A 219,851-nucleotide genomic window follows, 5' to 3' on the forward strand; every position below is an offset into this window, starting at 1 on the left:
ACTGACGGCCTTTTTCCGCGAACAGCGGCCAGTTGGATGCAGGGTCGACGACGACCGGCTCCAGCATCTTGCCGTTGACGCCGCCTTTGGCGTTGATTTCGTCGATGGTCATCAAGGCCATGTCCTTGAGCGACGTCTCGGAGATGGCCATGGTGCCGGACAACGAATGCAGAATGCCGACCTTGATGGTCTCGGCAGCCTGAACGGTCCAGGTCAGTCCCATGGCGGCGATCGATGCGGACAGGGTAAAGGCTTTGATCAGGCTGCGACGCTTCATTGACTGGCTCCCTTAGTACATTGTTTGAGGTTTGGCGGCGGTACATTTCGTTGCGCTTTCAAGCTTTAGCAAGGTCTGGGCCAATATAGGAACGTCGCAAAATGGAACGAATGTGTCGCGGTTTGGGGAGGGTGTGCACCAAGGTGGAACCCGGCTTTGCCCCGCGGGCGCTCCGGGCTCTGCAATGGTGCAAGGCTGCTTCGCAGGAGCGCCGGCCAGTTACGGCCGGCTTCCCGGATCAGCCGGGTGCGGGTTTCAGACCCAGAGTTCCTGTTCTCCGGTATAGAGATCGTAGGTCTGATCAACCAGTTGTTCCGGCGCATCGAACCAGGCAAACAGCTGTCCGTTGACCCGCTTGGTCGCACCCAGTTGCACGTATGTCCCCGGCGCAATGGCCACGTGATCACCAAGAAAGCCGGTGAACATGTTCTTTTTGGGCACCGCCGGTGCAAAGATGAAGAACACCGGGTGGTTTTCGGTATTGGCGTTGCGACTCACGAACCCGTCCTGGCTCCATCTGGAGGCGTTGGCTCGCGACACCGATGCAGACTGCACGCCATTGTCGGTAAATACCGAACCCACTTCGCGCTCAAGGCACGCCACCCCGTCGCTGGATACATAGGTGGCGCGAAATGCGGTGCCTTCCCACGCATTAAGCTTATGGAACTGACGCAGGAACTTGCGTGTCGTGGCGTTGCGCACGCCGCTTCGCAGTAGTGGATTGATCTCCGTTGAACCGCCTTCCACGTAGGTGGTGATTTCGGAAAATTTTTCTGCGTTGGACGTCTCGGCCAGCGCCAGGTAGTCGGTCTCGAAACTCAAGCGTTCGGTGCTACTGGCTTCCTCCAGGGAGGCTGGCCAGAGAGTGGTCAGGCTGGTCAGCCGCGCCTCGGCACTGCGGATTGCCGATTGACTCATGCGCGGGATCTGTTTGCCCACGATTTTCCAGACGCCGGTTGTGCTGCGAAGAGCAAACTCCTGCCCGTGCACCAGTTGCGTTGTATCCATCGGGTTTACCCGATAAAGGCGTGAGTGACCGAACACGTTGGCCCGCCGGCTTATGAAGCAGGTCTGGCCTTCTACCTCAATGGCGACGAAGCGTTTGGGGTCCATGGCAGCGATCAATTTCGAGTCTGCGAAACGCGGCGCCTTTGAATGCGACAGGAGGTAGCCGATCTGTGCCTGACCATCGCGACCGACTCTGCGTACGAGGTGCGGACGTCTCACCGTTTTTGCGGCGCTTCCTGCCGGCTTCAAGGCCAGCGCCAAGTGGCCGACCAAGGCAATGGCAAGATAGCTGAGGGCGCTCAGAAACTCCTCGGCGGCGCCTTCCAGGTCGTTTTCATCGATTTTCGAAAAAGCGCTCCAGGTTTTGTAAAGTCCAGCGCCCAGCGAGACAGGCATCATGATCGGGCCAGGCAGAAACAGAATCGCAATGCTCGCGATCAGATCGAATCCCCGACCCGATTGCCCTGTACCGGTGGTCAGGCTCATCTGCCGTTTGGCTTCGTTGATCAGATGGTTGATCTTGGTCTCATGATTTTCCTCGTAAATGTCTTTGCTCTGGCTGACAAACACGACCGGGCGCAGCAGCCTTGACGGGATCGGTAGCAGCGTCAGTTGGGTGAATACTTCGGGCAGACGCCAATGCTTCGCTTCCTTTTCGTACTGCATGGCATGCAGCGTCTCAAGACGCCTGGAAACCGGTATTTGCTGAATCAGATACTGCTGGAAGGGTGCCTCTTCCAGAAAGCTGGTGGTCAGGTGATACATGCTGTTGAACCAGCGGAAAACGACACCGTCGGCAGCATCCAGCGTGCACAGCACCAACGGCCCCTTCTCGAATGTTCCGGCTGGAGCAATCAGCATCACGTTGGTCATCTTGAATTGGTTGACGCTGAAAAAACGGACTTCAATGGCTTGCTCGTTTATGGTTCGCCGTCCTTGAAGTCCTGGCGAATCCAGCACAGCCTTGATCCACTCGCGTCCGGGGTGTGCAAAAGCCTGTTGTTCGATCTCCAGCAGCGCCATCTTCATCTGAGCTCGCAACATGGCTTTTTCTGACCGCTTGAGCTGCTGTGCATACGCCGAGGTTTTCAGGTGCAGGTCAAGGTAATCACTGAGGTATCGGGGATCTTCCAGCGTGGCAATCAGCTCCGTTACGGCCTGCTTGTCCAAGTGCGCAAGGGAGACGCCTTCAGCGTCGACAGCGCGTAGAAGCACGGCATCCTTGGCCTTGGTGTGCAGGGCTTGGGTATGTGCCAGTTGCCTGAGCGAAACGTTCTCGGTCCTGGTTTCTGGCAATACAGGCGCGCCGGGAATATCGAGCACTTCGATGCCCGTCCTGTAGGTCAGTGAAATATTGATCTGTTGCGCTGTTGCAGCGATGGATAGCCGGTTCAGCAGTTGAGCCAGTTGCTGGTCGATAAAGCGCGTCGGATAGGTGCGGCTGTCATTTTCCGCCTGGCCGAAGTGCTCCTTGCTGGCTTTGCGCATGTTCACCACCTGCTCGCCAAACCGCTGTGCCTGGCGATGCCATGCCTGACGCTGCGTCAGCGTCATGGTTTTCCACCAATCGGGCATCTGGTTTTGCACCAGATCGCTGTCGAACCCGTCGAGTCGCCAGTGGTTGTCGAAGTAGATCCTGGGTTTCAGCAAATTCGCTATCGTTTTCTCGAAACAGACCGCGTCCATCTTCTGAGAGCGGGCCAGCTGTACAGTCTTAGCGAAGACCGACTGCTGCGCGACAACCTGCCGGGCAAGCAGCAGGCTGAGAAAATTGCCGTCCATCAGGGTGTATTGCCATTGCAAGACAGGGGTGGGGTTGGTGGGGCTTGCCTGCCCGGCGGTGACGCCGTCGCCCAAACGTCCTCGGTACTCGGGTTCAGTCACTCGCTGAACAAGCGCGTCGTTCAACTGTTGCAATGAGGCAAATGCTTCCAGCCCGTCATGGGGCGTAAACAGCAGGACATCTTCCAGCTCTTCCAGCTCTGGCTGGACCGGCGCATCACGAAGACGCCGGGCAATGGCAAACGCGCCGTAAAGTGACAGCGGGGGGCCGTCGCCGTCTTGTGCCGACAGGCTGTAAACACTGTGCGCCTGTAAGTCTGCGAGACCCTCGGTCGCATTTGTGGCACAGGGCTCAAGGGCGGCCGAAAGCAGGCTGTAGTGCCCGGTCGTCATCTTTCCCAAGGCGATCAGCACTGCACATTCGGATGTCAGGCACTCGATCTGCTCTGCGACAAACCGGCTGCTCCGGGTTTCGCCATCAAGCGTCGCAGTGCTCCAGTAGTCTGCAAGATTTCGTATGTAGCACTGCTCCAGTTGCTCGCTGACCTGGGTAAAGAACGTTACGGTCGCTGCCCGCCCCAGCGGCTGAATGGCTGGTGGCTTGACGTCAGGTTGTTGTGTGTCAGGCGTTGGGGAGGGCGTGTCAAGAGGCGGGTGTAGAGCGACTACATCATTGTCGATCCATTGCAAATGGCCGGTGAAGTATTCGATCAGGCCAGGGATCAGTGGAACCCTGTGTATGTTGCTCCCGTGATCGAATTCGACCTCGCCGTCTCGGTAGGTCAGCCAGGTCGTTTCGACATCCAGCTTGGGTTTGAGGGGGTGAAGCAGTGTACGGGCCAGTTCTTGGGTCGTCTTGCTGAAGTCGGGTGGATAGGTATCGCTGGTGAGCGAGGCGTTTAGAGCCTGGGTTGATGCGGTGAGCGGTAAGGTCATGGTGCCGATTCGTCTGCATGATGGATGATCCGCTCGAGGCGTATGCCGGGCGGTTCATTTCATATAGTCAGGCTTGAAGGCACGCGGGTATCAGCCAGCGCAGTTCGAGGACTGCAGCATCGGCTGCCTGACCGGTAGGAAGTATCGGAAACGCGCGAGATTGAGCTAAGGGCGAGGCCTGAAACCGGGTATGAGGAGGAATTCATCACAACGCCACTCAGTGGTTTCAGGCCCCGCAGGGAGCAATCTAAGCTGTTGCCGCTGTTTTGGCAAAGCGCGAAAGCACTATTCGATCAAGCGCCCGGATAATCAGCATCGGACGTGGGTGCCAGGCGTGTCGCCGCGACAGTATCGCTGAAGGCATCAGCTCCCGGTTCTGCCCGTGAAAACTACTCAGTGCTGATGTTCCGGAGCCTGTTTTTGCACCACTACCTGCACCTCGACATCCCCCGCCTTTTCGAAATGCAGAGTCATTGGAAAGCGCTGGCCGACGACCAGCTTGGAACGGTCCTTGATGTCCAGCAGCATCACGTGCCAGGCCATTGGGGCAAAAGCCACCTTCGCGCCAGCCGGTATGTCGACCGCCTGAACGTGCTGCATCTTCATCAGCCCGTCGGCATGTACATGCTCATGCAACTGCGCCTGCCCGGCGATGGGCGTGTCGACGCTAATCAGGCGGTCGGCGCTGTCACCTTTGTTCTCGATGGTGAAATATGCAGCCACTGTCGGTGCGTTGGGCGGTAGCTCCATCGACCACGGATGGCCAATCAGCAATGCCCCTGCCTTGTACTCATGGGCGTGGACGAAGCAGGCTGGCAGCAGCAATGCGGCCAGCAGCAATGCTTTTTTGAGCATGGTGAGATTCTCCGGGGGATTCGATATAAGGAGTGAAAGGTAGCTCAACTGGAAGTCCGAAACACTTGGGCAAACTTGTGAGTGCAGATGAGTGAGCCCGTTTCGTACAGTCGTTCTCCTCATGCAGTCATAAGGTGATCGTGATGAATGAACGGGCACAGTCACATCGTTTGCGCCTTGGGCGATTCTCCGGTGCTGGTCAGATTTATTTGGTCACCGCAAAAACATTCCAGAGAAATCCTGTTTTTTCCGATTGGCGCATGGGACGTCTGCTGGTTGATGAACTTCGACACGTTCAGGAGCAGCAACTGGCCGATTCATTAGCCTGGGTCGTAATGCCCGACCATATACACTGGCTGCTGCAGTTGAACAGCCACTCACTATCCAGCGTGGTACAGCGCGTTAAATCGAAAAGCGCGATCGCCATAAACAGAGCCAGAGGTTGCAGCGGACCTTTTTGTCAAAGCGGATTCCATGACGCCAGCATCCGCACTGAGGAAAGCCTTTTGGATTTCGCCCGTTATATTGTTGCCAATCCTGTTCGAGCCAACCTGGTCAAAAGCGTGCGTGATTATCCCTTATGGGACGCAATTTGGCTTTGAAAAACTGGCCTCTTCGTGAGCAAGCTCACTCCCACAGGTTCGGGGTATTTTCAAGCCATGTAGATCACTCCCACAGGGCTGGAGTGTTTCAAGCCATGTGGACGGGGCCGGGGTGTTTTAAGGAGGACTAAAGACGGCTCATTCACTCTAGCCCCAACGCCTCCAGCACTTCATCCACTGCCCAGAACAGCCGGTCCACGTCAGGCAACTGCGGGCGTTTGAGGATCAGGACGGGCAGGCTGCGCTCGCGGGCGACGTCGAGTTTGGGTTCGGTGGAGCTGCTGCCGCTGTTTTTGCTGATCAGCACATCGATGCGGCGCTGTTCGAACAATTGACGTTCGTCTTCCAGCATGAACGGGCCGCGTGCGCCGATCACTTCGCAGCGTTCGTTGCCGGGGTAGTCGTCCAGTGCCCGGAGTGTCCAGAACTGGTGCGGCGGAATTTCGTGCAGGTGCTGCAAGGGCTCGCGACCCAGCGTGAACAGCGGGCGCTTGAAGGGGCGCAGGGCAGTGGCCAGTTCTGACCAGTCAGCCACTTCGCGCCAGTCATCACCCGGACCTGCCTGCCACGCGGTGCGGCGCAAGGCCCAGCAGGGAATGCCCGCCAGCCTGGCTGCATGCGCTGCGTTGTGGCTGATCTGCGCGGCATAGGGATGGGTGGCATCCAGTAGCAAGTCGACGCCCTGTTCGCCCATGTACTGCGCCATCCCTTCGGCGCCGCCATACCCGCCGACCTTCAATTGGCAGGCCAGATCCGACGGCACCCGGCCCACGCCCGCCAGGCTGTAGATGTGCTCAGGCCCGAGCCTGCGCGCAATGGCCAGTGCCTCGGTAATGCCGCCCAGCAGCAGGATGCGTTTCATGTCGCTTCTCTCTGTGAGTCAACGCCGGCCTGACCCACCAGCCCGCCCTGACGATCGATTGCGAAAACCTCCACCTGAACGCTCGCAGGTACGATGCTGCGCGCGAAATTCAGCGCATGGCGGCACACTTCGTCGCCCAGTGGCACACCTGCCGCCGCGCTCATCGCCAGCGCTTGCTGACTGGTGTTGGCTTCAAGGATCCGTTGTTGCAGGCCTGCATCCGCGCCGACATCCGCAGCCCAGTGCGCCAGTTGCGGCAGGTCGATGCTGGAATGGCGGCTGTGCAGGTCCATGTGGCCGGCGGCCAGCTTGCTGATCTTGCCGAAGCCGCCGCACACGCTCAGCTTATCCACAGGCACCTTGCGCAAATGCTTGAGCACGGCACCGACGAAGTCGCCCATCTCGATCAGGGCGATATCGGGGATTTTATAGACGCGGCGCATGGTGTCTTCGCTGGCGTTGCCGGTGCAGGCGGCGATATGCCGATAACCGTTGGTGGTAGCGACATCGATACCCTGATGAATCGAGGCGATATAGGCCGCACAGGAGAACGGCCGGACAATCCCGCTGGTGCCGAGAATCGACAGGCCGCCGAGAATGCCCAGGCGCGGGTTCATGGTCTTGAGCGCCAGCGCCTCGCCACCCTCGACGCCGATCGTGACTTCAAATCCGCCGCTGTAGCCTTGCTCTTCGGCCAGCTGCAGCAAATGCTCGGTCATCATGCGCCTTGGCACTGGGTTGATGGCCGGCTCACCGACTGCCAGCACCAGCCCGGGGCGGGTCACGGTGCCGACACCGGAGCCCGCCACGAAACTCACGCCCGCTAACGCCTGCAGCCTGACGCGGGCAAACACCAGCGCGCCGTGGGTGACATCCGGATCGTCGCCGGCATCCTTGAGCGTTGCCGCTTCCGCGAAGTTATCCACAAGCCGGCAGAATTCCAGACGCATCTGCACCTGTTTACCCTTGGGCAAGACAATGTCCACCGCATCGCTGACCTGCCCGCAGAGCAACAGCCGCGCCGCCGCGAGGCTGGTCGCGGTCGCACAGCTGCCAGTGGTCAGGCCACTGCGCAATGGCGCAGGCTGTTCGGCGGTTTCTTCGCGCATCAGGGTTTGACTACGTCCAGCAGGGTGATCGGCAGAGCCTGACGCCAGGTGTCGAATTCGCCAAGGGGCTGCGCGTGGGCGACGTGGATACGGGTCAGCTCGCCGCCGTGTCGTTCGCGCCAGGCCATCAAGGCGGTTTCGCTTTGCAGGGTTACTGCATTGGCCACCATTCGGCCGCCCGGGCGCAGTTGCTCCCAGCAGGTTTCCAGCACGCCGACACGCGTCACGCCACCGCCGATGAAAATCGCATCAGGGCGTTCCAGACCGTTCAATGCCTGAGGCGCGCTGCCCCGCACCAGTTGCAGGCCGGGCACGCCGAGTGCGTCGCGGTTGAACTCGATCAGTTGCTGGCGGCCTTCATCGGCTTCAATGGCCATCGCCCGGCAGGTCGGGTGCGCGCGCATCCATTCGATGCCGATGGAGCCGCAGCCCGCGCCGACATCCCACAACAGTTCGCCGGGCAGCGGCGCAAGGCGGGCGAGGGTGATTGCGCGCACTTCGCGCTTGGTGAGCTGGCCGTCATGTTCGAACGCGCTGTCCGGCAGACCTGAGATGGGGCTAAGACGGATGGCGCTGGCGTCGGCGCGACAATCGATGGCAACCAGGTTCAGCGCGGCAATCTCGGGGTTGCCCCATTCGCTGGCCAGGCCTTCGACGCGCCGCTCGGCTTCGCCACCCAAATGTTCCAGGACGGTCATGCGGCTTGGACCAAAGCCGCGCTCGCGCAACAAGCCGGCAATCACGGCGGGGCTGCTGCCGTCGTTGCTCAACACCAGCAGGCGCATGCCATGGTGGAAATGCGCGTTCAGCGCGGCTACCGGCCGGGCAACCACCGACAGGGTGACCACATCCTGCAGTGGCCAGCCGAGACGGGCTGCGGCCAGAGAGTAAGAGGAGGGCGCGGGCAGAATGCGCATTTCGTCAATGCTGACCACGCGTACAAGGCTGGCGCCGACGCCGAACATCATCGGATCGCCGCTGGCCAGCACGCAGATCTCGGCACCCCGCTGCTCGAGCACAGGGTTCAACGAGAAAGGACTTGGCCACGCACGTCGCTCGGCGCGAATGCACGGCGGCAGCAACGCCAGCTGGCGCGGGCCGCCGAACACCTGATCAGCGTGCAGCAGAGCGTGTCTGGCGTTCTTGCCGAGCCCCTTGTAACCGTCTTCTCCGATTCCCACGACTGTCAGCCACGGCGACATGTACCTACCTCAATCCGAACTTCCGACAGAGCGCCTTTTCATGCCTGCGGACAAAGCAGGCATAATACCGCGCCCGACGGGGTACAAGTGCTCTAATCAACGTCCGTTTCCAGCCAGTTCACACCGGGTGACCCATTGAACGAGCCGCAGTCCGCTCGCACATCCTCTGCAACGCTACGCCCCTCGGCCTGCCCGGGGTTGCTGCGTATCGTCCCGGCACTGGACGGCGGGATCTGCCGGATCAAGCTGGCGGGCGGGGTGATCACCAGCGTGCAGGCCATGGCCGTCGCCAAGGCTGCGCGGACCTATGCACAGGGCGTTATCGAAGCCACCAACCGCGGCAATTTGCAGATTCGCGGCATTGGTGCCGATCATGACGGGCTGATCGGCACCTTGATGGCGGCAGGGCTCGGCCCCGCCAACCCGGCCAGCGACGATGTGCGCAACCTGATGCTCAGCCCGACGGCCGGGCTGGATCCGCAGATGCTCTTCGATGCCCGGCCGCTGGCGGCGCAGATCCTCGACGCGCTGGAACATCACCCGCGTTTTCACGAGCTGTCCCCCAAGTTCGCCTTGTCGCTGGATGCTGGCGAAGCGCTGGTCATGCTCGAACACCCGCACGACGTGTGGCTGTCGGCGCTGAAACTCGATGACGAAGTGCTGCTGGCGTTCGGGCTGGCCGGCTGCCCGGCCAATGATCGACCGCTGGGCGCTGTCCCTGTGGCCGAGGGGAAGATGCTGGTTATCGCCCTGCTGGAGCTGTTTCTCGACCTGGCCTGTCCCGAGCACACCCGGATGCGGCACCTGCTGGCCGAGGTATCCACCGCCGATATGCTGCGCGAGCTGTCGACGCGATCCGGCTGCACAGTGCGGACCGACAAGGCGATCACCGATTGGCAGCGTCCGGCCATTCAGGGCGCTCGGCATATCGGTGTTTATCCACAGGCCCAGCCTGAGCAGGTGGCGGTGGGCGCGGCAGTACCCTTGGGGCGTCTCGATGCGGCGATGCTTTCCAGCGTGGCGCAACTGGCGGCGGATCAGGGCGACGGCACGCTGCGTCTGACGCCCTGGCAAAGCCTGTTGCTGCCCAACGTGCCGGTCGAGCGCGCGGCAGCCGTGCTGGACTCGTTACAGGCATCGGGCTTCGTGTGTTCGATCGAGCGACCTCTGGCGCAGATGCTCGCCTGTACCGGTTCTGCCGGGTGCGCCAAGGGGCTGGCCGATACCAAGGCCGACGCCCTGCAACTGGCTGCCGGGCTGGCTAACAGCCAGGCGGTTCACTTGAGCGGCTGCACGCGTTCCTGCGCCGCCGCCCACGTAGCGCCAGTGACCTTGCTGGCGGTCGCGCCGGGCCGTTACGATCTTTATTTTCGCGATGCAGCGCATGCCGGTTTCGGCGTGCTGCGCGCGCGCAACCTTACTATTGAAGCAGTCGGCGCGCAGTTGAACGCCGGCTCACGGAGCAACATGCATGATTGATTACATCCGCGATGGTCAGGAGATATATCGCAACTCTTTCTCGATCATTCGCGCTGAAGCGCGTCTTGACACGATCCCTGCCGACCTGGAAAAACTCGCCGTGCGCGTGATCCATGCCTGCGGGATGGTCGAAGTCATCGAAGACCTGCGCTTCTCGCCGGGTGCCGGCACCGCCGGGCGCAATGCTCTGGCCGCCGGAGCGCCGATCCTGTGTGATGCGCGCATGGTTTCCGAAGGCATCACCCGCACCCGGCTGCCCGCCAATAATCCGATCATCTGCACCTTGCATGATGAAGGCGTGCGGGAAATGGCCCTGGAGCTGGGCAATACGCGCTCCGCGGTGGCGCTTGAACTGTGGCGTCCGCACCTGGAAGGCAGCGTGGTGGTCATCGGCAACGCACCGACCGCGCTGTTCTATCTGTTGGAGATGCTTGATGCCGGTGCACCGAAGCCCGCGCTGATTCTCGGCTTTCCGGTCGGCTTTGTCGGGGCCGCCGAGTCCAAGGCGATGCTTGCCGCCGATAGCCGCGGCGTGCCGTTCGTGATCATGCAGGGCCGTCGTGGCGGCAGCGCCATGGCCGTGGCCGCTGTCAATGCACTGGCCACGGAGATCGAATGATGCAGGCACGCGGTCGATTGATTGGCCTGGGCGTCGGTCCTGGCGACCCGGAGCTGATCACTGTCAAGGCCCTGCGCCTGCTGCGCGAGTCGCCGGTGGTGGCGTATTTCGTGGCCAAGGGTAAAAAGGGCAACGCATTCGGCATCATCGAAGCGCATCTGCAGGACGTTCAGACCCTGATGCCGCTGGTCTACCCGGTTACCACCGAGGCATTGCCGGCAACACTGTCCTACGAAAAGCTCATCAGCGACTTTTACGACGAATCCAGCCGGCACATTGCCGCGCACCTGGACGCCGGACGCGATGTGGCGGTGATCTGCGAAGGCGATCCGTTTTTCTATGGCTCCTACATGTACCTTCACGATCGTCTGGCCGAGCACTACGACGCTGAAGTGATTCCGGGCGTGTGTTCGATGCTCGGCGGTGCTTCGGTGCTGGGCGCGCCGCTGGTGTATCGCAATCAGAGCCTGTCGGTGCTGTCCGGTGTGCTGTCCCACGATGACCTGAAACGCAAGCTGGCCGATGCCGACGCGGCGGTGATCATGAAGCTGGGGCGCAATTTCCACAAAGTCCGCGAGGTGCTGACCGAACTGGGTATGGCCGGGCGCGCGCTGTATGTCGAGCGCGCCACGATGAGCAATCAGAAAATTGTCCCGCTGGACCAGGTCGACCCGATGTCGTCGCCCTATTTTTCGCTGATTATCGTGCCTGGCGACAGGTGGCAAGGCTGATGACCTCCATGACTCCGGCCATCGTCATCCTCGGCAATGGCAGCCTTGCTACCGCGCGACGCATTCAACAGCTGTTTCCCGGTGCGCTGATTCATGGTCTGGCCGAGCGTGTGCAGGGTGCCGACCGCACTTACAGCGAGTTTGGCGCGACGCTGCGCCAGTTGTATCAACAGAACACGCCGATCATCGCCCTTTGTGCAGCAGGTATCGTGATCCGCACGCTGGCCGCCGTACTGCTGGAGAAGGGCGCCGAACCGCCGGTACTCGCCGTGGCCGAAGACGGCAGCGCCGTAGTGCCGCTGCTCGGCGGTCTTGGCGGGGTGAATGTTCTGGCGCGCAGCATCGCCAGCGGGCTTGGCGTTGCGCCGGCAATCACCACCAGCGGCGAGCTGCGTTTCGGCACTTGCCTGCTCAACCCGCCAAGCGGCTATGCACTGGGCGATCTGGATCTGGGCAAGCGTTTCGTTTCCGACCTGCTGTCCGGCGAGGCCGTGCGCATCGAGGGCGAAGCCCCGTGGCTGGCTCAGGCGCAATTGCCCGAAGACCCACAGGCGGCGCTGGCCATTCATGTCGGCAGTACCCTGCGCGAGCCGTCGCCCCATGAATTGCTGATTTACCCGCGTAACGTGCTGGTGGCGGTGACTGACCTCAGTGACGAACTGGCCGAGCGCGTGCGCTCGGCCCTGCGCGAGGCACGTATCGCCGGGCAGTCCCTGGCCTGCCTGTTGGCTGCCGAGGAGCAGATGGCCAATCCGCACCTGCACAAGGCGGCGGCGGAACTGGACGTTGCGCTGCGATTTGCCAGTGCTGCTGCGGCCAGCGAGATGGCCATGAAAGCTGTGCCGCAGTTGTTGCCACCGCTCTGCGTCGACGCCCACACAGCGATTGCTGTCGCGCTGCAGCCGCTGGATGTGCAGAGCATCGGCCGCGGGCGTGGCCGACTTGCAGTCATTGGCCTGGGCCCTGGCGCAGCAGACTTGATGGTGCCTGCGGTCAAGGCCGAACTGGCACGTGCCAATGATGTGCTGGGCTATGAAACCTATGTGCGCATGGCGGGGCCGTTTCGTGCCGATCAGGTACTGCACTGCACCGATAATCGTGAAGAAATGCAGCGTGCGCGGCATGCCTTCGAACTCGCAGCTCAAGGCCGCTCGGTAGTCGTGGTTTCATCCGGTGATCCGGGAGTCTTCGCCATGGCTTCAGCGGTGCTTGAAGCGTTGCATGAGTCGGATAACCCACACTGGCATGCGGTCGAGCTGGAGATTCTGCCCGGTGTCTCGGCCTCTCTGGCCACCGCGGCCCAGGCAGGTGCGCCGCTGGGGCATGATTTCTGTGTGCTGTCGCTGTCCGACAACCTCAAGCCCTGGGACATCATCGAAAAGCGCCTGGATCTCGCCTGTCAGGCCGATCTGGCGCTAGCTTTCTACAACCCCATCTCCCGCTCCCGACCCTGGCAACTGGGGCGCGCGCTGGAGATCGTGCGCCAGCATCGCATCCCCGCAACTCCTGTGACGCTGGGGCGTGATATCGGCCGCCCCGGTCAGACATTGCGGGTTATCACGCTGGGCGAATTGACACCGGAGCAGGTGGACATGCGCACCATGGTGTTGATCGGCTCTTCCCTGACGTGCACCTTTCCCCGCAACGAAGGTGGCCGTTGGGTGTACACGCCGCGTTGGTATGGCAACAAGCCTACAGCGTAAACGCAAACGCTCGTCATATCGGTTGCTAACAATCGTGGGAAAGCACTGATGTGGGGCTGAAACTTCAAGTAGGTGAGCCCGTATTTCGGCTCACATGCTTGAGCGAATCGGCTCTCATCAATCTACGTAGCCTGTAGTCCGATTGCAGAAACCTCCCGGGAATGTTCGCTCACCCGCGGTAAACCGGGAGGCAGATGGCGGGCGCGAATTTCGCGCTGCGTATCGAGTTCGGCAGCCAGGCGCCCGAAAGCCATCAGAGAGCAAACGGGAAGCACCGAAAAACTGCCTGATTTATTTCGCTAGTCTCGATTCAGTCCATCAGGACTCATGAATTAAAGGACTAATGAAATGACACAGGAAATTACGATGAACACCACTGACAACCTCGATTACATTGCTTCTTGCGAGCTGGCCGAATGCCCCGAGTCGCTTCAGGCGGCTGACGAGACTGACGAAGGCTCCGGCAATGAAGGTGCTGTGGTCGCAGGCAGTCTGTTGGCATTTGCTGCCGGTATGTCGGCGCAGAGCAAGCAGGACGTGATGAATTCCTTTCTGTTTGCCACCCTTGTGGCCAACAAGGCGTTCAGCTCTGAAACCCAGGGCGATCAGTGGTATGACAAATTCAACGAAGTGCTTTCGAAGCTGGGCTGGCTTTCCACCCAATGGAACTACGCCCGTTATCGTGCTGCCAATCAGCGTTTCACCATGGACGAAGTGGGTCTGGAAATCCTCGGTTCGGCCATCGCAGCTGCCGCGTTACCTGGGCCTGCATCGCTGCTGATGCTCAAGGTGGCTGGAGATGCAATCGCCGCGTTGAAAGCCAAAAAAGAACCCCTGCGCCTGTTCGAGAACCAGACCAAGTCACACCGTGGCGGTAGCTTCCGTATCGCATCCTGTATCGAATCCGAGGACAGCATCGTCAGTCTGGCTATGGCAGCGGTCAGTTTTCAGGCTGACAGTGACGTCACCAACGTACTGTTCTGGGAGTGGCAGGACACCAGTGTCCAGACCTGGAAGGGCGAGGACAGCCTGTTGCTCAATACGGCTCTGTATGCGCGCCATCGCGACATGATCCAGCAACGTCTGGACGACAATGCCAGGCGTGCGATTGCAGAATTCGAAATCTGACCGCAGTGATGGCGGAGGCAGGGATTGCCTCCGCTTTCGGGATAAAAGGAATTTCCCCATGAAGCAGGAAATGGATGCCGCAGTCGTCAATGCGGGTTGTTTAATGTTTTTCCCCGAGCCGCAGCGGGTCTCCCTGAAAAACGATGTGCTGGACTCGATGCTGTATGTGCAGTTGGCGGCATCGAAGCAACATTCGAAGTTTGCCGAACCCGAAAAATGGAATGAAACCCGTCTCGCCGCAGCACAGCGTTTCGGCTGGTTGCCGAGTGCCAACGAACATGTCAGTCAGCCCTTGCCGCCAGAGTCTGTTGAAACGGTATGGAGTTGCATGGCGCGCGCGCTTGCACCGTTGGTATCAGCCGAGACGCTAGTGCGTGCAGAGACGTTCATGCGCAAGGTGAGCACTCGTTCCACCGCGAACGATGCGCTTGATCTGCTTCGCAGTCAGGCCATACAGAGCGGTTTGAATCACGCGGGAAAGTTGCAGGTCAGCGTGCTTCTGCAACTGGCGTTCGTCGACACTCAGCAGAACCTGAAACTGGCGCAGTTTCAGTTCGCCACACGTCAGCCGCTGTCAGCCGGGTTTCTTTTCGAGGTCATCGAGCCAAAGAGTATCTACGGCAACATCGCTGTGACTGTCTACGCAATGCAACTGTTCGAGCAGGTCTATGCGCAGTTTCGTGATGGCATCGACACCGCGCTGTCGAGCAAGCGCGCGGGCCTGATCATGCCGCTTGGGGGCAGTCCTGATGTCTGATCCGGATAAAGCTCTGCTGACGGAAGCCAGCCTGCTGTCCTTCGCCCGCAATGTCGAACCTGATGTGCGCCAAGACATAATCGATTGTCTGCACCATGCGCGACTGGTCGCTGATGATCACCATTCGTCCAGGACCAACTGGCGTGCATGGCTGGATGCTTACCAGCGTTCGATTACCGCCACCGGCGGTTCGCGGAGCGCCGGGATCAACGATGCCCGATTGAGAATCCACAGTTTCAGGGACATCGGAAAACTGCAGCTCCCCGTGGTCGATAACGCTGCCGAGCTTCGCCAGCTATACCGCAGCTCGCTCGACAGGTTACTGAGCAGTGAGCATGCGGCGAATTTTTTCGGCAGCTGGTTCACGTCCGGACGTTCTGAAAGCTTCCAGCTCATGCCCTGTGCAATGCGCAACAAGGACGAAGTGTCGATCCTTCTGTGCAGCCTGCAGATGACGACCCTGGCGCTGCGTCCCGCGCAGTATTTCTGGCAAATATTGGGCGGCGAAATGCAGGTGCATGCCATCAGTACGGCATTCCGATTCAGTCGCCAGAGCTTCGAGCCGTTTCGCCAGACTGTGCAGGACGCCCTGGCTGATCGTGCCGCAGCCGAAATCATCAGTCTTTAGCAATCTGGAAAAGCCCATGGAAGGGAGTAACGCAAATGAATGCAGACACAGACAACGCAGCGTATTTAGGCAACATCCCCAGTATGGTCGCGTTTCTGCCCGGGCTTGCGAGCGAGGAGCGCACGGATATTCAAAACCTGCTTCTGGATGCGCAGCTGTTCGCGGGCAGGCAGTTTGATTTCAAGACCCAGTGGGGCAGCTGGATGCATTACTACCGCAGCCGTCTCGAGACGCGCGGCATACAGCAAAAGGGCGTGGTTCTGGGCGACTCGCTGGTGGTAAGCAGTGTCGACGATTTGTTGCAGGCAACGTTCAAGGTCAGTCATCCGGCAGATCGCAAGCTTCTTGGCGGCCTGGTGCAGCGCGCCGTCGCTGCAATGGGCGTGAACCAGGCAGCAGAAGCCTACTTTCAGAGCGGCTTCGATGAGGGACGTCTGGGCAGTTTTCAGGTCGTGCCCTGCGAAAACTATGAGCCTGGCCGCATGCTCCTGTTGCTTTGCAGCCTGCACCTGAGCGTTGACGACCATGCGCCAGGAACACGAAGGCTGCTGTTTCACTTCAAGGGCGGCAGTTACATCTTTGACAGCACGACGTATGCAACCCACCGTGACGAGGTGATGCGTTATCTGGACGGCAGGGCGCAGGGGCTGGTGCGCTCTGCAAGTATCTGAGCCCTGTCAGGGCAGCAGGTAGCCCCTGATGCCGGTGAAGATGATTTGCGCGGCCAGCGCACAGACGAACAACCCCATCAAACGGCTGACAATCTGCAAACCCTGATCGCCGAGGATTCTTTCGATACGGTTGGAGAGGTAAAGCACGACGCCGACGGTCAGGCTGGCCAGCGCAATACTCAGAATGGCGGTGAGTTTGTCGTCCCAGTGGGGCTGACTGACGCCCATGACCAGCAGTGCCCCTATCGTGCCGGGGCCGACGGTAAGCGGAATGGTCAGAGGAACAATGGTCACATCCTGCTGGATATTATCGGTCTGCACTGCCGACTTGCCTTGGGCCATGCCCAGCGCCGATATGAACAGCACACTGCCGGCACCAATCCTGAATGCATCCACCGTGATGCCGAACACATCGAAAATCACGCGTCCGAACAGATAGAGCAACACGCTGGAAACCAGAGTCGCCAGAGCCACCTTCCAGGCCAGGCGCCGTTGTTCCTTGCGCGAGTAACCGCGTGTCAGGCTGATGAAACAGGAAAGAACGAAAAACGGGCTGTAAAGCACCAGCATTTTCAGATAGACGCTGAACAACACGTGAAGCATGGCTTCGACTCACAACGGCAGGTGAATGGCATCGCCAGTCTATCAGGCCGCAGGCCTTTCCCGTCGCTGTCAGTTTTGCCGATAGTGCTCGCCGTCCGACGTCAGCCCGCGGGCCTTGTCACGGTGCGCTACCCAGTGCTCCACCAGTTCGCGCAACTGGGACAGTTCGATGGGCTTGGCCATGTGGCCGTCCATGCCGGCCTGGCGCGCGCGGTCCTTGTGCTCGGTGAGAATATGCGCGGTCAGTGCAACGACCGGTGTACGCACGCGCTGGTTACCGACTTCCCAGGCGCGCAATTGCTCGGTGGCCGAGAAGCCGTCGAGTATCGGCATCTCGCAATCCATCAGCACCAGGTCATAGCGCTGCGCCTTCATGGCGCGTAACGCTTCTTCGCCATTGCTCGCGGTATCGGGGTTGAGGTTCAGCTTGCCGAGCATGCCGCGGATGACCTTGGTCGAAATGCTGTTGTCTTCGGCCACCAGAATCCGGAAGTCGCCGGGGACGCTGACCGGCGGAGTCACGACTGGGCCGGTCTTGTTCGACACGACACCCTTGTTCAACTGGGTCAGTTCATCTGCCAGCGTGGTCTTGAGCGTGTAGCCTGCTACCGGTTTGGCCAGAATGCGCTTGATACCGGAATTGCGCGCGATGATCTTGCTGGGCGCATTGCTGATGCCCGTCAGCATGATCAACAGAATGTCGTGATTCAGGCTAGGGTCTTCCTTGATCTTGGCCGCGAGCTGCATGCCGGTCATGCCCGGCATGTTCTGATCGAGCAGGACCACATCGAAATAGTCGCGCAGATGCGCCTTGGTCCTGAGCAGGGCCAGTGCCTCCTTGCCGGACGCCACTGCGCTGACATTCAGGCCCCAGGCGCTGCATTGCTGGACCAGCACTTTGCGGCACGTGTCGTTGTCGTCGACCACCAGTACCCTGGCATCTTTCAGCGGGCTGTCCAGATCGATGGTCGGCTGTTCAAGCAGCTTTGCGTCCAGCGGCAGGTTCAGCCACAGCGTATTGCCTTGCGCGCCGGTGTTCTGAATGCCGAATTCGCCATCCATCAGTACGATCAACTGACGAGCGATCACCAGCCCGAGGTGGCCGCCGAGCCGGCTGCTGGCCAGAAAGTTACGGCTGTGCAGTTCGGCGTGCAGCAGCTCTTCACGCTCTTCGTCGGAAAGCGATTCGCCGCTGTCCTGAACCGAAATGCGCAACCGCGTGTTGCCGCTTTTCGAGGACTCAAGGGCGACGGCCAGAAGAATTTCACCTTCGTCGGTCTTCTTCAGGGCATTTTCCAGCAGGCTCAGCAGTGTCTGGCGCAGACGGGTCGGGTCACCGTTGATGACACGTGGCACCTGAGGCTGGATCTGGCTGATCAGCTCGACCTGTTGCTGCTCGGCCTTGGCGCGGAAGATATTCAGGCAGTCCTCGACCAGCGCGCCGATGTCGAACTGCACGTCGTCGAGTTCGATCTGTCCTGACTCGAGCTTGGTGATGTCGAGAATTTCGTTGATCAGCGTCAGCAGTTCGTTACCGGCACTGTGAATGGTCTGCACGTAGTCGCGCTGTTTGACCGACAGCGGGGTGCCGAGCAGCAGTTCGGTCATGCCCAGCACGCCGTTCATCGGCGTGCGAATCTCGTGGCTGATCTTGGCCAGGAACTCGGCCTTGGCGTTGATTTCGGCGGTGCTGGCCGCCTGATCGCGGCTGATGCTGAAACGGTCTTCGGTGATGCTGCGATGCCGCTCGCTGAGCGCCAGGCTCATCAGCAGACCGCTGATGCAGAACACGCTGAGCAGCGCCAGTATCAGCCATTGTGGCGGCACCAGGCTCAGCCACAGCAGGCCAGGCAGAACCACCATATAGCCGATATTGAAGGTAATCATCCCGAGGACAAACAGGCGCGCCGAACGATAGCCCTTCTGCCAGTGCCACATCGACACCGCCAGAATGCTCAATGTCGTCAACGAAACCAGGCCGAAGGTCAGGATATTGATTGGCAGCTTTTCGTCGAACAGCACCAGCAAGGCGCCGATCCCCATGAGCACCGCGTTGCCGAGCAACAGACGATCGAGCTTGCGGGCATTGCGATGCACGAAGAAACAGTAGGTGTAGATCAGGCCTGCGACAGCGGCCAGCAGCAGTGCCAGGTGCGCACTGGGTGTCTGAGCGATATTCCACGGGTCGATCGGGCGCAGCAGGTTGAGGAGCAACAGGGCACTGAGCCCGAGTAACGATTCGCAGGCGGCCAGCCACAGATTGCTGCGCGAACGGGTGTGTCCGTAACGCGTCAGGTTCTGCACGATCAGCATGGACAGCGCGCCAAACAGCAGCCCGAACAACAACGGCTGAGTCTCGTTGGCGGCGCTTTCGATGGCCGGTTCAAGGGTGATGCTGGGGCGCATTTTCTGCGCGGAGACCAGCCTCAGATAGATATCCAGCGACGCCGAGCTTTGCGGAACCGGCAGCAGGAAATCGTTGGACGGCAGTCGCTGATCTTCAATCGGCACGTCATTGCCCGTGCGTACATGATCGATCTGTCGATCGCCGTCCATGACATACATGTCGGCGCTGGAAAGGTCCGGGGCGAAGACACGCAGCAGTTGTTCGTGCTGAGTCGGTTGCATATGGTAATGCAGCCACACGGCACCGTCGCGATCCGCCGCTGTGACACGTTCCAGTTCAATGGGACTGAATTGGTTCTGGTAGCGCGCCGAGCGGATTTCATCCAGCGTCAGATGGGCCTTTTCATCGAGCAGCGTCGACCAGCCTGCACCATGCTCGGCCTGCGCTGAAAGCATGAACAGCAGAGTCAGCAGTCCGACGGTTGAGGCTATGGCAATCCTGAGCCCGCGCACAATGAAATCCCTTCGTGAGTGAATGCCTGGTAAAACCGCGAATACCGGACCAACCGGCCAGCCTCTGGTTGAAGAGGCTGGTCCGATCGATTACTCCTGGTCTTCGCCACGCTCACGGGCAATGGCACGGTAGCCAATGTCCTTGCGGTAGAAACACCCTTGCCAGTCGACTTTTGCGGCCAGCGCGTAGGCATTTTCCTGCGCTTTGCCTACGGTGTCACCCAGCGCTGTGGCACACAGTACACGACCACCGCTGGTCACCACACGCTCATCCTGCAAGGCCGTGCCTGCATGGAATATCTTGCCTTCGAGCTGTGCAGCGGCGTCCAGACCCTCGATGACTGCGCCTTTGGCGTAGTCGCCAGGATAGCCTCCGGCGGCCATCACGATACCCAGGCTCGGGCGCGGGTCCCACTGTGCTTCAATCTTGTCCAGCGCTTGCGCCAGTGCAGCTTCGACCAGCAGTACCAGGCTCGATTGCAGACGCAGCATGACCGGCTGGGTTTCCGGGTCGCCGAAGCGGCAATTGAACTCGATGACTTTCGGGTTGCCCGCTTTATCGATCATCAGACCAGCATAGAGGAAGCCGGTGTAAACGTTGCCTTCATCGGCCATGCCCCTGACGGTCGGCCAGATAACAAGGTCCATGACCCGTTGATGAACCTCGGCGGTAACCACCGGGGCAGGGGAGTAGGCCCCCATGCCGCCGGTGTTCGGACCGCTGTCGCCGTCGCCGACGCGCTTGTGGTCCTGGCTGGTGGCCATGGGCAATACATTCTTGCCGTCGACCATGACAATGAAACTGGCTTCTTCGCCATCGAGGAACTCTTCGATGACTACGCGTGAACCGGCATCGCCAAAGGCGTTGCCAGCCAGCATGTCACGTACCGCGTCTTCGGCTTCTGCCAGGGTCATGGCGACGATCACGCCCTTGCCTGCGGCCAGGCCGTCTGCCTTGATGACAATCGGCGCGCCTTTTTCACGCAGATAGGCCAGGGCAGGCTCGATCTCGGTGAAGTTCTGGTAGTCGGCAGTAGGGATCTTGTGACGCGCCAGGAAGTCCTTGGTAAACGCCTTGGAGCCTTCGAGCTGCGCAGCGCCGGCGGTCGGGCCGAAGCAGTCCAGGCCACGGCTGCGAAACAGGTCGACGACACCTGCAACCAACGGTACTTCAGGGCCGACGATGGTCAGCGCAACGTTCTTTTCAGCGAAATCCGCCAGTTGCTCCAGTGCCAGAACGTCGATGGCCACGTTTTCGCATTTGGCCTCGATCGCCGTGCCCGCATTGCCCGGTGCGACAAACACCTTCTGCACGCGTGGGTCCTGAGCGACTTTCCATGCCAGAGCGTGTTCACGACCGCCGCTGCCAATGATCAAAACATTCATTTCAAAAACCTCGATGACGCTGATTCTGGAGTACGCGGTGTGCCTGAGGCGACCCGACCCGCAGTACGAGGTCGCACTGGCGCAGCAGACACCTGCGACAGTGCGGCCGACTTTCTGATTAGTGCCGGAAGTGACGCATGCCGGTAAACACCATCGCGATGCCGGCTTCGTCTGCCGCGGCAATCACTTCGTTGTCACGCATCGAACCGCCAGGCTGGATGACGGCAGTGATGCCGACCTTGGCTGCGTTGTCGATGCCGTCACGGAACGGGAAGAAGGCATCGGAGGCCATGACCGCGCCCTGAACCTGCAGTCCGGCATGCTCAGCCTTGATGGCGGCGATACGCGCCGAGTTCACGCGGCTCATCTGGCCTGCACCGACGCCGACGGTCTGGCGGTTGCGGGCGTAGACGATGGCGTTGGACTTGACGTACTTGGCGACTTTCCAGGCGAAGATCAGGTCATGCATTTCCTGTTCGGTCGGCGCACGCTGAGTGACGACCTTGAGGTCGGCTTCGGTGATCATGCCGATGTCACGGCTCTGGACCAGCAGGCCGCCATTGACGCGTTTGTAGTCCCAGGCAGGCAGGCGCTCGCTCCATTGACCGCTGGTCAGCAGGCGCACGTTGGCTTTGCTCGCGACGATGGCGCGGGCCTCGGCGCTGACGCTCGGGGCGATGATCACTTCGACGAACTGGCGCTCGACGATGGCCTTGGCGGTTGCAGCGTCCAGCTCGCGGTTGAAGGCGATGATGCCGCCAAATGCCGACTCGGAGTCGGTGGCGTAGGCCAGTTCGTAAGCCTGGCGAATGCCGCCTTCATCGTCCGGGCAGACCGCGACACCGCACGGGTTGGCGTGCTTGACGATCACGCAGGCCGGTTTGACGAAGCTCTTGACGCATTCCAGCGCGGCATCGGTATCGGCCACGTTGTTGAACGACAATTCCTTGCCTTGCAACTGGGTGGCGGTGGCGATGCCAACCTCGGCAGGTTTTGCTTCGACGTAGAACGCCGCACTCTGGTGCGGGTTCTCGCCATAGCGCATTTCCTGAGCCTTGACGAACTGGGTGTTGAAGGTGCGCGGGAACTGGCTGCGGCCTTCGGTGCTCAGGGTTTCGGCGGTCTGGTCGACGCCGCCCAGGTAGTTGGCGATCATGCCGTCGTAGGCGGCGGTGTGCTCGAACGCCTTGAGCATCAGGTCGAAACGCTGGGCGTAGGTCAGGCCACCGGCCTTGAGGCTTTCCAGGACCTGGCCGTAGTCGCCGGCATTGACCACGATGGCGACGTCCTTGTGGTTCTTCGCCGCAGACCGGACCATGGTCGGGCCGCCGATATCGATGTTTTCGATGGCGGTGGGCAGGTCGCAGCCCGGCTTAGAAACAGTGGCCTCAAACGGGTACAGATTGACCGCAACCAGGTCGATCGGCTTGATGCCGTGCTCGGTCATGATGGCGTCGTCTATGCCGCGACGACCCAGAATCCCGCCATGGATCATGGGGTGCAGGGTTTTGACCCGGCCATCCATCATTTCAGCGAAGCCGGTGTAGTCGGCCACTTCGACTGCCGCGACGCCGTTGTCCTTGAGCAGCTTGAACGTACCGCCAGTGGAAAGAATCTCGACGCCCAGCGCTTCAAGCTCGCGGGCAAACTCAAGGATTCCTGTCTTGTCGGATACGCTGATCAGGGCGCGGCGGATCGGCAGGCGGGTAGTCTGGTCGGTCATCTCGATTTCCATCAAAAGCAAAAGAAGTCAGCAAAAAAAAGCGACCGCGGTGCAAGGTCGCCTTTTCTGTTTTGAATGCTTTAAAGCAGATCGTACTGTTTGAGTTTCTTGCGCAGCGTGCCGCGATTCAGTCCCAGCAGCTCGGAGGCCTTCGTCTGGTTACCCTTGACGTAGTTCATCACGCTTTCCAGAAGCGGAGCCTCGACTTCCGACAACACCAGGTTGTAGACGTCAGTGACGGATGCGCCTTCGAGGTGGGCGAAATAATTGTGCAGCGCCTTCTCGACACTTCCGCGCAGGGTCTGACCCTCTTCGCTCGGCGTGTTGAGGTGCTGTTTCAAATTGACGTTGTCGCTCACGGGTGTTGTTCCACTCACTAAAGTCTCGGTCATCATCGTCATGCGGCCACCTCTTTATCATTCTCGTTATCCGGGCCCTTGCAGCCTTGGCTGAAGAACTCCCGAACGTTGGCGCACTGTGCTTCCGTATCTTCCAAACGATTGAAGTGGGCGCGAAACTCTCTGGCGCCCGGCAGGGTTGCGAGATACCAACTGACGTGTTTGCGTGCAATGCGCACGCCCATCACGTCTCCATAGAAAACGTGGAGCGCTGCCAGATGCTCAAGCAGAATGCGTTCCACTTCACTCGACTGCGGTGCCGGGAGTGTCTCTCCGGTACGCAGGAAGTGTTCTATCTCGCGAAAAATCCAGGGACGCCCCTGTGCGGCCCTGCCAATCAGTAATCCGTCTGCACCGGTGGCCTTCAGCACATGCCGGGCCTTTTCCGGTGAATCGATGTCGCCATTGGCAAAGACCGGGATCGACACGGCCTGTTTGATCTGGGCAATGGTGTCGTACTCGGCCTCGCCGGTGTACAGGTCGGCACGGGTTCGCCCGTGCACCGCCAGTGCCTGAATGCCTGCCTGCTCGGCGATTTTCGCCACTGTCAGGCCATTTCGGTTATCGCGATCCCATCCGGTGCGGATCTTCAGCGTGACCGGTACATCGACTGCAGCCACGACAGCCTGCAGGATGTCGTTGACCAGCTGCTCATCCTTCAATAGCGCCGAGCCTGCTGCCTTGTTACAGACTTTCTTGGCCGGGCAACCCATGTTGATGTCGATGATCTGGGCGCCCAGTTCGACATTGGCACGTGCTGCGTCTGCCAGCATCTGCGGATCTCCACCGGCGATCTGTACCGAGCGGGGCTCGGGATCACCTTCGTGGATCATGCGCAGACGCGATTTGCGGCTGTTCCACAGGCTCATGTCACTGGTGACCATCTCCGAAACCACCAGACCGGCACCGAGTCTTCGGCACAGCTGACGGAAAGGCTGGTCGGTGACGCCCGCCATCGGGGCGAGGATCAAGCCGTTGTGCACTGTATATGGGCCGATGCGTACTGCCGACATAGCCTTACCTGTTGTGGAGGCCAAATCATCCGCAGGCCGTGTAAAAACCGTTTCACCCGGTCTGCAACGGCTCATTCCGCCAGCCGCATGCGCCACCGCCAGATCGAACCGAGAGTTTGAAAAAGGGTTGGCATGATACCCGCTCTCGATGACTGGATAAAGGCTGAATTGGATAAAATCTGAACAGCTCTTGCCGATGCTCGACAAGGCCGGTCAGAGGGTATTTTGTCGCAAAATTTCTGCGATCATGCAGCGTTCTTTGATGAAAAAAGGGTGTAAAGAAGCAGTCTCGGCATATGCAAGAGCCGCGGACGAGTCATTCCGGCGAGCGGAAGTTGAGGCTGTAGTTCACGGCCTTCGCGCCTGGATCAAGGATATCCAGCGCGATGTGGATCGGCGTCTGGGGTGGCATCTCTTCCTTGCCGGCCATTTCACCGCTCAGGTATTCACTGGGCTTGAACCGACGGCTGGCGATCAACTGACCTCCGGTATCGGAAAAACGCAGCTCCAGCAGGGGAAACGGCTGGGAAAACGAGGCGCGGTTGTAGATGATCGCATCTACCACCAGAGCCCCTTGAAACTCGGGGTGGCTGCGCACAACCAGATTGCTGCTCTTGAGCTGGGAAATGTCGACCTTGCTCGGCACCTTGCAGCCAACCTGCGGGCAAATCTGCTGAAACAACGGGCGGTACTGGTCCTGGCGTGCCAGCTGATCGAAGTGGTACCAGACGTATTGTCCTGCCAGACCCGCCAGCGCCAGCACGATCAACAGGCCCCAGGCGAGGCGTCGGCCCCAGCGTGGTTTGGGCCGTTGCCAGTCGAGCTGCAGAGGGTCGTCAGTCAGGTCGAGAAGTGTCTGGTCACGCACTTCCGGTTCGTTGCGGCTGCGCTTGCCCCGCGGTTCAGGCTCCGGCTCATGGTCGTTATCTTCATCATCGTCATCCACCGCAGACCAGCGCTCGACCCTCTCGGCGGGCGCGGCTTTGCGCTGGATGATGACCGGCATTGGAGGCTCGTCATCGTCCAGATCCTTGTCCAGTGACAGCGACGGCTCGGTGCGTTTGTGGTCCTCCAGCGGTTCCGGAGATTCTGGAGAGTCGGTATCCGGGATAACCTCGGCATGCAGTTCCGGCAGTTGCTCGACATCGTCGTTGTGCAACGTATCGACCCATGCCGCTTCGTCGCTCTGCCGACTGTCACGCTTCGCTGTCAGGCTCACACCGTCGTTGCCGATATCGCTGACAGGGCGGGTAAAGGTGTCAGGCCTGCGGGTCTCGCGTTGTTCGAGGCGAGCCAGTTCTTCGTCCAGATTGAGATTATCCAGATCCAGCTCGCTGACTTGCCAGGGGTCGTCTTCTTCGGGCGCCTTTTCCGGCTCCGGCTCCGGCCTCAGCTCAAGCTCGGGGGGCGGCAGGGCCTCCGGTTCGGGCAGGGCTGCGAGCACCGGCGAGGCGGGCAGGGCCTCTTTTGCGGAGTCATCACTGGCGCGTTGCTCGAGCAACTGCCGCGCTGCGTTGAACACCTGCAGGCAGGCACCGCATCGCACCACCCCACGGGCCACGCTCAGTTGAGCGTGACTGACTCTGAAACTGGTCTGGCAGTGCGGGCACTGGGTGACGAAACTGTCGGTCATGCGGCTGTCCGGTTGAAGCGGCGGTTAACGGCGGCGACCCGTGATGCGTACCCAGCCATCTCGGTTTGCGATCGGGTCCAGATCAAAACTGTCAGCATAGGCTGCCGCGACTTCCTCACCTTGTTCGGCAAGGATGCCTGACAGTGCCAGGCGTCCGCCGGTCCTGATCAGGGAAGCCAGTTGCGGCGCCAGGGAAACCAGCGGGCCAGCCAGAATGTTGGCGACCAGCACGTCGGCCTGCTGGTGTGGCAGATCCTCGGGCAGGTACAGCGGGAAGCGTTCGGCGACGATATTGTTGCGTCCGGCATTGTCACGAGAGGCTTCCAGTGCCTGCACGTCGATATCGGTACCAACGGCCTGTTCGGCACCGAGCAGCAGTGCGGCGATGGCCAGAATGCCCGAGCCGCAGCCGAAATCAAGCACGTTGCAGCCTTCGAGGTCCTGGCCATCCAGCCACTCGAGGCACAGCGCGGTGGTCGGGTGGGTCCCGGTGCCGAACGCCAGGCCCGGGTCGAGCAACAGGTTCACGGCGTCGGGTTGCGGCGCAGCATGCCAGCTCGGAACGATCCACAGGCGCTTGCCGAAACACATCGGCTGGAAGTTATCCATCCAGCTGCGTTCCCAGTCCTGATCTTCGATGACTTCGGCGCTGTGCTCGGGCAATTCTTCGCCGGTCAGCAGGCTCAAATGCGCCAGGGCCATCTTGGCATTGGTGTCGGCTTCGAACAACGCCAGCAGGTGGGTGTGTGCCCACAGCGGGGTGGTATTGAGTTCGGGCTCGAAAATCGGCTGGTCTTCGGCGTCCATGAATGTCACGGACACGGCGCCGACTTCAAGAAGGGCGTCTTCGTAGGTTTCGGCTTGTTCCGGGCTGATGGCGAGACGGACTTGCAGCCAAGGCATGGCGGATTACCTTCGATTTGGAAATAAGTGCGGCTAGTAAGGCCAGTGCGGCCGCAGGAAGCGGGCAAGTTTACTGCTATGCGCTGCAAACAACAAAGCCGCATCACTGCGGCTTTGTCGTTGTGAAGCAGACTGGCTTATTGATTGGCCAGTTTGTGCTCCAGATAGTGGATGTTGACTCCGCCTTCGCAGAAGCCTTCATCACGGGTCAGATCGCGGTGCAGCGGGATATTGGTCTTGATCCCGTCGACCACGATTTCGTCCAGGGCATTGCGCATGCGTGCCATGGCTTCTTCGCGGGTCGCGCCCCAGGTGATCACTTTACCGATCAGCGAGTCATAGTTGGACGGAACCTTGTAGCCGCTGTACAGGTGCGAATCGACCCGTACACCGTTGCCGCCCGGTGCGTGGAAGTGCTTGACCAGGCCAGGGCTTGGCACGAAGGTCTTAGGGTCTTCGGCGTTGATCCGACATTCCAGCGCATGGCCCTTGATGACCACGTCATCCTGGGTGTACGACAGTTTGTTGCCGGCGGCGATGCTGAGCATCTCCTTGACGATGTCGATGCCAGTGACCATTTCCGAAACCGGATGCTCCACCTGAACACGGGTGTTCATTTCGATGAAGTAGAAACGACCGTTCTCGTACAGGAACTCGAAAGTACCCGCACCGCGGTAGCCGATATCGATACATGCCTTGACGCAGGCAGCCAGAACATCCTCGCGCGCCTTTTCGTCGATGAACGGTGCCGGCGCTTCTTCCAGAACCTTCTGGTGACGGCGCTGCAGCGAGCAGTCACGATCGCCCAGATGGATGGCCTGGCCCTGGCCGTCGGAAATGACCTGGACTTCCACGTGACGTGGGTTGGTCAGGTATTTTTCCAGGTAGACCATCGGGTTGCTGAACCAGGCAGCTGCTTCGGCGCGGGTCTGGGACGCGGCTTCGATCAGGTCTTCTTCGCGATGAACCACACGCATACCGCGACCACCACCGCCACCGGCGGCCTTGATGATCACCGGGTAACCGACTTCACGACCAATGCGCAGAGCGATGGCTTCGTCTTCCGGCAGCGGACCGTCGGAACCGGGAACGGTCGGCACGTTGGCCAGCTTCATGGCGTCCTTGGCGGAAACCTTGTCACCCATCAGGCGAATGGTGTCTGCCTTGGGACCGATGAAAGCGAAGCCCGATTTTTCGACCTGTTCGGCGAAGTCGGCGTTCTCGGCGAGAAACCCGTAGCCCGGGTGAATCGCCGTCGCGCCGGTCACTTCGGCAGCCGAAATGATCGCCGGAATGTTCAGGTAGGACAGATTGGCCGGTGCCGGACCGATGCAGACGGTTTCGTCTGCCAGGCCCAGGTGCATCAGCTCGCGATCTGCAGTGGAGTGTACAGCGACGGTCTTGATGCCCAGTTCTTTACAGGCACGCAAGATGCGCAAGGCAATTTCGCCGCGGTTGGCGATCAGAACTTTTTCCAACATCGCAGGCTCTCCCCGGGTCAAACGATTGTGAACAGCGGCTGGTCAAACTCAACCGGCTGACCGTTTTCTACCAGGATGGATTCGATCACACCGCTGGCTTCTGCCTGGATGTGGTTCATCATTTTCATCGCTTCGACGATGCAGATGGTGTCGCCTTTCTTGACGGTCTGGCCGACTTCGACGAATGCAGGCGAAGTAGGCGCCGGGGTACGGTAGAACGTACCGACCATTGGCGACTTGACCACAAAGCCGTTCAGTTTCGGAGCCGATGGCACTTCTGCTGCGGCCGCAACAGGTGCTGCTGCCGGAGCCGGAGCGGCTGCAGGCGCAGCAACCGGAGCAGGTGCGTAGTAAGGCTGTGCCGGAGTCTTGCTGTGACGGCTGATCCGTACGGATTCTTCGCCTTCACGGATTTCCAGTTCGTCAATACCGGACTCTTCCAGCAATTCGATCAGTTTCTTGACTTTGCGAATATCCATCAATCATCAACTCCCAAGGTTCTGTAAGGGCAATTTGTCGACCGGCTCAAGCCATATGGTCAGCTTCAGGCTGGACTCGTCATGGCTTGGCACTGGCGGCCAGTTGTTCCAGGGCGGCCTCCAGGGCCAGTCGGTAACCGCTGGCGCCAAGGCCGCAGATCACTCCTACAGCGACATCTGAAAAGTAGGAGTGATGGCGGAAAGGTTCGCGTTTGTGCACGTTTGATAAATGCACTTCGATGAATGGGATGCTCACTCCCATCAGCGCGTCACGTATTGCAACGCTGGTGTGCGTAAAAGCGGCCGGATTGATCAAGATAAAGTCCACACCCTCACCGCGAGCGGCGTGAATGCGGTCGATCAGTTCGTACTCGGCGTTGCTTTGCAGATACATCAGATGGTGACCGGCATCGCGAGCCCGCTGCTCCAGATCCTGATTGATCTGAGGCAGAGTAATCGTGCCGTAGACCCCGGGTTCCCGAGTGCCCAGCAGGTTCAGGTTGGGTCCGTGGAGGACCAGGATAGTCGCCATTGCGTGTTCCTTTTATTGTCTGCGAGCGGTTTACGCCCGGCGACTATGCCGGAAGGGCAATGGACTGTCCAGTTAACAACAGTAGCCAGCACAATGAGCGATATTCGCGCAAAGTTTATGACTCAGGTCTCAGTTCTGGTCACTTGAGCTGTTCAGACGCTCGATCAGGCCTGCTGCGTCGATTTCGCCGACGACCCTGGCAGTTTGCAGTTCTTCGCCGTTTTTATCGAAGAAAAGTAGCGCTGGTGGACCAAACAGCTTGTACCGGTCGAGCAGGGCGCGCTGCTCTGCGTTGCTGTCGGTGATGTCGAAACGTACCCGTTGGTAACCCGACAGGCGGGCAACCACAGCCGGGTCAGGCAAGACTTCGTGTTCGATGACCTTGCAACTGATGCACCAGTCGGCATACCAGTCGAGTACCAGCGGTTTGCCCTCGCTCCGGGCTTCCTGCATCAAACGGTCCAGTTCGGCGGAGCTGGTGATCGTCTGCCACTGTGACTCCGACGTTGCCTGTGCTCCGTTATTCGCCGTGGCGTACTCGCGACCCAGCGGGCGCATTGGGTCGGTCTGTCCGGACAGCGCGCCGTACCAGCACGCCAGTGCATAGACCAGCAGTGCCAGCCCCAGCAACTGGGCGAGTTTCTGCCGTGTGGTTTTGACGTTGAATTCCAGTGCGCCGAGAAACAGTGCGACACCAGCCGATAACAGACCCACCAGCAACAGCGTGACCTGACCTGGCAGCACGCGGCTCAGCAGGCCGATTGCCAGTCCCAGTAGCAGCACGCCGATGGCGTTTTTGACCGTCACCAGCCAAGGGCCGCTTTTCGGCAGCCATGTCGCACCACCGGTGGCGATCAGCAACAGCGGCGCGCCCATGCCCAGCCCCAGCGCAAACAGTTTCAGAGCGCCGCCGAGCGCATCGCCGCTGGCGCTGATATACAACAGCGCGCCGGCCAGAGGCGCTGATACACAAGGTGATACCAGCAGGCTGGAGACCACGCCCAGCACTGCTGCACCCCACAAGGAACCACCTTCGGTCTTGCCGGCGACACGGTCCAGGCGAGAGCTGATCGATTGCGGCAGGCGCAGTTCGAAAGCGCCGAACATGGCTATGGCGAAGATCACGAAGAATGCCGAGAACGGCACCAGCACCCAGGCCGATTGCAATCGCGCCTGCAGGTTAAGGCCTGCACCGAACATTCCCATCAGCGCGCCCAGCAGGGCAAAGCACGCCGCCATTGGCAGTACGTAAGCGAGGGACAGGCTCAGCCCGCGCAACCCGCCAACCTGACCGCGCAGTACCACGCCGGACAGAATCGGCAGCATCGGCAGTACACAAGGGGTGAAGGTCAGGCCTACGCCGGCGAGAAAAAACAGCGCCAGCTCTTTCCAGCTCCAGGCTGCTGCTGCGGGTGCCCTGGCAGAGGCCTGGTCAGCCGGGCTGGCGGACGTATCACCAATGCTCAAACGCTCGGTTTCAGGTGGATAGCACAAGCCCTTGTCGGCGCAGCCCTGATACGTCACAGCGAGGGTGAAGGGACGCTGTTCACCGGGTTTGCGTGGCAGGTCGATATCGAGAATGCCGTGATAGACCTCGACATCGCCAAAGTACTCGTCGTGTTTCTGCTCGCCCTTGGGCAGTTGCGCTTCGCCAAGGCCGATGTCGGCAGGCTCGGTACGGAACTGGAAGCGGTGGCGATACAGGTAGTAGCCGTCGGTGGCGACCAGCCTCAGCTTGATCGACTCCGGTGTCGTTTCGATCAGGCTCAACTGAAAGGCCTGACGCACAGGCAGGAAGTCCTTGCTGTTATCCAGCGAGCCACCGCCCAGGGTGGATGAAGGACGGCTATCCAGCAAACCTGCACCGGAGGCGGGCAGGGCCAGGATCAACAACAAAAGGCATAAAAAACGGCGCATGGCAGTCTCGAATATCGAAAGTCCGCGCATGATAACGGAGTGCCCGACGGCGTGCCGAGAGCAGGTTGTAAGAGTGGGTTTCAGCAGGCCCGCGGTCGTGCCGAAATTATTTTCTGCCCGAGGAAAAGCTGCCACCAGCCTCCTGTTCGTAGAAATCCGGGATCTTGTATTTATACGTGTCCAGCCAGCGTTGCAGACTGAGGTCGCGCTCTGCTGCGGTATTGACCTGCGGTGTCGGCGATGCCGCCTTGCCGCTGGCCTGAAGCTGCAGCCAGGTCTCGGTCTGTCCGGTTTCAGAAGACGAAGTTTCACCTTTGTCCGCCCAGGCATCTCCTGCGCTCAATAGCAGTACACACCCGGTAAGTATGATGCGCTTCATGGCTGTACCTCTTGGGACTGACGTTCATTTTGCCCTGTCAGGCTCGCGATAGGCCGTGCAGATGCTCGCGGAGCAGCAAGGGGCTTTCTCAATTGCTCGGCACGCGCCTGTGCATCGGTCACCTGTTCAGGCGTCAGCCCGGCCCGCGATGCCAGTTCTGCGGCCTGGGTCCAGTTGTTCTGATAGATCAGCAGCGTGGCCAGGTTCAGCGCCGCCAGCGAGTCTGATTGTTTGAGCTCCATGGCCGTCAGGAACTGAAAGCGTGCCTGCTCCAGTTTCAGTTGGTTGAGGTAGACGACGCCCAGGTCGTTGCGGATCTTTTCATCCGTCGGTTGCAGCTTGCTGGCCATCAGCAGGTGTTGCTGTGCCAGCGCGTTGTCACCACGTGCTGCGGCCAGTTGCCCGAGGCCATGTTCGCCCTCGGCTGCCCGGCAGGTACCCAGCAGGCTGCGGTACAGCGGTTCGGCCTCGTTGCTGCCCAGAAGTCGCAACACCCGGGCCTTGCGCAGGCGAACCTCGCCCAGGCTGTCGGGCAAGCTTTCCAGGTTGGCAAGGCTGGCATGCAGGCGGCCTTCATCGGCCATGTTCTGAGCCAGATTCAGGGAGAACTCCTGATCCGAGGTCAGCTTGGGACACTGCCCCGGCTGAGCCGTGGTCTGCGTCCAGAGGGGGCGACCATCACTGGCGCATCCGCCCAGCAACAGCAGCCCGAGTAGTACGATCACTGGTTTCATTGCAATGCGTCCTTTCGTGCACGGGTAACACCGGGTCAACTGCCCAGTGCGCGGCTTATTGCCATAAATCCTGGCCCTGCCAGCACAATCAGCAGGGCGGGGAACAGAAACACCATCATGACCACCGACATCTTTGCCGACAGTTTGGAAATGTATTCCTGCAGGCGGGTCAGGCGTCGGTCGTCGATCAGTTGCTTGAGCGTGAGCAGGGACTTCAATGCGCCGCCGCCCTGATGAATCAGTTGATTGAGGATCACACAGGTGTCGCTCAGCTCGTCGACGTCCAGCAGGGCAGCGGTTTTTCTCAGTTCTTCACCCAGCTCCAGGCCGGAATCGACGCGCATCAGCACCACGCGGATTTCCTCGGACAGCACCGGCAGCAGGTCTTTACCTTCGTTGCTGAGTACCCGAAGCGCCTGCTCGACCGCCATGCCGGACTCGAACAGGATGCGCAGCAACGGAATAAAGGTAGAGATTTCCACCACCACTTGTTTCTGACGGCGCCGAGCCACGGCCGCCAGAATCCGCTTGGGCAGCAGATAGCCGGCGCCCAGGGCAAAGATCGGTGCAATGAGCGGTTGCTGGATGCCTTTGAAAAACAGCAATTGGCCCAGGATAACCATGGCCATCAGACCCACCGGAACGCCGACCTGGCAGGCCGCGAACAACGAACGTTTGCTGGCGCGCCGCCAGCCGATGCGGTTGAGCAGCATCTGGGTTTCCGAGTCCAGGGTGATGCTGCGTTGACCGATGCGTGTGTCGCCGAGCAAGCGCAACAGGCTGCCGATGCGACTTTCGCGGATTACCTGGCCCCTCAAGCGTCTGGCCACCAGACGTTCATTGCGACGTTGACGCGCTATGCCTGACAACAGCAGAAATGCGGCAGCGGCAAGCATCATGGCGGCGAATAACAGTTCCATCTCAAATGCTCCTCAACATGCGCCACAACACCACGCACCCCGTGACCTGCAGGGCGAAGGCCACGCTCAGCATGATCTTGCCGCTTTCGTCGTCCCACATATGCAGCAGATAGCTGGGGTTCACCGCCAGAAAGTAACCGGCCATGCTGATCGGCAGCAGGGCCAGCACTACTGCAGTCATGCGGGTTTCGCCGGTCATTGCGCGCAATTGGCGACCGGCCTGTTCCCGATCACGAATCAGCTTGATCAGGTTTTCCATCAGTTCGCTGGCATTGCCGCCATAGCGGTGATTGACCCGCAAGCCGATGGCGAACAGGTGAAACTCGTCGCGCTCATACAGTTCGGCAAAGTCCCTCGCCGCATCCGGCAGGCTGACGCCCAGTTGTACGTTACGCTCGATCCGGCTCATGCCGTCCTTGAGCGGCTGGTCGGTGGCGTCGATGCCATGCAGTACCGCGTCGGCCAGGGTTCTGCCGGACTTGAGGCTGCGCACGGTATGGTCGAGCAATTGCGGCAGTTGCTGGATCATGCGGCGCACGCGCACCTCATAGCGCCACGACACGAACACACGCAGTGTCAGAGGCACCGCCAGCAGCACGCTGAGGGCACCGACGACTCCGGCCGTTGCGTAGCCGATCAGTATCAGCAGCGCATACAGCGACAAGGCCAGGCCCATGCGTTTGGTCGGCTGTCCCAGCCCGGCGCGCAAAAAGGCCCTGTCCAGGTAGCTCCAACCGGTCTTTTCGGCCACGGGCTGCACTTGCCCGGCCATCAGCCGCTGCCGGACCCGTTCACTGGCTCCCTGATTGAGCGCCAGGTAGAACATGCGAATGGACGCAATAAACAGCAGCAAGGAGATCAGGCCCAGTACCAGAGACGCACTCATGCCGACTCCTTGAGCATGTCAGTAGCCGGGCCGCAGCTTGTCGCCAGCGGCGTGGGCCGCTTCGCGCATGAAGCCGACCCCGGTGCGACGATCAACGCGAAACAGGGTATTGGTGACATAGATGTCATCGCGAATGCCGACCACTTCCACCACTTCACTGACACAGCGGCGCCCGTCAGGCAGGCGCGTCAGCTGGATAATCACATCCAGTGCCGCGCAGACCATCTGGCGCAGGGTCTTTTCCGGGATCAGCCGCCCGGTCAGGCCCACCAGCGTTTCCAGGCGCAGCAGGGCATCCTGTGCATTGTTGGCGTGCACGGTGCTCATCGAGCCGTCATGGCCGGTGTTCATTGCGGTCAATACGTCCAGCACTTCGACGCCCCGAATCTCGCCGAGGATAATGCGGTCCGGGCGCATCCGCAGCGAGTTGCGGATCAGGTCGCTGGCGCGCACCTCGCCATGCCCTTCGGCGTTGGGCGGGCGGGTTTCCAGGCGCACCACATGCGGGTGACTGAGCTGCAGCTCGGCTACGTCCTCGATGGTCACCAGACGCTGATTACTGTCGATCAACTGGCTCAGCACGTTGAGCATGGTGGTCTTGCCCGTGCCGGTGCCGCCACTGACCAGAATGTTGCAGCGTTTGCCGACGGCTTCCTGAAAGAACTCGAAAATCGACTGGTCGATGGTCTGCATTGCGACCAGGTCCGCGCTCTTGAGCATGTCCTTGCGAAATTTCCGGATCGACAGGCAAGGGCCGTCCAGCGCGATGGGCGGAATGATCGCGTTGACCCGGCTGCCATCGGGCAGACGCGCGTCGACCATGGGTGAGGACTCGTCCAGGCGGCGCCCGAGTGGTGCCAGGATGCGTTGCATCACACGCTCGACATGGTGCGAGTCGATAAAGCGCAGGTCAGTGTGATGCAGCACGCCATCGCGCTCGACAAATACCTTGCCTGGCCCGTTGACCAGAATTTCCGTCACCGAGGTGTCGCGCAGCAGCACTTCCAGCGGACCGAAGCCGGTCAGTTCGTCGACCAGTTCTTCAGCCAGGCGCTCCATTTCGTAACGCGAAATGGCCAGCCGCAGACGTGCGACGTATTCGGCCACCTTGTCGATGACGAATTGCGCCAGGGCCGGTCGTGAGCCTTCCAGCAGGCTTTTGCCGCTTTCTTCCATGCCGTCGATGATGTAACGGTGCAGCACCAGTTTCAGGCCTTGCCCGTCGTCAGGCTTGCCTTGTGTACGCGATGAGACGCCAAACAGTTTCTCCGCCATTACCGGTTCCCCCACAGTCGAGCGAGCCAGCCCTGATCGGGCTTCTCGCGAGCCTCGGTATGCCGTGCCAGGTGCTCGCCAAGCCGCCGCAGCCCGGAGCACAGTGCGTCGCGTGAGGCCAGTTCGAACAGCGTCACGCCCTGATTCTTGGCGTTGAGGCGCAGCTCCGGTGCAAGCGGCAGTACTGCCAGCACCGGCAGACCGAAGGTTTTGCTTACGGTTTCGGAATTGGGCGCGACCGAGCGCTGATAGCGATCGACCAGCAGGCCGGCGTGCTGCATTTTCATGCCTTTTTCGCGCCAGTTGTTGAGCACTGTCAGGTTGCGTCTACAGCCCAATACGCTCTGGTCGGTGTACCAGAGCAACTGATCGCAATGGCTGACCAGCGAGCGCAAGGCTTCGCTGTCTGGCTGACCCACCAGGTTCACGACCACATGCTGAAAATGCTGGCGCAGTGCGCTGAGCAGCATATAAAGCTCGGCGGCACTGGACTGTTCCAGATGATCGTCGGCTTCGCTGTAGGCCAGAATGCGCAGGCCGCTTTCGCTGGTGGTGAATGCGCTGTCGATCAGCGTTGCATCGAGCCTGCGCAAGTGGCGCAGGGCGTCACCGAAGCTGAACGTTGATTCAAGACCGAGCATCAACAGGCTGTCGCCGCGTGGCAGGCCGAGGTCCAGCAGCAGCGTGCGCTGCCCACTCTTGTGCACGACCATCGCCAGGTGAGTCGCGATCAAGGCCCCGTCGTCATCACTTTGTACGCCGTACAGCACCGACAGGCCGCTCATGTTCGGGTTGGGCGTCACGGCGGGCAGGCGCTTGCTCAGGCGTCTGACCAGACCGGCGACTTCACTGGAACGCGACCCGTAGGCAACGAAGTCCCTGGCCCCAGCGCGCATGGCGTTGAGCACCAGCTGGTTATCCATGCCATCGCCGAGCGCAACGATGGCCAGCATCGGCTTGGCTTCCAGCGCACTTTCGATCAGGGCGCTCTGGGTCATCAAATGCTCACGGTCCAGGCCGACGAACACCACGCTGGCGAACGTCACGTCCACCAGCGCCAGCAGGTCGTCGAGGCTGCCCGTACCGGCACTGACCACTTGGCCCAGCGAGCCCAGAGCACTTTGCAGCCACTCCAGGTCGGTGTTGTTACGGGTGATTGCCAGGAAGGTCTGGCTCAGGCTCTGGCTCATTTGGATAACCCGTCGCGGCGGTCGAAATCGCCGTTTTCCAGAAAATACAGGCGCGGGAAACTCGGGTCATAGGTGCGCAATGCCTCACCCGGCAGCGACGGCAGTCGGGCGTTGGCGGCCAGTGGCTGGACGAGGTGCGGCGTGACGATCATCAGCAGTTCGCGCTCGTCGCGCTGGATCTGCGAGCTGCGGAAAAATGCACCGAGAATCGGGATGTCGCCCAGGCCGGGAAACTTGTCCACCGAGCCGCTGTTGCTGGAGCTGATCAGGCCGCTGACCACGAAGCTCTCGCCGTCGGCAAGCGCAATGCTGGTGTCGGTACGGCGAATGTTGAGTGCTGGCACGGTGGTCCCGGCGATGGTGATACCGGCCGAGAAATCCAGCTCGCTGACTTCCGGTGCGACCTTCAGCAGAATCCGGTCGCGACCCACGACAGTCGGGGTCAGGGTCAGGCGCACGCCGAACTCCTTGTACTCGATGGAGATACCGTTGCCCTCACCATTGGGCACCGGCACCGGGAATTCGCCGCCGGCCAGAAAGCTCGCGCTTTGCCCGTTGAGGGCGACCAGGCTGGGGCGTGCCAGGGTGTAGGCGTAGCCACTGTTTTCCATGGCATTGATCATGCCCAGCACCTTGCTGCTGCCACCGCCCCAGACAATATTGAAATTGCTGTTGTTCAGCGGAATGCTCGGTCTTGTGCCGCTGACGGTGCCGGGCGTGACGTTGACACCCGGCACCGTGCCGGGCGCGCCGAACAGAAAGTTGTTCGAGCCCTTGCCGAAGATCGAGGTACTGGCTTCCTTGAGTTTGGTGCGGCTGACTTCGATAAAGCGGATGTCCGTCTGCACCTGGCTGGGTAACTGCGCATCGGCAGACGGCGCGGTGACACTCTCGACCATGGCTGTCGTCGCCCGGCCGCGCACGAAGACCATGCTCTGGCGCGGCGCACTTGCGCAGGCCGTCCAGACCATCAGGCTGGTCGTCCCCTGCGCCACGCCGGTCAACAGAAAACCGTCGGTGCCGTTGACGTGCACATCGGCGATTTTCGGATCACCCACGGCGATGCGGGTAATGGGTACCGCAGAGCGCACCTCCTGTTGAATGCCCTGGTCGATTTCCACGGCCGCCGGCATCGCGGCAAGGCCTGCACAACTGCCGGGAGCGGCCCACGCGGCGGGCGCACACAGTGCCGCGGTGACTAACGCCAGCAAACGGGGTTTTATAACTGGCACGGAACAACAGCTCATCAAATGCAATCCTTGCTCAATCAGGGAGTTTGTTGCGTGATCTGGTTACCGCGTATGACCTCGACAGCGCGAGACGTACGCGGAGTTGCGCCTGCTGTTGGCGCGCTGGCCGGGCCGAGGCTCAACTGTCTGAAAACGACCAGTTGGCGGTTGGCCGAATCGAGTCGCTCTGCCGCGTCAGAGCCGCCGGCTTCGTTTGCCCAGTAATTTTGCAGGTTACCCTCGTCGGCGCTGCGCACGGCCAGACGCAGGACACCGGTTTGCGACGCCAGCATCAGACGCGCCACCAGGGCTTGCGGCACCGCGACCGTGACGGTTCGCGCGTTGATCCGCTGCTGCTCCTGCTTGAGGCGTTCGTCAGCATTGATGTCCTGCACCGGCTTGCCGTTGTGGTCCGGACCGAGCAGCCCGCCAACGCCGAGAATCCGCAGGGCGGGAACCACGACCTGGCTCGACCGATTCGGATTGCTCGCGTCTTCAGGCAGGTAAAGTAGTACATCCACGTAGTCGCCGGGGCTGAGTTGCCCGGAGGCGCCCGTCACCTCATCGACCTGCAGCGCCAGGGCCCGCTCGTGTGGCCGAATCATTCGCGCCAGTGTGCCGCCTGCTTCGAAATTGCTCTCCGTAAGCCAGCTTCCGGCGGTCAGCGTTCGCCAGCTGCTGCGGCCGACGATTTTATCGATGGCTTCAAAGCTCCCGGGCGGGGCGACCTTAAGGCGCTCGATGGTCAGGTCATCGGCCGTGATTGCGGTGTAGGCAGGGATATCCCTGGCCAATACCACGACGTTGTGACGCAGAGCGTCCTCGACGGGAGGCGTCGGCGGCGTCTGGATCGCTGTTTCGGTGGTGACAGGTTCGCTGGGCGGAATGACAACTGTAGGTGCCTCGGCTGGTTTGCTGACGGCGATCCCCAGATACCCGGCAATTAACGCCCCCAACAAAAACAGGACAGCAAGCACCAGGGTAATGCGACTGCTCATGGCAACTGTTCCCTTTGTCATCGCAGGACAACTTCAACACACGCGGCGCGGCAATTTCACCATCGAGTAATAGAGGACAAGGTCAAATGTCCGTTATGTGAAGGTAGCTCATGGCAATCAAAGCGCCATTCTGCTTTGGTATAAAAATGCTTTCGGATGAATGGCATAGCCGTTTCGGCAGTCTTTGTAACGGGTTGGCAAGACCTATAACTTTCCGGTTAATGCTTTGTTGAGATTGTGGGTTTTTTGATTGAAGGCAATGCTGATATTGCGAGGGATACATGCGCACGAAGGTTTATTGGCGCCACTGAAGGCGCAAGGAGAAATGAGATGTTCCTTACCCAGTTTTATGTCAGCGTCTACACGCGTATTCAGTCTTTTTTTAAGGACAAGGAGGCAGCATCGGCGATCGAGTACGCAGTGATCGTAGCTATGGTGGCGTTGGTGCTGTTTGCGTTCGTGACACCCTTGGGGGACGCTATCAAAGGAAAATTCAATGAAATTGTCACTGGATTGGGTGGTACGACGGTAAGTTAGTTGATTAATATGCTTTGAGTTTATTCCTGTTGAGATAACCACATGGCTGTCCACCCCATCCGCCAACAACTGCTTCTGGTTGATGACGAAGAGGACGCAAACGAGGAATTGGCAGAACTGCTCGAAAGTGAGGGGTTCTGCTGCTTCACGGCGTCTTCCGTCAAGATGGCCTTGCACCAGTTGACCCTCCATCCGGATATCGCGCTGGTGATCACTGACCTGCGGATGCCGGAGGAAAGCGGCATCCAGTTGATTCGTCACCTGCGCGATCACACCTCACGCCAGCATTTGCCCGTCATCGTCACCTCCGGCCATGCCGACATGGATGACGTCAGCGATCTGCTGCGCCTCCACGTGCTCGACCTGTTCCGCAAGCCGATCTATCACGTCCGCTTGCTGGAAACCCTCAACAACCTGTTTCCCGAGCCGAAGATCTTTCAGGTTCAGTGACGACAGGCTCGCGCCGTATAGCATGCTCACGCTGGAGCATGGGCACCAAGTTAAAGGGCTATCGTTCCTCCCGCTCCAGCGTGGGAATGCCTTTCGTGACGCTCTGCGTCACACCAGTCTGTGCTCACTCCACCACGCTGAATTCAACCCGCGCAGTCTGGCCGCTCTCGTCCAGCACGCTTAACTGATAACGCCCCGGTTTGCTCAGGGTGGGAGTGAAATCCTGTCTGGTGTCGGTTTCTGCCAAAGGTTTGCCATCGATAAACCACCAGCGGTGGCCGCTGCCGCCGAGTGCCGAGAGCGTGAGGCGTAAAGCCTGACGACTGGCGGCAGGCAGGCGCAGGTTGTCGCCTTCGCGGACACCGACAATGCTCAGTGGGGGCGCCAGGTTCAGGTTCTGCGGCGGGCAATCCGGGTCAGCAGGCGGCAGGCGTGCGTCGCGTCGTTCTGCTCTGGGCAGCCAGGGCTCAAGAGGCGCAGGCCACAGCGCGATCTCCTGCGCTCGGGCGTCCGGGCAATTGGCCGCGACGCGCAGCCCCTTGGCATTGACCCAGATATGCTCCTGCAAACCCAGCCCAAGCGGTTGGTCGGCCGCTTGCAGGGTTGGCGGTGTGGTGCCGTCCAGCGTCCATGCGAAGCGTTGGCGACGGCAATTCGGATCGCTTTTACTCATCGGTTGACCGAGCGGCCAGCAGATGGCGGCCACACCGACGTTCTGCGGCACGGGCTGGACGGGTGTGGCGATGCCGCGCTGACTGTCGCGATTGACCAGCACATCGTGGACCTGAAGCATCAGTGGCGCTGCCGAAGCCAGCCCGAACTGCCCTGGCACCGGTGTGCCATCCGGCCGACCGATCCAGACACCGACCAGGAAGCGCGGCCCGACGCCAATCGCCCAGGCATCGCGGAAGCCATAGCTGGTGCCGGTTTTCCAGGCCAGTTGCGGACGTTGTACCAATTCGGCGCGCGGGTCGATGTCCGGGCGCGACTGGCCACTGAGAATGCGTCGAATGATCCACGCAGCGCCCGGTGACATCATCCGCCGCTCACGCAGTCGGTCCTGCGGTTGCAGTCGAACATCGGCACTGCGCCCGCCGCGCGCGAAGGCGCTGTAGCCTGTCACCAGATCCTCTAGCCGACTGCCCGCGCCACCAAGAATCAGCGCCAGACTGGGCTCGGCCAGCGGCGGCAGGGTCAGGGGTACGCCGCCATTGCGCAGTTCGGCGGCGAAGCGTTTCGGCCCGTAGACCTCCAGCAATTGCACGGCAGGCAGGTTGAGGGACATCGACAGCGCCGAACTGGCCGCCACCGGTCCGCCGAAACCGCTCGAAAAGTTGCCCGGTCGATAATCGCCATAGCGGCGCGGCACATCCTGCATCAGGGACTCTGAATGGATCAGTCCGGCGTCCATGGCCATGCCGTACAGAAACGGCTTGAGTGTCGAGCCCGGCGAGCGCAGGGCGGTGACCATGTCCACATGGCCGAAACGCTTCGCATCGTTGATGTCCACCGAGCCGACGTACGCGCGCACGGCCATGTTTTCCGCCTCGACCACCAGAATCGCTGCCGACGTCCGCTCCGGGAGGCGTGCGCGCCAGCCCATCAGCAGGTCTTCCATACGCCGTTGCAGTGCGGCGTCCAGCGTGGTGCGGATCAATGGCGGGCTGTTGGCGCGATTCAGGCGTCGGGCCAGCAGCGGCGCAAGGCTCGGTTCCTGTCGCGGTGCCAGCCACAAAGGCTCTTCCAGTGCTTCGTTCACGCTTGCTTGTGGCCACACCTGAAACTCGGCCAGACGTCTCAACACCTTGTCGCGAGCCTGTTGAGCCCTTTGCGGGTGACGGTCGGGACGCAGGCGGCTTGGCGCCTGTGGCAGCACCGCCAGCAATGCTGCCTCGGCGCGGGTCAGGTTTTGCGGCGATTTGCCCAGATAAGCCCAACTGGCGGCTGCGACGCCTTGCAGTGTTCCGCCGAACGGGGCGCGATTGAGGTACAGACTGAGGATCTGATCCTTGGACAGGTGCCACTCTAGCTGCAGCGTGCGCCACAGCTGACGAAACTTGCCGGATAACGTACGTGAATGCGGATCGAGCAACCGCGCCACCTGCATCGACAGCGTACTGCCACCCGAGACTACACGGGCACCGCTGAGGTTTTGCCAGGTGGCGCGTAGCAGCGCCAGCGGATTCACCCCGGGATGGCTGTAGAACCAGCGGTCTTCGTAGGTCAGCAGGGCTTCGAGGTAGTAGGGCGAGACCTGTTCGTTGCTGACCGGATAGCGCCACACGCCATTGGCATCGGCAAAGCGCCATAGCGGCGTGCCGTCCTCGGCCAGTACAACGCGAGCCAGATCATCCCTGGGCAGTGGCAGCGGCCAGAGTCGGTCGGCCAGCCAGAGGAGGGCGATCAGCAGCATGATCGCGCCTGCCAGCCACTTGAATGTTCGCGGCAGGCGCAGAAGAAATTCAGGTTTCAACGCAAAGAGCCTTTATGATCCACGGAACCTGACACGCATTGCGACAGCCAAAGCGGACAGACCATTTTCTTCACGACCCCAATCAGGACGTACATATGCAGGTAGAAGGCTTTTTTGAATGGCTCGGGCAGGCCATCGGCGCGATCATTCGCTTCTTTGTCGACGGTCTGGCGTGGTTGTTCAACGGGTTTACCCATGCTGGGGGAAATTTTGTCGATGGCCTGTCTCGCACGCTGGGCATGGACACGTCGCTGATCAGCATCATCGCACTGGTCATCGGCCTGATGCTGCTGTATTCGGCGGTCCGCGCCTTCATGCGTGCCTCGATCATCCTCGGCATCATCTGGCTGGCGCTGGGCCTCTGGTTGCTGAGCTGGATCATTCATTGATGCGTTGAAACGCTGACCCGCCGCCATCGTGGGTGAGCGGGGCGACGCTTTCGCGAGCAAGCTCGCTCCTACTGGAGCTGCGGTGTGTCGGGGCAGTTGTGTATGGTGCCTCGATCGTTTCTGTGACGCACATCTGAGACACTTTTTGCTTTTGTAGGAGCGAACTTGTTCGCGAAGGCTCTGGTACGGGCGATACATCTTCAGCGGATGTACCGGCCCTTTCGCGAACAAGTTCGCTCCTACTGGAGCTGTGGTGTGTCGGTCCGTTTGCGAGCAAGCGTGCCCTCACTGTCACGCATTCCAGTCAGTAATCGATCATTTCCCCTTCACCACCATCTGCGCAGGCGCTTCGCCCAAGGCTTGCCAGTTCGGGCGGTACATGGATTCGACCTGCGGTGGCGGGACGCGGTAGGTGCCCGGGGTGACGGCTCGCGCCAGGTAGAGCAGATGCACGGTGCTGCTGCCCTCGATGTCCAGCGCGGCCACATAACGGTCGCCCCGATATTCCTGATGCTTGATCCCGGCGTTTTCCATCGACTCGCGGATGGTTTTTACCTCCTCGCTGGCGTCTTCCAGACTCGCCGCGCTCTGCGCCAGGTTCTGATTTTCCAGCTCCAGGCCCGCAGGCAGCAGGTCCACCACCAGTGCATCCGGCACGCGCTGTTTGGCACCGATCTCCAGGTGCACCAGCACCAGTTGCCCGGTTTTCAACGCGCCGATGTTCAGTGGCGCGCCGTTCAGGTTCAGGTACTCGCGGCGAATGCTCAGGTTCTCGCCACCCGCAGCAGGCGCCTGGGTTGGATAACCGGAGACGGTCAGTTGCTGGTAGAGCACTTCGCTGCTCTGGTTGTGCACCGAAAGCGGCGAGGCCAGCAGCGAACCGTCCAGCTTGAGGCCCGGCTGTCTGTTGCTCAGCTCGCGGGTTTCAGTGCCACTGGCGATGCTGGCGGTCCAGTCCTTTTCTGGTTTGCCCAGCAGGTTACGGCCAGCCATGAACAGTGAGTTGCTTTCCTGCGTGGACAGGTAACGATTGGCCGCCACCTCATCCGCCAAGGCGAACAGGCGCTCATCAAGCTTGTCTTTGGCGAGGTCGTTTTCTTCCAGCAATGCCAGTATCAACGCCTGATCACGCAGCGAGCTGCCGTAGTCAGCCAGCCATTCATTCTTGCGGCTGACCGCCAGACCCGCCATCAGGGCCTGGTCGGCGCGGGGTTTGTCGCCCATTTTCTCCAGCGCGACTGCCAGTTGCACCAGCGGCAGGCCGGAGCGCGCATCACTGCGTCGGTCGAACAGGCTGCGCAAGGCCGCGAGCGGGGCCTGCTGACTGCGCGACAGCACCAGCCCGGCATAGGCTTGCACGGCGAAGCGCGTATGTTCGGCGTTCTGGCTGTAATTGACCTGAATCTGACCGGCATCCTGCAAATACCGCAGCAGGCGTTCGCTGGCTTTCTTCAGCGCATCCGGGGGCACGGCAAAGCCCTGATCGCGAGCGCGCAGCAGGAAGTCGGTGACATATGCCGTCAGCCAGTATTCCTCGTCGCTGTCCGAGCCCCACAGGCCAAAACTGCCGTTGTAACGTTGCATGCCCAGCAGCCGCTCGATGCCGATCTCGACCTTGCGCTTGCGTTCGGCATCCGTTTCGCCGGTCAGGCCCAGGCGCTTGAGGGTTGCGGCATCGGCATACAGCGACGGGTACAGGCCGCTGGCGGTCTGTTCCAGACAGCCGTAAGGGTAGGCTTTCAGTGCGCGAATCTGTTCGCCAAGGTTCAAGGGCGGACGGCTCGACAATGACAGCAGTGCCTCACGACCGGCCGGTTCGAACGCTTCCAGCGCGCCTTCCGGCAGGCTCCAGGCCTGCTCATTGAGGGTGGCGCGGTAATGCTTGAGCATCGCCGGGTAGGCAGGGCGCACACCGATGGTCCATTCGCGGGTGAAGGCCGGCAGGTTTTCGCCCGGCAGGTCCAGACCTTCGACCCGCACCTTGATCTTGCCCTGACCAAGGCCGCCTTGCGCCAGTACCGGAACTTTCAGGGTGACACGCTGGCCCTCCTTGAGTTGCAGGGGCTTGCGCTGGTCGCCGCCCTGGATGCTCAACTGGCCCTCAGCGCTGATGTTCACGTCCAGCTTCTGTGCCTTGCCCGACAGGTTGGAGACGTCCAGCGCCACGCTGGTCTGATCGCCGCCCGCGAGAAAGCGCGGCGTCGACAGTTCGGCGATGATTGGCGCGGCAACTACGGTTTTCGCCTCGGCCATGCCGTAGCGGTCGTCGGTCCAGGCTTGGGCCATGATTCGCAGCTCGCCGTTGAAGTCCGGTATATCGACGCTGACCTCACCTTCACCGGCGTCATTGAGCGTCACCGGCGCACTTTGCAACGCCACGATGGTGACGCTGGTGTCCGGACGTTTACCGCCCTTTGCCAGCGCATCGCCACCGAACGCCATGCTTGCCAGGCGCCCCTGGCCGGCTTCGATCAGCTGACCGTAGATGTCCAGTTGGTCTGCTCCGTACTGCTTGCGGCCAAACAGGCTGGCAAACGGATCGGGCGTTGCGTAACTCGTGATGTTGAGGATGCCGACGTCCACCGCCGACACCAGCACATGGACCTGCTTGGGTACGCTGCCGTCAGCATTTTTGGCGGCGACCTTAAGAGTCAGTGGCTGTCTGGGGCGCATTTTCTCCGGTGCAGTGACCGTCAGCGCCAGCTTGCGCTGCGCCCGGTCCAGCGGCAGGTGCAGCACGCCCACGGCGCGCTTGGGTGTGACATTGGCCTTGCGTTCACCGGGGCGTATCACCAGAGCGGTGACGTACAGGTCGTGGCGCGCCCATTTTTTGTCCAGCGGGATGTCATACGATTTGCCTTCGGCAGGCACGTCGATTTCCTGCCACCACAGCGGGCCTTCACTGGACTCGATGAGCAGATAACCCTTGCCCGCAGCCGGCGGGGTGACAGTAACTTTCGCGGTGTCGCCATCGTTGTAGGCTGGTTTGTCCAGCGCCAGCTTGACCTGATCGGGCCTGACTGCGCCGCCGTCAGTGTTGTCCTGCCAGCGATAACCGGCCCAGAAGCGCAGGCTGCTGACCATCCCGGTGGACGGATCTTCGACCTCGACACGGTAAGGACCCCATTCGACCGGGAAGCTGACCTTGGCGGTGGCGTCCTTGGTGATGCTGACGGTTTCTTCGTTCAGGTTGAGGAATTTCTCGTTGAAGTGGTAACTCCAGCCATCACTGGCCGAGTAGTTCCAGTAGTAATCGCGGCGCTCGCGGACCAGCCGGACTTTCACGTTGTCAGCGGCCAGCTTGTTGCCCGCCGCGTCCGCCATGACGATTTCAAAATCGGCCGGGCCGTCGCCGTTGGTCTGCGCCTCGCCCTTGGCCTCGTCGTCGTAGTCGTCACTGCTTGTGCTGCTGCCGAACAGTGCGCGCACGCCGGGCAGGTGCTCGGCAGGCCAGATGGGCTGCACCAGACGACGGGTGATCGGACGCCCGCCGGACTCTTGCAGGCTTGCTTGCAGAATCAGTTGCAGTGGCGATTTGGCCTGCGCCCATGCGCTCTGCACGGTGATCGTGGAATGACCTTCGGCATCGAGGGTGACGGGCTCAAGCTCCAGATCATGCTTGAGGTCTTCTTCGATGATCGAACCGAACTGATAACCCGGCAGCTTCGGCACCGCCTCGCGCAGTGGACGGACATAGACCTGACCGGTCAGCGTATTGCCCGAAGCGGGGGCGCCATACAGGTAACGGCCGGTGATATCGAATTGCGGGTTGTCAGCAGGCGCCACCGGCGTGTCGCTGCCCTTGAGCTCCAGAGCCAGACGCTCGGGCAGGAAGTCCTCGACCTTGAACTCGTAGAGTTGCGGCTTACCGTCGCCCAAGTCGAACACCAGTTGCCAGCGTCCGGTGGGCGCTTCATCGGCAAGCGGCAATTGATACTGGTAGAACCCGTTGCTGTCGGCTTCCCAGACGAATTTGCGGCTGACCTGATCATCGGGACGGCGCACTTCGACGGTGATGGGCTGCGGCTTGACGCTGTTGCCGTCGCTGTCGCGCAGCAGGCCGTTGAGCAGCACGGTTTCGCCGGGACGATACAGGTCGCGTGGGCCAAAGATAAAGAACTGCAGCGGGTGAGCCTGCGGGCCGGAGATATCGAACTCGGCCAGGTCCAGCGCCGAGCTGTTGAGGCGCAGCATGCTGGTCTGTTCGTCTTTGTGCGCCAGTACTACGGCAGCCTTGGCGGGCAATGGCAGTTGCGCGTGGCCGTCGCTGTCGGTCTTGGCCTGGGCTACGACCTTGCCGTTGTCGTCATACACATCGACGCTGACATCACTCAAGGCCTTGCCACCCTCGAGCGCTTGAGTGAAGACATCCAGACGGTTGCTGTAACGGTGCACCGACAGGCCGATGTCACTGAGCGTCAACAGGGTGGCCGGCTGCGAGTAGCTGTAGGTGCCCGAGGCGCGCATCACCGCCAGATAAACCCCTGGCTGTTGCAGGGGTTTGATACCGGCAATCGGCAGCAGCAGGGTTTCACGGGTATTGCGCGCGGGCTTGAGGTCGAAGCGGCCGCTGTAGACCAGATCGGCCATGGGCAGCAGTTCTTCGGAGCTGTAACTGGACAGGCTGGACGCGCCGTCCCACTGGGCGAGGAAGTTCGGCATCGAATCGGGTTTGATCCGGAAGAACTCGACATCCACCTTGTCGACGTTCAGCGCGATCACCGGCAAGCCCTCGGCCAGACGGGTCGGCAGCAGGCTGCCGCGGCTGGCAAAACCGACAGAGGCCTGCAGGTCGCGGGTTTCCAGGCGGCTGATGTATTCGGCCGCAAGTTTGGCCTTGTTGACGGCCAGCAGCCCGGCATCGACGGTCAGGACCAGTTTGCGCTGCGGCTCCAGATGGCGCAGGCGCAATTCCATGAGGTTGTCCGACAGTTCCCAGGCGCCGTCGACCTTGCCGTTCTTGCTGTCCACCAGATGAAGTTTTTCGTCGAATTTCTGCTCAGGGTCGAGCGGGGCAGAGAAGCTCACCGACAGGGTGCTTGCGCCGTCGACCTGGATTTCCGACACGTCGATGACCGTCAGTTCGCGGCCTGCGTAGCGCTTGCTCAGCGCGGCGAGGTCGACAGCGGGTTTGGGCTTTGTATCGGTAACCGTTGCCTGGGTCGTGGATGCCGCGGCGGGCGCAGGTTTATCCGTGGAAGAAGAATCACAGGCGCTCAGCAGCGCAAGCGCGCAGGCCAGAAACAATCCTTTGTTTAACATGGGGGCACTCATCGGCAACGGTAGAGAGGGTGCGACTATATAACAGTCGTGATGACAAGTATTACTGTCAGATTGAACAGTAAGGTCACATATCGAACGGACTGACTATCGTGCCATTGCGCGTTGGCATTCAGCGGGTGGCGCAGAGCGTCACGAAATGCATTCCCAGGCTGGAGCGTGTGGAACGATAACGCTGCAGCTTTCGAGGCATGAGTAGCGCCCCCCGGACGTATCGAAACGCTGGGACACCCCGCGTTTGATCTGGCTACAATGCCCGCCTTGCCGGGAGTTCTCATGTCTACGTTGCTCACTGACTGGCGTCATCGCTCAACCCATCGTCGTGTCTGGGCGCTGGCGACGCCGATGATTCTGTCGAATATTTCCGTGCCGCTGGTGGCGTTGGTCGACAGTGCTGTGATCGGTCATTTGCCCCACGCACATCAGCTGGGCGCCGTGGCGGTGGGTGCGACGCTATATACCTTCCTCGCCTGGGCCATGGGCTTTTTGCGCATGGGCACCACCGGGTTTGCCGCGCAGGCGGCAGGGCGCAGTGACAGCGCTGCGTTGCGCCGGATTCTGCTGCAGGGGCTGCTGCTGGCCGTCGGGCTGGCGTTATTGCTGGGTGTTATCGCCTTGCCGTTCAGCCATCTGGCGCTGACGATGATGCAGCCGTCTGCCGATCTGCAGCAAATGACCCTGGATTTCTTCCATACCCGACTGTTCGGCCTGCCTGCGGCGCTGGCCAGTTACGCGCTGGTCGGCTGGTTTCTGGGCGCGCAGAACGCTCGGGCGCCACTGGCGATTCTGCTGGTGACCAATGCCGTCAACATCGTGCTCAATCTGTGGTTCGTCATGGGGCTGGACTGGGGTGTGGTCGGTTCGGCGCGAGCTTCGGTACTCGCGGAGTGGACTGGTGTGGTGCTCGGTCTGCTGCTGGCACGCAATACATTGCGCGCCTGGCCAGGCCGGATCGTCTGGTCGGCCTTGCGGCTATGGAGCAACTGGCGGCCCTTGCTGGCAGTCAATCGAGACATCTTTCTGCGCACGCTGGCGCTGCAATCGGTGATGTTCCTGATCACGGTGCAGGGCGCTCGCCTGGGGGACGCGACGGTTGCCGCCAATGCCTTGCTGCTCAACGGCCTGCTGTTGACTGCTCATGCTCTGGATGGGCTGGCGCATGCGGTCGAGGCGCTGTGCGGCCATGCCATCGGCGCGCGGGACCGGGATACCTTGCGACGCTCACTGGTAGTCGCTGGCGGCTGGTCACTGATTGCCAGCGTAGCGTTTGCGCTGTTTTTTCTGGTGGCTGGGCATGGCTTCGTCAGCCTGCAGACCGATATCCCGGAAGTGCGCGCCACTGCGATGACCTATCTGCCGTATCTGGCGCTGATGCCATTGGTGGCCGTCTGGAGCTACTTGCTGGACGGCCTGTTCATCGGCGCTACCCGTGCGCGAGAAATGCGTAACGCGATGCTGCTCAGCGCAGCGGGCATCGCGCCGTTGGCCTATCTGGCTTCCAGCCACGGCAATCACGCTTTATGGCTGACGTTTTTGGCCTTTACCCTGCTGCGCGGCCTGAGCCTCGGTTTCATTGCCTGGCGGTTGACGCGCAGTGACGGTTGGTTCGCTCACTGAGGCTTCGACCCGGTCTTGTTCTTTTCAGACAGCGTTTGCGGCGTGTGTTTGACGAACATGTCCACCTCGTCGACCACGGGTGCCAGACCGCTCAGCAATCTGGCGAATGCGCCGACCAGCGTGCCGTGGTTGGTGCGTGAGAAATACAGGTCGCGCACCGGCACGCCGGCTTCACGCAACGCCCTGGCCAGGCCGCCTGTGTTGCGCTTGGGGTTGACCAGCGAGTCGGTGTGCGAGGCCATCAGCAATGCCGGTGGTGCGTCGGACGTAACGTGGTTGATGGGTTGCGAATCCGGCGGTGAATTCGGGAAGAAGAACACCGGCTTCACGTCCGGGTTCTCGATGGGCAGGAAGTCGTAAGGCCCGGCCAGGCCGATCCAGCCGCTGAGGATGGAGGGCGACAAGCCTTCGCGAGCCAGCCAGCGCGAGTCGAGCGCGAGCATTGCGGCGTTGTAGGCACCTGCACTGTGGCCCATCACGTACAGACGGCCCGGGTCGCCACCGTAGGTGTTTGCATGCTTGTGCGCCCAGGCCAGCGCCTTGGCCGAATCTTCCAGAAAGCTTGGGTAACGTACCTGCGGATACAGCCTGTAGTCGGCGATAACCACCACCATGCCTCGCGCGGCGAGCGCTTCGCCGACGAACGCATAATCGGCTTTCGAGCCGCTGTTCCAGCTGCCGCCATAGAAAAATACCACCACCGGTGCCTTGGCCGGTTTCGCCTTGGGTGTGTAGACATCCAGCGTATTGCGTGGGTCCGGCCCGTAGGCCAGGTTGTAGACATGATCGACAGGGCCGCTGGGGTTCAACGTATTGAGCAGCTTCAAAGGCGAGCAACCAGACAGGGCTGCCAGTACGGCACCGGTCATCAGTGTCAGGAAAATCACTCGGATCATAGAGAGAGGGCTCTGGAAGGTGAGTCGGATATGCCTGAGACCGTCACGCTTCGCCCCAGTGCCGCACAGTTGCTGCTACGTCATTCAAGGACGTGCGGATCACTCGGTGAGCCATCCACTTTGCTGGCAAAGCTGATACGTGGGCTGCTTAGTGTGATACCACTGTCGTCGATCTGTACCATGCTCGCCCCGGCATCGACGGTCAGTGTGCTGCCTTCAGCAAGGTCTACCCGGGTCCCGTCCGCCAGTTGCAGTTGCCGGTCCGGACCGGTTATCGCCTGCCAGTCGAGGTGCATCTCAACGTTATCGGCAGGTGCGTGATCACTCCTGTGGTCGCCGTCGTCTGCCAGCGCTGCCAGGCAGCCGGCGATCTGCGGCGGGTGTTTGTCGTCTTCGCTAAAGCTCACCACCACTGACATGCCACCCCGACATTCGAAGTCCAGCCCCGCAGCCAAGTGCAGCCAACAGCCAGCGTCAGGACTCTCCGGGCGTTGCCACTCCCATTCCAGACGAACGTGCACCCGGCCTGCCGCATCGGTCCTTGCCGGTTCGCCGTCACTACCGATGATCCAGCCACGCTGCAGTGACGCAATGGCGGGGCGCGGTGCCGGGGCAGGTGTTCTGAATCCGGTTTCCCAGGGGACAGCCTCGAACAGGTTCGAGTAGCGGTCCGATGCACGCTCGTCTCCTTTGGCGACGTCAAAGCGGTGTCGGACGTCGGTGATCAGCCACATGTGGTTCCAGTCCTTCCGGGGATGGCCGGCCAGCGGCAGCAGTTGCCCGCAGGTCACGAACGGCAGGGTGCTTTGCCCCGTCGCGCATTGGCCCGCCCGGCTGCCCGGGAGGGCCACTTCAGGGTCGGTGACAGCAAACCGCGTGACGCCAGGCTGCCGTGCAAACTGACGCCAGTGTGCGACGGGGCTGCGTGCAAAGCCGTGCAGGTTGGCGCCAAATACCAGCTCGTGGCGGCGGATCGAGTGGACGAAATGGTAGTGAATGCCTTCTTCCGCGCACAGCCGCTGGACCAGTTGCAGGTCGGATTCCTGGTACTGCACGCAGTTTTCGCGCTCGATGCATTCTGTTTGCAGGTCAAAGCGGACGCAGTTCTTCAACCCATGTTCTTCCAGCACCTGGGCGATGATCCGGGGTGCGGTCATGTGCTGAAAAATACGTGAGTGGTGGCGCAGCCCGAGGCAGGCCAGTCGAGGTCCCATCAGCAGCGTGTAGCAGGCCGGGCCGGGGTGGTAGTGCGTGCGGGTCGCGCCGTGAATCTGACCGTGGAAGCCTTGCCCTTGAGAATTCTGCCCTTGAAATCCTGGCTCGCTACCGAGGCCCAGCCAGGCAGGTTTGTACATCAGGTGAGTGAGGTCCAGATCGAAGCCGTCGCCGAGGATTTCCAGCTCGATGGCATACGGCTGGCTGATCGCTTCGGTTGCGCTGAACGATATGACGTTGAAACGGCGCTGCAGGCGGGCAATCTCCAGATGAAGGAACGGCGCGCTGGCGGGGTCGGGCATGGAGGGTTTCTCTACCGGGAATGCGACCGCGGATTCTCGCGCAGAAGTCGTGCAGGGTAGAGGTCTGCAGGTAGAACAGGACGTTGCCTACAACAGGTGTTGGTGGGGGATTACATTGAGTGGGGTGGGCTGCATGAGAGCGGAGCACGGGAGCGATGGCTAAGGACACCTATCGTTCCTCACGCTCCGCTTGGGAATGCCGTTCGTGACGCTCTGCGTCACACATTGCAGCGTTGACGCCTGATTCAAGCTGTACGAGATGCGGGCGCAATTAAAGCCTGAGCTTCATTTACGCGCTGTCTCGCCAGACTGAAGATTTGCGACGCAGAGCGTCACTAACTGCATGCCAACGCGGAGCATTGGCACGATAAGCAGTCAGATTTGGCTCCGCGCAAGGATCAGGACGACAGGTACGACGAGCGGGTCAGCCCCAGGCGCAAGGCATCAAGGAAGTAGGTGCGCTCGCGTGGGGTGATCTTGGCGCTGGCGACCTTGTCCCGGTAATGGGTCATCAGTTCTTCCGGCGACAGGTGCACGTAGCGCAGCATGTCTTCGATGGTGTCGTGGGTTTCGATGCCGGCGTGGTAAACGCTGCCGTCCGGGTTCTGGTAGATGTTCACCGAGTCGGTATCACCGAACAGGTTGTGCATGTCGCCGAGAATTTCCTGGTAGGCACCCACCAGGAAGATCCCCAGCAGATAGTCTTCGCCTTCGTTCAGCGAATGCACCGGCATGCTGGTCTCGATGCTCTGCTCATCGACGTACTGCTTGATCTTGCCGTCCGAATCGCAGGTCAAGTCCTGAAGCACGGCGCGGCGCACCGGTTCTTCGTTCAGGCGGTGCAGGGGCAGAATCGGCAGCACCTGGCCGATGGCCCAGGTGTCCGGCAGGCTCTGGAACACCGAGAAGTTGCAGATGTACTTGTCGGCCAGCTTGTCGTTGAGCTCGTCCAGCACCTGACGATGGGAGCGTTGACGGGCTTTCAGCGAGTTATACAGGCGGCGGCAGACGGCGAAGTAGCATTGCTCGCCGAGTGCCTTTTCCGCCAGGCTGATCTTGCCATCGGCGTACTGGGCCGCGATGTCGCTCATGTAGTGCGTGGCGCGCCAGTAGGTTTCGGTGACCATCTCGATGTCGGTCGGACCCAGCAGGTCGACCAGCCATTGCACGGTTTCCGGCAGGCTGGCCTTGTCGGCGATTTCCGGGACTTCGTCGTTGTGTTTTTCGACGTCGGTCACCTGAACCACCAGCATGGCGTGGTGGGCCGTCAGCGAGCGGCCGCTTTCCGAGAAGATATGCGGGTGCGGCAGGCTTTGCGCGTCGCAGAATTCCTTGAGCATGCCGACCACGACGCCTGCGTAGTCGTCCATGTCATAGTTGATCGAGCTGGCGTTGCGCGAGTGCGTACCGTCGTAATCGACCCCCAGACCACCACCGACATCGATGTAATCCACCGGCAGGCCAAGCTTGCGCAGTTCACCGTAGTAACGGATCGCTTCCTTGAAACCGTGCTGATAGTCGGCCAGGTTGGCGATCTGCGAGCCCATGTGGAAGTGCAGCAGGCGGATACCCTGATCCAGGCCGGCCTTGCGGAAACGCTCGACCACCGACAGCAATTGCGCAGCCGACAGGCCGAACTTGGATTTCTCGCCGCCGGTATCCGCCCATTTGCTCGATGCCAGGGAGGACAGGCGAACGCGCAAGCCTACCTGGGGGGCGACCTTCAGCTCCGCGGCTTCTTCGATCACCAGTTCGACTTCGGACTCTTTCTCGATGACGATGAACACGTTGTGACCCAGCTTCTGGCCCATCAGCGCCAGACGGATGAACTCACGGTCCTTGTAACCGTTGCAGACGATGGTGCCGCCTTTGGGCGCCAATGCCAGTACGGCCATCAGCTCAGGCTTGGAGCCCGCTTCCAGGCCGATGGAGACGTTCTGCGTGGCGATGATGTTTTCCACCACCGCTTCCTGCTGGTTGACCTTGATCGGGTACAGCGCGGTGTACTTGCTCTGGTATTCCAGGCGGGCGATGTTGCTGTCGAATGCGCCGGTCAGCTGGCGCACGCGGTCTTGCAGGATATCGGGGAAGCGCACCAGCAACGGCAGCGACAGGCCGCTCTTGCGCAGGTTGTCGACCTGCTCGTAAAGGTCGATGGGCGAGCTGTCGGGCCCGTTGGGACGGACTTCAACGCGTCCCGCTTCGTTGATTGCAAAATAACCCGCGCCCCAATGGCGAATGCCATAAACGCTGCGGCTGTCCGCAACGGTCCATTGGCTGCCATCGTCTTTGCGTGTGCGTCGTACGGACATCGAAGTCCCCTATAAAGAAGTCGTAGCGCCAGCCAGTAGCCAGCTGGGCGCATTGTAATGAGTGGAAATGACGATTTGATTCGCGGGTTCAGCCGCCGGACTTTTTAGCCTTGAAGCCTTTTTTGATCAGCTCTGCCAACAGCAGTTCTACGTGATCGCCCTGAATCTCGATCACGCCCTCCTTGAGCGATCCCCCTGTGCCGCAGCGTTGCTTGAGGGCCTTGGCCAGCTCTTTGAGCGGCTCTTCGGCCAACGGGACGCCGCTGATGGTAGTGACTGTCTTGCCGCCACGGCCCTTGCTTTCACGACGTACGCGAGCAATGCCGTCCCCCTCGGGGATGGCCGTCTGTTTGCAGGTGCACTCGGCAACGGGTTGACGACAATCGGGGCAGTGGCGCCCGGCGTCGGTTGAAAATACCAGGCCACCCAGGGCGGCGAGAGAAGCGGCTTTTTTAGCCACGCAAACATCCTCTTGTTGAGGACTGAAGATGGGTCGTGCTCCTACGAGCCATCGACCGCGAAGCCCCACTCTGGCAGGGGCAGCGCTACTGAAACGGCAGGGCCGGTCCAGTTTGAAAAGGTCGCGCAGTGTAACGGCAAACCGGCCGATTGCTAAGGGGCTGGATGCGCCAATTTCTGAACACTCGCTTACTGGTCGTTCTCTATCTGTTTGAGGTAGCGTTTCAGCGCCGCCAGGGAGTCTGGGCACCAGGGATTATGCTCAGCCTGTTGCAGAACTTCGGCAATGGGCATGAAGCGTGCCTCCAGTACCTCTTCAGGTTGCAGTTTCAAAGGTCCGTCCCATACGGCTGAAAACACTGCGCACCAGAGCCGGTTGCCCGGCTGATCGAAGAAAAACTGCTCGTGGGCCTGCAGCGGTACGCCACTGACCCCAAGCTCTTCTTCCAGCTCGCGCGCGGCAGACGCTGCATAGCTTTCATCCGCCTGGACCATTCCGCCTGCGGCTACATCCCAGTAGCCGGGATAGATCGCCTTGCTTAATGTGCGTCGGTGCACGCACAGCTCACCCTGGCTGTTGAACAGCAGAATATAAGTGCCGCGTCCGATCAGCCCGCGTTCACGCAAGTCGGCGCGGACCAGTGAGCCGAGCAGGCGATCCTGTTCGTCGACCCAGGCGATCTGCTCGGCATCCGAGGCGGCGCGGTGCGCGGCCTCGTTGGCAGGTATGGACATCAGCCCTGATTCAGCAACTGGCGCAGGTCAATGACTGCGGCGTTGGCACGCGAGATGTAGTTGGCCATGACCAGCGAGTGGTTGGCGAACACGCCGAACGGGCTGCCGTTGAGAATCATCGGGCTCCACATTGGCTCTTGCGAGGCTTCCAGCTCACGAATGATCTGGCGCACGCTGACCGTAGCGTTCTTTTTCGCCAGTACATCGGCAAAATCGACCTCGATGGCGCGCAGCAGGTGCGACAGCGCCCAGGCCTGACCGCGCGCTTCGTAGAATACATTGTCGATTTCCAGCCATGGCGTTTCGACGATTTCCTCATCTACCTGCGGCACTTCACCGGGCTTGACCGAGACAGCGGCTTCGGTTTTCAGTGTGCTGTTGAGCTTGACCCGGCCAACGCTGGCTGACAGGCGTTGCGACAGCGAACCCAGGCGGGTGCCGACATCGCCCAGCCAGTTGTTCAGGTTGTCGGCGCGGGCATAAAACAGTGCGCTCTTCTGGTTTGGATCGGACAGGCGTGCCTGGTAGCGGCTCAAGGAGTTGATCCCCTCGGCGTACTGCGACTCGCTGGAAGGCAGGATCCAGCTGCGATTGTTGAAGTTGAACAATGGCTCGGCACGTGCCAGATCGCCATCTTCAGCCGATTGCGACTGGGAACGGGCGAAGTCCTTGCGCAGTGCACGACTCAGGTCACGCACTTGAACCAGCACGCCGTATTCCCAGCTCGGGATGTTGTCCAGCCACAGGCCCGGCGGCATGCGGTCGTTGGACAGGTATCCACCGGGCTTGTTAAGCAACGTGCCCGCCACGGTCTTGAGGGTTTCAACCGTCGTGTAGCCGATGACTATCTGCTTGCCTTCGCGCTCGGCGGCGGCTTGCGCATTCTGTTGTACCGGGAACAGGGCAGGCTCCTTGCTCCAGTACCAGCCGACCAACAAGGCCACCAGCAGGTAGATCAAGATCAGGGCGCCCAGCGCGCGACTATAGAACAGGTTACCCAGGTAACCGCGGCGTTTGGTCGATGAAGTGTCTGCGGTGCGCGCACCCGCGCTGCCTGCGCGGTTCTTCCAATCCAGCATGGTAGGGTCCTTTCGATCTTGAGTTGAATGCTTCACGAGGCGTTCGACCGCAACCTTACCTCAAGGTGCGGCTGACAGACATTATCTTGAGATTTGAACTGTAACGATCATAGGCGCAGTCTATGCGTCGATTGATTTTGCATACTGGCTATGCGCCATCAAATTGTTGTCAAATAAGTGACTTACGACACTGTTCTGTTGTAACGGAGGTGCTAGCATAGCGCCATCAGCCGTATCGCTCAGCAAAACCACAGTAGTCTGAATATGACCGAGCCCGAAGACCCTAGCCGAGATCGCCTGAAGCATCACTTTGCCCAACGGGTCATTCACCAGGCACGCCAGATTCTGGAGACGTGGCAGCGTCTGCAGAAGGCCGAATGGTCGGTCGTCGATATGGCCGAGCTCAAGGAGTCCACGCAGCGTCTTTCGCGCTTTGCCGAGCGCTTCGAGCAGGCTGAACACAGCGCTCTTGCTCAGGAGATCAGCGAGGCGCTCGACGCGGTTGAAGCCAATCGCGGTCGTCTCAACAGCCGTGTCATCACTGATCTCAATCGCCTGATGCAGCGCCTTTCCCGAACCGGGCTGCGGCACGGCGATCGTTTTGAGCAAACCGCGCTGCCACCGTTGCGCAAGCCCGTCTATGTGGCGCTTCAGGACCACGAGCGTGCCGAGCGTCTGGCCAAGCAACTGGAATTTTTCGGGCTGGCGGCGCTGTCGCTGCATCATGTCGCCGAGTTTCAGCGGGCGATGGCACAGCGGCACCCGGCAGCGATTGTCATGGATGTCGATTTCAGCGGGTCCGGCAAGGGGCTTGAACTGGCCTCCCAAGCACAGGAAGGGCTGGAACAGAAGCTGCCGCTGTTGTTTTTCAGCCTCAATGAAACCGATACGCCCACGCGTCTGGCCGCAGTCAGGGCCGGTGGCGAAGAGTTTCTGACCGGCGCTCTGGAAGCGTCGAGTCTGCTGGAAAAAATCGAAGTCCTGACCTGCGTGGCTCAATACGAGCCCTATAAAGTGCTGATCATCGACGACTCCCGCGCGCAGGCGCTGCACACGGAGCGTGTTCTGAACGCTGCCGGAATCGTTACGCGGGTGTTGCTCGACCCGATTCAGGCGATGTCCGAACTGGCCGAGTTTCAGCCCGACCTGATCATTCTCGACATGTACATGCCGGGTTGTACCGGCACGGAGCTGGCCAAGGTCATCCGCCATAACGACCGTTATGTCAGCGTGCCGATCATTTATCTGTCGGCCGAAGACGATCAGGACAAGCAGCTCGATGCCATGAGCGAGGGCGGCGACGACTTCCTGACCAAGCCGATCAAACCCCGTCATTTGATCACCACCGTGCGCAACCGTGCTGCCAGGGCTCGTAACCTCAAGGCCCGCATGGTCCGCGACAGCCTGACCGGGCTTTACAATCACACGCATATCTTGCAATTGCTGGAAGATTGCAGCTTTCGTTCGCGACGTGAAGGTAAGCCGCTGTGCTTTGCCATGCTCGATATCGACCACTTCAAGAGGGTCAACGACAGCCACGGTCACCCGATGGGGGACCGTGTCATCAAGAGCCTGGCGCTGTTTCTCAAGCAGCGCCTGCGCAAGACCGATTTCATCGGTCGTTACGGCGGTGAGGAATTTGCCATCGTCATGCCGGACACCGACATCCAGAGCGCCCACAAGGTGCTGGATGACATCCGCCATCGTTTTGCTGAGATCCATTACCCGGCGCAGCCCGCCGATCTGTTCTGCACCTTCAGTGCCGGGGTGGTTTCTCTCGGCGCCAATGACGACAGCCTGAGCCTCGCCTCCCAAGCGGATACAGCGTTGTACCGCGCCAAACACGCGGGCCGCAATCGAGTGCATTCGGTGCTGGACGATGTGCCTTATCACGTTGTGTTGAACGAGATCGAAGCCTGATTCCTGTTCAGCCCTGACTTTCGATCAGTCTTTGCAGCTCCGCCGATTTGCCCGGTGAAAAAGCAAGTGCCAGTTGTGTGCGGTTATGCATGTGAGTCAGGCGCAGCACTTGCGACACATAGAGCTTCACAGTGTTTTCAGTAATGCCCAGTTCGCAGGCGATCTGGTAATTGGTCAGCCCGGTGCTGACCAGGCGCGCCACGTCCAGCTGGCGAGGTGATAACTTGGCCAGTGCCACCGGCATCTGCCCCTCGCGTTCCGCACTGTCACGCGTTCTCCGCTCGGGTTGAGGCCTGTTCTGTACGCTGTCCAGATTCTGATAAAGGTCGTCGATGGAGGCGGCCAGGAACTGGAGCTTCTCGTTGAGCAGGCCCAGTTGCTGGCGGTTTTTCTGCCGCTCGTTCAGCGCCTGGACTTGCAACTGCACACCTTCGAGCAATTCTGCAAGATCAACCGGCTTCTGGTAGTAATCGGCGATGCCGGCCCGAAGGGCCTTGATGACGTCTTTTTTCTCGGCCTGGCCGGTCAGCATGATGGCCTCGAACAGGTGCGTCTTGCCGCCAGTCATCTTCATCGCTTCGACCATCTCGATCCCGTTCATGCCGGGCATTTCCAGATCGCAAAGCACGATACCGATGGTGCTGTCGGCGCTGAAACGCTCAATGGCCTCAAGGCTCGAATAGCAACGCACACACTCATAGCCGCTGCTCTCCAGAAATTCGCAGAGTTCTTCAACAATAGGGGGTTGGTCATCGACCACCAGAACTTTGGTGAACGGGTAGTTATCCACAGGCAACTCCATGCTGTTAGGGGCCGTCGACGGCGCCCCGATCCATTCAGCAAAACATGACTTGGCGTATTCGATCAGTGTGGTATCGGTGACAGTACTTCATCGCCATGACTTAACCGTAGTCGTACTTTCTGACTATGTACATAGTATTAGAATTTTCCCGCGCCGTTATTCGACTAGTGGAGCAGTGCCGTGCTCAGGAGTAAACCTGCGAATAGAAAAGGTGAGAAGGGATGTTTGTCTGGCGCTGCGGGATTCATATACCGGTAGCGTTGCGCGGCCCATTGCCGTGCCTGAGGCCAGGCACTCTTTCCGACGATAAGCCAGACCGCCATGGCAACGCCGGCGCCAATAAACGTACACAACAGATACGCACTGTTCGAGGCCAGCGCCAACGCCGTCATCAGTTTGACGTCTCCGGCACCCAGCTTGCCGAGTGCATAACCGGGCAATGTCAGCGCCAGGGCCAAGGTTGCGGCCAACAAGGCCTCCAGCGCAGGTGAGCCGAGCCAGGTCATACCGGTGAACGCCAGGTAGGTCATGGCCAGGGCTGCTGCGCCGAGTGTCAGTTCGTTGGAAATCTGCTTGCAACGCGCATCCTGTTCGGCGCAAATTGCAAACCAGATCAATAGGAAAAATAATTTCATCGCGCCGAAGACATCCTGTTATCGGGAAAGAATCTATGCTGTGTTGATGTAATAAATGTCAGGGTAGACGTTGATATGAGAACCGTTCCGAAACTTACCTTGCCCCGCCGTCAACAGGGGGCTGCCGCTATTGAATTCTCAGCGGTGTTCGTTATTTTCTTTGCGGTGTTCTACGGCATGGTGAGTTATAGCCTGCCTTTGCTCATGGTCCAGTCATTCAATGCCGCTGCCAGTGAAGCGGTGCGCAGAAGTGTGGCCCTCAGTCCGACCGTTACTGGTTATAACGATCTGTTGAAGAGTCAGGCCCGGAGTGTGGTCATGAACCAGCTGTCGTGGATACCCCCTGCGCTGGGGTTCAATGTCAGCCATACCAGCGTGACCTATAGCGCAGGCATTCTGACAGTGACCATTCAGTACCCCAAGACCCGACTCGCTCAGGTCCTGCCCTTGTTGACCCTGCCTGGCATTGGCGAGGTCCCGCGTTTGCCGAGCAACCTGACGGCACAAGCGAGTCTGCAACTTGTCCCTTGAAAAGAATCGTTTGAGCCGTTGGCTGGGCCGTGGTGAAGCAACACAAGTGCCGCAGCCTTTGCCTGTATCGAGCGAGCCCGGTCCGATCGGTGCGGACCTCTATCTGCTGCTGGATGACCAGGGTGGCATCCAAAGCATCAGCCCGCACTTGCTCGCCCGCCTGGACATCGCAGCGCCACTCCCGGCTGCCCAGCGGTTGATGAGCCTGTTGCTGCCCAACAGCGCACTGGTCATCGAAGGTGTGCCGCGTGACTGGCTGGGGCACATGCTCGACCTCGACTTCAAGGGCTCCGACGCGCATACCTTGCACGCCCGAGGCTGGGTGCAGGCACATGGCAAGGGCTGGCTCCTGCAATTGCTGGATATCAGCGACCTGATGGAGGAAGCCAGTGCCGCGCGCAGCCGCCAGCAGTGTCTGCGGTTTGCCGGGCAGATGGCCGAGCGTGTGCGTGGGTGCAGCGTGGACCGCCTGACTGCCGTGGTGAGCGAGCAGCTGGAGGAACTCGCGCAGCTATGGCGCATCCCCTGTGTAGCGCTGGTATTGTCGGAAGTCGGTGGGGTTGGCTGGCGTGTTTATTGTCAGTACAGCGCCCATACGGCGCCCGAGTTGTGGCAGGTCGGGCAGCGACTGGGCAGCGCACTGGGTCGATTCAACGTCGACGCTACGCAGCAACTGAGGTTTGGCGGCGGTGTCGAGGAGGGGGCGCTGCAAACTGTTTTCGGCAACGCTGACGGTTTTCTGATTCCCCACAGTCGCGATAACGTTGCCAAGGCCTGGCTGATGTTCGGGTTTTATAATGCGCAGCAGCAGGCTCCGGACCTTGGCGAGCGCGAGTGGCTCAACCTGTGCTCCGCTCTGGCCGGACCGGTGCTTTTTCGCCTGTCCGAGCAACACAACCGTCACCATGTCGAACGCCTGGCGGTGCTTCAGGACCTGCTGGGCACCGGGTGGTGGGAATTGGTGCCTGATCGTGACGAGGTTCTGCTGGCTCCGCAGCTGGCTCGCAGTCTGCGCTTGGGCGACCGGGTCGAAAGCCTGTCGCGTCAGGACTGGCTGGCGCTGATTCATCCCGCCGATCGACAGGAACTGTCCAGTCGTCTCGCGCAGTTGCGCGACAAAGGCACACCGCTGTTGCTCTGCGTGCGCCTGGCGCAAAACGATCCAGCCCAGGAAACCCTCTGGTTTCGTATCCAGGGTCAGGCATTGATCAGTGGTCAGGTTCAGCGTGTGCTGGGGTTCATGCTGGACGTCAGCGATATCAAGAATCAGGAAACCGAGGCCGCCGCCGCCCATGCCCGGCTGGATAACCTGATTGCCAGTTCGCCAGCCGTGATTTACGTGCAGCGTTACGATCACGGCAATCTGGAGGCAACCTTCTTCAGTGACAGCCTTACGCCTTTGCTGGGCTGGACGCTGGCCGATTGTGTGGAGGGGCAACTGGCGGGATACATCCATCCCGAAGACCACGACATCTGGTTCGAGCGTAACCGCCAACTGCTGCGCGAAGGCTTCGTCAGCCGTCGTTTCAGATTGCGCAACAGGAACGGCCAATATCACTGGCTGCTGGATGAGGCGCGATTGCTGCGTGACGACCTTGGCATGCCGGTGGAGGCGGTGGGGCTGTGGCTGGACGTGACCGAGGCCACCCTGGCTGCCGAGCATATTCGACGCAGCGAGGAGCGTTACCGCATTCTGGTAGAAGATTCGCCGGCGATGATCTGCCGTTACACGCCGGATCTGGTGTTGAGTTTCGGTAACCGTCCACTGGCCAACTATATGGAGTGCACGCCCGAGCAACTGACCGGGATCAACCTGGGAGACTGGCTGTCGGACGAGCAGCGCGAGGCGTTCATCAAGCGTATCGGCCAACTGACTCCGGAAGCACCGGTGAGTACTGAAGAAATCTGTATCGAGCTGCCGGGGCGCGAGTATGCCTGGTGGATATGGGCCGACCGAGGGGTATTCGACGAGCACGGCAAGTTGGTCGAAGTACAGGCGGTGGGTCGTGACAACACCGATGTGCGCCGCTCGCGCATGCAGTTGAATCAGAGCGCGAAAATGGCAACGCTTGGCGAGATGTCCACCGGTCTGGCCCACGAGATCAATCAGCCCCTCAACGTCATGCGCATGGCCGTGGTCAACGTTCTCAAGCGTCTGGGCCGGGGTGATGTGGACATCGAGTACCTCACCGAAAAACTCAATCGCATCGACGCCCAGGTGCAGCGTGCTGCCCGGGTAGTCGACCATATGCGGGTATTCGGTCGCCGCTCTGAAGTAGAAGAGCAGTTGTTCGATCCGGCCCGGGCGGTGGAAGGCACAATCTCGATGCTGGCTGAAGGCATGAAGGGCAAGGGCGTGCAGCTGCGGGTCGGCGCGATGATCGACGCTGTGCGCGTTCGTGGCCATGTCGATCAGCTTGAACAGGTGCTGATCAACCTGATGGTCAACGCCCGTGATGCACTGTTGTCGCGCCGGGAAAAGGACCGGGATTTCGAGCCGTGGATCAGTGTGGAGGCCGAACGCGATGAAAATATCATCCGCCTGGCGGTTCAGGACAATGGCGGGGGCATTGATCCGCGGTTGCTGGAGCGCATTTTCGAGCCGTTTTTCACTACCAAACCGGTGGGAGTCGGCACAGGGCTGGGCCTGTCGGTCAGTTATGGCATCGTCGACCAGATGGGCGGCCAGCTCAGTGTCGCCAACGTCGGCGAGGGAGCTCGATTCCAGATCGAGCTGCCGATCTTCAACGCCGATCAGACCGGCAGCTAAATCACCAGCGTCGCCTGACCCAGGTTGCAGCTCAGGTTGGTGCCGACGTCGGTGGCCCCCATGCTCACGCCCAGCGATTCGAACAAGGGGTCGACGACCGACGTCAGCAAGCGTGTCAGGGTGTCGTCGACAATCGCATCCAGCGCCAGGGTCAGGCTGTTCAGCGTGCCGGCCGCACCGGTGATGACGTTACCCAGCACATTACTGGTCGCCGGTTTATACACATTCACTTTTACGCTTGAAGCCGTGCCGTTGAGCAAGGTGCTCGGTTTGGTGTGTGCAACGCGTGTCAGGTAAAACGGAGCGGTGTTGATTTCCGGCAGGTTGGGCGAGCTGAACGTCGTGCTGGTTACCGCCGAGCTGCCCAGTGCCGACTGGCTGACGTTTTCGAAGGTAAGGCCGATACCGCCACCCCCGAAAGGCTTGCGGGCGGTGCAGTTACCCAGCAGCCCGGCGATTTTCTGACAGGTCATGGTGCCGATATCGATGATCGGCAGGGGCAGGGCGGTGATGGCCGCCGGATCAGTGCTGGCGGGGAAGGCAGATGGACTCTCGATCGAGCCTATCTTGGCGCTGAGCAGCGCTGCGTCGGTCTTGACGTTGAGGGTTTTGCTGGCGTTGCTGGTGCAGGTAAAACCGGTGACGTAGCTGTCGGCGCTGGCCATTGACAGGCTCATGTCGATCCTCGGACCTGCGCTTGACGAGCTGTCGGTCAGAAATTTGAAGTCGGTCACCATGCAACTGGTGAGCCCCAGCGCACAGGTGGCCGAGGTCCCCAGCCCGGCGAGGTTCAGGCCCAATGCGCTGTTGAGAATCGGCGTGAGGCTGCCGATCACTGAACCTGCGGTATTGGCCAGCGAGGTTATCGTACCGAGCACCGGCAAGTTGATCGACACCAGCGCGCGCATTTGTGCCGTGCGCACGTAAATCCGGTTGGCACCGTTTCGCGGGTCGAGCGGGTCGATCTTGCTCGGGTCGCCGATCGCCGACAGCTGAGGCGGCTCGATCACCTGAATGCGTGTGGTGACCTGCGCCAGCCCGGCGACATTGATCTGGGTCGCGGTCAGAATGCCGGTCTTTTCGTTGGCCAGTTGCGCGAGGCCCTGCACCAGATCCATCAGGCGCAGATTGGTATTCAGCGCGGCGAGGTCCGCGCCGCTCTGCACTGACAGCAGATCACCCAGCAGCACCGTGGTCGCTCCAGAGGCCAGCTTCAAGGCTTGCAGGCCCTGAATGGCGGCGGTACCGCCCAGCGTTGCGTTGGGGCTGATGACATTGATTGCGCTCTGCAGCAGCTGACTGACCGAGACCGACGTGTTGAGTACATCGTTGTAGCCAACCGCCGTGATGCTGAGGTCGGTTTTCAGCCTGTTCAGGTAGCTCAGCAGGCTCAGGTTGGTGTCTGCAATGCCTTGCCAGTTGGCAACACTCAGGTTCAGCGTGCCGCCGAGCAGGCTGCCGACCACCGGGTTGAGGAGCGCGGCGCCGGTACTGTCCACAGTGACTCCGGCACTGCGGATGGTCAGCGCCGCCAGCGGCGCGGCACTGGCGGCCACGGCGGTGGCGCTGATCGTCACATTGGGTGGGGAGGGCGTCTTTTCGAACAGTGCGCCAATGCCGGCTGCAATGCTGCGCGGCACCGGATGAGCCGCGACCACCTGAATAGCCAGCGCCTGCGTCGAGTCGGCGACAAATACGCGAGGCCCCGCGACGTCCACGGTGAGTGTTCCGCAGCGAGTCACCAGGGTGCGCCCATCGGTATTCGGGGTGAAACCGTTGCGCGTGGCGCTCTGATTGGCGAAATCGGGCGCCGTGGCTGCCGTGCCGCTGCACTTGCCTCTACGGCCCGCCGCTTCCAGAGCGGCAATGTCCGCAACCCGCTGCAACGAGCGTTTTTCCAGATACAGCCTGCCGCTGTCGATAACGGTCAGCGTGCACAGCAGCGCCAGGCCCATGGTCAGCGCGGCCATCAGGCCGATCGCGCCGCGTTGCCGGGAGGGCATCGCCGTATAACCATCCAGTGGAGACATCAACACTCCTTCGATCACGCCGTCGTACACTCATTTGTCCCTGGGGAGTGTAGTCAACGCCTTGAAAGAGCACTGGCAAGGTGCCAGATTTGAGAAGTGTCGCACCCGTGATGTGCGGGCGCGATCGCTTCTGTCGATCAATACTGGTAACGCAGCACCCCGTGCGACAGGGCACGAACGGCAAAGATGCCCAGCAAGGCCGTCATGGCTGGCACGACTAGCCACCAGACGCGCACCGACATGGCCGGCAAGGGGACATTGCGTTGAATGAACGCCAGGCTGGCGGCGCAGACACAGAACGCCAGGAGCATGCCGGCGAGAATGTCGGTGGGCCAATGGACACCCAGGTAAACCCTCGACAGGGCGATTGCCAGGGCCGGAATACCGGCGACCAGCATCCAGGTCAGGCGCAGCCGCACGGGCTGACCGCGTCCGGCCAGTACGGCCAGGGTCATGAACAGCGCAAAGGCTGCCGAGCTGTGGCCGCTGGGCATGCTGTACGTCGTCAGCGGTTCCAACAGCACCTCCGGTCGAGCGCGGGCGAAAAACGTTTTCAGGATGCCGTTAGCGATCGCGGTGCCCAGTGTGGCGGTCAGGGCAAAGGCTGCGTGGCGCCATTGCCTGGCAACCGCCAACACGATGATCAGCAGGCTGGCGGCCAGCAACTGCGCCCTGAAATCGCCAATGCTGGTGACGAAGACCACGATGTGCTGCGTGGCTTCACTACGGTGTTCCTGGATGAGCGTCATCAGGCCGTTGTCGAAGTCGGCCAGCAACGGGAAGCCGAAGAACAGCGCCGCGACCAACATCAGGCTGAGCGCGGAAATCAGTCGGGTTGCGTAGCGTTTCTGGCGAATACTGCTCTGGATGCTCAGCCCGAACAGGACGGCCAGCCCGCCGCCGACCACGGCCGCCTCGGGCCAGAACCCTTCCGGCAGTGGCAGGCGAATGGCCGCGCCTGCCGCCCAGCCCGGCATCAGGTAGGCAATCGACCAGCCTGCCGCCGCCAGCACGCTGACTGCCACGAAGCGCGGCAGCGGCATGTCGCACATACCGGCGATCATCGGCAGCATCGGGCGCAACGGACCGATGAAGCGGCCCACCAGCAAGCTGGCAATGCCGTAACGGTGAAAGTATTTTTCCGCACCTTCCATCCACTCCGGGTGCGTGCGCAAGCCGGGCAACTGACGGATATTCTGATGAAAGCGCCGGCCTATGAAATACGACACCGCGTCACCCAGCAGCCCGCCGAGAAAACCCAGCAACAGCACTTCGCTCAACGGCAGTATGCCGCTGCCGGCCAAGGCGGCGATGGCAAACATGATGACCGTGCCTGGCACGACGATCCCGACGATCGCAACGCATTCAATGAAGGCCACCAAAAAGATCGCGACAGCCACCCAGGAAGGGTTTGCGGTCAGCCAGCCGGTCATTCCATTGAGCAGATCGCCCATCGGTCAGTTTCCTTGATCGAGAAATAAGTAGTCGCGGCCTTCGACCTGACCACGTCTGAGAGGGTTCCGTGTGCAGAATCGGGCGTAACCGGCATCCACGAAGCGGTACATCAGGTGTTCATCGCGCCCGGCAGGGATACCCAGGCGGGTGGTCTGGATAATACGTTCGGGTGTCTGGCCGACATCCTCGACCAGCAGTCTCTGCGGGTCGAAGCGCTTGGCGTCCCACACCGGGACTTTCAGGCCGAGCGCCTTGCACAGCAACGTCTGGCCAGCGCAGAGTCGCTGCGCAGGGCGCATCGCGCCGCTGGCGTCGGGGTTGTTCAGTTGCATCTGCGCCAGCGCGTTTTCGTCGCTGATCGCGTCGGTCCAGGGAAACGCCGATTTGATCAGCACGGCGTTACCTGGCCCCTCAGCGCTGAAATTCAACGAATCGCCGCCACGCGCGTAGTACATATAGATGTGGCCACCGTCGAGAAACAGCGCCTTGCGTTTCTCGGTGTAACCCAGCGAGGCATGGCTGCCTTTTTCGGCGCAGTAGTACGCTTCGGTTTCGATGATCCGGGCGGCCAGCCACAGGTCGCCTACCTTGTGGCGGATCACCTTGCCCAGCAGATCGCGCGCCAGCAACTGGGCATCGCGATGAAAGAAGTGGTCGGGGAGGGCTGTGGGCATATTCAGACGGGTACATTGAGAAAGAGCCCGATAATAACAAGCGCAACTTTAATTGCAGCTGAATGTGTCTGTATTAGGCGCTTTGTTGTTTCTGAACGTGACCGAATCATGACAAGCCGTTAAGCCCATGCGTGATGCCTGCCTGCGCATGGCCGTCGGCAACGCCTGCCACGGTGACGAAAAATCTGCGCACTGATATCGACCATCCGCCTGTCTGCGCTGTCGTTCGTGCGGCACGACAGCTATAATCAGCCGCTTTCCTCTTTGCCAAGACCTCTGAGACCAATGACTGAGTCCGTTCTTGACTACATGACCCGCCTGGGTCGCGCCGCCCGCGAAGCTTCGCGAGTGATCGGTCGTGCCAGCACTGCGCAGAAGAACCGCGCCCTGCAGGCCACCGCCGCCGCTCTGGACGAAGCCCGCGCCGAGCTGTCTGCCGCCAACGCGCTGGACCTGGCCAATGGTCAGGCGAACGGCCTGGAGCCGGCCATGCTCGAGCGTCTGGCCCTGACCCCCGCACGTATCGACGGCATGATCGTCGGGTTGCGTCAGGTTGCAGCGCTGGCAGACCCGGTCGGTGCGATCCGCGACATGAGTTATCGGCCTTCGGGTATTCAGGTCGGCAAGATGCGCGTGCCGCTGGGTGTTGTCGGCATCATCTACGAGTCACGTCCGAACGTGACCATCGATGCTGCCAGTCTGTGTCTCAAGTCCGGAAACGCAACCATCCTGCGCGGTGGTTCCGAAGCCATTCATTCCAATCGCGCCATTGCGGCCTGCATCGAGCGCGGTCTTGCCGAGGCCGGGCTGCCCGCTGCTGTTGTACAAGTGGTTGAAACCACCGACCGTGCAGCGGTTGGCGCGCTGATCACCATGCCCGAGTATGTGGACGTCATCGTTCCGCGTGGCGGCAAGGGTTTGATCGAGCGCGTCAGTCGCGACGCGCGAGTGCCGGTCATCAAGCATCTGGACGGCATCTGCCATGTCTATGTCAGCGCCCACGCCGATCTGGCCAAGGCGCAGAAGATCGCTTTCAACGCCAAGACCTACCGTTACGGGATCTGCGGCGCGATGGAAACCCTGCTGGTCGATCAGACCATTGCCGCCGACTTCTTGCCGTCGATGGCCGCGCAGTTTCGCGAGAAGGGCGTCGAGTTGCGCGGTTGCGAGCGCACCCGTGACCTGATCGATGTGATCCCGGCCACCGAGGAAGACTGGCACACCGAGTACCTGGCGGCGATTCTGTCGATTCGTGTCGTGTCCGGGCTGGATGAAGCCATCGAGCACATCAACCATTACGGCTCGCATCACAGCGACGCCATCGTTTCGGACCATCAAGGTCAGGTGCGCCGGTTCATGGCCGAGGTCGATTCCAGTTCGGTCATGGTCAATGCGCCGACCTGCTTCGCTGACGGGTTCGAGTACGGCCTGGGTGCCGAGATCGGCATTTCTACTGATAAGCTGCACGCCCGCGGTCCTGTCGGCCTTGAAGGACTGACCTGCGAGAAGTACATCGTGATCGGTGACGGCCAATTGCGCGGACAAGCCTGACTTGAATAGCCCCATGACCGCGCTGCCCAGACGTATCGGCATGCTTGGGGGCACGTTCGACCCGGTTCATATCGGTCATTTGCGCGGTGCGCTCGAAGTGGCCGAACTGCTGGAACTCGATGAGTTGCGCCTGACGCCCAGCGCCAGGCCTCCGCATCGTGACATGCCGAGCGTCACCGCCGAGGACCGTCTGGCGATGGTTCAGAGTGCCGTTGCGGGTGTGTCGCCCCTGACGGTGGATGACCGTGAACTGAAACGTGACAAACCGTCGTACACCCTCGACACACTGGAATCGATGCGCGCCGAACTGGCGCCTCGGGACCAGTTGTTCCTGTTGCTGGGTTGGGATGCCTTTTGCGGGCTGCCGACCTGGCACAGATGGGAAGAACTGCTGGAGCACTGCCATATCGTGGTGCTGCAACGCCCGGACGCGGACAGCGAGTCGCCGGATGCCATGCGCAATCTGCTGGCGGCCCGCGCAGTCAGCGATCCCAAGGCCCTGAAAGGGCCGGGTGGACAGATTACATTCGTCTGGCAGACGCCGTTAGCGGTGTCTGCCACCCAGATCCGTCAACTGCTGGCCAGCGGTAAGTCGGTACGTTTTCTGGTGCCAGACGCGGTACTGGCCTATATCGATGCGCGCGGGCTTTACCGTGCGCCGAACACTGATGGGTCGTCCTGAAACTGCTTTGATCGACAAGCGTCTGGACGGTCCCACACATACGAGCTGAATGAGTTTTATATGACAAAGCAAAAAATGAGCAGTGAAGAAGTCATCAATGTTGCGATTGCAGCCCTTGAAGAGGTCAAGGGTGCCGACATCCTGACCATCGACGTGCGCGACAAGACCAGCATCGCCGACTACATGCTGATCTGCACCGGTACGTCCAACCGTCAGTTGAACGCACTGGTCGATAACGTCCGTGACAAGGTCAAGGCTGCCGGCCTGAAGTCTCTGAGCGAAGAAGGCAAGGGCGACAGCGACTGGGTCCTGCTGGACCTGGGTGATGTGATCGTCCATGTGATGACCGCTGCGGCACGCCAGTTCTATGACCTTGAGCGCTTGTGGCAGGGTGCCGAACAAAGCCGTGCTGCCAGCGCTGCGCACCACACACCAGGCAACGAATAAGGTTTTGATGTGCGTCTGCGTCTGATCGCTGTGGGTTCGCGCATGCCCAAGTGGGTGGAAGAAGGTTGGCACGAATATGCCAAGCGGATGCCCTCCGAGCTTGCGCTTGAACTGGTGGAAATCCCGCTCAATACCCGAGGCAAAAACGCCGATGTCGCGCGCTTTATCCGTCAGGAAGGCGAGGCGATGCTGGCGAAAGTGCAGCCGGGCGAGCGGATTGTCACGCTGGAAGTGCATGGCAAACCGTGGAGCACCGAACAGCTGGCGGTCGAGCTCGATCGCTGGCGTCTCGATGCGCGCACGGTCAACCTGATGGTCGGCGGCCCCGAGGGGCTGGCGCCTGAAGTCTGTGCCCGCAGTGAACAACGCTGGTCTCTGTCGCCGCTGACCCTGCCGCACCCGTTGGTGCGCATCCTGATCGGCGAGCAGATGTATCGCGCCTGGACGGTCCTGTCCGGGCACCCTTATCACAAGTAGCATCGTTTTTACTGTGAATACGGCCTAAATGTCTCAACCGATCCGCCTCAAAGACCACGAAAAGGACGCACGCCTGGTGCGCGGCAGGGTCGTGTTCGGTGCTGTGGCGGTGGTGTTGCTGGTCTGCGTGCTGATTGCCCGGTTGTATTACCTGCAGGTCATCCAGTACGAGTATCACTCCACGCTCTCGGAAAACAACCGCGTTCACGTTCAGCCGATTCCGCCCAGCCGTGGGCTGATCTACGACCGCAATGGCGTTGTGGTTGCCGATAACCGACCCAGTTTCAGTCTGAGCATGACCCGTGAACGCGCAGGCGAGTGGTCCAGCGTGCTCGACACCATTGTCGAGATTTTGCAGCTCACCCCCGATGACCGCATCATCTTCGAAAAGCGCATGAAGCAGGGGCGTCGGCCGTTCGAGCCGGTGCCCATCCTGTTCGAGCTGAGCGAAGAACAGATCGCCCTGATCGCCGTCAACCAGTTCCGCCTGCCGGGCGTCGAGGTGGTTGCGCAACTGGTCAGGCACTACCCGCAAGGGCCGCACTTTGCCCACTCGGTCGGCTACATGGGGCGGATCAACGAGAAAGAGCTCAAGAGCCTCGACCCGATCAATTACAGCGGCACGCACCATATCGGCAAGACCGGTATCGAGCGCTTTTACGAGCCCGAGCTGCATGGTCAGGTCGGCTACGAAGAGGTCGAGACCAACGCCCGTGGTCGCGTGCTGCGTGTGCTCAAGCGTACCGACCCGATCCCTGGCAAGGACATCGTCCTGAGCCTGGACATCAAACTTCAGGAAGCCGCCGAAGCTGCACTGGGCGGGCGTCGCGGTGCGGTTGTCGCACTGGACCCGGCCACCGGCGAAGTGCTGGCGATGGTCAGTGCGCCGAGCTTCGATCCGAATCTGTTTGTCACCGGCATCAGCTTCAAGGCCTACGCCGAACTGCGCGATTCCATCGACCGGCCGCTGTTCAACCGCATTCTGCGCGGGTTGTACCCGCCTGGCTCGACCATCAAGCCTGCGGTGGCGATTGCCGGGCTGGATACCGGTGCGGTGACGCCTGGCTCGCGGGTATTCGATCCGGGCTATTACCAACTGCCCAATTACGACCACAAGTACCGCAACTGGAACCGCACCGGCGATGGCTGGGTCGATCTGGATACGGCGATCATGCGTTCAAATGACACGTACTTCTACGATCTGGCACACAAGGTGGGCATTGATCGACTGGCTACCTACATGAACAAGTTCGGTATCGGGCAGAAGGTCTCGCTGGACATGTTCGAAGAGTCTCCCGGCCTCATGCCTTCCCGTGAGTGGAAGCGCGCCACGCGCCGTCAGGCCTGGTTCCCTGGCGAGACGCTGATCCTCGGCATCGGTCAGGGCTACATGCAGGCAACGCCGTTGCAACTGGCCCAGGCGACCGCGCTGGTGGCCAACAAGGGTGTGTGGAACCGTCCGCATCTGGCCCGAACCATCGAAGGCAAGGCGCCTGTGGATGAAAACCCGATGCCGGACATCGTGCTGCGCGACCCGGCCAACTGGGGACGCGTCAACCACGGCATGCAGGAAGTGATGCACGGCGCGCGCGGTACGGCGCGCAAGGCCGCCATTGGCGCGCAGTACCGGATTGCCGGCAAAAGCGGTACGGCCCAGGTCGTGGCCATCAAGCAGGGCGAGAAATACGACCGCACCAAGGTACAGGAGCGTCACCGCGACCATGCCTTATTCGTCGGCTTCGCCCCGGCCGACAACCCGAAAATCGTTGTTGCAGTGATGGTCGAGAACGGCGAGTCCGGTTCCGGCGTCGCCGCCCCCGTCGTGCGTCAGGTCCTGGACGCCTGGCTGCTCGACGAAAACGGCCACCTCAAACCCGAGTACGCCGGTTCCCTGAATCTGGAGGCTGCGGCCCGTGAAGAGTAATTTCGACCGCATCCTGTCCAGTGAAGACGTGATGCGTCGCCGCGCCACGTTTCTACAGCGCATTCATATCGACGGTCCATTGCTGATCCTGCTGCTGACGCTGGCGGCGGGCAGCCTGTTCGTGCTGTATTCGGCCAGTGGCAAGAACTGGGATCTGCTGATCAAGCAGGCCAGTTCGTTCGGCATCGGTCTGGTGGCAATGGTGGTGATCGCCCAGCTGGAGCCGCGCTTCATGGCGCGCTGGGTGCCGGTGCTGTATGTCATCGGCGTCCTGCTGCTGGTGGTGGTGGATGTCATGGGCCATAACGCCATGGGTGCGACGCGCTGGATCAACATTCCCGGGGTGATCCGCTTCCAGCCTTCGGAGTTTCTCAAGATCATCATGCCGGCGACCATCGCCTGGTATCTGTCCAAGCGCACGCTGCCCCCGCATTTGAAGCATGTGGCGGTCAGTCTTGCCCTGGTGGGTGTGCCGTTCATTCTTATCGTGCGCCAGCCCGACCTGGGGACGTCACTGCTGATTCTGGCATCGGGTGCCTTCGTGCTGTTCATGGCCGGTTTGCGCTGGCGCTGGATCATCAGCGTACTGGCGGCCGCCGTACCGGCGGCAGTGGCCATGTGGTTCTTCTTCATGCACGACTACCAGAAGCAGCGCGTACTGACGTTTCTGGACCCCGAAAGCGATCCGCTGGGGACCGGCTGGAACATCATTCAGTCAAAGGCTGCCATCGGTTCGGGCGGCGTGTTCGGCAAAGGCTGGTTGCTCGGCACCCAGTCGCACCTCGACTTTCTGCCGGAAAGCCATACCGACTTCATCATTGCAGTATTGGGTGAAGAGTTTGGCCTGGTAGGCATCTGTGCGCTGCTGATCATTTATATGCTGCTGATCGGCCGCGGGCTTGTGATCACTGCACAGGCGCAGACATTATTCGGCAAACTGCTGGCCGGTGCGTTGACCATGACGTTTTTTGTTTACGTTTTCGTCAACATCGGTATGGTCAGTGGCCTGCTGCCAGTGGTGGGGGTGCCGTTGCCCTTCATTAGCTACGGCGGAACTTCGCTCGTGACCCTACTGTCAGCGTTTGGGGTTTTGATGTCGATCCATACACATCGTAAATGGATCGCTCAAGTTTGATTAAGGTGAACTATTCAATGCAAGTAATGCGTAACTGGGCTCGATATGCTCCGGTGGTCGGTCTGGTGGGCATCCTTGGATCGGTGCAAGAGGCACTGGCTGGCGACTATGAAGGTTCGCCCCAGGTGGCGGAATTCGTCGGTGAGCTGACCCGCGATCACGGTTTTGCCGGTGAGCAGTTGATGAGCCTGTTCCGCGAGGTCGAGCGCAAGCAGGCCATCCTCGATGCCATTTCCCGCCCGGCCGAACGCGTCAAGCAGTGGAAAGAGTATCGGCCGATGTTCATCACCGATACGCGCATCGCTCGCGGTGTCGACTTCTGGCGTCAGCATGAGGCCGCCCTGGCGCGTGCCGAGCAGGAATACGGCGTGCCGGCGCAGATCATCGTGTCGATCATTGGTGTAGAGACCTTCTTCGGCCGCAACACCGGTAACTATCGAGTGATCGACGCCTTGTCGACGCTGGGCTTCGATTACCCGCCACGCGCCCAGTTCTTCCGCAAGGAATTGCGCGAGTTTCTGCTGCTGGCGCGCGAGCAACAGGTCGATCCCCTTACGCTAAAGGGTTCGTACGCCGGCGCAATGGGACTGCCGCAGTTCATGCCGAGCAGTTTCCGCGCCTACGCAGTGGATTTCGACGGCGACGGTCATATCAACATCTGGACCGACCCGGACGATGCCATCGGCAGTGTCGCCAGCTATTTCAAACGTCATGGCTGGGTGGCCGGTCAGCCGGTGGTCAGCCGTGCCACGGCACGTGGCGACCGGGTTGACGAGGGGTTGAGCCCTGCGCTTGATCCGGTAATGTCGGTCGGGGAGTTGCGACAGCTGGGCTGGGCGAGTCATGATGCGCTGCGCGACGATATGCCGGTGACGGCGTTTCGTCTGGAAGGCGACAATGGTCCTGAATACTGGCTGGGTTTGAACAATTTTTATGCAATCACTCGTTATAACCGCAGTGTGATGTACGCCATGGCCGTATATCAGCTGTCTGAATCGTTGGTTCAAGCTCGAGGCGTCAAGTAATGCGGGCATCGCCGATTCTTCAATCATTCAAGCTTCTGGCGCTGACCGGCCTGGCAGTGCTGGTCGCCAGTTGCTCGTCGCCATCGCGCACGACAACTTCACCGTCGCCCAAGGGCGGCGCCGTGGTGCGCTCGATGCCGGGGCTGGACATCAACCGTGCCCACAAGGACGGCGCGCCGTGGTGGGATGTGGATGTCTCGCGCATCCCTGATGCAACGCCGACCCTGCACACCGGGGCCTACAAGGCCAACCCGTACACCGTGCTGGGCAAGACCTATTTCCCGATGAGCGATTCCAGGCGTTACGTCGCTTCGGGCACCGCTTCCTGGTACGGCACCAAGTTTCATGGTCAGAACACTGCCAACGGCGAGGTGTATGACCTGTACGGCATGAGTGCCGCACACAAGACCCTGCCGCTGCCCAGCTACGTCAAGGTGACCAACCTGGACAACAATCGCACAGTGATCCTGCGCGTCAATGATCGCGGGCCGTTCTATTCCGACCGCATCATCGACCTGTCCTACGCGGCCGCCAAAAAGCTCGGTTATGCCGAAACCGGTACTGCACGGGTCAAGGTCGAAGGCATCGATCCGCAGGAATGGTGGGCGCAACGGGGGCGTCCGGCGCCGCTGATGCTCAATCAGCCGCAGGTCGTTGCGCAGGCGACACCGCCCGCGCTGTCCACTTCCACCGGCACCGTCGAGCAGTACACACCGCCTCCTCAGCAGCACGCAGCACCCGTCGTGCCGTTGCAGGTTGACGCAAAAAAAAACGCTTCAGGACAAGCCGCTGGGCTGTTTCTCCAGGTGGGAGCCTTCGCCAACCCGGACGCTGCGGAACTCCTGAGGTCGAAATTGAGCGGGATGGTCCGAGCGCCGGTGTTCGTCAGCTCGATAGCGCGCAATCAGCAAACGCTCTATCGAGTGCGGATGGGACCGATCGACACGCAGGGTGAAGCCCAGCAGCTGCAAAACAGCGTCAGGTCGGCCAATCTGGGCCAGCCGAGCGTAGTGACATCGGATCAGTAAGTTTTTTCGACAATCGTTCTCCGGCAACAACGGAGAACGGTATGCAGTCGCAGGCGGCGCAGATTTGCTTTCAGGGCAAGCGTTGCAGGTAACTGCCCACAAGGTCGTGTGTCGAACAGGCGACTTTGTCAGCCAGGGTTACAGCCTGGCGCCACGAGCCGTACCGAGGCGTTTTCGCTTCGCCGGTCTGTTCAGTTTTGCCCGCAAGGGCATGTTTGCCCATTAGGATTCTCGAGAGACGGATGAACATCACCACCTTTGCAAAACGTTTGTGCCTGCTTGTTCCACTGATTATCACCCCGACGGTATGGGCGGCAGAGCAGATGACGCCTGCTGCACCACAGCTGGCGGCCAAGTCCTACGTGCTGATGGATGCCACCAGCGGCAACGTCCTGGTCGAGAATAACGGTGATCAGCGTCTGGCTCCTGCCAGTCTGACCAAGTTGATGACCGCCTACATCGCGACCCTGGAAATCCGCCGCGGCCAGATCGGTGAAAACGATCCGGTGACGATCAGTGAAAACGCCTGGCGCACGGGCGGTTCGCGGATGTTCATCAAGGTCGGCAGCCAGGTCACGGTCAGCGACCTGCTGCACGGCATCATCATTCAGTCGGGTAACGACGCCAGTGTCGCGATTTCCGAGCACATCGCCGGCAGTGAAGACGCCTTCGCCGACATGATGAACAAGACTGCCGGCGACCTGGGCATGACCAACAGCCACTTCATGAACCCGACCGGTCTGCCGAACCCGGAGCACTACTCGTCGGCTCACGACATGGCGATCCTGGCGCGCGCAATCATTCACGAAGACCCGGCTCACTATGCGATCTACTCGCAGAAGGAGTTCTTCTGGAACGGCATCAAGCAGCCTAACCGCAACCTGCTGCTGTGGCGCGACAAGACCGTCGACGGTCTGAAAACCGGTCACACCGATGAAGCCGGCTACTGCATGGTGTCGTCGGCAGTACGTGACGGCATGCGTTTGATCGCCGTGGTGTTCGGCACCAACAGCGAACAGGCTCGCGCAGCTGAAACCCAGAAGCTGCTGACCTATGGCTTCCGTTTCTTCGAAACCCAGAACTTCTATCAGAAGGGCACCGAGCTGGCTCAGGCCACGGTCTGGAAGGGCACCGAGCGTCAGGTCAAGGCCGGTCTGGCTGAAGATCTGAGCATGACCATGCCTAAGGGCGACATGAAGAAACTGTCCGCCAGCATGACCATGAACCCGCAACTGGTTGCGCCAATCGCCAAGGGCGACGTGATCGGCAAGGTCGAGGTCAAGAAAGACGATCAGGTGGTTCACACCGCCAATCTGATTGCTCTCGATGCGGTTGAGGAGGGTGGTATTTTCCGCCGCGTGTGGGATAGCATCCGCCTGTTCTTCTACGGCTTGTTCAACTGATCCAGTAACCAATGCCGACCTTCTCGCGGCCTGCTCATGATCTGAGCGGGCCGCGTGTCCGTCGTCACGGCTTGTGAGACCTTTACTGCCATGACCGATACCGACATCAAGTCGCACAAAATCGAATTTCCCTGCAATGACTATCCGATCAAAGTGATCGGTGATACCAGTGTGGGCTTTACGGACGCCGTGATGGAAGTGCTTGAAAAGCATGCCACGGTCGACCTCAAGACGCTCGCCGAGCGTCAGAGCAGCAACGGCAAATACACCACTGTGCAGCTGCACATTGTTGCCACCGGCGAAGATCAGTTGCGCGATATCAATAGTGCCTTGCGTGCTACGGGTTTCGTGCACATGGTGCTCTGATGGCGGGTACGCTGGGCTTTCGTGATCTGGGCCTGATCGATTACGAAACTGCCTGGCATGCCATGAAGCGCTTTACCGACGAGCGTGGCCGCGAGGCTGCCGATGAAGTCTGGCTGGTCCAGCATCCGCCGGTCTTCACCCAGGGACAGTCCGGCAAGGCCGAGCATTTGCTGCTGCCGGGTAATATTCCTGTCGTACAGGTCGATCGTGGCGGCCAAGTGACTTATCATGGCCCGGGCCAACTGGTGGCTTACCTGATGCTGGATGTCAGGCGCCTTGGTTTCGGCGTTCGCGATCTGGTCACCCGGATCGAGAACACCCTCATTGCCTTGCTCGCCGACTACGGCGTCAAGGCTGCAGCCAAGGCTGATGCCCCTGGCGTATACGTTGACGGCGCGAAAATAGCGTCGCTCGGTCTGCGCATTCGCAACGGCTGCTCGTTTCATGGTCTGGCGTTGAACGTCGACATGGACCTTGAGCCGTTCCGCCGCATCAACCCTTGCGGATACGCCGGGCTGGCCATGACCCAACTGAGCGATCAGGCAGGGCAGATAGAATTTTCCGAGGTAAGTGCCCGACTGCGTGCGCAGCTCGTCAACCACCTCGACTACGCTGAGCAGGCGACCCTTACGGGCGGAATAAACCATTATGACTGACACCGTGCAAACCCTGATCCCGACGCTGGATGTTTCCGAGCGAGTGGCCCGTCCGAAAGTCGAAGCGGGCGTCAAGCTTCGCGGAGCGGAAAAGGTTGCGCGCATCCCGGTCAAGATCATCCCGACGGTAGATCTGCCGAAGAAGCCCGACTGGATTCGCGTGCGTATCCCGGTTTCTCCGGAAGTCGACCGTATCAAGCAATTGCTGCGCAAGCACAAGCTGCACAGCGTCTGTGAAGAGGCGTCCTGCCCCAACCTGGGCGAATGCTTTTCCGGTGGTACTGCAACGTTCATGATCATGGGCGACATCTGCACCCGTCGTTGCCCGTTCTGTGATGTGGGCCACGGTCGTCCGAAGCCGCTCGACGTCAACGAACCGAAGAGCCTCGCCATCGCGATTGCCGACCTGCGCCTGAAGTACGTGGTTATCACCTCGGTGGACCGTGACGACTTGCGTGACGGCGGTGCTCAGCACTTCGCCGACTGCATCCGCGAAATCCGCCTGCTGTCGCCGGGCGTACAGCTCGAGACGCTGGTACCGGATTACCGTGGCCGGATGGACGTTGCGCTGGAAATCACCGCCGCCGAGCCGCCGGATGTGTTCAACCACAACCTGGAAACCGTGCCGCGTCTTTACAAGGCTGCGCGTCCGGGATCGGACTACCAGTGGTCGCTGACCCTGCTGCAGCGCTTCAAGCAGATGGTCCCGCATGTACCGACCAAGTCCGGGCTGATGCTGGGGCTGGGCGAGACCGACGAAGAAGTCATCGAAGTCATGCAGCGCATGCGCGAACACGACATCGACATGCTGACCCTGGGCCAATACCTGCAGCCTTCGCGCAATCACTTGCCAGTGCAGCGCTTTGTCCATCCGGACACCTTTGCCTGGTTCGCCGAGGAAGGCTACAAGATGGGCTTCAAGAACGTCGCGTCCGGGCCGCTGGTACGCTCTTCGTACCACGCCGACGAGCAGGCCAAGATCGCCAAGGCGATGCTCTGACAACACGCCGCGAAAACAAGAAGGGCCAGGTAGCGATACCTGGCCCTTCTTTTTGCGGTTGATTATCGTGCCGCTACTCTTCGCCGTATCGTGGGTCGAGATTGGTCGCGGAGCGTCCGGAAATGCATTCCCACGCTGGTGCGTGAGGAACGATAGGCTTCCCTAAGAACACTATCGTGCCGACGCTCCGCGTTGGCATGCCGTTCTGGACGCTCTGCGTCCTGCCGATTACTGCCCGACAGGCTTGCGCAGGTTCTCCAGCAATTCATGCGTCGGGTAACCATCGGCTGGCCAACCGAACGACTGCTGCGCACTGCGGATGGCCTTGCGCGTATTGGCGCCGATAATGCCGTCTGGCGCGCCTGCGTCGTACTGGCGTGCCGAGAGAAGGGTTTGCAACTCAATGCGCTCTGAGCGGCTCAGCGGCAGATCTCCGCGAGGCCAGCTGCCCACTACATAGCCCGCGCCCTTGAATCGATCGGAAAGCAGGCTGATCGCCAACGCGTAGGAGGTCGAGTTGTTGTACTTGAGAATCGCGCGGAAGTTGTCCAGCACCAGAAAGGCTGGCCCGCGATAGCCGGCTGGCAACAGCAAGGCGGCTTGCTGCTGGCTGGCGGCGACCGGAATGGCTGAGCCGTCCGGTTGTTTCAGGCCCAGTTGCTGCCATTCGGCGAGACTCTTGCGGGTCGTCGAGTCGGCCAGCGAGTAGTCGAATCCCGAGCCGAGCACCACTTCAAAGCCCCAGGGCTGACCACGCTGCCAGCCGGAGCTCTGCAGGTAATGCGCAGTGGATGCCAGGGCATCGGCAGGGGTGTTCCAGATGTCACGTCGGCCATCGCCGTCAAAATCCACGGCATGGGTGTTGTAGGTGGTCGGGATGAACTGCGTCTGGCCCATCGCACCGGCCCACGAACCCAGCATTTTGTCCGGCGTTATGTCGCCATGCTGGATGATTTCCAGCGCGGCGAGCAACTGGCTCTGCGCAAAGCCGGGACGACGGCCTTCATAGGCCAGCGTTGCCAGTGAGCGAATGACGGATTGCGTACCCTGGAACGATCCGAAATTACTTTCCATGCCCCATACCGCGACCAGCGCCTGGCGATCGACGCCGTACTGCTGCTCAATCTTCTGCAGATCGTCGGCATACTGCGAAAGCAGCGCCTGACCCTTGCGTACGCGTGCGGCAGAGATGGCACCGTCCAGGTATTCCCAGACCGGGCGGCTGAATTCAGGCTGGCTGCGGTCGGCCTTGACCACGCTCATGTCGGGGGTGACGCCGGCAAATGCCAGATCGAATACGTCCGCACGGATGCCTGCCTTCAATGCCTGGGCACGAAAGCCGGCCTGCCATTCGCTGAAGCTGACGGCGGGCTGAATCGTGAGGTTGTCGTCAACGACCAGCGCTGGCGTAGGCGCTACGGCAGGAGCGTTTGTCTGCACCTTGCTGGATTGAAGAGGCGTGGCATCGGCTGCAGTGGGTTTTTCTGCGCAGGCTACCAGGGCAACAAGACTGGAGGCAGCGATGAGTTGGCGCAGCTGCGGGCGATGGGTAAAACGAGAAGGCATGCTTGAGTCCAAGGGTATTACCGTTAGGTGCAGACCATAACACGGCTAAGCGGTTGAAAGCGCCCCGGAAATGTTGCTCGATATCAGGCTGCCATAAAGCAGGAAGCCTCCCAGCTTTTAGACTGGAAGGCTTCGCGGCGGTAGCTGCCTTTGCCCTTGGCGGGTTGTTCCTGACGACTGCGGAACAAGGGCTGGGCGATGATGGATTTGGCCTTGTTCGGCCGCTTTGGCTTGCTCATGGCGAGTGCTCCTGATGGGTGTTGTAAAACGCTGCGAATCATCGGGCAGAACGGCGCGTGTGTCTAATAGTCGTGTGCTATGACGCGGCGCGCGTAATTGGCTGTGTGAATGAATACCTGTGGGAGCGAGCTTGCTCGCGAAGGTGCCGTTACAGGCTCCTCGCTTTGATTATCGTCGGCACGCAGTTCGTGACGCTCCGCGTCACAAGAGGACGCAGAGCGTCCTGAAGGGCATTACCACGCAGAGCGTGGGAACGAGATTTGATCAAAAATCAAACTGATGCAATAGCGCCATCATGATGACTGCAAGGGTGGCAGCTCCCATGCCTGTCGCCCAATTTGCTGCTGGGGTTTCCGCAAACCAGGAGCCTTTTACAGGGTATTTGCCAAGCGTCAGGAGTTTTACGATCGGCCATCCGACCGGATAGAAAATGGCACGAGCGACGACTTCAAACAGGCCAGTAGGTATGTCGCACATGGGGCCTACTCCGCAGGTAGCGCCAATCGTTGCCCTGCCATCAGCAGCGCCAGCCGACTCAGGCTGCTCCATGGCGAGCCGGCGGCCTGGCCTTTGATCTGTGCGTCGATGCGTTGCGCATCCATGAGCAGCTGGCTCCAGCGTTTTGCCGTTTGGCGTTGCAGGGCTTTGCTCATCAATGGCTTGCGCTTGTCCCAGATCGGCGGGCGTGCCGAGCTGAATACCTTGTCCAGCGGCACGCCCTGGCTGAACTGTTGTGACATGTTGGCCAGGGCGCGCAGTTCGCGGGTCAATGCCCAGAGGATCACCGGCGTTTCGACCCCTTCGCCACGCAGCCCTTCGAGCATGCGCAGGGCATGGGCAGCTTCGCCATTCAGGACGGCATCGGTCAGGCCAAATACGTCGAAGCGCGCACTGTCGGCTACGGCCGCCTGCACGGTCTCGACGGTGATCTGGCCTTCTTCGGCCATCAGTTTGAGCTTTTCAATTTCCTGCGCGGCGGCCAGCAGGTTGCCTTCGACCCGGGCAGCGATCAGTTCGACGGCGTCCTGAGTCGCCGCCAGCCCCGCCTGCGACAGGCGCTGGCGAATCCATTGCGGCAATTGGCCGATGTCCACCGGCCAGATTTGCACGAACTGGGTTTGCGCACCCTCGACCAGTGCCTTGCCCCACTTGGTTTTCTGCGCACTGCCATCGAGCTTGGGCAGGCTGATCAGCAGCAGGGTGTCTTCAGCGGGTCTGGCGCAATATTCCATGAGCGCCGCAGCACCCTTGTCGCCGGGCTTGCCGGAGGGCAGACGCAATTCAAGAAGGCGGCGTTCGGCAAACAGCGACATGCTGGCGCCCGCCTGGAGCAATGTGCCCCAGTCGAAGCTGGCGTCGGCGCTGAATACCTGCCGCTCATCGAAGCCTTGCTGGCGTGCGGCCGCGCGAATGGCGTCAGCCGCTTCCTGGCAGAGCAGCGGATCGTCACCGCTGATCACATAGACGGGCGCAAGCGTGCCTTGCAAGTGCTTGCCGAGTTGGGCGGGGGCGAGTTTCATGAGTCAGAGGATGTCGGGGCCGGAAAGCCGGCCCCGAACACTTATCTGGCTGGAACTTCGACAGGCGACTGCTGAGGCGTCTCGTCGCGGATTCGCTGAGCAGCCTCGAGTGCGTCGGCTTCGGCCTTGGCAACTGCGTCCGCCTTGGTCTGCAGCTCGTCCAGACGCGAAGGGGTCAGTTGCTGCAAGCGAGCCATCAGTTTCTGGATCAGGTCGTTGCGCATTTCCTGGCGAACCTGGGAGGCTTCCTGGTCGGAACCGGTCAGGTTGTTGCCGTCGTGTACGTAGGAACGGTCTGCGGTAACTTTATCGCCAAGCAGGAAGCGATCCTTGTCGCCGTGCACTTCATAAGTCAGGGTGGTGGTCAGCTGGTATTCAGCCGAGCGCCCAGAGCCCGAGTAGCTGATGGCGCGCTGAGTTTCGGCCTCGTTGGTCAGCATCAGCTTGTAAGGCGCGCCGGTGTAGACCTTGACGCCTGAGCTGGTCAGCAAGCGAGTGAGTTGTGTCACGGTTTCGCCATAGGCGTCGCGGGCACTGACATCCAGCTCCTTGATCGCCAGCTCGGTGGTACCGGTGCCACGCAGCTGGAAGCCACAGGCACTCAACAGAACAGCCAGGCCCATCACCAGCAAATTGCGTTTGATCATCTTGATGCTCCCCTTGAATCCGTTTGGGCCGCCAGTGCGTGCCCTGGAAATATGTTCGGCGCCCTGCATTTGCCGGGCGCCCGATCCAATCAGCTTGCGACGATGTTGACCAGCTTGCCAGGTACGACAATCACCTTGCGAATGGTCAGGCCATCTGTGAAGCGCAATACGTTCTCGTTGACGCGGGCGGCCGCTTCGACCTCTTCGCGGCTGGCGCTGGCAGGCATCTCGATGTGACCGCGCAGCTTGCCGTTGACCTGAATCACCAGTTGCAGACTGTCCTGTACCAGCGCGTTTGCATCGAATGCAGGCCAGCCAGCGTCGATCACCGGCTCATTGTGGCCCAGTTGCTTCCACAGTTCGTGGCTGATGTGCGGCGTGATCGGAGCCAGCAGCAGGGCGACGGTTTCCACGCCTTCCTGCATCAGTGCGCGGTCCTGCGGTGTGTCCTGCGGGGCCTTTTCCAGAACGTTCATCAGCGTCATCACTTGCGCGACAGCGGTGTTGAATTTCTGGTTCTGGCCGATATCCTGGCTCGCCTGTCTGATCGCCTGATGAATTGCGCGGCGGATGGCTTTCTGCTCATCGGACAATGCCGCAACGTCCAGGCCGGTCGATGGGCCTTGAGCCACATGCGCCTGAGCCAGACGCCATACCCGGCGCAGGAAACGATGCGAACCTTCGACGCCCGAGTCGGACCATTCCAGGCTCATGTCGGGCGGGGAGGCGAACATCATGAACAGGCGGCAGGTGTCGGCGCCGTACTGGTCGATCATGGTCTGCGGGTCGATGCCGTTTTTCTTCGACTTCGACATCTTTTCAGTGCCGCCGATTTCCACCGGCAGGCCATCGCTGGTCAGTGTGGCGCTGATCACCTTGGCCTTGGCATCTCTTTCAAGGGTCACGTCGGCCGGGTTGATCCAGGTCTTCTTGCCGCTGGTTTCCATGCGGAAGTAGGTTTCGGCGTTGACCATGCCCTGGGTGAGCAGGTTCTTGAACGGTTCGTTCGAGGTCACCAGGCCTTCGTCGCGCATCAGCTTGTGGAAGAAGCGGGCGTAGAGCAGGTGCAGGATCGCGTGTTCGATACCGCCGATGTACTGATCCACTGGCAGCCAGTGGTTGGCAGCGTTCGGCTCGACCAGACCACCCTCGTAATGCGGGGAGGCATAGCGCGCGTAGTACCACGAGGACTCGACGAAGGTGTCCATGGTGTCGGTTTCACGCTTGGCCGGTGCGCCGCATTTCGGGCAGCTGCATTCGTAGAACTCGGGCATGCGCGCCAATGGCGAGCCAGCGCCGTCGGGCACGACGTCTTCCGGCAGGACAACCGGCAACTGGTCTTCCGGGACCGGCACGTCGCCGCAGGTGTCGCAATGCACGATAGGGATCGGGCAGCCCCAGTAGCGCTGGCGGCTGATGCCCCAGTCGCGCAGGCGAAACTGGGTACGTGATTGGCCCAGGGATTTCTTGACCAGCGCGGCTTCAATGGCGTCGAACGCGTCCTGGAAGGTCAGGCCGGTGAATTCGCCGGAATTGATCAGCTCGCCATGCTCGCCGAAGGCCGGCTGCCACGGGGCAGGCGTTTGGTCGCCGGCGCTGGTGCGTACCACGGGCTTGACTGGCAGACCGTACTGGGTGGCAAACTCGAAATCACGCTCATCGTGCGCCGGTACGGCCATGACCGCGCCATCGCCATAGTGCATCAGTACGTAGTTGGCGACCCACACCGGCAGCTTCTCGCCAGTCAGTGGATGCTCGACGAACAACGAGGTCGCCTGGCCTTTCTTTTCCTGTGTGGCAACGTCGGCTTCGGCAACGCTGCCGCCCTTGCATTCATCAATGAACGCCTGCAGTGCGGGGTTGCCTTGCGCGGCCAGGGTCGCCAGCGGGTGTTCTGCCGCCACTGCGACGTAGGTCGCACCCATCAGGGTGTCAGGGCGGGTGGTGAAGACTTTCAGGGCACCGGCTTCGCCGATCGAGGCCTGGTCGTACGGAAACTGCACTTCCATGCCGCGCGAACGGCCGATCCAGTTGCGCTGCATGGTCTTGACCTGTTCAGGCCAGCCCGGCAGTTCATCGAGGCTTTCCAGCAGCTCATCGGCGTACGCGGTGATCTTGAAGTAGTACATCGGGATTTCGCGCTTTTCGATCAGCGCGCCGGAACGCCAGCCGCGGCCGTCGATGACCTGTTCGTTGGCCAATACGGTCTGGTCGATCGGGTCCCAGTTCACGGTACCGTTCTTGCGGTAGATCACACCCTTTTCGAACAGGCGAGTGAACAGCCATTGTTCCCAGCGGTAGTAATCAGGCTTGCAGGTGGTGACTTCGCGCGACCAGTCAACCGCCAGACCCAGGCTCTTGAGCTGGGTCCTCATGTAGTCGATGTTTTCGTAGGTCCACTTGGCCGGTGCGACGTTGTTGTCGATGGCGGCGTTTTCAGCCGGCATGCCGAAGGCGTCCCAGCCCAGTGGCTGCAGAACATTCTTGCCCAGCATGCGCTGGTAGCGGGAGATCACGTCACCAATGGTGTAGTTGCGCACATGACCCATGTGCAGCTTGCCGCTCGGGTAAGGAAACATCGACAGGCAATAGAAAGTGTCCTTGCCTGGCTGTTCGCTGACTTCAAAAGACTTTTGCTCATCCCAGAACGTTTGGGCGGCGGCTTCGATTTCACGGGGCTGATAGAGTTCGTGCATGGCTACTTTTTACTAAGGATTAGTGACCCTTGACCCCTTCATTGCTTCGCCGAGTCAGGTCGGCACCGCGTGGCGGACAAATGCAACTGTCTGTGCGGTGCGTTCGGGCTCAAGAGCGCGGAAGTGGAATTACAGGAAGCGCAGTAGCATACATGAGGGCCGTCTATCGAGGGAAACCCTGATTGCTCCAGTTGCGGGCTCAACGCCCGGCTGACAACCTCATCTGGCCGTTGGTCGTTGTTCCATACCGGTTCTTGCAGCGGCGCTAAGCTCAAAAGCGAGGGTGATGACGATCTTCGATGAGGTGAGCGGATGACAGAGTTGCAGCATGTTGTAAGCCTGACCAGGCTGTATGAGCGTCTGATCGACCGTCTCGGTCTTGCACTCGAGACGGCGAGTACCTCGGTCCGGCTCCGAAACGAGTTGCCTGCCGAGCTTGAGCTCAAGGGGTTGAGCCGTGCCGAGTTCCAGTTGATCGAAGCCTATCTCGAAAAAGGTAACGGAGACGCAGGCGCGGCTGTCGTGGACACGCCTGCAAGCAGCGGTCTGGTTGCTGCAGAACTCGGCAGGTCGCCCCGTACGTCAGCCACCATTGTGTGGCTGAAAGACCGGCGACGAGCCAAGGCGTCAGTGCGGCTGGGCCGTAACACTTAGGCATTTGCCTGCCTGCACGCGCAGACCAAGGGCCTGGCTGGCTCGGGCTTCCTGCTTCGGGCATTGTCGTGCATGTGCAAACATTCTAGGCTGCGGGCACTCATGGAGATGTCCCGATGCCCTTGCGCTACCTGCTCAAAACCCTCCTTTTGCCGCCCGGTATTCTATTCGTCCTGCTGATCCTGGGTTGGTGGTTGCGTCGCTCCCGTCCGCGTCTGGCTACTGCTTTCTTTGCTGTCGGCCTCGGCGGATTGTGGCTGATGAGCCTGCCGGTCGTCGTAGAGTTTGCCGCTCGTAAACTGGAACAGATCCCGCCCTTGCCACAACAGCAATGGGCGACGCTGGCGCAGCAGGCGGACGCCATTGTGGTGCTGGGTAACGGGCGCGAGCGCAAATCTCCGACCTGGGGCACAGACACGCCCACCGGTCTTGGGCTGGAGCGCCTGCGTCTGGCGGCTCGATTGGCGAAAGAATCCGGACTGCCGATACTGACCTCTGGCGGCCTGCATTTTGACCAGCCGCCCAGCGAGGCGGCGATCATGGCGCAGTCACTGCAGGACGATTTTGCTGTGACGGTGCGCTGGCAGGAAGGGCTGAGCCGCACCACGTGGGAGAACGCGACCATGAGCGCCGCGATTCTGCAGCCGCAAGGTATCAAGCGCGTTGTGCTGGTGACTCAGGCCTGGCATATGCCGCGGGCACGCTGGAGCTTCGAGCAGGCGGGTTTCACGGTGGTGGGTGCGCCGGTCGGCTTTCTGGGTGTCGACAACGCCCGGCCTTTTGCTGGCTGGCTGCCTGAAAGTCGCGTGTTCACGCAAAGCGGCATGCTGCTCAATGAAGCCGCAGGCTTGCTGGTTTATCCGTGGGTCTATCGGAAGGGGCAATGATCATCCGAAGAAGTGAGCATCTGAAGCCGATTCCACCTGCAGGCAGATGAAACCGGCTTCGTGCAGTCAGACGGTCTTGGAAATCCGTGCCGCCATCAACGCCCAGCCAAACAGCAGCAGGCAGACAATTGCCAGCGGCCACGAGCGCCAGTGCAGATAAGGCGTGAGTTCATGCATTGGCACTACTTCGCCGTACAGCACGCCGCGCTCGAACTGCGGAATCTGCTCGGTGATTTTGCCAAACGGGTCGATCAGCGCGGTCACGCCATTGTTGGTTGCCCGGATCATCCAGCGGCCCGCTTCAAGAGCGCGCATCTGGGCCATCTGCAAGTGTTGCAGAGGGCCGATCGAGGTGCCGAACCAAGTGTCGTTGCTGACCGTCAACAGCAGGTCGCTTTGCGCCGACAGGCCTGCAGCGAACTCTGGATACACCACTTCGTAGCAGATGAACGGCGCGATGTGGTAACCCTTGGCCTGCAATAACGCCTGATCGTTCGGCCCGCGGGCGAAGTCCGACATCGGCAGGTCGAAGAAGGAAATCAGCCCGCGCAGCAGGTCCTGCAGCGGCACGTATTCACCGAACGGCACCAGCTTCTGCTTGTAGTAGGTGCCGTCACCCTGGCCTGCAACTGTGATGCCGTTGTAATAACGATACTCACCGCGCCCGGTCGGTTCGCGCACCGGTACGCCAGTGATCAGCGCCGCGCCGCGGTCCGAAGCGAACTTGCCCATCATCGACAGGTAGCCTTCTGCGCTTTCCTTGAGCACCGGTACGGCGGTTTCCGGCCAGACGATCAGGTCTGCCTGCTGCGAGCGGAAGGTCATGTCGCGGTACAGCGCCAACTGATCGTTGAGCTTTTGCGGGTCCCACTTCATGCTTTGTTCGACGTTGCCCTGCATCGCCGCCACTTTCAATGGCGCGCCGGACGGCGATGTCCAGGCGTGCCCCTTGAGGGCCAGGCCTGTCACCCACGGGGCCAGCAACAGCACCACGCCCATGGCCAGAAACGATTTGCGTGCACGCAGGCGGTGCAGGTTGCACAACAGTGCAGCAGTCAGCGCCAGCGAGAACGAAATCAGCCATACGCCGCCGACAGGGGCGAGCCCGGCCAGTGGACCGTCGAGCTGACTGTAGCCGGAATAGAGCCACGGGAAACCGGTGAGAAACCAGCCGCGAAACGCCTCCTGCCACAGCCATAGCGCTGCGAAGGCCAGCGCGTCGGCCAGCGGTGCTTCATTGCGACGCAGCCAGCGCGCCCACACACAGGCGGGCAGGGCGAAGAACAGGGCAATGGCGGCGATGAACAACAACATCAACAGCCCGGCCAGCAGCACGGACGCGCCGCCGTAGGTGTGAATGCTGACGTAGATCCAGCTGGTGCCGGCGCCGTACAGACCGAAGCCGTAGCACCAGCCACGGGCCAGTGCCTGGCGCGGGTTCAGTTCGCGCAGGCCCAGATAGAACATCGCCACTGCCACCAGCACCAGAGGCCAGAGGTCAAAAGGCGCCAGGGCCAGGGTCGTGAGCCCGCCAGCCGCCAGGGCCAGCAGGTTACCGGGCCAGCCGGGGCGGGTTATCCAGCGCATGTAGATTCCTTAAAGCAGCATCGAGTGTTTACGGACGTGAAATGGGCGTCACGCGCAGCAAATGAATGCGACGGCTGTCAGCGCTCAGGATGCGGAAACGATAGGCACCGATTTCAGTGATTTCGTTGCGCTTGGGCAGATGGCCGAAAGCATTCATCACCAGACCGCCCACGGTGTCGAACTCGTCGTCCGAGAACGTGCTGTCGAAGAATTCGTTGAAATTCTCGACCGGCGTAAGGGCCTTGACCAGGAAGTCTCCGCTGGGCAGCGGTTTGATGTAGCTGTCTTCCTCGACGTCATGCTCGTCTTCGATATCGCCGACGATCTGTTCCAGCACGTCTTCGATGGTCACCAGGCCTGCCACACCGCCGTATTCGTCAATGACGATGGCCATGTGGTTGTGGTTGGCGCGAAACTCGCGCAGCAGCACATTGAGACGCTTGGATTCGGGCACGAAGGTGGCCGGACGCAGCAGCTTCTTGACGTCATCGCTGTCGCCGTCGGCCTTGAGGATCAGCGGCAGCAGATCCTTGGCCAGCAGCACACCGAGCACGTCATCGTGGCTCTCGCCGATCACCGGATAGCGCGAGTGCGCAGCATCGATGACCGCAGGCAGAAACTCACGGGGTGTCTGGGTCGCCTTGATGCTGATCATCTGCGAGCGCGGCACCATGATGTCGCGTACTTGCAGGTCAGCCACTTGAATGGCGCCCTCGACGATGGCCAGCGCTTCGCTGTCCAGCAGTTTGTTCTGGTGGGCTTCGCGCAGCAGCTCAAGCAGCTCCTGGCGGTTTTTCGGCTCATGGACAAAGGCCTGGGTCAGTTTACCCAACCATGACTTTTGCCCGTTGCTCGATCGGTCTTCGCTCATAGCCCTTACTCGTGGTCCTTGCTTGGTGTGTCTGAATGTGGATGGTCGGCACTTTCGTCGTCGGCGTAAGGATCGGGATAGCCCAGCTCCTCAAGCAACGTTCGTTCCAGTGCTTCCATTTCGTCGGCTTCTTCATCGTCTATATGGTCGTAACCCAACAAATGAAGGCAACCATGAATGACCATGTGCGCCCAGTGCGCGTCGACGGACTTGCCCTGTTCAACGGCTTCACGGTTGACGACCGGAACGCATATGACCAGATCGCCCAGCAACGGGATGTCCAGCATGTCGTCCGGAACGTCTGCCGGGAATGAAAGCACGTTTGTTGCGTAATTTTTGTGTCGCCAGGTGTGATTGAGCTCACGCCCTTCGCTTTCGTCAACCAGGCGGATGGTCAGCTCGGAGTCGGCGCTGCGCTGACGCAAGCCCATTTCGCACCAGAGGCGGAATTGGGCTTCGTCAGGGGCGCTTGTCTCGCTTGCGACCTGAAGGTCCAGCTCAAGCATCGCGGTGGTTGTCCCGTGAGTAACTGTTGTTGCCCGACGGACCATCACTGAGGCGGTCGTCGAAGCGCTCGTAGGCTTCGACAATGCGCTGCACCAGCGGGTGGCGAACCACATCCTTGGGTTTGAAGTGCGTAAAGCTGATGCCCGGCACATCCTTGAGCACATCGATGACATGGGTCAGCCCGGAGCGAGTGCCTTTGGGCAGGTCGACCTGAGTGATGTCGCCGGTGATCACGGCAGTGGAGCCGAAGCCGATACGGGTCAGGAACATCTTCATCTGCTCGACGGTGGTGTTCTGACTTTCGTCGAGAATGATGAAGCTGTTATTAAGGGTGCGTCCGCGCATGTAAGCCAGCGGTGCCACTTCAATGACCTGCTTCTCGATCAGCTTGGCGACGTATTCGAAACCGAGCATCTCGTACAGCGCGTCGTACAGCGGGCGCAGGTACGGGTCGATCTTCTGCGCCAGATCACCGGGCAGGAAGCCCAGCTTCTCGCCAGCCTCGACTGCCGGGCGCACCAGCAGGATGCGTCGAATCTGCTCGCGCTCCAGGGCATCCACCGCACAGGCCACCGCCAGATAGGTCTTGCCGGTACCCGCCGGGCCGATGCCGAAGTTGATGTCGTTGCTGAGGACTTCCTTGACGTAACGCTGCTGGTTCAGGCCGCGCGGGCGAATCATGCCCTTTTTGGTGCGCAGCGAGACGCCGACTTCGGCGGCAGGGTGATTGTCCAGGCCGTCCACCCCCGATTCCTGAAGGAACAGGTGGACCATGTCCGGCGTCAGCTCGGTACCTTTGGTTTCCCGGTACAGGCGGCGCAGAAGGTTCTCGGCGGAGTGGGTTTGAGTGGTCGCGCCAATAAGCTCGAATTGATTGCCGCGATTGCGGATCTCGATGTCCAGGCGTTGCTCGATCAGGCGCAAGTGCTCGTCGAGTTGCCCGCACAAGTTGGCGAAACGATGGGCCTCGAAAGGCTCGAGGGTGAAGCGATGAGGTTCTATGGGTGCGTTCAAGGTCGTTTAATGGCCGTCCGGCGGCAATTGAGATGTATTGAAGAATACCCCTAGCGCTGGTTGTGCGAAAGCTTTGCCTTGTTAAAGGCCGCGCCAGGGATTCACCGTGCTCAATGGTAGGGACCGCGCAGAAACGAATTCATTCGGCGATTCGTTTCTGCGGCGATACTCAAGCTTTACTGTAGCAGCGAGCCGCGCAACGAGTGAGGCTGCGCATCATCGATGTGTACGTCGGCAAACTGCCCGATCAGTTTGGGGTTGGCGCAGCGAAAATTGACGATCCGGTTGTTCTCGGTGCGGCCCTGCAGTTCGCCTGGGTCTTTCTTCGAGTAGTCGGTCACCAGAATGCGCTGGATGCTGCCCACCATTTGCCGGCTGATCTCGAAACCCTGCTGGTTCAGGCGATGTTGCAGCGCGGCCAGTCGCTCTTTCTTCAGGGCTTCCGGCGTATCGTCCTTGAGGTCCGCGGCGGGCGTGCCCGGACGTGGGCTGTAGACGAACGAGAACGAGAAGTCGAAACCCACGTCCTCGATCAGCTTCATGGTGTTGTCGAAATCCTTTTCGGTCTCGCCGGGGAAGCCGACGATGAAGTCGGAGCTGATACTGATGCCCGGCACTGCAGCCCTGAGCTTGCGCAAGCGGGACTTGTATTCCAGCGTGGTGTGGTTGCGCTTCATCGCCGCCAGGATGCGGTCGGAGCCCGATTGCACAGGCAGATGCAGGTGCTTGACCAGCTCCGGCACTTCCGCATGGGCCTGGATCAGGCTGTCGGAAAATTCCAGCGGGTGCGAGGTGGTGTAGCGGATGCGGTCGATGCCATCGACGGCGGCGACCACGCGGATCAGGTCGGCCAGGTCTGCAACGCGTCCGTCGTGGGTGGTGCCGCGATAACCGTTGACGTTCTGCCCCAGCAGGGTGACTTCACGCACGCCGTTTTCGGCCAGGTGGATGACCTCGCTCAGCACGTCGTCGAACGGACGACTGACTTCCTCGCCACGGGTGTAGGGCACCACGCAGAATGTGCAGTATTTGCTGCAGCCTTCCATCACCGACACATAAGCGCTCGGGCCATCGACGCGCGGCTCGGGCAAGTGGTCGAATTTTTCGATTTCCGGGAACGAGACATCGACCTGCGGCAAGCGGGTCACGCGTGCGGCGTCGATCATTTCCGGCAGGCGGTGCAGGGTCTGCGGGCCGAACACCACGTCCACATAGGGCGCGCGATCACGAATCGCTGCGCCTTCCTGGCTGGCCACGCAGCCGCCGACGGCGATGACCATTTCCGGATTGGCCAGCTTCAGCTCACGCCAGCGGCCGAGCTGGGAATAGACCCGGTCCTGGGCGCGCTCACGAATCGAGCAGGTATTGAGCAGGATCACGTCGGCGTCTTCCGCGCGAGCGGTGACTTCCAGGGCCTGATGTTCGCCCAGCAGGTCGACCATGCGCGAGCTGTCGTACTCGTTCATCTGGCAACCGTGGGTTTCGATATAAAGCTTTTTGGCCATGCGTGATGATCAACCGTGTCAGTGAACCGCGCATTATAAGGATGAAGGGCTCGGGTTCCTAGCGTCGGCTGTCCGACGAGGCGGGCGGACATGCTATAGTCCGTGCCCCTTTTTCATCTCTGATCGTTACCCGCCCGTTATGACCAAACGCGAAGCTCCAATCTACAAGGTGATTTTCCTCAACCAGGGACAGGTGTTCGAGATGTACGCCAAGCAGATCTACCAAAGTGATCTGTGGGGCTTTCTGGAAGTTGAAGAATTCGTCTTCGGCGAGCGCACGACCGTTGTGGTGGACCCGAGCGAAGAGAAGCTCAAGGCCCAGTTCGAAGGTGTGGTGCGCAGTTTTGTGCCGATGCATTCGATTGTGCGCATTGATGAAGTCGAGCGCATGGGCACGCCGAAGATCAGTGAAGCGCGCGGCACCAGCAATGTGATGCCGTTCCCCATGCCGATGCCGGAAAAGTAAGCGTTGCAGGTTTGAATCGCGATTGCCCTGAGAAATTTCTGATCAGGGCAACGGAGAGAACGGACTGCGCCCTTCGGCGGTCTGCAATTCAAGCAGGTATTTGCGGAAAATCTGCCCGAGTACCTGAGTGGCCACTTCGAGCTCGTCACGCTGCATCTTCGCCGAAACTTCGTCGGCAGCGTCCAGCGCCTCTTCCGAACCGTTGACCGCAGCCATCTTCAGCACGATGTACGCCTGAATGTTGTTGGCCTGCACACCCTCGCCACGGCTGAACATCAAGCCCAGCTGATATTGCGCCTGGGCATGGCCCTGCAGCGAAGCCTGCTCGAAATAATTCAGCGCCTGCGGCAAATCGCGAGGTGCATTTTTGCCCTCGTAATAGAACTCACCCAACTCGTACTGCGCCTGCGCGTCCCCACCCTTGGCGGCCTGCTGACAGGCTTCGAGCGCTGCAGGCAGGTTTTCTGGCTGGGTATTGAGGGTGCAACGACCCATCGCCGGGACTAACAACGAGTTGCCGCCGGCAGTTGCCAGCAGGGGATAGACAAGCAACAGGCAGCCCAATACAAGGGTGCGGCCGGTGCGGTTCATGGGAGTCGACTTACCTCTGAAAAAGGTGCGGGCATGCCCGACCAGCTAAACGTGCTGGCTGCGCATTATGAAATAAGCAGAGCCAACCTTACAAAGTCTTTACGGATTTTCTGCTGCACGGCCTGAAAACATCCTTTTTTACGGGCGGATTACCTGAAAGAGGGGTGTCGTCAGCGTGTATGTGCCGCGTTCGCATTGCATTGTAGAAGCAAAATACATACTTAACGTTCAGTTTCATTCGCAGTCATCACTCGCGCCGGTTCACTGACACCCTGCACGAGTGATGCCTGACGAGCTTATTTCAACGCAGCGAATGCCTTTTCTGCAGCATCCAGGGTCAGATTCAGCTCGGCATCGCCATGGGCGATGGAGGTGAAACCCGCTTCGAAGGCACTCGGTGCGAGATACACGCCGCCTTCCAGCATCAGGTGGAAGAAACGTTTGAAGCGCTCGGAGTCACTGGTCATCACGTCTTCGAACGTGACGATTTCCTTGGCTTCACTGAAGTACAGGCCGAACATGCCGCCGGCCTGGGTCGTCACGAACGGGATACCTGCGGCATCGGCGCGCTGTTGCAGACCTTCGAGCAGGCGGCGGGTGTAGTCGCTCAATTCATCGTGAAAGCCGGGACGGCTGATCAGGCGCAGGGTGGTCAGGCCGGCGGCCATCGCCAGCGGGTTGCCCGACAGCGTGCCGGCCTGATAGACCGGGCCGAGCGGTGCGATGTGCGACATGATCTCGCGTTTGCCGCCAAAGCAGCCGACCGGCATACCGCCGCCGATGATCTTGCCGAAGGTGCTCAGGTCGGGCGTTACGCCGTAGTAGGCCTGTGCGCCGCCGAGGGCTACGCGAAAACCGGTCATCACTTCATCGAAAATCAGCACCACGCCGTGCTCGTCGCACAGATCACGCAGCCCTTGCAGGTAGCCAGGCGCAGGCGGCACGCAGTTCATGTTGCCGGCCACCGGTTCGACGATGATGCACGCCACTTCCTGACCCACTTCGGCCAGCAGTTCACGCACGGCGTCGAGGTTGTTGAAGGGCACGGTCAGGGTGTGTTTCGCGAAGGCTGCAGGTACGCCAGGCGAGCTCGGCACGCCCAGGGTCAGTGCGCCGGAGCCGGCTTTGACCAGCAGGCTGTCGGAGTGACCGTGGTAGCAGCCTTCGAACTTGAGGATGCTGTCGCGGCCGGTGAAGCCGCGGGCCAGGCGGATCGCACTCATGGTTGCTTCAGTGCCCGAGCTGACCATACGGACCATTTCCATGGACGGCACCAGTTCGCAGACCAGGTCAGCCATTTCGGTTTCCATGGCCGTCGGTGCACCGTAGGACAGGCCGTGTTCCAACTGGCTGCGCACGGCATCGAGCACGTCCGGGTGGCTATGGCCAAGAATCATCGGCCCCCACGAGCCGACGTAATCCACATAACGCTTGTCGTCTTCGTCAGTCACGTAGGCGCCCGCAGCGTGCTTGAAGAACAGCGGCGTGCCACCCACGCTCTTGAAGGCGCGAACCGGCGAGTTGACGCCACCGGGGATGTGTTTTTGGGCGTTGGCGAACAGTGTTTCGGAACGGGACATGATCGGGTCTCTGCTTTGAAACGGGGAATTCGTGTCTACGCTGGGGTCAGCCGAGGCGGGCAGCTTCAGGGTGGGCTGCTTTATTGGGTGGCATGAGCCAGAGAAGGCGCAGGAACGCGCACTATATCAAATGAAGCACGGCTGCGAATGAGGAACCACGTACTTGTGGGAGCGAGCTTGCTCGCGAAGTGGGCAATGCAGGCCCCGAAAATAACGGGTCTAAACCATCGCCTTCGCGAGCAAGCGAAGCGTCGCCCGGCTCGCGCCCACAGTGATTGCGCTCTACAGCAGCGCCGTGAATGCACGCGCCCGGCGCGTCACTTCCTGGGTATTCTCAGCGCCGAACAGGCCGTGCACCACGGCGAGCAGATCGGCCCCATGCTCGACCAGTTGCGGTGCGTTCTCCAGGGTAATCCCGCCAATCACTGCAATCGGCAGGTGGACCCTGGCACGTACCTGAGCGATCAGGTCCAGCGGCACTGCCGGGGCACCGGGCTTGGTCAGGGAATTGAAGAACCTGCCAAATGCAACGTAGGTCGCGCCGTCAGCCTTGGCTTGCTCGGCCAATTCCACGCGGCCATGACAGGTGGCACCGACAATCGCCTTGTGCCCCAGCAGAGCGCGGGCATCGGGCAGCGAGCCGTCGGACTGTCCCAGGTGCACGCCCACCCCCAGGCGCGCAGCCAGCTCAGCGTCATCGTTGATGATCAGCCGGGTCTTGTAGCGTTCGCAGAGCTTGAGCAGTTCGGTCGCTTCGCGCAGACGGCGGGACTCGTCGCTGTTCTTGTCGCGGTATTGCAGCAGCGTCACGCCGCCGTCCAGCGCAGCTTCGACGTACGAAAGAAATTTCCCGGACAGCAACTGGCTGTCGGTGATGGCATACAGGCCACGCAGCTTCATGAATCGACCCTCATGGCGATGTATTACGAACAAAAATCCAGCGGCAGCCGACGTGGCACGAATTGCCCCCGGCCCAGCTGTTCGGCATCCCTCAGGGTGCGCCAGGTGTAGTCGAGTGCCGACTTCACCGCACTGACCAGTTCTTGCCCCTGAGCGATGCGCCCGGCCAGCGCGCTGGCCAGGGTACAGCCAGAGCCGTGATAGCTGCCGGGCAGACGTTCGCAGACGAAGGTGTGCGTCTGGCCACCACGCAGGTACAGACGGTTATGGATTTGCTGTTCATCACCATGACCGCCAGTGATCAGCAGATATTCACAAAACGGCAGTAGTTTGTCAGCGCATTCATCCGCAGTACCTTCGGGAAGTTCGGCAAGGATGCGGGCTTCCGGGAGGTTCGGGGTGGCGATGGTGGACAGTGGCAACAGGCGTTCGCGCATGGCGTAGCCGACCTCGTCCTTGCCCAGTCTGCCGCCGCCGCCAGCGCGCAACACCGGATCACAGACCATGGGCAAATGCGGGTGAGCCAGAAGCAGATCGACTACGGTATCGACCATTTCCAGTGAGCCCAGCATGCCCAGCTTGACGGCTGCTACGCTCGAATCATTGAGGACTGCATTGGTTTGCGCCATCACCCATTCGCGATCCAGTACGCGGAAATCACTGACATTGACTGTGTCTTGCACCGTAAGCGCGGTAATGACCGGAGCGGCATGGCAGCCTTGGGCGAGCAGGGCTTCTATATCGGCCTGCATGCCGGCACCGCCACTGGGGTCGTGGCCGGACAGGCAAAGGACTACGGGGCGGGAGCTATAGATATTCATGGTGCGCGAGCTTATCACTAAACCTTTCGCGGGCCGCTCGGGGTGCCGGTTTTTTCTTGCGGATCGAGGTCAGTCGTCGACAACGGCAGGCTCGACAAAACCTTAAAAAGTACTCATGTTTGCTCTGCAGTCACCGATATAGAGCTATTGCCTTGATTTTGATCACGATACTGTCTTTAAGTTATTAGCGGCTATGCTTGGTTAGCAAGGCGGACGAATCACGGTCAGGATTCTTACTGATGTCTGCCGGTACATGTGCACGTTCAATGGTCTGTTTGAATCATTAGCCTGTTTCAAGGATAGAAATTTGCGGGACGTCGTAATCAATGGATGGATTGAACGCGACGACCTACCTTGGGGCTTCAATGCGCTATCTGCTGATCATTCTGGCTCTTTGGCTGCCGTTGCAGAGTCATGCCGTCGAGCTCGATGAAAACACTCGTTTTCTGCCGTTGGGCCGTGCCATTCAGGTATTCGAAGACCCGACCGGCGAGGCGACCATCGAAAGCGTCAGCGCTGCGGCTCACGCCGGTGCCTTTCAGCCCGTGCCTGCCGGGACCTTCAACGCCGGGTATTCGCGTTCCGCCTTCTGGCTGAAAGTCGAGCTGACCTATCGCCCGACCGATGCAAGCATCCATAACGACTGGCTGCTGGAACTGGCCTATCCGCCAATGGACCACATTGACTTCTACGGCCCGGATGCCGACGGGCAGCCCACTCGCGCCTGGCATACCGGCGATATGTTGCCGTTCTCCAGCCGTCAGTTCGCCCAGAACAACTACCTCTTCCAGTTGGACCTGCCGCCTGGCCAGACGCGAACCCTGTACATGCGTATTCGCAGCGAAGGCGCCGTTCAGGCACCGCTCTACCTCTGGTCCACCCATGCCTATCTGGATGCGCAGCCCTCCAAGGTTTACGTCTTCGGTCTGATCTACGGCGTGCTTCTGGGCATGCTGGTCTACAACCTGTTTATCTACCTCAGCGTTCGTGAGGTGGATTACCTGTATTACCTGCTGTACGTCGCCTCGTTCGGGCTTTACCAGATGTCGATCAACGGGGTTGCCATCGAATACCTGTGGCCCGACAGCCCCTGGTGGGCGAATGCGTCGACCCCCTTCCTGATATCGCTGGCGACGTTATTCGCGTGCCAGTTTTCGCGCAGCTTTCTGGGCACGGCACAACTGAGCCGCTGGCTGGACCGGCTGCTGCTGGCGGTCATCGGCGCTGCCGTACTGGTCATGGGCATGGCCTTGTTCCTCAGCTACGGGCCGGCCCTGCGCGGCGCGGCTCAGCTGGTCATGGCGGGCGCCGTGACGATCTACCTGGCGGGTATCGTTGCGGTCATCAAAGGTGAGCGGGTCGGGCGCTACTTTGTGCTCGCCTGGTCGGTGTTCATGGTCAGCGGACTGATCTTCGGCTTGATGCTGCTCGGCTATCTGCCCAATACCTTCCTGACCATGTACGCCTCGCACATCGGCACGGTGCTGGAAATGGCGTTCCTGTCGATGGCGCTGGCCGACCGTATCAACCACGCCCGCAGGCAGCAGGCGCAAACCTTGCTGGCTGCCGGTCAGGATCTGGAGCGTCTCAACCAGCAACTGGCCAACAGTAATCGGCTGAAGGACGAGTTCCTCGCCACGCTCACTCATGAACTGCGCACGCCGATGAACGGGGTGATCGGATCGCTGGAGGTCATGCAGACGCTGGACATGGACGACGAAGTCGAGATGTATCAGCAAACCGCTGCCAGTTCGGCGCGCGACATGATGAGCATGATCAACGGCATCCTGACCCTCACTGAGTTGCAGGCCGGTGTGCTGTACGCCGACTGCGAGTCGTTTGCGCCCAAGGATCTGGCCGACAGGCTGGCGGAGCGCTTCAGCGGCGCGGCTCATGCCAAGGGCCTGATATTGACGCTCGATCTGGACGATAAACTGCCGCCGAGCCTTCGCGGCGACGCGAGCAAGCTCTACCAGTGCATCGAGTGCCTGGTGGACAACGCCATCAAGTTCACCCGAAAGGGCGCAGTGCAGGTGCGTTTCAGTGGTCATCCGCAGGACCTGGAGCGCCTGTACCTGCGGGTCGAAGTAATGGACAGCGGTATCGGCTTCAGCCGCCTGGACGAAGCCCGGCTGTATCAGCATTTCTTTCAGGTCGATGGCTCCATGACCCGCGAATACGGCGGGCTGGGCATCGGTCTGGCGATCTGCCGGAAACTGGTCGAGTTGCAGGGTGGCGAGCTGAGTCATCGTTCCGAACCCGGCAAGGGCAGCTGTTTTACGCTGAGCGTCCCGATGCTGATGGTCGTGCCGGGCGCAGTGCGCAGAGCGCCTGAACTCAAGGCTCAATGGGGTATATAAGCCGCCTTATAGCGTCATCAGCTGAAAGCTCAGACAGTTAGGCGGCTACGGCACTTTTGCGATGGCCGGGGGCGTGATTCACTGTGTGCACGTTGCGTGTACTCAGGCAGGAGATGACTCATGAACCTGAATCAATTCGCCGAAACCCACGAAGTCACCAATCAACCGCCGCCGCTCGACGGGGCAAACCTCTACCGTATCGACGTGCCGCTTCAGGAGTGGAGCAGACGATTCGGTGCGGGCTGGGCGCAGCCGCGCATCGACGCCTATGGTGCGCTGGCAGGGGGGCCGCTGATGGCGGCCGGCTTTCTGGCCAATCAGCACAAGCCCGAGTTTGTCAGCCATGACCGCTACGGGCACCGCATCGATCTGGTCGAATTCCACCCGGCGTATCACCAGTTGATGAGCACGGCCATCGAGCACGGCATTCCATCTTTGCCATGGACCGATCCGCAGCCCGGTGCGCAGGTGGCACGCGCGGCCATGAGTTATCTGCATACCCAGGCAGAGCCCGGCAGCGGCTGTCCGCTGACCATGACCTTCGCTAGCGTTCCTGCGCTCAGGCTGCAGCCGGACCTGGCTGAAATCTGGCTGCCCAAGGTGCTGTCGACTGAGTACGATCCACGTAACGCAGGCATTGCACACAAGCGTGGCGCGACCATCGGCATGGCCATGACCGAGAAGCAGGGCGGCACCGACGTGCGTGCCAATACCACTCGTGCGTTCCCGGTGGGCGCAGGTGGTCCCGGCCAGGCCTACGAGCTGGTCGGGCACAAATGGTTCTGCTCGGCACCCATGTGCGATGCATTCCTGACCCTGGCGCAGACCGACAAGGGCCTCAGCTGTTTTCTGCTGCCGCGCCACCGGCCGGACGACACCCGTAACGAGTTCTACATTCAGCGCCTGAAAAACAAGCTCGGCAATTGGTCCAACGCATCCAGCGAGGTCGAGTTTCGCGGCGCGCTGGCATGGATGATCGGTGAGGAAGGGCGCGGCGTGCCGGCCATCATCGAAATGGTCGCCATGACCCGTTTCGACTGCATGATCGGCTCCAGTGCCCTGATGCGTCAGGCGCTGACTCAGGCTACCCACCATTGCGCGCACCGTGCGGTCAGTGGCCGGTTGCTGGCCGAACAGGCGTTGATGCAGAACGTGCTGGCTGACCTGGCGCTGGAAAGCGAGGCCGCGCTGGCCCTGACCCTTCGGATGGGGCGCGCGCTTGACCACCTGGATGATGATCACGAAAAGCGTTTTGTGCGTCTGGTCACGGCAGTGGGCAAGTACTGGATCTGCAAGCGCGCCCCGGCCATGATCAACGAAGCCGCCGAGTGCCTGGGCGGCGCCGGTTATGTCGAGGACAGCATTCTGCCCCGCTTGTACCGCGAGGCGCCGGTCAACTCGACATGGGAAGGCTCTGGCAACGTGCAATGCCTGGATGTGCTGCGAACCCTGTCCAAAGAGCCCGGCGCGCTTGATGCGCTGTTCGACGAATTGGGCGACGGGCATGGCGACCGGCATCTGGCGGCGCACATCGGCAAGCTCAAGGCCGCGTTTCAGGACACCGGCGACCTTCAGTACCGCGCCCGCCAACTGACCGAAGACATCGCCATCGCCTTGCAGGGCAAGTTGCTGCTGGAAGCGGGTAACGCGGCGGTCAGTGACGGCTTCATTGCTGGTCGGCTGGTGTCCGGCGGGCGGGTGTATGGCGCATTGCCCAGAGGCGTTGACGTCGAAACATTGCTGCAAAGGTCCTCGCCGCAGGTGGCATGAGCACGCGAACCCGTTACGATGCACGTCTGCAAGATCAGACAGGACATGAATCGTGACCCAAGCCTTTGTTGTTGTCGACACCGCCGAGCAGGCTGTAGAGCGGCTCGCCGAGCTGCATGAACGCGCCACCAGCGCGTTGAGTCAGGCGCTCAAGCGCTACCTGAAAGACCGCGTCGAACCCACTGCCGAAGAGCGAGCGCAATTCAGCTACCCGGAACTGCGCCTGGTCTACAAATGCCAGGGCGAAGTGCCGGTGACCACGCGCGCCTACGCCAAGGTGCAGCTGCCGGGCACTTACAGCGTCACCGTCACGCAGCCCAAAGCCTTCAAAAAGTACCTGCTCGAACAACTTGTCCCGCTGATGAACGATTTCACCGTGACGGTCGAAGTCGGCATGAGCGAGCAGAGCATTCCTTATCCTTACGTGGTCGAGCAGGGCGACGAACTGGCCGGCACCGGCGTCACCGCTGCGGCGCTGGCACGGGTGTTCCCGAGCACCGACCTGTCGGCTGCCACCGATGGTATTGCCGATGGTCTCTATGACTGGGCCAACGTCGACCCGCTGCCACTGGCGCTGTTCGACGCTGCGCGGGTGGATTTCTCGCTGCGCCGTCTGGTGCATTACACCGGCAGCGACTGGCGCCATGTGCAGCCGTGGATTCTACTGACCAACTACCATCGCTATGTCGACCAGTTCATTCTGCATGGCCTGGAAAAGCTCCGCGAAGACCCGCGTTTCGTGCGCATGGTCCTGCCGGGTAACGTGGTCGTCGACAAGAGCATGGGCCAGGACGAAGCTCAGGCCATCGTCGCCAGCGTGGTCTGGCACCGCTATCAGATGCCGGCCTACCACCTGATCGCCGAAGACGGTCACGGCGTGACGCTGGTCAACATCGGCGTCGGCCCGTCCAACGCCAAGAACATCACGGATCACCTCGCGGTGCTGCGTCCGCATTGCTGGCTGATGATCGGTCACTGCGGCGGCCTGCGTCAGTCGCAGACCATCGGCGATTACGTACTGGCCCATGCCTACATGCGTCGCGACGGTATTCTCGACCGTGTACTGCCGCCGCACATCCCGATTCCGGCCTTGGCCGAAGTGCAGCTGGCCTTGCAGGAGTCGGCTGCGCAGATTACCGGCGAGCGCGGCGAAGAGCTCAAAAAGCGCCTGCGCACCGGTACGGTATTGACCTATGACGACCGTAACTGGGAATTGCGTTGGGCTCAGGAACGTCCGCTGATCAACCTGTCGCGTGCCGTGGCGGTCGACATGGAAAGTGGCACCATCGCCGCTCAGGGTTATCGCCTGCGTGTGCCTTACGGCACGTTGCTGTGCGTATCCGACAAGCCGTTGCACAGCGAAATCAAGCTGCCGGGTTCGGCGAATGCGTTCTATGAGCGTGCGGTCAGCCAGCACTTGAAGATCGGCATCGCCGCGCTGGACCTGATGCGTACCCAACTGAACTCGTTGCACTCGCGCAAACTGCGCAGCTTCGACGAGCCGCCATTCCGTTGATGGCATGCCGTTAATAGATTGGTATTTGCACGAAGGGCTACTAAAGTGGCCCTTTCTGTTTTCCGATTGCTGAATTCTCATGTCCCGCACCCAACGCCCCGTTTCCCGCCGTCCTGCTTCCAAACCGGCAGGCGCTGCCCGGCGTGTCGCCAAGGCGCCACCGGCCGAGCCGAAGCTGATCCTGTTCAACAAGCCTTTCGACGTGCTGACCCAGTTCAGCGATGAGGAAGGGCGGGCCACGCTTAAGGACTTTATCAAAATCCCCGGCATCTATCCGGCCGGACGCCTGGATCGCGACAGCGAAGGTTTGCTGCTATTGACCAATGACGGCCAGTTGCAGGCGCGCATTGCCGATCCTAAACACAAACTGGCCAAGACCTACTGGGTGCAGGTCGAAGGCGAGCCGAGCGATGAGCAGTTGCAGCAGTTGCGCGACGGTGTCCAGCTCAACGACGGGCCGACCTTGCCCGCCGAAGCGCGGCAGCTCGATGAACCGCAACTCTGGCCGCGCAATCCGCCCGTGCGCTTTCGCAAGAGTGTGCCGACAAGCTGGCTGGAACTGGTGATCAAGGAAGGGCGCAATCGGCAGGTGCGGCGCATGACCGCTGCCGTCGGCTTGCCGACCCTGCGGCTGGTGCGGGTCAGGATTGGCGACTGGACGCTGGATGGCCTGGATCAGGGCCAGTATAGGGAAGTCGCCGCAAAACTGTAATGCCGGTGCTGGTTCAGTTGCGCAGGTGAGTCAGCGGCATTTCGGTGCTGGCCAGCACTTGATTGAGGACAAAGCTCGATTTGACGCTGGTCACGCCCTCGATCCGGGTCAGATGGCCCAGCAGCAGTTTCTGATAGTGATCCATGTCCGGCACCACCACTTTCAGCTGATAGTCCGCGTCCATGCCGGTCACCAGGCTGCATTCCAGTACCTGAGGCAGGTTGCGGATCTGCTGCTCAAAGTTCTCGAAACGCTCGGGCGTGTGCCGGTCCATGCCGATCAGCACGTAGGCGGTCAGGTTCAGCCCCAGTTTCTTGCGATCCAGCAGGGCAACCTGGCGCACGATGTAACCGTCGTCTTCCAGTTGCTTGACCCGGCGCGAGCAGGGCGACGGCGACAGACCAATGCGTTCGGCCAATTCCTGGTTGGATATCCGTGCGTCCCGTTGCAATTCAGCCAAAATGCTCAGGTCGTATCTGTCGAGCTTGCTCACGATGCACCCCATTATCAATTCAATTGCGCTGGATTATTCATCTGAAGTCAAAAATTGCGCAAGTAATGTTTTAATCCGCAATATTAGCAATCCTCTGCCTTAGCCTCAGGCCTATTCTTTTAAACAGAATCACTGCCCGGACACAGCGTCCAGCGCGACCCGCCGAATCAGGCCAGTCGCGGCCTCCCACCCGACAGGGTGTGTCAGGCCCCCGGGCTACATACTGTCCAGAAGACGGCATGAGGTGAGCCAGCGTCAAAAGCGCTGCGCCAGGACGAAGTATCTCAAGGGGGCCATCTGGTCCCCTTTTCTTTGTCTGCTGATAAAGTGCGCAGAACGGCGCTACGCTTAAACAGTCTTAATGACGTCAACCCGCGCTCTAGTGAGGAAAGCATGAAATCTGGCATCTGGCAGTTTGCGGGTGTAAGTCTGTTGTGTCTGAGCATCAGTGCTCAGGCACTGGCCGACGAACGTGATGATTCACCGCGCAATCAGCTTTACGGCAGCCCCGGTGAAAACGGGCAGCAGCGTCAGCAGCAACAACAGCGTGCTCAAGAGCAGAATAATCAGCAGCGCCAGATCCAACAGCAGCAAAACCAGCAGCGCCAGGTCGAGCGTGAGCAGCAACAGCAGATCTATCAGCAGCAGAACAACCAGCAACGTCAGATTCAGGAACAGCAGAATCAGCAGCGTCAGGTTGAGCGTCAGCAACAGCAGCAGATCCAGCAACAGCAGATTCAGCAGCGCAACGTCGAGCGCCAGCAGCAACAGCAGATCGAGCAGCAACAGCGCGATCAGCAGCGCCAGATTCAGCAGCAGCAAAACCAGCAGCGTCAGCAGTTGCGCCAGGCTCAGGACAACCTGCCGATCCAGAGCGGTCCGAAAGAGGCATGGCAAACCCAGCCACCGCGGCAGGGCTATTACCAGGACATCCCACGCGGCAACAACCGCAACTGGCAGGCCGGTAACGGCCGGCCGAATGATCACTGGGAAGGACGTCCCGACGGGCGCGGCAATGGCTGGGGCCCAGGCCCGCAATATCGACCTGGCTACGCGATAGATCGCGTACCGGGCGGTTATTCGCGCATTCCTTACCGCGGCCAGGACTATTTCTATTCGCAAGGCTACTGGTATCGCCCACAGGGCCCGCGTTATGTCGTGGTGACGCCGCCCTATGGCGTGCGCGTGCGCAGCCTGCCGTCCTATTCGAGAGAAGTGTGGATCGGCAGCAGCCTGCTGTTTCTGGCTGCCGGGACCTATTACGCCTACCAGCCGGACAGCCAGGACTATGTAGTGGTCAATCCGCCGCAGAACGAAGCCGTGTATCAGGCTCCGCCGGCTGAACAACAAGGTAATGGCTACGATCCGGTGGCCTACCCTGCCAACGGGCAGAGCCCGCAGCAGGTCGAGCTGGATAAATACCAGTGCTACCGCTGGGCTGCGGAGCAAAGCGGTTTCGACCCGGCCAATGTCACCGGCCAGCCACCGCCTGACGTGGTCGACCTGTATCGTCGCTCGATGGGCGCGTGTCTGGCCGGGCGAGGCTACAGCGTCAACTGACCCCGATCAGGCACTGGCCTGCTTGACGACTTCCTGAGGGTCGGCGTGTACCAGCACTTCGGCCTTCGGGAATTGCTTGTGAATGGCGTCAGCCACCTGGTCACAAATGGTATGGGCGGCCGACAGCGTCAGGCTGCCCGGCAGCTCCAGGTGCAACTGTACAAACCAGTGATTGCCGGAGATTCGTGTACGCAGATCATGCGCCCCGAGCACGCCCGGCACGTCGCACGCCAGTGCCAGCATTTGCGTGCTGACATCGGCGGGCAATTCGGCATCCATCAGCACCGATATCGTTTCGCGGGCGATTTGAAAGGCGCTCCACAAGATATACAGCGCGATGCCCAGACCAAAATACGCATCCAGCTGCTGCCAGCCGAAATACGCCAGCGTCAGCGCCACCAGAATGCTGGCATTCAGCAGCAGGTCTGAGCGGTAGTGCAGCGAATCAGCGCGGATCGCTGCCGAGCCGGTCGCCTTGATCACCCGGTATTGCAGGGTGAGCAACGCGAGCGTCAGCGCGATGGAAATCACCATCACGACCATGCCCAGCAGTGGCGCGCCCAGCGGCTGGGGGTTCTGAATGCGTTCGACTGCCTGAACGGCAATCAGCACACCACTGACGGTGATGAACAACGCCTGTGCCATGCCTGACAGCGCTTCCGCCTTGCCGTGGCCGTAGCGATGATCGTCATCGGCAGGCCGCAATGCGTAATGCACCGCCAGCAGATTGAGAAACGAGGCTGCGCCATCGAGCAGCGAGTCGGTGAGACCGGCCAGCAGGCTCACCGAACCGCTCAGCCACCAGGCAACCCCCTTGGCCAGGATCAGCGTCGTGGCAACCGCCAGCGAGGCCCGCGTCGCGAGACGCAGCAGTCGGGAATGTTCGGCAGTGGTGCTCATGACGCTTCCTTGAACGGGATCGATATCAGGCGGCCGGGACCAGGCCCAGTGCTGCCAGTTGTTCCACACTGCCTTTGTGCTGGATCAGGCGTGGGTCGTTCAACGGCAGGGAACGGCCCAGCTCGGTTTCAATGATGGCTTGCAGCTTGGTGTTGTCGACGCTGCCGTCAGCCTTGAGCGCTTTTTGCAGCTTTTGCGGATCGATCTGCGCATGCTCGCCGGGCCCGTAATAGATCGCGCCGGTGGCGAAGTCCACGGCAAACGCAATCACGCCTGGAACGATATAGAACAGCAGCGCGAAAGCATCCAGTGCCGCAATGGCCGGGTCAACCTTGCCATCGATCTGACCACGACGATCAGGATAGAAAATACTGCCGCAGGCCGAAATCTGAGTCAGCAACGTGGCGACCAGAACGCCACCGATCAAGCGAGAAGGAATGCGCATGGAAAGCTCCTGAGATGAATAGGGCAACTATACAAGGCAATGACTGCAAGGCTAAGACTATTGAGTGATGGCGTGGTTCGGCGGTCATGGAGTTAACCGAAATGCGACGTGCAGCGCCCCGAACTGCAGAATCGCAGGGGCGTGAGTTTGCTCACGAAGGGGCCGGAGCGGGCGCTGAAGATCTATCGACGCAGAGATCGGCTGACCGCTGGACTAAAACAGCTTCCGCGCCGATGCCCCTTACCGACCACGATTAACATCTGGTTTACTGTGCCGCACGATAATTACAAGAACTCAGGAGTCATGTATGCAACCGATTCGTCTCGGTCTGGTGGGCTACGGCAAAATTGCGCAGGATCAACACGTTCCAGCGATCCACGCCAACCCCGCATTTGAGCTGGTGGCCGTGGCTACGCAAGGCCAGCCGTGCGCCGGGGTAGAGAATTTCAAATCCCTGGGCGAACTGCTTGCAAGCGGGCTGCAGGTTGACGCGATTGCGTTCTGTACGCCCCCGCAAGGTCGATTTGCACTGGTACAAGAGGCATTGGCGGCCGGCAAACACGTGCTGGTCGAGAAACCGCCGTGCGCGACGCTGGGTGAGGCGATGGCGTTGGTGGCGCAAGTGTCGGAGCAGGGCGTCAGCGGTCTGTTCGCCTGGCATTCGCGTTACGCGCAGGGTATCGAAGCGGCGCGTGAGTGGTTATCCACCCGCACCCTGCAGAGCGTTCAGATCGACTGGAAAGAAGACGTGCGCAAATGGCACCCCGGTCAGGCGTGGATCTGGCAGCCTGGTGGCCTTGGCGTGTTCGATCCGGGCATCAATGCCCTGTCGATCGTGACGCATCTGCTGCCACTGCCATTGTTCGTCGAGTCTGCCGAACTGCGCGTGCCGAGCAATTGCCAGTCGCCTATCGCCGCGTCCGTAAAGATGTCCGACACGCGCCATCTCGATATCCGCGCCGAGTTCGATTTCGATCATGGTCACGACGAACTGTGGAGCATCGAGATTCGCTGCGCCGAAGGCACTTTGCGCCTGGACAGCGGCGGTGCGGTGTTGAGTATCGATGGCGTACGTCAGGCTGTATCGGAGGAGGGCGAGTACGCAGCGGTGTATCGACACTTCCAACAGTTGATCGGCAACAGCGCCAGTGATCTGGACCTGCAACCGTTGCGGCTGGTCGCGGACAGTTTTTTCGTGGGCAGCCGGGCATCTGTTGAACCGTTCTACGACTAACAGCCTCTCAGGTACAGGTGGGGGCAAACGCGCTGCGCGCCCCCGCATACGTCAGCCTGACAAGAGAGTAGAAATTGGACACAAAACAGCCTTGGCCTTCCAGTGAGCAGGAGTTGGTAGAAGTACGACGGTTCAATAAAACCCTCGCGCGGATGCCACGTTTCCAGATTCGCAATCGCGTCACGCCCCGGCTGATTCAGGCGCTGTTGCGTGCGGCGCAGATCGGCAGCGCCTTGAAACCGGGAAGGCATGACCTTCGCATCGAGAAAAGAACGGTCAGCTCGGATAACGTACCGGTGCCCGTGCGCATCATCCGACCCAAAGGCAAACCCAGGGGCGTGGTGTTCGATATCCACGGCGGCGGATGGGTGATCGGCAACGCCCAGATGAACGATGATCTCAACGTCGCCATGGTCAACGCCTGCGACGTGGCCATTGTTTCGGTCGATTATCGACTTGCTGTGACAACCCCCATCGAGGGCCTGATGGAGGATTGCTTTTCTGCGGCCTGCTGGCTGTTGGGGAAAGACTGCGAGGAGTTTGCCGGCCTGCCGGTTATCGTGGTCGGCGAATCCGCCGGCGGGCATCTTGCCGCAGCCACCCTCTTGAAATTGAAAAGCCGGCCCGATCTGCTCGAGCGGATAGTGGGTACGGTCCTGTACTACGGCGTCTACGACCTGACGGGGACCAACAGCGTACGTACCGCGGGGCCCGAGACGCTGGTGCTGGACGGTCCGGGCATGGTCGGCGCCATGCGCGTGCTCACCCCCGATCGAAGCGACGATAAACGCCGCGAGCCGCCCCTGTCGCCGCTGTATGGCGATTTGACCGGTCTTCCGCCCGCGCTGATGTTCGTCGGAGAGATCGATCCGCTGCTGGATGACACCCTGCAAATGGCCGAGCGCTGGGCCAACTCGGCAGAAGTCGAAATGCACCTCATGCCCGAGTCACCGCACGGCTTCATCCACTTCCCGACCACGTTGGCGCGCAAGGCGCTGGCGCGCAGCCGGGAGTGGATCAACGAGCGGATCGATGCGCTGGGTTGAGCTCGCCGCTCAACTCATCTCCGCAACCCACTTCGACACCGGATCGCCGCTGCTCAAGCCCGGCTGCACAAGACCGTCGATCATGAAGGTCGGCGAGACGTGTATGCCGTTCTGGCGAGCGTATTTGGCGTGCCATTTCACGGCCTGCTCAAGCTCGGGATTGGCGAATGCCTTCGCCAGCTCTACGCCGCTGTAACGCTCGATGCGCGCAATGATGTCGTTGGGCGTCGCGTCCATGTTCGGGCCGGTGGCGTGATGTTCGAACTCGAATTCTTCACGGTGCGACGCAACCGCCGTCATGACGGCCTTGGCGCTTTGCTTGCCGTCTTCAAGGGTCGCAGCCGCCAGAATGCAGCGCACGATGACACCCGAAAACATGTGCCAGGGCTGCGATTGCAGGCGAATTTTGACCGTGACCCTGTCTTCTCCGGCCTGAGCCAGCAGCTCATCGAGTTTGAAGAAGGCCTTCACCGAAAAGGGGCAGGTCGGCTCAAGGAAGACTTCGAACAGACGAGGCCCGTGGCCCCAGGAAAGTGCGTCTGAATGCATGTCGTGTTGCTCCCGTCGATGGTTATGCAGAAGGCGCGCCGCGCATAGTCACGAGAAGCATCTCCCGGACACCTCTCGTTCCTCACGCAGAGCACTGGCACGATAAGCAAGGCGCGCCGGGCTGATTTACGCTGCGCCGCGCGCCACGAAAAGTATTTCCCGGACACCTATCGCTCCTCACGCTCCGCGTGGGAATGCAGTTCGTGACGCTCCGCGTCACACATTGCAGCATTGACGCCTGAACTGCGGATCATGCGGGTTTGAGAGCAGGTTCGGGCATGAGTTCGATTTTCAGGCCAGCAGCGCGGTGATCCAGCGGACCTGTTGCGCAACGTCCTGCAGCTTCTCTTCGCTCACGGCTTGCTGCGCGCGTTCGAAGTTGCGCAGTGTCTTGTGTTTCTTGCCCAGCAGACGCTGCCACTTGAGCAGAAACGCCGGGCTGCGCGTCTGCATCTGCAGCGGGCCGAAATACAGTTCCTCAGCCGTGTAGTGCACGGGGCCTGTGCGTTCGGCGACGATGATTTCGTAGTCGAAACGGTTTTCCCGCAGCACCTCTTCGCTGACGATGCGGTAGTCATGCTCCATCAGCCAGAGACGCAACGGCTGCTCGCCGCCGTTGGGTTGCAGGATCAAGCGTTCCTGACCGCTCAGCCGCGCCTTGCCCGCCTCAAGGATGTCGCGAATCGTCTCGCCGCCCATGCCGCAGAGACTGATCGCCGTAATCGCGTCTTCCGCTTCGATCGCCGCCAGACCATCTGCCAGGCGCACGCTGACCTGATCCTCCAGATTGTTCTCGCGCACAGTACGCTCGGCTGCACAGAACGGCGTCAACGCTACCTCACCAGCCACCGCAGCCGTAATGACACCACGGTTCAGCAGCGCCACCGGCAGATAGCCGTGATCCGAGCCGATATCGGCCAATCGTGCACCGGGTGGCACATGCGTCGCCACACGCTCAAGGCGCATGGACAATCTCTGTTCGTTCAACGGCAACCCCTTTCACCCCAAGCGCCCGACAGCATGGCCGGGTCCGGGCGCGATTCTGTAGAGCAACGCGGCGCATTTCAACTTTCCGCGACAAAGCCCACGGCTCGACCCCCACCTGTCGCTCGCGTAGGCTTGGCGTTTTCCATCCTTTGCAAAGCAGAGAACCCATGGCAAACGCAGACATCACCTTCACCCCCGATCCCGATCCGGAGTCCATCTCCTCGGACGTCGCCGACTTCAACGGCGTGCTGGTCAGCACCCAGATCCCGACCCGCCCCGATGGCAGCCTGGAACTGGGCGGTATCACCGAGCAGAGCGAGTGCACCCTGCGAGCCCTGAAAGACGCCCTCGAACGCGCCGGCAGCTCGATGGACCGGGTCATGCACCTGACCATCTACCTGACCGACATGGCCGATCGCGCCGCATTCAACGAAGTGTACAAACGCTTCTTCAAAAAACCGTGGCCCGTCCGCGCAGCGGTAGGCGTAGCGGCGTTGGCGGTTGAGGGGATGCGGGTTGAAGTGACGGCGATGGCGGCGAGGGCGAGCTGATTGGCTGGGCGTGTCGATATTCATGCCGCATTTGACCCTCCATGCGCTCATATATGAAGTGTGGTTGGGTCAAGCGCGTGTAAGAAGGGTAAAAAAATATCAATAAGCCACTATTGTTATGGCGCTGACTGCCGATACAGCCGTCATCGTTTTAATCATAGGGACTTGAGATATGTCGTTTCATACGCTTCGCACTTTGGCAGCCGTGACTTTGCTCGCCTGCCTGACACTCACCGGCTGCGCCCACGTTCAACCTCCTGTACCTCTCGATCAGCAATTCTGGAATGCCAAAGAACCGACTATCGGTGTGGCGATTACCGTAGTGCCACAACCTGTTCTGGCACTCACCGGCAATCAGGGACTTCTGGATCTGGCCATTAATACCGGCGTCAACAGCAAGCTCAGCGGCAATGTCGAGAAATGGCAGGTACGCGACCTCAATACCTTGCCCGATGTCATCGTCGCCAAACTGCAGGCCAAGGGCTACAAGGTCAAACGAATCAATGAGCCAGTGGACCTCAAGGTCTACAAGGAAGTGAGTTTCCGCGAAGGCTACACGGTTCGCGATTTCACACCGATCAAGGCGACTTATGGCGTCGATCGTCTGCTGCTGGTCAACGTCCAGGTAACCGGGGCCACGCGTAGTTATTACAGCGTAGTACCCACCAGCGTGCCTATGGCGCAGGTAGGCGGACAAGGCATGCTTGTCGATCTGTCTGACAACAAGCTGCTGTGGTTCAAACCCTTTACCGTGGTACAGGCTGCTCAAGGTGAATGGGACGAGCCGACGTACGCCAATTTGACCAACGCGTTCTACCAGACCATGGACATGAGCCGTCAGCAAATGATCACCGCGTTCGAACAATGACGCGTCTGCTGATTACGATTACCGCCCATGTCCTGCTGATGCTGGCCGGTTGCGCGCAGAAGCCCGTTCCGCAGGCCGGTTTCAAGTCGCAGGACGCGGTTTCCTATGTCCAGGCCCATGGGGTCAAAGTGGACATGCAACTGCCGCAGGCATTCGTAGGTGCCAGCACTGTGGTCGACGCCGAAGCCGCGCAAAAGGCTGCATCGTCCAGCCATAATCTGATTGCGAGTTCGGGTAATACTGCCGGACTCGCCGGTCTGCTGGTTGCCAGCCTGATCAACACTCAGATGGGCAGCGGCAGCTTGCAACGGGATGCTGAAAAAGCCGCAGTCAGGGAGTCGCTACCACTGGCCAGCCTGCTTGCCGGTGTGCCTTTGCAGGAGCGTCTGCAACAGCGCTTCCAGCGAGCATCGCAGGCGGCTGGTATCAAACAGGGTATCGGGGATATCAGTGCGCGTCTGGTTATAGAGCCCAAGCTGATGCTCACACCCGATCGCGGCAGTTTCGTGCTGATCAATCAGGTACAGGTGCAGGATATTGCCGGTTCAGCGTTATATCGCATGCGCATCGAGGTCAGTAGTCAGCCCATTCGGCGCTGCGGCAAACAATGCATCGACGACGGCACTCTTGATCTGGCGCAAGTCACAGCAGTACTTGACGAGTGCATTGAAGAGTCGATGCGCGTGCTTGCCGCTGACCTGATGCTGCCTGCACCGCCAGAGGCAGCCCAAGAGACCTTGCGCTATGTACTGAACGGGCAACGCGTGGTCGAGCGTGGCTATCAATTGGCTAACACCGGGAATTATTGGCGTTATCGTGATCTGTACGGCGCGGTCAAGTCAGTGCCCGTGCCCTTCGAGGACGCGTTGACGCAAGCGCAATTGCAGACGGTGTACGGGCGCTAGAAACGCATTCAGATATTCCCGGCAGCCCTTGACTGAATGCTGCCGGCTATTTGATGCGTTTTTTATCCCCTTCGTTGTTGCTCAGCACTGCAGGCTGGGTCTGGTAGCAATGCCATCTGCATAGGATTGTGTACATCGCGGTACTGCCGGCGACGGCCGTTCTACTGAAAGACTCCCCCTGATTCCCCAACCCCACCCCGGTATACTCCCCCGCATCTCTCCGGGAGCCCCCATGACCTCGTTACCCATCGATGCCGTCCTGCCAGCCTTACGCCAGGCCTTGTCCGCACGCCATGAAGCCGTACTCGAAGCCCCTCCCGGCGCGGGCAAGACCACGCGCGTGCCGCTGGCGCTGCTTGAGGAAACCTGGCTGGCCGGGCAGACCATTCTGATGCTGGAGCCTCGGCGCCTGGCCGCTAGAGCGGCTGCAGAGCGCCTGGCCAGTGAGCTGGGCGAGAAGGTCGGCGAGACGGTGGGCTATCGGATTCGTCTGGAAAGCCGGGTCGGCCCGAAGACGCGCATTGAAGTTGTCACCGAGGGGATTCTCACGCGTCGTTTGCAGGACGATCCGGCGCTGGAAGGTGTGGGGCTGCTGATTTTCGATGAGTTTCACGAACGCAGCCTGGATGCCGATCTGGCCCTGGCCCTGAGCCTCAATGGCCGGGAACTGTTTCGGGACGATCAGCCGCTTAAGATTCTGCTCATGTCGGCCACGCTGGAAGGCGAGCGGTTGGCGGCGTTGCTGGACGATGCGCCGGTAGTGCGAAGCGATGGGCGGATGTTTCCGGTGAGCATGCAGTGGGGGCGTACTTTTCAGCCCGGTGAGTTTGTCGAGCCGCGCGTTGTGCAGACGGTACTGGATGCGCTGGGCAGCGAGTCCGGCAGCCTGTTGGTGTTTCTGCCGGGGCAGGCCGAGATTCGCCGGGTCAACCAGCAACTGGCGGAAGCACTGGGCGAGCGCGGCGACATTCTGCTTTGTCCTCTGCATGGCGAGCTTGATCTGAATGCGCAACGCGCTGCTATCGAGCCGGCTCCCAAGGGCACGCGCAAGGTGGTGCTGGCGACCAATATTGCGGAAACCAGTCTGACTATCGACGGCGTGCGTGTGGTGATCGATGCCGGGTTGGCGCGGGTGCCACGTTTCGATCCGGGCAGCGGCATGACGCGTCTGGAAACACAGCGTATCTCGCGTGCCAGCGCCACCCAGCGTGCCGGACGAGCAGGGCGGCTGGAGCCGGGCGTGTGTTACCGACTGTGGTCCGAAGCGCAGCACGATCAACTGGCCGCCTATGGGGCGGCAGAAATTCTTCAGGCGGACCTCGCCGGGCTCGCGTTGCAACTGGCCCGCTGGGGCGTCACGCCCGCGCAACTGGTCTGGCTCGACGTGCCGCCAGCTGCGGCTTATGCACAGGCGCAGGATTTGTTGGTGCGTCTGGAGGCGTTGAACAATCAGCCGGGTCAGCCGCCAGTCCTGACGCCTCATGGTCAGGCGATGGCTGAGCTGCCTGCTCATCCGCGCATCGCCCATCTGCTGCTGCGCGGCCATGCGCTAGGGCTGGGCGAACTGGCGTGTGACGTGGCGGCCTTGCTGGGCGAGCGCGATATCTTGCGCGGCGCTGGCGCGGACTTGCACAGTCGCCTGACCCTGCTGGCCGGTACCGAACGCGCGGCGCGTGGCGCACAAGGCGGTGTACAGCGGGCCAGGCAACTGTCGCGGCAGTATCGCGGGTATCTGCGCGGCGCAGCGAACAGCCCGGTCAGCGATCCGGACCACTCACGCTGGCTGGGCGCCTTGCTGGCGCTGGCCTACCCGGATCGCGTCGCACAGCAACGCCGAGCGGGCGGAGCCGAATACCGACTGGCCAACGGCCGCGCGGCACTGTTCGCCGAGGCTGATGCGCTGATGAAACAGCCTTGGTTGGTCATCGCTGATCTTGGCAGTCGTCAGGGCCAGCGCGAAGAACGCATCTACCTCGCTGCCGAATTCGATCCGGCACTTTTTGATTCGGTGTTGGCCGAGCAGGTCAGCACCGTGGACCAGATCGACTGGGACGAACGCGAAGGTGTATTCCGTGCCGAGCGACAGCGCAAAGTCGGTGAACTGATCATCAGTCGCGAACCACTGACCGGCCTCGACGAGGCAACCCGCAGCCATGCGCTGCTGGCGCTGGTGCGTCGCAAAGGCCTGGAACTGCTGCCCTGGACGCCGGAACTGCGTCAGTGGCAGGCGCGTGTTGCGTTGTTGCGCAGTCTGGATATCGAGAAAAGCTCAGCGAGCGAGTGGCCTGATCTGAGTGACGCACAACTGCTGGCGACACTGGAAAACTGGCTGATGCCCTACCTGGGCAAAGTCACCCGGCTCAGCCATTTCAGCCAGCTCGACCTGTCCTCGATCCTGCGCAACCTCCTGCCATGGCCATTGCCACAACAGTTGGAAGCGCAGGCACCCCAGACCCTGCAAGTGCCGTCAGGCTCGAACATCCGTATCGACTACAGCGAACATCCGCCGATTCTGTCAGTGCGGCTGCAGGAATTGTTTGGGCTGTCCGACACACCACGTATCGCCAATGGGCGGCAGGTGCTGAAACTGCACTTGCTGTCCCCGGCACGCCGCCCGGTGCAGGTGACGCAGGATCTGGCTAATTTCTGGCGATCTACCTACATCGATGTGAAGAAGGACTTGAAGGGGCGCTATCCGAAGCATTACTGGCCGGATGATCCGTTGGTGGCGGAGGCGACGGCGCGGGTGAAGCCGAGGGGGACATGAGGTCGCTCAGCATTCAACGAGCTGTTGTTTAGTTAAGACGAGAACGATCAATGTGAGAGGGGCGCACTCTCGCCGTTCAAAGTACCCGAGTTGGAACAGCTGACCGGATGTTGGATATCCAGACAGCCAGTGAACGCCAGGGCGCAACGCCCTGGCAGGCAGCAGATGTCACTTTTTCTTTTTAGCCGGCTTTTCAGCCTTTTCAGCCTTTTCTGATTTCTTGGCCTTTTCTGGCTTGCTATCAGCTTTTTTGGCAGCTTTCTTTGGCTCGGCGTCTTTTTTCTTGTCTTTCTTTTCGGAAGACTTGGAAAGCGTCGAGGCCGCTTCAGATTTCTTTGCCGGTGATGACTTCTTGTCTTTCAGGTCCTTGCTGGCTTTCGAGGCTTCGCCTTTACTTTTCTTGTCGTCTTTAGCCATGTTGATCACCCTTTGGTGTATGCCAGTATTGGCACGTCGCCCATGGAAGTATCCACAGGCTAATCATTAGGCGAGTGCGCTCAGAAACGGTTCAAACTGTTTTGACCCTGTCGGCCGCTGAAGGACGACATTCAGATGCTCGGCGATTCGCCAGCTTACCAAGGGCTGCCATCCTCGCTGGGTTCAGGTATTTTCAATCACGCAAACGCTCAGGGATTGATCGCGGAAAATTGCCGAGTATCCGGGGAACCAAGGAAAGACATTGAACACTGCCAGATTTGTTTTCAAATCCATTATCACGCGCTGGATGAAAAACATCTTTTCACGGGATGAAAACCGTAAAAGCGAGCTCGAACCCGAGTGGACATCCCAAGGCCCGGGTTCAATCCTCATGGAGCGGTATCACCACATCGACGCCAGCGAGCAGGATAAGGACGGCCTCTACGACTATTACTATGAGTACGATATGTACTACTTCACGGAAGGCACCTTGTCCCTCGTCGCGCGCTGTTACACGGATGATGCTGATGAAGCGAACTTTATGGGCATCGAGTTTGACGGATATGACCGCGCGCTTGAGTCTGACGATCGGTCTCTCCCGTTGGTGAGCGCAGCCCTGGCCCAGTTGAAAGCGGATGGAAAGACGAAATTCTTCACGTTCACCGGAAAGGGTTACGAGCCCATATTTGCGGACACTGAGCATGAAGGCGACACCCTGCGCAGAGAGCGCATCGAAGTGATCGCGCTGTCCCCCAGTGCTCGCTATCGTGTCCAGGCAACGCCTTACGAGGCACTTGCCACGCACTGGATTTATCCACCCGAGATAATCGACATCAGGCGCGACATCCGCGTGTTTGCTTTCGAAGACAACGGCTGGTCAGCCGATCAGGCACGCTGGCTGGACTGCTCTTGTGTCGAGCTGACCCTGCGTAAATACCCCGGACGGCTCACTGGCGCTGGAATAACGGTGATTATCGATTGCGCTCGTGGCACGGCGGTTTACGGCAATGGCATCGAGATCAAGACGCCTGCGCTTGAGCGGGCGCTTGATGCGATGTTGAGCGGTGCGGGCTGACGTAGCGGGGGATACGCTTCAATTATCAGGTGCGTGCGACGACGCAGGCCCGTATCTAAAAACTGATCTCATGAGCGCCCTGTCTTTTTTCAGGGCGCGCACAAGGACGCACCTGTTGCTTTACTTACAGTCTTCGCGTGAAAGCGTGATCGATGTAATGAACTCGCCTGTCGAGCTGGAGTACGAATAAGTGATTTTGTTACCCAGCTCCAGCACCAATAGATAGGCTGTCTGCTTACACAAGCTGCCTTGGATTTGCTGAGTCAGATAGCTGTCGTAGTAGACTTTTTCGCCAGGCCTTCCGTTGTAACCATTGATCGTGAGGTTGTAGAGGACGGTGTGATCAGCATAGGCAATCGTGTCTATTCGGGTCATAAGGTCCAGCATGATGGGAAGCTGTTTCTTTTGCTGATCGATTACCGCCGCCAGTGCTTCGTTTCCATCTTTAGCCCAGAGGGGAGTCATGAAGCAAAGTGCCGCAGCACCCCCCAGAATAGTTTTAGCAACGCCAAGTTTTTTCAATTCAATATCCTTATTTTAGAAAACTATCTGATTACAGAGCAGGAACCCCTCAAGGCAAAACCGGCAACAAAAACCGCCCGATCACGGGCAAGTGATCAGAGATCAGCAACGTGTCATCCCGCCGCACGCGTGCACTGACCCGTTTCAGGCTCGGGCTGTAGAACAGATAATCCACAGTCCGGTCCGGCCCGCTGATGCGGCTGTCGTTGGGGAAGTGCGTCAGCCATTTGCTGCGGTCGATGCCGCTGGATTCGGCGTTGTCGGGGATCATCGGGTATTTGTCCCACAGCTCGTGCAGTTCGCTGTCGGCTGCATAGCCAAGGCGTTGTTGCTCGGGGAGGCGCTGGTATTGGCCCAGCGGCAGCAGGTTGAAGTCGCCGCCGATCAGCCAGGGTGTGCCGCCGCTTTCCAGCTTGTCCAGTTGCGTCTCAGTGGCAGCGACCTGTCTTTGTGCGGTGTCGCCGGTGTGTCTGGCGGTGGTCAGGCTGGTGTTGATGACGGCCAGTTTGCCGCCGTCACGCAAGGGCAGGTAGCTGACCAGCAAGGCATCCTTTGGCTGGAACTGACGGCTGATGAGGTTGGCGTCGGGCACCGGCAGTTGTATACGTTCGCCGCTGTCGATGTGGAAGCGGCTGAGGGTCGCGAGTTTTCTGCCGACGCTGCCCCAGATATGCGGGTTGGGCACGAACTCTGCTTTCCAGTAGAACGCTTGCGTACTGCACGGGTAGAGGTCCGCCACACGTTCCTTGATCAGCGCCAGCTGATCTTCATAGTCGGAGTTCTTGGCGCCATCGTCGACGCCTTGCAGCAGCACGATGTCGGGCTGTTCGTCACGGATGACCCGCGCCACTTCGTCCAGATTGTAGGCAAGGTCTTCATGGGTCGGGCGTTCGTCCGGGCCGCTGCCGTCGGCCATGTCGTACCAGAACACATAGCGTTTACCCGCCAGGTACTGGATGTTCCAGGTCATGACTTTCAGCGCTTGCCCCGGCACCAGTTTCGGTGCCTCGACCGCAGGGTTGCAGCTGGCCGTGACTAATTCACGGGCTGGAGGGCGCCATGTCAGTTGGAAAACCAGTAACAGCAATACGGCGACCAGCAGCAAGCCGTACAGGGTCAGACGTAGCAGTAAACGGGGCATCGGCTCGACTTGGAGCGCCTGGCGCTCAGTGAGGGATTCGGCACTGAGCATACCGAATCGACGCACCTGACGTCAGCCTTTGCTTCAGGCGCGGTGCCCGGGCTCGCTGATCAGCATGAACAGGCGGAACGTCACGATGGTGGTGAACAGTTGCAGGAAGCTGCCGATGCTGTCGGTGATCACGGAAATCGCTGCGCTTTGCGGCTCCGGAAACAGGTACAGACTGGCGCCCTCAAGCAGCCACAGGGGAATGTAGACGCTCAGGACGCACACCAGAATGCGCGTGAAGTGCCCGGTGGTCATCTGCATGCTTTCGCGCATGGCCATGAACGGCGTGAGTTTGCGCAGAACCAGCAGGTATTCGCTGAACGCCAGTTTGATCATCACCCAGATGCCCGGTACTACGAACAGTGAAAGGCCGAACATGATCAGCAGGGTGCTCATGGCCGAGAGCACGGCGAAGGTCGGCCACAGGCGCACGGCCATGGCCAGTACATCGCTGGTGTGTACGTCCTCGCCACGACTGCGTGCGTCGAGAAACAGGATCAGCGCAGCTGTGTAGATAGGGTAGAAAAACAACCCGATCACCAATGCGTAGGCAGGCGAAGTGTCAGCGGACATGGCGCTGCCCAGCGCTTGTTTGGCCAGCACTTCAAGAATCACGACAGGCAGGCACAGCAGCGCGATGCTGCCCAGATTGCGCCGAAAGAAATAAAGCGAATCCTGGATGATGTTCAACGGGTTCATGGAGATAGATCGCAGGCTAAAAGCAGGCGCACACTTTAGCCCATGGCCCCTGTCGAACCAAGCGCAGTGGTTTTCCGCGCACGCCTTGTTATCTTTTTCTTCATGTCATTGAAGCGTGTCGATGAGGCCCCATTTTCTGCACATGGTCCTGCCATTGCGGCAGGGACGAATTCCAGTGGCAACTCAGTGAGGTGGTCATGAACAGCGAAGAGCAAACCCTGATTGACGGTCTTTTCTCGAAACTGAAAGACGCTGAAACCGCATCCGCCCCGCGAGATGCTGCGGCCGAGGCGCGTATCAAGGAGCATTTGACCCGCCAGCCCGCTGCGCCGTACTACATGACGCAGGCGATTCTGGTGCAGGAGGCGGCCGTCAACCAGCTCAATCAGCAGGTCAAACAGCGCGACGAGCAGATTCAGCAACTGCAGGCCGAGCTCCAGCAGGCCAAGGGGCAAGCCTCATCCGCGCCCGCCGGCGGCGGGTTTTTGTCGAGTATTTTTGGCAGCAGTGCTCCGCGCGCGTCGCAGCCGCAACCGAGCCAGCCTTCCAGCGGTGGCTGGCGCGATGGTAGCGGTTTCAATTCTGCACCTGCGCCGGCAGCGCCGCAGGGCGGTTACGCCGCGCCTGCTCCGGCTGCCGGCAGTGGCTTTCTTGGCGGGGCGCTGAAGACCGCGGCCGGTGTAGCGGGCGGTGTGCTGCTGGCAGAGGGCATCAGCAGCATGTTCAGCCACCACAGCCAGCCGCAGGAAATCGTCGAAGTCATTCACGATGCGCCACAGGCTCAGGACACTGGCTCGTTCAATGATCAGGGCGGTTGGGGACAGCCGGATCAGCAGTATACGGCTGACGACAATTTCGACGATGGTGGCGACAATTTCTCGGACGATGATTCGTTCGTTTGAGGACGTGACAATCGCTCTTCACACTCCTGCGTGAGAATGCCTTGGGTGATGCTCTGCGTCACACATGGGCGCTGCGCCGCCTGTTCAGGATCGGACGCGGAGCGTCCAGAACGGCGTTACCACGCTGGAGCGTGGGAACGATAATCGGCGCTGAGATGACTATCGTGCCAATGCTCCGCGCTGGCGCGTGGCAACGATAATCTGTGCCATGACGCGCGTGCCTCAGAGCGGCCGGTGCCGATCCATCCCTCAATTCCTTCTTCAAACTGGCATACTGGGCGTCGATTCACGTTCCGGATCGCTGTAACCCGTGGGCATGTTGCCCGCCATGAGGAATTGCGGTGAAGAAGATCGCGGTGTTCGCCGACGTGCAGAACCTGTATTACACCGTGCGCCAGGCGCATGGCTGTCATTTCAATTACGCCGCCTTGTGGGCGGATATCAGCAAGCGCGGCGAGATCGTTCACGCGTTTGCGTACGCCATCGATCGTGGCGACAGCAAGCAACAGCAGTTCCAGCAGATCCTGCGCAATCTGGGGTTCACGGTCAGGCTCAAGCCGTACATCCAGCGCAGCGACGGTTCGGCCAAAGGGGACTGGGATGTCGGCATCACCATCGACATCATGGATTTCGCGCCGCAAGTGGACGAAATCGTGCTGGCGTCGGGTGATGGCGACTTCGACATGTTGCTCGAACGCGTGATCAGCAAGCATGGGGTCGAGGCGGTCGCCTACGGTGTGCCAGGGCTGACCGCGAACTCGTTGATTCGCGCGGCCAGCCGTTACGTGCCGATCGAAGGCGCGTTTTTGCTGAAATGAATTTACAGGGCCAGGCCAGTGTTGGAACGTATTGCAGTCATCGACTTTGAAACCACCGGTATCTCCCCGGGCCACAGCTGTCGGGCGACCGAGATTGCGGTGGTGATCATGGAGCAGGGGCGTATCGTCGAGCGCTTTCAGAGCCTGATGAATGCCGGCGTGCGTATTCCCGCGTTCATCGAAGGGTTGACCGGCATCAGTAACAACATGATTCGTACCGCCCCCAGCGCCGAGCGGGTGATGGGCGATGTGGCGGATTTTGTCGGGTCGACACCGCTGGTGGCGCACAACGCTTCCTTCGACCAGAAGTTCTGGGATTACGAGCTGTCGCGTATCCAGCGCACGCGTGAGCAGAGCTTTGCCTGTTCACTGCTGCTTGCCCGACGCCTGATGCCCGGCGCACCGAACCACAAGCTCGGCACCTTGACCCGCTATGCGCGCCTGCCCGACACCGGCAAGGCTCACCGGGCGATGGCCGATGCTGAAATGGCGGCCAACCTGACCGTGCACCTGACCAACGAATTGCGCCAGACCCACGGCATCTCTGCCATTTCCCACCAGATGCTGTGTTCCCTGCAGAAAGTCCCGGCCGCGAAGATCGGCGAAACGCTCAAGCGCCAGCGCGGCTTTTGACCTGTCAGTGCTCCTGCTTGCCGTTGCTGATCAAGTAATCGGCCGGCAGGCTGCGTTCTACCGCCGTCGACAATACGATTGACGTCTTGCTGAAGCCAAACTTGGCGATCCGGTTGATCAGGTCTTCCAGGTGCGGCATCGAATCGACCGCCGCCCGCATGATCACACACGGGTCGCCCGTTACCCGGTAACACTGGATCAGCTCGGGGACTTTCCACAGGTCCTTATAGGCCTGCTGATTGCCATGGCTGCCCATGCGCAGTTCGATGATGCATTGAATCGGCAGGCCGACTTTCGACAGGTCAACCTTCGCCTCGTAACCGGTGATCACGCCACTGGCCTCGAGCTTGGCGACCCGTTCGGCCACGGCGGGCGCGGACAGGTTGACCAGTTTCGCCAGCTGCGCAAAAGACGCCCGGCCATTTTTCAGCAGCTCATCGAGCAGAATCCGATCGTATTTATCCAGGGTCATGGCGTGCCTCGTACCGTGTGGTGGGCGATTTTAAAATAAAAGGAAAGCAGGCCATACAAGCATTGAATCGTAAGTTTCAGAACGGTTTAAACAGGTTTTTCTGCTTAATGTCCGCCTTCGGCCTTCATACAATAGGCCAACCATAACAATGATCCCAGAGCCTTGCCATGCCTCAGTCCGTTCGTGTTTCACCCTTGCTCATCGGTGCCTTTCTGGCCTTGTACCTGATCTGGGGTTCTACCTATCTGGTGATCCGCATTGGTGTGGAATCATGGCCGCCGTTAATGATGGCGGGTGTGCGCTTTCTGATTGCCGGCTGCCTGATGTATGGCTTTCTGCGGTTGCGCGGCGTGCCTGCGCCGACCTGGCGCGAGTGGAAAGCCGCGTTCGTGATCGGCTTTCTGCTGCTGGCCTGTGGTAATGGCGGTGTGACCCTGGCCGAACACGCCGGCGTTGCATCAGGCGTTGCAGCACTGGCGGTGGCCACCATGCCGCTGTTTACCCTGCTGTTCGGGCTGTTCTGGGGCAATCGCACCACTAACCTTGAATGGGCGGGCATCGTCCTGGGCCTGATCGGCATCGGTCTGCTGAACCTCGGCTCCAATTTGCAGGCCAGCCCTTATGGCGCCGCCGTGGTGATCTTTGCCGCCGCCGCCTGGGCGTTTGGTTCGGTGCTGAGCAAGCACCTGCCGTTGCCGAAGGGGCCGATGGCCAGTGCGGCGGAAATGATCACGGCGGGAGCGACGCTGCTGATCGGCAGTGCCTTGAGTGGCGAGCGTCTAACGCATATGCCGACGGCGGCGGGCTGGGGCGCGCTGCTGTATCTGGTGGTGTTCGGCTCTATCGTCGCGTTCAGCGCTTATATGTACCTGCTCAAGAACGTGCGCCCGGCAGCGGCGACCAGCTACGCCTACGTCAATCCGGCCGTGGCAGTGATGCTTGGCGTGGTGTTCGCTGGCGAAACGATTGGTGTCGAAGAGTGCATGGCCATGGTGGTGATCATCAGTGCCGTGGTGCTGATTGGCCTGCCGCAATGGCGCCGGTCGCCGCCGCAAGAGGCCGTATCGACACGCACAAGCTAACCGAGGCGCGCCGGACAGGTTAAACTGCGCGCCTTGCGTTGAATCTTTCCTACGGTATTTCCATGACATTCGCCTCTCTCGGCCTGATCGAACCCTTGCTGCGCGCCCTCGAAGCGCTCGGTTACCAGACTCCGACGCCTGTACAGACTCAGGCAATTCCTCCGGTACTGGCGGGCCGCGATCTGATGGCTGCTGCGCAGACCGGCACCGGCAAAACCGCAGGTTTTGCCCTGCCGCTGCTGCAACGGCTGACCATGGAAGGCCCGAAAGTCGCGCCCAATTCGATTCGCGCGCTGGTGCTGGCGCCGACCCGCGAGCTGGCCGATCAGGTTCATGAAAGCATTCGTCAGTACGCCGAGCATCTGCCGCTGACCACCTACGCGGCTTACGGCGGCGTGAGCATCAACCCGCAGATGATGAAGCTGCGCAGGGGCGTGGACGTGCTGGTCGCGACCCCAGGCCGCTTGCTCGATCTGCACCGCCAGAACGCGGTCAAGTTCTCCCAGTTGCAGACGCTGATCCTCGATGAAGCTGACCGGATGCTCGACCTGGGCTTTGCCGAGGAATTGCGCGGTATCTATGCGGTGTTGCCCAAGCAGCGCCAGACCCTGCTGTTCTCCGCAACGTTCTCCGACGAGATTCGTCTGCTGGCCGCGCAGATGCTCAATGACCCGCTGACCATCGAAGTCAGCCCGCGCAATGTCGCGGCGTCGTCGGTCAAGCAGTGGGTCGTGACCGTCGACAAGAAACGCAAGGCGGATCTGTTCATCCATCTGATGAAGAAGCATCGCTGGGGGCAGGTGCTGGTGTTCGCCAAGACCCGGGTTGGCGTCGATCAACTGGTGGATCGCTTGCAGGGTTTGGGCATGAACGCCGACGGCATTCACGGCGACAAGCCGCAGGCCACCCGCCAGCGTGCGCTGGACCGCTTCAAGAGCAACGAAGTGAAGATTCTGGTGGCCACCGACGTGGCGGCGCGCGGTCTGGACATCGATGACCTGCCGACCGTGGTCAACCTGGACCTGCCGATCGTGGCCGAGGATTACATCCACCGTATTGGCCGCACCGGCCGTGCGGGGCTGACGGGGGAGGCGATTTCACTGGTGTGTGCCGATGAAGTCGAGCTGCTGTCAGCCATCGAAGTGCTGACCCGCCAGACCCTGGAGCGCAAGGAAGAGCAGGACTTCGAACCGGAGCATCGCGTGCCGAGCACGGATGCCAGCGGCCAGATCCTGAAAAAGCCCAAGAAACCGAAAAAACCCAAGGTGTCGGGCAGCAAGCGCAACCTGGGCAAATGGGTCGACAGCGGCGAGTCCGAGCCTGCGCCAGTGGCCAAGCCGGTGCGTAAAGTACCGGTCTTCAACACCGGCCCGCGCAAGAAGAAGCCTTGAGGGGCAGTGCGTATTCAAGGCGGACGGAGCGCTCATTGCTACATACAAGTTCGTTTTTGATTCTGGCCGGAGGCCGTAGGAGCGAACTTGTTCGCGAAGGGGCCTGCATAATCGCCGAAAATGCATCGATTGAAACACCCTCTTCGCGAACAAGCGAAGCGTCGCCCGGTCCGCTCCTACGCCCTTCGGCCAGAATCAAAAGCGGACTTTTATATAACGATAAGTGCGGAACGTGGCGACGATCATGATCATCGCGATTGCAGCCACTCAACCATCCCCAACCCCGCAGCGCGGCCGCTGGCGAAGCAGGCGGTCAGCAGGTAGCCGCCTGTTGGCGCTTCCCAGTCGAGCATTTCGCCGGCGCAGAACACGCCGGGCAATTGCCTGAGCATCAGACGCTCGTCCATGGCCTCGAAGGTGACGCCCCCTGCGGTGCTGATGGCCTCATCGATGGGGCGCGGTTTGATCAAAGGCAGTGGCAACGCCTTGATGGCCTCGCTCAACAGCAGCGGATCGGCAAACGCTTCACGAGGCGCAAGCTCGCGCAACAGCGTTGCCTTGGCGCCGTCCAGCCCCAACTGACTGTGCAGATGCTTGGACATCGAGCGCGAGCCGCGTGGTTTGCTCAGGGCTTTTTGAATGTCTGTCAGCGCTTTGCCGGGCAGCAGATCGATATCCACAACCGCTGAGCCGTGAAGGTTGATCTGTTCACGAATCTGCGCCGACAGCGCATACACCAGACTGCCTTCCACGCCAGTCGCGGTCAGCACGCACTCGCCCAGACGCAGGGCATGGCCATGCAGGCCCATCGCGATATTTTTCAGCGGTGCACCGGCAAACTTGTCACGCAGCAGGTCGCTCCAGGCGCTCACCTCAAAACCACAGTTGGCGGCCTGCAGCGGCGCAACCTCTACCTGCCTCGCCTGCAGCCATGGCAGCCAGGCCCCGTCAGACCCCAGCCGGGCCCAACTGGCACCGCCCAGCGCCAGCAACGTAGCTGCCGGTTTGATTGCCAATTCACCGTCAGCATTAGCGATGCGCAGGCTGCCATCGGCATTCCAGCCCGACCAGCGATGCCGTGTGTGAATCGTGACTCCCGCATCACGCAGCCTCTTGAGCCAGGCGCGTAGCAGGGGGGCGGCTTTCATGTCTGTGGGAAACACACGGCCCGAGCTGCCGACAAAGGTCTCGATGCCCAGCGCATGAATCCACTGGCACAGGGCGTCGGCATCAAAACCGCGCAACAGCGGCGCGATCATCGGCGAACGTTCGGCATAGCGCGCCAGAAAAGCCGGGTAGGGCTCGGAGTGGGTGATGTTCATACCGCCCACCCCGGCGAGCAGAAACTTGCGCCCAACCGATGGCATGGCGTCGTACAGATCGACGTTCAGTCCGGCCTGGCTCAACACTTCTGCTGCCATCAACCCCGCAGGGCCGCCTCCGATGATGGCGACGGTTCGGGCAGTGGAGGGGGCGAGGTCGGTCATGGTCAGCGAAATATCGATAGCAGTGGGGTGGGGCATTCTACCCGAGCGTTCTTTCAAGGTGTGGCGCACGTCATGGGCTGCGACTGAGGCGAAGTACCGCGCAGGGTCACAGGCCCATGTCGTTCCAGACCCGTTGCGCTCTGTGATGGAGGATCCCGTGGCGCCTTGCGAGTGCCTGGCGGTCCTTGCTGTAGCCACCGCCGATCACGCCCATGACCGGAATGTCGCGACTCAGGCAGTGACGCAGCACCGCTTCGTCGCGATTGGCCAGCCCCTGGTCGGTGAGCTGCAGATAGCCCAGCGCATCATCCTTATGGACATCCACGCCTGCGTCGTACAGCACCAGGTCCGGCTTGTAGAACGGCAGCAGGTAGTTGAGCAGGTCATCGACCACGTTGAGGTAATCGACGTCGCCCATGCCTATTGGCAGCGGGATGTCCCAGTCGCTCTGCGCTTTGCGTGCCGGGAAGTTCTTTTCGCAGTGCAGCGAGACGGTAATGGCATCCTCGGTATCGGCCAGAATGCGCGCCGTGCCGTCACCCTGATGCACATCGCAGTCAAAGATCAGCACCTTGTCCACGCGGCCGCTTTGCAGCAGGTACTGACTGATCACCGCCAGGTCATTGAAAATGCAGAAACCCGCTGGGTAGTCATAATGCGCATGGTGGGTGCCGCCCGCCAGATGGCAGGCCAGGCCATGCTTGAGGGCCTGTTCGGCCGTCAGCAGCGAGCCGCCTACCGCACGGATGGTTCGGCGTGCCAGAGCCTCGCTCCACGGCAGTCCGAGACGCCGCTGGTCTTCGCGCGACAGATCACCGCTAAGGTAGCGGCTGATGTAGGAAGGATCATGAGCCAGCGCCAGAATGTCCGCCGGGCACAACTCGGGACGCATTAATTGAACGTCACTGGTCAGGCCGCTGTCGATCAAGTAATCGCGCAACAAACGAAACTTGTCCATCGGGAAGCGATGATCCGCCGGAAATTCCGGGCTGTAGTCTTCGTGGTAGATAAGCGGTAGGGACATTTTGCGTCCGTTAGAGGGCCGAAGCCCGATAGTGCCAGTAAAGTATCCGTACGCCCAGTTGTGTGGCGCAGCGGACGGCTGCACTGAAGCCCATTCATGTCTCGTGACACGGGAGAATCGATGGAACCGATACTCAAGCTTGATAGCGCCCGACTGCGGATGCGGCAGTGGCGTGACGATGACTTGCCGGCGTTCGCCCGGATGAGTGCGGACCCTCGCGTCATGCGCTATTTTCCGAAGCCCCTGAGCCACCTTGAAAGTGCTGCCATGATCGGGCGGCTGCGGGGTCATTTTGCCGAACTGGGTTTCGGGCTCTGGGCGCTGGAGCGCAAGGATACCGGCGAGTTCATCGGTTTTACCGGGCTGCATGTGGTGGGTTTCAAGGCGCCTTTTACACCGGCCGTGGAGATCGGCTGGCGCCTGGCTTATGACCACTGGGGCCTGGGCTTTGCCAGCGAGGCGGCCTGGACCGCGTTGGGCTGTGGTTTCGAGCGCCTGGAGCTGAAGGAGATCGTGTCGTTCACGGCGGTCAATAATCAGCCGTCACAAAAGGTGATGCAGGCAATCGGTATGCAGCAGGATGAGTCCGGCAGTTTCGATCACCCGAACCTTGAGGACGGCCACCCGCTCAAGCCGCACGTGCTGTACCGGATCAGCCATGAGCAGTGGCTCAAGACGCTGAAGCCCTGATCAGGTGCAGATTGAATTAAGCCAACCATCTTAAATCTGTATCATTCCATTCCAGTGGGATGGGCCCGAGGCCTGTCGGAAAATGCAGCGACTGCTGTTGCCGTACCAGTGCAAAGTCGATGTACGAGAGGAATGAGAATGAGCCAAGTGCTGGATGATCTGGTTGAGTTGCTGACGCTGGAAGCCATTGAAGAAAACCTGTTCCGCGGACACAGTCAGGACCTTGGCTTTCGCCAACTGTTTGGTGGTCAGGTGCTGGGTCAGTCTCTGTCTGCCGCCAGTCAGACGGTCGAGGAGGACCGTCATGTTCACTCGCTGCACGGCTACTTCCTGCGTCCCGGCGATGCCGGTCTGCCGGTGGTTTACCAAGTGGACCGTGTGCGTGACGGTGGCAGTTTCAGCACGCGCCGCGTCACTGCCATTCAGAAGGGCAAGCCGATCTTCACCTGTAGCGCTTCGTTTCAGTACGACGAAGAGGGCTTCGAGCACCAAGCGACGATGCCGCAGATTGTCGGCCCGGAAAACCTGCCGTCGGAATTCGAGTTGCTGACCCGCCGCGCGCACCTGATTCCTGAAGCGATGCACGACAAGTTTCTGCGTCCCAAACCGATCCAGTTCCGCCCGGTAACCTCCGAGGATCCGTACGATCCCAAGCCCGGCGAGCCCGTGAAATACGTGTGGTTCCGTGCCGACGGCAGTCTCTCGGATGTGCAGGCGCTGCATCGTTACATGCTCGCCTATGCCTCCGACTTCAACTTGCTGACCACATCATTGCTGCCGCATGGCAAGACGGTCTGGCAGCGCGACATGCAGGTCGCCAGCCTTGACCATTCGCTGTGGTTCCACAACGACCTGCGCACCGATGACTGGCTGCTCTACGCGATGGACAGCCCCTGGGCCGGCAACTCGCGCGGCTTCTCGCGCGGCAGTATCTTCAACCGCGCCGGGCAACTGGTCGCATCGGTCAGTCAGGAAGGGCTGATCCGCCATCGTAAGGATTGGGCATGACACTCGACGGTATACGGCACTGGGTATTCGACATGGACGGTACCTTGACCGTCCCTATCCACGACTTCCCGGCTATCAAACGTGAATTGGGCATCCCTCAGGACGACGACATTCTTGGGCATCTTGCCGCGCTGCCTGCTGAGGAGTCAGCGGCCAAGCACGCCTGGCTCCTGGAGCATGAGCGCGAGCTGGCGCTGGCTTCGCAGCCTGCCGAGGGCGCGGTCGAGCTGGTTCGCGAGTTATCGGCGCGCGGTTATCGACTTGGCATACTGACCCGTAACGCTCAGGAACTGGCGTATATCACCTTGAAGGCCATCGGCCTGGATGACTGCTTTGCCGTCGAGGATGTACTGGGCCGCGACGAGGCGACGCCAAAACCGGACCCGGCAGGTTTGCTGCAGCTGGCCACTCGCTGGAGTGTCGAGCCGGAAAAGATGGTCATGATCGGCGACTACATGCATGACCTGAACTGCGGCCGTGCGGCGGGCGCCAAGACCATTCTGGTCAACCTGAAGGACAACCCCTGGCCAGAACTGACGGACTGGCATGCGGTGGATTGCGCAGAGCTGCGCGGGATGCTGGGGTGATCTGAGCTGCTTATCGTGCCCAGCCGGAGCGCTCATGGTTATCCACAAGTCTTTGTGGGAGCGACCGGGGCGGCGATCCGCATTGCTCGCGAAGACGGTATTTCAGTCGATGCATTTTCGACGATTATGATGACCCTTTCGCGAACAAGCGAAGCGTCGCCCGGTTCGCTCCCACGGCCTCCGGCCAGAATCAAAAGCGGACTTGTATGTAGCGCTGAACGCGGAGCGTGGGGACGATAGTTATATCCAGATCACTCAAAACGGCTTGAACAGCACCGCCTGGCCTTCTGGTGAAGTAAAGATCCCGTCGCCGTTGTGGCCGACCTTCGGCACGATCACCAGACGCTGGTTCAGCCCTTCCGGGTGACGCTTCTGCAGATAGTTGAAGTAGTTCTGCCCGCGAATCAGGCGGTAGGCGCCTTGCGCTTCGGCGGCACAGGTCTTGTCCAGCGCCGGGTGGTTGCGGTCGGTGTCCAGCTCGCCCATCAGGTAGGTGATGTCGCGTTTCACGTAATTCTTCTCGATGTCAGCCGGCTTTTCCTTCCCCGAATAGAACGGCATCTTGTTGAGGCCGTATTTCCAGTCGTTGAAGTTCGGGCAGCTCTGCGCGGTTACCGGTTCAGGCCGTTCCGCGTCAAAGTAAGCATAGGACGACGGATTGGCGATCACGTAGCGCAGTTTCACCCCTTCGCGTTGCAGCAGGGCGTCTTCCTTGCCGCCGATCATCGCGTAGCGCTGCACCACCTGGGCACCACCGGAGTGCCCGGCAATGACGATTTCCTTCAGGTTGGGGAACAGTTTGCTGTCGCTCAGGCGCTTGAGGATGTGGTCCAGCACCAGAAACGAGCTGACCGGCTTTGGATCGGTGGAGGTTGCGCCCTCCATCCAGCTGTTCTGGCGCCAGCGCAGTATCGAGTCCGGCAAGTGGTGCGCGACGATATCCCTTTCATCCAGAAATTGCGGAGCGATCAGCAAAGTCTTGCCGCGCTCTCTGGACTGGTTGGCTGCACGTTCGATGCTGCGCAGGTAGGTTTGCGCATTGCGCAGGCGACCGTGCAGGACGATCACCACGCGCTCGATCTTCGGTTTGGGGTGTACCCACTCCTGGCTCAACCCGAGGGTCGCTTCGGCACCATTGATGGCGAGGCGATCCGGGCTGATGGAATTGACCGCTTGATCCTCGGCATGCGCCCCGAGGCTCACGAAGGCAGTGCTCAACAACAGGACCAGAAGCGGTTTAATCATGTGCTCAGAGACTCTTGGCGGCGAATGTATCGCATTGATTGATTTGGCCTTGGGCAAAGCCTGCCTTGAACCAGCGTACACGCTGTGCAGACGTACCGTGAGTGAACGAGTCCGGAGCGACTCGACCACTGCTTTGCTGTTGCAAGCGATCATCGCCGATAGCGTTGGCCGCGTTCAATGCTTCTTCAATATCACCCGGCTCGAGCCAGTTCAAACGATTTTGTGCGTTGTACGCCCAAACACCGGCAAAGCAGTCCGCCTGCAGCTCCTGGCGGACCAGTAAACCGTTGGCTCCTTCCATTTTCTGTCCGGATTGGCGAGCCTTGTCGACCTTGGCGGAAATGCCCAGCAGGGTCTGCACATGGTGCCCGACTTCGTGAGCGATCACGTAAGCCTGGGCGAAGTCGCCAGCGGCAGAAAAGCGCTGGGCCATTTCACGGAAGAACTCCATGTCCAGATAGACCTGCTGGTCAGCCGGGCAATAGAACGGACCGGTTGCCGAGGTGGCGCGACCACAGGCTGAGTTGACCTGACCGCTGAACAGCACCAGCGTAGGGTCCTTGTATTCGCGACCGTTCTGGGCGAACACGGCACGCCAGGTGTCTTCAGTATCGCCAAGGATGCTGCGCACGAATTCGGCCTGCTGGTCGTTGGCCGGCGGCGCTTCACGCGTTTGCGCGCTGGGTGGGGCGCTTTGCTCGGTCACTTGTCCGGTCAGTTGCCCGAGAATCTGCATCGGGTCCTGGCCGGTCAGCAGGCCGATGGCGACGATGATCACGATGCCGCCGATACCCAGCCCCTTGCCGCCGATGCGCATGCCACCGCCACCACCGCCACTGCTGCCGCCATCGCGCGCATCGACTACGTTGTCGCTACGTCGGCCTTTTTTCCAGAGCATGTCGGATCCCTCTTCTTTTCGTGCAATGAGTGTCGCTGCTGATACGCGAATACGCCAGTCCGGCGTTCCGGCCAGCGTCGTGTGCAGAATGCGAGGGTATAGAGGTGTAACGGGGCTGATTGGTTCGCGCAAGCTGTGCCGTGGCTGTGTTTTGCTGAAACCTGCCGCTGTCAGGCCTGTTTCACGGGCTGCGCGTTGAGCACGTCCGGCGGCGAGGCGTCGGCAAAACGGTCGACCTGGCGCAACGATTTGAAGCCCGTCATCCAGGCGCCGACCACGCCCAGCGTGCAGACACCCCCCATAATTGCGGCAGGGATTGCGCCGACCAGCGAGGCGCTGGTGCCGGCGCGGAACTCGCCCAGCTCGTTGGAGGAGCCGATAAACAGCATGTTTACGGCATTGACCCGGCCGCGCATGTTGTCCGGCGTCGAGAACTGCACCAGCGCCGAACGGATGAACACGCTGACCATGTCCGCCGCGCCCGCGATCAGCAGGGCCAGGCACGACAGCCAGAACAGTGTCGACAGTGCAAACACCAGATTCGCCACGCCGAACAGGCCGACGGCGAGAAACATGGTCATGCCGACGTTGCGCTGCAGCGGGCGCATGCTCAGGTAAATACCGACGCCCAGTTCCCCGAGGCTCATCGACGCGCGCAGCATGCCCAGCCCTTGCGGCCCCAGGTGCAGCACCTCATGGGCGTAGATCGGCAGCAGCGCCACTACGCCGCCGAGCAGCACGGCGAACAGGTCCAGCGAAATGGTGCCAAGGATGATCGGCCGCGAGCGAATGAAGGCAATGCCCGCGGTGAACCGGCCCCAGGCGCTTGAGCCCAGTTCCACCGGCTTGCCGGCAAAGGGCGTTGCCACGGGGGCGAGAAACAGGATGCCGGCTATGAAAGCTGCGACGCAGACCGAATAGGTCAGCTCTGCGCCGCCCAGCCAGTACAGATAGCCACCGATCAGCGGGCCACCGACGGTCGAACAGCGCATGATCACGCTGTTGGTGGCGATGGCCGAGGCCAGTTGGTCGCGCGGGACAATCTGCGGCAACAGACTTTGCAGCGCCGGACCGGTAAAGGCGCGGGCGCAGCCGTACAGCATCAGCGCGCCGTAGATCAGCCGCAGGTCTTGCAGCTTCAGCGCCGAGAACACCAGCAGAATGACGCCACAGATCGCCTGCACACCCCAGCTGAACATCAGGATGACCTTGCGGTTGTAACGGTCGATCAGGTCCCCGGCAGGCATCAATAGCAGCAACATGGGAATGAACTGGACAAGACCCACATAGGCCAGCGCCATCGGCTCACGGGTCATGTCATAGACCTGCCAGGCAACGACCACGGCCTGAATCTGCATGGCAAACACGGCCATCAGACGCGAGAGGATAAAACTGACGAAGCCGGGCTGGCTGGACAACTTGACCGGGGCAGAAGGCGCGGAAGACTCGGAGCTCAAGAAAAAGGATCCCATCGAAGCAGCTGATTCAGGTTTTTGGTTTATACCCTAGCGTATCGATAGGAAGCTAATAAATATTCTGACAGTTTCGCAGTGACGAGCCCACGCGGAGCGTCGGCACGATAGTTACATCGCTATCGTTCCTCACGCTCCAGCGTGGGAATGCAGTTCTCGACGCTCTGCGTCGCAAGAGGACGCAGAGCGTCCGGAAAGGCATGCGACGCAGAGCGCCGCACGATAGACGAGATTATCGTTCCTCACGCTCCAGCGTGGGAATGCATTTCACGACGCTCCGCGTCGCAAGAGGACGCGGAGCGTCCGGAACGGCATGCCAACGCAGAGCGTCGGCACGATAGTCAGTCAGAGGGGCCTCAACGCCGAACCAGCAGCACACCCGATTCCATGTGGTGGGTGTACGGAAACTGGTCGAACAGCGCGCAGCGTTCGACCCGATGGGTGTCGTGCAGTTGGGCAATGTTGGCGGCCAGGGTTTCCGGGTTGCAGGAAATGTACAGAATGCGTTCGAAGCGCCGGGTCAGTTCGCAGGTGTCCGGGTCCATGCCGGCGCGGGGCGGGTCGACGAACACGCTGCCGAAATCGTAGCTCTTCAAGTCCACACCGTGCAGACGGCGGAACGGGCGCACTTCATTCAGGGCTTCGGTGAGTTCTTCGGCTGACAGGCGCACCAGCGTCACGTTGTCCACGCCGTTGTCATCCAGGTTGCTCAGCGCCGCATTGACCGAGGTCTTGCTGATTTCGGTCGCCAGCACCTTGCGCACGCGGGTGGCCAGCGGCAGGGTGAAGTTGCCATTGCCGCAATACAGCTCCAGCAGGTCGTCCTGCCGCTCGCCCAGCGCATCGAAGGCCCAGTTGAGCATCTTGCCGTTCACCGTGCCGTTGGGCTGGGTGAAAGCGCCTTCGGGTTGCCGGTAGCTGAAGGTGCGGCCAGCCACGTCGAGCTTCTCGGTCACGTAATCATGCCCGATGACCAGCTTCTGGCCTTTGGAACGGCCAATCAGGCTGACGTCCAGTTCGGCGGCCAGTTGCTCGGCCGCGGCCTGCCATTCGGCGTCCAGCGGGCGGTGATAGCACATAGTGATCATCGCGTCGCCTGCCAGCGTGGTCAGGAAGTCCACCTGAAACAGCTTGTGGTTCAACGTCGGGCTGGCTTCCCAGCGTTCGCGCAGCACCGGCATCAGCGCGTTGATGCGCTCGCTGGCGATCGGCAGGCCTTCAAGCAGGATCGGCGTCCTGTTGTCGCCCGGCGCGAACATCGCGTAGTAGCGCTTCTGGTCTTCGCGCCACAGGCGGAACTCGGCACGCAGCCGATAGTGTTCGCGTGGCGAGTCGAACACCTGCGGCTCGGGTGCGTCGAAGGGCGCCAGCAACTCGCGCAGGCGGACGGTTTTTTCTTCGAGCTGACGGTCGTAGCTCGCAGGGTCGAAGGGAACACTCATGCGTTGAACCAGCCCAGCTTGATCACGAACAGGATCGACAGGATCACCAACGCCGAATTCAGCTCGCGCCAGCGTCCCGACAGCAGTTTGATCGCTGTCCAGGAAATGAAGCCAAAGGCAATGCCGTTGGCGATGGAGTAGGTGAATGGCATGGCCAGGGCAGTGATGACCACCGGCGCGGCGACCGTGATGTCATCCCAGTCGATTTCAGCCATGCCGGAGGCCATCAACACCGCGACGAACAGCAGTGCTGGGGCGGTCGCGAAGGCGGGCACGCTGCCGGCCAGCGGGGCGAAGAACAGCGCCAGCAGGAACAGCACGGCGACCACCACGGCGGTCAGACCTGTGCGGCCACCGGCACTGACGCCCGCAGCCGACTCGATGTAGCTGGTGGTGGTCGAGGTGCCCAGCAGGGAACCGGCCATCGCGGCGGTACTGTCGGCGATCAGCGCACGGCCCATCTTCGGCATGTGCCCGTCCTTGCCCATCAGGCCGGCGCGTTTGGCCACGCCGATCAGCGTACCGGAGTTGTCGAAGATATCGACGAACAGGAAGGCGAAGATGATGCTGACCAGACCGACGTCCAGCGCACCCATGATGTCCAGTTGCATGAACGTGGGCGCTAGCGAAGGCGGCATCGACACCACACCGCCAAACGGCGAGAAGCCCAGGGCGATGGACACCAGGGTCACCGCCAGAATGCCGATCAGCACAGCGCCGCGCACTTTGAGGTGATCCAAGGCCACGATCAGAAAGAAGCCCAGCGTGGCAAGTATCGGGGCGGGCTGCTTGAGGTCACCCATGCCGACCATGGTCGCCGGGTTGCTGACCACGATACCGGCGTTATGCAGGGCGATCAGCGCCAGAAACAGGCCGATACCGGCCGCAATCGCCGAACGCAGGGGCAGGGGAATGCTGTTGATGATCCATTCGCGGATCCGGAAGATCGACAGGATGAAGAACATCACCGCTGAAATGAACACCGCGCCCAGCGCTACCTGCCAGCTGTGGCCCATGTGCAGGACCACGGTGTAGGTAAAAAAGGCGTTCAAACCCATGCCCGGCGCCAGGGCGATCGGGTAGTTGGCGATCAGGCCCATCACCGTCGAGCCGATGGCCGCTGCCAGACAGGTGGCGACGAACACGGCGCCCTTGTCCATGCCGGTTTCGCCGAGGATGCTCGGGTTGACGAACAGGATATAAGCCATCGCCAGGAAAGTCGTGACGCCCGCAAGAATCTCGGTCCGCACGTTGGTGTTGTGTGCCTTGAGTTGAAACAGCCTTTCCAGCATGTCTGGCTCTCCGTGACGCGGCGTGCGTCGTGAATGATCGACTCCAGCAGCAAAGCACAGACTGCAGGGCAGCCCGTTTGATTTTTGCGGGTCGGAAAAAGCCGCGCATCATACCAGCAGCTTGGCGGGATGGCTGCCTGTGGATGACGGCCTTTCGATGACAAGTACGCTCATCAAGAAAGCCTGAACGTTGCAAACCTCGCGAAGTCCCACCCCTTAAGACGCATAAAAAGTGCGCTAAGTGACCGCCTACCGTGAGGTTTCCATGAGTGCAACGACCCCGAACCCCCAGGACTTCGCTACCCACGCGATTTCCCTGACCCTGAACGGACAGCTCCGCCAACTGGATGTGCTGCCCTGGACCACCTTGCTTGACCTGCTGCGTGATCAGCTCGATCTGGTCGGCACCAAGAAAGGCTGCGACCACGGCCAGTGCGGTGCGTGTACCGTACTGCGCGACGGCACGCGCATCAATGCCTGCCTGACGCTGGCAATCATGTGTGACGGCGCCGAGCTGACCACCATTGAAGGCCTGGCCGATGGCGACCAGTTGCACCCCATGCAGCAGGCGTTCATCAAGAATGATGCATTCCAGTGCGGCTACTGCACCCCGGGGCAAATCTGCTCGGCAGTCGGGCTTGCCAATGAGGGGCGCGCCAGCACGCGTGCCGAGATTCAGGAGCTGATGAGCGGTAACCTGTGCCGCTGCGGTGCCTACAGCAATATCCTCGCCGCCGTCGAAGAGGCGCTGCCACAGTTCCACAACGCCGCGCCGAAGCCGGAGGTGAACGCATGAATCCGTTTACCTACAGCAAGCCGACCGACGTCACCGCTGCGGTCAACCTGAGTGGACCTGCCACACGTTTCATTGCCGGCGGCACCAATCTGCTCGACCTGATGAAAGAAAACGTTGCCACGCCCGAGCACCTGATCGACATCACCGGCCTGCCTTTAAGGGATGTCAGTGAGACGGCCTCGGGCGGTCTGATGATCGGTGCGCTGGTCAGCAACGCCGACATGGCCTATCACCCGCTGGTCGAAGCGCGTTACCCGCTGTTGAGCAAAGCCGTGCTGGCCGGTGCTTCGCCGCAGCTGCGCAACATGGCCAGCACCGGCGGCAACCTGCTGCAACGCACCCGCTGCTATTACTTCTATGACACCGGCGTGCCGTGCAACAAGCGCGAGCCGGGCAGTGGCTGCCCGGCGCGCACCGGCCTGAATCGCATTCACGCGATCCTCGGTGCCAGCGAAGACTGCGTCGCGACTCACCCGTCCGACATGTGTGTGGCCCTCGCTGCGCTGGAAGCCGTGGTGCATGTTCAAGGACGTGCTGGCCGCCGCACTATCGAGTTCGCGGATTTCCATCGCCTGCCGGGTGATGCGCCGCAACGGGACAATCAGTTGGCCGACGATGAGTTGATCGTCGCCGTCGAGCTGCCTGCCAACGGCTTTGTCAGCCATAACGCTTATCTGAAGATCCGTGACCGTGCGTCCTATGCGTTTGCCCTGATATCGGTCGCTGCCGCCATTGATCTGGACGGCGACGTAATTCGCGAAGTGCGTCTGGCATTGGGCGGCGTCGCGCACAAACCATGGCGCGACAAGGCGGTCGAGGCGCTGCTGATCGGCAAGCCGGTCACTCGCGAGAACTTCGCCGCTGCCGCAGACGCCATGCTTGAAGATGCCCAGCCGCTGGAGCACAACGGTTTCAAAGTCAGACTGGCCCGCCGCGCGATCATCCGTGCCTTGAGCGATGCCGCAACAGGAGGGAGCGCCCAATGAACCAGCCATTTTCGCCAATGGGCAAGCCTGTGGACCGCGTCGACGGCCGTTTGAAAGTGACCGGTGGCGCACGTTACGCCGGCGAATACCCTGAAGAAGGGTTGCTGTATGCAAGCGTGGTCTCCAGCACCATCGCCAACGGTCGCGTCGCCAGCATCGATACAAGCGAGGCGTTGAAGGTACCGGGCGTGGTCGCTGTCATCGACCACACCAATCGTCCGTGGCTGGCCAGTTACGACGAAAACTATGAGGACGCCGATTCGGCCGACGGTTCGCCGTTTCGTCCTTTTTATAACGACAACGTCATGTACAGCGGCCAACCGCTCGCGCTGGTCGTCGCCGATACGCTGGAACTGGCCCGACATGCAGGCTCGCTGGTGCGCATCGAATATGAGCAGCAGGAGCACCAGACCGACCTGCAAGCCATGCTCGACACCGCCTATGACGCGCCTGCCGAATTGCCGCCGCCGCGTGGCAACTTCGAAGGCGAACTGGCCAGCTCTGCGCTGAGCGTGGACGTGACCTACAGCACGCCCAGCGAATACCACAACCCGATGGAGCCGCATGCGTCGACCGTCCTGTATCAGGCCGACGGCAGCTTGCAGATTCACGACAAGACGCAGGGCACACAAAACTGTCAGGACTACCTGCACAAGGTCTTCGGCCTGGAAAAGGACAAGATCCTTGTACTGGCCGCCTTTGTCGGTGGTGCCTTCGGTTCCGGCCTGCGCCCGCAATATCAACTGCCGCTGGCGGTGATGGCTGCTCTGCACCTCAAGCGCTCCGTACGCCTGACGCTGACCCGCCAGCAGATGTTCACCTTCGGTTATCGTCCGCGAACCATTCAGCGTCTGCGTCTGGGCGCGGCTGCCAACGGTCGTTTGCTGGCGGTCGGTCATGAGGCGATCGGGCAGACTTCGCGTTTCGAGGACTTCAGCGAGCACGTCGTGGAGTGGAGCGGCATGCTCTACCACTGCGACAACGTGCAGTTGACCTACAAACTGGTGCCGCTGGATGTCTTCACGCCGCTCGACATGCGTGCGCCGGGTGCTGCCCTGGGCATGATCGGCCTGGAATGCGCCATGGACGAACTGGCTTACGCGTTGGCCATCGATCCGGTGCGCCTGCGCCTGACCAACTACGCCGAGCGCAACGGTAACGAAGACAAGCCGTATTCGAGCAAGGAATTGCGCGAATGCTACGCCCAGGGCGCCGAACGCTTTGGCTGGTCCAGTCGCAACCCTGAGCCTCGCAGCATGCGTCAAGGCCGCCAGCTGGTCGGCTGGGGCATGGCGGGTGGTGTCTGGGAGGCCATGCAGATGAAGGCCAGCGCCAAAGCGCGTCTGCAAGCAGACGGCAAGCTGGTGGTCAGCAGTGCCACCACCGATATCGGCACCGGCACCTATACCGTCATGACGCAGATTGCTGCAGAGTCGTCGGGTATCGAGGTGGATAACGTCAGCTTCCTGCTGGGTGACTCTTCGTTGCCGACTGCGCCGTTGCAGGGTGGCTCGTTCACGGTTTCCTCAGTTGGTACTGCGGTGCAGCAGGCCTGTCAGGCGTTGCAGCGTCAGGTACTGGAAGTTGCCAAGGGGCTGCATCCGCAATTCGCTTCTGTGACGCCGGATGAGGTTCGCTTCGAGGCGGGCAAGCTATACGTGGGCGATCAGGCGCTATCGATGGCCGAACTGGCAGCGTCTCAGGCCCACGGGGTTATCGAGGTGCAAGTCGACGCCGAGCCGGACAAGAAGCGCGAAGCCTACGCCGCAGCGACGCACTCGGCGGTGTTCGTTGAGGTGCTGGTCGACGAGGATCTGGGCACTATCAAGGTCAATCGTGTGGTCAGTGCCGTGGCCGCGGGCAGGGTAGTTAATCCGAAAATGGCGCGCAGCCAGATTCTGGGTGGCGTTGTCTGGGGTATGGGAATGGCGCTTCAGGAAGAAGCGATGCTTGACCACGACCTGGGCCGCCCGATGAACCACAGCCTGGCCGAGTACCACATTCCGGTGAACGCTGACATTGGCGACATCGACGTGCTGTTTGTCGAAGAACACGACGACATTGTCAACGCGCTGGGTTCCAAGGGCGTCGGCGAAATCGGTATCGTGGGTGTGCCGGCAGCGATCGCCAACGCGATCTACCACGCCACCGGCAAGCGGATCCGTGAGTTTCCGATCACGCTGGATAAGCTGTTGTAACAGCGAGCTCAAATCCAACTGCCCAGCATGCCAACGCTCTGCGTTGGCATGCAGTTAGTGACGCTCTGCATCCTCTTGCGCAGGCGGTGCGGCGCAGGTGTGACCCGGAGCGTCACGAACTGCATTCCCACGCTGGAGCGTGAGGAACGATAGGCGTCCGAAAGTGCTCCGCGTCTGCAATCGCTCTGCAGGTGAGACAACCCGCCACGCGACAATAGACCACACGACTTTAATGGCTGAACAGGACTACTCTTTGAGGGTCGATTGATCTGCATCATTGCGTTAAGGCAATGATCAGTGCACCGACCAGCGTTTTCGCCATTGGAAACGCCAGAATAAAAGAAACATAAGCACTCATTACCGTGGGGGCAATCGCTGTTGGCTTGCGGCCGGCAGCACGTTTCATCTGAGAGAGGAACATCTTATGTTCGGTTTAGAGGCTATAGATCTCGCCCGGATTCAGTTCGCATTCACGATTTCGTTTCACATCCTGTTTCCTGCCATCACCATCGGTCTGGCAAGTTACCTGGCTGTGCTCGAAGGTCTGTGGCTGAAGACCCGCGATGACGTCTACCGTGACCTGTACCACTTCTGGTCGAAGATTTTTGCAGTCAACTTCGGCATGGGCGTGGTTTCCGGACTTGTCATGGCTTACCAGTTCGGCACCAACTGGAGCCGCTTCTCAGACTTCGCAGGTGCTGTGACCGGGCCGCTGCTGACCTACGAGGTACTGACCGCGTTCTTCCTGGAAGCGGGCTTCCTCGGCGTGATGCTGTTCGGCTGGAACCGTGTCGGGCGCAACCTTCACTTCTTCTCCACGGTAATGGTTGCCATCGGCACGCTGATCTCCACCTTCTGGATTCTGTCGTCCAACAGCTGGATGCAGACACCGCAGGGGTTCGAGATCATCGACGGTCGGATCATCCCGACTGACTGGTTCGCCGTGGTCTTCAACCCGTCGTTCCCTTATCGCCTGACGCACATGGCAATTGCCGCGTTTGTGGCAACAGCGTTCTTCGTCGGTTCGTCGGCCGCCTGGCACCTATTGCGGGGCCGCGACACACCTGCGGTGCGCAAGATGCTCTCGATGGCCATGTGGATGGCCCTGCTGGTGGCGCCTGTCCAGGCTGTCGTCGGTGACTTCCACGGTCTGAACACGCTCAAGCATCAGCCCGCGAAGATTGCTGCCATCGAAGGTCACTGGGAGAACGTCGGTGACGAACCGACCCCGCTGATCCTGTTCGGCATTCCCGACATGAAGGAAGAACGTACCAAGTACGCGGTGGAAATCCCTTATCTGGGCAGCCTGATCCTGACCCACAGTCTCGATAAGCAGGTGCCGGCGCTCAAGGAATTCAAGCCTGAAGATCGTCCTAATTCGACGATCGTGTTCTGGTCGTTCCGGGTCATGGTCGCCCTTGGCATGTTGATGATCTTCACCGGTCTGTGGAGCCTGTGGCTGCGCAAGCGCGGCACGCTGTATAACTCGCGTCCCTTCCTGTACCTGGCATTGTGGATGGGGCCGTCTGGCCTGATCGCCATTCTCGCCGGCTGGTTCACCACTGAAATCGGCCGTCAGCCCTGGGTCGTGTATGGCCTGATGCGTACTGCGGATGCTTCGTCCGGGCACAGCGTGGCGCAGATGAGCATCACTCTGGTGCTGTTCGTGGTGGTCTACTTCGTGCTCTTCGGCACAGGCCTTGGCTACATGATGCGTCTGGTTCGCAAAGGGCCGAAAGCCTACGTCGAACATGTGCCGCACGGTGGTCCCGGCCAGCAACGCACACCGGCCCGTCCGCTCTCCGCCGCTGTTGAAGGCGAAGAAGATGGCGACAATCTTGACCGTCACGGCAAGGGGATTTAAGCCATGGGTATCGATCTTCCGCTGATCTGGGCCATCATCATTGTCTTCGGCATCATGATGTACGTGGTGATGGACGGCTTCGATCTGGGTATCGGGATTCTCTTCCCGTTCATGAAGGACAGTTCCGACCGCGACGTGATGATGAACACCGTCGCGCCGGTCTGGGACGGCAACGAAACCTGGCTGGTGCTGGGCGGTGCGGCACTGTTCGGTGCATTCCCGCTGGCCTACTCGGTGGTCCTCTCTGCGCTGTACCTGCCGTTGATGTTCATGCTCATGGGCCTGATCTTTCGTGGCGTGGCGTTCGAGTTCCGCTTCAAGGCGACCGAGCTGAAGCGTCACTGGTGGGACAAGGCGTTCATCGGCGGCTCGCTGGCTGCGACCTTCTTCCAGGGCGTGGCGCTGGGTGCCTACATTGAAGGCATCCCGGTGGTCGATCGCCAGTTTGCCGGGGGCTCGCTGGACTGGCTCTCGCCATTCCCGATGTTCTGCGGGTTGGCCTTGATCGTCGCCTATGCGCTGCTGGGCTGCACCTGGCTGATCATGAAAACCGAAGGCTCGCTGCAGAAGGCGATGCATGATCTGGCACGGCCGCTGGCTCTGGCGGTACTTGCGGTCATGGCCGTGGTCAGTCTGTGGACGCCATTGGCCCACGCTGATATCGCGCATCGCTGGTTCAGCATGCCGAACCTGTTCTGGTTCATGCCCGTACCGATTCTGGTACTGGTGACCATGTACGGTCTGTTCAAGGCGGTTGCCCGCAATGCCCACTACACGCCGTTTCTCCTGACCCTGTTGCTGATCTTCCTGGGTTACAGCGGCCTGGGCATCAGCCTGTGGCCAAACATCATCCCGCCTTCGGTATCGATCTGGGCAGCCGCCGCGCCGCCGCAGAGCCAGGGCTTCATGCTGGTGGGCACGCTGTTCATCATTCCGTTCATCCTGGGCTACACCTTCTGGAGCTACTACGTGTTCCGCGGCAAGGTGACGGCTGCAGACGGTTATCACTAGTCCGAACCGAGGAGAATGACGATGTCTGGTAAAAATTCCATGCACGATCCTGATCCGGCGCTGAGCAAGCCGCTCTGGCAACGACTGGCCTGGCTGGTCGGAATCTGGGCGGGCAGCGTATTCGCGCTGTTCATCGTGGCCAGCCTGATGCGCATGTTCATGAGCGCAGCGGGCCTGACGACACACTGATACTGAATTCCCGTTCGTGTCTGCGGACACGTTTTGCGACCCTCTTGCCACTCGCGTGGCAAGGGGGTCTTTTTTTGTGCCTTGGGCGCGGGCTACTTGCGGGCTTTCAGAATCACGAATTTCGGCGTGGCGGCGACTTGTTCGACGCCGCGGAACAGGCGCGACAGCTTGGTGTGATAACCCAGGTGACGATTGCCGACGATGTACAGCGCCCCGCCGGTCACCAACGCTGCACGCGCTTGAACAAACATCCGCCAGGCCAGAAAGTCGCCTACCACTTGCTGCTGGTGGAAGGGCGGGTTGCACAGCACCACATCCAGCGAGTCAGGCTCGTGCATCTCCAGACCGTCGCCTGCTTGAACCCGTACGTCGCGATCACCCAGCGTCGCCCGCCAGTTCTCGGCTGCCGATTGCACGGCCATGAATGACTCGTCGACCAGCGTGTAATGTGCCTGCGGGTTGTCCAGCGCACTGGCGATGGCCAGCACGCCATTCCCGCAACCCAGGTCTGCGACCCTTGCCGTACCAAGGTTTCTCGGCAGATGAGGCAGGAAGGCGCGAGTGCCGATGTCCAGCCCGTCGCGGCAGAACACATTGGCATGGTTGAGCAGTTCGATGGCCGGTTCATCCAGCCGGTAGCGGGTCGGGTAGGGCGAGGTCCGCACTTCCATGGGCTGTGGCGTGGCAAACAGCAGCCTGGCTTTTTTCACTGCCAGCGAGGCTTGGACCGGTCCGACATATTCCTCCAGCAAGTCGCCAGCCGAACGCGGCAAATGCTTGACCATTGCTGCAGCGATAACCCGTGCGCCGGGGGCCAGCTGCCCTTGCAGGCGTATCAGTTGCTCTTCGAGCAGCGCCAGGGTCTTGGGCACGCGGATCAGCACCCAGTCGAAGGGCCCCTGCAACGCTTCGCTGGCCGGAATGTGCGGCACTGCGTCGTAGCTCATGCCGTTGCGCGCCAGATTCTTTTCCAGACCCTGCGCCGCCAGAAACGAGTCAGTACTACTGATGACAGTGGCATGCGGTGCAAGACTTGCGGCCAGGGCGCCGAAACTGTCATTGAGCACCAGAACCCGGCTTTGCAGGCTCAGCCCTGCTTCTGCAACATGATTGAGCAGGTACTCGTCAGCGGCATCGAATGCCTGCAGGGGCTCATCCTGTTGCTCGGGTTGGCGAATGAGATCAAGTTCAGCGAAGGGACTGATGAGCAGGGGCATTGGCGGGAAAACTCTGTGCAATCGAAGGTATGTCAGTGAGCCCGATGACAGGTGGGCTCGCTGAGACAGACGATTTTACGTATTTTTTCGTTCCGATACCTGTCTGATTACGCGGTGATTGCCCGTTTTGTCAGAACATTCCGCTGAGCGCGGCTTGTACGGCTGCAGCCGTCTTGTTGCAGACCCCCATTTTTTGAATGGCGCTGGCAATGTGGAAGTGAATGGTGCGCTCCTTCAGGCAGAGGATCATTGCGATGTCGCCAGCTGTTTTGCCTTCAGCGGACCACTTGAGGACTTCGATTTCTCTCTGAGTCAGGTTTTTTGCTGGCGAGGGCTGTGAGAAATTTATGTCCATCGTGTTCATGTAGCCTCCTTGCAGTACGTGTACAGACCTTGCTGGGTGTTTATCCAGTCTAGGAATAAATAGACGGCAATCTGTGGGCACGCCGCTCAGCCGGACGGATGGGCTGATGGCACTTGGCGGCGTGTTGTCGGCCTGCCGGCTGAAACCCGCGCGCGAGAAGGGGCGGGGCAATTCGTCCTGTGTGTGTTCGACCCTGAAGGAGCTGATCCAAGAACCAAATACTCTAAGCGGCAGAGCCCGCTGCCGGTTAATCCATCACAAACAGCCGGTGTTTATCGAGCCTGCTTTGCGGGACACTGGGTTCTGCTTTCATATTCAGGAGTTCAAAGCGCACCATGACCGTCAGTGACGATAAATTCACCCGCCAGACACTGCAGCGTGTTACGCCGTTGACCGCGAACCTGTTTACCCTGCGCACCACGCGTGATCCCGGTTTTCGCTTTCGTGCCGGACAGTTTGCGCGTCTCGGGGTGACCAAGGCCGACGGTTCAGTCGTATGGCGCGCCTACTCGATGGTTTCTTCTCCGCACGATGAATTTCTGGAGTTCTTTTCCATCGTGGTTCCGGATGGCGAATTCACCAGCGAGTTGAGCCGCTTGCGTGAAGGCGACAGCCTGCTGGTGGAAAAGCAGGCGTTTGGTTATCTGACTCTGGATCGCTTTATTGATGGGCGTGATCTTTGGCTGTTATCCACAGGGACGGGAGTCGCACCGTTTCTGTCGATCCTTCAGGATTTCGAGGTCTGGGAGAAGTTCGAACGGGTGATTCTGGTCTACAGCGTTCGTGAGTCGCGCGAGCTGGCCTATCAGCAACTGATTGCCGAACTGATGCAGCGTGAGTACCTGGCTGAATACGCTGACAAGTTTCTGTTTCTGCCCACGGTGACCCGCGAGCAGTATCCCGGCGCATTGAATGGGCGGATCACGCAGTTGATCGAGAACGGAGAGTTGGAGCGCGCTGCTGGCATTGCTCTCACGCCGGAGCATTCGCGGGTGATGCTGTGCGGCAACCCGCAGATGATCGATGACACGCGGGCGATTCTCAAGCAGCGCGACATGCGCCTGAGCCTGTCACGCAAGCCTGGGCAGGTGGCGGTGGAGACGTATTGGTGATGGTTGGCGGCTAGCGATGGCTATCGTGCCGAGCATTGGCACGATAGTCACATAACTATCGTTCCTCACGCTCCGCGTGGGAATGCAGTTCGTGACGCTCTGCGTCACACAGCGGTTCTGTGATGTCAGGTGGATTGGTGTTTGGCTCAGGTCACCTTTGCGCCCTTACGGCGCCTTACTTTGAGGGGCCAAAGTAAGCAAAGCCCGCAGCTCCGTTTCCGGCCCGACTTCGTCGGGTTCCTTCGCCCTGTCACTGATCCGGGGGTCGCCGCAACGGGCCATCCATGGTCCGGTGCGGCTAGCCTGGCGTCCCGCCAGGCTACCCCCGGATCAGCGCCAGGGCTCAGCCGTCACTAACGTCGCACTCTGCGTTGTCAGTGCCATAGCGGTTGAAAAGCACTGCGCAGGGACTTTGGCCTGCAGCTTTAGGCCTTAATCAATCAAAGCGGGCGAGCAGGGTCGACAGTGACTGGCGCTGCCGGTGTGTTCTGTTCCTTGAGCAGGTCACGAATCTCGCTCAACAGGACTTCCTGCTTGGAAGGCGTCGGCGGCAGGGTAGGTGCCTTGGCTTCTTCGCGCTTCAGGCGGTTGATGGCCTTGACGCCCATGAAGATCGCGAACGCGACGATGATGAAGTCGATGACGGTCTGGATGAACTTGCCGTAAGCCAGCAGTACTGCCGGGGCAGTCCCTTGCGCGGGGCGCAGGGTGACCGCCAGGTCGCTGAAGTCCACGCCACCAATCAACAGGCCCAGCGGCGGCATGATGACATCGCCGACGAACGAAGAAACGATTTTGCCGAATGCCGCGCCGATGATGATACCGACGGCCATATCGACCACGTTACCTTTGACCGCGAATGCCTTGAATTCTGTAAGCACGCTCATGGGTAATTCCTTGTAACAGATAAATTTGATCGAATTAAGTGTAGCCCAGCCGCGCTCTTGCCGCCCGCGCTACGTTCAATCGACCGGAGTCGTCCGTGTAAGTTTTATCCGGTTTTCAAAAGCAGTTGTCGCCTGGCGACTGGCAGGTGTTGCAAGCTGCGTTATCATGGGCGTTTTTTAACGACTGGGGTTGTCATGGCCAAGGCCAAACGCTTGTACGGCTGCACTGAGTGCGGCGCGACATTTCCCAAGTGGGCGGGTCAGTGCAGCGAATGCGGTGCCTGGAACACACTGGTCGAAACCATGATTGAAAGCGGTGCCGCCGCGCCGCCCACCGGGCGCACGGGATGGACCGGTTCGCAGGCGCAGATCAGGACCCTGGCAGAGGTCAGCGTCGAAGAGATCCCGCGTTTCTCCACTAACTCCACCGAGCTGGACAGGGTGCTCGGCGGCGGTCTGGTTGACGGTTCGGTGGTGCTCATCGGCGGCGACCCCGGCATCGGCAAGTCCACTATCCTCTTGCAGACGCTGTGCAACATCGCCCAGCGCATGCCTGCGCTGTATGTCACCGGTGAGGAATCCCAGCAGCAGGTCGCCATGCGCGCCCGGCGTCTGGGTCTGCCGCAGGACAAGCTGCGGGTCATGACCGAAACCTGTATCGAGACCATCATTGCCACCGCCAAGGTGGAGAAGCCCAAGGTAATGGTGATCGATTCGATCCAGACGATTTTCACCGAACAGCTGCAGTCTGCCCCTGGCGGGGTGTCGCAGGTTCGCGAAAGCGCCGCCTTGCTGGTGCGTTACGCCAAGCAGAGCGGCACGGCGATCTTTCTGGTCGGTCACGTCACCAAGGAAGGTGCCCTGGCCGGTCCGCGTGTGCTCGAGCACATGGTCGATACCGTGCTGTATTTCGAGGGCGAGTCGGACGGTCGTCTGCGCCTGCTGCGTGCGGTGAAGAACCGCTTTGGCGCGGTCAACGAGCTGGGCGTGTTCGGCATGACCGACAAGGGCCTGAAAGAAGTCTCCAACCCGTCGGCGATTTTTCTGACACGTGCGCAGGAAGAAGTGCCGGGCAGTGTGGTCATGGCCACCTGGGAAGGCACGCGGCCGATGCTGGTGGAAGTGCAGGCACTGGTGGACGACAGTCACATGTCCAACCCGCGCCGCGTGACGCTGGGTCTGGATCAGAATCGTCTGGCCATGCTGCTGGCGGTCCTGCACCGCCACGGCGGCATTCCCACCCACGATCAGGACGTGTTTCTCAACGTGGTAGGCGGTGTGAAGGTGCTGGAAACCGCCTCCGACCTCGCCTTGATGGCTGCGGTCATGTCCAGTCTGCGCAATCGCCCGCTGCCGCATGACTTGCTGGTCTTCGGTGAGGTGGGGCTATCCGGTGAAGTCAGGCCGGTGCCCAGCGGCCAGGAGCGCCTCAAGGAGGCCGCCAAGCACGGCTTCAAACGCGCCATCGTGCCCAAGGGCAACGCACCGAAGGAAGCGCCGCCCGGCTTGCAGATCATTGCCGTTACGCGGCTGGAACAGGCACTGGATGCGCTGTTCGAGTAACCTCGCCCTGAGAATTATTCCTGCAGTTCGATCAAGGCTGCCAGTTCCCGATCCAGTTCCTCGGGGTCTCCGAGGTTCAATTCGACCAGCCGCCTAAGGTGGCTGATTGACTCCAGCCCTATGTGCCGGCAAACGAATCCCAGTTGCCGGTTGTTGTCATGGGTGATCTCGACATCCATTTTTACATGGGCATCGTTGCTTAGAATGATGTCGACTTCAAAGGGCTGCGTCTGATCACCGCTCCACGGATCTGGCCGTTCGATCAGCAACCCTTTTAGAGAAAGGTCGACCAGTTGCACTTTCCAGCTTTTGTCGCCTTGCTTCAGATCGGTCTTGGCATCAAAGGCAATACGTTTGAAACGACGGCGATCTGCAGGTGAGTCGGTCATCGAATGAACTCTCTTTTTGACCGCCACCGGAGGTCAGCGGGCCGGTCGTTATCTGATCGATTATGTTGTCCATGCACGATAGACCGGAAAGCAATGACAGAACAGTTCCGCATCGCTGTTTTGTGATCGGGACGCCATCTGTCGAGGCTATTCCAGCCCTCTATGCCGGGTATCTGCCGCAATTGATCAAATTTCGACCTAGACCTTGGTTGGGGGTGGTCTTTCGCTGATCCGGCGCTAAACTCGCATGGCTTGCCTTCTAGTCAACTCTGCTGGAATAAAAAAAATGAAAAATAATAATAGTCTGATGCGCCATGTTCCCTGGCTCATCGTTGCAATTGTCGGGGCATGTGCTCTTGGGGTCGTGGCCTTGCGTCGCGGAGAGGCGATCAACGCCTTGTGGATCGTGGTCGCTGCGGTAGCTATCTACCTGGTTGCCTATCGTTACTACAGTCTTTTCATCGCCACTCACGTCATGCAGCTCGATCCGCTGCGCGCGACACCGGCGGTGGTCAACAACGACGGTCTGGACTATGTGCCGACCAACAAACACATCCTCTTCGGTCACCACTTTGCAGCCATCGCTGGCGCCGGCCCGCTGGTCGGTCCGGTACTGGCAGCGCAAATGGGCTATCTGCCCGGCACGCTCTGGCTGATCGCCGGCGTGGTGTTGGCCGGTGCGGTGCAGGACTTCATGATCCTGTTCCTTTCCACGCGCCGTGACGGACGCTCGCTGGGCGACATGGTCCGCGAGGAAATGGGCCGTATTCCCGGCACCATCGCGCTGTTCGGCTGTTTCCTGATCATGATCATCATCCTCGCGGTGCTGGCGCTGATCGTGGTCAAGGCCCTGGCCGAGAGCCCGTGGGGCATGTTCACGGTCATGGCGACGATCCCGATCGCGATGTTCATGGGCATTTATATGCGCTACATCCGTCCTGGGCGCATTGGTGAAATCTCCATCGTCGGCGTCATTCTGTTGCTTGGTTCGATCTGGGTCGGCGGCATGGTAGCGGCGGATCCGACCTGGGGGCCGATGTTCACGTTCACCGGCGTGCAGATCACCTGGATGCTGGTCGGTTACGGCTTTGTAGCAGCCATGCTGCCGGTCTGGCTGCTGCTCGCGCCACGTGACTACCTGTCGACCTTCCTGAAAATCGGCACCATTCTGGCACTCGCCATCGGTATTCTGATTCTGGCGCCCGAGCTGAAAATGCCGGCTCTGACTCAGTTCACCAATGGCACAGGCCCGGTCTGGAAGGGCGCGCTGTTCCCGTTCCTGTTCATCACCATTGCCTGCGGTGCAGTGTCGGGCTTCCACGCGCTGATCTCGTCGGGCACCACGCCCAAGCTGCTGGATAACGAGAAAAACGCCCGTTACATCGGTTACGGCGGCATGCTGATGGAGTCCTTCGTGGCCATCATGGCGATGGTTGCCGCTTCGGTGATCGAGCCGGGTGTGTACTTCGCCATGAACAGCCCGGCTGCCGTGGTCGGCAGTGACGTGGTAACCGTCGCGCAGACAGTCTCCAGCTGGGGCTTTGCCATCACGCCGGAGCAACTGACCGCTGTCGCGAAAGACATCGGTGAAAATACCGTTCTGGCCCGTGCCGGTGGTGCTCCGACGCTGGCCGTCGGTATCGCACAGATCCTCCATCAGGTGCTGCCGGGTGAGAACACCATGGCGTTCTGGTACCACTTTGCGATTCTGTTCGAGGCGTTGTTCATCCTGACCGCTGTCGACGCCGGTACTCGTGCCGGACGCTTCATGCTGCAGGACCTGCTGGGCAGCTTCGTTCCAGCCTTGAAGCGTACCGAGTCGTGGACGGCCAATGCCATCGGCACTGGCGGTTGCGTGGCACTGTGGGGTTATCTGCTCTATCAGGGCGTGATCGATCCGCTGGGCGGCATCAATACCCTGTGGCCGCTGTTCGGTATCTCCAACCAGATGCTCGCCGGTATCGCCCTGATGCTGGCCAGCGTGGTGTTGATCAAGATGAAGCGTCAGCGCTATGTCTGGGTGACCATGCTGCCTGCCGTCTGGCTGCTGATCTGCACCGTGACCGCTGGCTTGATCAAGCTGTTCGACGCCAATCCTGCGGTAGGTTTCCTGGCCCTGGCCAAGAAATACAGCGCGGCGGCTGATGCCGGTCAGATTCTGGCCCCGGCCAAGACCATGGACCAGATGCAGCATGTGATCTTCAACGCTTACACCAACGCCGGGCTGACCGTACTGTTCCTGTTCGTGGTGTTCAGCATCCTGTTCTACGCCATAAAAGTCGGCCGTGCGGCCTGGGGCACCAAGGAGCGCACCGACAAGGAAGCTCCGTTCCAGGCCATGCCGCCAGCGTCACAGGTGTGATGATGGTTACCCAAAGAGGATTTGCCCATGTTCAATGACCTGAGTCGCCTCGGCAAATACCTCGGTCAGGCCGCGCGCCTGATGGTGGGCATGCCGGACTACGACACCTACGTTGAACACATGCAGAACACCCACCCGGACAAGCCGATGATGACCTACGAGCAGTTCTTCCGGGAACGGCAAGAGGCGCGTTACGGCGGCAAGGGCGGACCGAAGTGCTGTTGATCCGCTGATCTGCGTTATGGTTTGATCCGACGCGCCGCAGGCCATCACCTGTGGCGCGTTTTCATTTCAGCTGAATGCCTCACGCCAGGAGCCTTATGACTGAGTTGCAACCTATCCCCGTGACCGTGCTGACCGGTTTTCTGGGCGCCGGCAAGACCACCTTGCTGCGCCATCTGCTCAAGGCCGAACACGGCCTGAAAATCGCCGTGATCGAAAACGAATTCAGCGATGCAGGCATCGACAGCCAACTGCTCGGCACCGACCCAGTGCAGATCATGACCCTGTCCAACGGTTGCGTGTGCTGCACCATCCATACCGACCTGACCAAGGCGCTCTACTTGTTGCTGGAACGTCTGGACAGTGGCGAGATCGCTTTCGACCGGCTGGTGATCGAGTGCACCGGACTGGCCGATCCCGCGCCGGTCGCGCAGACCTTTTTCATCGATGAAGAGCTGCGCGAGCGTTACATTCTCGACGGCATCATCACCCTGGTCGACGCCGCCCACGCCGATACTCACCTGGCGCAAACCATCGCCCAGGCACAGATCGGCTTTGCCGACCGGCTGCTGGTCAGCAAACGTGATCTGGTCGAAGATGCAGCTTTCGAGGCCCTGAGCGCGCGCCTGACCCGCATCAACCGCCGCGCGCCTATCCGTATTGTCGAGCACGGCAGGATCGACCTCGCCGAACTGCTCGACGTGCGCGGCTTCAACCTCAACGCTGACCTCGGCGGCGGCATGATCCTGCGCCCGCTGGCCCCGGTCGGCAATTCCGCTGACCGCATCAGCAGCCTTGTCCTGCGCAGCGAAAAACCACTGAATCTGGACCGCCTCAGCGAGTTCATGAACGAACTGCTGGAAGACCACGGCAAGCAACTGCTGCGTTACAAGGGGGTGCTCAACATCGAAGACGAACCGCGCAAGATGGTGTTTCAGGGCGTACTCAAGCTCTACGGCTTCGACTGGGACACTGAATGGGCCGAAGGCGAAAAGCGCGAGAGCGTGATTGTGTTCATTGCCGATGAATTGCCGGAGGAGAAAATACGGGCGGGGTTCGAGAAGGTATGCGGTTGAGAGGTCGGACAGCGGCTGAGCTTCTGCTCACACAGTGAACCGCCCAGTAAAAAGCCCCGGCTCTCACGAGTCGGGGCTTTCGGTACTGCGTTTAAACGAGGCTTATCAAGCGCCGTAAACCGGCAGCCTGGCGCAGATGGCCTTGACCTTCTCGCGAACCGCGTCGATCACGGCTTCGTTGTTCAGGTCTGCCAGGATGTCGCAGATCCAGCCGGCCAGTTCCTTGCACTCTGCTTCCTTGAAGCCGCGAGTGGTCACTGCCGGGGTGCCGAAGCGCAGGCCGGAGGTGACGAACGGGGAGCGTGGGTCGTTCGGAACGGAGTTCTTGTTGACGGTGATGAAGGCACGACCCAGAGCGGCGTCGGCGTCTTTACCGGAGATGTCCTGTTTGATCAGCGACAGCAGGAACAGGTGGTTCTCGGTACCGCCGGAGACGACGTCGAAACCACGCTCGATGAATACACCGGCCATGGCCTTGGCGTTTTTCACCACTTGCTGCTGGTAGGTCTTGAACTCAGGCTGCAACGCTTCCTTGAAGCAAATGGCCTTGGCTGCGATGACGTGCTCCAGCGGGCCGCCCTGGGAGCCAGGGAATACAGCGGAGTTCAGCTTCTTCTCGATATCGGCGTTGGCGCGAGCCAGGATCAGGCCGCCACGTGGACCGCGCAGGGTCTTGTGCGTGGTGGTGGTCACGACGTCGGCGAATGGCACCGGGTTCGGGTAGACGCCTGCGGCGACCAGACCGGCTACGTGAGCCATGTCGACGAACAGGTACGCACCGACCTTGTCAGCGATTGCGCGGAAACGCGGGAAGTCGAGGATCTGCGAGTAGGCAGAGAAACCGGCGACGATCATTTTCGGTTTGTGCTCGACTGCCAGGCGTTCGACTTCGTCGTAGTCGATCATGCCGTTGCCGTCGATGCCGTACTGAACGGCGTTGTACAGCTTGCCCGAGGACGAAACGCTGGCGCCGTGGGTCAGGTGACCACCGTGAGCCAGGCTCATGCCCAGAATGGTGTCGCCGCCTTGCAGCAGGGCCAGGTAGACCGCCGAGTTGGCTTGCGAACCCGCGTGTGGCTGGACGTTGGCGTAATCGGCGCCGAACAGTTCCTTGGCGCGGTCGATGGCCAGTTGCTCGATAACGTCGACGTACTCGCAACCACCGTAGTAGCGCTTGCCCGGATAGCCTTCGGCGTACTTGTTGGTCAGGACCGAGCCCTGAGCTTCCATGACGGCCGGACTGGTGTAGTTTTCCGAGGCAATCAGCTCGATGTGTTCTTCCTGACGCAGAGCTTCTTGCTCCATGGCGGCAAACAGATCGGCGTCGTACTTGGCGATAGTCAAATCACGGCTGAACATGGCAGTCCTCAAGGGGGCATGGCGGAAAAGGCGACTATTCTACCCCATCGGGTTTTATCTGGCATATGAAAGGCAGTCATCTTGAACAGTGAAGGGGTTCACGCAGCCCGGTAAAAGGCGCGTGATCCTGGGTTTTGTGGGCTTCTGGAGGCAAAACTCCCTTCGCATCAACCCGCATCAGCACTCAAGGGCGGCCTGCGTGCGGCCCACGGCTGGGCGCGTTCCAGTTGGCCGGCAAGGCTCAGCAAGGTCAGTTCGTCGCCAAACCGCGCGGCGAAGTGAGAACCCAGCGGCAGCGAATCGGCTGTCCAGTAGAGGGGCACGGACATGGCTGGCTGGCCAGTCGCGTTGAAGATCGCCGTGTAGGGCGAGTAGCTGTGCGAAAGCGCGATGAAGTCCTGCAGGGACCGGCTGTCGTCGTCGAAGGCCAACTCTCCCAGGCGAGGCGGGGCGCGGTTGAGCGTCGGGGTGAGAACAATGTCGTACTCTTCGAAGAAACCGGCCATCGCCCGGCCCAGTGCATGCATCGATTCGACCGCCGAAATGTAGCGCGTTGCAGGCAGTTGCCCGCGCTCGCGCAGAATGACACGGGTGCGCGGCTCCAGCTCTTCCATGGCCACCGGGAAGCCGCGCATTTTGCCCAGCAGATCGAGGTAGCCCTGAGTGTGTGAGCCGATGATGTCGAACGTCGCGTCGAGGAATTCAGGTAGCTGGACGGGCAAGGTAGCCGGAATCACGTAATGGCCGAGCGCCTCCAGCAAGGCCGCAGTGTGTTGCAGTGCAGCCAGGGCTTCCGGTTCAGCCGGCCACGGCGATATAGCCGAGACCAGAGCGATTTTCAGGCGCTTGGGATCGCGGCCTGCGGCGTGTGCAAAGGGCGTCGCAGGCATGGGCGCTGCATAGGGAGCCCCAGGATCACTCCCGGCAGTGGCGTCGAGCAGGGCGGCGCTGTCGCCTACCGACAGGGTAATTGCATGAGCCGTGCTCAGACCTGCCCAGCCCTCACCGACCATCGGGCCTGACGGCAGCAGCCCACGCGACGGCTTGAAGCCGAATACGCCGCAGCAGGAAGCCGGCACGCGAAGCGAGCCGCCGCCATCGTTGCCATGCGCGAAGGGGATGGCGCGCGCCGCAACCAGAGCGGCTGCACCGCCGCTGGAACCGCCCGCGCTGTATTGCGGGTTCCAGGGATTGCGGGTCGCGCCGAAGCGCTGCGATTCGGTGCTGTAGGACACACCGAATTCAGGCGCGGTGGTTGTCCCGATCAGTTGGCAGCCCGCCTGACGCAGTCGGCTGACGATTTCGCAATCGATGTCTGAGCGAAACTCGCCCAGCGCATGCGAGCCACTGGTCATGCGTGCCCCCGCCATCGGGGTGAACATGTCTTTCACCAGGGTCGGTACGCCGGCCATGACGCCCTGTCTGACGCTGCTCCCGGTCGCCTGACTACGCGCCTGATCGTAAAGCCTTTCGCTGACAGCATTCAGGCCTGGCTCGACCTGTTCGACCCGCGCGATAGCGGTTTCCAGCAGCTCGCCTGGGCTCACCTCGCCATTGCGTACCAGTGTTGCCAGGCCGCGGCCGTCCAGCGTATTGAATAATTCGTGCAGGTCTTTCATCGATCGTCTCCAGGATTGAAAGCGTGTCGTCGCGGTGCGTACGCCACTTAAAAGCTGATGCCGGTACGCAGCGCCACGGTGTAGCCCTCGGCACGGTTGCGGGCGTCGAACTCCTTGTAGGCGTGCAACCAGATGGGTGGCAGCCCGGCGCCGGGTTTGAAGTAGCTCACTGCAGGGCCTGCGGCGAGTACTCGGGCACGATTGCCGCGGGTCAGCCCCGGCGCGTCGTCGTCCGACAGCTGCCGGTAGTAGTAGCCGCCAATGCCGACGGTCCAGTCGCCCACATGCTGGCCCACTGCAAACTCATGTCGGTACTCAACGCCACTGCGGTAATCGGTGTCGGGGTTGCGCGCGTTTATATCGATCTGGAAACTCGAGGAAACCTCGAAGCCGCCGGGTGAAATGTAGGTTGCATTCAACAGCGGAGAAACCGTCCAGTGGTTGGTGCCAGGGCTGACCAGACGGTTTTTGTCATAGTCCCCGGTGGGCGCCTGAAACATCAGTTGGGTATTGATGCCCAGCCCCGGCCCGAGCTTCCAGTCCAGGATGATCGGCACCACTTGCAGGTCCGCCTGGCGAAAGAGCGATGCACTGTCGCTGAATACCCGTTGCCCCCCTGCATTCACGCCCAGGTCTGCATCCATCTTGAAAAAGATCGGCACCACCGCGAAACCATAGCGGGCACCGAGAAACTCCTGCTCGGTCATTCGCAAGTAGGCGAGGCCGATCGCCAGGACGTTGATCTGGAAATCGTTGGGGCTGTCCTTGCCGTGGCTGTCCTTGATGACATCCGCATGGTAGTTACTGATGCGCGTGCCGACGGTGCCATTGGCAGTGGAGGGCGGCATGAAGCCTGCGCCAAAGTCGAAAACGCCAGCGGCTGTCGTGGGCGCAGCGTTTTCGGTGGCGCAGGCCGTGGACGATAACCACAGGATCGCCATGGCGAGTCCTGAAGCGCTAAGGAAGTGGTTTTTTAATGACATCGGTAAGTGCCTTGTTATTTTTATGGGCGAGCACGGCCCTCCCTTGCGGGGTGGCAGTTATTGGAAAAACCGGAAATGGGGGGTAGAACGCGTTGGCGTCAGCTGTCAGTCAAATGCAGTAACTGAGCGATCTGCGCTTTACGGGTGACACCGAGCTTGTTGTAGATCTTTCTCAAGTGGTGCCGGACTGTGCAGGGCGACATACCGATGTTGCGTGCGACTTCCTTGTAAGTCTGGCCGACCGCAAAGCCTCGGGCGACCTGAAGTTCGCGCGTGCTCAACAGCTCCAGACTGCTGCGTCGGCGCGCCGTCAGTAGAACGAGGTCGCCTACGGGCTGCGACGTGATGTGCAGGTTCTGACTCGAATAGCCCTCTTGGGGGTTGCACTGTCGAGGCAGGCGATTGGACGGTCTGTCAGGCCATTCCGAGCCCAGCATCGACGAGAATGCAGGCTCCATGGAAAGCAGCACGCCGTAACGATCGCTCACCGCCATGGCGGTCTCGTCGTAAGCACCCTGGGTTTCCCGCAGGGTCGTGAGCGTGCGCAGATAACTGGCCTGTTCGGCGGCGACTAGATGCGGCATCAGCCACTCGATCAGGCGCTTGTCCAAGGGCGAAAAGGGCGTGTGGTCGGCCGAGCGAAACAGCGTCAAATGCACACCCTGCTGGGTGTGCGGGTCGGTCAGGACAATGCCCAGCGCGAAGCAAAGGTCGTACTGGCGTCCGAGTTCGGCAAGCGCGGAAGGTGCATCCGCTGCCGTGCAGTGAATGACCTGACAGACGCCCTGGGTCTGATGCATTCTGCCGACGCTGGCGTCCGAGGTCTTGAGTTGCTCCCACTCGGCGGCGTAACCGCTGGGCAGGCCGAGCAAAAAGGAACTGTGCTCGACGGGCCAGTTGTCACGCCAGGTGGATCTTCCCCACCAGGCCTTGTCGAACTGCACCAGCGCGCGCACCCGCTCAAGCGCCTGTTGATGGAACGTAGAGATCGACGCGCTGCTGACCTCGGTCTGAAGCTCGAGAATCACCTCGTTCAAGGCTTCAACGACCTGACAGGAAACACTGTCCAGGGATGTTGTATCGCTGATCATGCTACCCCCTTGTGTTCTTTGTTATGGGTAGAGCGCTCGCTGTCATTGACGCTGTGCGAGGCAGTGGCTCAAGTCTACTCATATTCAAGGGTTCGGCTATCGTTCAAATGTACGATGGCCGGGGCGCCAGGCTTGCCCTCAATCCAGCATGAACAATGCGTCATTGCTGAATTGCGCTTCGAACTGCGCGGGGGGCATCGGGCGGCCGAACAGGTAGCCCTGCACTTCGTCGCAGTCATGTTCGCGAAGAAACTCCAGCTGCTCATGGGTCTCCACGCCTTCGGCGATCACCGAGAGGTTCAGGCTGTGGGCCATGGCGATGATAGCGCGGGCGATCTGGGCGTCCTGCTCGCCGGACGGCAGGCCATCGACGAAGGTGCGGTCGATCTTCAGTACGTCGATCGGGAACTGTTTGAGGTAGTTCAGCGACGAGTAGCCGGTGCCGAAGTCATCGACTGCGATGCTCAGGCCAAGGTTTTTGAGGCCATCGAGGATCTGCATGGCCTCGTTGACCTCGCGCATCAGGATGCTTTCGGTCAGTTCCAGCTCCAGGCAGGCGGGCGACAGGCCGGTCTGTTCGAGTATATGGGCGATACGCTTGCCGAGCTGACCGTCCGAGAACTGCCGTGCCGAGATGTTGACCGACACCTTGGGCACGCGAACCCTGGCCTGATGCCAGTGTTTGAGTTGGCGGCAGGCTTCGGTCAGGACCCAGTCGCCGACCTCCACGACCAGCCCGAGCTCTTCGAGCACCGGGATGAAGTCGTTGGGCGGCACCAGTCCGCGGCGTGGATGGCGCCAGCGCAACAGGGCTTCCGCGCCCGTCAGGCGTTTGCCGTCGCCGCTGAACTGCGGTTGGTAGAAGAGGGTGAACTCCTTCTGCTCCAGGGCATGGCGCAAGTCGCTTTCCAGCTCCAGACGCTCCAGAGCCGTGGCATTCATGTCCGCCTGATAGAACTGGAAGTTGTTCTTGCCGCGCTCTTTGGCGTGATACATCGCCGTGTCGGCGTTCTTCATCAACTGACTCAGTTCCTTGCCGTCCTGCGGGCTGAGGGCAATGCCGATACTGGCGGTCACGAAGAACTCGCGGCCTTCCAGTACAAACGGCGTAATCAGGCTGGTCAGAATGCGTTCGGCAACGTGAATGGCGCGATTCAGCGCGGCTTCGCGGGTTTCATCCGGTTCCAGGAGCAGGGTGAATTCATCACCCCCCATGCGCGCCACAGTGTCGTCAACCGACACACAGGCGAGCAGCCGCGTGGCCATTTCCTGCAACATCCGGTCGCCGGCAGCATGGCCCAGTGAGTCATTGATCGGTTTGAAACGGTCGAGGTCGAGGAACATCAGCACGACCCAGGCCTGTTGGCGTTCGGCGTGCTGCAGTGCCGAATGCAGGCGATCCTGGAAGAGGGTGCGGTTGGGCAGGTGAGTCAGCGCGTCGTAGTACGCCAGACGGTGGATCCGGTCCTCGCTGGCCTTGCGTTCGCTGATATCGCTGAAGAAGCACACGTAGCTGGCCAGATCGCCTTCATCGTCGAGGACTGCGGTAATGCCGACCCAGGCCGGATAGTGCTCGCCGTTACGGCGCTTGAGCCTGATTTCACCTTCCCACGTGCCTTGTCCGTTCAACTGCCTGAGGATATGGCGCAGGCGGGTTTCCTGTTCGGATTCCACGGTGAGCATGCCCGGCAACTGATCGAGCACCTGGGCCACTTCATAGCCACTGACGCGGGTAAAGGCCTCGTTGGCCTGCACGATATAGCCGGCGGGGTCGGTAATCAGAATGGCGGAAGTCGAATGCTCGAATACCGTGGCAGCCATGCGCAGGTCTTTCTCGGCCCGACGCTGCTGACTGATGTCCCTGCCCACGCCGAAGATGCCCTCGAAATTGCCGTGTTCGCCCCACACCAGAACCACGCGCAGTTCCACCGGGATCTTGCTACCGTCGGCACGCAGGCAGTCGAAAAGGAACATTCGGATGGTGACTTCTTCGCGCAGCCTGGCGAGTTCCTGAGGTTTGTCGAGGACCTTGTCGATGCGGTCCATGAGTGCATCAAAACCGACTATTTGCTGGGGGTTGGCAATGGCGGCGGACCAGCCGTTCTGCAGGATCCACTCGGCGCTGTAGCCCAGTGCACGTTCTACCGAAGGGCTGACGTAGTTGACTGCCAGCCGGCCGTCGGTGGAGAAAATCACATCGCTGATGCTTTCAGCGAGCATGCGGTAACGCTGTTCGCTGTCACGCAGCGACTGGCTGGACGCGACCTGCTCGGTAATGTCCTTGGCAATGCCTATGATACGGGTGACCCGGTCCTCTGCATCCCAGGCCAGCGCCTGCTCGCGAATGTCGAAAGACCGCCAGTTGCTCTCGCGATCCCGAAAGCGCAGCACGCGTTGCAGTAATTCATTGTGCCCGTGGTGACGCTGGCGCAGGCGCATGTCCTGATAGTTTCGGGCGTCGTCGGGGTGCAGCAGGACTTCCCAGAAGAACTCGCCCATGGCGTTCAGTTCTGACTTGCTGTAACCCAGCGTGTAGCCGAAGTGGTGGTTGCTGTAGATCACCCGCTGGCTGAGCACGTCCTGAACGTACAAATGGTCCGGTACGGTTCTTACCACGTCGGACCAGAAGCTCTCGCGGTCCAGCAACGAAAGCTCGACCTGTTTACGGCTGGTGATGTCGCCAATGCTGAGAATCACGGCATCGAAGTCGCTGCGTGTCTCGGGCAGGCGCATGACCAGCCACAGGTGCTGATCCTGACCGTCTGCGCGGGTCAGACAGATTTCCAGTTCCAGCCGTGGCTGCCCGGTGAGAACCGCCTGAATGATCGGAATGCCGACGCCCGGACGCGAGCGCGATTCGCCCTCGATCAACGGTTGCCATGCCTGTTCGCTGTGCTCGATGTTCAGCAGGCTTAGGGCAACTTCGTTGAGTTCGCTGATGTGCAATTGCTGCAACAGGCGTCTAAGGGATGCCGGCTGGCTCTTGAGCAGACGCTCGAAGTCCTCTTCGCTACTGACCTCGAGTGCTTCCAGTTGCTCCTGAAGGCCGGACATGTCCATTACACAGATTGCAACGCCCGCGCCCTCGAAGATATCCCGGTAGCGGCGTCGGCTCTGCAGCATCTGGCGCTGGCGTCTGCGCAGGCTCATCAGCGCGATCAACGGCAGAATCGAAAGCAGCAGGCCGATCAGGCACTTGCCGATCAGTGGCGCAAGCAGTTCGCTGCGGGCCTTGTAGGTGTCGAACAGCCCTCGCAGTTGCCAGTCACTGTTGTTCAGCGGTTGAAGCAGGATGGTGTCGGACAGGCCACTGTCCGCTTCGTTGGCGGGCACCGGTTCATGGAGGATGACCCGCTGCGTCTTGCGCTGTTCGAGACGCCACAGGTGCTGAAAGTCCTGAGCCGGCTGGCTGGCAAGTTCCTTCAAGGCTTCGGGCGCCACGCGCAATGCCCAGTAATCGCCGCTCACGCCGTTGCCCAGGCGAATCAGTACATAGATCTGGTTGCCGTCTTCGGAGCCGGTATAGAAGTAGGGGCGACCCCGCGCCTGTTTCATGGCTTGTTCGAGAAACTCACCGTCGCGCGAGGCCTCGGCGCTGTCACTGACAATCTCACCCTCCGGGTTCAGGCGAGCGACGCTGCGCAGCGCGGGCAGGGCAGTGCGCAGGTTCAGCAGCGTCGTAGGCTGCTCCAGCCGCTCCCCGGAGGATAGCGCCTCGTCCAGCAGATTCATGGCGATCTGCGCCTTGAGCGCCATGTTCAGACTCATCCGGTCGGAAAGCTGGACGCTGTACTCCAGACTGCGCTGGCGCTGGCGCTCCTGAGTCTGGTGAAACTGCTCGATCAGTTGCCAGAGCAACAGGGCAAGCACCACCAGTACCAGCCCCGCCAGCATACCTTTCACTGACCCACGCAAAGGCCTGGTCGCACTGTCTTTAGCGACACTGGATGAGGACAGAGGCGTTGAAGTGGGCAAATCGCTGTTCCTGACTGCTGGACTGAAGCAGTGATGCTTTATGTAAAATAGCTGGGTCGGCCGAAGAGGGCGGCTAGCATGCCTTTAGTTGTGGCAAAGTGCCAGTCCTGTTGGGCCGTATCGTTTGCCCTGCACGCAGCATTCGGGTAGCTTTGCGCAACGCGTGGTATCCACCGACTCCTGCATGAGTGACTCCACTTTTTGCAATATCAATCAGGCTTTATATTTGCCAGCACTGGCCCGATATGTTTCCAACTGAGTTTATTCAAGGCTCGGAACGGTCTCGCGGCAAGTCTCAAGGACAAATAAAAGCTTTTTTCCGGCCGGAGCTTTAAGCTCGTTACCCAAATCGGTCCTCATTACAGACGCTAGGTTTTCATTTCATGGCTCAATACGTCTACACCATGCATCGGCTGAGCAAAGTTGTGCCGCCGAAGCGTGAAATCCTGAAAAACATCTCTCTGTCTTTTTTCCCCGGTGCCAAGATCGGTGTGCTGGGCCTCAACGGCTCGGGTAAATCCACGCTGTTGAAAATCATGGCGGGTGTCGACACCGAGTTTGATGGCGAAGCGCGTCCGATGCCGGAGCTCAATGTGGGTTATCTGCCGCAGGAGCCACAACTTGACCCGAACAAGACGGTCCGTGAGGTCGTGGAAGAGGCGGTCAGCGTGATCAAGGACGCCCAGGCGCGTCTCGATCAGGTCTACGCCGAATATGCCGAGCCGGACGCCGATTTCGACAAGCTGGCGGCCGAGCAGGCCAAGCTCGAATCCATCCTGCAGGCCAGCGATGGCCATAACCTGGAGCGTCAGCTGGAAGTCGCCGCCGACGCGCTGCGCCTGCCGGCCTGGGATGCGAAGGTTGCGGTCCTTTCCGGTGGCGAAAAGCGCCGTGTCGCGCTGTGCCGCCTGCTGCTCTCCGCACCGGACATGCTGCTCCTCGACGAACCGACCAACCACCTGGATGCCGACTCTGTCGCCTGGCTGGAGCATTTCCTCCACGACTTCCCGGGGACTGTGGTTGCCATCACGCACGACCGTTACTTCCTGGATAACGTGGCTGGCTGGATTCTGGAACTCGACCGCGGCGCGGGCATTCCTTACGAGGGCAACTATTCGGGCTGGCTTGAAGCCAAGTCCGACCGCCTGGCGCAGGAATCCAAGCAGCAGACCGCTCACGAAAAAGCCATGAAAGACGAGCTGGAATGGGTCCGCAAGGGTGCCAAGGCGCGTCAGTCCAAATCCAAGGCGCGTCTGCAACGCTTCGAAGAAATGCAGTCGCAGGAATTCCAGAAGCGCAGCGAGACCAACGAGATCTACATCCCGGCCGGTCCGCGTCTGGGCGACAAGGTTATCGAGTTCAAGAACGTCACCAAGGGCTATGGCGACCGCGTGTTGATCGACAACCTGTCGTTCTCCATGCCCAAAGGCGCCATCGTGGGTGTGATCGGCGGTAACGGTGCCGGTAAGTCGACGTTGTTCCGCATGCTGATGGGCAAGGAACAGCCGGACTCGGGTAGCATCGAAGTCGGTGAAACCGTGCAGCTGGCCTGCGTGGACCAGAGCCGTGATGACCTGGACGGCAGCAAGTCGGTATTCCAGGCAGTGTCAGACGGTTCCGATGTGATCCGTATCGGCAACTATGAGATTCCGTCGCGTACCTATGTCGGTCGCTTCAACTTCAAGGGTGGCGATCAGCAGAAGTTCGTCAAGGACTTGTCCGGTGGTGAGCGTGGTCGTCTGCACCTGGCGTTGACCCTGAAAGAGGGCGGCAACGTGCTGCTGCTCGACGAACCGTCCAACGATCTTGACGTGGAAACCCTGCGTTCACTGGAGGAAGCGCTGCTGGACTTCCCGGGCGCTGCCATTGTGATCTCTCACGATCGGTGGTTCCTTGACCGTGTCGCCACGCACATCCTGGCGTACGAAGACGATTCGCAAGCGATCTTCTTCGAAGGCAACTACACCGAGTATGAAGCGGATCGCAAGAAGCGTCTGGGCGAAGCTGCTGCTCAACCGCATCGAGTGCGTCACAAAAAGCTGGCCTGATCAGCGTTCAGGCACGCGCCGCTCTTTGCAAGGAGCGGCGCTGCCGTCGGTTGGCCTGGCTCACGCGTCAGGTTCGATCAGCAACACTTCAATCGACTGATCGCCCGCCGGGCGCTGCCACAACACTTCATCGCCTTTCTGCGCGCCAATCAGGGCGCGGCCCAGTGGCGACCCCCAATTGATCAGCCCTTTGGCTGCATCGGCCTGATCCTCTCCGACCAAGTGCACGCGCTGCTGGTTATCCTGTTCATCCGCGAACGTCACCCAGCTGCCGATCTGCACTTTTTCGGTCGACACGGCCGGTGCGACGACCTGCGCGCTTTGCAGGCGCTGATTGAAGTAACGCAAATCGCGTTCAAGGTCGGCCAGTCGCTGCTTGTCCGCCGCTTCGCCCAACGCAGTTTGCGTACTGTGCTGCGCCTGCAGGCTGCTGACGTGTTTCTTCAACAAGGTCAGGCCTTCGGCAGTAACGTAGTTGATCTGTGTGCTGACCAGCCGCTCTACCGGTTGCTCGGCCTCGGCGGCAGCGTTGTCTTCGTTTACGAATGCGCGGCTCATGAAATGTCCTCCCTAATAGGCTTTGGGCCACAGCAGGGCATCATTGGTTTCGTCGAATTGCGCAAGTGTCGGATCAGTTCGGGCGGTAGGCCTTGGCGGCACTTCGGGTCTTTTCCCGCTCCCAGGCGCGGTCACGCTCATTGAAGACCTGACCGGGATCGAGCCGGTCGCGATTGTCCTGGGACGTCTCGCACTGACGAAAGCCATCGGTCCAGCCTTCGGCGTAGAGCTTGTCTTTCAGGTAACGGGGCACGTTCTTGCGGAATTGGCCGGTAGTGGCGCCTGCTGCGTCCCTGCCGCTGCTGCAGCCATCCTGATAGCCGTCTGCAAAACCCGGCGGATAACCCTCGGCCAGCATCTGGTCACGGGTGGACTGACAACCCGCCAGCACGATGGCCAGCGACAACAACAGCCAATACCGCTTCATGGTGATTCCCTCTGCTTATGAGAGGAGTCTAGAAGGTAAATTGTGAGTTATTCGTAAAAGCGATGTAGGGAGCGTGTAACGGCAGTGTGCTTTTATTTTCGGCGAACACTGCCAGCGATTCACTACTGACCCGGTCAGTAGTGATACCACTTCACCTCGAGCATCACCTCGTTCTGCGGCGAGCTCATCTGGCTGAATTCGCGCTGGGCGCTCAGGCGCAGGCCGAGGTTGCGGGACAGTTCCCATTGCTGGTTGAGGCTGAAGCTGCGGCGTACTTCGCCGTTGGTGAAATAGTCGCCCTTGGCTTCCAGGCTGAGGTTGCCCAGCGGGTTGCGCCACAGCACGCCAGTGTTGAAGCCTGCGGCAGGGGAGATGAATTCGGCGAAATCGTTGTTGTGCTCGACCCGCACGGTGCCCAATGCAAAGCCGAGCATGTCGTCGGCCAGCTGCCAGGTGCCGCCGCCACCACCGTTGACGTGGCTGACCAGGTTTTCGTCGCCGTGCTTGCCGAGAACCCGTTCCAGACCGCCGGTGACTTGCCATGACCAGGGTTTGAGCAGCTCGGTACGCGGAGTCAGTGAGCGAATGGTCGCCAGGTCCAGTTGCTGCACCTGCCAGTCATTGCCTTCGTACTGACGCACCTTGAGCTGAAGAATCTCGATCTGCGCGCCCAGCGGGAAGCCATAGGCGTTGTCGTTCAGGTCGTGATAGGCCATGCGCAGGCCATATTCGGCAAACGCCTTGTCACCGCGTGTGCCCGCTCCCAGCTGCCAGGTGCGTGATTCATGGCCTTCTTCCGGCAGGCCGGGGCGCGGGATGTCCAGTTGTGGCGGCGGGTTCTGATTGATCGCCTGCAACAGCTCGAAGCTGCGTTGCGAGCGTTGCGTATCGCGCTCAAGACCGTTGGCGCGGTAACGCTCCAGACGATAGGCGGCGTCCTGAATCAACGCGCGGCGTTCTTTGGGCTGCGCGAGGTACTCGCTGTTCTGCAGTTGTTTCTGATCGGCGCTGACCTTCAATACCCACTGTTGCTCGTCTGCATCGAGCGGTTCTGCGCGGCTCAGCAACTCGCGTTCGCGTGACGGGCGATAGTCGATCTTCTCCACCAGCCCGGAGGCCTTGATCGCCTTGACCGTATCGGTCGGAATCGCAGTCAGGCCGAACTGATCAGTAAGCTTCAGGCCAGGGCGGGCGACTTGCAGCAATTCCAGCAGCCGGTAGGAGCAGTTTTCGTCGAAGAAGAAATAACTGAAGCGGATCTGTTTCAGCTCCCAGACGTGCTCGACCATGCGCCCGGTTTCTTCCGCAGTCAGGTTCAGCCGGTATTCCCACAGGTCACGGTTTTCCAGGCTGCGGTATTCCGAGAGTTTTTCCTGATACGGCACCAGCGCAAACAACCCCGGGTAGCCGCCTGCCAGACCTTTCCACGCATACAGAATGCTGTTGTCCATGCCTTCGATGTAGGCACCGAAGTTGATCGCGTAGCTCAGCAAGGTGGTGTTGTTGGTCTTCGCGCTGGCCGGATCGATGCGCAGCAGCGTATGGCCAAACATCGACGAGGGACTGTTGAGGTACGCGGCCGGGAAAATCAGCACCGTGCTGTCCGGGGCCACATCCTTGTACCAGGCCTTGAATTCCTTGCAGTCCGGGGTCGGCAGGTCCGTCAGGTGCAACTGGTCACGCAGCCAGCGGGTGCGTGCCGGGTACACGCACTGGGCGTGGGTCTGCTCATTGCTGACCGGTGCGTAAATAGCGTTGAGTGTAGCGCTCAGCTCCGCCTGCGGGTCGTGTGCACCGTTGGCGGCTAGAAAGAATTTCGGGTCTGTGACATAGCTGCGCCAGCCACCGAGCTTGCCGGCTTCGTAGTGACCCAGGGAAATCCAGAACGGCTGATTGGCCAATTGCTGCAAACGGTCAGCGCTGGCATGAGGTGCCGCGCACAAGGGGGCACAGACAAACAGCGCCAGTGATACAAGACGTTTGAGCATAGAGGGCAACTAGTCAGAAAAGGGGATCCCGCCCTTTACGAAGAAAGGGCGGGCGAACGACTTTAAGCCTGGGTAGCGTACTTGGCCAGAGTCGGATCGTTTTTCAGAACATTGACGGTGTTGGTGTGAACGTCTTCGGCAGTGGCGTCGGCCTTGCTGAAGATTTGCGAGAAGTGCTCGTGAGTGACGGCGGCGAAGTGCTCGCGGTCTTCTGGTGCAACGCCCAGTACCACAGCGTAGGTCGTCAGAGCTTCGCCCTGACCCATAGCCATGTCCTTGGAGAGTTCATCCATCATGCCGTTCATGGCAAGCCAGGATTTACCGCCATAGGTCAGTGCGCCGTTGGTGGAGCAGCCGTTAGTGCCGGAGGTCATGCCGAAGGTGGCGTTACCCGAAGTACCGTTGGTGGTCGAAGCCAGGAAGTGAGCTGGAGTACCGCGTTGACCTTCAAACAGCATGTTGCCCCAACCGCAGTCAGGACCGCCTGGTGCTTGAGCCATAGCGTTGATCGATACAGCGGCGAAGAGCGTTCCAAGAAGAATCCGTTTCATAGCTTTTTCTCTTTTTAGTTCAGCCAAGGGTCGAGTTTCTTGAGTCGTTACATCAAGACAGACGGCCAACCAGCAACCACCTGTTCAGTTTGGAGTTTAGGCACGTTCCAAGGGTTCCGTCATCGATTACAGATTATTGCTTGAAAAAGGCTTTTTTCAGGACGCGGCTCATGGCAGTACCCACGCAAATGCCTTTCGGCTCTTTCCTGCCTTGCAAGTCGTGTACAGCGAGCGCCAGAATGCCGACATCTGCCCCGCCTGATGTAAGGATTACTGATGCCCGATTCTGTCGCAGCCAACCTACGCCTGGCGCCCAACGCGCTGACCCGTCCGTTTTCCGCTGAGCAGTTCAGCTTTGCGACCACCCACGAGCTCGAACCCTTTCGCGGTGTCCTTGGCCAGGAGAGAGCCGTAGAGGCCCTGCAGTTCGGCGTTGCCATGCCGCGCCCCGGTTACAACGTGTTTGTCATGGGTGAGCCCGGCACCGGGCGCTTTTCGTTCGTCAAACGCTACCTCAAGGCCGAAGGCAAGCGGATGCAGACGCCGTCGGACTGGGTCTACGTCAACAACTTCGACGAGCCCCGCGAGCCAAAGGCCCTGGAGCTGCCGCCTGGTACCGCTCATGAGTTCACCGCCGACATCGGCGGCCTGATCGACAACCTGCTGGTGACCTTCCCGGCGGTTTTCGAGCATCCCTCGTATCAGCAGAAGAAAAGCTCGATCGACCGCGCGTTCAATCAGCGCTACGACCGCGCACTTGATGTCATCGAGCGCCTGTCGCTGGAAAAAGACATCGCGCTGTATCGCGACAGCTCCAACATCGCGTTCACGCCGATGGCCGATGGCAAGGCGCTGGACGAGGCCGAGTTTTCGCAACTGCCCGAAGCGGATCGCGAGCGCTTCCATGAAGATATCTCCGCGCTCGAGGAGCGTCTCAACGAAGAGCTGGCCAGCCTGCCGCAGTGGAAGCGCGAGTCCAACAATCAGCTGCGTCAGTTGAATGAAGAAACCATCACCCTGACCCTGCAACCCTTGCTGGCACCGCTTTCGGAAAAATACGCCGAGAATGCTGCGGTCTGCGCCTATCTGCAGGCCATGCAGGTGTACCTGCTCAAGACTCTGGTCGAGCAATTGGTCGATGATGCCAAGACCGACGCCCAGGCGCGCAAGCTGCTGGAAGAGCAGTACAGCCCGAGTCTGGTGGTCGGGAATACCCGTGATGGCGGTGCGCCGGTGGTTTTCGAGCAGCACCCCACCTATGACAACCTGTTCGGGCGCATCGAATACAGCACCGATCAGGGCGCGCTGTACACCACCTACCGGCAACTGCGCCCCGGCGCGCTGCATCGCGCCAACGGCGGTTTCCTGATTCTGGAGGCCGAAAAAATGCTTGGCGAGCCGTTCGTCTGGGATGCGCTCAAGCGTACCCTGCAATCGCGCAAGCTGAAGATGGAGTCGCCGCTGGGCGAGCTCGGCCGCGTTGCCACCGTGAGCCTGACGCCGCAGGTGATCCCGTGGAACGTCAAAATCATCATCATCGGTTCGCGCTCGCTGTACTACACCCTGCAGGACCTCGATCCTGACTTCCAGGAGATGTTCCGAGTGCTGGTCGACTTCGACGAAGAGATTCCGATGGTCGACGAGACGCTTGAGCAATTCGCTCAGTTGCTCAAGACCCGGACCTCGGAAGAGGGCATGGCGCCTTTGACCGCCGACGCGGTGGCAAGACTGGCGACTTACAGCGCCCGCTTGGCCGAGCATCAGGGGCGTTTGTCGGCGCGTATCGGTGATCTGTTCCAACTGGTCAGCGAGGCCGATTTCATCCGTCAGTTGGCCAATGACGACAAGACCGACGCCGGGCATATCGAGCGTGCGCTCAAGGCCAAGGCCACCCGTACCGGGCGGGTCTCGGCGCGGATTCTCGATGACATGATGGCTGGCGTGATCCTGATCGACACTGACGGCGCGGCAGTCGGCAAGTGCAACGGTCTGACGGTTCTGGAGGTCGGCGACTCGGCCTTCGGCGTACCCGCGCGCATTTCCGCGACGGTTTACCCGGGCGGCAGCGGGATCGTCGACATCGAGCGCGAGGTCAACCTTGGCCAGCCTATCCACTCCAAGGGCGTGATGATCCTTACCGGCTACCTCGGCAGCCGTTATGCCCAGGAATTCCCGCTGGCGATTTCCGCGAGCATCGCGCTCGAGCAGTCCTATGGGTACGTAGACGGCGACAGTGCGTCGCTGGGCGAGGTCTGCACGCTGATCTCGGCGCTGTCACGCACGCCACTCAAGCAATGCTTCGCGATTACCGGCTCCATCAACCAGTTTGGTGAAGTTCAGGCGGTGGGCGGGGTCAATGAAAAGATCGAGGGCTTCTTCCGCCTCTGCGAAGCACGTGGGCTGACCGGCGAGCAGGGCGCGATCATTCCGCACGCCAATGTCACCACGCTGATGCTGGATGAGCGTGTGGTGCAGGCTGTCCGTGCCGGGCAATTCCACATCTACGCGGTGCGTCAGGCCGATGAGGCGTTGAGTCTGCTGGTTGGCGAACCCGCCGGTGCGCCTGGCGAGCATGGCGAGTTCCCTGAAGGCAGCGTCAATGCGCGCGTGGTGGAGCGTCTGCGCGATATTGCAGAGATGCTCAGCGACGAAGACCTCAAGGAAGAGCTGGAAAAGGAGCCAGCGCAGTTGCAGCCTGAACTCAAGGTCTGACCGCGCAGGAGCCGGGCGGTGCGGGGCCGCCCGATGCTCCGTTCATCAGGGATAGTTTCTTGCAGGATGGTTTTCTTCTAGTCTGATGTGATCGCAGTGGCCAAAGTGATTGGCGTGCATCCTGCTTCATGAGAAGGATGAATACTGTTGCTGATCAGGAGCGCATCATGCAGCGTAGCCTTTGCCTTACCCGAGAATGCATGGGGCTGATGACCCGTATCGAGTGTGTCATCCGGCCTCTCCCTCATGACAGCGGACAGTGGATGGTGCTCTTCGCGGCCGGAATGGCCGAAGAACAGCCTTCCGCAATCAAGTCCCAGGGGCCTTTCAAGGGCCTGCCCGCAGCGCAATCGGTACTGACCAGCATTATCGAAAGCCTGTCGTTGCATGGCTACCAATGTGCCGATGACATCGCTATCTGGGCTTTGCACATCCAGGCCGAACTGCGCCGTATCGATAGCGACAGGACCGTCTGTCAGCGCTCATCGCTGTTCTAGTCTTCAATCCGTTTCCTCAGCCGTGGGCTTGCTGCCGCTGTGCGATATTTTGTCGCACGGTCAGAGCGGCGCATTACCGCTGATATACTCGCCCGCTCCTTTAAAACACCTTGCGAGTACCAATGGAACGTTTTTTTGAAAATGCCATGTACGCATCGCGCTGGCTGCTGGCGCCGATCTATTTTGGTCTATCCCTCGGCCTGCTGGCGTTGTGTCTGAAGTTTTTCCAGGAAATCTTTCACGTCATTCCCAACATCTTCTCGCTGGCTGAAGCTGACCTGATTCTAGTGCTGCTGTCGCTGATCGACATGGCGCTGGTCGGTGGCTTGCTGGTGATGGTGATGATCTCCGGCTACGAGAATTTCGTGTCGCAGCTGGACATCGATGAGGACAAGGAAAAGCTGAACTGGCTGGGCACTATGGATTCGTCTTCGCTGAAGATGAAAGTCGCAGCGTCCATTGTCGCGATTTCCTCCATCCACTTGTTGCGGGTGTTCATGGACGCCACCAACATCAAACCCGAATACCTGATGTGGTACGTCATTATCCACATGACGTTCGTGATCTCGGCGTTTGCGATGGGCTATCTGGACAAGGTCACCAAGCACTGAGACGACGCTGGACGGGAGGGGCGGGTGTTATCGTTTCTGGCATGTCGGCGCGGTGTGTTGTAAAACGTCTGTTCCGATGCATCAGGCGTTTTCGCAGGAGGTTCGATCATGAATTATCAGGAATTTACCGACCACGCCCAGGCCGGTCGGGTCGACGAGTTGAACCTGATCTCCATCGAAGGCGGCATCTATCTGCTGGATGTGCGCATGAATGGCACTTCGGTGATGCTCAAGGATCATGCGGGCAAGACCCTGCACCTTCGCTCTGTAGAGCATGCCCGGGAGTTGCTCAAGGACATACCTGTGGTGCCTTTTTACCTGGTCCATTGCGTGGTCCATGACGAGTTGTGCGGCATGCCGGTCAATGACCGCTCCGAGATGCGCCTGCCGATCTCGTTTCAGTCTTCATGGTCCTGATCGCCAGTCGCGGATTGCTGCTGCGGTAGGGGCTGTAGCGGCAATTGTGCTAGGCTGCTCGGCCTTTTGGTTCGGGGCGCATCAGCGTATAGCGTGATTGCCGTTCAGGTTTTGCGCGATTACCGACTGCGTGCCCCTCTACGGAGCAGTGTCATGTCCGAAGTCAATCTGTCCACCGACGAAACCCGCGTCAGCTACGGCATTGGTCGTCAGTTGGGCGATCAGTTGCGCGACAACCCGCCACCGGGTGTCGATCTGGAAGCCATCGTGGCAGGCCTGCGCGATGCGTTTGGCGGTCAGCCAAGCCGTGTCGGTCAGGAAGAAATGTCCGCCAGCTTCAAGGTCATCCGCGAAATCATGCAGGCTGAAGCAGCCGCCAAGGCTGAGCAGGCTGCGGGCGCTGGCAAGGCCTACCTGGCTGAAAACGCCAAGCGCGAAGGCGTGACCACACTGGCTTCGGGTCTGCAATTCGAAGTCGTGACCGCTGGCACTGGCCCTAAGCCAGGCCGTGAAGATCAGGTACGCGTTCACTACCACGGTACGTTGATCGACGGTAACGTCTTCGACAGCTCCTACGACCGTGGCGAGCCTGCCGAATTTCCGGTCAGCGGCGTGATTGCCGGCTGGACCGAGGCGCTGCAACTGATGAACGCCGGCAGCAAATGGCGTCTGCACGTGCCGAGCGAGCTGGCTTACGGCGCTCAGGGCGTAGGCAGCATCGCACCGCACAGCGTGCTGGTGTTTGATGTCGAACTGCTGGACGTTCTGTAAGCGACCCGGTCGATACAGACGGTCGCTGAGCGAATCTCGCCGGTTCGTTCAGCGACGCAGTTGTGCTGATGCTTCATGCTCAGTGCAACTCACCCATAGGGCGCAACGCCCGCGCGTAGCAGAACAGAAACAGGTTTCTCACCAGTTCCTTGAGCACCAATGGCTCGCTGGAGCTCAAGCTGCACACATCCAGATCGCCCTGATCGCGTAACTCCTCCAGCGCTTCCTCTTCCAGTACGGCACACACTTCCCCCGTCTCGCGATGGAGAATTCTCAGGTAAGGGTGGGGTCTGTCCAGCCATGCATCGATCAAATAGGTCATGTCTCATCTCCTGTGCAAGTCAGATGAGAATAATTCTTATCGGGATAATAGCAAGGCTCTATTGAGATTAATTCTCATTTTGCGCTGAGTGGTTGATCCAGATCAGTGAATGCCAGCCGGGAGTGGACGTAGAGCGTACTTTTGGACACGCCTGCCGTTCCTCACACTCCAGCGTGGGAAGCCGCTCGTGATACTCCGCAAGTTTGGGGCAGGACGCAGAGCGTCCAGAACGGCATGCCGACGCGGAGCATCGGCACGATATCTCTGTAACTATCGTTCCTTACGCTCCAGCGTGGGAATGCCTTTCGTGACGCTCTGCGTCATTCAGCTACGCCATCGGCCTGTCAGTGATGCTCGCGGGTGGCGCGGAATTTCACGTCGGGCCAGCGTTCTTCCATCAGCGCCAGGTTCACGCGGGTAGGGGCGAGGTAGGTCAGGTGACCGCCGCCGTCCACGGCCAGGTTTTCCACCGCCTTGTTCTCAAACTCTTCGAGCTTCTTCTTGTCGTCGCAGTCGATCCAGCGGGCTGACCACACAGTGATCGGCTCGTAGGCGCATTCGACCTTGTATTCTTCCTTGAGGCGGCTGGCGACCACATCGAACTGCAGCACACCGACGGCGCCGAGGATGATGTCGTTGCTGCGCTGCGGGAAGAACACCTGCGTGGCGCCTTCTTCGGCCAGCTGTTGCAGGCCCTGACGCAGTTGCTTGGATTTGAGCGGGTCCTTCAGGCGTACGCGACGGAACAGCTCAGGGGCAAAGTGCGGAATACCGGTGAAGCCCAGCGCTTCGCCTTCGGTGAAGGTATCGCCGATCTGGATGGTGCCGTGGTTGTGCAAGCCGATGATGTCGCCTGCGTAGGCTTCTTCCAGTTGCTCGCGCTCCGACGAGAAGAACGTCAGCGCGTCGCCGATCCGTACGTCCTTGCCCAGACGCACATGGCGCATTTTCATGCCTTTGTCGTAACGGCCCGAGCAGATACGCATGAAGGCGATACGGTCGCGGTGCTTGGGGTCCATGTTCGCCTGGATCTTGAACACGAAACCGCTGAATTTCTCTTCCGCCGGCTCGACCGTGCGCTCGTTGGCCACGCGTGCCAGCGGCTTGGGTGCCCAGTTCACTACGGCATCGAGTACATGATCGACGCCGAAGTTGCCCAGCGCGGTGCCGAAGAACACCGGAGTCAGCTGACCGTCGATGAACTCCTGCTGGTTGAATTCGTGGCAGGCACCCTGCACCAGCTCCAGCTGCTCGACGAAGCGCTCGTATTCATCACCCAGGTGGGCGCGGGCTTCATCCGAATCGAGCTTTTCGATGATTTTGGTTTCGGTGCGCTCGTGGCCGTGGCCTGCGGTGTAGACAATGATGTAGTCGTCGGCCAGGTGATAGACGCCCTTGAAGTCCCGGTAGCAACCGATCGGCCAGGTGATCGGTGCCGCCTTGATCTTGAGCACCGCTTCGATTTCATCGAGCAGCTCGATCGGGTCGCGGATATCGCGGTCGAGCTTGTTGATGAAGCTGACGATAGGCGTGTCGCGCAGACGGCAGACATCCATCAGCGCGATGGTGCGTGGCTCGACGCCTTTACCGCCGTCGAGGACCATCAAGGCCGAGTCGACCGCCGTCAGGGTGCGGTAGGTGTCTTCGGAGAAGTCTTCGTGGCCCGGGGTGTCGAGCAGGTTGATCATGTGGTCGCGATACGGAAACTGCATCACGGACGTGGTAATGGAGATACCACGCTGTTTCTCCATTTCCATCCAGTCGGAGGTGGCATGGCGGTCGGATTTACGCGACTTGACCGTACCGGCGACGGAAATGGCCTTGCCCATCAGCAGGAGTTTTTCCGTGATGGTGGTTTTACCCGCATCCGGGTGGGAAATAATGGCGAAAGTGCGGCGTTTCGCGACTTCGGCGGCCTGTTGGGTCATGGGAAATCGCCTGGGATGGGATTGAAAAAAGGGCGCAGATTATAGCTCAACTCTCGGCAATAACCGAACCGTTCAGACAATAAACGATGGCCAGATAATGTCTCGTGTGGGAACCTTTCAGGTCGTGGAGACGTCCACTCCCCCGTCAAGGCTCGCAACGAAGCCAACGCAAGGGGCTGATTCATCAGCATGTTGGTTTGACGAAGCTGCGCTTATGGCTTGTGTTTTCGCCGAGGTTAAACCCTTACCGGCGACCCACCCGCTGCTCTTCGCGAACGTTATTGCCGGCGTCCCCCCTGGACGTCTAGGTCAACGCGTTCGCCGACTGAAATAAGGAGTCCGCCTGTGGCAAATCGCTATGGCAAGGGGCTATTGGGAGGTGCGGTTGCGATCGCACTCCTGGCCCTGCTGATCCACTGGATCGGCGTTAGTACTATCAAGCAATACCAGGATGACCTGCTGTTTTATCTTCAGGCCCATCTGATTCTGGTTGTGGTTTCAATGTTGGCGGCCCTGGTGGTCGGCATCCCTGCGGGCATTGCCCTCAGCCGACCGAGTATGGTTGGACGCGCCGAACGCTTCATGCAGATATTCAATATTGGCAACACCGTTCCTCCTCTCGCCGTTCTGGCCATTGCCCTCGGGATTCTCGGGATCGGCAGCGGCCCGGCGATCTTCGCGCTGTTTCTCGCCTCGCTGTTGCCGATCGTGCGTAACACCTACGAAGGCCTGAAAAACGTTCAGGGTTCACTCAAGGAAGCTGCCGTCGGTATTGGCATGACTCCGCGCCAAGTACTGTGGCGTGTCGAGTTGCCCAACGCTGTACCGATCATTATCGGTGGCGTGCGGGTCGCGCTGGCGATCAATGTCGGGACCGCGCCGCTGGCGTTTCTCATTGGTGCCAACAGCCTTGGCAGCCTGATTTTTCCGGGCATTGCGTTGAACAACCAGCCGCAACTGGTGCTGGGTGCGGCGTGTACCGCTCTGCTGGCGCTGCTGCTCGATGGTCTGGTGATACTGGCCAGTCGTCTTTGGCTGGAACGCGGACTGGCTCGCTGAGCGAAGGAATTCTCATGAAGAAAATATGCTTGTTTTTAGGCTTTGCCTTGTTGTTTCCGGCATTGGCCCAGGCTGCGGAAAAGCCGCTGTTACGTGTCGGCGCACGGGTGTTCACTGAACAGACCATCCTTGCCGAACTGACTGCGCAATACCTGCGGACCAAGAACTACGACGTGCAAATCACTGGCGGTCTGGGCAGCAACCTGGCGCGCAGCGCACAGGAAACCGGTCAGTTGGATCTGCTGTGGGAATACACCGGCGTGTCCCTGGTGGCCTATAACCACATCGACGAAAAACTCGACAGCGCCCAGACCTATGCGCGGGTCAAGGAAGTCGATGCAAAGAAAGGCCTGGTCTGGCTTTCGCCGTCGAAATTCAACAATACCTATGCGTTGGCGCTGCCGCAGAAAGTGGCTGACAAGTACCCGCAGGTCAACACCATGACCGATCTGGCCAAAGTCTTCAAAGACGAAGCCAACGAGGGGCATCTGGTCGCGCTGGACACCGAGTTTGCCAACCGTTCCGACGGTCTGATCGGCATGGTCAAGCATTACGACATGAATCTGGGGCGTGAAAACACTCGCCAGATGGATTCGGGGTTGGTGTACACCGCGCTGCAGAACGGTCAGGTTTTCGCAGGGCTTGTTTACACCACCGACGGTCGTCTCAATGCTTTCAAACTGAAAGTGCTGGAAGACGACAAGCATTACTTCCCGGACTACACCGCGGCGCCGGTGATCCGTCAGGAATATCTGGATAAGCATCCGGACATCGAAACGCTGCTCAAGCCGCTGGCTGACCTGCTGGACAACCAGACCATGATCGACCTCAACGCTCGCGTCGACGTCGGCCATGAAAGCCCATCCACGGTTGCTGCAGATTTTCTGCGCCAGCACCCATTGAATTAAGGAAGGAGACGATATGAGTTTCTTGAGCGCCTTCTCCCATCTGGACTGGGCACAGGTCCTGCACCTGACCTGGCAGCACATCACGCTGGTTGGCATCGCCGTGACCCTGGCTATCGTGGTCGGTGTGCCGCTGGGCGTATTGATGACGCGTTTCCCGGCATTGGCTGGTCCGCTGCAAGCCAGCGCCACCGTGCTGCTGACCGTACCGTCGATTGCCCTGTTCGGTCTGCTGTTGCCGTTCTACTCCAAGTTCGGCCAGGGCCTTGGCCCGATGCCGGCGATTACGGCGGTATTTCTTTACTCGCTGCTGCCGATCATGCGTAACACCTACCTGGCCCTGACAGGCGTAGAGCCGGGTATCCGCGAAGCCGCCAAAGGCATCGGCATGACTTTCGGCCAGCGCCTGCGCATGGTCGAACTGCCCATCGCAGTGCCTGTGATCCTCGCCGGTGTGCGCACCGCCGTGGTGATGAATATCGGTGTCATGACCATCGCCGCGACCATCGGTGCCGGTGGTCTGGGTGTACTCATTCTTGCTTCCATCAGCCGCAGCGATATGTCGATGCTGATCGTCGGCGCGGTACTGGTCAGTATTCTGGCCATCATCGCCGACCTTCTCCTGCAATGGCTGCAACGCACGCTGACTCCAAAAGGATTACTGAAATGATCGAACTCCAGAACCTCTCCAAGACTTTCCAGAGCAACGGCAAAGAAGTGAAGGCTGTCGATTCGGTCAGCCTCACGGTCAACGAAGGCGAAATCTGCGTCTTCCTCGGCCCGTCGGGCTGCGGCAAGAGCACCACGCTGAAAATGATCAACCGCCTGATCATGCCGACCTCCGGCAAGGTGCTGATCAATGGCGAAGACACCACGGATCTGGACGAAGTGACCCTGCGTCGCAACATCGGCTACGTGATTCAGCAGATCGGTCTGTTCCCGAACATGACCATCGAAGAAAACATCGTGGTCGTGCCCAAGCTGCTCGGCTGGGACAAGCAGCGTTGCCATGATCGTGCTCGCGAACTGATGAGCATGATCAAGCTCGAGCCCAAGCAGTACCTGCATCGCTACCCGCGTGAACTGTCCGGTGGTCAGCAGCAGCGCATCGGCGTGATCCGCGCCCTGGCAGCCGACGCTCCCTTGCTGTTGATGGACGAACCGTTCGGCGCGGTCGACCCGATCAACCGCGAGATGATCCAGAACGAGTTCTTCGAGATGCAGCGCGCGCTGAACAAGACCGTGATCATGGTCAGCCACGACATCGACGAAGCCATCAAGCTGGGCGACAAGATCGCTATCTTCCGTGGCGGTAAATTGCTGCAGATCGATCACCCGGACACCTTGCTCGCGCATCCGGCTGACGATTTCGTCAGCAGCTTCGTGGGCCAGGACAGCACCCTCAAGCGTCTGCTGCTGGTCAAGGCCGAAGATGCGGCCGACAACGCGCCGTCAGTCAGCCCGGAAACCCCGGTGGCCGATGCGCTGGAAGTGATGGACGAAAACGACCGCCGCTACATCGTTGTCACCGACGGCGAGAACAAGGCAATGGGCTATGTGCGTCGTCGTGACCTGCACCGTCAGCAGGGCACGTGCGCGCAGTTCATACGTGAGTTCAATGCCACCGCGGCCTACGACGAGCACTTGCGCATCCTGCTGTCGCGCATGTACGAGTTCAACCGCGCCTGGCTGCCAGTGCTGGATGCCGAGAACGTGTTCCTGGGTGAAGTGACGCAAGAGTCGATTGCGGCTTATCTGAGCTCGGGCCGTTCGCGTGGCATGAAGACCAGTATTGTTTCGCCTGCGGACGTTGCAGCCGAAGCACAGGCATAAGCCTGGAAAGATCAGCCCGGTGCCGCAAAGGCATCGGGCTGATCGTGTTTTATATGACGTTTCACCACGAACAGATCGCGCATCCGGCACGAATGCCCGGACATCCGCGAGGCCTCCCTTGATAGTCCGTGCAGGCCGCGCTCCAGATAGTCAGTAGCCACCGCTATTTGATCACCGTCTTCAGCCGTTCTTCTGCCGAAGTCCAGGGCTGATCTTCCCATTTTAAAACTGCCGGATTGCCCGGGCCCTTTCAGTCGCTTATTACCCTGCGGGGAACATCTGCCTGTCATGCAGGTCGGTTAAACAGGTCCTTGGGAAGGCAACTCAAGAGCCCTGTGCAAAAACGCGACATTTTTTGTTGATATCCGGCCCCTCAGGTCCTAAAGTTCGCGCCGAACGTCCATGCTGGAAACGATCCATCCGGCTCAAGTACTGACGACGAGACAGCAAGGCCAGGAAGGCAGCCCTTCAGGGCCTTTTTGCTTTCGGCGACATGCCTTGGGAAGTAGGCGAACCAAAGTGGGGATACGGAGGGCGTTCATTTGTACCCATTGACCAATACCGTTTGCCAATAGGAGTTCCAGCAGCATGCCGATCAATGTCGAAGACTACTACTCAGCCGAAACCTTCAAGAAAATGAAGGCGTTCGCTGACAAGCAAGAAACCCCGTTCGTGGTCATTGATACTGACATCATCAGCAAGGCATATGACGACCTGCGTGCGGGCTTCGAATTCGCCAAGGTCTATTACGCAGTCAAAGCCAACCCGGCTGTTGAAGTCATCAATCTGCTCAAGGAAAAGGGTTCGAGCTTCGACATCGCGTCGATCTACGAGCTGGACAAGGTCTTGAGCTGTGGTGTCGGTCCGGAGCGCATGAGCTACGGCAACACCATCAAGAAATCCAAGGACATTCGTTACTTCTACGAGAAGGGCGTGCGTCTGTTCGCTACCGACTCCGAAGCCGACCTGCGCAACATTGCCAAGGCTGCACCGGGCGCGAAAGTCTATGTGCGTATCCTGACCGAAGGCTCGACCACGGCTGACTGGCCTCTGTCGCGTAAATTCGGCTGCCAGACCGACATGGCCATGGACCTGTTGATTCTTGCCCGCGATCTGGGTCTGGTGCCTTACGGCATCTCGTTCCACGTTGGCTCGCAACAGCGCGACATCAGCGTCTGGGATGCTGCCATCGCCAAGGTCAAAGTGATCTTCGAGCGTCTGAAAGAAGAAGACGGCATCGTTCTCAAGCTGATCAACATGGGTGGCGGCTTCCCGGCCAACTACATCACCCGCACCAACAGCCTGGAAACCTACGCTGAAGAGATCATCCGCTTCCTGAAGGAAGACTTCGGTGACGACCTGCCGGAAATCATTCTGGAGCCGGGCCGTTCGCTGATCTCCAACGCCGGCATTCTGGTCAGCGAAGTGGTACTGGTCGCCCGCAAGTCGCGTACTGCGGTCGAGCGTTGGGTATACACCGACGTGGGCAAGTTCTCCGGTCTGATCGAAACCATGGACGAAGCCATCAAGTTTCCGATCTGGACCGAGAAGAAGGGTGAAATGGAAGAAGTGGTTATCGCCGGCCCTACCTGCGACAGCGCCGACATCATGTACGAAAACTACAAGTACGGTCTGCCCCTCAACCTGGCCATCGGTGACCGCATGTACTGGTTGTCCACCGGTGCCTATACCACCAGCTACAGCGCAGTAGAATTCAATGGCTTCCCGCCGCTGAAATCGTTCTACCTGTAAATTCCCAGCGTCAGAAAAAAGCCCACGAACGTGGGCTTTTTTTTCGTCCGTAAAAAATAATTATGTAAGCCTTCAGGCGCTGGAAAGTGCCGTAAGTGCAGCGTTTTTTTTGCCGAAGCCTAATACGTTTCAGCCTTCTTTGTTGCTTATTCCTACAGGCAAGGTCCGCGCCGTTAACTTTTTAAAGTTGAAGCCCTCTGTTAATTTTTAGTGGCCTTGAAGCGTCAGTTTATGACTGCCGCAAAAACAGGACCTAAATTAATAAGGACATTAATCATGGCTACTGCTGTTGAACCGCAATTAACAGATGGTAAGGAACATACCGTCGAAGATGTCAGTCGTGTCAGTAAGGATTTAATGGATGCCCTCACCAGTCAGGCGGCGGATATTGCGCGAGCCCCCGGCCTGCTGATTACCAACGAAGATGTTCGCCGTATCAGGCGCTATGTCAATACGGGCCTGGCACTGCCTACCAAACTGGAAGAAGTCACCCATTTGGTGGGCGGGGTGGACAACGGTATTCCCGGTCTCGAGCCAGAAGCAATCTGCAAACTGTACGTCGATATCCAGGAGCATGCCAGAAGCTGGTCGGCGCTTGAAACCACGATGCAGAAAGTCGGCAGCGACTTGCATGTCTTCTCGGGCAATCTGATTACCATCGCCACTCACATTATAGAGTTCATCAAAGGCCTCGAGTCTTACCAGACTCTGAAAGTGGGGGACTTGACCCCTGCACAGATCGAGCAAATGCCGGCGGTCGAGATAATGGATCAAGACAGCAAGAAGCTGCCCGGGTTATTGGCGCTGGTCGATGACCTCAAGGTATACATCAAGGATCACAGTGCCAGTACCACACGCACCCGAGTCGGAGTCACTGAGTTCAAGCGTCGTCTCAAAGATAATATAGCCCCTGACGTGGCGCTGAAAATAAGGCTGGCCAGTTCGAAAGACGGTGACGAAGAAGTGACCCGGCTTAGCGCTGAAGTCGATCAGCTTAACGAGCGCATCAATCAGAAACTGGCGGAGTATGAAGAGTATTCCGATTACAAGTGGATCGGTTTCTGGTGGGGGCCTCTCGGTGGGGCAATTTCCTATTCCATTTACGGGCCCAAAGCGTCGAGTGCCCTCAGTGAAAAAGATAGCCTGATTGAACAAAAGAGTCAGCTCGAGCAGAAGATAAAGCAATTCAATAAGCTGTTGAGCGACCTGTTGGCGTTCGAAACCAGTCTTCAGGATCTGAAGGCCAGAGTTGATGGTGCCGCCAGTGGCGTCAGCAATATAGAAAGCCTGTGGGTGCTCTTGGAGGAGTTGGTCGACTCCTCCTACGATCGCATTAAAAATACCAATAATGCCGTGTACCTGGTCAGTTTCGTTTCGCGCTTTCAAACACTGATGACCAACTGGACATCGATTCAGGCTCAGGCCTTTGATCTGCTGACCGCTTTCAATAAGGCACTGGATGAACCGGCTGCCTGAGTGCTGACTAACTTATATTTAAAGAGAATACCGTTATGACTGTTCATGTACTTGATACCCCTTTCCAACTGCCTAAACCTGATGTGGACGTTATTATCGCCAGTCGTGAAAAACTGAAGCAGACGTCGGATGCATTGCCTGATGTCTATTTACCCATCCTGAAAGAGACCTTGCGCAGCCTGGTCAGCGAAGTCGGCAGTGTCGACAAGCAAGCACTGGATACGCTGACGCTTGTTCCGCATATGTTGAACGGCGACGAAATGCTGCCTTTTCTTGAGGCCGTCAAGGAACTCAGGAGCCAGCCTGATGATGCCAAGAGCGTCGCCGCCATCGCAAACTTCAATGAAGAGATCAGCAAACTGCTGGATGCACGGCTGACCTCTCTGACCGATCAGGCCACCGTGCTGGACAAGGCGCTTATCAATCTGGATGCAGTGCAGGTCGATACCGCAAATCATCTGACACCTGCCCTTGACCAGGAAATCAGCACGCTGGAGGCCAGGCTTGCGACTGAACAGGCGCGCCTGGATGAGGTGGTGCAACAGGTCGCTTTGGTCAACGCGTTGATCAAAGACATCGAGAGCCTCAGTTTTTTCGACAAGCTGAAGCCTCTGGTCGCATCGCTGCAAGTTTTGGCAGACATCGACCCCAAAGATCCGTTGATCGGCTCTATCAAGGCGGGTATTACGGGGGTGTCCAACATCCTGAATCTGGCGGACGCTGCCGTTGACTATGAGCAACTGATAGGCCTGAGGGAAAAGCAGCAAACGCAGTTGACAGGCCTGCAGGCAACGGTTGACGAGACGCGCACAGCGCTGAAAGTCGAAGTGAGCAAGCGCGACCAGCTCTCGACTCTCGCCTCGATTGAGGTCTGCAAGAAAGACTACGTTCGCGAGCTGGGTAAATTGCTGGAGGCTTTGAAGCATGTTGAGGCCAACAGTCGCCTGCCTGCCACCGAAGTGATCGAAAAGCGTGTCGAGCATTTCAGACTGCACGCTGATGCACTGAATAACTATCTGGTGGATCTGCGCAGCAACTGGCGCAGTTGATACGCCGGCAGCGCCCCGTTTGTCATGACAGGCGGGGTTTCGGTTATGGCAGAAGACACGTTACAGATGGACACGATATGGCCGTCAGTGCATTAATTGCGCCGCGCAATATGAGTGAGAGTAGCGAGCGTGTTGAAGAGAGTCCTGTTTCAGCTGCACTGGTTCTTCGGAATCACGGCAGGTCTGGTGCTTGCCCTGATGGGCATCACCGGAGCCCTGTATTCATTCGAGGACGAAATTCTCGATGCTCTGAATCCGGACGTGCTGCTCGTTGAGGCGCGTGCTGCCACCTTGCCGCCTATCGAACTTGTCCACAGGCTGGAGGCCGCAACCGGCCTGACTGTGGCTATCCTGCGTGTCGAAACCACCGGCAATCGTGCCGCTCAAGTGTTTTTCACGCCCAAGGCGGGTGAGCGTCGGGGCCCCAAACGCAATTTCGATCCCTACACCGGTGAGCTGAAAGGTAATGCGGTGGGGGAGGGATTTTTCGACTTTGTCCTGAAGCTGCACCGTTATCTGGCCATGGGCGAGGCGGGCAAGCAGGTCACTGCGGCCTGTACGCTGATTCTGGTGTTCTTTTGTCTTTCCGGACTGTACCTACGCTGGCCCCGCGCAGCCCTGAACTGGCGAGTCTGGCTGACCGTTGACTGGGCGAAGAAAGGCCGCAGTTTCAACTGGGACCTGCATTCGATCTTCGGCACCTGGTGCCTGTTGTTCTATCTGTTGTTCGCCATCACGGGACTCACCTGGTCGTATGACTGGGTGAGCAACGGCCTGAATAAACTCATCGGGGACTCGCCCCTCGAGGAAGGCATCGCTGCGCCAGCCAAGGCTGCCGGAAGATTGCCGCTGGTGGTGGATTACGTGGCGGTCTGGGACAGTATCCAGAAGACCGCAGGGCCGGACTTGCAGGCTTACAACCTGCGCCTGCCGGCTGTGGGCGGTCAGCCTGCCACCGTGTTTTACCTGCTCAAGGAGTCTCCGCACCCACGGGCACTGAACACTATCACCCTTGATCCGGCCAATGGTCAGGTCAGCTCGGTCTTACGCTATGCCGAACGCAGTTTCGGTGCGCAATTACTCGCCAGCAATTACGCGCTGCATGTCGGCAGCTACTTCGGGCTCGTCGGTCGAATCATCATGACTGGCGCCTCATTGCTGATGCCGCTGTTCTTTATTACTGGCTGGTTGCTGTACCTGGATCGACGTCGCAAGAAGCGTGATATCGAACGTGCACGCGGCAAGGTTCAGGGGGATGACCACAACGATGATGCGTCCTGGCTGGTCTGCTTCGCCAGTCAAAGCGGGTTTGCCGAGCAATTGGCCTGGCAGACCGCTGGCCAGTTGCAGGCGTCAGGATTGTCGGTGCGCGTGAAGCGGTTGGGCGATCTGACCGAAGAAGAGCTGTGCCGAAGCCGCAATGCCGTGTTCGTGGTCAGTACCTTTGGCCAGGGTGAGGCGCCTGACAGTGCCCGACGTTTCGAGCGCAAGCTGCTCGGTCGCTCGCTTTCACTGAGCCAGCTCGATTACGCCGTTCTGGCGCTGGGCGACCGGCAGTACCCGCATTTTTGCGGTTTCGCCCATCGTTTGCATGACTGGTTGACCGAGCAGGGCGGGCGTAGCGTGTTCCCGGCCGTTGAAGTGGACAGCGCCGATCCCGTAGCCCTGCAACACTGGCAGCAGCAATTGGGGCAGTTGACCGGTTGCGTGCCGGCAGCGCACTGGCAGGCACCGGTTTTCGAGAACTGGACGCTGGCTGGGCGCACGCTATTGAACGCTGGCAGCAGTGGTTCGAAGGTTTATCTGCTCGACCTGACCTCGCCAACACCTGCGCATTGGCAGGCGGGGGATCTGGTGGAGGTCATGCCGCGCCACACGCTGAAGGTCATCGAGCCGTTTCTCGCCGGGCTGGGTGTGGATCCTGGCGCATGGGTAAGCGTGGATGGCTTGCAGGAGCCGCTCGCGCAGGCGCTGGAAAGCCGTCAGTTACCGCAGAACCGTTCGCATCTGGTGGGGCTGCATGCGCAAGCGTTGATCGATGCGCTGGTGGCGGTGTCCGTACGCGAATACTCGATTGCCTCGATTGCGCAGGACGGCTGCCTGCAACTCATCGTGCGTCAGGAAGTGCATGCCGACGGCAGCCTGGGTTTAGGCTCGGGATGGCTTACCGAACACTGTGCCGTCGGCGGCGCCGTCAGCCTGCGTTTGCGCCGCAACAGCAGCTTTCATCTGCCTGCCGCGCCGCTGCCATTGATCCTGCTGGGCAATGGCACGGGGCTGGCCGGTTTGCGTAGCCTGCTCAAGGCGCGTATCGCCCAAGGGCAGGTGCGCAACTGGTTGTTGTTCGGCGAACGTAACCGGGCGCATGACTTTCATTGCGGCACTGAATTGCAGGGCTGGCTTCAGGCTGGTCACCTGACGCGCCTGGACCTGGCTTTTTCCCGCGATCAGGCAGAAAAAATCTACGTGCAGGATCGCTTGCGCGAGGCGGCCGATGAGCTGCGTACATGGATCGACGAGGGTGCAGCGATTTATATCTGTGGAAGCTTGCTGGGGATGGCGGCGGGCGTGGATCAGGTGTTGAACGAGGTGCTTGGGGAGACGGCAGTCAGCGAGTTGATCGAGGAAGGGCGTTATCGACGGGATGTGTATTGACTTGCGAAGATCGGACGCGGAGCGTCCAGAACTGCGTGCCCACGCTGGAGCGTGGGCACGATAGTCTGTTAGCTGTTAGCTGTTAGCTGTTAGCTGTTAGCTGTTAGCTGTTAGCTGTTAGCTACGCCGCTACAAATTGCTCGGCGTAATGGCAAGCCACCTGGCGGTTATCCACCAGGCGCAGCTCTGGCACTTCGGCTGCACAACGCTCGGTCGCATAGGGGCAGCGCTTGTGGAAAGCGCAGCCGCTTGGCGGGTTGAGCGGGTTGGGCAGCTCGCCGACGATCTTGATCTTCGGCTTGAGCGGGTCCGGGTGGATGGTCGGGGTCGCCGACAGCAGCGCCTGGGTATACGGGTGCAGCGGACGGTTGTAGATCTCTTCCTTGGGACCCATTTCCGCAGGCCGGCCCAGGTACATCACCAATACCGTATCGGCGACATGACGTACCACCGACAGGTTGTGAGAGATGAACACGTAGGCGGTGTTGAATTCCTGCTGCAGATCCATGAACAGGTTCAGTACCTGTGCCTGAATCGATACGTCCAGCGCTGAAGTCGGCTCGTCTGCTACCAGCACTTTGGGCTGCAGCATCATTGCCCGTGCCAGCGCAATACGCTGACGCTGACCACCGGAAAACATATGCGGGTAGCGTTGATAGTGCTCAGGGCGCAAACCGACCTGAGCCATCATCGCCTGCACTTTCTCGCGGCGTTCGGCGGCTGACAGGCTGGTGTTGATCAGCAGCGGCTCGCCGAGCTGATCCCCGACCTTCTGCCTTGGGTTGAGCGAGGCATAAGGGCTCTGAAAGACCATCTGCACGTCCTTGCGCAACTGCTTGCGCTCGGCCTTGCTGGCCCCGGCAACTTCCTGGCCGGCGATTTTCAGCGAGCCGGATGAAGGCTCTTCGATCAGCGTCAGCGCGCGCGCCAGTGTCGATTTGCCACAGCCGGACTCGCCGACCACAGCCAGGGTCTTGCCGGCTTCCAGTTCGAAGGACACCCCGTTAAGCGCACGCACCAGCGCCGTGCCCTTGAACAGGCCGCGGGAAACTTCGTAGTGACGGGTAAGGTCGCGGGCGGTAAGTACGACGCTCATTACGCCACCTCCTGATTCAAGGGATAGAAGCAGCGCGCCAGACTGTGCGCCTTGGGATCAAGGGCCGGGCGTTCGGTTCGGCAGTTGTCACGCACGTACGGGCAGCGCGGTGACAGCAGGCAACCCTGCGGACGGTCATAGCGGCCCGGGACCATGCCCGGCAGCGTGGCGAGGCGCTCGGCGCCCATGCTGTGCTCGGGAATCGCGGCCAGCAAGGCTTCGCTGTACGGGTGGGCAGGGACATCGAACAGCCCCGGCACCTGGCCGACTTCGACGGCCTGACCGGCGTACATCACACAGACACGCTGGGCGGTTTCGGCCACGACAGCCAGGTCGTGAGTGATCAGCACCAGTGCCATGTCCTGCTCTTTTTGCAGGCTCAGCAGCAATTCCATGATCTGCGCCTGAATGGTCACGTCCAGCGCGGTGGTCGGTTCGTCTGCGATCAGCAGTTTCGGTTCGCCGGCAATCGCCATGGCAATTGCCACACGCTGGCTCATACCGCCGGACAATTGGTGCGGGTAGGCATTCAGGCGCGCAGCGGCGCCAGGGATCTCGACCTTTTCCAGCAGTTCCAGTGCGCGCTGACGTGCGGCCTTGCCCGACATGTTCAGGTGCTGGCGCAACACTTCCTCGATCTGGAAGCCCACTGTATAGCTGGGGTTCAGGGCGGTCATCGGATCCTGAAAGACCATCGCCAGGTCTTTGCCGATGATGCGTCGACGCTGCCGGGAGTTGAGCTTGAGCAGGTCGTTGCCGTCGAAATTGAGCGCATCGGCGGTGATGATACCGGGGGAGTCGATCAGCCCCATCAGCGCCATCATGGTCACCGACTTACCGGAACCCGATTCGCCGACGATGGCCAGTACTTCACCCTTTTCGACGCTCAGGGACAGGCCGTCCACAACAGGTACGGCCTTGGCGTCGCCGAAGCGGACGTTGAGATTCTTGATTTCAAGAAGTGACATGCGAATCTCCTCAGGCGGCATTCTTGAGTTTCGGGTCCAGCGCATCGCGCAGACCGTCGCCCATCAGGTTGATTGCCAGCACGCTGAGCAAAATGGTCAGACCGGGCAGGCTCACGACCCACCAGGCACGTTCGATGTAGTCGCGCGCCGAGGCGAGCATGGTGCCCCACTCAGGCGTCGGTGGCTGTACGCCCAGGCCCAGGAAGCCCAGCGCTGCGGCGTCGAGAATCGCCGAAGAGAAGCTCAGCGTGGCCTGAACGATCAGCGGTGCCATGCAGTTGGGCAGCACGGTGATGAACATCAGGCGTGGCAGGGTGGCGCCGGCCAGACGGGCAGCCGTCACGTAGTCGCGGTTCAGCTCGCCCATCACCGCAGCGCGGGTCAGACGCACATAGGAAGGCAGCGACACGATGGCGATGGCGATCACGGTGTTGATCAGGCCAGGGCCGAGAATCGCCACGATGGCCACAGCCAGCAGCAGCGAGGGCAGGGCCAGCATGATGTCCATCAGACGCATGACCGAAGGACCCAGGATGCGCGGGAAGAAGCCTGCCAGCAGGCCCAGCAGAATGCCTGGGATCAGCGACATGACCACCGACGCCAGACCGATCAGCAGCGACAGGCGAGAGCCCTGGATCAGGCGTGACAGCAGGTCGCGCCCCAGTTCGTCGGTGCCGAGGACGAATTGCCATTGACCGCCTTCGAGCCACACCGGAGGCGTCAGCAGGAAGTCGCGGTATTGCTCGCTCGGGTCATGGGGGGCAACCCAGGGCGCGAACAGGGCGCAGAACACGATCAGGGTCATGAACAGCAGGCCGGCAACCGCGCCTTTGTTTTTCGAGAAGGCTTGCCAGAATTCTTTGTACGGGGATGGGTAAAGCAGGCTTTGATCGACTGCTACCGCAGGAGTAGGGGTGCTCATATCGATGATCTCAGCGCTGGTGACGAATGCGTGGGTTGGCAAAGCCGTAGAGGATATCCACCACGAAATTGACCAGGATCACCAGACAGGCGATCAGCAGAATGCCGTTTTGCACGACCGGGTAGTCCCGGGCGCCAATGGCTTCGATCAACCACTTGCCGATACCGGGCCAGGAGAAGATCGTTTCGGTCAGTACCGCACCGGCCAGCAACGTACCGATTTGCAGACCGAACACAGTCAGTACCGGAATCAGCGCGTTGCGCAGGCCGTGAACGAATACCACACGGGCAGGCGACAGGCCTTTGGCGCGGGCGGTACGCACGTAGTCTTCACGCAGTACTTCGAGCATCGACGAGCGGGTCATCCGGGCGATCACCGCCAGCGGGATGGTACCCAGCACGATTGCCGGCAGAACCATGTGGTGCAGGGCATCGAGAAACGCACCCTGTTCATCACTGAGCAGGGTGTCGATCAGCATGAAGCCGGTGACTGGCGGAATGTCGTACAGCAGGTCGATCCGCCCGGAAACCGGTGTCCAGCCCAGCGTTACCGAGAAGAACATGATGAGGATCAGGCCCCACCAGAAGATCGGCATGGAATAACCGGCGAGGGAAATCCCCATGACCCCATGGTCGAACAGGGACCCTCGCTTGAGTGCGGCGATCACCCCGGCCAGCAGGCCGAGAATACCCGCGAAAATCAGCGCCGCCAGCGACAACTCCAGGGTTGCCGGGAACAGCGAAGTGAATTCGGACCAGACGCTGGTACGCGTACGCAACGATTCACCGAGGTCGCCCTGGGCGAGCTTGCCGATGTAATCGATGTACTGGGCGTAGAGGGGTTTGTTCAGACCCAGACGTTCCATGGCCTGAGCGTGCATTTCCGGATCGACACGGCGCTCACCCATCATGACTTCGACCGGGTCGCCCGGAATCAGACGAATCAGGGCAAAGGTCAATAAGGTGATGCCGAAGAAAGTGGGTATCAGCAACCCCACTCGGCGGGCGATAAAACTAAACATCTTGGTGTGTACCTCATCAGCCGGTTAGGCGTGCTCCGGCGAGTCTCGGGTTATGAGCTCGCCGGATTATTTTTCTACTTCACCTGGGTAGTGGCGAAGTTGTTGGTTGTGAGCGGGCTGATTTGGTAGCCCTCCACATTTTTACGCATGGCCGTGAACATTCTGGTGTGAGCCATGCTGATCCACGGCTGATCCTTGTTGAATATTGCCTGTGCCTGTTCATAGAGCGCAGCGCGTTCCTGCGGGTTCACTGTTTCACGCGCCTGATCGATCAGCTTCTGGAAATCGGCGTTGCACCAGCGGGCGTAGTTCTCGCCGTTTTTCGCCGCTTCACAGCTCAGCATCGGAGTCAGGAAGTTATCAGGGTCGCCATTGTCGCCTGCCCAGCCGGCAGACACCATGTCATGTTCGCCATTCTTGGCTCGTTTGAGCATTTCACCCCATTCCATGACGCGAATATCGATCTTGATGCCGATCTTCGCCAGGTCGGATTGCATCATTTGCGCGCCGAGCATCGGGTTGGGGTTGGTCGGGCCACCGCCGTTGCGGGTGAACAGGGTAAACGTGGTGCCTTCCGGCACACCGGCTTCCTTCAGCAGGGCGCGTGCCTTGTCGAGGTCGATCGGCGGGTTCTTCAGGCTGTTGTTGTAACCCAGCAGGGTCGGCGGATACGGGTTGACCGCTACCAGCGCATTGCCCTTGCCGAACACCGCGTTGACATAAGCGTTCTTGTCGAATGTCATGTCAATGGCTTTGCGGACCCGCACGTCGCTCAAATACTTGTGGGTCGTGTTGATCGCGATGTAGCCCGTGGTCATTGCCTCCAGCTCATCGATTTTCAGATTCGGATCTTTCTTGATGCTTGGCACGTCGTCAGGCTTCGGATACAGCGCGATCTGACATTCGTTGGCCTTGAGCTTCTGCAGGCGCACGTTGTTGTCGGTGGCGATGGCCAGAATCAGGGCATCGGCAGGCGGCTTGCCGCGGAAGTAGTCCGGGTTGGCCTTGAAGCGTACCTGCGCATCCTTGGCGTAGCGCTGGAAGATGAAGGGGCCGGTGCCGATTGGCTTGCTGTTGAGGTCGCCGGTCTTGTTGGCTTTCAACAGTTGGTCGGCGTATTCAGCCGGATAGATCGAAGCAAAAGCCATCGCGAGGTCGGCCAGGAATGGCGCTTCGCGGCGGGTCAGGGTGAACTTGACGGTGTAGTCGTCAGTTTTCTCGACGCTTTTCAGCAGCTCTTTGAAGCCCATGCTTTCAAAGTAGGGGAAACCGACGCTCGATTTGTCATGCCACGGGTGCTTCGGGTCCAGCTGGCGCTGAAAACTCCAGAGCACATCATCGGCGTTCATGTCGCGGGTCGGTTTGAAGTAATCGGTGGTGTGGAATTTGACGCCTTTACGCAGGTGGAAGGTGTACGTCAGGCCGTCGTCGCTGATGTCCCAGGAGTCAGCCAGCGCAGGAATCACTTCCGTGGTGCCGGGTTTGAAATCCGCGAGACGGTTGAATACGGTTTCAGCCACGGCATCGGCCGTCACTGCTGTCGTGTATTGCACCATGTCGAAGCCTTCGGGGCTGGCTTCGGTGCAGACCACCAGGGGTTTTGCCGAAACACTGACGGCGACGCTGAGCAGGGCCAGGGCGATCGAGTTGCGTAGCGATAACAGTTTCATTGTGAACCCTCCATAGAGTTGACGCCGATGGTGATGTTCGGACGCAAGGCTGTAGCCTTGCGTCCGAACGGTTTTCAGCGAATCAAAGAATGTTGAATGGAACAGTGGTCACCAGACGGAATTCGTTGATGTTGCCATCAGCCTGATTCTCGCTGGCGCGGTGAGTGGTGTAGGTGGCGCGGATGGCAGTGGCCTTGAGCGGGCCGGACTGCACGGAGTACGACGTACCGATACCGTATTCGTAGTGAGTCTCGCCGTCCATTGCGTTTACGCCGCTCGCTGTACGAACGCCATTGATTGTCTGGACGTCGCCATAGACGTTGCCTTTGTATTTGGTGCCGTCGATGTCCCAGCCACGTGCCTGGTAGATGTTGAATTTCAGGCCCGGCACGCCGTATTCGGCCATGTTCAGAACGTAGGCGATCTGCAGGGACTTCTCGTTCGGACCGTTGAAGTCCGAGAGCAGGGAGTTGGCCAGGAAGATCGCGTTGGTGTCGTGCGCATAGTCGAAGTACTCATCGCCAGACACTTGCTGATAGGCAAGGCTGACGCTGTGAGCGTTATGCGTACCGGTGAAGGACAGGCTGTAGGTATCGTTGTCGATCGGGCCTTGTTTGCTTTGACCGGAGTCCTTGGTCTTGTAGTAGTTCAGGTTGGTGCTGAGCGCCAGTGCCTTGCTGTCACCCAGTTCGTGGGTGAAACCGAAGTAGTACTGGTGCCAGAAATCTTCCAGATTCGATGCATAGAAGCTGGTGGTCAGGCTGTCGGTCGGCTTGTAGTCGGCACCGAACATGTCCAGACGGTCGGCGGTCTGGCTGCGATCACCGTACTCGGAGCGGAACTTGTCCAGGCTCTGTTCCATACGTGGCGATACACGGTCGAAACTACCGGCTTGAAAGGACAGGTTATTCAGCTCATCGCTCTGTACGGCAACACCCTGGAAGCTGGAGGGCAGTGCGCGGTTGCCGATGAAGGCGATAACCGGGGTGTTCACCGATTGGCGACCCATGGTCAGGACCGTGTTGGAGACCCGCGCCTTGACGTTGCCCAGACCCATCTTGCTCCACTGACCGACTGCATCGCCGTCGCTGTGTGCCAGGGTACGGTTGGAGTTGCCTGCAAAGTCATCGGTGTCACGGTCCAGTGCAATGGCGTTGTACAGCGCCAGTTCGGTGGAGAAACCTACAACGCCCTGGGTATAACCCGAGGTGTAGTTGACGATGGTGCCCTGCTGCCAGTTGATGCGACGCGAGGTCTGCTCGGCAGTGCCGTTGTCGTTGTAGCGGAACACTTCGCCGCGACGCTTGAGTTCATTGGCGTACCAGTTACGGGTCGTGCCGGTCAGGTGTTGATCTTCGATAAACCCGTTGGCGTCGGCCTGGGCATTCTTTGAACTCAGCTCGGTCGGTATGAACGTCTGGCTTGCCGGTTCAGCCTGAACCAGTGCGCCGAACGATGAGAGAGACAATGCCAATAACGCAGTGCTGGTTGTTTTCACGATGTGCAGCTCCCTTATCACTTTTTTATATGCCAGTTTTTTGAGCCTGGCTTTTGGTGGTGCAGGACTTTGGGTCCTGCGTTGTTATAGGTATCGACGCGCAAGTGCCCGCTCTCGCCGTGACACAAGACGGCGAGGGCGTGCGGAGTTTTCGATCAATCGACGATGCTGACGCCTGAAAAGTTGTTGCGACCGAACGGGCTGACGTGGAAGTCCCTGACCTCGGCGCGCAATGGCTGATTGACGGTCGAGTGGGCAATCGGTGTGATTGGCACCTGCTCCTTGAGGTAGCGCTGCGCCTGCTTGTACAGGTCGGTACGCTCCGCACGGTCAGCGGTTGCAACGGCTGCCTTGACCAGGTGGTCGTATTTTTCGTCGCACCACATCGAATAGTTGTTACCGCCAATCGCGGCGCAGCTGTAAAGCGTGCCCAGCCAGTTGTCCGGGTCACCGTTGTCGCCAGTCCAGCCGATCAGCGAGATATCGTGCTCGCCATTTTTGGTGCGTTTGAGGTATTCGCCCCATTCGTAACTGACGATTTTGACCTTGATGCCGACCTTGGCCCAGTCGGCCTGAAGCATTTCGGCCATCAGCTTGGCGTTGGGGTTGTAAGGTCGCTGAACCGGCATGGCCCAGAGGGTCAGTTCGGTGCCTTCCTTGACGCCCGCAGCGCGCAACAGGGCCTTGGCTTTTTCCGGGTCATAGGGCGCGTCCTTGATGCTGTCGTCATAGGACCACTGGGTCGGTGGCATGGCGTTGACTGCCAGTTGCCCCGCGCCCTGGTAAACCGCGTTGATGATCGCCTTCTTGTTGACGGCCATGTCCAGCGCCTGACGCACTTCCAGCTTGCCCAACGGTTCGTGGCGCACGTTGTAGGAGATATAGCCGAGGTTGAAGCCTGGCTTCTCGATGATCTGCAGGCTTTTGTCTGCCTTGAGGCTGGCGAGGTCTGCCGGACGCGGGTTGACCGAGACCTGGCACTCGTTGGCCTTGAGCTTTTGCATGCGCGCAGAGGCGTCGGTCACGATGGCGAAGATCAACTGGTCGATTTTTACCCGGCTCGGGTCCCAGAACTCCTTGTTGCCCTTGTAGCGAATCTGCGAATCCTTCTGATAGCGCTGAAACACGAAAGGACCTGTACCGATAGGCTGCTGGTTGATGTCGCGCACATCACCCTTGGCCATCAGCTGTTCGGCGTACTCGGCGGAGAGGATGCCGGCGAAGTTCATCGCGATGTTCTGGATGAATGCCGCATCGACCGTATTGAGGGTGAACACGACGGTCAGCGGGTCGGTCTTCTCGACGGACTTGATCTTCTTGTTCAGGCCCATACTGGTGAAGTAGGGGAACTCGGTCGGGTAGGCGACACGGAACGGATGATCGGGCTTGAGCATGCGATTGAAGGTGAACAGCACGTCGTCGGCGTTGAAGTTACGGCTGGGCTTGAAGTTCTTGTTGCTGTGGAACTTCACACCCTCGCGCAGGTGAAACGTGTAGACCAGACCGTCTTCCGAGATGTCCCAGGAAGTTGCCAGTGCTGGAACCACGGTGGTATCGCCCTGCTTGAATTCGGTGAGTCGATTGTAGATCGGCTCGGATGCATCGTTATCAGTAGAGGAGGTGTATTGCGCACCGTCGAAGCCAGCCGGACTCGCTTCAGAGCAGAACACCAGATTGCTTGCCGCCTGGGCAAACGGGGCCAGTGCCAACAGTCCCAGGCACGACGTCATCGCAAGAGTTTTACGCATGATGATCCCTATCCTCAAAGGATGAGCCGAGGCTCGAATGTCTAACTGGCGCAAAAGCGTCGCCCCACGCAACTTCGAACGACATGCCCGGTGCACCTGGACACGAAGCGGCGGGCTTCCTGCCCGTTGCCGCTGCCCTTCGACGGTAAGTCGTCAGAGGCACGCGGTATATAGGCTCGAAGGCTGCAAAGCTCGTAGGAAATATCTTGGTGATAGTAGAAGAATGCCGTTATCGGCACTTTTTCAACCCATCGCCCGGGGCTCATTTTCAAGTAGAGCGGTTTGCTGCGCCGGGTGAGCGGCGCAGCAAACAGTCGCTTTTACTTGCCGCTCACGCTCACACCGTAAAAGGAGTTCAAGCCAAACGGGCTGATCTTGAAGTCCTGCACGCTGGTGCGCATGGGTTGATAGACCGTCGAGTGCGCAATAGGCGTCATTGGCACGGCGTCTTTCAGGAGGTGTTGCGCCTGCTTGTACAGTTTGGTGCGCTCGGCCTGATCGGACGTTTCCTTGGCCTTGTGGATCAGCGTGTCGAACGGCTTGTCGCACCATTTGGCAAAGTTGTTGCCATTCAGGGCGTCGCAGCCGAACAGGGTGCCGAGCCAGTTGTCCGGGTCACCATTGTCACCGCTCCAGCCAATCAGCATGGCGCCGTTCTCGCCATTCTTGGCGCGCTTGATGTACTCGCCCCATTCGTAGCTGACAATCTTGGCGTTGATACCGATCTTCTTCCAGTCGGACTGGAGCATCTCGGCCATCAGTTTGGCGTTGGGGTTGTAAGGACGCTGAACCGGCATCGCCCACAGGGTGATTTCGGTGCCTTCCTTGATGCCGGCTTCCTTGAGCAGCGCGCGAGCTTTCTCGGGATCGTACTTGGCGTCCTTGATGGTGGTGTCATAGGACCACTGGGTCGGCGGCATGGCGTTGACCGCCAATTGACCTGCACCCTGGTAGACCGAGTCGATGATCTGCTGCTTGTTGACCGCCATGTCCAGCGCCTGACGCACTTTCAACTGAGCCAGCGGGTTCGGACGGTCTTCGCCCTTGATCTTGTCCATCACGTTGTAAGCGATGTAACCCAGGTTGAAGCCTGCCTGATCAGGCATCTTCAGATTCTTGTCGGCCTTGAGGGGTTCGAGGTCGGCAGGACGCGGGTAAGCGGTGATCTGGCATTCGTTTTTCTTGAGCTTCTGCATGCGCACCGAGGCATCGGTGGTGATGGCGAAGATCAGATTATCGACCTTGACGTCCTCAGGCTTCCAGTAGTCCTTGTTGCCGGTGTAACGAATGTTGGAGTCTTTCTGGTAGCTCTTGAACACGAACGGTCCAGTGCCGATCGGCTGCTGGTTGATCAGTTCCGGCTTGCCTTCCTTGAGCAGCTTGGCGGCATACTCTGCGGACTGGATGGACGCGAAGCTCATCGCCATGTTCTGGATGAACGCGGCGTCGACCTTGCCCAGAACGAACTTGACGGTGTGGTCGTCGATCTTCTCGATTTTGGTGATGTTGGTGTCCATCGCCATATCAGTGAAGTACGGGAATTCGGTCGGATACGCTTTGCGGTAAGGCATGTCCTTGTCGATCATGCGATTGAACGTGAACAGCACGTCATCGGCATTGAATTCACGGGTCGGCTTGAAGTAGGGCGTGGTGTGGAACTTGACGCCTTCGCGGAGGTGAAAGGTGTACGTCAGGCCATCGTCGGAGATGTCCCATTTGGTTGCCAAACCCGGCACTACGGCGGTGCCGCCGCGCTCAAACTGACTCAGGCGGTTGAAGATGGTCTCTGCCGAGGCGTCGAAGTCAGTACCTGTGGTGTATTGACCTGGATCGAAGCCTGCAGGGCTGCCCTCGGAGCAGAACACCAGATTCGATGCAGCGTGAGCGAAAGGTGCGCTGGCGAGCAAGCTGGCGCCGATCAGAAACGGAATGACCGCGTGTTTGAGCATGGTTGCCTCAGTTGTTGTCATTTTTGATTAGAGGGAACGACCTCATGAGCCGATCCGTCCGATACTTATGCAGGGGCCATACCCAAAGCAAGACAGTGAGGCGAAAGAAGCGACAAAGAGTGGCACGATCGTACAGGAATGTCGCGAAAGTGTAACTTTCTTGAGAGTTGATCGTTTGCGCGACGTTTTTTCGATCGTTTAGCGCACTATTAAGGTGCAACCGGGTGAGAAAAATGCACCCGGTTGGCGCTGTGTTGTTACTTCACTGTTCCCAGACTGACACCATAAAAGGGTGTCAGGCCGAAGGGACTGATCTTGAAGTCCTGCACTTCCTGGCGCATTGGCTGAAACACCTTGGAGTTGGCAATCGGGGTGATCGGCACCTGCTGCTTGAGAATGTGCTGAGCTTGCTGATATAGCTTGATGCGCTCATCGCGGTTGCTGGTCAGCTTGGCCTTCTGCACCAGCTTGTCGTAAGCCGGGTCACACCATTTGGCGTAGTTGCTGCCTTTGACGGCTGCGCAGCTGTAAAGCACGCCGAGCCAGTTGTCAGGGTCGCCGTTGTCACCGGTCCAGCCGTAGATCATCGCGTCATGTTCGCCAGCCTTGGCGCGCTTGATGTATTCGCCCCATTCATAGCTGACGATGTTGGCCTTGATACCGATTTTCTCCCAGTCGGACTGGATCATCTGTGCCGACATGCGTGCATTGGGGTTCGATGCGCGCTGGACGGTCATGGCCCACAGATCGATTTTGGTACCCGGTGCTACACCTGCTTCCTTGAGCAGTTGTTTGGCTTTGGTCAGGTCGTGCGGGGCGTCCTTGATGGTCGGGTCGAAGCTCCACTGACCAGGGGGCAGGGCATTTTCTGCCTGCTGGCCTGCGCTCTGATAAACCGCCTTGATGATCGCCGGCTTGTCGATGGCCATGTCCAGCGCCTGACGGACCTTGAGCTGGTCCAGCGGCGGATGCGTGACGTTGTAGGCCAGAAAGCCCAGGTTGAAGCCCGGCTGGCTGAGGACCTTGAGTTTCGGGTCCTTTTTCATTTCCTCGATGTCTTGCGGACGCGGATAGCCGCTGACCTGGCATTCGTTGGCCTTGAGCTTCTGCAGACGTACGGCGGCATCGCTGCTGATCGAGAAGATCAGGTTGTCGATCTTCACATCCTCCGGCTTCCAGTACTCGGTATTGCCGGCGTAGCGGATCTGCGAATCTTTCTGGTAGCGCTTGAAGACGAACGGGCCAGTGCCGATGGGCTTCTGGTTCAAGTCCTCGGCCTTGCCTTCCTTGAGCAGTTTGTCTGCGTACTCGGCAGACTGGATAGACGCGAAGCTCATCGCCAGGTTCTGCACGAAGGCCGCATCGATGTTGTTCAGGGTGAACCTGACTGTCAGCGGGTCGACTTTCTCGACGCTCTTGATCGTGGTGTTCAGCCCCATGTCGGTGAAGTAGGGCGACTCGGACGGATACGCCTTGCGGAACGGGTGGTTGGCATCGAGCAGGCGGTTGAACGTGAACAGCACGTCATCGGCGTTGAACGTGCGAGTCGGGGTGAAATAGTCCGTGGTATGGAATTTCACGCCGTCGCGCAGGTGAAAGGTGTAAGTCAGGCCATCCGGCGAAACGTCCCAGCGCGTGGCCAGACCCGGCTCCACTTCCGTACCGCCACGCTTGAACTGGGTCAGACGGTTGAAAACGGTTTCGGCCGAGGCATCGAAGTCGGTGCCGCTGGTGTACTGGCTTGGGTCGAAACCGGCAGGGCTGGCTTCAGAGCAATACACCAGCGTGCTTGCCGCCTGGGCCAAAGGCGCGCAGGCCAGCAGCGCGGTAGTCAGCAGCAGCGGTTTGAAAAGTGTGTGTCCCATGGATCCCTCGCGTGGTACGGCAGTAACCGTGCTTGAAAGTCGGCAATCAGGTAGACAACGGATAGTGCCGTACTTGGTCGGGATCGGACAATACGCTTACTTGCCCAGGATGCTGCCCAGCAGGCCAAACACATTGGGGCCGACGCCGCCGGAGAAAACGGACAGCAAGCTCGTGCTGTCCTCACGGAACCTTTGCGCGTCATCGAGCGCAGTTTTCAGTATGTAGCTCTGAGCCTTCTCCAGCGCACTCCTGGCGCCTGCCTCCCTGATCTGATCGGGATTAGCATCGGCCCATTCCCGAACAGTATTGTCCTGCCAGTCACTGTCCATGGGGTGCGTAAAAAATCGTGCGGCTACGGTTGCCGGATGTTCGGCTTGTTCCTTGCCATGCCACTGGCCCAACATTGACTGGCCCACTTGAAGCACCGCCTTTCTGGCAACGAGCCCCGCCAACGCATGCAGTGGATGTTCTGCGTGATCCTTGGCCAGTTGCGAGTGTGTCGGGTCGGTAGAGCCGCTGGTATTCGGATCATCGCCCAGCAGGGTTTGCAAGTCGTCTACGGTGTTGCCGAACCAGGTCGTCATGCTTTGCATGGTAAAACTGAAAGCGTTGTTGATCAGTCTTCCCGGCGTCCCGACGAATTCGGAGAACCGCTCTACCTGTTCAGAAAAAGGCAGCTCGGCCCATTGGTCGCGAGCAGCCAGGAACGCTTCGTACGCCGCAAGCATTTGCGGATCAGGATGTTCACTGAGCACAATCTGCATGATTTCGTCGCGTTCATAGCGCTCCCCCGCCCGGATGGGTTCGAACGGTCGGTCCTTTGTGGAAAACAGAATCTTGCCGAGCGGCTCCGCAAGACTGGCGACGATGTCGCTGCTGCTGAACATGCCGGTGACCAGCGGTAGCTGATGCTTGCAGTCTGCCTTCGAGGTCCAGGGAAACACATTTGTGTAACCGAGCTTGATCAGGCTTAGCTCGATGAAGTTCGAGTGGGCAAAGAAATCCTCGAGTATGTGCAGCGCCGCGCCCATGTTCCTGAGGCCGTCAGTGGACTCGGGACCTGCTTTTTCAGCCATCTCCAGACCGGCAGTCATGATGTCTGCCGAACGCTGGATGTAACGCTTCATCGACGTATCGTAATCGACCTTTAACGCCGGATCGTCAGGTAGCACCCAGTCTTCAAAATCGGCATCCCGATCTTTCGGATTGGCCGGGTCGGGGTTGATGGTCTTGGGGTTATCGATATGTTCACTGGGACGATAAACGCCCAGCCGCTCTGGCGTGACGATAAAAAGCGAGCGATCTATCTTCATCAGATCAGTAAACTCCTTGACGGCCAGCACATCCACGATTCGGGTCAGGGCTTCGCGGGACAGCAGGTCAGGGAAGTTTTTCGGCATGGTCGTGGCACGCACGATCTTCGGATCGAGCAACTGTGAATAGTCCCTCAGCCAGTTACCGTAATAGATCGCCCGGATTTCGTCATGCCTGAAGCCGGCAGATTCGAGAACCGTTTCGATGGAGCCGTGAGTCTGTTTATTCTTTGCTCCGTTGCCGGCTTCAAATCGCTCCGGCTTCGGTAGCGGTTCGCCGTTCGTATTCTCTGCTTGATCAATTGCGGCAGCATGGCGTGGAGACACGCCGTTTGGGGGATTCATCCTTGATTCCTTGAGTGTCAGTGTCGATGTGCTGCAGCCTGGTCATTCTGACTGGAGCACTGCGTGAAATGAGTGCACAAGTTTCACGCGCAGCCCGGCCGCTGACTATCAGGCAACGCACCGGGATATGTAGGAGAAGGCCTGGCCCAAGGAGAGCGGGGGGAGATGTGCGTGAGAATCGGCGGCAGTCGAAACTGCCGCCTTGGGAATCACGGAATCGCGACTTCGATCACGCCATCCGCCGCGACGCTGACCTGGCTGGTGCCAGCCTCGACATCGGGCGTCGGTGCTGCGTCTTCACGCGAGGACTTGGCCATCATCATGACCGGCGCACGCAGATACGGTTGCGGGTAGCCCGAGGTGTTCAGGTTCAGGTTGACCAGCTTGTAGCCTGTGCCGCCCAGCGCTTCGGTGACCAGTTGTGCGCGAGCCTTGAACGCAGTCACGGCATCCTTGAGCAGGGCGTCTTCGCTGGTCTTGCGCGTCGATGGCGAGATGGAGAAGTCCATGCCGCCCATTTTCAGGTCGGTCAGCAGTTCGCCGGTCAGCTTGGACAGTACGGCAAAGTCCGCACTTTCCAGGCGCAGTTCGGCGCGTTCACGCCAGCCGGTGATCTTCTGGCCTTTATCGTCGTAGACCGGGTAGCTGTTGCGGCTGCCCTGGCGAATCTTCACGTCCTTGACCTGGCGCGCCTGACCCAGTGCCTTGTTCAGAGTCTCGGTGATCTGCGCGGCCAGTTTGGCCGGATCGCTGTCCTGCGCTTCGGTGTACAGCGTGACGAGCATCAGGTCGCGCTGCACCTCCTGATTGACCTCGGCGCGCAATGAAATCTGGTTGTAACGGGCTTCTTCAGCCATGGCGGGCAGGCTGGACAAAGCAGCAGCCAGCGCGATGAGGGTGGCGGCAGGGCGAAGGTTGAACATGAGAGCTCCTTGTTATCAAACGGCCTCCGACAGTTGTCGGGCGGCGCAAAGTGTTCTGACTGTAGCGCTTTGGTCCGGTTCCTGCGATGACCGAGTGCTCTGGCGTGCGGTGCGTTGACGCACTTTTTCAGTTTTGCCTCCCGCTTGGTTATACTCGCTGCGATCCGCCTGGAGCACTCATCAGGAGAGCTCATGCTCGCCCCCGTTCAAATGCTTTCAGCCACACGGCAAAACCTGTGGCGCCTGACATTCATCCGTATTCTGGTGCTGGCCGCGCAGGCTGGCTCGGTCGGTATGGCCTGGCTGTTCGACTTTCTGCCGTTGCCGTGGCTGCAACTGTCGATCACTCTGGGATGCTCGCTGGTGCTGTGCGGGCTGACGGTCATCCGCCTGCGCACCTCGCTGCCGCTCACCGAGCTTGAATATGCGCTGCAGCTGGCGCTGGATCTGCTGATTCACAGTGCGCTGCTGTATTACTCGGGTGGCTCGGCCAACCCGTTCGTTTCCTACTATCTGGTACCGCTGACCATCGCCGCCGCGACACTGCCGTGGCGTTACTCGCTGATTCTGTCCGGCTTTGCGCTGAGCATGTACACCTTGCTGATGGTGCGCTCCTACCCGCTGGAGACCGACTCCATCGCCCGGGAAAACATGCAGATCTACGGCATGTGGCTGAGCTTTGCACTGGCTGCGGCGGTTATCACCTTCTTTGCCGCGAAGATGGCCGAAGAGCTGCGCCGCCAGGAGCAACTGCGTGCCGAGCGTCGCGAAGAAGGCCTGCGTGATCAGCAATTGCTCGCCGTCGCAACCCAGGCCGCAGGGGCAGCCCATGAATTGGGAACGCCGCTGGCAACCATGAGCGTGCTGCTCAAGGAGATGCGCCAGGATCACAGTGATCCTGCCCTGCAGGATGACCTGTCCGTGCTGCAGGAGCAGGTCAAGCAGTGCAAGCAGACCCTGCAGCAACTGGTGCGCGCCGCCGAAGCCAACCGGCGCATGGCTGTCGAATATCAGCCCGCCACCCGCTGGCTGGACGAGTCCCTCAATCGCTGGCATCTGATGCGCCCGGAAGTGAGTTATCGTTTCTATCAATTGGGCAAAGGCGAAGCGCCGATGCTGGCGCCGCCGCCGGACCTGACCCAGGCGCTGCTCAACCTGCTCAACAACGCTGCCGATGCCTGCCCCGATGGCCTTGAGGTCAATCTGGACTGGGACAGTGCGGAAATCTGCATCAGCATTCGCGACCACGGCGCGGGTGTACCGCTGGCGATTGCCGAACAGATCGGCAAACCGTTCTTTACTACCAAGGGCAAAGGTTTCGGCCTGGGTCTGTTCCTGAGCAAGGCCAGCGTTACCCGTGCGGGTGGCTCGGTGAAGCTCTACAGTCATGAAGAAGGCGGTACGCTCACCGAGCTGCGCCTGCCCCGAGATACGCGAGGAGAAGAAGCATGAGTGACGATGATATCCAGGTCGAAGGCGAAGAGCTGCCGCACCTGTTGCTGGTCGATGACGACGCGACGTTCACCCGTGTGATGGCGAGGGCCATGAGCCGTCGTGGTTTTCGCGTGAGCACCGCCGGCTCGGCCGAAGAAGGGCTGGCTCTGGCGCAACAGGACATTCCCGAATACGCCGCGCTGGATCTGAAGATGGACGGTGATTCCGGTCTGGTGCTGCTGCCCAAGCTGCTGGAAATGGACCCGGACATGCGCGTGGTGATTCTCACCGGTTATTCGAGCATTGCCACGGCGGTCGAAGCGATCAAGCGCGGCGCGTGCAACTACCTGTGCAAACCGGCTGACGCGGATGACGTACTGGCGGCCCTGCTGTCCGAGCACGCCAACCTCGACACGCTGGTTCCCGAGAATCCGATGTCGGTGGATCGCTTGCAATGGGAGCATATCCAGCGCGTGCTGACCGAGCACGAGGGCAATATTTCAGCGACTGCGCGAGCGCTGGGGATGCACCGCCGGACCTTGCAGCGCAAGTTGCAGAAGCGCCCCGTGCGGCGTTGATGAAGGTTTTTTCATAGTGATCGTGTAGGCGTTTTTTTGCTTCATTGTGCTCAGGCATCGTACGTTCAAAGAGAGCGAGCCTGAACCACATGAATCGCAATGCTGAATATTCTGCCGTCAACGATACTGTGCAAGGAGCATTTCTATCCCGCGTCTGGAAGCTGATAACGCCATACTGGCGCAGTGAGGAAAAGGCTACTGCCTGGCTGCTGCTGATCTCGGTGATCGCGCTGTCGCTGTTCAGCGTGCAGGTCTCGGTGTTCTTCAACAGCTGGTACCGAGACTTCTACAACGCTCTGCAGAACAAGGATCTGGCTGCGTTCACCCACCTGATCCTGTACTTCAGCGGCATCGCCGCGATCGCCATTCTGGCGGCGGTCTATCGCCTGTACCTGACCCAGTTGCTGACCATCCGCTGGCGGCGCTGGCTGACGGAAAAACACTTCGCGCGCTGGCTCGCCGACAAAAACTATTACCACCTGGAGCAGGGTGGTTACACCGATAACCCTGACCAGCGTCTGTCCGAAGACCTCAACGAGTTCACCACCAGCACCCTCAGCCTGGGGCTGGGTCTGATGAGCGCGGTGGTCAGTCTGGTGTCGTTTTCGGTGATTCTCTGGGGCGTGTCGGGCAGTATCGAGCTGTTCGGCGTGACCATTCCCGGCTACATGTTCTGGGCGGCCATGCTTTATGCGCTGGTGGGCAGCCTGCTGACACACTGGATCGGCAAGCGGCTGATCCCGTTGAGCAACCAGCAGGAGCGATTCGAGGCAGACCTGCGTTTCGCGCTGGTGCGTGTACGCGAAAACGCCGAAAGCATTGCCTTGTCCGAGGGCGAACGCAATGAAAATCAGCGCTTGAGCGCGCGTTTCATGATGATCTGGAATAACTTCCGGGCCTCGATGCAGGTCCAGAAGCGGCTGACGTTTTTCACCTCGGGCTATTCGCAGATTGCGCTGATCTTTCCGTTCATTGTGGCCGCACCACGGTATTTCGCCGGCAAGATCGAGCTGGGCGATCTGATGCAGATCAACTCGGCATTCGGCAACGTGCAGGAGAACTTCAGCTGGTTCATCAGCGCCTATAGCACGCTGGCGTCATGGCGCGCCACCAGCGACCGTCTGCTGAGCTTCCGCCAGGCCATGACTGACAATGAAGGTCGGCAGCCGGCCATCGAAAGAGTTCACGCCAACGACACGCTGGACCTGCGCAATCTGGGCTTGAGCATCGCCGGTGGGCGTCAATTGCTGAGCGAGGCCAGTCTGCAGGTCGGCGCGGGAGAGCGGGTGATGCTCAGCGGTCGCTCGGGCAGTGGCAAAAGCTCGTTGCTGAGAGCGCTGGGCGGTCTCTGGCCCGAGGGGGCGGGGCAGATTTGCTTGCCCACCGGCACCGCGCTGTTTCTGCCGCAACGACCTTACCTGCCCATCGGTACATTGCGTGAGGCGATGAGTTATCCACAACCCGCTGAACATTACCCGGCCCAGCGCTTTGCCGAGGTACTGGAGCAGTGCCGGCTGGAGCACCTGATACCACGTCTTGACGAAAGCAATCACTGGCAGCGTTTCCTCTCACCGGGCGAGCAGCAGCGGGTGGCGTTCGCTCGTGCCCTGTTGGTCGCGCCGAACTGGCTGTATGTGGATGAGGCCACCTCGGCCATGGACGAAGATGACGAGACGGCCATGCACCGCGCAGTCATCGACGGGCTGCCGGGCCTGACGCTGATCAGTGTCGGGCACCGCAGCAGTCTCAAACGCTTTCATGACCGGCATGTGCGTGTCGAGGGCGGTAAATTGATCGAGCAACCGTGATCCGCAACGTTTGAGGCCGATGCTATAGGGGACACGGCGCTTTTGAGGGTGTGATCATACAACCGCTGAGCTATGATTAGCCCATGTTTAGCAGTCCAGAGATCGATGTTGGATGGAAAATCAAAGCGCTCTGCCCCGCGCCCGCAGAAAACACCGCAGCCTCGCGCAGGAGCTGGTGACAGAGCTGTCCGAGCGTATTCGCAGCGGTCAGCTCAAGCGCGGCGACAAACTGCCCACCGAATCCGCAATCATGGAAGAGCAGGGCGTCAGCAGGACTGTCGTGCGTGAGGCGATTTCGCGTCTGCAGGCCTCCGGTCTGGTCGAGACCCGTCACGGCATCGGCACCTTCGTGCTCGACACGCCGAGCCCCAGTGGCTTCCGGATTGACCCGGCGACCATCGTTACCCTGCGTGATGTACTGGCGATTCTCGAATTACGCATCAGCCTTGAAGTCGAGTCGGCAGGCCTGGCAGCCCAGCGGCGCAGTGATGAACAACTGGCAGCCATGCGTTCGGCGCTGGATGCGCTCAATGAAAGTGCGGCACACGCCACCGATGCCGTGGCGTCGGATTTCCAGTTCCATCTGCAGATTGCCTTGTCGACCGGCAACCGCTACTTCACGGACATCATGACCCACCTGGGCACCAGCATCATTCCGCGCACCCGGCTGAATTCGGCGCGTCTGGCGCATGATGACCAGCAGCACTACATGGATCGGCTGAGCCGCGAGCACGAAGAAATCTTCGACGCCATCGCCCGCCAGGACTCCGATGCGGCACGCGCCGCCATGCGCCTGCACCTCACCAACAGCCGCGAACGCCTGCGTCATGCGCATGAAGAGGCTGAGTCGCAGCGGGCTTGAGGCTTAAAAAGAGGACGCAGAGCGTCCAGAACGGCATGCCCACGCTGGAGCGTGGGCACGATAGGTGTTCTCCCTGAGACCCATTTTTTCACGCTCCTGTGTGGGGCTGCCCTGAGTGATGCGCCTCGTCACATCTACTACGCCTCGCCGCGGAGTCAGTAGCGGACGCGGAGCGTCGCACGATAGTTGAGATCATCGTTCCGCATGCTCCAGCGTGGGAATGCCTGTCGTGACGCTCCGCGTCACAGATCTGTGTGGCAGCGCAGAAGTCAAAACCGGACCCCGTCCTCTCCCTCTGAAAAAACCCGAAAATCCCTGTTGAGTGATTTTATTATCAGTTGTACGATGACTTACGACATCGGCGCTGACCGGTGATCTTCTAACAATTATGTCCTCCAGGGTGTTCGAATAATGAATCCACAAGAACTGAAGTCCATCCTCTCATCCGGTCTGCTGTCTTTCCCGGTTACCGATTTCAATGCCCAGGGCGACTTCCACCGCGCTGGCTACATCAAACGTCTCGAGTGGCTGGCCCCATACGGCGCAAGCGCTCTGTTCGCTGCGGGCGGCACAGGTGAGTTCTTCTCCCTGGCTGCCAGCGAATACTCCGAAATCATCAAGACTGCCGTCGACACCTGCGCCACCAGCGTGCCAATCCTCGCTGGTGTAGGCGGTGCGACTCGTCAGGCCATCGAGTACGCTCAGGAAGCCGAGCGTCTGGGCGCCAAGGGTCTGCTGCTGCTGCCGCACTACCTGACCGAAGCCAGTCAGGACGGCGTTGCCGCCCACGTCGAAGCCGTGTGCAAATCGGTGAAGATCGGTGTGGTGGTCTACAACCGTAACGTCTGCCGCCTGACACCTACCTTGCTCGAGCAACTGGCCGAGCGTTGCCCGAACCTGATCGGTTACAAGGATGGCCTGGGTGATATCGAACTGATGGTTTCGATCCGCCGCCGTCTTGGTGACCGTTTCTCGTACCTGGGCGGCCTGCCGACCGCTGAAGTCTATGCCGCTGCCTACAAGGCGCTGGGCGTACCGGTCTACTCGTCCGCAGTGTTCAACTTCGTACCGAAACTGGCGATGGACTTCTACCATGCCATCGCCCGCGACGATCACCAGGCGGTCGGCAAGTACATCGACGATTTCTTCCTGCCTTACCTGGAAATCCGCAACCGCAAGGCCGGTTATGCCGTGAGCATCGTCAAGGCCGGCGCGAAGATCGCGGGTTATGACGCAGGTCCGGTGCGCGCGCCGTTGACCGATCTGACGTCAGACGAGTGCGACATGCTCGCCGCTCTGATGGACAAGCAAGGCAAGCAATAACACCTGCCACGACAAGGCCGCTGAGCAATCAGCGGTTTTTTCGTTGCAGTGCATGACCCTTACAGGTGGCAGAGGTCGTCGCCGTGACGCTGCCAAGGGGCCTGTAACGCTACACCCAAAAAAAACAGCTTTACCCGCGTAAAAAAATAATCAGTGGGAGCTATACCATGCAAACGTCCAAGCCGACGCACGTCCGCTATTTGATCCTGTTGATGCTGTTTCTGGTCACTACGATCAACTATGCCGACCGCGCCACCATCGCTATCGCTGGTTCCAGCATTCAGAAAGACCTGGGCATCAGTGCCGTCACTCTGGGCTATATCTTCTCCGCATTTGGCTGGGCCTACGTGGCTGGTCAGATCCCCGGTGGCTGGCTGCTCGACCGTTTCGGGTCGAAGAAAGTCTACGCCATGAGCATTTTCACCTGGTCGCTGTTCACCCTGCTGCAAGGCTATGTGGGCGAGTTCGGCATCTCCACGGCCATCGTCGCGCTGTTCATGCTGCGCTTTCTGGTCGGTCTGGCCGAAGCGCCTTCCTTCCCCGGCAACGCGCGCATCGTCGCCGCCTGGTTCCCTACCGCCGAACGCGGTACCGCCTCGGCGATCTTCAACTCGGCACAATATTTCGCCACCGTTCTGTTCGCTCCGCTAATGGGCTGGATTGTCTACACCTACGGCTGGCAGCACGTGTTCGTCGTGATGGGCGCGTTCGGTATCGTGTTCTCCATGATCTGGATGAAGGTCATCTACGGCCCGCGCAATCACCCGATGATCAACGAGGCCGAACTGGAGCACATTTCCAGCAATGGCGCGCTGGTCGATCTGGATCAGGACAAGGGTAAAGGCACGCAAAAAACAGCCAGCAGCGGTCCCAAGTGGGATTACATCCGCCAGTTGCTGACCAACCGCATGATGCTGGGCATCTACCTCAGCCAATACTGCATCAACGGCATCACTTACTTCTTCCTGACCTGGTTCCCGGTGTACCTGGTTCAGGAGCGCGGCATGACCATCCTCAAAGCGGGTATCATCGCCTCTCTGCCGGCGATCTGCGGCTTTATCGGCGGTGTCTTGGGCGGGATCATTTCCGACTACCTGCTGCGCAAGGGCCATTCGCTGACCTTCGCGCGCAAGGCGCCGATCATCGGTGGCCTGCTGCTGTCGACCTCAATCGTGACCTGCAACTACGTCGACATCGAATGGGTGGTCGTGGGCTTCATGGCCCTGGCATTCTTCGGCAAGGGTGTGGGTGCGCTGGGCTGGGCTGTGATGTCCGACGTATCGCCCAAACAGATCGCCGGTTTGAGCGGCGGCCTGTTCAACACCTTCGGCAACATTGCATCGATCACCACTCCGATCGTGATTGGCTACATCATCAGCAGCACCGGCTCGTTCAAATGGGCACTGGTGTTCGTGGGCGCCAACGCGCTGCTGGCGGTGATCAGTTACATTTTCATCGTGGGTGAAATCAAGCGTGTGGAATTGAAAGAGCCGCCTGCCAAGGGGCCATTGCTGAACGACCCGGTCAGCGACCTTTCCGAAGCAAAATCCTGAGGAAACCGTGATGAACCTGATTCAACATGCCGATTCGCCGCGCTATATCCGGCTGCATCCCCTGGATAACGTCGTGGTCGTGGTCAATGACCAGGGTGTGCCGGCCGGAACCGAATTCGACAACGGCCTTGTCACTGTCGATAACGTACCGCAGAGCCACAAGGTCAGCACCGTTGACCTTGCCGTGGGCGAGGCCGTGATTCGTTACGGCCACACAATTGGCTATGCACTGCAACCGATACCGCGCGGCAGTTGGGTCAGGGAAGACCAGTTGCGCATGCCTTCCGCGCCCGCGCTGGACAGCCTGCCGATGTCCGATGCGGTGCCGGAAAAGCAGGCCCCGCTTGAGGGTTACACCTTCGAGGGCTATCGCAACGCTGACGGTACAGTGGGCACTCGCAACATCCTCGGTATCACCACCACCGTGCAGTGCGTGACCGGTGTGCTCGACCATGCGGTCAAGCGCATCCGTGACGAGCTGTTGCCAAAGTACCCGAACGTCGATGACGTCGTGGCCCTGACCCACAGCTACGGCTGCGGCGTGGCCATTACCGCCACCGATGCCTACATCCCGATTCGTACGGTACGCAACCTGGCACGTAACCCGAACCTGGGTGGCGAGGCGCTGGTGATCAGCCTTGGCTGCGAGAAGTTGCAGGCCGGGCAGGTCATGCACGAGGGCGACAGCTCGGTAGACCTGAGCGAGCCCTGGCTGTATCGGCTGCAGGACTCCAGCCACGGTTTCAATGAAATGATCGAACAGATCATGGAGCTGGCCGAAACACGTTTGAAAAAGCTGGATCTGCGGCGTCGCGAAACGGTTCCGGCTTCGGAGTTGATTCTGGGCATGCAATGCGGCGGCAGTGATGCGTTTTCCGGCATTACCGCCAACCCGGCGCTGGGTTACGCATCGGATCTGCTGTTGCGCGCGGGGGCGACGGTGATGTTTTCCGAAGTGACCGAAGTGCGGGATGCAATCTACTTGCTGACCTCCCGCGCACAGGATCAGGACGTTGCACAGGCGCTGGTGCGGGAGATGGACTGGTACGATCGTTATCTGGCCAAAGGCGAGGCTGATCGCAGCGCCAACACCACGCCGGGCAACAAGAAGGGTGGCTTGTCGAACATTGTCGAGAAGTCTCTGGGATCGATCGTCAAATCAGGCAGCAGCGCCATCAACGGCGTGCTCGGCCCGGGTGAGCGGGTCAGTGGCAAGGGGTTGATCTTCTGCGCCACACCGGCCAGTGATTTCGTCTGCGGCACGTTGCAACTGGCTGCCGGCATGAACCTGCATGTGTTCACCACCGGACGCGGTACGCCGTATGGTCTGGCAATGGCACCTGTGGTGAAGGTCTCGACCCGCACCGAACTGGCTCAGCGCTGGCCTGATCTGATCGATATAGACGCCGGACGCATCGCGACCGGACGCGCAAGCATCGAGGATCTGGGCTGGGAGCTTTTCCACTTCTACCTGGACGTGGCCAGTGGCAAGAAGAAGACCTGGACCGAGCATTACCGGCTGCACAACGACATCACGCTCTTCAACCCGGCACCGATTACCTGACGGATGTGTGACGCGGCGCGTCACGAACGGCATTCCCGCGCTGGAACTTGAGGAGCGATCTGTGTCTGAATACGCCTGTCGTGCCCATGCTCCACGTGGGCATGCCGTTCTGGACGCTCTGCGTCCGCGCTGAGCACCCGATCACAATCCGAAAGATTCTCTGAACTTTAAGACCCTTTTTGACCTCTTCTAAAGTAGGGCAGCTGGTCTGGCTGCCTTCGTTGATGGTGCAGGAGATTTCAAATGGGTTGGATATCGGAAAATCATTTGTGGTTGTTCGCAGCGCTGACCGCCCTGATCGTGATTTCGGACATCTGGGCAGTACTGCGTATTCGCAAGAGCAAGACACAATCCAGCAACAAGCTGATGTGGATCATTGTCGTTGTTGCCGTGCCAATCGTTGGCGTGCTGGCCTTGCTGATTGCGGGTCCGCGTCATGTGGACACGCCGGCCAAGCCTGAGCAGCAAAGCACCAAGTACTGACCCCGCTTTTCAAAAATACCCCGCCTGCGGGCGTGGGTATTTCTCCCTGTAGATTATCCCCTCTGTTTTTCAGCGCCTTTGCTCACGAAGGTGCGATGGCGGCTGGCAAAAATAAAAATCTCTGCAATTCTTCTGCAATGGTGAGGTGTTTACATGCTTGCCATTCAGACCTGAACAAGGAGAAAGCGTATGTCGATCATGACCAAGTGGGCGTTACAGGCAGCTGCGTTGTTTGTGCTGGGCTGGATGGCAATGTCGGTAGCGAGCTGGAGCAATGCCGTTGCCAATGGCACCGGCAGTGATCGGCTGGCAGAGTTGAACGCTGGTGTATTGAGCAGCCCGGTGCTGACCGTGTCATCGTCGTCGGCGCACGGCGGGTAACCCTGCCGGATCAGCGGGAAACACCGGCACTTTTCTGCAGGCAAAAAAATGGCCCACAACGGGGTGGGCCAAATGGGATTCATCAAAGGAGTAGGGCCAATTTACGCAGCCGGACGTGAAGAGGATGTGAAACGGATGTCATGGAAACGAGAAGTAGTTCGATAATTCAAGTGGCGTCATGACGGGGTGAGACAGCGTCGCCCATTGCGTGGCAACGCTGTATGGATTAATTCGCGGGGGAGGGCGTCGGTCTAGCGGGCGGCCGCCTGGACGCTTATTTCCGCGGCTGCGCGGCGTGCCATATGCGGCAGCGAATGAGGCGCGTCGATTCTGGATTTCATGCGGTCGGCAAACTCTCTGGCTTCCTGCCAGCTCCGGCACTTGACCGGGTAGTCGTCCAGTATTACAACCCAAGCGTCGCCATATACACCTTCTTCAATTCGGATGAGCATTGTTGGCATCTCCTTTCAGTGAGGGTAAGTCTGTGCCGGGTCATCGGCGCGAAAGCTGACGCACGAAATCCTGCGCCGAAAATCGGTGTCTCGCTACAAAAAATTACAATTCCTGACGAGTGCGCACGGCCCGCAAGCAAACCGGCTCAGCGGCTAGCGAGGCTGTGTTCGTGGGCAAGCCTGACTCAGAAATGTGACAGGCTGATGGATCAGCCGATCAGAACGCCAGCTTGAAGCCGATCATGCCCAGCATGATGGCCAGGAAGGGCCGTAGCAGGTCATCGGAGACGCGGCCAGCCATATGACTGCCCAGGTAGATGCCGGGCAGGGAGCCCATCAGCAGCCAGCCCAGCAACTCCCAGTTCATATTGCCCATGCTCGCATGACCGAGGCCTGCGACCAGCGTAAGAGGGACCGCGTGAGCGATCTCGGTACCCACCAGACGCCGGGTCGGCAGCAGTGGATAGAGGATGAACAACGCCACCGTGCCCAGCGCGCCGGCACCGATGGAGGTAAGTGCAACCATGGTGCCGAGGATCAAACCGGTGATGACGGTCAGTACCGTCAGGCTGGTGCCGCTGAAAAACGAGTATCCGTCCCCGCGCCGGTGAGCGAAGGCCAACAGTTTTTTCTTGAACAGAACGGCGAGTGCGGTAAGCAGCAACACAAACCCGAGGGCCTGTTTGATGATTGCGTTGAGTGCTTCGGGGGCGGTGTGCAGTGTGCTTAGAAACCACAGCGTCATGAGCACCGCCGGGACGCTGCCCAGAGTCAGCAGCCCGGTGACTTTCCAGTCGATGTTGTCGTTCTTGCGATGGACCAGAACCCCGCCGGATTTGGTAATCGCCGCGTACAGCAGGTCCGTGCCGACCGCCGTGGCCGGATTGATTCCGAACCACAACAGTATCGGCGTCATCAGCGAGCCGCCGCCGACTCCGGTCATGCCGACGATGAATCCGACTACCAGCCCTGCAACTACGAAACCCAGACCACCCGCTTCCATATCCAACCTTTTTCAAGCAAACGCATAGGCAAAAAGTGGCGGGCAGCATAACGGCTTGTGTTGTAAACGGTTATGAAGATGTGTTCTAAGGTTATAACCGTTTGTCGCGGACGAGTGCTGCTTCTGCGGCCTCGGCAGCACTCTGCAGGCGTTGGTTCGGGCCGATCCAGTCCAGAAGAGCCTCGGCTTCCATGGGTTTGGCGATCAGGTAGCCCTGACCTTCATCGCAACCCCATTGCTTGACCAGACGACGAATCTCATCGGTTTCGATGCCCTCGGCCACGACCCAGTAACCGAGTTTCTTGGCCAGACCGATCAATGCCTTGACCAGACGCTGATCGGTTTTGTCGGACGCCAGATTGCGGATCAGCGACTGGTCGAGCTTGACCGTCGTCGCAGGCAACTGTCGCAGGTAGTTCCAGTTGCTGTAGCCCGTGCCGAAGTCATCGATTGCCACATCCATGCCCATCTGACGCATGCGCTCCAGTTGGTGGCGTACTTCTGCCGGGTTGTGCATCAAAGCGCCTTCGGTGAACTCCAGCTCAAAGCGGGTAGGGTCGATCTTGTGCTTGCCCAGCAGGCGGATCATCCGGTCAGTGAACGCCGGGCCGGTGAGGTCTTCGGGCGTCACGTTGATCGCAATGCGGAAATCGAATCCCTGTTGCTGCCAGCGAGCAGCCTGTTCGATGGCACGGGTCAGCACCCAGAGACTCAGCGGGCGCATCAGCGCGGTCTTCTCGGCCAGCGGCACGAATTCGGCAGGCCCTATGGCGCCGAGCGTCGGGTGATTCCAGCGCAGCAAGGCCTCTACCGACGTACACAGACCGGAGTCAAGATCGATGCGCGGCTGGTAGACCAGACGCAGTTGATCATGAGCGTGCACCGCACCGGTCAACGAACTGAGCAGCTTGAAAGCTCGCTGCTGTGCGGCGTCGAAGTGCGGTTCATACATCGCCCAGCCAAGATCGCGGTCACGGGCATCGTCGGCAGCGCTGATCACCATGCGCATCCAGTCCTGTTCTTCGACCGGATTGCGATTCAGGGTCACGACCCCGAGACCAACCTGCATCTGCACTGGAATGCCCCGGCATTCAACGGGCGTCTCGAAGTCTTTGAGGATGGTACGAAACAGGTGTTCAGGGGTGCGTTCCCCTGCCAACAGGAAGCCGAAGCGCGTAGGGCTGACCTTGTACAGGGAACAGGTCGGTGGCAGCAGGCGCTCCAGGCGGTTCTTGATCGCCGTCACCAGATCCTGGGAGAAGCTGTAACCCAGAGCCTTGACGATGTCGTTGAGAAACGCCGAGGTAATCATGTCCACCACGACCAACTGATAATCGACACTGGATGCCACTGCCTGACTGATGTCTTCCTGCAGGCGTGAGCGGTTGTACAAGCCGGTGGGCTGATCAATAAAGCAACTGAGCCTGAGGCCGATAATGCGTTTCATGACCAGCGACGCAAAGCGCTTGAGCATATCCGTCTGGTATTCGTTCATCGGCTCGCGCGGCTTGGTGTCGATCACGCACAGGCTGCCCAGGGCAATGCCGTCATCAGTGATCAGTGGAGCGCCTGCGTAGTAGCGGATGTCAGGGTGGCCGGTCACCAGGCTGTTGTTCACGAAGCGCTCGTCGAGCGTCGCATCGGGAATCTCGAACAGCGTGTCGGAAAGGATGGTGTAGGCGCAGAAGGACACGTTACGGGGTGTTTCACGGGCATTCAGGCCCACCTTGGCACGAAACCACTGGCGGTGCTCGTCGACGATTGAGATCAAGGCAATCGGCGTCTCGAAAAATGCAGCGGTCATCGCGACGATTTCATCGAATACGTCATCGGACGTATCTTCAAGCACGCACAGCTCCCGGATGCGCAACAGACGTTGCGTTTCATTCAGAGGAATGGGGGCACTGGCGTTCATGACGATTCTCAATGGATGTTCGATGATGCCTATATGACATCACGAAACTCACTTTAACAGACGAAAAGATTCCGACCACAGCGGCGAGATACCGATTAATCGGCCGCATATCGGGTTTTTTGAACGCTTTCGTTGCTCAACCCACGGACGGCGAGGGGTTGACCGTTTGTTTGCGGCCTGTTGCGAGCACTACCATTCGTCGACTTGCCGAAAAAAAGTGAATCGAGTGTCGTCATGCAGACTCTTCGGCTACATTTTTTGCGTGCGAAGCGAGCACATTCTTCATGGTTTGAGTTGGTGTGCTGCTTACCGGCCTTTGCTAAAAACGAGCTTAACCATCGCAGGATAACCACGAGGCACACTATGAGCATTGAGGTGCGACCCGCTCGCCTGGCCGACGCAGATGCCATCAGCCGAGTGGTATTGGCGGCGTTGCGAATCAGCAACGCCAGGGATTATCCCGCCAGCGTGATCGAGCGCGTGCAGTCGAGTTTCAGCCCGGCTGCGATCGAGCAGCTCATGCGGCAGCGGCGGGTATTCGTGGCGTCAGAGGGCAATAGGGTGGTGGGCACTGCGAGTCTGGAGGGGGAGGTCGTGCGCTCGGTATTTGTCTACCCTGACAGGCATCGGCAGGGGATCGGGCGTTTGTTGATGGCCGAGCTGGAGGTTGTCGCACGCAAGGCAGGCGCGGTGCGGATGGTTGTACCGTCATCCTTGACTGCGCAGGGGTTTTACCTGGCGCTGGGCTTCAGCCTGGTGCGAGAGCATCTGGAGGGAGAGGAGCGCACATTGATCATGGAGAGGCAACTGCGCGTCTGAGGCGTTCCATGCCTTAAGCGGTGACTTCCTGTATCTCCTGCATTTCCTGCAGTTGGTAGTGCGCGTACAGCGTGCTGGCGATCAGCGTGCAAAACACCTTCAGGGTATCGAGGGTATTGGCGTCATCGAGTGGCGCAGGCTTGGTATCCAGGCCGCACAGGGTGCCGAAGAACTCTCCGTTGGGAAAAATGATCGGCAACGAGAAGTAGCTCTGGAAGCCGTACATTTTAGTAATGGGATGCTCTGCGTAGACGGGGTCGGTCGCGACTTCGTTGATTACGATAGGCTGGCGGTGCAGACGCAACTCATTGCAGAACGTGGTCTCCAGCTTGAGCTGATGACCGGCTTCCAGCCCGAACTGAATTTCGTCGTAAACAGCGCATGCGGTCCAGCTGGCCTCGGTGACTTTGGCAATGGCTGCAAATCTCAGCCCGGTCAGCCGGGTTACCAGCCGTAACAGACTGGAAGTCGCCTCGATTTCACTGATGACTGCCAGCTCTGCGGAAGTCAGGTTGTTGTTCAAAATTTGTCACCCTGGTCATAAAAAGCACTGATGCGGCCTTGGCAGTACGCCGGGCGCTGCCGATCCCGTGCAGGAAGTGATCGTGTCATACCTGATCGTGGCTTACATGAAATATTTTGTTGTTCGCTGCCAACTATCGAATGAGTTTAATTCCCCTGTCAACGTTGCTGGCTTTTTCAAATAGTCCGGGCTCGTCAATGGGTCTTTACGGATCCGGTTTCAACTAGTGAAGGCAATACGTCTGAAAGGCTGTCAGCAGAGACGCGCGGCCTTCAGGTTTTGAAAGGAAGTGGCTGTAGGGGGAGGGACCGTTATCGTTTTTGTGTCGAACGTTACTGACTCTATAAAAAGAAGGGCAGCAGACGAATCTGCTGCCCTTCTGTCATGCCCGGTCGGCGTAGCTGCCTGGATTACGTCTTGAAGCGCAGCACCAGATCATTCAGGTTGACCGCCAACTGCGAAAGTTCGGTACTGGCGATCAGCGTCTGCCGGGTGCCTTCACTGCTCTGCACGGCCAGGTCACGAATGCTGACCAGGCTTCTGTCGACATCACGCGCTACATGCGCCTGCTGCTCTGAGGCTGCCGCGATCTGCAGGTTACGGTTATTGATCTCGAGTACCGAATCAGTGATCTGACGCAACGAATGCCCGGCATCTTCTGCGGTCTTGCGCGTGTTGTGAACTTCCTCAGTGCTCTTCTGCATTGACTCGACGGTGGCAGAGGAGCCGGCCTGAATCGCTGAGATCATCTGTTCGACTTCCTGCGTGGACGTCTGTGTGCGATGCGCCAGGGCCCGCACTTCATCTGCGACCACAGCAAAGCCGCGACCCTGTTCGCCGGCACGCGCAGCTTCGATGGCTGCGTTGAGTGCCAACAGGTTGGTCTGTTCGGCAATGCCGCGAATCACGCCCAGCACTTTGCTGATGTCTTGAGCCTGACCGGCCAGCGCAGTCACTTGCGCGGAAGACCCCTCGACCAGGCCTGTCAGGTTCTGCATGGCCGTCAGGGTCTGGTTGACGCGCTGGTTACCCAGGTCGGCTGAAAGGCTCGACTGTTGGGCGGCCTGCGAGGTCGACGTAGCATTACGAGCGACCTCTTCTACGGCAGCACTCATTTCGTTTACCGCGGTAGCGGCCTGCTCGATTTCGCTGTTCTGCTGCTGCAATGTGCGGTCGGCACTTTCGGTGATCGACGTCATCTCGACGGCGGCAGTGCTCAGCTGCGCGGAAGCGCCGGAAATTTCGTGAATGGTGGTACGCAGGTTGCCCGACATGGTGTTGAGGGCCGTCATCAAGCGTGATGCTTCATCGCTGCCGCTAACGCTCAATTGCCGGGTCAGGTCACCGGCGGCGATGTCTTCCGCCAGTTTCAGCGAGACGCTGATCGGGTCGACAATGCTGCGTGTCAGGGCAATCGCGAGTACCACGGTAAGCAGGAACGCTGCGATAAGCACAATCATCAACACGTTGACGCTGTGGTCGTAGACTGTAGTGGCATCTTTCCCGGAGACGACCGCCTCTTCAGCATTGTGCCCACGTAGCACAGTGAGTTTTTCCTGATAGGCAGCGGCTTTTTGGGCCTGCTCTCCGTTGGCGAGGGAGACCGCTCTGTCGTGATCAGCGCTGTCCAGTGCGACGACCTGTTTCAAGCCATCAATGTAGACGCCCATCTTGTTATTGGCTTCTTCGAATTGCGCCCGGTCGGCTTCGCCCGACAGCAGGTGTTTTTGATAGAAGTCGCTGTTGGCACGCAGCGACTCGATCGCTTCCCGAACCTTGGCTTCTGCGGTGGCGTGTACGGTCGGATCGTTGCTGGCAAGCATCCTGATGCTTTCCAGACGGGCGTGAAGCAGGGCGATCTGAATGTCGTCGACGACCTGAATGCTGGGCAGTGAGTTTTCTTCTATGTTCTGCTCGGCTACGCGCAGGTGGCCGATCTGTACGTAGGAGAAGGCCCCCAGACCGATCAACAACAAGGTAATGACGCCAAAACACAGGGAGGCCCTGCGTGAAATGCTTAACGATCTGAGGTTCATGGTTGCCTCCAGCGGCAAAACAGGCGGAAGGCAAATACTTTCCTTCCAATGACTGTTTTTCTGCTGAAAACGAGAGAGCTTTAACAAAATGGTCATGAAGGTTATTTCATAATGGCTTCGTGCCATTATTTGCTGTAAGGCAGCCGTATGACCTGAAAAAGTTCCAATAAATTGTGAATAAGATTAACCGTTAGTCGGGTGAATGTTATTAAAGTATTCGCTCTAATTACGTGATGCCCAAGATGCGGAACCATGTCTTATCGTTAAGTTTCGGATGTTTTAAACGTGCGCCCACCGTGTCCATAAAACCTGCGATGCACCCCATGCACGCCATTCGTTCTTCTACATGTGGCATGTGACTGGACTCTTCGAAGACAGACCAAATGATGTTGGGGACGTTATCCACATAGGGCTTCACGACGAGCGGTGTGGCTTCGTCATACTTCCCGGAAATCAGCAAGGTCGGAACGTTGATGAGCTTCAGGCGATCAATGATGGTCCAGTTCTTCAGCGTGCCGATGACGTGAAACCCGGCAGAGCCATTCATGGCTTGGTACACCGTCGGATCGGCGTCAATCGCGTCGAAGGTACGTTTCACCTCATAGGGCCAGGGTGTGATGCGGCAGACATGACGGTCATAGAATACCCGCGAGGCTTTCAGGTATTCCGGATCTTTCAATGTTTTCGCCTCTTCGTGCTTGAGCAACACAGCCTGCACATCAAGGGGCAGATCCTCGCGCAGCCGGTTGGCCTCGCTTACCCAAGTGAGCATGTCTGCGGGGGAGTTGGCGATGATCAGTGCTTTCAGTCCTTTGGGCTGACGCACGGCATGCTCCGAAGCCAGCATCCCGCCCCACGACTGACCCAGCAAGGCATAGTTGTTTTTGATGCCCAGATGCTCAAGCAGGTTAGCCAGCTCACTCAGGAACAGTTTGACCGTCCAGAAGTCGCGACCCTTATGGGGCAGTCGAGTCGACTGTCCGTTACCCAACTGGTCGTAATGGATAACGGCCCGGCCGGTGCTGGCGATGTCCTTGAACGAATCGACGTAATCGTGCGTACAACCGGGGCCGCCGTGCAGGATGACCAATGGTGTGCCGGGACCGTACAGGTCGCCGGTGATGCGATACCACGTCTGATAGTCGCCAAAGGGTGCAAAACCTTCCCTGATCGTCATATCTGCCATGTCGCCGGCCCCCGCTGGATAGTTTGGGGGGCACCATAGCGCGGCGTCTTGCGTCTCATAACTATGGAAAGTGATAGGTTTTGGCCAATAAACCGGTCAGTGGTCGAGTAAGCGGTAGTGAACGTCACGCACCACTGCCTGCCCGGACCGCAGACGTTGTTCAGCGAGGTTCCCGGCCCCTCTTTGGCCGGTAAACGTTAATTTGTATCCTCAGGTTTATCGGGACTTTGACAGGTTCTGCGGATGGTAAAATTGCGGCCTTTTTGCGCTGTACCCTGCGGAGCTGTCATGCATAAACCCACCCCCCGTACCGAATCCCCGAACGCGCTGGCGTTCATCACGCGTTTCTTCGCTGCCGAATCCGCTGGCGGGCTGGTGTTGATGGCAGCTGCTCTGGCGGCCTTGATCGTAGCCAACTCACCGCTTGCCGACAGCTACTTCGCAGCGCTGCACGCAGTGTTCGCCGGGTTGTCGGTTTCGCACTGGATCAATGACGGTCTGATGGCGATCTTCTTCATGCTCGTCGGCCTGGAGATCAAGCGCGAAGTGCTCGCCGGTCAGCTCGCGTCCTGGAGCCAGAGGGCCTTGCCGGGCTTTGCGGCGCTGGGCGGCATGGTGGTTCCGGCGCTGATCTACGTGGCGTTCAACTGGGGACGGCCAGATACTATCGGCGGCTGGGCCATTCCGGCAGCGACCGACATCGCATTCGCCCTGGGTGTGCTGTCACTGCTGGGCAAGCGCGTGCCCCTGTCGCTGAAGATTTTTCTGTCTGCACTGGCGATTCTCGATGATCTTGGCGCGGTGCTGATCATCGCGCTGTTCTACACCAGCGATCTTTCCATTCCCATGCTGCTGGCAGCCCTGGGCTCCATCGCCGTGCTCGTCGCGCTGAATCGTCTGGGCGTCAAGAAGCTGCTGCCTTACCTGGTTGTAGGTGCGCTGCTGTGGTTCTTCATGCTCCAGTCCGGCATCCACGCCACCCTGGCGGGCGTCGCGCTGGCGCTTTGCATTCCGCTGGGCAAGCCCGATGAAGAGGCTCGCTCGCCACTGCTGCATCTGGAAGAAAAGCTGCACCCGTGGGTGGCTTTTGCCGTCGTACCGATCTTTGGTTTTGCCAACGCTGGCGTGTCACTGTCGGGCATCACCGCCGACAACCTCGTCGATCCGGTCCCGCTCGGTGTTGCGCTGGGGCTGCTGGTCGGCAAGCAGGTCGGCATATTCGCCATGGCCGCGCTGGCAATTCGCGCAGGCCTGGCCCGATTGCCGGACGGCAGCAACTGGGGCCAGCTTTATGGCGTTGCAGCCCTGTGTGGTATTGGCTTCACCATGAGCCTGTTCATTGGCGCACTGGCCTTCCCGGGCGCGCCGGAACTCGTCGATGAGGTCAAGGTAGGCGTGCTGATCGGTTCGGTACTGTCGGCTGTGTTGGGTGTGATTGTGTTGCGCAGGTTTGGACAGCAGGGCTGAAGCTGCTCTTATTTGCGTTCCCTCGCCTTGCGTAGTCCTTGAAAACACTGTCGCCCCCACGCGGAGCATTGGCACGATAGTTACAGGATTATCGTTCCTCACGCTCCAGCGTGGGAATGCC

The 219,851-nt window shown here is 60.0% G+C and carries 192 protein-coding genes and 1 pseudogene (1 of these 193 only partly in view); 87 read left to right on the forward strand and 106 right to left on the reverse strand.

The features are described 5' to 3' along the window. The 3 genes from urtA to BLR20_RS19655 all read right to left on the reverse strand — a co-directional run. Positions 1–277, reverse strand: the 5' end (the start) of a protein-coding gene (gene urtA, locus BLR20_RS19645; protein WP_032615637.1) for an urea ABC transporter substrate-binding protein. It extends 989 nt beyond the left edge of the window; 277 of the gene's 1,266 nt are visible here — the first part of the coding sequence; it begins with the start codon at positions 275–277; the stop codon falls past the left edge of the window. A gap of 255 nt (positions 278–532) precedes the next feature. Further along, positions 533–4,003, reverse strand: a complete 3,471-nt coding sequence (locus BLR20_RS19650; RefSeq protein ID WP_054993291.1) for a dermonecrotic toxin domain-containing protein — start codon at positions 4,001–4,003, stop codon at positions 533–535. A gap of 393 nt (positions 4,004–4,396) precedes the next feature. Further along, entirely contained in the window at positions 4,397–4,858 is a 462-nt protein-coding gene (locus BLR20_RS19655) for a copper chaperone PCu(A)C (protein WP_032615635.1), read from the reverse strand. 143 nt (positions 4,859–5,001) lie between these two features. Between BLR20_RS19655 and BLR20_RS19660 the strand changes: the two genes are divergently transcribed. Further along, a complete protein-coding gene (locus BLR20_RS19660; protein ID WP_074594991.1) occupies positions 5,002–5,460 on the forward strand; it encodes an REP-associated tyrosine transposase in 459 nt (152 codons plus the stop codon). A 142-nt stretch (positions 5,461–5,602) separates the two neighbouring features. Here the strand turns inward: BLR20_RS19660 and BLR20_RS19665 are convergent, their stop codons facing one another. From BLR20_RS19665 to BLR20_RS19675, 3 genes are read right to left on the reverse strand one after another with little or no spacing between them, the layout of a single operon-like run. After that, entirely contained in the window at positions 5,603–6,322 is a 720-nt protein-coding gene (locus tag BLR20_RS19665) for a cobalt-precorrin-6A reductase (protein ID WP_054993290.1), read from the reverse strand. Beyond that, positions 6,319–7,431 carry a cobalt-precorrin-5B (C(1))-methyltransferase gene (locus tag BLR20_RS19670; RefSeq protein ID WP_010427347.1) on the reverse strand — a complete coding sequence of 371 codons (1,113 nt, stop codon included), beginning with the start codon at positions 7,429–7,431 and terminating at the stop codon, positions 6,319–6,321. The genes BLR20_RS19665 and BLR20_RS19670 overlap by 4 nt, the downstream gene beginning before the upstream one ends. After that, a complete protein-coding gene (locus tag BLR20_RS19675; RefSeq protein WP_054993289.1) occupies positions 7,431–8,633 on the reverse strand; it encodes a bifunctional cobalt-precorrin-7 (C(5))-methyltransferase/cobalt-precorrin-6B (C(15))-methyltransferase in 1,203 nt (400 codons plus the stop codon). The genes BLR20_RS19670 and BLR20_RS19675 overlap by 1 nt, the downstream gene beginning before the upstream one ends. A 135-nt stretch (positions 8,634–8,768) precedes the next feature. Between BLR20_RS19675 and cobG the strand changes: the two genes are divergently transcribed. The 8 genes from cobG to BLR20_RS19715 all read left to right on the forward strand — a co-directional run bounded on the left by cobG (position 8,769) and on the right by BLR20_RS19715 (position 16,349). Next, on the forward strand, positions 8,769–10,112 hold the full coding sequence (gene cobG, locus BLR20_RS19680; protein ID WP_074594994.1) for a precorrin-3B synthase: 1,344 nt from the start codon (positions 8,769–8,771) through the stop codon (positions 10,110–10,112). Continuing rightward, on the forward strand, positions 10,105–10,731 hold the full coding sequence (locus BLR20_RS19685; RefSeq protein ID WP_003368856.1) for a precorrin-8X methylmutase: 627 nt from the start codon (positions 10,105–10,107) through the stop codon (positions 10,729–10,731). The genes cobG and BLR20_RS19685 overlap by 8 nt, the downstream gene beginning before the upstream one ends. Beyond that, positions 10,728–11,462, forward strand: a complete 735-nt coding sequence (locus BLR20_RS19690; protein WP_390175905.1) for a precorrin-2 C(20)-methyltransferase — start codon at positions 10,728–10,730, stop codon at positions 11,460–11,462. Before BLR20_RS19685 ends, BLR20_RS19690 begins: the two co-directional genes overlap by 4 nt. Continuing rightward, positions 11,462–13,165: a precorrin-3B C(17)-methyltransferase gene (cobJ, locus tag BLR20_RS19695; RefSeq protein WP_054993287.1), complete on the forward strand. Its 1,704-nt coding sequence runs from the start codon at positions 11,462–11,464 to the stop codon at positions 13,163–13,165. The genes BLR20_RS19690 and cobJ overlap by 1 nt, the downstream gene beginning before the upstream one ends. A 348-nt stretch (positions 13,166–13,513) precedes the next feature. Next, a complete protein-coding gene (locus BLR20_RS19700) occupies positions 13,514–14,293 on the forward strand; it encodes a hypothetical protein (protein WP_054993286.1) in 780 nt (259 codons plus the stop codon). Positions 14,294–14,351: 58 nt separating this feature from the next. Continuing rightward, positions 14,352–15,050, forward strand: coding sequence for a hypothetical protein (locus BLR20_RS19705; RefSeq protein WP_054993285.1), 699 nt, complete (start codon positions 14,352–14,354; stop codon positions 15,048–15,050). Then, positions 15,043–15,678, forward strand: coding sequence for a hypothetical protein (locus tag BLR20_RS19710; RefSeq protein WP_054993284.1), 636 nt, complete (start codon positions 15,043–15,045; stop codon positions 15,676–15,678). The genes BLR20_RS19705 and BLR20_RS19710 overlap by 8 nt, the downstream gene beginning before the upstream one ends. A gap of 35 nt (positions 15,679–15,713) precedes the next feature. Beyond that, positions 15,714–16,349: a hypothetical protein gene (locus tag BLR20_RS19715; protein ID WP_054993283.1), complete on the forward strand. Its 636-nt coding sequence runs from the start codon at positions 15,714–15,716 to the stop codon at positions 16,347–16,349. Positions 16,350–16,355: 6 nt separating this feature from the next. On the opposite strand, the gene BLR20_RS19720 is transcribed toward BLR20_RS19715, so the two are convergent. The 20 genes from BLR20_RS19720 to cpaB all read right to left on the reverse strand — a co-directional run bounded on the left by BLR20_RS19720 (position 16,356) and on the right by cpaB (position 38,887). Continuing rightward, positions 16,356–16,952, reverse strand: coding sequence for a MarC family protein (locus BLR20_RS19720; RefSeq protein WP_010427328.1), 597 nt, complete (start codon positions 16,950–16,952; stop codon positions 16,356–16,358). Positions 16,953–17,021: 69 nt separating this feature from the next. Next, entirely contained in the window at positions 17,022–19,811 is a 2,790-nt protein-coding gene (gene retS / locus BLR20_RS19725; protein WP_054993282.1) for a hybrid sensor histidine kinase/response regulator RetS, read from the reverse strand. A 90-nt stretch (positions 19,812–19,901) separates the two neighbouring features. After that, positions 19,902–21,197, reverse strand: a complete 1,296-nt coding sequence (gene purD, locus BLR20_RS19730; RefSeq protein ID WP_010427323.1) for a phosphoribosylamine--glycine ligase — start codon at positions 21,195–21,197, stop codon at positions 19,902–19,904. Positions 21,198–21,315: 118 nt separating this feature from the next. Beyond that, on the reverse strand, positions 21,316–22,920 hold the full coding sequence (gene purH, locus BLR20_RS19735) for a bifunctional phosphoribosylaminoimidazolecarboxamide formyltransferase/IMP cyclohydrolase (protein ID WP_003341009.1): 1,605 nt from the start codon (positions 22,918–22,920) through the stop codon (positions 21,316–21,318). 80 nt (positions 22,921–23,000) lie between these two features. Continuing rightward, the gene (fis, locus tag BLR20_RS19740; RefSeq protein WP_002555375.1) at positions 23,001–23,321 is read right to left on the reverse strand and encodes a DNA-binding transcriptional regulator Fis; all 321 of its coding nucleotides are present in this window, start codon (positions 23,319–23,321) and stop codon (positions 23,001–23,003) included. Beyond that, a complete protein-coding gene (gene dusB, locus BLR20_RS19745) occupies positions 23,318–24,331 on the reverse strand; it encodes a tRNA dihydrouridine synthase DusB (RefSeq protein ID WP_010427319.1) in 1,014 nt (337 codons plus the stop codon). Before dusB ends, fis begins: the two co-directional genes overlap by 4 nt. A gap of 316 nt (positions 24,332–24,647) precedes the next feature. Then, positions 24,648–25,964 carry a DUF3426 domain-containing protein gene (locus tag BLR20_RS19750; protein ID WP_054993281.1) on the reverse strand — a complete coding sequence of 439 codons (1,317 nt, stop codon included), beginning with the start codon at positions 25,962–25,964 and terminating at the stop codon, positions 24,648–24,650. Positions 25,965–25,988: 24 nt separating this feature from the next. Continuing rightward, positions 25,989–26,867: a 50S ribosomal protein L11 methyltransferase gene (prmA, locus tag BLR20_RS19755; RefSeq protein ID WP_054993280.1), complete on the reverse strand. Its 879-nt coding sequence runs from the start codon at positions 26,865–26,867 to the stop codon at positions 25,989–25,991. A gap of 137 nt (positions 26,868–27,004) precedes the next feature. Continuing rightward, positions 27,005–28,348 (reverse strand): acetyl-CoA carboxylase biotin carboxylase subunit, encoded by a 1,344-nt coding sequence (gene accC, locus BLR20_RS19760; RefSeq protein WP_004412001.1) that lies wholly within the window; start codon positions 28,346–28,348, stop codon positions 27,005–27,007. A gap of 17 nt (positions 28,349–28,365) precedes the next feature. Further along, positions 28,366–28,827 carry an acetyl-CoA carboxylase biotin carboxyl carrier protein gene (accB, locus tag BLR20_RS19765; protein ID WP_010427311.1) on the reverse strand — a complete coding sequence of 154 codons (462 nt, stop codon included), beginning with the start codon at positions 28,825–28,827 and terminating at the stop codon, positions 28,366–28,368. A gap of 79 nt (positions 28,828–28,906) precedes the next feature. Continuing rightward, entirely contained in the window at positions 28,907–29,359 is a 453-nt protein-coding gene (gene aroQ, locus BLR20_RS19770) for a type II 3-dehydroquinate dehydratase (protein ID WP_002555369.1), read from the reverse strand. A gap of 129 nt (positions 29,360–29,488) precedes the next feature. Then, positions 29,489–31,276, reverse strand: a complete 1,788-nt coding sequence (locus BLR20_RS19775; RefSeq protein WP_268873238.1) for a protein-disulfide reductase DsbD — start codon at positions 31,274–31,276, stop codon at positions 29,489–29,491. Positions 31,277–31,382: 106 nt separating this feature from the next. Beyond that, positions 31,383–31,655, reverse strand: a complete 273-nt coding sequence (locus tag BLR20_RS19780; protein ID WP_010427307.1) for a DUF3613 domain-containing protein — start codon at positions 31,653–31,655, stop codon at positions 31,383–31,385. Next, positions 31,652–32,389 (reverse strand): tetratricopeptide repeat protein, encoded by a 738-nt coding sequence (locus BLR20_RS19785; RefSeq protein ID WP_054993278.1) that lies wholly within the window; start codon positions 32,387–32,389, stop codon positions 31,652–31,654. The genes BLR20_RS19780 and BLR20_RS19785 overlap by 4 nt, the downstream gene beginning before the upstream one ends. 35 nt (positions 32,390–32,424) lie before the next feature. Further along, entirely contained in the window at positions 32,425–33,309 is an 885-nt protein-coding gene (locus BLR20_RS19790; RefSeq protein WP_010427304.1) for a type II secretion system F family protein, read from the reverse strand. A 1-nt stretch (position 33,310) separates the two neighbouring features. Next, complete coding sequence (locus tag BLR20_RS19795) at positions 33,311–34,195, reverse strand: type II secretion system F family protein (protein ID WP_003419403.1); 885 nt, start codon at positions 34,193–34,195, stop codon at positions 33,311–33,313. A gap of 18 nt (positions 34,196–34,213) precedes the next feature. Continuing rightward, positions 34,214–35,470, reverse strand: coding sequence for a TadA family conjugal transfer-associated ATPase (locus BLR20_RS19800; RefSeq protein WP_003313926.1), 1,257 nt, complete (start codon positions 35,468–35,470; stop codon positions 34,214–34,216). Beyond that, positions 35,470–36,660, reverse strand: a complete 1,191-nt coding sequence (locus BLR20_RS19805) for a CpaE/TadZ family protein (protein ID WP_010427300.1) — start codon at positions 36,658–36,660, stop codon at positions 35,470–35,472. The genes BLR20_RS19800 and BLR20_RS19805 overlap by 1 nt, the downstream gene beginning before the upstream one ends. After that, positions 36,657–37,907 carry a type II and III secretion system protein family protein gene (locus tag BLR20_RS19810; protein ID WP_054993277.1) on the reverse strand — a complete coding sequence of 417 codons (1,251 nt, stop codon included), beginning with the start codon at positions 37,905–37,907 and terminating at the stop codon, positions 36,657–36,659. Before BLR20_RS19810 ends, BLR20_RS19805 begins: the two co-directional genes overlap by 4 nt. A 20-nt stretch (positions 37,908–37,927) precedes the next feature. Then, positions 37,928–38,887 carry a Flp pilus assembly protein CpaB gene (cpaB, locus tag BLR20_RS19815; protein WP_054993276.1) on the reverse strand — a complete coding sequence of 320 codons (960 nt, stop codon included), beginning with the start codon at positions 38,885–38,887 and terminating at the stop codon, positions 37,928–37,930. Between the two features lie 330 nt (positions 38,888–39,217). On the opposite strand from cpaB, the gene BLR20_RS19820 reads away from it, so the two are divergent. Next, entirely contained in the window at positions 39,218–39,424 is a 207-nt protein-coding gene (locus tag BLR20_RS19820) for a Flp family type IVb pilin (protein WP_032615612.1), read from the forward strand. Positions 39,425–39,466: 42 nt separating this feature from the next. Then, positions 39,467–39,874: a response regulator gene (locus tag BLR20_RS19825; RefSeq protein ID WP_032615610.1), complete on the forward strand. Its 408-nt coding sequence runs from the start codon at positions 39,467–39,469 to the stop codon at positions 39,872–39,874. Between the two features lie 124 nt (positions 39,875–39,998). On the opposite strand, the gene pbpC is transcribed toward BLR20_RS19825, so the two are convergent. Next, a complete protein-coding gene (gene pbpC / locus BLR20_RS19830; RefSeq protein WP_054993275.1) occupies positions 39,999–42,347 on the reverse strand; it encodes a peptidoglycan glycosyltransferase PbpC in 2,349 nt (782 codons plus the stop codon). Between the two features lie 95 nt (positions 42,348–42,442). Between pbpC and BLR20_RS19835 the strand changes: the two genes are divergently transcribed. Continuing rightward, a complete protein-coding gene (locus BLR20_RS19835) occupies positions 42,443–42,736 on the forward strand; it encodes a hypothetical protein (RefSeq protein ID WP_003307908.1) in 294 nt (97 codons plus the stop codon). 315 nt (positions 42,737–43,051) lie between these two features. Here BLR20_RS19835 and BLR20_RS19845 read toward each other — a convergent pair whose 3' ends face one another. Further along, the gene (locus BLR20_RS19845; RefSeq protein ID WP_054993274.1) at positions 43,052–47,998 is read right to left on the reverse strand and encodes an alpha-2-macroglobulin family protein; all 4,947 of its coding nucleotides are present in this window, start codon (positions 47,996–47,998) and stop codon (positions 43,052–43,054) included. A 294-nt stretch (positions 47,999–48,292) separates the two neighbouring features. Between BLR20_RS19845 and BLR20_RS19850 the strand changes: the two genes are divergently transcribed. Next, entirely contained in the window at positions 48,293–49,633 is a 1,341-nt protein-coding gene (locus tag BLR20_RS19850; RefSeq protein WP_032615604.1) for an MATE family efflux transporter, read from the forward strand. On the opposite strand, the gene BLR20_RS19855 is transcribed toward BLR20_RS19850, so the two are convergent. The 6 genes from BLR20_RS19855 to BLR20_RS19880 all read right to left on the reverse strand — a co-directional run bounded on the left by BLR20_RS19855 (position 49,627) and on the right by BLR20_RS19880 (position 56,631). Further along, the gene (locus tag BLR20_RS19855) at positions 49,627–50,529 is read right to left on the reverse strand and encodes an alpha/beta hydrolase (protein ID WP_054993273.1); all 903 of its coding nucleotides are present in this window, start codon (positions 50,527–50,529) and stop codon (positions 49,627–49,629) included. The genes BLR20_RS19850 and BLR20_RS19855 overlap by 7 nt on opposite strands. Before the next feature lie 80 nt (positions 50,530–50,609). Continuing rightward, entirely contained in the window at positions 50,610–52,046 is a 1,437-nt protein-coding gene (locus BLR20_RS19860; protein ID WP_054993272.1) for a contractile injection system protein, VgrG/Pvc8 family, read from the reverse strand. A gap of 398 nt (positions 52,047–52,444) precedes the next feature. Beyond that, complete coding sequence (gene speA / locus BLR20_RS19865; protein ID WP_010427280.1) at positions 52,445–54,358, reverse strand: arginine decarboxylase; 1,914 nt, start codon at positions 54,356–54,358, stop codon at positions 52,445–52,447. 88 nt (positions 54,359–54,446) lie between these two features. Then, positions 54,447–54,818, reverse strand: a complete 372-nt coding sequence (locus BLR20_RS19870) for a translation initiation factor Sui1 (protein ID WP_003313912.1) — start codon at positions 54,816–54,818, stop codon at positions 54,447–54,449. A 188-nt stretch (positions 54,819–55,006) separates the two neighbouring features. Further along, positions 55,007–55,552: an NUDIX hydrolase gene (locus BLR20_RS19875; RefSeq protein ID WP_054993271.1), complete on the reverse strand. Its 546-nt coding sequence runs from the start codon at positions 55,550–55,552 to the stop codon at positions 55,007–55,009. Next, positions 55,552–56,631: a DUF2333 family protein gene (locus BLR20_RS19880; RefSeq protein WP_054993270.1), complete on the reverse strand. Its 1,080-nt coding sequence runs from the start codon at positions 56,629–56,631 to the stop codon at positions 55,552–55,554. The genes BLR20_RS19875 and BLR20_RS19880 overlap by 1 nt, the downstream gene beginning before the upstream one ends. Positions 56,632–56,895: 264 nt before the next feature. Between BLR20_RS19880 and BLR20_RS19885 the strand changes: the two genes are divergently transcribed. After that, the gene (locus BLR20_RS19885) at positions 56,896–58,551 is read left to right on the forward strand and encodes a response regulator (RefSeq protein ID WP_054993269.1); all 1,656 of its coding nucleotides are present in this window, start codon (positions 56,896–56,898) and stop codon (positions 58,549–58,551) included. Positions 58,552–58,558: 7 nt separating this feature from the next. Here BLR20_RS19885 and BLR20_RS19890 read toward each other — a convergent pair whose 3' ends face one another. Beyond that, complete coding sequence (locus BLR20_RS19890; RefSeq protein ID WP_202907613.1) at positions 58,559–59,353, reverse strand: response regulator transcription factor; 795 nt, start codon at positions 59,351–59,353, stop codon at positions 58,559–58,561. A gap of 164 nt (positions 59,354–59,517) precedes the next feature. Further along, a complete protein-coding gene (locus BLR20_RS19895; RefSeq protein ID WP_010427270.1) occupies positions 59,518–59,988 on the reverse strand; it encodes an A24 family peptidase in 471 nt (156 codons plus the stop codon). Between the two features lie 75 nt (positions 59,989–60,063). On the opposite strand from BLR20_RS19895, the gene BLR20_RS19900 reads away from it, so the two are divergent. Next, positions 60,064–60,519 (forward strand): TadE/TadG family type IV pilus assembly protein, encoded by a 456-nt coding sequence (locus BLR20_RS19900; protein ID WP_025990794.1) that lies wholly within the window; start codon positions 60,064–60,066, stop codon positions 60,517–60,519. Then, the gene (locus BLR20_RS19905; RefSeq protein WP_054993268.1) at positions 60,509–63,289 is read left to right on the forward strand and encodes a PAS domain-containing sensor histidine kinase; all 2,781 of its coding nucleotides are present in this window, start codon (positions 60,509–60,511) and stop codon (positions 63,287–63,289) included. Before BLR20_RS19900 ends, BLR20_RS19905 begins: the two co-directional genes overlap by 11 nt. Here the strand turns inward: BLR20_RS19905 and BLR20_RS19910 are convergent. The 3 genes from BLR20_RS19910 to BLR20_RS19920 form a co-directional block, all read right to left on the reverse strand. Further along, complete coding sequence (locus BLR20_RS19910; RefSeq protein ID WP_032615587.1) at positions 63,286–65,319, reverse strand: TadG family pilus assembly protein; 2,034 nt, start codon at positions 65,317–65,319, stop codon at positions 63,286–63,288. The genes BLR20_RS19905 and BLR20_RS19910 overlap by 4 nt on opposite strands. Positions 65,320–65,456: 137 nt before the next feature. Then, a complete protein-coding gene (locus BLR20_RS19915) occupies positions 65,457–66,773 on the reverse strand; it encodes a bifunctional DedA family/phosphatase PAP2 family protein (RefSeq protein WP_032615586.1) in 1,317 nt (438 codons plus the stop codon). Between the two features lie 3 nt (positions 66,774–66,776). Further along, the gene (locus BLR20_RS19920; protein WP_054993267.1) at positions 66,777–67,448 is read right to left on the reverse strand and encodes a DNA-3-methyladenine glycosylase; all 672 of its coding nucleotides are present in this window, start codon (positions 67,446–67,448) and stop codon (positions 66,777–66,779) included. 285 nt (positions 67,449–67,733) lie between these two features. Here BLR20_RS19920 and BLR20_RS19925 point away from each other — a divergent pair, with 285 nt between their 5' ends. From BLR20_RS19925 to lipA, 12 genes are all read left to right on the forward strand, one after another. Continuing rightward, the gene (locus BLR20_RS19925; RefSeq protein WP_032615582.1) at positions 67,734–68,999 is read left to right on the forward strand and encodes a glutamate-5-semialdehyde dehydrogenase; all 1,266 of its coding nucleotides are present in this window, start codon (positions 67,734–67,736) and stop codon (positions 68,997–68,999) included. Between the two features lie 22 nt (positions 69,000–69,021). Further along, a complete protein-coding gene (nadD, locus tag BLR20_RS19930) occupies positions 69,022–69,681 on the forward strand; it encodes a nicotinate-nucleotide adenylyltransferase (RefSeq protein WP_162091518.1) in 660 nt (219 codons plus the stop codon). 60 nt (positions 69,682–69,741) lie between these two features. After that, positions 69,742–70,128 carry a ribosome silencing factor gene (rsfS, locus tag BLR20_RS19935; RefSeq protein WP_002555337.1) on the forward strand — a complete coding sequence of 129 codons (387 nt, stop codon included), beginning with the start codon at positions 69,742–69,744 and terminating at the stop codon, positions 70,126–70,128. A 9-nt stretch (positions 70,129–70,137) separates the two neighbouring features. Continuing rightward, a complete protein-coding gene (rlmH, locus tag BLR20_RS19940) occupies positions 70,138–70,605 on the forward strand; it encodes a 23S rRNA (pseudouridine(1915)-N(3))-methyltransferase RlmH (protein WP_002555336.1) in 468 nt (155 codons plus the stop codon). Between the two features lie 28 nt (positions 70,606–70,633). Next, complete coding sequence (gene mrdA, locus BLR20_RS19945; RefSeq protein WP_003399770.1) at positions 70,634–72,529, forward strand: penicillin-binding protein 2; 1,896 nt, start codon at positions 70,634–70,636, stop codon at positions 72,527–72,529. Between the two features lie 31 nt (positions 72,530–72,560). Continuing rightward, positions 72,561–73,664: a rod shape-determining protein RodA gene (gene rodA, locus BLR20_RS19950; RefSeq protein ID WP_003368803.1), complete on the forward strand. Its 1,104-nt coding sequence runs from the start codon at positions 72,561–72,563 to the stop codon at positions 73,662–73,664. A 17-nt stretch (positions 73,665–73,681) separates the two neighbouring features. Beyond that, positions 73,682–74,689 (forward strand): lytic murein transglycosylase B, encoded by a 1,008-nt coding sequence (gene mltB, locus BLR20_RS19955; protein WP_010427253.1) that lies wholly within the window; start codon positions 73,682–73,684, stop codon positions 74,687–74,689. Continuing rightward, positions 74,689–75,717: a septal ring lytic transglycosylase RlpA family protein gene (locus BLR20_RS19960; RefSeq protein WP_010427251.1), complete on the forward strand. Its 1,029-nt coding sequence runs from the start codon at positions 74,689–74,691 to the stop codon at positions 75,715–75,717. The genes mltB and BLR20_RS19960 overlap by 1 nt, the downstream gene beginning before the upstream one ends. Before the next feature lie 242 nt (positions 75,718–75,959). Then, positions 75,960–77,120, forward strand: coding sequence for a D-alanyl-D-alanine carboxypeptidase family protein (locus tag BLR20_RS19965; RefSeq protein WP_002555330.1), 1,161 nt, complete (start codon positions 75,960–75,962; stop codon positions 77,118–77,120). A gap of 90 nt (positions 77,121–77,210) precedes the next feature. Continuing rightward, the gene (locus BLR20_RS19970) at positions 77,211–77,486 is read left to right on the forward strand and encodes a DUF493 domain-containing protein (protein ID WP_010427247.1); all 276 of its coding nucleotides are present in this window, start codon (positions 77,211–77,213) and stop codon (positions 77,484–77,486) included. Continuing rightward, positions 77,486–78,142 carry a lipoyl(octanoyl) transferase LipB gene (lipB, locus tag BLR20_RS19975; RefSeq protein ID WP_010427244.1) on the forward strand — a complete coding sequence of 219 codons (657 nt, stop codon included), beginning with the start codon at positions 77,486–77,488 and terminating at the stop codon, positions 78,140–78,142. Before BLR20_RS19970 ends, lipB begins: the two co-directional genes overlap by 1 nt. After that, on the forward strand, positions 78,135–79,142 hold the full coding sequence (gene lipA / locus BLR20_RS19980) for a lipoyl synthase (RefSeq protein WP_002555327.1): 1,008 nt from the start codon (positions 78,135–78,137) through the stop codon (positions 79,140–79,142). Before lipB ends, lipA begins: the two co-directional genes overlap by 8 nt. 228 nt (positions 79,143–79,370) lie before the next feature. Here the strand turns inward: lipA and BLR20_RS19985 are convergent, their stop codons facing one another. The 6 genes from BLR20_RS19985 to leuS form a co-directional block, all read right to left on the reverse strand. Continuing rightward, positions 79,371–80,708: a lytic murein transglycosylase gene (locus tag BLR20_RS19985; RefSeq protein ID WP_003421065.1), complete on the reverse strand. Its 1,338-nt coding sequence runs from the start codon at positions 80,706–80,708 to the stop codon at positions 79,371–79,373. Between the two features lie 83 nt (positions 80,709–80,791). Beyond that, complete coding sequence (gene arfA, locus BLR20_RS19990) at positions 80,792–80,947, reverse strand: alternative ribosome rescue factor ArfA (RefSeq protein WP_002555325.1); 156 nt, start codon at positions 80,945–80,947, stop codon at positions 80,792–80,794. A gap of 265 nt (positions 80,948–81,212) precedes the next feature. Next, complete coding sequence (locus tag BLR20_RS19995) at positions 81,213–81,425, reverse strand: hypothetical protein (RefSeq protein WP_054993686.1); 213 nt, start codon at positions 81,423–81,425, stop codon at positions 81,213–81,215. A gap of 5 nt (positions 81,426–81,430) precedes the next feature. Next, positions 81,431–82,468: a DNA polymerase III subunit delta gene (gene holA / locus BLR20_RS20000; RefSeq protein ID WP_054993687.1), complete on the reverse strand. Its 1,038-nt coding sequence runs from the start codon at positions 82,466–82,468 to the stop codon at positions 81,431–81,433. A gap of 41 nt (positions 82,469–82,509) precedes the next feature. Further along, positions 82,510–83,115 (reverse strand): LPS-assembly lipoprotein LptE, encoded by a 606-nt coding sequence (locus tag BLR20_RS20005; RefSeq protein ID WP_010427237.1) that lies wholly within the window; start codon positions 83,113–83,115, stop codon positions 82,510–82,512. A gap of 89 nt (positions 83,116–83,204) precedes the next feature. Then, the gene (leuS, locus tag BLR20_RS20010; RefSeq protein WP_032615574.1) at positions 83,205–85,811 is read right to left on the reverse strand and encodes a leucine--tRNA ligase; all 2,607 of its coding nucleotides are present in this window, start codon (positions 85,809–85,811) and stop codon (positions 83,205–83,207) included. 312 nt (positions 85,812–86,123) lie between these two features. On the opposite strand from leuS, the gene BLR20_RS20015 reads away from it, so the two are divergent. Together BLR20_RS20015 and BLR20_RS20020 are read left to right on the forward strand one after the other, a co-directional pair. Beyond that, positions 86,124–86,465 carry a hypothetical protein gene (locus BLR20_RS20015; protein ID WP_032615572.1) on the forward strand — a complete coding sequence of 114 codons (342 nt, stop codon included), beginning with the start codon at positions 86,124–86,126 and terminating at the stop codon, positions 86,463–86,465. Positions 86,466–86,581: 116 nt separating this feature from the next. Continuing rightward, positions 86,582–87,352: a YdcF family protein gene (locus BLR20_RS20020; protein WP_054993688.1), complete on the forward strand. Its 771-nt coding sequence runs from the start codon at positions 86,582–86,584 to the stop codon at positions 87,350–87,352. A gap of 66 nt (positions 87,353–87,418) precedes the next feature. On the opposite strand, the gene lnt is transcribed toward BLR20_RS20020, so the two are convergent. The 5 genes from lnt to miaB form a co-directional block, all read right to left on the reverse strand. Further along, positions 87,419–88,939, reverse strand: a complete 1,521-nt coding sequence (gene lnt / locus BLR20_RS20025) for an apolipoprotein N-acyltransferase (RefSeq protein WP_054993689.1) — start codon at positions 88,937–88,939, stop codon at positions 87,419–87,421. Positions 88,940–88,967: 28 nt separating this feature from the next. Continuing rightward, entirely contained in the window at positions 88,968–89,810 is an 843-nt protein-coding gene (locus BLR20_RS20030) for an HlyC/CorC family transporter (RefSeq protein WP_003368790.1), read from the reverse strand. Positions 89,811–89,815: 5 nt separating this feature from the next. Continuing rightward, positions 89,816–90,316: an rRNA maturation RNase YbeY gene (ybeY, locus tag BLR20_RS20035; protein ID WP_010427228.1), complete on the reverse strand. Its 501-nt coding sequence runs from the start codon at positions 90,314–90,316 to the stop codon at positions 89,816–89,818. Then, positions 90,309–91,331: a PhoH family protein gene (locus BLR20_RS20040; RefSeq protein WP_010427226.1), complete on the reverse strand. Its 1,023-nt coding sequence runs from the start codon at positions 91,329–91,331 to the stop codon at positions 90,309–90,311. The genes ybeY and BLR20_RS20040 overlap by 8 nt, the downstream gene beginning before the upstream one ends. Positions 91,332–91,507: 176 nt before the next feature. Further along, positions 91,508–92,836 (reverse strand): tRNA (N6-isopentenyl adenosine(37)-C2)-methylthiotransferase MiaB, encoded by a 1,329-nt coding sequence (gene miaB, locus BLR20_RS20045; protein WP_010427225.1) that lies wholly within the window; start codon positions 92,834–92,836, stop codon positions 91,508–91,510. A 139-nt stretch (positions 92,837–92,975) separates the two neighbouring features. On the opposite strand from miaB, the gene BLR20_RS20050 reads away from it, so the two are divergent. Continuing rightward, the gene (locus BLR20_RS20050) at positions 92,976–93,302 is read left to right on the forward strand and encodes a DUF1820 family protein (protein ID WP_003313868.1); all 327 of its coding nucleotides are present in this window, start codon (positions 92,976–92,978) and stop codon (positions 93,300–93,302) included. 42 nt (positions 93,303–93,344) lie between these two features. Here BLR20_RS20050 and BLR20_RS20055 read toward each other — a convergent pair whose 3' ends face one another. The 4 genes from BLR20_RS20055 to BLR20_RS20070 all read right to left on the reverse strand — a co-directional run bounded on the left by BLR20_RS20055 (position 93,345) and on the right by BLR20_RS20070 (position 97,194). Beyond that, complete coding sequence (locus BLR20_RS20055) at positions 93,345–93,893, reverse strand: tetratricopeptide repeat protein (RefSeq protein WP_010427222.1); 549 nt, start codon at positions 93,891–93,893, stop codon at positions 93,345–93,347. Positions 93,894–94,189: 296 nt separating this feature from the next. Next, positions 94,190–95,473: a glutamate-1-semialdehyde 2,1-aminomutase gene (hemL, locus tag BLR20_RS20060; protein WP_010427220.1), complete on the reverse strand. Its 1,284-nt coding sequence runs from the start codon at positions 95,471–95,473 to the stop codon at positions 94,190–94,192. A gap of 282 nt (positions 95,474–95,755) precedes the next feature. Beyond that, entirely contained in the window at positions 95,756–96,373 is a 618-nt protein-coding gene (gene thiE / locus BLR20_RS20065) for a thiamine phosphate synthase (protein ID WP_010427218.1), read from the reverse strand. 23 nt (positions 96,374–96,396) lie between these two features. Beyond that, positions 96,397–97,194 carry a hydroxymethylpyrimidine/phosphomethylpyrimidine kinase gene (locus BLR20_RS20070; RefSeq protein ID WP_054993690.1) on the reverse strand — a complete coding sequence of 266 codons (798 nt, stop codon included), beginning with the start codon at positions 97,192–97,194 and terminating at the stop codon, positions 96,397–96,399. Positions 97,195–97,559: 365 nt separating this feature from the next. On the opposite strand from BLR20_RS20070, the gene BLR20_RS20075 reads away from it, so the two are divergent. The 4 genes from BLR20_RS20075 to BLR20_RS20090 all read left to right on the forward strand — a co-directional run bounded on the left by BLR20_RS20075 (position 97,560) and on the right by BLR20_RS20090 (position 103,552). Further along, on the forward strand, positions 97,560–99,554 hold the full coding sequence (locus BLR20_RS20075; protein WP_054993691.1) for a sensor histidine kinase: 1,995 nt from the start codon (positions 97,560–97,562) through the stop codon (positions 99,552–99,554). A gap of 120 nt (positions 99,555–99,674) precedes the next feature. After that, positions 99,675–101,324, forward strand: coding sequence for an acyl-CoA dehydrogenase family protein (locus BLR20_RS20080; protein ID WP_054993692.1), 1,650 nt, complete (start codon positions 99,675–99,677; stop codon positions 101,322–101,324). Between the two features lie 52 nt (positions 101,325–101,376). After that, the gene (gene amn / locus BLR20_RS20085; RefSeq protein ID WP_010427210.1) at positions 101,377–102,840 is read left to right on the forward strand and encodes an AMP nucleosidase; all 1,464 of its coding nucleotides are present in this window, start codon (positions 101,377–101,379) and stop codon (positions 102,838–102,840) included. 79 nt (positions 102,841–102,919) lie between these two features. Next, complete coding sequence (locus BLR20_RS20090) at positions 102,920–103,552, forward strand: pseudouridine synthase (protein WP_010427208.1); 633 nt, start codon at positions 102,920–102,922, stop codon at positions 103,550–103,552. A gap of 13 nt (positions 103,553–103,565) precedes the next feature. Here the strand turns inward: BLR20_RS20090 and BLR20_RS20095 are convergent, their stop codons facing one another. Beyond that, positions 103,566–104,045, reverse strand: coding sequence for an Lrp/AsnC family transcriptional regulator (locus BLR20_RS20095; protein ID WP_002555305.1), 480 nt, complete (start codon positions 104,043–104,045; stop codon positions 103,566–103,568). A gap of 393 nt (positions 104,046–104,438) precedes the next feature. Here BLR20_RS20095 and BLR20_RS28150 point away from each other — a divergent pair, with 393 nt between their 5' ends. Continuing rightward, positions 104,439–105,605 carry a DUF6515 family protein gene (locus BLR20_RS28150; protein WP_074595001.1) on the forward strand — a complete coding sequence of 389 codons (1,167 nt, stop codon included), beginning with the start codon at positions 104,439–104,441 and terminating at the stop codon, positions 105,603–105,605. Between the two features lie 6 nt (positions 105,606–105,611). Here the strand turns inward: BLR20_RS28150 and BLR20_RS20105 are convergent, their stop codons facing one another. Together BLR20_RS20105 and BLR20_RS20110 are read right to left on the reverse strand one after the other, a co-directional pair. Next, positions 105,612–106,505 carry a cation diffusion facilitator family transporter gene (locus tag BLR20_RS20105; RefSeq protein ID WP_054993693.1) on the reverse strand — a complete coding sequence of 298 codons (894 nt, stop codon included), beginning with the start codon at positions 106,503–106,505 and terminating at the stop codon, positions 105,612–105,614. 25 nt (positions 106,506–106,530) lie between these two features. Continuing rightward, a complete protein-coding gene (locus tag BLR20_RS20110) occupies positions 106,531–106,950 on the reverse strand; it encodes a hypothetical protein (protein ID WP_003340868.1) in 420 nt (139 codons plus the stop codon). Positions 106,951–107,257: 307 nt separating this feature from the next. On the opposite strand from BLR20_RS20110, the gene BLR20_RS20115 reads away from it, so the two are divergent. Together BLR20_RS20115 and BLR20_RS20120 are read left to right on the forward strand one after the other, a co-directional pair. Continuing rightward, positions 107,258–108,184, forward strand: coding sequence for a Gfo/Idh/MocA family protein (locus BLR20_RS20115; RefSeq protein WP_054993694.1), 927 nt, complete (start codon positions 107,258–107,260; stop codon positions 108,182–108,184). Positions 108,185–108,258: 74 nt separating this feature from the next. Beyond that, entirely contained in the window at positions 108,259–109,230 is a 972-nt protein-coding gene (locus BLR20_RS20120; protein WP_054993695.1) for an alpha/beta hydrolase, read from the forward strand. Positions 109,231–109,239: 9 nt separating this feature from the next. Here the strand turns inward: BLR20_RS20120 and BLR20_RS20125 are convergent, their stop codons facing one another. Next, entirely contained in the window at positions 109,240–109,779 is a 540-nt protein-coding gene (locus BLR20_RS20125; protein ID WP_054993696.1) for a DsbA family protein, read from the reverse strand. 291 nt (positions 109,780–110,070) lie between these two features. Then, positions 110,071–110,766, reverse strand: coding sequence for a tRNA (adenine(22)-N(1))-methyltransferase (locus tag BLR20_RS20130; protein WP_328586076.1), 696 nt, complete (start codon positions 110,764–110,766; stop codon positions 110,071–110,073). 167 nt (positions 110,767–110,933) lie between these two features. Between BLR20_RS20130 and BLR20_RS20135 the strand changes: the two genes are divergently transcribed. From BLR20_RS20135 to hrpB, 4 genes are all read left to right on the forward strand, one after another. Then, a complete protein-coding gene (locus tag BLR20_RS20135) occupies positions 110,934–111,317 on the forward strand; it encodes a RidA family protein (protein ID WP_054993139.1) in 384 nt (127 codons plus the stop codon). A 172-nt stretch (positions 111,318–111,489) separates the two neighbouring features. Then, positions 111,490–112,185 carry a hypothetical protein gene (locus tag BLR20_RS20140; RefSeq protein WP_010426641.1) on the forward strand — a complete coding sequence of 232 codons (696 nt, stop codon included), beginning with the start codon at positions 111,490–111,492 and terminating at the stop codon, positions 112,183–112,185. Then, positions 112,182–113,090, forward strand: a complete 909-nt coding sequence (locus BLR20_RS20145; RefSeq protein WP_010426643.1) for a hypothetical protein — start codon at positions 112,182–112,184, stop codon at positions 113,088–113,090. Before BLR20_RS20140 ends, BLR20_RS20145 begins: the two co-directional genes overlap by 4 nt. A gap of 232 nt (positions 113,091–113,322) precedes the next feature. Then, positions 113,323–115,857 carry an ATP-dependent helicase HrpB gene (hrpB, locus tag BLR20_RS20150; protein ID WP_054993122.1) on the forward strand — a complete coding sequence of 845 codons (2,535 nt, stop codon included), beginning with the start codon at positions 113,323–113,325 and terminating at the stop codon, positions 115,855–115,857. A 168-nt stretch (positions 115,858–116,025) separates the two neighbouring features. On the opposite strand, the gene BLR20_RS20155 is transcribed toward hrpB, so the two are convergent. Continuing rightward, positions 116,026–116,283, reverse strand: a complete 258-nt coding sequence (locus BLR20_RS20155; RefSeq protein WP_054993123.1) for a hypothetical protein — start codon at positions 116,281–116,283, stop codon at positions 116,026–116,028. A gap of 298 nt (positions 116,284–116,581) precedes the next feature. Here BLR20_RS20155 and BLR20_RS20160 point away from each other — a divergent pair, with 298 nt between their 5' ends. After that, positions 116,582–117,349 (forward strand): hypothetical protein, encoded by a 768-nt coding sequence (locus BLR20_RS20160; RefSeq protein ID WP_054993135.1) that lies wholly within the window; start codon positions 116,582–116,584, stop codon positions 117,347–117,349. A gap of 120 nt (positions 117,350–117,469) precedes the next feature. On the opposite strand, the gene BLR20_RS20165 is transcribed toward BLR20_RS20160, so the two are convergent. Genes BLR20_RS20165 through BLR20_RS20175 form a run of 3 tightly spaced genes read right to left on the reverse strand, consistent with a single transcriptional unit; the run spans position 117,470 to position 119,759 of the window. Continuing rightward, entirely contained in the window at positions 117,470–117,871 is a 402-nt protein-coding gene (locus tag BLR20_RS20165) for a hypothetical protein (RefSeq protein ID WP_235809996.1), read from the reverse strand. A gap of 49 nt (positions 117,872–117,920) precedes the next feature. Next, the gene (locus tag BLR20_RS20170; RefSeq protein ID WP_054993124.1) at positions 117,921–119,063 is read right to left on the reverse strand and encodes an endonuclease/exonuclease/phosphatase family protein; all 1,143 of its coding nucleotides are present in this window, start codon (positions 119,061–119,063) and stop codon (positions 117,921–117,923) included. Positions 119,064–119,096: 33 nt separating this feature from the next. Continuing rightward, positions 119,097–119,759, reverse strand: coding sequence for a YciC family protein (locus BLR20_RS20175; protein WP_010426723.1), 663 nt, complete (start codon positions 119,757–119,759; stop codon positions 119,097–119,099). Between the two features lie 197 nt (positions 119,760–119,956). On the opposite strand from BLR20_RS20175, the gene BLR20_RS20180 reads away from it, so the two are divergent. From BLR20_RS20180 to BLR20_RS20195, 3 genes are all read left to right on the forward strand, one after another. Beyond that, the gene (locus BLR20_RS20180; protein ID WP_010426724.1) at positions 119,957–120,661 is read left to right on the forward strand and encodes a DUF2076 domain-containing protein; all 705 of its coding nucleotides are present in this window, start codon (positions 119,957–119,959) and stop codon (positions 120,659–120,661) included. Between the two features lie 341 nt (positions 120,662–121,002). Then, the gene (locus tag BLR20_RS20190; protein ID WP_010426725.1) at positions 121,003–121,479 is read left to right on the forward strand and encodes an NYN domain-containing protein; all 477 of its coding nucleotides are present in this window, start codon (positions 121,003–121,005) and stop codon (positions 121,477–121,479) included. 21 nt (positions 121,480–121,500) lie between these two features. Then, on the forward strand, positions 121,501–122,112 hold the full coding sequence (locus BLR20_RS20195; RefSeq protein WP_010426726.1) for a 3'-5' exonuclease: 612 nt from the start codon (positions 121,501–121,503) through the stop codon (positions 122,110–122,112). Positions 122,113–122,116: 4 nt separating this feature from the next. Here the strand turns inward: BLR20_RS20195 and BLR20_RS20200 are convergent, their stop codons facing one another. After that, positions 122,117–122,584 (reverse strand): Lrp/AsnC family transcriptional regulator, encoded by a 468-nt coding sequence (locus tag BLR20_RS20200; protein WP_003313835.1) that lies wholly within the window; start codon positions 122,582–122,584, stop codon positions 122,117–122,119. 167 nt (positions 122,585–122,751) lie between these two features. On the opposite strand from BLR20_RS20200, the gene yedA reads away from it, so the two are divergent. Together yedA and BLR20_RS20210 are read left to right on the forward strand one after the other, a co-directional pair. After that, a complete protein-coding gene (gene yedA, locus BLR20_RS20205) occupies positions 122,752–123,666 on the forward strand; it encodes a drug/metabolite exporter YedA (RefSeq protein ID WP_054993125.1) in 915 nt (304 codons plus the stop codon). Between the two features lie 62 nt (positions 123,667–123,728). Next, complete coding sequence (locus BLR20_RS20210; RefSeq protein ID WP_054993126.1) at positions 123,729–125,057, forward strand: RNA helicase RhlE1; 1,329 nt, start codon at positions 123,729–123,731, stop codon at positions 125,055–125,057. Between the two features lie 248 nt (positions 125,058–125,305). Here the strand turns inward: BLR20_RS20210 and BLR20_RS20215 are convergent, their stop codons facing one another. Further along, positions 125,306–126,544 (reverse strand): TIGR03862 family flavoprotein, encoded by a 1,239-nt coding sequence (locus tag BLR20_RS20215; RefSeq protein ID WP_202907611.1) that lies wholly within the window; start codon positions 126,542–126,544, stop codon positions 125,306–125,308. 106 nt (positions 126,545–126,650) lie between these two features. After that, positions 126,651–127,568, reverse strand: coding sequence for a histone deacetylase family protein (locus BLR20_RS20220; protein ID WP_054993128.1), 918 nt, complete (start codon positions 127,566–127,568; stop codon positions 126,651–126,653). Between the two features lie 120 nt (positions 127,569–127,688). Here BLR20_RS20220 and BLR20_RS20225 point away from each other — a divergent pair, with 120 nt between their 5' ends. From BLR20_RS20225 to BLR20_RS20235, 3 genes are all read left to right on the forward strand, one after another. Continuing rightward, positions 127,689–128,258: a GNAT family N-acetyltransferase gene (locus BLR20_RS20225; RefSeq protein ID WP_003313831.1), complete on the forward strand. Its 570-nt coding sequence runs from the start codon at positions 127,689–127,691 to the stop codon at positions 128,256–128,258. 138 nt (positions 128,259–128,396) lie between these two features. Continuing rightward, the gene (tesB, locus tag BLR20_RS20230) at positions 128,397–129,266 is read left to right on the forward strand and encodes an acyl-CoA thioesterase II (protein WP_054993129.1); all 870 of its coding nucleotides are present in this window, start codon (positions 128,397–128,399) and stop codon (positions 129,264–129,266) included. Continuing rightward, a complete protein-coding gene (locus BLR20_RS20235) occupies positions 129,263–129,853 on the forward strand; it encodes an HAD family hydrolase (RefSeq protein ID WP_054993130.1) in 591 nt (196 codons plus the stop codon). Before tesB ends, BLR20_RS20235 begins: the two co-directional genes overlap by 4 nt. 255 nt (positions 129,854–130,108) lie before the next feature. Here the strand turns inward: BLR20_RS20235 and BLR20_RS20240 are convergent, their stop codons facing one another. From BLR20_RS20240 to BLR20_RS20260, 5 genes are all read right to left on the reverse strand, one after another. Further along, positions 130,109–131,098, reverse strand: a complete 990-nt coding sequence (locus BLR20_RS20240) for a hypothetical protein (protein ID WP_010435331.1) — start codon at positions 131,096–131,098, stop codon at positions 130,109–130,111. Between the two features lie 4 nt (positions 131,099–131,102). After that, positions 131,103–131,996 carry a KPN_02809 family neutral zinc metallopeptidase gene (gene ypfJ / locus BLR20_RS20245; RefSeq protein ID WP_010435328.1) on the reverse strand — a complete coding sequence of 298 codons (894 nt, stop codon included), beginning with the start codon at positions 131,994–131,996 and terminating at the stop codon, positions 131,103–131,105. Between the two features lie 170 nt (positions 131,997–132,166). Continuing rightward, the gene (locus BLR20_RS20250; protein ID WP_054993136.1) at positions 132,167–133,453 is read right to left on the reverse strand and encodes an MFS transporter; all 1,287 of its coding nucleotides are present in this window, start codon (positions 133,451–133,453) and stop codon (positions 132,167–132,169) included. Positions 133,454–133,824: 371 nt separating this feature from the next. Next, positions 133,825–134,910, reverse strand: a complete 1,086-nt coding sequence (gene trmA, locus BLR20_RS20255) for a tRNA (uridine(54)-C5)-methyltransferase TrmA (protein WP_010437526.1) — start codon at positions 134,908–134,910, stop codon at positions 133,825–133,827. Continuing rightward, a complete protein-coding gene (locus BLR20_RS20260) occupies positions 134,907–136,202 on the reverse strand; it encodes an NCS2 family permease (RefSeq protein WP_010437528.1) in 1,296 nt (431 codons plus the stop codon). Before BLR20_RS20260 ends, trmA begins: the two co-directional genes overlap by 4 nt. A gap of 265 nt (positions 136,203–136,467) precedes the next feature. Between BLR20_RS20260 and BLR20_RS20265 the strand changes: the two genes are divergently transcribed. The 3 genes from BLR20_RS20265 to BLR20_RS20275 are packed head-to-tail and all read left to right on the forward strand — an operon-like array spanning position 136,468 to position 140,182. Beyond that, positions 136,468–136,998 carry a (2Fe-2S)-binding protein gene (locus tag BLR20_RS20265; RefSeq protein ID WP_003368718.1) on the forward strand — a complete coding sequence of 177 codons (531 nt, stop codon included), beginning with the start codon at positions 136,468–136,470 and terminating at the stop codon, positions 136,996–136,998. After that, a complete protein-coding gene (locus BLR20_RS20270; protein ID WP_054993131.1) occupies positions 136,995–137,984 on the forward strand; it encodes an FAD binding domain-containing protein in 990 nt (329 codons plus the stop codon). Before BLR20_RS20265 ends, BLR20_RS20270 begins: the two co-directional genes overlap by 4 nt. After that, entirely contained in the window at positions 137,981–140,182 is a 2,202-nt protein-coding gene (locus BLR20_RS20275; protein ID WP_054993132.1) for a xanthine dehydrogenase family protein molybdopterin-binding subunit, read from the forward strand. The genes BLR20_RS20270 and BLR20_RS20275 overlap by 4 nt, the downstream gene beginning before the upstream one ends. Positions 140,183–140,456: 274 nt before the next feature. Here the strand turns inward: BLR20_RS20275 and BLR20_RS27875 are convergent, their stop codons facing one another. Next, a complete protein-coding gene (locus tag BLR20_RS27875; protein WP_162235654.1) occupies positions 140,457–140,603 on the reverse strand; it encodes a hypothetical protein in 147 nt (48 codons plus the stop codon). 3 nt (positions 140,604–140,606) lie between these two features. Here BLR20_RS27875 and BLR20_RS20280 point away from each other — a divergent pair, with 3 nt between their 5' ends. The 3 genes from BLR20_RS20280 to BLR20_RS20290 are packed head-to-tail and all read left to right on the forward strand — an operon-like array spanning position 140,607 to position 143,246. Next, complete coding sequence (locus BLR20_RS20280; protein ID WP_004416056.1) at positions 140,607–142,046, forward strand: cytochrome ubiquinol oxidase subunit I; 1,440 nt, start codon at positions 140,607–140,609, stop codon at positions 142,044–142,046. A 3-nt stretch (positions 142,047–142,049) separates the two neighbouring features. After that, positions 142,050–143,057 carry a cytochrome d ubiquinol oxidase subunit II gene (gene cydB / locus BLR20_RS20285; RefSeq protein WP_032614747.1) on the forward strand — a complete coding sequence of 336 codons (1,008 nt, stop codon included), beginning with the start codon at positions 142,050–142,052 and terminating at the stop codon, positions 143,055–143,057. 21 nt (positions 143,058–143,078) lie between these two features. After that, entirely contained in the window at positions 143,079–143,246 is a 168-nt protein-coding gene (locus BLR20_RS20290) for a DUF2474 domain-containing protein (RefSeq protein WP_002555239.1), read from the forward strand. Between the two features lie 92 nt (positions 143,247–143,338). Here BLR20_RS20290 and BLR20_RS20295 read toward each other — a convergent pair whose 3' ends face one another. Together BLR20_RS20295 and BLR20_RS20300 are read right to left on the reverse strand one after the other, a co-directional pair. Further along, complete coding sequence (locus BLR20_RS20295; RefSeq protein ID WP_054993133.1) at positions 143,339–144,463, reverse strand: methyltransferase; 1,125 nt, start codon at positions 144,461–144,463, stop codon at positions 143,339–143,341. Positions 144,464–144,593: 130 nt separating this feature from the next. Beyond that, a complete protein-coding gene (locus tag BLR20_RS20300; protein WP_003340758.1) occupies positions 144,594–144,827 on the reverse strand; it encodes a helix-turn-helix domain-containing protein in 234 nt (77 codons plus the stop codon). Positions 144,828–145,162: 335 nt separating this feature from the next. Between BLR20_RS20300 and BLR20_RS20310 the strand changes: the two genes are divergently transcribed. Further along, positions 145,163–145,939: a ferredoxin--NADP reductase gene (locus BLR20_RS20310; protein WP_032614743.1), complete on the forward strand. Its 777-nt coding sequence runs from the start codon at positions 145,163–145,165 to the stop codon at positions 145,937–145,939. A 440-nt stretch (positions 145,940–146,379) separates the two neighbouring features. Here the strand turns inward: BLR20_RS20310 and mscL are convergent, their stop codons facing one another. After that, positions 146,380–146,826: a large-conductance mechanosensitive channel protein MscL gene (gene mscL / locus BLR20_RS20320; RefSeq protein ID WP_054992785.1), complete on the reverse strand. Its 447-nt coding sequence runs from the start codon at positions 146,824–146,826 to the stop codon at positions 146,380–146,382. 195 nt (positions 146,827–147,021) lie between these two features. Here mscL and radA point away from each other — a divergent pair, with 195 nt between their 5' ends. Continuing rightward, a complete protein-coding gene (gene radA, locus BLR20_RS20325) occupies positions 147,022–148,389 on the forward strand; it encodes a DNA repair protein RadA (protein WP_002555235.1) in 1,368 nt (455 codons plus the stop codon). A gap of 14 nt (positions 148,390–148,403) precedes the next feature. On the opposite strand, the gene BLR20_RS20330 is transcribed toward radA, so the two are convergent. Beyond that, the gene (locus BLR20_RS20330) at positions 148,404–148,778 is read right to left on the reverse strand and encodes a PilZ domain-containing protein (protein ID WP_010434443.1); all 375 of its coding nucleotides are present in this window, start codon (positions 148,776–148,778) and stop codon (positions 148,404–148,406) included. A 286-nt stretch (positions 148,779–149,064) separates the two neighbouring features. Between BLR20_RS20330 and BLR20_RS20335 the strand changes: the two genes are divergently transcribed. The 3 genes from BLR20_RS20335 (at position 149,065) to yjiA (ending at position 152,438) form a co-directional block, all read left to right on the forward strand. Beyond that, complete coding sequence (locus tag BLR20_RS20335; protein WP_054992784.1) at positions 149,065–151,140, forward strand: carbon starvation CstA family protein; 2,076 nt, start codon at positions 149,065–149,067, stop codon at positions 151,138–151,140. A gap of 27 nt (positions 151,141–151,167) precedes the next feature. Next, positions 151,168–151,365, forward strand: a complete 198-nt coding sequence (locus BLR20_RS20340; protein ID WP_002555232.1) for a YbdD/YjiX family protein — start codon at positions 151,168–151,170, stop codon at positions 151,363–151,365. 95 nt (positions 151,366–151,460) lie between these two features. Next, on the forward strand, positions 151,461–152,438 hold the full coding sequence (yjiA, locus tag BLR20_RS20345) for a GTPase (protein ID WP_054992783.1): 978 nt from the start codon (positions 151,461–151,463) through the stop codon (positions 152,436–152,438). Between the two features lie 105 nt (positions 152,439–152,543). Here the strand turns inward: yjiA and glyA are convergent, their stop codons facing one another. From glyA to BLR20_RS20370, 5 genes are all read right to left on the reverse strand, one after another. Next, the gene (gene glyA / locus BLR20_RS20350; protein WP_010434456.1) at positions 152,544–153,797 is read right to left on the reverse strand and encodes a serine hydroxymethyltransferase; all 1,254 of its coding nucleotides are present in this window, start codon (positions 153,795–153,797) and stop codon (positions 152,544–152,546) included. 167 nt (positions 153,798–153,964) lie between these two features. Continuing rightward, positions 153,965–155,416: an amidase gene (locus tag BLR20_RS20355; RefSeq protein WP_032615068.1), complete on the reverse strand. Its 1,452-nt coding sequence runs from the start codon at positions 155,414–155,416 to the stop codon at positions 153,965–153,967. A gap of 47 nt (positions 155,417–155,463) precedes the next feature. Continuing rightward, on the reverse strand, positions 155,464–156,399 hold the full coding sequence (locus tag BLR20_RS20360; protein ID WP_032615070.1) for a SphA family protein: 936 nt from the start codon (positions 156,397–156,399) through the stop codon (positions 155,464–155,466). 98 nt (positions 156,400–156,497) lie between these two features. Beyond that, a complete protein-coding gene (locus BLR20_RS20365) occupies positions 156,498–157,490 on the reverse strand; it encodes a helix-turn-helix transcriptional regulator (protein ID WP_032615071.1) in 993 nt (330 codons plus the stop codon). Between the two features lie 138 nt (positions 157,491–157,628). Further along, a complete protein-coding gene (locus tag BLR20_RS20370) occupies positions 157,629–161,465 on the reverse strand; it encodes a sensor domain-containing protein (protein WP_054992782.1) in 3,837 nt (1,278 codons plus the stop codon). 383 nt (positions 161,466–161,848) lie between these two features. Here BLR20_RS20370 and ettA point away from each other — a divergent pair, with 383 nt between their 5' ends. Further along, a complete protein-coding gene (gene ettA, locus BLR20_RS20375; protein ID WP_010434472.1) occupies positions 161,849–163,513 on the forward strand; it encodes an energy-dependent translational throttle protein EttA in 1,665 nt (554 codons plus the stop codon). Positions 163,514–163,573: 60 nt separating this feature from the next. Here ettA and BLR20_RS20380 read toward each other — a convergent pair whose 3' ends face one another. From BLR20_RS20380 to BLR20_RS20395, 4 genes are all read right to left on the reverse strand, one after another. Beyond that, positions 163,574–164,071 carry a GreA/GreB family elongation factor gene (locus BLR20_RS20380; protein ID WP_010434473.1) on the reverse strand — a complete coding sequence of 166 codons (498 nt, stop codon included), beginning with the start codon at positions 164,069–164,071 and terminating at the stop codon, positions 163,574–163,576. A 73-nt stretch (positions 164,072–164,144) separates the two neighbouring features. After that, entirely contained in the window at positions 164,145–164,498 is a 354-nt protein-coding gene (locus BLR20_RS20385) for a lipoprotein (protein ID WP_032615078.1), read from the reverse strand. A gap of 134 nt (positions 164,499–164,632) precedes the next feature. Further along, positions 164,633–166,486: an Lnb N-terminal periplasmic domain-containing protein gene (locus BLR20_RS20390; RefSeq protein WP_054992781.1), complete on the reverse strand. Its 1,854-nt coding sequence runs from the start codon at positions 166,484–166,486 to the stop codon at positions 164,633–164,635. 62 nt (positions 166,487–166,548) lie between these two features. Continuing rightward, the gene (locus BLR20_RS20395; protein WP_002555221.1) at positions 166,549–167,037 is read right to left on the reverse strand and encodes a DUF3015 domain-containing protein; all 489 of its coding nucleotides are present in this window, start codon (positions 167,035–167,037) and stop codon (positions 166,549–166,551) included. A gap of 276 nt (positions 167,038–167,313) precedes the next feature. Between BLR20_RS20395 and BLR20_RS20400 the strand changes: the two genes are divergently transcribed. The 5 genes from BLR20_RS20400 (at position 167,314) to BLR20_RS20420 (ending at position 172,045) form a co-directional block, all read left to right on the forward strand. After that, positions 167,314–169,749 carry a Lon protease family protein gene (locus BLR20_RS20400; RefSeq protein WP_054992780.1) on the forward strand — a complete coding sequence of 812 codons (2,436 nt, stop codon included), beginning with the start codon at positions 167,314–167,316 and terminating at the stop codon, positions 169,747–169,749. Between the two features lie 167 nt (positions 169,750–169,916). Continuing rightward, entirely contained in the window at positions 169,917–170,246 is a 330-nt protein-coding gene (locus tag BLR20_RS20405) for a PA4575 family protein (protein WP_033832756.1), read from the forward strand. 122 nt (positions 170,247–170,368) lie between these two features. Further along, on the forward strand, positions 170,369–170,857 hold the full coding sequence (locus BLR20_RS20410; protein ID WP_003313787.1) for a TIGR00645 family protein: 489 nt from the start codon (positions 170,369–170,371) through the stop codon (positions 170,855–170,857). Positions 170,858–170,965: 108 nt separating this feature from the next. After that, positions 170,966–171,274, forward strand: a complete 309-nt coding sequence (locus BLR20_RS20415) for a DUF6482 family protein (RefSeq protein ID WP_032615083.1) — start codon at positions 170,966–170,968, stop codon at positions 171,272–171,274. Between the two features lie 153 nt (positions 171,275–171,427). Then, entirely contained in the window at positions 171,428–172,045 is a 618-nt protein-coding gene (locus BLR20_RS20420) for a BamJ family beta-barrel-assembly machinery protein (RefSeq protein ID WP_010434487.1), read from the forward strand. A gap of 79 nt (positions 172,046–172,124) precedes the next feature. On the opposite strand, the gene BLR20_RS20425 is transcribed toward BLR20_RS20420, so the two are convergent. Both BLR20_RS20425 and BLR20_RS20430 read right to left on the reverse strand, forming a co-directional pair. Further along, complete coding sequence (locus BLR20_RS20425) at positions 172,125–172,367, reverse strand: PA4570 family protein (RefSeq protein ID WP_002555214.1); 243 nt, start codon at positions 172,365–172,367, stop codon at positions 172,125–172,127. Between the two features lie 344 nt (positions 172,368–172,711). After that, complete coding sequence (locus tag BLR20_RS20430; protein ID WP_003396266.1) at positions 172,712–174,295, reverse strand: peptide chain release factor 3; 1,584 nt, start codon at positions 174,293–174,295, stop codon at positions 172,712–172,714. A 345-nt stretch (positions 174,296–174,640) separates the two neighbouring features. On the opposite strand from BLR20_RS20430, the gene BLR20_RS20440 reads away from it, so the two are divergent. Genes BLR20_RS20440 through BLR20_RS20455 form a run of 4 tightly spaced genes read left to right on the forward strand, consistent with a single transcriptional unit; the run spans position 174,641 to position 178,092 of the window. Further along, positions 174,641–175,354, forward strand: coding sequence for an ABC transporter permease (locus tag BLR20_RS20440; RefSeq protein ID WP_003340453.1), 714 nt, complete (start codon positions 174,641–174,643; stop codon positions 175,352–175,354). 14 nt (positions 175,355–175,368) lie between these two features. Further along, positions 175,369–176,262, forward strand: a complete 894-nt coding sequence (locus BLR20_RS20445; RefSeq protein ID WP_010436765.1) for a glycine betaine ABC transporter substrate-binding protein — start codon at positions 175,369–175,371, stop codon at positions 176,260–176,262. A gap of 13 nt (positions 176,263–176,275) precedes the next feature. Continuing rightward, on the forward strand, positions 176,276–176,929 hold the full coding sequence (locus tag BLR20_RS20450) for an ABC transporter permease (protein ID WP_010436767.1): 654 nt from the start codon (positions 176,276–176,278) through the stop codon (positions 176,927–176,929). Next, positions 176,926–178,092, forward strand: a complete 1,167-nt coding sequence (locus BLR20_RS20455) for an osmoprotectant ABC transporter ATP-binding protein OsmV (RefSeq protein WP_010436770.1) — start codon at positions 176,926–176,928, stop codon at positions 178,090–178,092. Before BLR20_RS20450 ends, BLR20_RS20455 begins: the two co-directional genes overlap by 4 nt. Before the next feature lie 11 nt (positions 178,093–178,103). Here BLR20_RS20455 and BLR20_RS28000 read toward each other — a convergent pair whose 3' ends face one another. Then, positions 178,104–178,313, reverse strand: coding sequence for a hypothetical protein (locus BLR20_RS28000; protein ID WP_143010012.1), 210 nt, complete (start codon positions 178,311–178,313; stop codon positions 178,104–178,106). Positions 178,314–178,680: 367 nt separating this feature from the next. Between BLR20_RS28000 and BLR20_RS20460 the strand changes: the two genes are divergently transcribed. The 4 genes from BLR20_RS20460 (at position 178,681) to BLR20_RS20475 (ending at position 185,024) form a co-directional block, all read left to right on the forward strand. After that, on the forward strand, positions 178,681–179,844 hold the full coding sequence (locus BLR20_RS20460) for a type III PLP-dependent enzyme (protein ID WP_003368674.1): 1,164 nt from the start codon (positions 178,681–178,683) through the stop codon (positions 179,842–179,844). A 276-nt stretch (positions 179,845–180,120) separates the two neighbouring features. Next, positions 180,121–181,320, forward strand: a complete 1,200-nt coding sequence (locus BLR20_RS20465; RefSeq protein ID WP_025991104.1) for an alpha-xenorhabdolysin family binary toxin subunit A — start codon at positions 180,121–180,123, stop codon at positions 181,318–181,320. Positions 181,321–181,355: 35 nt separating this feature from the next. Then, complete coding sequence (locus tag BLR20_RS20470; protein WP_054992779.1) at positions 181,356–182,369, forward strand: alpha-xenorhabdolysin family binary toxin subunit B; 1,014 nt, start codon at positions 181,356–181,358, stop codon at positions 182,367–182,369. Positions 182,370–182,501: 132 nt separating this feature from the next. Further along, the gene (locus tag BLR20_RS20475) at positions 182,502–185,024 is read left to right on the forward strand and encodes a PepSY domain-containing protein (protein ID WP_054992787.1); all 2,523 of its coding nucleotides are present in this window, start codon (positions 182,502–182,504) and stop codon (positions 185,022–185,024) included. 121 nt (positions 185,025–185,145) lie between these two features. On the opposite strand, the gene BLR20_RS20480 is transcribed toward BLR20_RS20475, so the two are convergent. From BLR20_RS20480 to BLR20_RS20530, 11 genes are all read right to left on the reverse strand, one after another. Beyond that, a complete protein-coding gene (locus tag BLR20_RS20480) occupies positions 185,146–186,120 on the reverse strand; it encodes a peptide ABC transporter ATP-binding protein (protein WP_003313770.1) in 975 nt (324 codons plus the stop codon). Beyond that, complete coding sequence (locus tag BLR20_RS20485; protein ID WP_010436785.1) at positions 186,120–187,088, reverse strand: ABC transporter ATP-binding protein; 969 nt, start codon at positions 187,086–187,088, stop codon at positions 186,120–186,122. Before BLR20_RS20485 ends, BLR20_RS20480 begins: the two co-directional genes overlap by 1 nt. Before the next feature lie 10 nt (positions 187,089–187,098). Then, positions 187,099–188,010 (reverse strand): ABC transporter permease subunit, encoded by a 912-nt coding sequence (locus BLR20_RS20490; RefSeq protein WP_054992778.1) that lies wholly within the window; start codon positions 188,008–188,010, stop codon positions 187,099–187,101. Positions 188,011–188,020: 10 nt separating this feature from the next. Further along, the gene (locus BLR20_RS20495) at positions 188,021–189,031 is read right to left on the reverse strand and encodes an ABC transporter permease subunit (RefSeq protein WP_010436787.1); all 1,011 of its coding nucleotides are present in this window, start codon (positions 189,029–189,031) and stop codon (positions 188,021–188,023) included. A 74-nt stretch (positions 189,032–189,105) separates the two neighbouring features. Next, entirely contained in the window at positions 189,106–190,701 is a 1,596-nt protein-coding gene (locus BLR20_RS20500) for an ABC transporter substrate-binding protein (RefSeq protein ID WP_032615089.1), read from the reverse strand. 82 nt (positions 190,702–190,783) lie between these two features. Further along, positions 190,784–192,199: an OprD family porin gene (locus BLR20_RS20505; RefSeq protein ID WP_054992777.1), complete on the reverse strand. Its 1,416-nt coding sequence runs from the start codon at positions 192,197–192,199 to the stop codon at positions 190,784–190,786. A 155-nt stretch (positions 192,200–192,354) separates the two neighbouring features. Next, positions 192,355–193,947, reverse strand: a complete 1,593-nt coding sequence (locus BLR20_RS20510; protein ID WP_054992776.1) for an ABC transporter substrate-binding protein — start codon at positions 193,945–193,947, stop codon at positions 192,355–192,357. Between the two features lie 320 nt (positions 193,948–194,267). Next, positions 194,268–195,896 carry an ABC transporter substrate-binding protein gene (locus BLR20_RS20515; protein WP_054992775.1) on the reverse strand — a complete coding sequence of 543 codons (1,629 nt, stop codon included), beginning with the start codon at positions 195,894–195,896 and terminating at the stop codon, positions 194,268–194,270. A 257-nt stretch (positions 195,897–196,153) separates the two neighbouring features. Further along, the gene (locus BLR20_RS20520; RefSeq protein ID WP_054992774.1) at positions 196,154–197,761 is read right to left on the reverse strand and encodes an ABC transporter substrate-binding protein; all 1,608 of its coding nucleotides are present in this window, start codon (positions 197,759–197,761) and stop codon (positions 196,154–196,156) included. Between the two features lie 96 nt (positions 197,762–197,857). Then, on the reverse strand, positions 197,858–199,420 hold the full coding sequence (locus BLR20_RS20525) for an HET-C-related protein (protein WP_054992773.1): 1,563 nt from the start codon (positions 199,418–199,420) through the stop codon (positions 197,858–197,860). 209 nt (positions 199,421–199,629) lie between these two features. After that, positions 199,630–200,343, reverse strand: a complete 714-nt coding sequence (locus tag BLR20_RS20530; RefSeq protein WP_032615094.1) for an SIMPL domain-containing protein — start codon at positions 200,341–200,343, stop codon at positions 199,630–199,632. A gap of 192 nt (positions 200,344–200,535) precedes the next feature. On the opposite strand from BLR20_RS20530, the gene BLR20_RS20535 reads away from it, so the two are divergent. The 9 genes from BLR20_RS20535 to BLR20_RS20580 all read left to right on the forward strand — a co-directional run bounded on the left by BLR20_RS20535 (position 200,536) and on the right by BLR20_RS20580 (position 210,329). Further along, positions 200,536–201,795 (forward strand): ATP-binding protein, encoded by a 1,260-nt coding sequence (locus tag BLR20_RS20535; protein ID WP_004416095.1) that lies wholly within the window; start codon positions 200,536–200,538, stop codon positions 201,793–201,795. Next, positions 201,792–202,355, forward strand: a complete 564-nt coding sequence (locus tag BLR20_RS20540; protein ID WP_003395104.1) for a response regulator transcription factor — start codon at positions 201,792–201,794, stop codon at positions 202,353–202,355. The genes BLR20_RS20535 and BLR20_RS20540 overlap by 4 nt, the downstream gene beginning before the upstream one ends. A gap of 89 nt (positions 202,356–202,444) precedes the next feature. Beyond that, positions 202,445–204,163: an ABC transporter ATP-binding protein/permease gene (locus BLR20_RS20550; RefSeq protein WP_010436805.1), complete on the forward strand. Its 1,719-nt coding sequence runs from the start codon at positions 202,445–202,447 to the stop codon at positions 204,161–204,163. A 112-nt stretch (positions 204,164–204,275) separates the two neighbouring features. Beyond that, entirely contained in the window at positions 204,276–205,025 is a 750-nt protein-coding gene (locus BLR20_RS20555; protein WP_003313750.1) for a FadR/GntR family transcriptional regulator, read from the forward strand. 411 nt (positions 205,026–205,436) lie between these two features. Continuing rightward, positions 205,437–206,348 carry a 5-dehydro-4-deoxyglucarate dehydratase gene (gene kdgD, locus BLR20_RS20560; protein ID WP_004411794.1) on the forward strand — a complete coding sequence of 304 codons (912 nt, stop codon included), beginning with the start codon at positions 205,437–205,439 and terminating at the stop codon, positions 206,346–206,348. 167 nt (positions 206,349–206,515) lie between these two features. Next, positions 206,516–207,901: an MFS transporter gene (locus BLR20_RS20565; protein WP_010436814.1), complete on the forward strand. Its 1,386-nt coding sequence runs from the start codon at positions 206,516–206,518 to the stop codon at positions 207,899–207,901. A gap of 10 nt (positions 207,902–207,911) precedes the next feature. After that, positions 207,912–209,465: a galactarate dehydratase gene (gene garD / locus BLR20_RS20570; protein ID WP_003368648.1), complete on the forward strand. Its 1,554-nt coding sequence runs from the start codon at positions 207,912–207,914 to the stop codon at positions 209,463–209,465. A gap of 243 nt (positions 209,466–209,708) precedes the next feature. Then, positions 209,709–209,948, forward strand: a complete 240-nt coding sequence (locus BLR20_RS20575) for a PLDc N-terminal domain-containing protein (RefSeq protein ID WP_054992772.1) — start codon at positions 209,709–209,711, stop codon at positions 209,946–209,948. A gap of 189 nt (positions 209,949–210,137) precedes the next feature. Next, positions 210,138–210,329 (forward strand): hypothetical protein, encoded by a 192-nt coding sequence (locus BLR20_RS20580; RefSeq protein ID WP_054992771.1) that lies wholly within the window; start codon positions 210,138–210,140, stop codon positions 210,327–210,329. A 251-nt stretch (positions 210,330–210,580) separates the two neighbouring features. Here the strand turns inward: BLR20_RS20580 and BLR20_RS20585 are convergent, their stop codons facing one another. The 3 genes from BLR20_RS20585 to BLR20_RS20595 form a co-directional block, all read right to left on the reverse strand. Further along, on the reverse strand, positions 210,581–210,781 hold the full coding sequence (locus BLR20_RS20585; protein ID WP_003313743.1) for a hypothetical protein: 201 nt from the start codon (positions 210,779–210,781) through the stop codon (positions 210,581–210,583). Positions 210,782–210,998: 217 nt separating this feature from the next. Continuing rightward, positions 210,999–211,784 carry a sulfite exporter TauE/SafE family protein gene (locus tag BLR20_RS20590; RefSeq protein ID WP_003340507.1) on the reverse strand — a complete coding sequence of 262 codons (786 nt, stop codon included), beginning with the start codon at positions 211,782–211,784 and terminating at the stop codon, positions 210,999–211,001. Between the two features lie 91 nt (positions 211,785–211,875). Further along, positions 211,876–213,699, reverse strand: a complete 1,824-nt coding sequence (locus tag BLR20_RS20595) for a sensor domain-containing phosphodiesterase (protein ID WP_054992770.1) — start codon at positions 213,697–213,699, stop codon at positions 211,876–211,878. A gap of 363 nt (positions 213,700–214,062) precedes the next feature. On the opposite strand from BLR20_RS20595, the gene BLR20_RS20600 reads away from it, so the two are divergent. Further along, a complete protein-coding gene (locus BLR20_RS20600) occupies positions 214,063–214,518 on the forward strand; it encodes a GNAT family N-acetyltransferase (protein WP_054992769.1) in 456 nt (151 codons plus the stop codon). 13 nt (positions 214,519–214,531) lie between these two features. Here the strand turns inward: BLR20_RS20600 and BLR20_RS20605 are convergent, their stop codons facing one another. The 4 genes and pseudogenes from BLR20_RS20605 to BLR20_RS20615 form a co-directional block, all read right to left on the reverse strand. After that, positions 214,532–215,041 carry a GAF domain-containing protein gene (locus BLR20_RS20605; RefSeq protein WP_010436832.1) on the reverse strand — a complete coding sequence of 170 codons (510 nt, stop codon included), beginning with the start codon at positions 215,039–215,041 and terminating at the stop codon, positions 214,532–214,534. A gap of 410 nt (positions 215,042–215,451) precedes the next feature. Further along, positions 215,452–216,333, reverse strand: coding sequence for a methyl-accepting chemotaxis protein (locus tag BLR20_RS28515; protein ID WP_390175904.1), 882 nt, complete (start codon positions 216,331–216,333; stop codon positions 215,452–215,454). Beyond that, positions 216,310–217,203, reverse strand: a pseudogene (locus tag BLR20_RS28520) (MCP four helix bundle domain-containing protein); the annotation flags it as partial. The pseudogene BLR20_RS28520 and the gene BLR20_RS28515, both read right to left, overlap by 24 nt. A 100-nt stretch (positions 217,204–217,303) precedes the next feature. Then, positions 217,304–218,263 (reverse strand): proline iminopeptidase-family hydrolase, encoded by a 960-nt coding sequence (locus BLR20_RS20615; RefSeq protein WP_054992767.1) that lies wholly within the window; start codon positions 218,261–218,263, stop codon positions 217,304–217,306. A gap of 288 nt (positions 218,264–218,551) precedes the next feature. On the opposite strand from BLR20_RS20615, the gene nhaA reads away from it, so the two are divergent. Beyond that, positions 218,552–219,730, forward strand: coding sequence for a Na+/H+ antiporter NhaA (gene nhaA / locus BLR20_RS20620; RefSeq protein ID WP_032615105.1), 1,179 nt, complete (start codon positions 218,552–218,554; stop codon positions 219,728–219,730). Positions 219,731–219,851 lie beyond the last annotated feature (121 nt).

It is taken from the genome of Pseudomonas congelans (assembly GCF_900103225.1).
Classification (GTDB): domain Bacteria; phylum Pseudomonadota; class Gammaproteobacteria; order Pseudomonadales; family Pseudomonadaceae; genus Aquipseudomonas; species Aquipseudomonas congelans.

Bases quoted from the DNA above. Each gene is read 5' to 3' on its own strand.
- BLR20_RS19795 (WP_003419403.1), bottom strand. From the start codon at position 34,195: ATGAGTGCGTCTCTGGTACTGGGCCTGATCTCCTTGCTGCTGTTTATT.
- cobJ (WP_054993287.1), top strand. From the start codon at position 11,462: ATGACCTCCATGACTCCGGCCATCGTCATCCTCGGCAATGGCAGCCTT.
- BLR20_RS19965 (WP_002555330.1), top strand. From the start codon at position 75,960: ATGAACATCACCACCTTTGCAAAACGTTTGTGCCTGCTTGTTCCACTG.
- BLR20_RS20135 (WP_054993139.1), top strand. From the start codon at position 110,934: ATGGCAAACGCAGACATCACCTTCACCCCCGATCCCGATCCGGAGTCC.
- BLR20_RS20565 (WP_010436814.1), top strand. From the start codon at position 206,516: ATGCAAACGTCCAAGCCGACGCACGTCCGCTATTTGATCCTGTTGATG.
- BLR20_RS20260 (WP_010437528.1), bottom strand. From the start codon at position 136,202: ATGCTGGAAAGGCTGTTTCAACTCAAGGCACACAACACCAACGTGCGG.
- BLR20_RS19805 (WP_010427300.1), bottom strand. From the start codon at position 36,660: ATGAGCCAGAGCCTGAGCCAGACCTTCCTGGCAATCACCCGTAACAAC.
- prmA (WP_054993280.1), bottom strand. From the start codon at position 26,867: ATGCCTTGGCTGCAAGTCCGTCTCGCCATCAGCCCGGAACAAGCCGAA.
- BLR20_RS19655 (WP_032615635.1), bottom strand. From the start codon at position 4,858: ATGCTCAAAAAAGCATTGCTGCTGGCCGCATTGCTGCTGCCAGCCTGC.
- BLR20_RS19685 (WP_003368856.1), top strand. From the start codon at position 10,105: ATGATTGATTACATCCGCGATGGTCAGGAGATATATCGCAACTCTTTC.
- thiE (WP_010427218.1), bottom strand. From the start codon at position 96,373: ATGAAGCTGCGTGGCCTGTATGCCATCACCGACAGCCAGTTGCTGTCC.
- BLR20_RS20425 (WP_002555214.1), bottom strand. From the start codon at position 172,367: ATGACCTATTTGATCGATGCATGGCTGGACAGACCCCACCCTTACCTG.
- BLR20_RS20460 (WP_003368674.1), top strand. From the start codon at position 178,681: ATGCCGATCAATGTCGAAGACTACTACTCAGCCGAAACCTTCAAGAAA.
- BLR20_RS20310 (WP_032614743.1), top strand. From the start codon at position 145,163: ATGACCGTCAGTGACGATAAATTCACCCGCCAGACACTGCAGCGTGTT.
- purD (WP_010427323.1), bottom strand. From the start codon at position 21,197: ATGAATGTTTTGATCATTGGCAGCGGCGGTCGTGAACACGCTCTGGCA.
- BLR20_RS20380 (WP_010434473.1), bottom strand. From the start codon at position 164,071: ATGAGCCGCGCATTCGTAAACGAAGACAACGCTGCCGCCGAGGCCGAG.
- BLR20_RS20090 (WP_010427208.1), top strand. From the start codon at position 102,920: ATGTCCCGCACCCAACGCCCCGTTTCCCGCCGTCCTGCTTCCAAACCG.
- BLR20_RS19775 (WP_268873238.1), bottom strand. From the start codon at position 31,276: ATGCGCCGTTTTTTATGCCTTTTGTTGTTGATCCTGGCCCTGCCCGCC.
- BLR20_RS20420 (WP_010434487.1), top strand. From the start codon at position 171,428: ATGTCCGAAGTCAATCTGTCCACCGACGAAACCCGCGTCAGCTACGGC.
- BLR20_RS20005 (WP_010427237.1), bottom strand. From the start codon at position 83,115: ATGATCAAACGCAATTTGCTGGTGATGGGCCTGGCTGTTCTGTTGAGT.
- accB (WP_010427311.1), bottom strand. From the start codon at position 28,827: ATGGATATTCGCAAAGTCAAGAAACTGATCGAATTGCTGGAAGAGTCC.
- BLR20_RS20415 (WP_032615083.1), top strand. From the start codon at position 170,966: ATGAATTATCAGGAATTTACCGACCACGCCCAGGCCGGTCGGGTCGAC.
- BLR20_RS20160 (WP_054993135.1), top strand. From the start codon at position 116,582: ATGAAAAACATCTTTTCACGGGATGAAAACCGTAAAAGCGAGCTCGAA.
- BLR20_RS20215 (WP_202907611.1), bottom strand. From the start codon at position 126,544: ATGACCGACCTCGCCCCCTCCACTGCCCGAACCGTCGCCATCATCGGA.
- BLR20_RS20015 (WP_032615572.1), top strand. From the start codon at position 86,124: ATGACAGAGTTGCAGCATGTTGTAAGCCTGACCAGGCTGTATGAGCGT.
- BLR20_RS20540 (WP_003395104.1), top strand. From the start codon at position 201,792: ATGAGTGACGATGATATCCAGGTCGAAGGCGAAGAGCTGCCGCACCTG.
- BLR20_RS20445 (WP_010436765.1), top strand. From the start codon at position 175,369: ATGAAGAAAATATGCTTGTTTTTAGGCTTTGCCTTGTTGTTTCCGGCA.
- BLR20_RS19825 (WP_032615610.1), top strand. From the start codon at position 39,467: ATGGCTGTCCACCCCATCCGCCAACAACTGCTTCTGGTTGATGACGAA.
- nhaA (WP_032615105.1), top strand. From the start codon at position 218,552: ATGCATAAACCCACCCCCCGTACCGAATCCCCGAACGCGCTGGCGTTC.
- BLR20_RS20110 (WP_003340868.1), bottom strand. From the start codon at position 106,950: ATGCGCATTCCTTCTCGCTTGATCGGTGGCGTTCTGGTCGCCACGTTG.
- leuS (WP_032615574.1), bottom strand. From the start codon at position 85,811: ATGCACGAACTCTATCAGCCCCGTGAAATCGAAGCCGCCGCCCAAACG.
- miaB (WP_010427225.1), bottom strand. From the start codon at position 92,836: ATGGCCAAAAAGCTTTATATCGAAACCCACGGTTGCCAGATGAACGAG.
- BLR20_RS19750 (WP_054993281.1), bottom strand. From the start codon at position 25,964: ATGACCGACAGTTTCGTCACCCAGTGCCCGCACTGCCAGACCAGTTTC.
- BLR20_RS20075 (WP_054993691.1), top strand. From the start codon at position 97,560: ATGCGCTATCTGCTGATCATTCTGGCTCTTTGGCTGCCGTTGCAGAGT.
- BLR20_RS20030 (WP_003368790.1), bottom strand. From the start codon at position 89,810: ATGAGCGAAGACCGATCGAGCAACGGGCAAAAGTCATGGTTGGGTAAA.
- purH (WP_003341009.1), bottom strand. From the start codon at position 22,920: ATGACCGACCAGACTACCCGCCTGCCGATCCGCCGCGCCCTGATCAGC.
- kdgD (WP_004411794.1), top strand. From the start codon at position 205,437: ATGAATCCACAAGAACTGAAGTCCATCCTCTCATCCGGTCTGCTGTCT.
- BLR20_RS20340 (WP_002555232.1), top strand. From the start codon at position 151,168: ATGTTCAATGACCTGAGTCGCCTCGGCAAATACCTCGGTCAGGCCGCG.
- accC (WP_004412001.1), bottom strand. From the start codon at position 28,348: ATGTTGGAAAAAGTTCTGATCGCCAACCGCGGCGAAATTGCCTTGCGC.
- cydB (WP_032614747.1), top strand. From the start codon at position 142,050: ATGGGTATCGATCTTCCGCTGATCTGGGCCATCATCATTGTCTTCGGC.
- BLR20_RS20300 (WP_003340758.1), bottom strand. From the start codon at position 144,827: ATGAACACGATGGACATAAATTTCTCACAGCCCTCGCCAGCAAAAAAC.
- BLR20_RS28000 (WP_143010012.1), bottom strand. From the start codon at position 178,313: ATGGGAAGATCAGCCCTGGACTTCGGCAGAAGAACGGCTGAAGACGGT.
- BLR20_RS20450 (WP_010436767.1), top strand. From the start codon at position 176,276: ATGAGTTTCTTGAGCGCCTTCTCCCATCTGGACTGGGCACAGGTCCTG.
- BLR20_RS19860 (WP_054993272.1), bottom strand. From the start codon at position 52,046: ATGCCCGACCCCGCCAGCGCGCCGTTCCTTCATCTGGAGATTGCCCGC.
- BLR20_RS19915 (WP_032615586.1), bottom strand. From the start codon at position 66,773: ATGGGCGATCTGCTCAATGGAATGACCGGCTGGCTGACCGCAAACCCT.
- rsfS (WP_002555337.1), top strand. From the start codon at position 69,742: ATGACAAAGCAAAAAATGAGCAGTGAAGAAGTCATCAATGTTGCGATT.
- BLR20_RS20410 (WP_003313787.1), top strand. From the start codon at position 170,369: ATGGAACGTTTTTTTGAAAATGCCATGTACGCATCGCGCTGGCTGCTG.
- BLR20_RS20535 (WP_004416095.1), top strand. From the start codon at position 200,536: ATGCTCGCCCCCGTTCAAATGCTTTCAGCCACACGGCAAAACCTGTGG.
- BLR20_RS20580 (WP_054992771.1), top strand. From the start codon at position 210,138: ATGTCGATCATGACCAAGTGGGCGTTACAGGCAGCTGCGTTGTTTGTG.
- holA (WP_054993687.1), bottom strand. From the start codon at position 82,468: ATGAAACTCGCCCCCGCCCAACTCGGCAAGCACTTGCAAGGCACGCTT.
- BLR20_RS20495 (WP_010436787.1), bottom strand. From the start codon at position 189,031: ATGTTTAGTTTTATCGCCCGCCGAGTGGGGTTGCTGATACCCACTTTC.
- rodA (WP_003368803.1), top strand. From the start codon at position 72,561: ATGCGTCGCCGCGCCACGTTTCTACAGCGCATTCATATCGACGGTCCA.
- BLR20_RS19715 (WP_054993283.1), top strand. From the start codon at position 15,714: ATGAATGCAGACACAGACAACGCAGCGTATTTAGGCAACATCCCCAGT.
- BLR20_RS19665 (WP_054993290.1), bottom strand. From the start codon at position 6,322: ATGAAACGCATCCTGCTGCTGGGCGGCATTACCGAGGCACTGGCCATT.
- BLR20_RS19705 (WP_054993285.1), top strand. From the start codon at position 14,352: ATGAAGCAGGAAATGGATGCCGCAGTCGTCAATGCGGGTTGTTTAATG.
- BLR20_RS20170 (WP_054993124.1), bottom strand. From the start codon at position 119,063: ATGCTCAGTGCCGAATCCCTCACTGAGCGCCAGGCGCTCCAAGTCGAG.
- BLR20_RS19910 (WP_032615587.1), bottom strand. From the start codon at position 65,319: ATGTCTCCACTGGATGGTTATACGGCGATGCCCTCCCGGCAACGCGGC.
- BLR20_RS20390 (WP_054992781.1), bottom strand. From the start codon at position 166,486: ATGCTCAAACGTCTTGTATCACTGGCGCTGTTTGTCTGTGCCCCCTTG.
- BLR20_RS20430 (WP_003396266.1), bottom strand. From the start codon at position 174,295: ATGACCCAACAGGCCGCCGAAGTCGCGAAACGCCGCACTTTCGCCATT.
- aroQ (WP_002555369.1), bottom strand. From the start codon at position 29,359: ATGGCGACTATCCTGGTCCTCCACGGACCCAACCTGAACCTGCTGGGC.
- BLR20_RS20365 (WP_032615071.1), bottom strand. From the start codon at position 157,490: ATGATCAGCGATACAACATCCCTGGACAGTGTTTCCTGTCAGGTCGTT.
- BLR20_RS20530 (WP_032615094.1), bottom strand. From the start codon at position 200,343: ATGTTCAACCTTCGCCCTGCCGCCACCCTCATCGCGCTGGCTGCTGCT.
- BLR20_RS19835 (WP_003307908.1), top strand. From the start codon at position 42,443: ATGCAGGTAGAAGGCTTTTTTGAATGGCTCGGGCAGGCCATCGGCGCG.
- BLR20_RS20595 (WP_054992770.1), bottom strand. From the start codon at position 213,699: ATGAACGCCAGTGCCCCCATTCCTCTGAATGAAACGCAACGTCTGTTG.
- BLR20_RS20470 (WP_054992779.1), top strand. From the start codon at position 181,356: ATGACTGTTCATGTACTTGATACCCCTTTCCAACTGCCTAAACCTGAT.
- trmA (WP_010437526.1), bottom strand. From the start codon at position 134,910: ATGAGTGTTCCCTTCGACCCTGCGAGCTACGACCGTCAGCTCGAAGAA.
- ettA (WP_010434472.1), top strand. From the start codon at position 161,849: ATGGCTCAATACGTCTACACCATGCATCGGCTGAGCAAAGTTGTGCCG.
- BLR20_RS20265 (WP_003368718.1), top strand. From the start codon at position 136,468: ATGAGTGCAACGACCCCGAACCCCCAGGACTTCGCTACCCACGCGATT.
- BLR20_RS19780 (WP_010427307.1), bottom strand. From the start codon at position 31,655: ATGAAGCGCATCATACTTACCGGGTGTGTACTGCTATTGAGCGCAGGA.
- BLR20_RS19855 (WP_054993273.1), bottom strand. From the start codon at position 50,529: ATGATCCGAGTGATTTTCCTGACACTGATGACCGGTGCCGTACTGGCA.
- BLR20_RS19920 (WP_054993267.1), bottom strand. From the start codon at position 67,448: ATGCCCACAGCCCTCCCCGACCACTTCTTTCATCGCGATGCCCAGTTG.
- BLR20_RS20515 (WP_054992775.1), bottom strand. From the start codon at position 195,896: ATGCTCAAACACGCGGTCATTCCGTTTCTGATCGGCGCCAGCTTGCTC.
- BLR20_RS20115 (WP_054993694.1), top strand. From the start codon at position 107,258: ATGCAACCGATTCGTCTCGGTCTGGTGGGCTACGGCAAAATTGCGCAG.
- BLR20_RS20145 (WP_010426643.1), top strand. From the start codon at position 112,182: ATGACGCGTCTGCTGATTACGATTACCGCCCATGTCCTGCTGATGCTG.
- BLR20_RS20330 (WP_010434443.1), bottom strand. From the start codon at position 148,778: ATGACCGACTCACCTGCAGATCGCCGTCGTTTCAAACGTATTGCCTTT.
- hrpB (WP_054993122.1), top strand. From the start codon at position 113,323: ATGACCTCGTTACCCATCGATGCCGTCCTGCCAGCCTTACGCCAGGCC.
- BLR20_RS20290 (WP_002555239.1), top strand. From the start codon at position 143,079: ATGTCTGGTAAAAATTCCATGCACGATCCTGATCCGGCGCTGAGCAAG.
- ybeY (WP_010427228.1), bottom strand. From the start codon at position 90,316: ATGCTTGAGCTGGACCTTCAGGTCGCAAGCGAGACAAGCGCCCCTGAC.
- arfA (WP_002555325.1), bottom strand. From the start codon at position 80,947: ATGAGCAAGCCAAAGCGGCCGAACAAGGCCAAATCCATCATCGCCCAG.
- BLR20_RS20220 (WP_054993128.1), bottom strand. From the start codon at position 127,568: ATGTCCCTACCGCTTATCTACCACGAAGACTACAGCCCGGAATTTCCG.
- BLR20_RS19700 (WP_054993286.1), top strand. From the start codon at position 13,514: ATGACACAGGAAATTACGATGAACACCACTGACAACCTCGATTACATT.
- BLR20_RS19875 (WP_054993271.1), bottom strand. From the start codon at position 55,552: ATGTCCATACCTGCCAACGAGGCCGCGCACCGCGCCGCCTCGGATGCC.
- BLR20_RS19670 (WP_010427347.1), bottom strand. From the start codon at position 7,431: ATGCGCGAAGAAACCGCCGAACAGCCTGCGCCATTGCGCAGTGGCCTG.
- yjiA (WP_054992783.1), top strand. From the start codon at position 151,461: ATGACTGAGTTGCAACCTATCCCCGTGACCGTGCTGACCGGTTTTCTG.
- BLR20_RS19895 (WP_010427270.1), bottom strand. From the start codon at position 59,988: ATGAAATTATTTTTCCTATTGATCTGGTTTGCAATTTGCGCCGAACAG.
- BLR20_RS28515 (WP_390175904.1), bottom strand. From the start codon at position 216,333: ATGACGGCCCTCAACACCATGTCGGGCAACCTGCGTACCACCATTCAC.
- BLR20_RS20550 (WP_010436805.1), top strand. From the start codon at position 202,445: ATGAATCGCAATGCTGAATATTCTGCCGTCAACGATACTGTGCAAGGA.
- BLR20_RS20525 (WP_054992773.1), bottom strand. From the start codon at position 199,420: ATGAATCCCCCAAACGGCGTGTCTCCACGCCATGCTGCCGCAATTGAT.
- BLR20_RS20555 (WP_003313750.1), top strand. From the start codon at position 204,276: ATGGAAAATCAAAGCGCTCTGCCCCGCGCCCGCAGAAAACACCGCAGC.
- BLR20_RS20240 (WP_010435331.1), bottom strand. From the start codon at position 131,098: ATGATTAAACCGCTTCTGGTCCTGTTGTTGAGCACTGCCTTCGTGAGC.
- BLR20_RS19960 (WP_010427251.1), top strand. From the start codon at position 74,689: ATGCGGGCATCGCCGATTCTTCAATCATTCAAGCTTCTGGCGCTGACC.
- BLR20_RS20055 (WP_010427222.1), bottom strand. From the start codon at position 93,893: ATGAACCGCACCGGCCGCACCCTTGTATTGGGCTGCCTGTTGCTTGTC.
- BLR20_RS19720 (WP_010427328.1), bottom strand. From the start codon at position 16,952: ATGCTTCACGTGTTGTTCAGCGTCTATCTGAAAATGCTGGTGCTTTAC.
- lipB (WP_010427244.1), top strand. From the start codon at position 77,486: ATGGCGGGTACGCTGGGCTTTCGTGATCTGGGCCTGATCGATTACGAA.
- hemL (WP_010427220.1), bottom strand. From the start codon at position 95,473: ATGTCCCGTTCCGAAACACTGTTCGCCAACGCCCAAAAACACATCCCC.
- mrdA (WP_003399770.1), top strand. From the start codon at position 70,634: ATGTCTCAACCGATCCGCCTCAAAGACCACGAAAAGGACGCACGCCTG.
- BLR20_RS19660 (WP_074594991.1), top strand. From the start codon at position 5,002: ATGAATGAACGGGCACAGTCACATCGTTTGCGCCTTGGGCGATTCTCC.
- BLR20_RS20405 (WP_033832756.1), top strand. From the start codon at position 169,917: ATGCAGCGTAGCCTTTGCCTTACCCGAGAATGCATGGGGCTGATGACC.
- BLR20_RS19995 (WP_054993686.1), bottom strand. From the start codon at position 81,425: ATGTGCGACATACCTACTGGCCTGTTTGAAGTCGTCGCTCGTGCCATT.
- lnt (WP_054993689.1), bottom strand. From the start codon at position 88,939: ATGCGCTGGATAACCCGCCCCGGCTGGCCCGGTAACCTGCTGGCCCTG.
- BLR20_RS20575 (WP_054992772.1), top strand. From the start codon at position 209,709: ATGGGTTGGATATCGGAAAATCATTTGTGGTTGTTCGCAGCGCTGACC.
- BLR20_RS19710 (WP_054993284.1), top strand. From the start codon at position 15,043: ATGTCTGATCCGGATAAAGCTCTGCTGACGGAAGCCAGCCTGCTGTCC.
- BLR20_RS20355 (WP_032615068.1), bottom strand. From the start codon at position 155,416: ATGAAAGACCTGCACGAATTATTCAATACGCTGGACGGCCGCGGCCTG.
- ypfJ (WP_010435328.1), bottom strand. From the start codon at position 131,996: ATGCTCTGGAAAAAAGGCCGACGTAGCGACAACGTAGTCGATGCGCGC.
- BLR20_RS28150 (WP_074595001.1), top strand. From the start codon at position 104,439: ATGAAATCTGGCATCTGGCAGTTTGCGGGTGTAAGTCTGTTGTGTCTG.
- BLR20_RS20485 (WP_010436785.1), bottom strand. From the start codon at position 187,088: ATGTCACTTCTTGAAATCAAGAATCTCAACGTCCGCTTCGGCGACGCC.
- BLR20_RS20225 (WP_003313831.1), top strand. From the start codon at position 127,689: ATGGAACCGATACTCAAGCTTGATAGCGCCCGACTGCGGATGCGGCAG.
- BLR20_RS19970 (WP_010427247.1), top strand. From the start codon at position 77,211: ATGACCGATACCGACATCAAGTCGCACAAAATCGAATTTCCCTGCAAT.
- BLR20_RS20020 (WP_054993688.1), top strand. From the start codon at position 86,582: ATGCCCTTGCGCTACCTGCTCAAAACCCTCCTTTTGCCGCCCGGTATT.
- BLR20_RS19650 (WP_054993291.1), bottom strand. From the start codon at position 4,003: ATGACCTTACCGCTCACCGCATCAACCCAGGCTCTAAACGCCTCGCTC.
- BLR20_RS19785 (WP_054993278.1), bottom strand. From the start codon at position 32,389: ATGAAACCAGTGATCGTACTACTCGGGCTGCTGTTGCTGGGCGGATGC.
- garD (WP_003368648.1), top strand. From the start codon at position 207,912: ATGAACCTGATTCAACATGCCGATTCGCCGCGCTATATCCGGCTGCAT.
- BLR20_RS20480 (WP_003313770.1), bottom strand. From the start codon at position 186,120: ATGAGCGTCGTACTTACCGCCCGCGACCTTACCCGTCACTACGAAGTT.
- BLR20_RS19900 (WP_025990794.1), top strand. From the start codon at position 60,064: ATGAGAACCGTTCCGAAACTTACCTTGCCCCGCCGTCAACAGGGGGCT.
- BLR20_RS20180 (WP_010426724.1), top strand. From the start codon at position 119,957: ATGAACAGCGAAGAGCAAACCCTGATTGACGGTCTTTTCTCGAAACTG.
- lipA (WP_002555327.1), top strand. From the start codon at position 78,135: ATGACTGACACCGTGCAAACCCTGATCCCGACGCTGGATGTTTCCGAG.
- BLR20_RS20360 (WP_032615070.1), bottom strand. From the start codon at position 156,399: ATGTCATTAAAAAACCACTTCCTTAGCGCTTCAGGACTCGCCATGGCG.
- BLR20_RS19820 (WP_032615612.1), top strand. From the start codon at position 39,218: ATGTTCCTTACCCAGTTTTATGTCAGCGTCTACACGCGTATTCAGTCT.
- mscL (WP_054992785.1), bottom strand. From the start codon at position 146,826: ATGAGCGTGCTTACAGAATTCAAGGCATTCGCGGTCAAAGGTAACGTG.
- BLR20_RS19675 (WP_054993289.1), bottom strand. From the start codon at position 8,633: ATGTCGCCGTGGCTGACAGTCGTGGGAATCGGAGAAGACGGTTACAAG.
- BLR20_RS20200 (WP_003313835.1), bottom strand. From the start codon at position 122,584: ATGACCCTGGATAAATACGATCGGATTCTGCTCGATGAGCTGCTGAAA.
- BLR20_RS20050 (WP_003313868.1), top strand. From the start codon at position 92,976: ATGACCAAACGCGAAGCTCCAATCTACAAGGTGATTTTCCTCAACCAG.
- BLR20_RS19885 (WP_054993269.1), top strand. From the start codon at position 56,896: ATGACCGAGCCCGAAGACCCTAGCCGAGATCGCCTGAAGCATCACTTT.
- BLR20_RS20140 (WP_010426641.1), top strand. From the start codon at position 111,490: ATGTCGTTTCATACGCTTCGCACTTTGGCAGCCGTGACTTTGCTCGCC.
- BLR20_RS20385 (WP_032615078.1), bottom strand. From the start codon at position 164,498: ATGAAGCGGTATTGGCTGTTGTTGTCGCTGGCCATCGTGCTGGCGGGT.
- BLR20_RS20585 (WP_003313743.1), bottom strand. From the start codon at position 210,781: ATGCTCATCCGAATTGAAGAAGGTGTATATGGCGACGCTTGGGTTGTA.
- BLR20_RS19800 (WP_003313926.1), bottom strand. From the start codon at position 35,470: ATGGCGGAGAAACTGTTTGGCGTCTCATCGCGTACACAAGGCAAGCCT.
- BLR20_RS19925 (WP_032615582.1), top strand. From the start codon at position 67,734: ATGACTGAGTCCGTTCTTGACTACATGACCCGCCTGGGTCGCGCCGCC.
- BLR20_RS20590 (WP_003340507.1), bottom strand. From the start codon at position 211,784: ATGGAAGCGGGTGGTCTGGGTTTCGTAGTTGCAGGGCTGGTAGTCGGA.
- BLR20_RS20070 (WP_054993690.1), bottom strand. From the start codon at position 97,194: ATGAATATCTATAGCTCCCGCCCCGTAGTCCTTTGCCTGTCCGGCCAC.
- BLR20_RS19985 (WP_003421065.1), bottom strand. From the start codon at position 80,708: ATGCCTTCTCGTTTTACCCATCGCCCGCAGCTGCGCCAACTCATCGCT.
- BLR20_RS20105 (WP_054993693.1), bottom strand. From the start codon at position 106,505: ATGAGCACCACTGCCGAACATTCCCGACTGCTGCGTCTCGCGACGCGG.
- BLR20_RS20520 (WP_054992774.1), bottom strand. From the start codon at position 197,761: ATGGGACACACACTTTTCAAACCGCTGCTGCTGACTACCGCGCTGCTG.
- yedA (WP_054993125.1), top strand. From the start codon at position 122,752: ATGCCTCAGTCCGTTCGTGTTTCACCCTTGCTCATCGGTGCCTTTCTG.
- mltB (WP_010427253.1), top strand. From the start codon at position 73,682: ATGCAAGTAATGCGTAACTGGGCTCGATATGCTCCGGTGGTCGGTCTG.
- BLR20_RS20600 (WP_054992769.1), top strand. From the start codon at position 214,063: ATGAGCATTGAGGTGCGACCCGCTCGCCTGGCCGACGCAGATGCCATC.
- BLR20_RS19890 (WP_202907613.1), bottom strand. From the start codon at position 59,353: ATGGAGTTGCCTGTGGATAACTACCCGTTCACCAAAGTTCTGGTGGTC.
- tesB (WP_054993129.1), top strand. From the start codon at position 128,397: ATGAGCCAAGTGCTGGATGATCTGGTTGAGTTGCTGACGCTGGAAGCC.
- BLR20_RS19810 (WP_054993277.1), bottom strand. From the start codon at position 37,907: ATGAGCTGTTGTTCCGTGCCAGTTATAAAACCCCGTTTGCTGGCGTTA.
- BLR20_RS20500 (WP_032615089.1), bottom strand. From the start codon at position 190,701: ATGAAACTGTTATCGCTACGCAACTCGATCGCCCTGGCCCTGCTCAGC.
- BLR20_RS20335 (WP_054992784.1), top strand. From the start codon at position 149,065: ATGAAAAATAATAATAGTCTGATGCGCCATGTTCCCTGGCTCATCGTT.
- glyA (WP_010434456.1), bottom strand. From the start codon at position 153,797: ATGTTCAGCCGTGATTTGACTATCGCCAAGTACGACGCCGATCTGTTT.
- BLR20_RS20395 (WP_002555221.1), bottom strand. From the start codon at position 167,037: ATGAAACGGATTCTTCTTGGAACGCTCTTCGCCGCTGTATCGATCAAC.
- BLR20_RS19790 (WP_010427304.1), bottom strand. From the start codon at position 33,309: ATGGAACTGTTATTCGCCGCCATGATGCTTGCCGCTGCCGCATTTCTG.
- BLR20_RS20125 (WP_054993696.1), bottom strand. From the start codon at position 109,779: ATGCATTCAGACGCACTTTCCTGGGGCCACGGGCCTCGTCTGTTCGAA.
- BLR20_RS27875 (WP_162235654.1), bottom strand. From the start codon at position 140,603: ATGTTCCTCTCTCAGATGAAACGTGCTGCCGGCCGCAAGCCAACAGCG.
- fis (WP_002555375.1), bottom strand. From the start codon at position 23,321: ATGACGATGATGACCGAGACTTTAGTGAGTGGAACAACACCCGTGAGC.
- cpaB (WP_054993276.1), bottom strand. From the start codon at position 38,887: ATGAGCAGTCGCATTACCCTGGTGCTTGCTGTCCTGTTTTTGTTGGGG.
- BLR20_RS20275 (WP_054993132.1), top strand. From the start codon at position 137,981: ATGAACCAGCCATTTTCGCCAATGGGCAAGCCTGTGGACCGCGTCGAC.
- BLR20_RS20490 (WP_054992778.1), bottom strand. From the start codon at position 188,010: ATGAGCACCCCTACTCCTGCGGTAGCAGTCGATCAAAGCCTGCTTTAC.
- BLR20_RS19880 (WP_054993270.1), bottom strand. From the start codon at position 56,631: ATGCTGGATTGGAAGAACCGCGCAGGCAGCGCGGGTGCGCGCACCGCA.
- BLR20_RS20280 (WP_004416056.1), top strand. From the start codon at position 140,607: ATGTTCGGTTTAGAGGCTATAGATCTCGCCCGGATTCAGTTCGCATTC.
- BLR20_RS20080 (WP_054993692.1), top strand. From the start codon at position 99,675: ATGAACCTGAATCAATTCGCCGAAACCCACGAAGTCACCAATCAACCG.
- BLR20_RS20400 (WP_054992780.1), top strand. From the start codon at position 167,314: ATGCCCGATTCTGTCGCAGCCAACCTACGCCTGGCGCCCAACGCGCTG.
- BLR20_RS19690 (WP_390175905.1), top strand. From the start codon at position 10,728: ATGATGCAGGCACGCGGTCGATTGATTGGCCTGGGCGTCGGTCCTGGC.
- speA (WP_010427280.1), bottom strand. From the start codon at position 54,358: ATGTCCGTACGACGCACACGCAAAGACGATGGCAGCCAATGGACCGTT.
- BLR20_RS19845 (WP_054993274.1), bottom strand. From the start codon at position 47,998: ATGTTAAACAAAGGATTGTTTCTGGCCTGCGCGCTTGCGCTGCTGAGC.
- BLR20_RS20615 (WP_054992767.1), bottom strand. From the start codon at position 218,263: ATGGCAGATATGACGATCAGGGAAGGTTTTGCACCCTTTGGCGACTAT.
- BLR20_RS20210 (WP_054993126.1), top strand. From the start codon at position 123,729: ATGACATTCGCCTCTCTCGGCCTGATCGAACCCTTGCTGCGCGCCCTC.
- BLR20_RS20510 (WP_054992776.1), bottom strand. From the start codon at position 193,947: ATGCGTAAAACTCTTGCGATGACGTCGTGCCTGGGACTGTTGGCACTG.
- BLR20_RS20235 (WP_054993130.1), top strand. From the start codon at position 129,263: ATGACACTCGACGGTATACGGCACTGGGTATTCGACATGGACGGTACC.
- BLR20_RS20270 (WP_054993131.1), top strand. From the start codon at position 136,995: ATGAATCCGTTTACCTACAGCAAGCCGACCGACGTCACCGCTGCGGTC.
- radA (WP_002555235.1), top strand. From the start codon at position 147,022: ATGGCCAAGGCCAAACGCTTGTACGGCTGCACTGAGTGCGGCGCGACA.
- BLR20_RS20295 (WP_054993133.1), bottom strand. From the start codon at position 144,463: ATGCCCCTGCTCATCAGTCCCTTCGCTGAACTTGATCTCATTCGCCAA.
- BLR20_RS20175 (WP_010426723.1), bottom strand. From the start codon at position 119,759: ATGAACCCGTTGAACATCATCCAGGATTCGCTTTATTTCTTTCGGCGC.
- dusB (WP_010427319.1), bottom strand. From the start codon at position 24,331: ATGTCGGCAGTACGCATCGGCCCATATACAGTGCACAACGGCTTGATC.
- BLR20_RS20465 (WP_025991104.1), top strand. From the start codon at position 180,121: ATGGCTACTGCTGTTGAACCGCAATTAACAGATGGTAAGGAACATACC.
- BLR20_RS20455 (WP_010436770.1), top strand. From the start codon at position 176,926: ATGATCGAACTCCAGAACCTCTCCAAGACTTTCCAGAGCAACGGCAAA.
- BLR20_RS19850 (WP_032615604.1), top strand. From the start codon at position 48,293: ATGTCTACGTTGCTCACTGACTGGCGTCATCGCTCAACCCATCGTCGT.